Origin of the sequence: Cuniculiplasma divulgatum, from assembly GCF_900083515.1 — an archaeon.
GTDB classification, from domain to species: Archaea; Thermoplasmatota; Thermoplasmata; order Thermoplasmatales; family Thermoplasmataceae; genus Cuniculiplasma; species Cuniculiplasma divulgatum.
In genome coordinates, this window is the sequence record NZ_LT671858.1 from 346,029 (window position 1) to 576,714 (window position 230,686).

Below are 230,686 nucleotides of genomic sequence, written 5' to 3' on the forward strand. Positions count from 1 at the left end.
ATAAGCAGAAGAAGGCCAGATATGAATGCCCCAAATGCAAGCAGTTGAAGGTTGTTAGGATAGCATCAGGAATATGGAACTGCAGACACTGTGGTTACAAATTCGCTGGTGGATCCTACAATCCAGAATTCTCACAGAGAGTAAAAGAGGAACTGGTAGACAATGCAGTATAAGTGTATTAGATGCGGCAGAATTCTGGAGAAGTCACTTGGAACCAATGAAATAGAATGTGAATGTGGTTCCAGGGTTTTCCTGAAAGAAAGACCAAATGTGGAAAAAGAAGTAAACTCAAGATGAGTAGTGGGGATGGATAAATTCACCCAGCTATCCAACGAAAAACTATGTATCAGGTGTGCCGGCAGGATTTTTGCAACTGTCGGTCACACAATGACAAATTTGGATCGTGGAAATCAGATTTTATTCACATCAAGATGTTTTGGATACGAACTCATTTTTGTTGAAGAAAAATCCTGTTCTTTGTGCTCAGGAATATTTCTTGAGATCCCAAAATACGCAGGTGAAATTCAAAAAAGGTTATCTGATTATGAATACAGAACGATCCTTATAGGATCTTCATTTCCTGCCAGTATACTGGAAAAAGAAAGGATACTGCAGGAGAAATATGGCAATCTAGGAGAACCAATAAAAAAAGAGTTCAGTCGTGAACTGGGGAAATATTATATGGATATGACTGGAAAAGAATTTGATAGAAGTGATCCAGATATAATGGCAAAGGTTAACACAGAATATATGTCAATAGAATTTCAGATAAAATCTCTCCTTATCTATGGTATATACAGAAAGAATATACGTGGCATTCCTCAAACAAGATGGATTAAATACTCTGAAAAAACAGATACAGTTGAATCCATAATCGGTGATCAGATCAAGATTATGGGGAACGGAAAAGACTATGCCCTGCATGGGGCTGGAAGGGAGGATGTGGATGTAAGAATGCTTGGTAATGGGAGAGAATTCGTAATAGAGCTAACAGAGCCAAGAATAAGAAACATAAACCTTGAAAAGTTAACAGAGAACATTAATAAAACAAATCTTGGAGTTACAGTTTCATCCATGAGGCCCTCAAGCAGGGAAGAAATTAAAAACATAAAAGACGAGAAGCACTACAAGATATACCGTGCAAAACTGGAATCAGAAAAACCTGTTTCATGCGAAGAATTAAAGGAGATATGTAAGGAATTTAACGGGAAAGTTATATATCAAAGGACACCATTACGAGTTAGCAGTTCAAGATCTGATATTGTAAGAGAGAGAAAGATATCGGAAATGTCAGTGGAATGCGGTGAAAATGGTGATCATGTATTAACCATTGAAGCAGAAGCTGGAACATATATCAAGGAACTTGTCAGTGGAGATGGGGGTAGAACAAAGCCAAGTCTTGCTGAGAAGCTAGGTACTGAGATAAGGATCAGAGAACTGGACGTAATAATGATCAAAAGGTGAAAAAATGGTAAAAATGTCACATGGGCCAAGGTCAGGATCAAGAATGACCATGACAAAGAGATTGAAAGATAGAGGAATGCCAAGAATTAATTCATACATGAGAAAATTTGAGGTTGGAGAATTTGTGGCAGTGAATATTGATCCATCTGTGCACAAGGGGATGCCATTCCACAATTTCCAGGGTTTTACTGGGGTTATAGAAGGTATGCAGGGAAGGTGCTATCTTCTTGGCATAAAAGTGGGTGGAGTAAAAAAGACAATTATCGCTGACCCTGTACATCTGAGAAAAATCAAGGTGTAGTTATGAATATAAAGTATATCACATCATCAGAGGCCAGAGACTTACTTCAGGACCTAAAGGAAAACTCACCTGAAGAAGCTAAGGAATTTGAATATGTGAGACAGTTTTCAAGACTAAGCAAAAAGGATGCAGTCGAGGCAGTTAAGAAGATATCTGAACTTTCAGGTTTCTCAGAAGAAGTCTGTGTAAAGATAGTCGATCTGATGCCATCCAACATTGAGCAGATGCTGGCAATTTTAAATTCTTATAAGCTTACACCAAAAGATGAAGTTTTAAGTAGTATAATTGATTATTTAAAAGAATTGCAGTGATAATATGGAAGAATATGCTTTCATTCTGGACGTTCTAATGCAGGGTAGGTCTACGGATCATTCATATAGCAGGACACCTTTAGTTTTTGGACTGGGAGAGACCGAGTTCAAGCTTCTTGAAATGATTCCAAAGGAGGGGGCCATTCTTACTGTTGGTGACAGGGTATACATTGGAAAGGATCTCCAGAAGAGAGATAAAATAATGACTGTGAAACGCAGGATAGGGTATGAGGAATTATCATCGTCAGCAGTAACAGAATTACCATATATACTCGAGAACATAGTTAAGGAGAATGAAAAAAAATATGTTGATTTCTTCAACAGGGCAGAATCAATTAACTCGCGAATGCATACTCTTGAACTTCTTCCAGGGCTTGGCAATAAAACAATGTGGTCAATCATCGATGAAAGAAAGAAGAAACCATTTGAATCCTTCAAGGATCTTACAGACAGGGTAAAGACGGTTCATCACCCTGAAAAGATGATAGCAGTTAGGATCGCGCAGGAAATTGACGGGAAGAATGAAAAATACAGGATTTTTGTTAAACAATGAAGCTCTATACTGAAAAATATGGTCAGGTCCTTTTGAGGGACAAAAATATTGCGCAGATAGAGATTTCAAATCTCGAAGAAGGGGAAAAAGTTCTTGAAATAGGTCCAGGGGAAGGATTCTTAACCCAGTTTCTCCTTGAAAAATATCCAAAAGTCACAGTTGTTGAGTCTGATCACAGATTTGCGGATATACTCAGTGTGAAGTTTTTTGATTATGTGGAACACGGGCAACTCGAAATTATTCACGGGGATTTCCTCGAATACGAAGGCCTGGTTCAGGATCAAATAATAGGAAATGTCCCCTATCATATTTCATCGAAAATTGTTCAGAAATTGTCGACGATGAAGTTCAACAAGGCTGTACTTATGTTCCAGAGTGAGTTCGCAACCACTCTTATGGCAAAGCCATCAACAAAGGAATATACCCGAATGACTGTTTTCGCCTATCTCAACTTCAACATTGAATTTATTAAGCTTGTTTCAAGGAACAGCTTTTCACCTATTCCAGGGGTGGATAGTGCAATAATATCTCTCAGGAACCATGATAATTTTCCCGATCTTGACTGGAATCTTGCAGAGACAAAACTGAGACAAATGTTCTCACAGAAGCGGAAGAAACTCAAAAATGTCATTGAGAACTGCCCTGTGCAATTTCAGGAGAATCGCATAGATCAGTTGCCCCCAGAATCTATTATAAACTTATTGCGAAATGAATAGCATTCCAGATTGAAACATGGATTATACTGATTGGATAGGAACAAGGTTCAAAAAAACGGAATCAAAAAAAGCCACATTATATTGAAATTTAATATAAAAATCTATTAGTCCAGTTTTTTATATAAGGGTTCTCTCTAATTTCAAATAAAAATTTAGGGTAATTACTCACTGAAAGGATCTGGTACTTTTAGTTTCAGAAGAACAACTGGTTTGCGGTTGTCTTCTATTTTGCATTGGTACAAAAGAATAAAATTAACTAGATGATTTGCACAAACAAGTTTTTCATTAGAGATTTTCACATAAATTGCTAAACTTTAAAAAACCAGCCAGCCCAGAACATACTTAGAATTAAAAATAAAAATTAATGTAATTAAAATAAAAATTATTGTTTAAATTTAATCGAAAGCGCATCCGCACTGTATTGCTTCTATTTCGCTCTCATGTTTTGTCCCACACTGGTGGCATTCAAAGGGTCCTTTTCCTGTTTCCATACTTATCATAAAATTAAGTAAAGTTTTAAGCATTTAAACTTTGCCACTCTTGAATTCGGCATTTGACTGACATATGATGCAATTGTGTAAGTTTAAATTCAAAGGTCAATCATATCAATAATAGCAGTGTTTTCCGGAAAATAGTGAGGATTAGTTTAAAATAAATAGATCATCCTATTCTTTTAAAATTAAATATAAACAAGTGACTCTTTATAATAAAAATTGAAAAATGTTATGAAAATACTGGTTTTCTAATTAATAATCAAGGAAAAGTGTATTTTCACTTTCCTGTGTCGCTGGCTGTATCCATGTTATTCTTTTGCTGTTGTATCTTGGCAAACTCACTTATTCCGAAATTGCTCACACCGGCTGTGAGTGTGTTTGCTGGAATCATCATCAGAGTTCCCTTTCCTTCCAGACCAATTTCATAAAGTATGTTCATCCATCTTAATTGAAGTGCTCCAGGGTTGTCCACATACATCTTGGAAGCCTCTACCATCTTGCTTGCTGCCTCTACTTCCGCCAGTGCCAGTGTTACTCTTGATCTTCTTTCCCTCTCTGCAGAAGCCTGCCTGGACATTGCCTCCTGAAGTGACTGAGGAACCACAACATCCCTGATCTCAACTGATGATACCTTTATTCCCCAGTGTTCAGTCTTTTCATCTATAATGGCTCTTGCACCTTCGCCGACCTTTTCTCTTTCTGAAAGAATCTCATCAAAGGAATACTTACCTATAACCTCTCTGAGAGTTGTTTGAGCCGACAAACTTGTCGCATTCGCAAAGTTTTCAATATTCAATACAGCCTTCTGTGGATCTATGGCCTGATAATACATTATGGCGTCACAGTTTACCGGTACATTGTCGTTTGTGAATGTTGAGTCAGTTTTAAAAGCAACTGCCTGAATTCTCAAGCTTATAATAACAGGTATCTTGCTGATGAAAGGAGTTACATAAATTATTCCTGGTCCCTTAATCCCTGAGAACCTTCCCAGTGTAAGCACGGGTGCCCTTTCCCACTCTCTCAGTATATGCAATCCTGATAGGATTATTAGCACTATCACAATCACAATAAATATCAAAAAATATTCTATAGCACTCATCAGGATATATATGTGTATCATACTAATTAATTGTTTCTAAATTAATTTATTATATTCTAGACTTTTTTACTCTGAAAGGCTGTAAAACAGAGAAATTTTATACACATGTGTTGGACTATATGAGGAAAATAAAAGGGAAGAATATGGCACAAAAACAATTGAAAATTGAGTATAAATGTTGGAGATCAATAAGATATTGATAAAATGAAAATCATTTTAGCAGATAAAGGGATAAAGAATGGGTTATGGGCGTTCAAGAATTCGGTTCAAAGATCAGAGACGGTAATTTCTTTCATATAGCAATAAATACGGACGAAAACTATTTTAGACATGCATTCAGTAAAATGGAATATATCATGGCATATGAATATCTGGAAGAACTTATGGATAGACTTTCAGTTAATTCATACAGGATAAAGGTTCCCAAATACATTTACCGCGGTGAGGACAAAGATTTCGAGCATTATATTAACGAAAGGAGGAGCATATTCAAGGATCATCCTCTAAATAAAATGGAGGAAGGCTTCATGGATAGATTCAGACAGTTTAAAATACAGAAATATAAGGAAATTGAATCCGATAAAATGTCTATCTGGAACCAGAAAAGTGTTATGGAAATTATAGACGAAGAAAAAAAGAATCATATTTTGATAACAGGATTTGATACTGATAATGAGATTTTTATAAATGCACTGAATGCCAGTGACATGGGTATTGTACCTGTGATACTTTCTGATGGAGTGTCAGCACCATCAGAGAGAAACCATTTCAACACTCTTGAATTAATGAGCAGATTCACATATATGGTTGATAGCAGAGATATCATGCTCATGGCCGGTGATCTTTAACATGAATAGAGTACCAATAATACTCATAGGCGGTATACCGGGAGTAGGAAAAACCAGTATATCTGGATATATTGCAAGGCAATTGAATATCAACATTGTGATGTCAGGAGATTACATAAGGGAAATAATAAGACCATTCGTTCCAGATGATGATGTATTGCAATACTCTGTTTACGACTCATGGAAGAAATATGGGGAAAACACAGAAGTGAATGTAACGAGAGGATTCCTCAATCAGGGAAAACTCATAAACAGGGCCACTTATTCCTCAATAAGAAGGGCAATTACTAACGGAGAGCCGATCATCATTGAAACGCTATATTTCATCCCAGATCAGCTTAAGGAAATTATAGGTGAAATAACCAGCCTATATATTCACATTTCTGATTATAATACCCACGTTAATCGACTCAATGAAAGAGAAAAATATACACACTTCGGTTCACCGGGAGAAAGACTTTCATCAAACCTAAAAAATTATAGAATTGTAATGAAAGAGTCAATGCGTCAGTGTGAAAAATATAACATTAGAATTTTTGATAATATGGATTATATAAGAACTAGAGAGCAAATACTCGAATATGTTTCTTCTGTTAATGGTAGAATATAGAAAAGTAACAATTAACAACTTAGCAGTTACTTTCACTTTCAGTAATAACTGTTTTACTTTACAAAATTAATTTATGCTTTAATCACATTGTAAACTATGTCAATTGAAACAGTTAACCCATTTTCCATGAGCAAGCTGGGCAAATATGAAGAAGATGATGAAGACACAGTGAAAAAAACATTTGAAGGTGTGAATAGGGAACAGGAAACCTGGAAAAAAAGTATTGATGATAGAATCAAGTTCCTGAAGGACGAAGTTATTCCTAGATTCAAAAGGGAAAAGGAAAACCTTGCAAAGATTATGTCATCTGAAATGGGTAAGCCAATCACCCAGAGCAGGGCGGAAATAGATAAGTGTATCATGATGACAGAATATTTCTGCAAGGAGGGGAAGAATTTTCTGTCAGATAACGTCATTGAAACAGAGGCAAGCAAAAGTTTTGTAAGATTTGAACCCCTGGGAACAGTGTTCCTAGTAATGCCATGGAATTTCCCATTATGGCAGGCTATGAGAGCAGCAATTCCTGCAATGGTAGCTGGAAATGGAATAGTACTCAAGCATGCATCAATAGTAACTGGAAGTGCCAAGAAAATGGAAGAAATATTCGATAGTCCGCTTTTCAGGGTGATAAAGGTATCAGGCTCAAGGGCGCTTTCAGCAATCAAATATTCGGATGGAGTTTCATTTACAGGCTCTGAAATGGCTGGCATGGCAATAGCATCTGAGGCTGGAAAACATATAAAAAAATCAGTTCTTGAATTAGGTGGTTCAGATCCATTTGTGGTTCTTGACGATGCAAACCTCGAACAGACAGCAAAAGAAAGTACCTATGCTCGATTGCAGAACAACGGTCAGAGCTGTATAGCCTCAAAGAGGTTTATTGTGAGCAAGAAGATTTCAGAGAACTTCTTTGCACTGATGAAGGAAAACTTTGAAAAGGTAAGGCTAGGAGATCAGCTTGACGATAAAACATACATAGGACCGCTTTCCTCTGCATCTCAGGCTGAGACTGTGAGGAAGCAGATAGAACAGTTGAACAGCCTTGGGAAGCTTCAGATGTTTGGCGAACAGCATGGTAATATTATCCCACCAACTATTGTCCAAACAGAGGCAAACTATTTAGATGAAGTCTTTGGTCCAGTTGCTATTTTCAAAACGTTTGACACACTGGAAGATGCTGCAAAAATATGCAATGAAACTGGATTTGGATTGGGCGCATCAGTATGGGGTAGCGTTGATCAGGCTGAGAAGGTAATACCTATGATCAGATCTGGAATGGTTTTCGTGAACAAGGTTGTAGCTTCTGATCCCAGACTGCCATTTGGAGGTGTGGGAAAGAGTGGATACGGGAGAGAGTTATCTAAGTTTGGGATACTTGAATTCACGAATTTTAGAACAGTGTGGATTCAGGAAAGACCCTGAGATAAAATTTTTAAAAGAAATCTTCATCCGACTTCTCAAAGGTTTTAAACCTTTCAACACTATGTTAATTCATGAAAGGAAGTGATCTCTTTACTAAAGCGCTTTTAAATGAAAATGTAAAGCACATATTTGGGTTGCCGGGCGAAGAAAATATAGACTTGCTCGACTCAATTTCAAAAACAGACATTGACTTCATAGTCACCAGACATGAACAGGGTGCTGCATTTATGGCAGATGCCTATGCCAGAGTTAGGAAAACTCCTGGAGTATGTCTATCAACCCTTGGCCCTGGGGCAACAAATCTTCTTACCGGTGTTGCAAATGCTCATCTTGACAAGGTGCCTGTTGTGGCCATCACGGCCCAGGCATCAAGAGACAGACTCCATAAAGAATCACATCAGAATGTTGATACTATTGCACTTTTCTCTGGCATAACAAAATATAACAGGTCCGTAATAGTACCTGACAGTATACCCGAGATAGTAAGAAAAGCATTCAGCATATCAATGAAGGAACAGCCTGGCGCAGCGCACATACAGTTGCCGGAGGACATTGGTTCCATGGAGACAGATGAAGTAAGAATGATCCCAATCCCAGACGAGGCAATTTACGAGGCAAACGGTAGCATAGTAAAAAAAGCTGCAAAACTGATAAATTCAGCCAAGTATCCAATCATTCTTGCCGGAAATGGGGTCATTCGTTCCAGATCATGGGATATGGTAAGGAAGTTCGTTGAGGTTTCAGGTATACCAATTGTAAGCACTTTCATGGCAAAAGGCATACTGCCCTATGACAATCCAAACAATCTTTTTATAGTTGGGGGCAGGCCATTTCCAATTGAACTAAGACCATTAATTCACTCTGACCTTGTTATAGCAATCGGTTTTGATATGGTAGAATATGATCCAATTATATGGAATGAGGATTCATCACGAAGCGTAATAAACGTGGCAACCACTATGGCAGAAACAGATGAACACTTTCCTGTTGCATTTGATCTTGTTGGTAATATAAATATTACACTGGACCTGTTATTGAGGAACATTGAAAAGAGACCACTAACCAAAGAATTCATGGAAATACGAAGGAAAAGAAAAGAGTTCTTTGAATCTCCTGGAACTGGAAAGGAAATTATACCTAAGGCAGTAATCAAGGTTCTTTCAGAGAACAATCACGAAAATACCCTTGTAATATCAGATGTTGGATTACACAAAGTCTGGATGAGCAGATACTACCAGCCAAAATTCCCTGATCGTACCATAATATACAATGGATTTGCATCTATGGGAGGTTCACTTCCTGGGAGCATCGGTGCCATGAAGGCCAATCCTGATCTGGATGTGATAGCTGTCATGGGAGATGGTGGATTCCTTATGAATGTACAGGAGCTGGAAACGGCGTACAGACTGGGTATTTCATTTACTGCAATCGTTTTCAATGACAGAACTTACAGTCTAATAGAAAAACATCAGGAGGACCATAATCTGAGTCCGAAATATATACATTTCACAAATCCAGACTTCGATCTACTGGCAAAGAGTTTTCATTCTGAATATTTCTATGCAGATGAGGCAAAAGGATTTGCTGAGGCTCTGAAGGAATCAAGAAGGTCAGATGGTGTCAAGATCATAGAGGTTAAGATTAACTAACCCATCTTCAAATTTTCCCTGTGGATATTCAATTTCTAAGACTTCCAATTGTAGACCATTGAACTTTATACCATATGGGATCTTTCTTGCAATTTTTAACCAGTGGTCAGAAATAAAGAATAGAAATTAACATGACTCTCAATTTTGGCACACCATTTGAGAGAAAATGAAACCATGTATTTTAGATTAAACTCATCTCATTCTTATCTTTATTAATCTTCTAATTCTGTTACCCTTTGGTTTTTGTTTAATAATGCTGTACTGGCATAGCAGTATTGATATTATTATCAAAAATCCTCCAAAATACTGGAAATCTCCAAGATATTGATCCAGAAAGATCGAAGAGCCAAGAGATGCAGATATGGGTTCCATTGTCCCACTCAATGCCGCCGAAGAAGCACTTATCTTTCTCATTCCATAAGAATAGAGGGTAAAGGCAACCAATGTTCCAACCACAGAAACAAAAAGAATCAGAAAAATAGCCAAGGGGATTGATCCGGGATTCAGAGTTCTTACAAAATTTAAAATTGGCATTATGCCTGTTGGTATGCTTATCAAAGCTGCAAAAAAGAAGCCCCATGAAACAACCGATATGGAGCCATATTTTCTTACCAGTGGAGATGAGATTACCGTATATATAGCAGCACTTAATGCACATATCAATCCCACAATCAATGCATCAAGCGATATTCGGAGCGTCGAATCCGGATTAATAGAAATTGTCAGAAGAACTATCCCGATCAGTGATAGTATCAATCCAGCAAGAAGAAGGAGTGAAAACCTTATCTTTCTCATTATGAGTTCAAAAAGCACTACCATCGGGAAATACAAAAACTGGAGAAACGTGGCTGTAGGAGCGTTTGAAAGATCGATTGTTTCAAGGTATGATAGTTGAAGAATAAAGGTAGTTGCAACATAGATTGCAAAAAGTTTTAAATCGCTTCCTGGAAATTTTGGCTTAAATAATATAAGCATAAGAGCACTTGAAACAATGAGACGAATAGAAAGAAGTGCAAGAGGATTCATTCCAAGCACTTCAAAGAGAGCACTGGACGCTGTACCAGACAATCCCCACAGTGTAGCCCCTGTTATGGAAATCAAGAAGGGCTTTAATGATCCTTTATCTTCCAAATCTACTGAATAGTTATTTTTTTCATAGATATAAATTCATTTTAAGCAGGCTCTACTGTGACAATTGCATCTCATCATTCTGAACTTTGCTATATAAAAGGATTATGAGATTAATATTATTAACATTCTAATGATAACACAGTAATGATCTCTGGGACTGAAAAGATATGTGGAATCTGTGGAACTAAATTTATTTGCGGCACAATGGGAGGTTGCTGGTGTACAAACGTTAAGGTAACACCGGCGAAGAAGCATCTTATTTCACGCCTGACCAACGAGTGTGTTTGCCCAGAATGCCTAAAAAGTTAGTTTACTTCTATTGAATTGGAATGTAAAAATTAATTATATTATTATGCATAAAGTCAGGGTAATGGACAGGGAAAAACAATTCAGCTTAAAGGCATCTCTCTCCTACGGACTGCCACTTTTGATCATACCTCCAGTTCTGCTTATTATTGTATTAGTGATCAACAACTTCTATTTTCTGGAATATTTTCACGTAATTTCAGGGTCTGCATGGACAGGAATGGATCTGGTAATGGGACTGTTTTTTTCATTCATAATGAAAGGACTAAATCCTTTACAGAGAAGTGAAGTATCAAAAAGATTGATTCCGGTTATGCTGTTTTTCATGCCAGCAATATCTACAGTTACAATAACTGCCGGAATATACACAGCCATAGCACTAAACATAAGTTTCTTCAATATATACTTCATAATAGTTGCAATACTGGCACTTGCTTTAATGATACAGGGGCTTTTAATTTTTCTTCCCAATGAAGTTAGAATTTATCTGGAAATCCTAAGGGGTGGAAAAAACATTGAAAAAATCGTTCGACTAACTATGTTTAACCTTAAACTTTCTATTCTCCAGCTAATCTTCCAGATTGTCATAATCCTATTTATGGCAAAATTTGCGACAGGGGGTGCTCTATGACTCTGATAGATGCAATTAAAAAACAGAGATTCGCAAGTGGTATGATAATAGTACCATGGTTGTTTTTTATAATATTTGTAGCCAGTGGAAACTTACTGTTGCTGGATTATATACACGTATTGATTGGAGCTATCTGGACAGGTACTGATGTTTTCCTTGGACTCATATTCAACAGGGTGATTAAAACTCTTGACGGAAGGACAAAATATGATATCTCTCAGAGGATATTACCAATGAGTCTATACTTCATACCTTCAGCCACGATTCTAACTCCACTTGCCGGAATGATTTTAGCCATAAAAGAAAATGCGTTTAATGGTTTATCAAATGAGTTTATTGTTTCTTTATTTGTAATAGGGATTATTCTTTTAATTATAAGTTTCATTCTAATTTTACCGACGTCACTGAAGATAAGAAATCTCGCTAATGAAATTGGGGAGGAAGTGAAATTTGCTAAATCATCTTATCTCCTGAAGAAGTTGACAATATATGGTGGAATACAATTGCTTTTTCAGGTGATAATAATTGGTTTTATGGCTTATCTTGTGGTATTCTAAATTTAAAGTGTACCAATTCAAACTTTCCAGAAGAGGGTAGAGAAATGGAATTTCAAGCAGATAGGTTCAATTAATTAACCATAAAAAATCTTATCTCTCTTTGAATGAGATCATAATCATTTTTTCACAATTACGATGGATTTTTTATTAAATATATGTGAGAAATGGCTCAAATATTTCTCAGTTTCATAATTATTAAACTCTGTTCTTTTCATTGTAAAAAGTTGTACAGTTGTAGACATCATACTATGTCTTGACATATTTCCTCCCAAATGCAATAGGAATGCCTCCCAACACTTTGTTCTGTACAAATATCAAGGAATAGTGTTATCATTAAGTTTTAGCGATAGCCTTTTCTGTTTAATCCCTAAATGAAAGACTTTTGCAAAAGAATGTTTGGCAATCAATTTAAGGGTCTTTGCTTTGTCCAAAAAGTTTAGCAATTCCCTCATACATCAACCATCACTCTTATCGCCTTTTCCATCTAAATCACTCTAAAAACTCAGAACGCCATAAAATCCTTATCTAAATAACGTTTTCCAAAACACATTTATAAAAAGCTACAATAACCCCCTATGTTATTCGGAACTCCCTTAAATGAGTTTTTAGTTATAGTACTCGGGGGGATAATTGCAGGTGTGATAGGCTCCCTTACTGGTCTGGGAGGTGGATCTGTGCTTGTTCCGGTTTTAACTCTATTTTATGGTGTACCAATTGATTTTGCCATAGGTGCGAGCTTGATATCGACAATAGCCACTTCTGCTGGGTCTGCCAGTACATACACAAAAAAAGGAATTGCTAATATTAAAATTGGCGTGGGTCTGGAAGTTGCAACAACTCTAGGTGCTGTGGTGGGTGCATTAACCTTCATTTTAGTTACTCGAGAAGATTTGGAGTGGGTTTTATACTTACTATTTGGAATAGTCCTTCTAACTTCCCTCATTCCAACTATACAGAGAGGTAAGTATGAATTTCCAGAGGCAAAAATGCCTGATTTTACAAGCAGGGCATTTCAATTAACTGGAAAATACCACGATGATAGAGCCAAAAGGACTGTAACATATACCGGTGTGAGATGGTGGCTGGGAGAAATAATAATGTTCTTTGCTGGCCTTTTATCTGGGTTACTTGGCATAGGAAGCGGTGCACTAAAAGTTCTTGGAATGGACTGGGCAATGAATCTCCCAATGAAGGTGACCACAACAACAAGTAACTTCATGATAGGGATAACAGCTGCAACAGGAAGCAGTATTTACTGGTACGCTGGTTATATAAGTTTCTTTCTGGCAGCGGCCACTGCAATAGGAGTAGTTGTTGGATCCAGAGTCGGGTCCCACGTACTTATGAGGATATCCAACAAAGAAATAAGATGGATATTCTTTGCAATTCTCTCTTTCCTTGGTATAGACATGCTTTTCAAGGGGTTGAGAGAAGGAAAAATATATCATCTTTCAAGCTTATATTCATTTTCAATTGCCATAGGTGCATCAGTAATTTTGATAATTCTACTATTCTTATATACAAACAGGGGGGTGAAATCAAGTGGAGGAAATATCACAAAAGCTAATTGAAATTGTAAGCGTTATACTAAAGGTAGCAGTCTATCTTAGTATGGGCAGTATAATAGTTGGAGTAGTACTTCTATTCATAAAGAATGGTGCTGATGGTTACTCCCTGAGCACTCTGGCCAATTACAGTAATTACAGTGTTGCTAAAAGTTACTCATCAATAATATTTTCTCCGACGAAAATCCCTGAGGGAATTATTACATTGGATCCACTGGGTTTCATCTCTCTTGGCTTATGGGTTCTGATTTTCACTCCAGTAAGTGTTTTATTTACCTCCCTAGTTGACTATATCTACCAGAAAAACAAACTTTACGTAGTACTTACCTTTCTAGTCCTATTCAATCTCTTTACTGCAATCTTCATAATTCCAAGCTTTGTCCATCTTTGAGGCTAAAAATTAAAGAAAAACATTATTAATTTTATTGAAATAGCCAGTTGATGCTTTATGCTTAAGTTTGATCGCGTCAAGATTCAAGAGGAAGATCCAAAAGAGAGAAGCAAAAGCTTTACTATAGAGCCAATGAAAGAGTATACCACGGAGGAGGCAACAGCTGAAGCATCAAGATGTATTGGCTGCAACATATGTACGCAGGCTTGTCCCGCTAGTCTTGATATAGGTGCATATATAAACAGTACAGCTGTGGGTGATCCCGCCCAGACTGTAAGAATTGTTTTTGAGAATCTACCATTCCCTGCAATAATAGGGAGGGTTTGTACGCATAATTGCGAGGATATATGCGTGATGTATGACACCGGTGGACCACTTGCTATAAGGCATTTAAAGAGATACGCGGCAGACCAATTTGATGATTATGGAAAAATATTAAATGTAAAGAAGAGGTCATTCATAAATAAGAGGGTTGCAGTCATAGGTGCAGGTCCAGCAGGATTAAGCGCTGCATACTATTTATCAATTCAAGGAGTAAGGGTAACTGTCTTCGAGTCACTGCCCGTTATGGGTGGGTTCATGAGAGTTGGAATTCCACGTTATAGACTCCCATTTGAAGTTATTGAAAAGGAAACTGGTTATATAACCTCAAATGGAGTTGAGGTTAAATTAAATACAAAGGTTGGAACGGATATCACATTCAAGGAGATCCTGAATAGTTATGACGCAGTATTTCTTGGGGTAGGTACACATAAACCAAGAATGACTGGTACACCAGGTAGCGATGCAAATAATCTAATGCATGCAACAGAGTTTCTTAGAAGAACAGCGCTGGGTGAAAAGTTACCGGTGGGCAATAAGGTAATTGTGATAGGTGGTGGATTTACAGCGAACGATGCAGCAAGATCATCACTTAGACTGGGGGCCAATGAGATAAATATAATGTACAGAAGGAGAGAGGTAGATCGTCCTGGTTACCCTTCAATGAATGCAGATGAAGAAATGGAAGAATCTCTTGGTGAAAGTGTAAATTATATGTGGGAAGTGACCCCTTTTGAATACGTGAAGGAAGGGGATAGAATAGTTCAGGTCAAATACTGGAAAAACCAGATGGTTCAGGATACAGGTGGTAGAGCCAAACCTGTACCACAGAAGGAAAAGACATTCACGATGGATGTGGACTTTGTGATTGAGGCAACAGGCCAGGAAACAGACTTCTCATTTCTGGGTGAGGAATATGCAAGGCAGCTACGCTTAACCCCTCATGGAGGAATAATTGTGGATCAGAGGGGAATGACAAGCATAGAAGGTGTATTCTCAGGAGGAGATTCCACCAACATGACCCACGATCTGATCAGCGCAGTTAGAGATGGAGACATCGCAACACTCGGAATTTTGGACTATCTTAATCTTATGGACAAGGTAAATGAAGAATACCTGCCACTCCTTGACAGATGGAAAAAATTCTCCCCTATGGCTGCAAAACTTGCCTACGCAGATAGAGTAAAATAAAAAATCAACAGCCTCTATTTAACACTTTTAAGAGTAAATAGATTGCATGGAGATAATCTTAGGGTAACAGCGACAATGTTTTTAATCTTCTATGTTTCTCTTCCGTCATAATGAATGCCAATCGCAGGATACTGGTAATTGGATCGCCAGGTTCAGGAAAATCAACATTTTCAAGAGAATTATCAGAAATAAGATGCATTCCAATATACCACCTTGATAAAATATTCTGGAAGAGTGGATGGAATCCAATACCAGAGGAAGAATTTAAAGATAAATTGATAAAAATACTGCAAACTAATGAATGGATAATGGATGGAAATTATTCACAAAATCTGGTCATGAGAATGAAGTATGCACAGACAGTTATATTCCTGGATATACCATGGATATTGTGTACATTGAGGGTTATTAAGAGGAACATTCATAACAGACACAATACCAGGAAAGACATTACAGAAGGTTGTGAAGAAAAATTTGATCATGATTTTTATGAATTGCTAAAATTTATCAGACATTTTCCAAAAACAGATAGGGTTAAAATAATAAAACTGCTGGAAGTCAATGCATATGAAAAAGAAATCATCATCTTCAGCAATTCAAAATCCGTGAAGCAATATCTTCAAAAAATAAAGAATGAGGAAGAAACATCAAAGATAGTTAAAGTTGCCTGATCACTCACTCTACTGATATATGATCAAATCCGGTATAGGGTATCAGCGCTTTTGGAATTTCTATTCTGTTTTCCGTTGAAAAGTTCTCCATTATGGCCACCATGATTCTTGTAGTGGCGATTGCCGTTCCATTGAGAGTGTGTACAAACTGATTGCCATCAGGCGTCCTGTATTTAATGTTGAGAGATCTTGCCTGGTAATCTGTGTCATTTGAGATTGAAGCAAGTTCTCTGAATTTACCCTGATGAGGGAACCATCCTTCTATGTCATACTTCTTTGCTGCAAGACTTCCAAGTTCACCAGAACAGACGTTTATTACCCTGAAAGGAATTTCAAGGCTCTGCAATAAATCCTCAGTGTTCTTTAGCAATTCCTCAAGGTAGTCCCAGGAATCCTCAGGCTTGCAGAATATGAACTGTTCGACTTTCTTGAAATAATGGACCCTAAATATGCCCTTTGTATCCTTTCCATGTGCTCCTGCTTCCTTTCTGAAACATGGAGAGAAACCTGACACCTTTAAAGGCAGTTCATTTTGATCAAGAATCTCGTTCATTAGCATTGCAGCTATGGGATGCTCAGAGGTGGAAATAAGATACAGGTCCTCCCCTTCTATCTTATAAACGGCTTCATTAAACGTCCCTTCATCAGTAGCCTTCCATATGGAATTTCCATTGATCATAGGTGGTGGTTCCACTATTGAGAAGCCTCGCTGGCCAATGAAATCTATAGCATAGTTAACCAGTGCAAGCTCCAGTTTCACCAGTTGATTTCTGGAAATGTAAAATCTTGCACCGGATATTTTACCTGCTCTTTCAAGATCCACAAGATTCATTCGCTCAGAAAGATCAATATGGCTGTATGTATTTTCTATAATTTCATATTTTCCAGAATTTTCAGTAAATTTGTTAAATTCATCTAAACTGTCCCTCCTCACTTTAGCATTTCCTGAAAATTTTATAAATTTGCTGTTTTCATCTCCAAAACATATGGGTACAGATTCATCCAGTAGATTTGGGATTCTGGATACTGTTATATCTCTTTCTTTCTCGATTTCAGATTGCTCACTTTCCAGTAACTTCAGTTCCTCGTTTAATTTCCTTACATCGTCCTTTATTGATTCTGTTTCCTCACCATTTTTAACTTTTCTGGATACATCCATGCTGAGGGAATTTCTCTGTTTTCTCAGTTCATTAATTTTTTTAACGTTATCTCTCCATTTTTGATCCAGTGAAAAAAATCTTTCAATAAGACCCTGATCCCCCCCTCTTCCCTTGAGAGATTTGATGTATTGTTCAGGATCCTCTCTTAGCCTTTTTATGTCAATCATAAAACAAGGAAATATAAAGGCTATATTAATATTGCATCATATTCCAGTTCATTCTTACTAAATTTCAGTCATCATGCCGTAAATATACAGAATCCTAAGATTCACCAAAGATCTTATGTCTTGGAGTTGATTCAAGTATTGACTTCCCATAATCTACAGTTTTTTCATAATCCATTGTTCTAAGGAAAGCTTCAAATGATTTTTTGTCTTTCCATACCGTATATATCATATATTCTTCAGGTTTCTTAACCTCTCTATACAGTTTACCTTCAAGAAATCCATTATCTCCATTTTCCAGGATTTTTACAACTCCATTGAATCTTTCTTCGAAATCTGCCTCGTGACCCTTCTTGACTTTATAGTAGAGGCCAACATTTATCATAGTTCACCATTTTGTTACATTATATATAAATTTTTTATTTCTAGAATCTATTAAAAAGAATAGATTCAATTTGAACTCTCTCTAAAATTACTCTATGTATCCGCAATCCTCCCTGTCACATCTGAAAAATTTGATTTCGCCGTTATCATTGTAAACAGGCTCAAGTTTTCCACTGTTGCATTTTGGGCAAATATAAGTGTACTCATTGGTTTTATGGGAAAACAGAACCTGATATATAGACTCAGCGGAGAGGTATCTTGCGAGGTCTGTAATTGTCACCATCCCGATTATATTATTATTTTTGTCATAGACAGCGCATCGGGTAAGTGCATTTTTCGATAGAAAAGCAGCAACATCCTTAACATCAAAATCTGAGGATACCTGTGGAATATGATGACGCATTATGTATTTCACTTTAAGGGAATCTGGTTTTACATTTCTCTGTATAAAACGTCTTAATAAACTTCTCTCGCTAATCATTCCAACATATTTGCCATCAGCATCAACTGCCATTAAGCCATAAACATGATTCTTATTCATCAACGCAGATGCATCAAAAACTGTTGCATCTTCACTTATGGTTTGTATATTTTTATCAACAATTTTTCCAACCTTCATAATACAATAAATGTCGTATTAGATAAAAATATTACTGAAATGAAAAATTTAAAAGAATTATCCGGCTTTTATAGCTTGCTCAGAGTAATAGGATCTTCTTCCTCACGGCTCTGGGACCAGGAATTTATTTCCCTGCTCCTGGCACTGTATGGACTATCGTCATACTGTGAATATCCTCTTCCTAGGGGTCTAAGTTCCTCCCTTTCTTCCGGTCTTATATCATAATTTCTTCCAGCAGGAATTCTGAATCTTCCCTGTTCCTTTGCAGTAGTGCTCATGGTGCCTCCCAAAAATGACGTCGAGTTGAAGATTATTAGACTGCTTGGAAGTATGAGACCCATAGACATCAGCACACCATTAAAGGTTTCAGTGTAAACTATGAGATTTGAATATGCTGCAAGTGGTGCCTTCGAAAATGCATAAATTCCATCCTTCAAATAGTACCCGGCAAAACTAACCGCCTGTAATCCGGTAGAGATCATATAAAGGGACACGAATATAATGACTGCGGACATAATAAGCGAAACTTCCATGGCATTCCTTGCACTGCCTGATTTCCGTCCAGCTACGTAACCTGAAAGAAGCGGTCCCCCTATGGGTATCCACCAGAGTAGAGCTATGGCTATTATGGAAGTCAAAAATCCATTCCTGATCTCATTTGCCTCTTTTTTACCGCCAAGATCAATCTCTGCCCTGCTGCCACGTAATTTGTTTGGCTTACCGATGGCTGACACTCGTCGCATACATAACTGACATCATGAAAGTATATTAATTTTATGTTTACAAAAAAATAATCATTCATCCATCTGGTGAAGGCCTATGATCGACTGTACAAATCTTTCACCAGATGTTATGTAACCTGCGATAAAAAACCAGATCAGCAGTATGTTAATTGGGGTAAAGTCAATGTAAAAGTTATAACTGAATGGGAAAATTATCTCTATAATTAAAATTACCAGCATCAACACTAATCTGTCAGCTCTTCCAAGAACCCCACCATAGTTTCTCTTTAAGCCTAGGGCCTGAGCCTGAGTGCCAAGATAACTTGTCATGAAAACACCACCTAAGGCCAGAATCCCTATGTATATATTGCCGTAAAGTGAAAAAGCGAAACCTGTTATCAAAGCTATATCTGAATATCTGTCGAAAGTGTGATCGAGCATGTCTCCAGCTTTGGAACTGATATTCTTCTTTCTCGCAACAAAACCGTCGAGTGCATCCAGTGTTGATGAAAGAAGTATTAGGATAAAAGCAAGGATAAGAAAGTAGGATGAAATTATCCTTCCACTGATTGCTATAAAAACACCAGCAAGAACGGCAAACAGGAAAGAAACTTCAGTTAAGGTGTTTGGGTTAAATCGCATGAAGGGCTTACTTAGTTTATCGAGGATCGGATTAACAGTTCCTCTCATTGAATCAAGTGCCATTGTGCTTCATCTCCATTTTCCTGATAAAGTTAACTGCATCAACCAAATTCTTACTCTCTTTATTATCATCTGTATTCAATCTCAGTATCCTGTTCCGTGGATAGTTTTCGGTGCATTCATACCCAATACAGTCACTCATAAGACAGTCCATGTTTTCTGTAATTTTTTTCCTATTGTAACCCCTTTCCATCAATCTTTTTTCCAGAACTTCGGGTGAACATTCCATCAATATTACTGCAAAGGAAGGTAACAGGTGAGAATAATGGGAATCAAGTATTTTTCCCATGTCTGATCTTATCCACTGTATAAGACAATCAAGGTCGACCTCATCATTTTGAGTACAACCAACCTTAATAGAAAATTTGTTCAGATCTATAACTTCATAACCGCTACTTGCAAGTAAATTACAGAGAGTGCTTTTTCCAGTGCCTGGAACTCCAGTTACGGAAATATTAAAATTCATATTCATTGCTCCTGAAAGATGCATTCTCAAGTTTCCACGGCATGGAAAGATGTCTCCTTGCATAGGCTGGCGGTTCTAACTTCATTGTCATTCTCTGGTAATTGGTTTTCACGTATTCCGGTTCCATTACATTACCACACTTAATACACCTGTATTTTAGTGATCCAATGTTCGACGTCCTTGAACCACATCTACTGCATAATGGTGACCTTCGTTCGTATATGATGGAGGGGTGAATCAGCTCAAGTTTTTCAATCTTAATTGTTCCCTTAGCATACGAACCAAATAATTTCACGTGATCTCCAATCTCTAATTTTTCAAGTTCATCTCTGAAGCCCTTTGAGGGCTCAAATGCAACTGCCTTAATATCAGTAACTCCATATTTAATTCCAAAGAACAGGTGTCCCCCCTCCTTCCTTAGAGGCAATTCATTTACATAGCCCGTAATCTCATAGGATGAAAGTTCCCTTAACTCCATACCTGATTCCAGCCTTAAAATATGATCGTCCGTTCCCTGATTGGTAGCAAATATCATGTAATTTCTATCAAAATCTGGAAATCTTGAATTGATTTCTTCCTGTATCTGAATCAGGTCATCAAATACAAGTCCCCTTATTCCATAAATAACTGGTGTTCTATCCTTTGGAAAAAGGCATACCTTTCCTTCTTTCGTTTCCATATTGTTGAATGTACTGTCATAAGATTCCGCAATTTTTCCAATGGTTGTCTTAACCATGTCATCCACATACCCTCCCCTTGGATATTTGTAGTTAAGTAACTCATAGGTTGTCCTATTTCTATCCCACGCTATGGAAGAAACAGCGCCAATGATACCTCTTCCACTTCCTATCTTACGATATATTGAATCAGTTTTCTTCAAAATTTCTTCTATGTAATCCATTGGGATATCGCGTTCAAGTGCATTCCTATAAATGTCGGTGTCAAATTTTTTGTTAGAAAAAACAATTCCAGGGTTTGTATTTGTTTGATTTTTCTCATAATATTCCTCAACAATGCCAACAACCTGTTCTATCATTGAGTTATCATAGGTTTTAGGAAAATCCGGCTCCATTTCATTGTTTTGCAAACCTAGTGAAATCTTCTTACCATCGGACTTACCAATTACTGTTTTAGTTTCTTCTGTTCTATTTCCAATTCTGATGCTGAGTGCACCATTCCCTCTTGTCTTATATTTCAGGTTTGGATTTAATCTAACAAGTCTTGGAAGCGAAATTATTCTATCTGCAAAGGTAGAAACTATTCTAAAGGCTATGTAAGTAGTGCAACCGGCGTTTCTGGAATCTGTATCATCTATGCCTATCCACATTCAGGTGCCAAACCTCCTTTTCCTGGTCTGATATGATCTCACGGCCCTCAGGAAATCTAGTTTTCTAAGTTCTGGCCAGAAAACATCGGAAAAGTAAAGCTCAGAATAAGCACCCTGCCATAAAAGGAAGTTTGAAACCCTTTCCTCCCCACTTGTTCTAAGGATCAAATCTGGGTCAGGGATAGTTCCATCATAGAGATATTTCCTGAAATTCTCTTCAGATATATCCTTCATTTCGATCTTACCGGATTTGTATTCTTCTGCTATCTTCCTTATGGCCTCTATTATTTCTTCTCTTCCCCCATACGCAACAGCAATATTGAGCTTATATCCGTCATAGTCTTTTGTCGCATCTTCGACTTTCCTGATAGAATCCTGCAGGAATTTTGGAAGCGTATCAATGCTACCAATAATTTTTACCCTTATCTTATTTTTCAGGACTCTCTCATCGCTTATAAGATTCAGAAGTGAATTGCTGATCAGTGTGAAGAGGAATCTTACCTCATCATTGTCCCTCTTGAAATTTTCAGTGGAAAACGCGTAAACTGTAACTACTCTGGTTCCTATTTCCATGCACCATTCAAGAACTTCTTCAAGTTTTTCCTTACCCTTCACGTGACCAAGATTAGAATCCATTCCATGAGAACTGGCATACCTTCTGTTTCCATCTGTTATTATTCCCACATGATACGGTATATTTCCATCTTTCTTTATCTGCTCCAGAAGTACTTTTTCATATATTTCTTCTGTCAGATCTCCTATCTTTCTGCTAAGGCTCATGTCGGGTCCCTCCTGTACTGAAGGCTGTACATGGACTTACTCTTAGAATATCCATGAACGACTCTCTTGGTTTCCAGAAACATCCCTTTGCCGATAAAATATTCCATCTTTTCCTCTATTGTCTCCTGGTCTTCCACCATATAGATATTTAATCTTCCCCCATCAGTCAATGATTCTATTATTTCATCAAGGGATTCATATTGATTTACAGGGTTATTCATAATAATTCTATTGAATGGTTTTAGTTCTTTTATAATTTTATAAGAATTTCCTTCATGAACTTCAACATCTGATAGAAGTTTATTGATAGACAGGTTATACTTCAGTAATTCCACTGCATCACTGTTTATGTCGCATGCTACAATTTTGCATTTAGTCCTTTTAGCTATATTAAGGCTGAAAGGGCCTATTCCAGCGAACATATCAAAAATATATTCTCCATCTGTAACATTCCTTGAAACCAGATACCTTTCAGTTGATAGTCTTGGTGAGAAATAGGCTTTCTTCACATCAACCTTCATTATAATGTTGTTCTCCCTGTACATTGTTACAGGGTTATCTTCTCCATATAGAAGTTTAAGATCCCTGAGTCTGGTTTCGCCCTTTATCCCCATGTCAAGATATATGGTTCTAATGTTTCCCTTTGATTTCAATATGAACTGTACCATGAAATCATGATCAATCCTCTTTCTTTCGTGAATGATTGCTATGTCTCCTATAAGATCAAAGGAACCTGCATGGCCCTGTGGCATTATTTTCATTTCTCTGGGCTCGCATTCAATTACTATATTCTCTTCTTTCTCCACGTTTCTGCTGACAGGAATGAGGATGTATTCCCCATCCCTTTTTATTTCAAATTGTGGCAAAAAAAAGTCTAGTTTTTTCAGCCTTTCTAAAGCTTTCTGGGCTCTTTCCTTCTCTATCCTTACGTGAATAACCTCACTCAGAAGAATCACCCATAGTTTTAGCGCTTTTTATTATATTTTCCGCCAGAGTTTTTGAAAATCCCCTGAGTATTGCTATATTCTGAACGGTTGATTTTGCAATATCTGACGGTTTTTTAAATCCATTCTCATAGAGTCTTCTTGCCCTAACTCTCCCAACTCCTGGAATTGAAATAAGGGACATTATATCATCCCTCACACCTTCTTTCAATCTCAAACTCAGTACATCCAGTGGATAGGAAAGTTCCCTCCTAAACTCTGCTGCCAGTCTGGAAGCAGCCATTACTATCCATTCAGCAGAAGATTTTCTGGATTCTATATCTCCAGATCCAACAGAGTATTTCTCCTCAATCTCGTATATTGGAACTTCATTGATCCAATCCAGTAGGAGCATAGCAGTTTTTCCTGCAGCCATATCATCCTCATCCTCCGGGCTCTCTGATATTTCATCAAAAAAGGCACTCAGTGATTCATAATCATCCCTGTTTACAAACAATGTAAATATATCTGGTGTTTTGCATATATTATAAAGAATTCTGGCAACGGACATCTCTTCTTCATTTTCCTCAAACATATCCACTATAATTTTAGCAGTCTCCGGATCTATATACAGATTTGCAGTTATAGTTCCAAGTTTTTCTGCCTTCAGTATCTGTCCCTTGGTCTCAATGAAACCATAATTCTCCAGATAGCCTGTAACCTGATCTACGTAATCCTTCAGTGTACCCTTTCCATTCTGAGATGCATACAGTGTTGAGTCGAAGAATGTGTAAAGTGAATCTAAGGTTGTACAGAAGTGGTTACTTATTAATGCTAGGGTGTTGAATCTAACAATCTTCTCCTTTCCCATTGCTGAAACAACAGGCTCAACTCCATTTTCAAACAGATCTTTAACCTTATCAATGGCCCCCTGGGAAGGACAGTAAATATAAGCCTCACCGTGATCATCATATTTTGGTCTGCCAGCCCTTCCAAGCATCTGTTCTATTTCCATATTTGAAATGTATGAGGAATAGCCATCAGAAAATCTAGTTAAATCCCTGATTATAACGGCTCTTGCCGGAAGATTAATACCCGCGGCAAGTGTTGGCGTTGAAGTTATGACCTTTATTCTTCCGCTCTTGAAGTTTTCCTCTACAAATGTTCTGATTCTGGTATTTAGACCAGCATGATGGAATGCGACACCTTTTTTCGCAATCCTGTTCACAACCTCTGCATTCCTGTCTCCATCTTCACTAATAATATCAATAGAACTGGGAAACATTCTTTCATCCATCTGTTCACTTATATCCATTGCAAACTTTTCAGCCCTTTTTCGTGTGTTAAGAAAGAGGAGTACCTGCCCCCCATCATAAAGAATTTTCCTTATCAGTTCATATATATCCTTTTTAAGAGAATCTATCTGCTGAAATTCATCATCCATCAATTTGTCTCTAAAAATGACGAATTTCTTTAGAGGTACAGGTCTAAAGTCACTCCTGACAACCGTTGCATCAAGCCATTCTCCAATTTGTGGCGCATTCTGAAGGGTTGCAGAAAGTGCAATGATCTGTATATCCGGATTCACAATCCTTGCAGTTGTGCATAAGATCTCAAGAGTTGGCCCTCTTGTCTGATCTCCTATGTTATGGATTTCATCCAGTACAAGCACAGCGATATCATTAAAATAATCTGGATTATGGTGCATTAGAGAATCTGCTTTTTCAGATGTGCAGACTATTACATCAAACCTGTTTATTATATCAGTTCCTGCATCAAGGTCTCCCACGCTAAGAGCTACTGTAAACATTCCCTTTCCTATTGCCCTGAGTTCATCAAATTTTTCCCTTGCCAGCGCCTTCAAAGGACATATATACATGGATTTCAATCCTTGTTTTGCAGCCCTTATTATGGCATAATAGGCTATGAGAGATTTTCCCGAGGCTGTTGGTACTGAAACCAGAACACTTCTGCCCTCATCTATTTCATCAATGGATTTTTTCTGGTGTTCATAGAGACTTACATTCTTACCTGAGAAATAGTAATTTTTAATAATATCCATTGATGTCTCCACTTATCTCGGATTTGAAAAGTGTTAATTAAGATTTATGAATTATAATTAAAAAAAGCATAGCCTCATCCATAATATATGAGTCTCATTTATTTTTGATCTAAATCAGAGTAAATCTTGAAATTGCATTAAGGGAACGCTGCACAAAATTTCCCCACCTCTTTTTCACATTTTTTCGAACGACAAAAAGTGGCAGTTAGACCATTTATCATCCTTTATTGTGACTTTTTAAGTGATAAAAATGGTGCTTCCTGATATCCATTGCCCAACATTTAATTTTCAACGACTATACTAAGAGCACATAATAGATTGAAATGTTTACTTAGAGTAGTGAAACGTTTTGCCCTTTATCTAATTGTTTAATCTTGCTTTCATTCCTATTTCTTCGATTTAAATATTATTAGATAGAATACCGAATTAAAAGGTAAATAACTATATCTCTGGATTCCAGTACATACATAATTTGCACTCTATGTCAAAATCCGTTTTCAAATCAGGCCTCCGCCCGTATTAATTCATGGAGTCGGTTCAAGTAGTACCTAGAACATTTTACTGTTTTCCTTTATATTAACTCTTCTCGAACTACTATATTATAATTATTTATTGATGAAGAATCAAATACAAAACTACTGTGGACTTCCCCAAGAGCTGACAATTTAAAACGATAATACAAAGTAATATTAAAACCACCTTGGGCAATTCATCCACTTCATTCCACAGGGAAATTTTCGGATGCTTTAGTGATACTACTGGTCATTGTGGCTAACACGTTAGGCTTTTTGGTCGCAGGAGAGTGCCTAAAGGATTTAACTCTCCATAAAAATCAGTGAAGTATAAATCGTTTTCAACTTTCCACTTTTATCCATATTGCTGATAATTATAGAGGAAAGTATTGTCTCACATAAAGCAAGAAATCAAATTAAAAATGCCTCCGTAATTGAATTAAAAGAGAAAAAATTGATGAATAATAAAGAGACAGAAAAATATATATATATAAAACTATTATAAACATGTGAATATACGAAAGAAATTACTTGGAGTGGCTGCAGTTTTCATAGTCATCATGTTTTTAGGGATATCAATGCAGAGTTCAGTTGCATCCCATACGAACCATAAGCATACCATCAACATGTCAGATCAAGTATCAAAGGGAAAATATTTGATCCAGAATCCTTCCAACACATCGGATAATTTATCTAACCTATTCAATTCATGGCTCATGAATGATGAACATGCTGACACTCTGAGTGAAGGAAGAGCTATTAATTCTCATATGCTTGGAACTTCACAGGTTGAGGAACTGTTTCCAAAATTCATCAAGGATAATCCTGTGGCAATAAGCATGATCAATAAGATTACCAATAGGGAAAAGATCAGATTCAGAATGGAGAACCAGGAGGCAGGACTTAAATTTATTAATTACATAAAAGAACATCCTAAAATGCCTGTCAACACAGTGTTAACATTATCATCAAACAATTCAAGGTATTTTGTCACTAAGGCTTCAACAGCATCCTATCCTTCAGGATTTCCCACATGGTCAGGTGAATTCACAATGGTATCAGTAAATTATTTTGGCATATCATGGTGGTATCCTGGACCATGGTATGCTCCATGGGCTGGTCACTGGGGGACGCTAAACTATGGTGAACATGATACAATTAACATACTATATGTTGGTTCGGACGCTCAATATTGGTATAATCATATGTACAATACAATAAACACTATACAAACATATGATGCAGTCGGCGGATTCTTTACAGCATCAATATCTGCTTTAGGAGGTTATTATGGAATAGGTGCCATTGCTGGGGAAGTTGGATCAGCAATTGCTGGGATAATTGCAGTCGCTGCTATTTCAATATACGCAATTCAGAGTTATATGGCAAATCAATTACATACTATGTATGATTCAACCTATGCAAACCCAATTAAAGGAAATCCAAAATTTATGTGGGAATATTACGACATCAATTTCTTTTATCCGTGGATTACAGTAGTTGGAACCTTTGCATCATCATTTTCCTGGAATGGATATACTAACACAGGCACAGTTTCTATTTTCCCATACATACCCGTTATAGGTAATAACCCTGCATTTGTAGTTGTTTCGAGTGCTCTTTCAGGAGAGACACATAATATAGCAAGTAGATTAGGGTGGAATACATGGGGGGAATATTACGGGTGGCAATGGTGATTGATCTTCGGCTCTTCCAAACTCTGTGGGTATTTCCCTATACTCTTATTTTCCTTACTTTCAGAAAGGAAATCTCAAAGAAAAATGTGAATGGAATTTCCACAAAGCTACATAATATAGTTATAGTCGAGTATGCAACTATTCTGATTTTAGTTTCTATTGGGTGCCTGATTGCGATAATAGGTGGTCTTAATTATTTTTCAATTGTAAATCTGTCAATCACAGAGTACTGGGGCTCAGAGTTTGAATATTTAATGCTTATTGTAATCCTAATATCATTCTTTGAATATGTATTCTTTAGTCTCAACAAATATCTCTTAAAGTCCTCACGATCACCATATTAATTATTTCACATTTCCATTTTGCTTAATAAATACGATATCTGACGTGAATTCAATGGTATAATCCTCAAGATAATCTTTGAGGTACTTTATGTAAAGATTATTTCTCTTCACTGAACCGATTAATTTTTTTTGAAGTCTGAAGGGTCAATAAAATAAAATTTCATGTTAAAATTCCGATCTACAGTTGATTTTATGCCGTGTCAATAGAATCACAACCTATTTTCAGGATATCTTCTTAATGATCAGCAATAAGTAAAACTTCTCTTCTACCATTCTAAAAGCAAATTCTATCCACATCCTAATCTTATAAATTCAGGTTTCACAGCCTCAAATTTAAAAATTATATTTCATTGAAGCCTGGATAGATCGATATAATCACACATACCATCGACACTATAGAAACATGCAAAGCAGTTTAGGCCATTTTCAGAAAAATGGGTTCAGTAATTACAGGAATAATCCCAATCAATTTCATCTCAATATTTGAATACGTTTAATGAAACTGGTCTAAAGAGATGGTATTGGATAAGGATAGAAATTCATGCAGGTTAACATGAACTGTCTTAAAATTCTCAGGATTAAAGTTTCCAGAAGTATAGCTTCGACGAAATCTAAAAGTAAAAAAAGAATAGGATGAAGGAATATAAGGAAACATTGAACAGACCTCATATCATATTAAATATGGCACAGAGCATAAACGGCTACATCTCAAAAATTTCAGGGGAAAGGGCATATATATCATCTGAGGAGGATAACATAAGAGTCCAGACTCTAAGAAATAACTCAGATGGAATACTGGTTGGGTATAGAACAGTAATCAAGGATAACCCATCGCTGATCGCGCCTAACAATAAGAACTCAATTAGACTCATAATAGACCCACGCTGTAGTCTCACTCCAAATTACAGGGTAATGGATGGAAAGAGAAAAACCATAATACTTAACTCTGAAAAAAGTGAGAAATGTGAAGAAAATATAGAGTACGTAAACTGTGGTAAACCTTTCAATCTTGAAAAATCGCTGGAACTCATTTATGAAAAGGGAATTAGGTCAGTTCTCGTAGAGGGAGGCAGGGTTACAGCAGAGGCATTTCTGCAAAGAGGATTTGTAGACGAAATGTATATGTTTATTGGGGATCTGTTTCTCGAGGATGGCGGAATACTTTCTCCAACCACAGATAGGGAAATAAGAAATGTTATACTTGATGTGAGGATTATGAAAGGTGGGTTGTTGCTTAAGATTGACCCATCAAAATTTAAGAGGGAATGGAAATGAAAAGTAATGGATATATGAGACTGGACTGGGCTAGAACACACATGCCGGTTGTAAATAGTATACGTGATAGAATGATAAGAGAAAAGCCATTCAAGGGTGTCAGAATCGGCATGGCGCTGCACGTTGAAGCCAAGACGGGAATTCTTGCATTACTCATGCAGGAAGGAGGAGCTGATGTAACCATGTCATCCTGCAATCCTCTCAGCACGGATGATGCAGTTGTAAAATCCCTGAAGGAAGATTACGGAATGAAAGTTTTTGCAAGAAAGGGTGAAACAGAGGAAGAATATTACGAATATCTCAACAAGGTAATAGACAGTAGGCCACAGATAGTTGTGGATGATGGGGGAGATCTAGTTAAGCTGTTACACACCAGCAGATCAGAAATGAGAGAAGGCGTAATTGGAGGAAATGAAGAAACAACTACCGGTGTGAATAGGCTCAGGAACATGGAAAAAAAAGGTGATCTGAAATTTCCAATGTTTGATGTTAATGATGCATCAATGAAGCATCTGTTCGATAACAGGTATGGAACAGGACAGAGTGCACTTGATGGTATAATGAACGCGACAAACATACTTATTGCCGGGAAGAGGGTATCTGTCGTTGGATTCGGATACTGTGGCAAAGGAGTTGCACTGAGAATGAAAGGCATGGGTGCAAGGGTAACAGTAACAGAGGTCGATCCTGTGAAGGCCAACGAGGCAACAATGGAAGGGTATGATGTGATGCCAATAAAGGAAGCACTTAAGGTATCTGACATGGTTGTAACGGTGACTGGGGTTAAGTCCGTTGTTGATTTTGAAGCACTTTCAAACGCTAAGGATGGCATAATACTGTCTAATGCAGGACATTTCAACAATGAAATTGATCTGGATAAACTGGAGACGATGAGCAAAGAGAGTGAGCAGGTAAGAGATTATGTAAAGGGATACACACTGCAGAATGGAAAAAAGATTTACGTTATAGCCGATGGAAGGCTGGTAAATCTTGCCGCAGGACAGGGACACCCAGTGGAAATAATGGATATGAGCTTCGCAATACAGGCACTTACAGCAGAGCATCTCCTAAAGAACCACAAGAGTCTTGAGAACAAGGTATATCCGGTACCATATGAGGTAGATCAGGATGTTGCCAGGATCAGGTTGGAAAGCATCGGAATCAAAATTGATCAGCCAACTGAAGAGCAGATCAGATACAGTGAATCATGGGAGGAAGGCACGTGAGTAAAAGGAAGTCTGTTGTTCTCATAATAATGGATGGTCTCGGAGATAGGCCATCTGCAAAACTTCACAATAAGACCCCAATGGAATCAGCCTATATGCCAAATTTGAACAGGATGGCCCGTAATTCCATATGTGGTCTTATGCATCCTTTCAGGGAAGGAGTTGTATGCGGGTCTGATACATCTCATTTATCCATACTGGGATATGATCCAGAGAAATATTACACTGGAAGAGGTCCCTTTGAAGCACTGGGGCTTGGGATGAAAGTGGAACCGGGAGATATTGCATTCAGGGCAAACTATGCCACAAGAGATGGAAAAATTATAACCGATAGAAGAGCAGGGCGTATAGATAAGAGTACTGAGCAATTGAGTAAGGATATATCATTCAAGATTGATGATGTTACCATACAGGTTGCTTCAGGTGTTGAGCACAGGGCAGCCCTACTCATGAAGGGTCAGGGTCTCTCTGATAAGGTCAGGGATACGGATCCACATGAAGTAGGTAGGGAATATAACGAACCTGAATTCATCGAAGAAGAGGGAAGAAAGACATCCTACATATTGAAAAATTATATGAAAAGAATGCGGTCAATACTTGACTCTCACCCATTTAACCTGGATCTGATCAGCAAGGGAAAGCTACCAGCAAACGAATTACTCATTCGTGGAGCTGGAAGTGCGCCAAAACTCGAACCGTTCGAGAAAAAGTATGGAATGAAGGCAGGATATGTTATCGGAATTCCAATGATTAAGGGACTTGCTGAGATGATAGGGATGGAGAAGATCGCCGTTGATGGGATCACTGGTAGCACAAATACAAACTATATGGGAAAAATTAAAGCTGTGGCAGAGGGAGTGGATAATTACGAATTCATTCTGGTAAATATAAAAGCTACTGATGTTGCTGCACATGATAAGAATCCGCTACTAAAGAAAGAGGTAATGGAGAGAATCGATGAGGCAATGGAACCCCTGCTGGGTCTTAGGGACAGGGCGCTGTTCATCCTTACCGGAGATCATTCTACATCATCCGTAAATGGCGAACATACTGGGGATCCAGTTCCCATTATGTTTTATGGAGATGGATTAAACAAGAGGGAAAGTGAAGCATTCAATGAAAAGTCATGTTCAAAAACAGGTTTTTCCCTTAGAGGATTAAACGTAATGGATTATGCTCTACAGCTTACTGACAGACTTGAAAAATATGGGGCATAGGGTCCAGGCAAAGTGACAGCTTAATCCTGAACTTAATTTAAAATAAGATGTCTTCATTATATTTCTATAATTGAGGCAGAACAAAGTAATTATCAAGATTTTGCAAGATTTTCCACATCATGAGATAGTTTCTCTGATCTTTTCAAATCTGAAGAATGGGTGAACAATCTTATAATAGGCTCTGTACCAGATGGTCTGGCAAGTATCCAATCATGGCCATTTCTTAACTTGATGCCATCCATTAAGGATATTTCCCACTCAGCATATTCATTCTTGAGTCTTTCCACCAGCGAGCTAAAATCAGATTTTGCGGGAATTGTCTTTCTTGTAATGTAAAATTGTGGAAGTGTGTCGATTAAGGTTTTTAGATCCTTATGTTCCTTGGCCATTATGTCCATAATTATTCCAAGGGACATGGCCCCATCCCTGCAGTACTGATGATCTCCATAAATTATGCCTCCATTCTCTTCCCCACCCAGTCTTGCTTTTTCCTGAATCATTGTCCTGGAAACTATAGGTGCTCCAACCTTTGTTCTTATAACCGTTGCCCCTTCTTTCTTGCAAACTTCCTCCAGTGCATCTGAGGAACTGACAGGTGTTACAACCTTCTCTCCTTTTTTAATATAATATTTCACGAAAAGCGTTAATGTTTTATCGCCATCGATAAAGTTTCCTTCCGAGTCTATGAAAACAGCCCTATCCGCATCTCCATCATGGGCAATCCCAAAATCAAAGCCTCCTGATCTTACGAGATCTATCAAATACTTCAGATTAGCAGGTTTCGGTTCTGACTCTCTTGACGTGAAGAGACCATCTGGATTTGCATTAAGCGTAACCACAGTTGCTCCAAGTCTTGAAAGCAGTTCAGGAGTGGTAAGGTATGCGGCTCCATTTCCAGTATCCACTGCAACTCTGAACCTTCTTTCCCTTATTTTGGTAACATTTATCATGTTCATAACTCCATTAACGTACAGATCGAATCCTGAGTTATCATGAAAACTTCTTGCAATGTTGTTCCAGGTTGATACATTGAACGTTTTTGAATAATATATCTCTTCAATTTTCTCTTCTTTTGTCCTCTCAAGTTCAGTCCCATCACTGTCAATGCACTTAATCCCATTGAACTGAGGGGGATTGTGAGAGGCAGTTATCATCACTCCTGGTAATGCATGTTTCTTGCAGTAATACTGAATAGCTGGGGTTGGCAAGACACCAATCATAACTGTTTCTGAACCTGTAGATAAGATTCCAGAATTTACTGCATTTATTATCATATCTCCAGAGAGTCTGTTATCTGAACCAATTACTATCTTTCCATTAAAAAATGTTCCTATGGCCTTACCTATCATCATGCAGAATTCTGGGGTAAGATCTTCGTTGGGAATCCCCCTTATACCATTAGTGCCGAACAATCTTTTATTTTTAGGATCTTCACTCATAATACCCTATGGGCTGGTTCTATTTTAAAATTATATCATTTGTATAGGCTATATCTGTTTCCTCTCCAGGCAATCTCTTTGGTTTTGGATCCAACCACAAGATTCCAAACATAAAAGAATGGAAGGAGAATCTGTACCAGTATGTATATAGCCTGTTTGCTTCGCAATCTTTTGAACATCTTGATCTCGTTCATTATAAGAGGAATGAAAAGCACAAGGAAGTAAGCAGAAACAAACACCGATAGTAATATGGCTCCTATAAATAGTAGGGCTGAGGAACCGTAGAGCAGGATTCCTATATAATATGCATTTCTGCTTTTACTCAGAAGGAGTGAAGTCTGTCTTATGGACCATTCCCTGAATACATGCCAATCGTCTGGAGAGTTTATGGTAACCACGCTTTCGGGAACATATGCTACTTTCTTTTCCCTCGCCCTGCAAAGATCTGTTATAGCCATGTCGTCAGAAACAGCTTCGGCGAAATCATTTAGACTCTTCTCATCAAACAGTCCTTTTCTGAATGCAAGAGAGCCTCCCCAGCCGAATACTGTAATATCTGACTGCATCATACCAACTCCAACAAACCCCCAAGCGGTTTTAAATTTAGACCAGAAACCATTTTTTGGCTCAAAGTATGGGAATGTTGTTGATATACCGTTAGATTCATCTATTAGTGGACGAAGTAAATTTAAAAGCCAGTTTCTGTCTGCAAGCACATCAGAATCAACAATTACATATGCATCATAATCGTCAAACTTTCTTAGGGCTGTTGCTATTGCCCTTACTTTTCCACTCCCACCTGATTGGCACTCGTTAATAACATATTCAATTCCATTACTCCTGATATGATCAGTTGCCGGATCATCTTCTGAGTCTATAACCGCCATGATTTTGTAGTTTCCATAACTTTGATCCTTTAGGGATTTCAGATTTTCATCTAATGTGTAGTCAACTCCCTTGCATGGGAGTATCACGAGAGTTTTAAAATCCGGTGTACCAATGTATTTTTTCCTAAACTTTCTAGGAAGTGAAAGATAGAGTTGAGACAAAAAAATTAAAACAATAAGGGCAAGGATAAAATAATATATACCTTCGATTAAATAATCTAGTATTAGCTGGGTCATTTCCTGGTTTAAACTAGACTCATGTCTTCTGCGTCTACCTGACCAACTCCACTTATGCCTCTTAGAATCTCCTCGATTTTATCCTGCTGTCCTTCATCATCTCTCACGACAACTTCAAGGCTTATTTTTTTCAATCCAAAGGCAATTTCCTTGATCTCAAGGTTAGATATTCTGCACTGATCTTTCAGGGAACCTTTAATTTTTTCAGACATCTGGTTTAAATCAGAGTCAGACTCTTCGGGCAAAACTGAAAATGTAATTGCAACATCCGCCATATTAACTACCTCACGGTCCCGTAAAGTTACATTTCTCGCATGTATAAGGTGTATTGTGCTCTCTGCAATTTCTGCATCTTCCTATAATGTTTTCCCCACAGTTAGGGCAGTCGAATATGGAATAGCCCTCACCAATCAGACCTTTACCGCATGAACTGCAATCTTCTTTGTTTCCCATTGAACATCCTCTTAATCGGTCATAATTTCAATTTCTTATATACATTTATTGTTTAAATCCAGTTTCATTCCATTGGATATCAACTTATACACAGTGAGAGAATTTTTAATCGACTAATACATGTACCTCTATGTTCTTACAGGTATCTAGCTCAAAGAAGTCAGATAGTTCAATCGAGGCAAAGGCATATACTGTTAGCGAAGTGCCACCTTACCTTGCTGTTCTAATAAAGCCACAACCTGGTATATGGGATGAACTTATGGATATGGATATCATGTTTATCAAATTGAGAGAAAAGAAACTGATTGAGGTCAAAATAAAGCAACGTATAGAAGTTGGAGAAAACTCAATATTTTTTGTCACATCTGACGATGAAGATTTTAAGGAAATATGTGGTGAACTTTCATAATGTTTCCAAAAAAGTTCCTGAATCAGAACATAAGGATAATAAAAGGAAAGATTTACACAGCTTCTAATTACAGGGACAGTGTATATGGAGAAAGACAATTGAAGATGAATGGGGAAAACTACAGACTCTGGGACCCAAAAAGAAGCAAGCTTTCCGCTGCAATATACAATGGGTTCTCAGGCATGCCAATACTGGAAGATTCTGAAATTCTCTATCTGGGTGCCTCTTTCGGAACTACAGTTAGTCATATATCAGATCTTTCACCAGATGGACACATATTCGCAGTAGAATTTTCTCCTGAGCCATTTTCTGGACTTTTAAGACTTGCAGAGAAAAGAAATAATATTTATCCTGTACTTTCAAATGCCAGGAATCCTGATAGATATTCTTTCTTTATGGAACGGGATCCGGAGATAATATACCAGGACATATCTCAGCGTGATCAGATCTCAATTCTCTTCAATAATCTTGATTGCTTTAACCACTGGCAGCACGCAATTTTTATTTTAAAGGCAACATCTATAGATTCCTCAATGAAGCCTTCAGAGATTCTTAATGAGGTTACAGGGCTTTTGAAAAAAAGAGCAGGAATTCATATAATCTCCATAACAGATATTTCTAATTACCATAAAGGTCACTTTCTTTTGTTTCTGGAAAATACCAATTAAATTGAAAAGTAGTTATTTTCACCAATATTAGGTTTTAAAAATTTTTTAACATATTATTGTGAAGTTAAAAAATGCATATTGCCAAATAGTCTGAGATACCTAAATATGTAAAATTCTTTAAAAGCCTGATAAAAAAGATGAGAATAATTTAAGATAAGGATAGAATAGGGGGAATATGGATAATGAAATAGAAAGCGAAGGTCCATTTCAACTGGCATTTTTTAAGGAAAATGATTTTCACAGAAAACAATGCATATCATGTAAAAACTTTTTCTGGACTCAGAGTTCTGACAGGGTGACATGCGGCGATCCTCCATGCGACTCCTATGGTTTCATTGGAAATCCTGCTGGTAAAGGGCCTCTATCACCTGATCAGGTAAGGACAGAATTCATAAATTATTTCTCAAAGGATCATAGATACATAAAGCCGTACCCGGTGGTTCCAAGATGGAGAGATGATGTTCTACTGGTTAATGCCTCAATCTATGACTTTCAGCCTCATGTAACTTCTGGATTAGTCCCGCCACCAGGAAATCCGCTGGTCATGTCACAGCCATCTATCAGAATGAATGATCTGGACCTGGTAGGAGTTTCCGGTAGGCACTTAACATGTTTTGAGATGCTATGTCATGATAGTTTCAATAACAGCAGGGAAAGCCATTACTGGAAGGAGGGAACCGTTTCCAGATGTGATGGTTTTCTCTCTGAGGTAGTTGGAATAAAACGGGGAGAAATATCATACAAGGAGAAGCCATGGTCAGGTGGTGGAAATGCAGGGGATGCCCTGGAAGTTTTCGTTAGGGGTCTAGAGGTTGGAACTCTGGTTTTCATGGATTTAAGAGAAGATCCAGAAGGTCCCATAGAAATAGAAGGTTCAACCTATTCAAAGATGGAAATGAATATAGTTGATACTGGGTACGGGCTGGAAAGGATAAGCTGGGTTACTCAGGGTTCACCAACAGTATACGACTCAACATATGGAAGCGTTATCTCTCATATACTCACCAGGTCAGGGGTTGAGATGGAAAACATCTCAGAAATGGGAGCAATAACTCAGATCTATTCCTCTGATCCAGACAGATTGCCCTCTGAGATAGAGAAAGAAGTTAGGAAGGTAGTAAGAGACGATCTGTCGTTCAGCTGGGATCATGTAGAGAAAATAAGACAGGCATATGTACTTGGAGACCACGCACGGTCTATATTACTTCTTTCAAGGGACTACGTTATTCCAAGTAATGTAAAGGTTGGTTATCTTTTCAGATTACTTCTCAGAAGATCTTTCAGGGCAATAGATCATCTTCATTTCAAAGGCTCACTGATGGAAATAATAAAACTTCAGGCATCAAACATGAAAGGTATAGTAGATGATTTTCCGGAACAATTCCTTCAGGAAATAATTGATGAAGAAAGAGATAAATATGAAAAATCTCTTGAAAAGGGTATTGAGATCGTTAAGAGGATTCTTAAGAAAAAGGGGGCAATGGACTTCAGTGATCTGGAAATGCTCTATGATTCCCACGGGCTGGTTCCTGATTTTGTATCACAGATTATGAAGGAACAGGGAAAGGAATTAATAATTCCGCCTGATTTCCACGCAAGGATAGTTGAAAGGCACACAGGAAAGGAAAAAATAATCAAGGCTAAGGAAGAAGTTTCCATATTCAGAGGCCTCGAAACAAGGCCACTTTATTATGACGACCCAAACATGCTTGAATTCACCTGTATTATACTTGATTCTTCAGATGATTTAATAGTAACCAACCAAACCGCTTTCTATCCAACAGGAGGTGGCCAGCCATTTGACACAGGATATTTCCAGGTTGGTTCAAAGAAATACAGTGTAATAGATGTTTATAAGGATGGGAATGCAGTTGTTCACAAAATAGTTGGTCATATAGAAAAGGGCACAAGAGTAAAAGGATATGTTGATGGAACACGACGAAAACAGCTAATGGTTCATCACACATCAACTCATCTACTGCTTGGAACACTGAGAAAGCTACTGGGAGAACAGGTCTGGCAGGCAGGGGCCCAGAAGGGTGTGGAATCCTCAAGGATTGACATTACATATAACGGAAAGATCACAGACGAAACCATCAGGCTCATAGAACATGAATGTCTTGCAAGAATTACCGAGAACAGGAAGGTAACTTCAAGATTCATGGACTGGAACAAAGCAATAGAAACTTATGGGTTCAGACTTTTTGAAGGTGGCGTTCCACTATCCGGGAAGCTTAGAGTCGTGGAGATCGAGGGTGTTGATGTTGAGGGGTGTGGAGGAACTCATCTATCTGGCACGGGAGAAATTGGATTTTTAAAGATTCTAAAGGTCGAAAGCATTCAGGAGGGCATATTTAGATTCACATTTGCCGCAGGAAATGCAGCACTAAACTATGTTGAAAGTATAGAATCGGATCTGACCAGGATAAAAAATATAGTAAGATCAACGGAGGACACTGTTCAAAAAGTGGAAAAGAGTATAGAAGAACTTATTCGCTTAAGAGAAGAAATTACAGTGGCAAACAAAGAAATACTAACACATCTCTTTGATTCTGCAAGAAAGTTGGTCTTATGTGGAACTAATGCATGGATAGTAGATTTGGAAAAAGATGAATTGTTAAAACTTGCAGTGCCCATTGCCCTGAGCAAACCAGATTCTTTTATTCTCTCCACAAAAGAAAAAAAGACTGTTGTTGGAAGGAATAAAGACGAACTTCAAAAGATAGTAAAATGTATATCAAAAATTGAGTGGGACGGTAAGGGTCAGGTTATCCCTATTGGTTTAAATCAGTTGAAAAGTGAAAATTTAATAAACTAAATTTAGCATAACGAGTATATATATGGCTGGCAGCAGAAATCAGGATGAGGAAGAAATAAGAATATTCTCATCTTTTTTCACGATACTCAAGGTTGAAAGGGATAACAACATCCTTACTTTCAAAATACCTGAAAGTGAGTACAGCAGCAAAAAATTCGAGCAACTTTACAATGCCATGAAAGAAAGAGGGTTTTATTCATATACAAATGGAAAAGGGGAGATCATTTCTTTCAAGAAGGTAAATAACAAAAATAGAACATACCTGAAATTTCTACTTATAATCCTTACGATTCTATCCATAATATATGCAGGTTATTCATATTCAAACAGTTATTATTCCGGGATGAGACCTATTTCGATCTTATCACTGAGCATCCTTTACTTCGTTCTTCCAGTGATATCAATTCTCATAATGAGGGAATTACCGAAATATCTTATCATGAAGAGCAGGAAGCAGAAATACTCTATACCTCTTTTTGTCCCAAACCCATTTCTGATGGGAACAATGGGAATAATAAATGCACCTGATGAACCCTATATGAATTCCGATGATGAAATCCTGGCAGGGTTCTTTTCCCTCGTTACGGGTTTCATAATTTCAACTATTTTTCTAACCGTGGGATATCTCGGTTTATCATTATACACAGGTGCCAGCTATGTTACAAATGGAACAACAAGCATTATAAACATACCACTTCTCATCCAGATGATTACAGGTCATCTCATACCAAATTCTGGATTTCTGGACCCTATCAGCCTTGCAGGCTGGTCAGGGTTAATTTTCACATCATTCAATTCATTCCCAATTGGACTAATGGATGGTGGTATGATACTATCTGGATTTAACAGGTCTTTCAGAAAGAACGTTTCATATATTTTCATTACAATAATGATATTTATTTCTTTTACGTATCTTGCATGGTTGATTCTCCCAATGTTCCTTGCATTTCTTGGTATGGGAACAATTGAGCCAGTAGATACAAATTATCTGAGGGCGAGTAAGAAGGCATTTGTGGCCATAGGGATAGCAATGGCTCTTGCCATTATAGGCCTCACTCCCTATCCACTTCACCTATCCAGTCCAGAAATGGGCGTATTCTACAACGAACAGTGGGATGTTTCTTTGAACGGCTCTCACTCCATGAGCTATTATGATATCATCATATCAAATTATGGTCAGAATAGCATTAATCCGGGGTTTTCCGTGTCACCTGCAATGGGAATATCAATCTCAACAAATAACACTCTTATAAAACCGGGGGAGATGAATACTTTCCATATTGGAATAAATACAACATCCGCTCCGGCCGGTTTAAACCGCGCTGATCTGAGGATCTATGTGGGCAGTTCCGATAGATCTATCTCTCTTATATTTTTTAAAATTGATCCAGCAGAAAATATAGAGATGCAGTATCCTTCAGCTTCCATATCTAACAGGACGGCATTTATAGAAAATGTGACAGTATATAACACTGTAAATGCGAATGTTTCTGAGAATATCCTAATTGGTGCGCCTCAAAGCTGGCATTACGATGTACTTGTTAGCAACACCACAAGGTTCACAAATTCTGTGCCACTGGAACAGAATGGATCCTATAGTTTTGGTACCTACCAGATCCAAAAGCCAACTCAGAATGGTCCAAGCTTTTTAAGTATCAGAATTTATTCAAAGTATCTGCCTGAATCGAACATTTATTTTGCTGTTTATAATAGCACTTATTACGGAAAAATGATGATGATGGAGAAGTGAACATATGAAGATAGGTTTCATGATAAATCCGAGAGCGGGTGAAGGTCTTTTTTACAGGACAAATGGATCAGATAGGTTAAGCACGAATTCAGATCAGAGCTATTCCATATCCAGAGCCATGAGATTTCTGGATAATCTGAACAGGTATTATGTTTTCCTGACTGCATCAGGAAATATGGGAGAGGATGCGCTATTGACTTCTGGGTTTGATAACGTGGAAGTCATATATAAACACGGGGAAGTTACAGATCGCCAGGACACCATTAATTTTGTTCGTGAAGCAGAAAAGAGATGTGATATAATTCTGTTCGCAGGAGGAGATGGAACTGCTGGAGATATTCTATCTGTAAATCCTCAAATTCCTATTCTTGGAATTCCCGCAGGAATGAAGATGTACAGCTCTGTATTTGCCAAGGACCCAGAGGAGGCAGCAGAACTTCTGGATCAATTTGATTCAGGTAAAGCAGTCGTAGTAGATTCTCTCATAGAAGATGCAGATGAAGATAAAATGATGGAGGGAAAACTCCTGATTAAAAGAATTGGAACAGTCAGGTCAATATCATCTGAAACTCATTATCACGATCCAAAAATAGTTTCATATGAATGGACAGAAGATAGTATTACAGAATATGTTAAGGATACCATGGATTCTTCCTATTACTTGATGGGGACTGGAACAACATGCAAGAGGATTATGGAGAATATGGGTATGAGTACATCAATGTTTTCAGTAGATCTCATTAAGGACAAAAAACTAATAAAAAGTAATTATTTTCCTGAAGATTTAGACAAATTTGTAAAGGAAGATGCAGAACTGAAAATAATTGTATCTCACTATGCAGGGAGTGGGTTCTTTCTGGGTAGAGGAAACAGACAGATCGACGCGAGGGCAATCAGGAGGGCCGGAAAAAAAAATATTATTATTATATCCTCCGAGACGAAATTATCAACAACAAAGGGATTAAGATTTGATGTGGATGGAATAAGTCCGGATTTTTTTGGAAAATATGTGAAAGTAATAGTAGGTTATGAAAGGTTTAGAATGATTCCGGTGCTTTAATAATACAGTTTAAATGTCTAATTTTAATGGCTGTTGGTTAAATGGAAAAAACATTTGCAGACCTTTCAAAATATGTTAAGAGATCACCGCCTTTCTGGTTATTGATAACTGTCCTTCTAATCATATTTTTCCTTGAATTTTTGAATTCAAGAAGTCTTTTAATGTCTTTTTTCATGATACCGGTTACCGCGGTTATTACAATAACAATAGACCAGATATTCTCAAAATATTTTAAATCTCATCTCAATCTAAAGAAAAACCTCTTCCTCTTTGTGCTAACCTTCTTCATGTTCTTCATAATTTATATCATTCTTGACCTGATATTTCCTTTTTTTAGCACACAGAATATTGCCATTTCCCTTTCATTTGTTTCTTTCTTCAGATTTCTTGTGTTTTACGTCTACCTATCTGACAATGACAGGATCAACTATCTCAACTCTCTAAGCCTCACACTTTCATTTATACCATTTTTCCTGTTCTACGTTGATTATACAGTAATGGCTGAAGCCATCCTGTACAGTCTAATTTCAGCGTATCTTTCTTATTTCTTTGTTAACAGGGCAACATCTACTTTTAGAAGTGAGTTTCATGAGGAACCAAGACAGTTGATTAAATTCTTCCTTTATAGTGCAACAAGCAAGAAGTACTATGACGTTGGAGACAGATTCTTCAAAAGGATGTATTCAGAGCAGAGAACAGTTCCAGTGAATTTCATAAGAGTATTGAATGAAAAAGAAGAAAATGTTGTGACTATGGTGTTTCCATATATACATCCTGGACCATTTGGGTTGATTGGAACCAGTGATTTACCAGGAAGGTTGCAGGAGAGACTAACGGATCTAAATTCGGAATTCATGGTATTCCACACAAGTACAACAAACAATAACAACTGTTCAGGGAATGAGGACATAGATGCAATTGCGAACGCCATAAGGAATTCATGGAATGGGATTTCCCAGTCAAAGATGATGTCACGAATCGTATCGTTGAAATCTTCAGGAATAATCCTTGATGGAATGAGATTTGGCAACTTTGGTTTCCTCGCACTCAATCCTGACAAGGTAAATTTTGATGATATACTTCTCACTGAAGGGGAAAAATTATGGAATTATATTGAAAAAGAATTCAATCTTCATTTCTCAATTCTGGACGGACAGAACAATTTTTCAAAAGGAGCAAAGGAGATAACTGATACCAATCCATATTTCAGATCTTCCTCAAAACTGGTTTCAAGAATGAATGACAAGTACAGAGGAAAAGCAGGTTATTCTAGGAGCGTCTTGAATTTGAATTCTCTCGGAAAAATGGGAATACAGGCAATTGTATTTGATTATGGAGATAAGAAAAATGCAATTCTCCTTACAGATTCTAACAATATAACTGGAGACCTTATGAAGGAAATAAGGGAAGGAGCAAAGCATATGGTCGATTACATTGCCATATATACTACTGACAATCACATTGTGAATCAGGGATCACTAGATATGAATCCACTGGGTGAGAAAGACGATGTTGAAAGGATAAAAAATGTGGCAATTAAAGCTATTGAGGATGCAATTGACCATATTCAGGATGTATCGTTCGTATATGGGCACGTAGATGTAAATGTAAAAATGGGGAGTGAAGATTCATACAGAACACTCATGAATACTGTTTTTGCATCCCTTAGGAAGGCAAAATATTATGCAGCATTTAGTGTTTCATTGACATTCCTAATTCCATTCATCCTTTCCATAACTGGATTCATTTACAAAATTCCCTTTATAAGATGACTGTCTTCTGAGGTATAGATCAAGCAGGGAGAGTGCTGTCACACATTTAACCACCGGGACAGCCCTTATTGCTATGCAAGGATCATGCCTCCCCTGAACTCTTACGGTTGTATTATTCCAGTTTTTTATATCTACCGTTTCCTGTTCTTTTCTAATGGAAGAAGTGGGCTTGAATACAGTTCTAAATTCAATATCGTTTCCATAGGTTATTCCTCCAAGAATTCCACCGTTGTGATTTGACAGTGCCTTTACTTTTTCATCCTTCATACGGAACAAATCATTGGATGTGCTTCCATTCATCCTTCCTAACTGGAATCCATCACCAAATTCAATGCCCTTAACTCCTGGGACAGAGAACATTAAGTGTGATATGACCGACTCTACAGAATCAAAAAATGGTTCACCAATTCCAGCAGGAACATTTTTCACAACAGTCTTTACAATGCCACCGGTACTATCACCCTGGGACTGTAAGTGTCTAATAAGTTCATCAGCCTTATCATCAGATACGGAATCCGGAATCCTTGACTTGGTTCCATAGACTTCCAAATCATCATAGAACCTGTCTTCCTTAATTCTTATATCTCCCATGCTCTGTAAATAGGATGAAATCTGGATGTCTTTTTCAGCAAGTAACTGGATTGCTATGGATCCTGCTGCAACCAGTGGTGCAGTCATTCTTCCTGAAAGAAAACCTCCGCCTGAATAATTTCTGAATGGTCCATACTTGAGAAACAGACTCAGATCTCCATGTCCTGGCCTGGGCCTTTCCCTTAACTCATCATAATGTCTTTCAATGACATCTTTGTTTCTTATAAGCATGGTAATTGGCCCTCCATCCGTGTAACTGTTATTAATTCCCGAAATAAACTCCACATTATCTGTTTCCTTTCTCTGGGTGGTAAGTGAACTCTGTCCAGGAGCCCTTCTTGTCATCCACAGATTAACAACATTCTCATCCACTTTGAAACCTGCGGGTATACCATCAAGAATGCAGCCTACTGAGGAACCATGGGAAGATCCAAATATTGAAATGGAAATTCTGTCCTTAAATGTAAAACTCATTAAGGAATGAAATACATATAGTCATAATAGACTTTTCACGGGTATCTAGGAGAGATAAACCCCCATCCTCAATTATTAGGGAGCCTTTTTCCCTCGACGGTTGAAATGAGCATCTCAAGTATCTTACCTCTTATTATTGATGGATCAATGGTGTTAAACTCTCCCTTTATTAGAATCACATATGTATTTAGAGTTGTTTCATCAATTGCCAGAAAAGGTTCGTTTTTTAACTCTGACATCTGTTTGAGGTTTTTCAGTATATCATCCTTCACAAGTTCAAACTTCAAATATTTTGGAATTTCATATCTCACCTGTACAACTGGTGTTTTTGAAGTAATTCTATAGGCACCCTGTGTTAGGACATTATTCGCTATCTTTACTACTTCTCCTCCGTCTGTAACCAGAGTAGTATAATTTATGCTGATATCCTTTACCTTCCCAACAAATCCGTTGTTATAAAGGAAATCGCTCGAAAAATATTTTGGGGCTACCACTGCAAAGGATATGCTAAATTGCCAGGCATGGATCCAGACCCTGTCACCTATCTTAAAGGGACGGGTGAGGATAAGAAGTAACCCTGCAAACTGATTAGCAAGAACACTCTGAGATGCAAGACCAATAACTGCAGCAAGGAACGTGCTTCCAAGTATGATTGATGAAATATCGATTCCGAAAGAAGCAATTACTGCCAGTGCTATTATGAAATATCCCACCATACGGACCATGAATACTATGGGGTGCAGTGTTGCCTCATCCATGAACCTTCCAAGGACCCTTCTTATGTATGTGAGCACAATTCTAATAACAACATAGGAAATTATTGCTATAATCGCAGCATCAATGAACTTTGAATAAGCTGGAGGTATTATTTTCAATATTTGAGTTACAACAAAAACAACAATAAGAAGACCAGCAAGCAGGACGATTAGTGATCCCAGTGCAAGGAAACGGTCTTTTTGCTTCTTATTATCCATCGCTGATTAATGCTTTTTTCCGTTAAATACTTTTTAATGAAGAGTAATTTGTTAAAACACCCATATGAGTCCTCAATTGTGACAAACGAATATAAAGTAGTCAGGCTGTTTCTGGAAAGTATAACTTGGTTTTTCCATTCACAAATGGTCTTACTATGGTACCAACTTTAAGGCTATGGTAACCCATTACATGAATTATAACATTATTTTCACCACATATTCTGACTGCATCCGGATGAATAATTCCACCCTTAATAGAATATTTTGTTGCCTCTTCATAGTCCATTTCACCAATGGGTGATATTGAACTGATCAGCCTTGGATCAGTTCTATAGATCCCATCAACATCCTTGAATAAAATAAGCTTATCTGCTCCGAATTTGACTGCAAGGACTGAAGCCACATAGTCACTGCTATTTCTTCCAGCTATTGCAACCTTTCCAAATTCATCAAGTCCATAGAATCCAGTGGTTATTATTGTTTTTTTGCCGAGATATTCTTCTAATTTTTCATTTCGAAGTTGTATGGATCTATCGAGATCAATTTTATTCACATCATCTACTCTCCTGATTAATATTCCAGTTTCTATGGAATCCATGTAAATCGCATCATAATGATCTTCCAAATATATCGTGCAGACAGCTCCGGAGATCTGCTCTCCAAGTGATACATAAAAATCAATGTTGCATTCATCTACTTTTTTTGTGAAATCTCCTACGCCTGAAAATCTCATCAATGACAGTATCCTGTTAAATATGAAATCTTCCGTTTCAAGATTCCTCTTAGACAGCTCTTTTGAATATCTCCTAATAAGAGCCTCGACGTATTCTGATCTATGCAGACTGTAATAGGCACCATACAATGCATCAGTCACTCCCTTGAAAGCACTCACAACTATTACATTAAATGGCCAGATCTTTGATATTTTATCAAGCTGACCCAGAGAATCTATGTCTGTAAGACAAGATCCTCCAACTTTCATGACACTAACACTCAAGAAATTGCCCCCCTCATCTTTGACACTATCTCAGCATTGAGAATTGAGGCACCTGCTGCCCCTCTTACCAGATTGTTAACCAGAATTATTAGAGATATATATTTCCCAGAAACTCTTATCCTGCCGACCTTTACCTGCATTTCCTTCAGGACATCATCCGAATTGGAATCAAGAAGCGGTTGAGGTCTATCATTACCCGGGACAAACATGATACTCTCTTTAGGAAGAGTTGGAAAATGTCCTTTCAGGGAACCATTTCCATAGTTTTTGATTTTATTCAGCACCAGTTTCTCATCAACATCTTCCCTCACCTCTACAGTGGCTGAGATTATATGACCAATCTTAACTGGAACCCTTGTCGCCGTAGCACTTATGTTTAAGGATGATTCATGCATCTTACCATTACTGATCTTCCCAAAAATCTTCTTCGTTTCTTTTTCTAGCTTCCCTTCTTCTCCATTTATGAAAGGAATTACATTAGCGAGTATGTCCATAGAAGGAATACCCGGATAACCCGCCCCACTGATTGATTGAAGAGTAGTTACGGTTAAATGCTGTGGCATCAGATCAAAAATTGGATCAATTCCAAGACTCAATCCGATTGTACTGCAGTTTCCGTTAGCAACTATAAATCCATCATCTTCATTTATCACATTCAGGTGGTCACTGTTTATCTCTGGAACTACCAGGGGAATAGCTTCATTCAGTCTGTTAGCAGAAGCATTGGTAAAAACCCACTGACCATGTTTTGAAAGTTCTAGCTCAATCGGACCAGCATTCAGATCACTGATTGCACTGAACACTATATCATGTTTTGCATTAACTATATTCTCAACGGTAGAATCCTTAACCGTCAGTTCATTAGATTCTATGGATCCTGCTTTCATCAATAATCCAGCGGAATTCTTTGAAGCATAAATGCCATCTACCCTAAACCATGGATGATTTTCAAGAAGTTTAAGAAAAGTCTCACCAACCAGACCGGTACATCCCAACACACCAACACTGAGTTTATCCATTCTAAAACCTCTGATAGGAACAACATTCTGGATGAAAATTACCTACAGTAATATCTACCACATTAGAATGTAACAACCTTTTAATTTTTCTGCTTTCTCTGTAATATCTATCTGAATTAATGAAGGTCTTCTGTTCCATTTGTACATGGATTTTTCTTCTATATTTCTTATTTTTCTCATAACTTATGATTACAGGTAATTCTATAATCTATAAATTCATCTATATATAAGTAAAACTTTAATTCACCCAGTGGATGTGATTTAATGAAAGATGAGTTTAAAATAATAACAAGGGAAAAGAAAACCTTCGAAAATGGACTATCAGAGATAATAGCAATCGAATTCAGGGAACCGACCATGATCAAATTCGAATCGGATGAACCACTAAAGGATGGTGAATTGCTTGAGGTAAGGGGGAGTTATGTTTATCATAATGGCATTCAAATTGGAAAAATTAAGATCATGAAATCTGCGAATGATGTGAAAGCAAACCATAATTTTGACATAAAATATACAGGAGGATACTCGCTCGATGGTACGACAATATTTCTGGATGAGCATTTTCCGGAGGAAATTGAAGTGGAGAATAAAAAAATCAACACAATGCTAACCATAGGCTATCACCATGAACTGCCAGAAAAGTGGTTATCCGATGAAAAATTTGAATATCCTTATGCTCATGAAAAGGCCACAGGGATAGAGAAAGAATTTGTAGAATCACTTGGTGTTACATGGAAAGGATACTGTTCAGTTGTGGACAGAAATCTAAGAAACGTATATTCAAAAACACTGGAAAAATCTCCACCATCACTGGACCTTGCTCCCTACCTTTACTGCAGGGATAAGGAAGCACTGAATGAAATCAGGAAGAGTTCTCCAGAATAGAGGTTTTACTCAGAGGTTTTAACTTCATTATGCAGGAAGACGAACCTTGTCTGATTGAAGCTTCTTGCAATTTCAAGATCCTCAAGTCGTTCTCTTTTCATCTTTCTTCTTATCCTGTTTACCGTAATTTTCATGTCCCTGAAGTAGTGGTTTATGTTAAAATAAACCTCAGCTTCAGTTATCTTTATGGGACATTCACCAGTGTAGTTCAATGTTCCCATAGGATCCTCCGGATTAATAACCACCATTGCAGATCGTCCTATGAAATACCTGTGAATGATACCTCCTCTTATAATTCTGTAGGCTTCCTTTGCATTTACCCTGGAATAAGCCTTCCCTGCAAAGCCGAGATATGACTGAAAATTCTTGTTTGACTGCCCGGTACCAAACACAATGTTTTCGGTCTCACCATTAATTATCCTTCCCATCGCTCCAAGTACTTCAGAGTATGCAAAGAGTGAAATAATGGAAGTGTTTGGTAACCCATTTCTTATATTTATTGATATATCTCTGTACATGCTTTTCTTTACAACATCTTCAAAAAAATCCGACATATTCAATTCTAAGACGATCTCTCTAAGCGAAAACTGTTATTAATCTCTTTCCTGTTTTTGCATCAAGTCTACTTACACCTGGAAGTTAAAGATATGTTGATTTTGAAAATAGAAACAGTAATAACTTTATTGAATATTATGAAACGATGAAAGGAATAATCCTTCACGGAGGCACCGGGACAAGACTCAGGCCACTCACATACTCCGATGTTAAACAGCTGCTTACAATTGCTGGAAAACCCACCAGTGAATACGGTCTTTTACAGATGGTTGACATTGGGATTAAAGATATAGGAATAGTCATAGGCAAAATAGGAGGAGAAGAGGTTAAAAAGTATTATGGGGACGGATCGAAATGGAACTCATCTATCGAGTACGTTTTTCAGGAAAAACCACTTGGTATTGCTCACGCCATATCTCTGTGCAGGAATTTAACCAAGGATGATGACTTTCTTGTTTACCTTGGGGATAATGTGATTCAGGATGATCTCAGTGAATCATACGAGAAATTTCAAAAGGAGAAATATGACGCATTTCTTATTCTAGTAGAGGTCAAGGACCCATCCAAGTATGGTGTAGCAGAAGTAAATGGAAATCTAATTACCAATTTAAGGGAAAAGCCAAAGGATTCAAAGAGCAATCTTGCTGTTACTGGAATTTACTTTCTGAGAAGCTCTGTTTACAAATATATTGAAAAGCTGGTACCATCAGCCAGAGGCGAATATGAAATAATGGAAGCAATGCAATCAATGATCCTAGATGGAAAGAAAATAGGATACAAAATCATAAAGGGGTGGTTCAAGGACACTGGAACAGTGGAAGATTTCATTGACTGTAATATGCTCGTTCTGGAAAGTATAAAGGGTAACAATGACAGGGAAAACCAGAATATCAAGGGCAGAGTTGAAATGGGTTCAAATCTGATAATTGACTCTGAAACAAAAATACTCGGACCATGTTATATAGGAAACAACGTGAACATAACCAATTCTTTCATTGGTCCATATACAAGTATAGGAGACGGTTGCTCAATAAAGGGAATTGATATAGAGAATTCAATAATTATGGAAAATTGTAGGGTAGAGTTTGAGGATGGTAGAATAATTTATGAAAGCATAATTGGTCCCTCATGTTCAATCAAATCAGGAAATTCCAAGACAAAAAGAACAAAATTGGTACTTGGACGTGACTCAAAGGTGGAACTCTAAATGAAAGTATTAATAACAGGATCTACAGGCCAGCTTGGCTCGGAAATGGTGAAACTGTTTGACGATGTTGTATCTTCAGAGAGAAAGTTACTGAACCTTGAAAATCCATCTAAAGTTTATGAGATCCTTGATAGAATCAAACCGGCAATGATCATAAATTGTGCAGCTATGACAGATGTGGATGCTTGCCAGACTAACAGGGAAAGGGCTTACAACATAAATGCAGCATCTCCTTCGGTAATGGCAACGTATGCAATTAAAAATAACATAAGATTCATTCATTTCTCAACGGACTTTGTCTTTAACGGTGAGGCAGGAAATTATTCTGAAGATTCTGTACCTGATCCAATAAATTATTATGGAATGAGCAAAATAATGGGGGACATGGCAGTTGAATCTGTACCCAATCATCTCATAGTTAGAACATCTGGTGTTTATGGTGTTAAGAACAACTTTCCAGTTGTGGTTTATAAAAGGCTAAGGGATGGAAAGGAGGTGAGGGTGATAGATTCATACTACTCACCAATACACTCTAAAAATTTGGCCAGGGCAGCATCTGAACTAATTAAAAGCAACTTCAGTGGTAGGATAAACATAAGTGGTGAACGCATTTCAAGAAAAGATTTTGCACTCAGAATTGCTGATTTTTTCAGACTGGATTCTTCAAAAATTATAGAAAGTCAGGAATTTTCGGGGCAAATTGCCAGGAGACCTAGAGATTCGTCTCTGAATATTGATGAGGCAAGATCTGTTCTGAAATGGGATTTTTATAGCGTGAAGGCCAATCTTTCCCAGATGGATGTGAAGAATCTATCTCTTTAGCATTCCATAATTTGTTTGGTTATGGAACAAATTAATTACATTAAATCTAAATAGAGTTTTAAGCTATATAAAAAATGATATATTTTCTATATACCTCTATATATGTTTCTTTAAATACTAATAATTTTTAAATATTGGTTTGTAATTGCATAAAATGGTAAATTACCACTTCCTGAAGAAACTCATGGTCATAGGGGAAAGGCAATCTTTAATCAACATGGAAAAGTATCTTTCTCTGGCTAGTGAAAACTCAAAAATGCTTATGGAAATCTTTGAAAAGCCAGAATCTGAAATTCAAAGTATGGTGAAGAAAATTGGACAAAACGAAAAGGATGCAGATGAAATTACATTGAATTTAAAAAGAGACATAACTTCAGGAGCAATTGGTTCAACACTGATGGACAATTTTTTAACACTTATAGAAAAGTTCGATGACATAATTGATAAGACATACTGGATTGCCAGAGAAATGTCCAGGGCAAAGGATAGTTTTATAGCAAACGGGTTCCATATGGAGCCAATAAAGGGATTTTATGCCAGTTTCATTAACATTCTGGAGATCAATCTTGAAGCCATAGAAAAAGTAAACAGGATGCTTGAAGTGGCAGATATTGACCAGGTTAAGGAAGTCAGGGGAAATATCCAGGATATGGAGGAAAAAGTGGATGAAATCAAAGATGGAATCATAGATAGGCTTTACAGGACATCAGAAAGTATTTCATACCTGATGTTTAATCACATCAACTCTATAGTGCACACCCTTGATGACCTTCTTGATAACTGTGAGGATATATCTGATCTTGTTCTCAACACAATGCTTTCAGTATCCAGATGATTTCACTTTATATTGCAATCGCTCTTATTGGCATATTGAGCGCGGTCGTTTCAGGCAACAATATTTCTGCGGCTGTAGGCACTATAGTCGGCTCCCGAATTGTATCAAGACATTTTGGGCTTACACTTGGGGCAACAGGTTTTTCTCTTGGTCTGATCATAGAGGGAAGATTTCTCTCAAACTCATTATTCCTCATAATGCCTGAAAAAAGCAATCTGATACTCATAGTACTTGGAGTATCAATTATAATGTTCATTATTGCAACTTTAGCTAGAATACCGCTTTCTCTCATAATGGCAATAGTTGGTACATCCATTGGAATAGGACTGAGAACAGGGTATAATTATGATTCCCTGTATGTAATAATGATAATTGCTCTCTGGATCGTGGCTCCTATTCTCGCCATATTATCCTCATATTTTCTAAATCTTAATCTGAGCAAGATAGGCGTAAAGAATGTATGGGCTACAGCAAGATTCTATAAACTATTTCTTGTAACTATCTCGTTCCTAACAGCTTTTACTCTAGGGGCAAACACTTTTGGCCTTCTCGCCTCACTTGAAAGGTCATCATACTTAACCATCCCCACAATGATAATTGCAATATTTCTAGGAGCTGCATTCATGAGCAGCGGAGTTATCCGAAGGATTTCGCAGGATATGTATGGCATGAGATACCAGAATGCAACCGTATCGCTTCTCGTATCAAGCATTCTGGTGGAGGGTGCCACATTTTTCGCACTGCCGCTTCCAAGTACTCAAACACTCACATCAAGTGTCTTCGGGACAGGTCTTTCTTATAAAACGAAGGCAATGCAGATAAGACCATTTTTGATCATTGTAATCATGTGGGTCGTATCACCACTTCTTGGCATGGCTCTGGGATATCTGATTGCATAGTAAATCCAATAAATCTTTGGTCTAAAAATCATAGAGTGTTGTCTTATTAACCTTTAGAAAATATCTGTCGTAAATTTCCATGAATTTCCTTCTTGAGGTAAACTTAAACCCAACCATTTTTATGCCCTCTGAAGTTTCTTCCAGAAGACCAGCCTCAACTCCTTCACTTAAAATCTTGCTGATGGATTCCCAGAGATCATAGGTGCTCATACCAAGGCTTCTATTAATTGTCTCTTTGGTAACTTCTGCAATTAAGTCATTTCTTAACATGGCCCTCCTTATTCCAATAACCGACCTAAGTATGGAGAATTTCTCATAAACTGGCATTTTCTCATAGTATGGAAACGGATAAAAGTTAACTATTTCAACCTCCTTTTGCTGACCTGAATAATTCTCAATAACCTTTGATCTGTTCCTTTCTGAAATAATAAGATAATTCTTAAAAGGATCGCTGTCTAATCCAGCATTTTTTCCAAGGCAAACATTAACAATTCTCTTTGCTGAAGTTAGTGGATCAGTAGAAGTTTTCCTGATTTTTCCGGAGAAGCCGTTCCACACACTAACCTGTCCCTTATTATCCACAGTTTCTATAGAAAAGCTCTCTCTTTCACACCTGAAGGTTTTGATCTGTAATGGTGTAATATCACAGGATTCCAGATAGGAAAACAGACCAGAAATCACACTGTAAAGTTTGTTTCTTTCCTTCTCTTCCTTATGAAACTCACTTAAGAGTGGATCTAATTCCAACAAACACCCCTCCTGCTTTTTCAACAATTTCACTCATTTCAATTACTGTATTCAAATCAGTTGAATTCATAGACACAAGACTCATATTGTTTTGCCTTACGATCATCTCTATCCTGTGGGACTGGTCACTTGCATATGCATAAATTAAAGTATCTCCATTCCTGAATCTTTTGATTAGGGTAATTCTCCTTTTTCCAAGCCTCAGCTTCAATCTCTCCACTATCTCGCTACTGACTGAGTAATCTGAAATATATGGCCTTAATATCACATTTTCAATGCTTGTTTCCGCACCTTTGTTCAGGTAAAAATTTTTAAGAGCTTCTGATAAGTACTGTGCTGTTAGTTCACCCAATACCGAGATGATATCCCTATCATTTGACCATATCCTTGAAAATCTGTCTACACCGAAATAAGTTTTGTCTTTCCTGAATGTACAGCTTTTGAAGCTGAATCCATTTTTCAGAAACTTAATGATAACATCGTATGAGATCAGGGTTCTGGATGAGGAAGTTCTAAAATACTCTCCCTCCTCGCCTTCCAGCTCTACAGATGAAGGATAAAATCCGGAATTTTCCATATCAGATGCTAATTTAGCAAAGACATTTTCAGGCATTATGAGAAAGTCATTTTCCCTTGTCTTTGGGGCCTTTCTACTTCGGTAGGATATGATCTTAAGATTCTCAGAATAGGGAAACACAATATGTTCCGTTGAATATCCATCGAGGCTCATCTCAAGTCCAGTGATAAACTTCATTATATAATATCCACTATTTCCTCTGAGGTTATTCTTTATAATCTGGGATAGCTTAATCTGTTCCAATAATTCAACAACGATTTAAGGTATATATGATTTTTCAGACAATGAAATATTCGTTGTCAGACACAGAGGATCAAATAAAATTAATAAAAAAATATATTAAACCATGCAGGGTTTTGTAATTCCAGACCAATAATTATAAGAGTGAAAGATATGGCTATAGCATTGTCCATCGTTGAAATGATCGAATTCGCAGGTTACAGTCTTGCAGCCATGTTCGCAATAATGAATCCCATAGGGGCAATTCCAACACTGGTTTTTTTAACAGATGGATACAGTAAAAAGGAGAAAATGATAACGATCAGGAGAAGCATATATATGGCTTCAGGGATGATTGTTGGTTTTGTTCTCGTGGGGTATTATATCTTTGAGGGACTTGGAATTAACATAAACGACTTCAAGGTTGCGGGTGGAATCCTGCTTTTCAAAGTTGCTTTTGACATGCTTCAGGGGAAGACTTCAAATACCAAACTTACAAGGGAGGAGAGTCAGGAAGGAAAGCAACAGGAAGACGTTGGAATAGTGCCCATAGGAACACCACTTCTTGCCGGTCCCGGTTCAATCACAACCGCCATACTACTTAACGCAAAAGCAAATACTATACCGCTAAAATTTAGTTTTGGTATCGCACTTGTGATTTTGTTTATTATATCATATTTTATTCTTTATTTCTCATCATCCATTGCCTCAAAAATAGGCAAAACAGGAACGACAGTCATTTCAAGAATAATGGGTTTATTACTTGCATCCATAGCAATAGAGCTCATAACTACTGGTATAATTGCAATCGCTGCTGGTATATAAAAATAATAATTCAAAGGGTTAAAATCATTCAGTAAATCATTTCGAGAATTTTGAATAGTAATTCCATATTGTATTGTCCAGCAATAACAGGTTTATCAAATGACGAATAAATAAAGTCACTGACAGTAAGCGCAGAAACTATTCTGAGACTCTGATTTTCATTTCCCTGGGGAACGATAGATAATATTCTCTCACCATCTGTATGTTTGACATACCAGAGAATATCCAATATATTCTCGCTATCAAATGTGGAAGCGAGTTTAATTGCCACTTTCCCGTACTTTGCAAGCTTTTCAAATCTATTCCTGAATTCCAAAGGATTGGAAAAATGCGAAGACAGAATAGTCCTATTTTGTGGATAGTTTATTGAGTTTCTACTGATTATGGATATGTCAATGTCCAGAATTGAGTTTTCATGATTGAGGGGAATTTTATAAATTTGATCAGCAATAGAAAGCTCCTCTGTCCTGAAGGTGAAAATGTTTGGAAGGGAATAATCATCTACTATTTTCATGTATTTTTCAATGTAATCCTTTTGATTATTTGTCCAAAGGTCCATCCTGAACTCAGGAATAAAGTGAAAGTCATCGAGTTTTTTTGAAATGAGCTTAATCTGATTCTCATAATCTTTCTCAGGGATAACAGATGCAACAATAACTGCCATTCCACCCCTTTTTTTTAGTATGTCTATATTTACCAATATTCACACTTTCCTACTAATACGATTTCGTTATAATAACTTGCCATTTAGTTACAACCATATTTCACATAGATAGTTTGAACATTACAAAAGAAGCTTGGCGTCACCAAAGGTCTAAACTTTTATTAATTAAATCGCCATGGCTCAGAGTTGAAGCTGACAGAAAATAAAATTATGAATATACTGGAGGTTTTGAGTAAAATGGATATGGTTGAAATTAAAAAAGGTGGAAAATACAAGGTAATATCAAACAGCGGAAAAGATGAGCCCATGGAGACCGATGGTGAGTTCGTGGGATACACAATTTTAGGTGAAGAAGGTGCGCTCGTCTTTAAGGTTTCCGGCGAAAAAAAAGTTCTTTTGAGATTGATTCCGGTGTCAAACCTGATAGCCATTGATTTTGGTGAAGATGAAGTTGTTACTCAGGGAAAATCAAAAACCAATCATGATTCAGTAAATTATATAAGCTGAATTTAAAAAAATCTTTTTGAGCACAATCTAAATAAAAACTTAATTACTCTTAATTTCATACGCTTCTATGAGCAATATTCCTGAGGATCTGAAATACACCAAAACCCACGAATGGGTCAGAACAAATGGTACTGAAGTTGAGATAGGAGTAACTGATTTTGCGCAGAAACAGCTTACAGATGTAGTCTATGTAGATCTGCCAGAAGTTGGAAAGGAAATTAAAAGTGGTGATACATTGTTGACTGTTGAGTCCGTTAAATCCGCCGAGGAAGTTTTCTCACCTGTTACTGGAAAAATAACTGCAGTTAATAAGGAACTGGAAAGTAAACCCGAGCTGATCAATCAGGAACCCTACAATTCATGGCTGGTTAAAATTAAGCTAAATGAGGAAATAAAAGGCACATTAACAGCCGAAGAGTACAGGAAACTAACCGGTCAATGAGAAAAAGAGAAGATATTTACTATAACAGGGCTAAAAAGGCTGGTTATAGAAGCAGGGCTGCATATAAACTCATAGAGATTGACAGAAAATTTGAAATTCTTTCCAGAGCTCATTATATTCTGGAAATTGGGTCCTCACCTGGAGGCTGGACAGATGTTCTAATGGAAAGAACTCCGGAATATTTGCTTTGCGTTGATATAAGCGCAAAAAAATCAGATGTAATGCCATATTCCATAAGGGGAGATGTCACCAGAGAATCTTCGTGGAATGATATCAAGGAATTTCTGGATGGAAAAAAGATGGATCTTATTCTGTCAGATGCTATGTCACACACTACTGGGCAGCATTCACTTGATCATGCATCTTCAGTGAACATATGCACATCAATTCTTGAATACGGCATGGAGGTTCTAAGAATTGGGGGAAACGTTATGGTAAAGCAGTTTCAGGGAGAATATACAAATGAATTCATGAACCAGTTCAAGGGATTCTTCAGAAGGAACTATATCACCAAGCCCGGTGCATCAAGAAGTGAAAGCAGTGAAATATACATTATTTTCGCGGGACTTCTTGATCACACATAATTTGTTTTTCTTTTTACTTCGTTATTAAACTCATACTCTATTATTGCAAAATATTTTCTTTCAGTTCCTTCTTTGAACATTTTGTTAAGGTTCTCAGAAATAGCCTCTTCTCTCATTTTCTCCATATTGCCCATGGCTCTGGTCTTTTCAATTTCCGCTCTCCACTGCATTACAAATTTTTCAGGAGATTCCATGTCGAAGTTCCTCTTCTTGAGTTTCCTTTTTTTAGTGATATATCCAACCATTTGAGAAACTGTATACTCTTCCTCATATCTCGTACCGAATGTTTCCTCATCAACATCCAGTCCTATGACTGGAATATTATTCTCTTTTGCATAAATGATTGTTTGTGTAAAAATTGGTGGGGGGACCTCAACGGGGCCAAACTGAGAAAGAAGAGTTCCATAAATTAGTTCATAATCACTCATGTCAATTTCAAAAGGATCGTCAACAAAATTCTTTAAGCCCTCAACCTCTTCCGGTGATATCCCCATCATTATTACTTCCGGTTTAAAGGAATCCAGCTTTTCCTTTACTGCATTACCATCTGAGACAAGACCCTTTATGCCAAAACAGACAAGCATTAGTTTTTCTTTTGATCTGATCTCAATAAATTCCATTCACTGAATGCTCTCTTTAATCTTCTCTATACGCTTTTGGAAATTCTCCAGGCTTCCCAGTTCAAGCAATTCCTTGAAAGTTATTACGCTGCATCCACCGATCATCTCCTTTGATGTATCCGTAGTTGAAATAAGCACAGGTTCCTTTTCAAGGATGTTGCAAATGTTTCTTATATACTCTATCTTTTTTGATTCAAATTTATTCTTTTCTGAAATCCCCATTATGTACATGATCTCAGACTGTTCCTCACTTAGGGCATCGAACGGAACTCTTCGGAAGAATTCAGTAATCATTCCAAAACCGCCCATAACCTGTTTTATGCCCCTTATAAATTCATCGGCTGACTCTTCTGTAACATTATCAAGCTTAGAGCCCTTAAGCGTTTCTCTAAGATCTATACTTTTACTAATATCCTCTCCTAGGAGTGACTTTAATTTATTAAATACGTCCAGCGTTGTAGAATTTCCAGTTTCATACAGTGAAATGGATCTTCTTGATATTCCAATCTTCCCTGAAACATAACCAATTGAGCATCCCTTTTTTGCCCTTAGCTCCTGCATTTTCCTTCCATCTATATTTACGTAATATCCACCTGGTCCAGAATACGTATTTGGTCTGTTTCCCCTAACGTATTCCCTGAAAGTTTCAATAGTCATTATGGGAATCTTATGCCTGAAGTACATTACGTTATCTTCCAGTTCCCCTGAACCAGATTTGTAACCAATGATAATTGGAACGAGATCCATACTCGTCGATAGCCTGTAGAGTTCTGAAGCCATGTCAATTTTTAAAGTATCCACGTTATACACAGATTTTAAGATAATAGTCTCCTCACTACCTTTAGCTAAAATATCAAAGCTCAATGACCCATCCATATCAATCTCTATTGGTAAATAGTCATTTGCTTTCAGAATCATCATCAGATTCCTGTTTGCCCAGGTACGATAGTCCTCCACTGAGCATGTAAATTGCTAAACTCATATATTAGTTTTATTTTTATTTATTTCAGTTTAAACTATTTTATAAGTGTCTATCCCATAAGAAATTTCTCTCTTACTCTTGAGGTTATTTCATCAACTCCTTCAGAATCTCTGATCTCATACAGATCCTTTGGTGCCTCACCCAGAGTGGCATCAGCCCTGTCCAGCAAGCCTCTTCTGAAAAGATGTATTCTTATTCTATCTCCAGGTTTATAATCTCTCAGACTATCTATAAACATAGAATCTCCCCTTTCTCTTAGAGGTTTCAAAAATCTGGAATCCATCTTGAATTTATTTATTGCCAGGATCTCATCTTCGGGCATAACTCCGGCTTTTTGTGCTGGTGAATCCTCAATAACAGAATATACCGTATTCTTGTCCTTTTTTACAATAATTCCAAGAAATGGGAGAGTCTGATTAAATCCCTTATCTAAACCATCATATTTTTCTTCCAGTGTCATTCCAATTCTTTTCAGTTCAGATACAAAATCAATATTATCTGTGCCTCTTACATATTTTGCGAAGAATGGTCCAAAGTCTAAGGATGACACCTCAGAGAGTGTTGAAAGGAGGTCTTTTTCGGTGAATCCACGTCCATCCTTGTTATATTTTTCTATCATGTGCCTGAATACGTCATCAAGGCTTTTTTGCCCCTTTGTGTATTCGCATATCCTTAAACTTATCATGAAACCAAGTATTTCTCCCTTAAGATAGTAAGAAACATAACTGTTCAAATTATTTGGGGACTCACGGTAAAGCTTTATCCATGCATCAAAGGAAGACTCAGAGGCGGATTCATATCTTGTTCCAGGTGTCATATCATATGCTCTGAAAATCTCTGATACATGCTTGAAATACTCTTCTTTTGAAATAAGTCCACTCCTCAGGAGGATTATATATGCATAAAAGTTAGTAATTCCTTCAGATACCCAGAGTAATGAGCTATAATTCTCTTCCTTGTAATTAAATGGACCAAGTTCAACAGGCCTAATTCTCTTTACATTCCATAGATGGAAATATTCGTGAGAAACTACTGAAAGAAAAGACTGATAATCTCTCTTATCACCAAACGCAAATCTATTAAAATCTATGGTATTTGAATTAAGATGCTCAAGACCACCTGATCCTTTATCAGTTAGGTGCATTATGAAGACATACCTTTTGTACGGAAGGTTTCCGAATACTGTCCTTGAAGTTTCCACTATTTTCTTTACATCTTCTACAAGTTTATCTGTGTTTTCGTTTCCTTCCCCATATAGGGCAATTTCGTGCTCCCTTCCATCCACCGTGAAGAGAAGAGACCGATGTTTTCCTATTTCGATTGGGGAATCTGCAAATATATCATAGTTTGTTGCTCTGAATCTATTTTCACCAATTTTTTCAAGGCCAGTTGAAACTTTCCAATCTTCATATGGCTTAATGATCAATTCTATGGATTGATCTTTATAACCTTCTATATACATGAAAACGTTAGTGCCATTGAGATATCCATGTGTGGTGTCCAGATGACTTCCTCTAACGGAGAAATCTCCTGCATATACCTCATAAGAAACACTGAACGTCTTGTTATTTCCGTTTATTAATTTCCACGTTGATTTATCCTTTTTCTGGATCTCTATACTTTCATTTTCTGGCGTTCTTGCTTTCAGCATTCTCACGTTTCTGGCATAGTCTCTGATTGCATAAGAGCCAGGTGTCCAGGCGGGGATTGTTAACATGGTTATATCTTCTGATACTGAGTCAATATTCATAGTAACCTGAAAGAAACCATTTTGAGGTTCTCTCATTTCTAATATATACCCTAATTTCATTATATTATCACTCTCACATTTTCAAAATTCATTTAAATCTTTCCCTTCATCCCTTCTGCCAGTGATTCTGCAAAATAAGTAATGAAGATATCCGCTCCAGCCCTGAATACCGAAGTGACATATTCATTTATGGCTGATTCAGATATGAACCCATTTTTCACGGCATTAATTATCATGTTATATTCGCCACTTACACCATATGCAGCCAGTGGTCTATTGAATATGGTTGAAGCTTCTCTGATCACATCCATATAGAATAATGAAGGTTTAACCATGATAATGTCTGCCCCCTCTTCTATATCAAGTTCAATTTCCCTCATTGCTTCATTTATATTTGCTGGGTCCATTTGATATGTTTTTCTGTCTCCAAAAGATGGTGTGGACTTTGCAGCGTCCCTGAAGGGACCGTATAATGAGGACGCATACTTGGCAGAGTATGCCATTATTGGAATATTTTCAAAACCATTTCCATCCAGTTCATTTCTAATTTTTTTTACCTGACCGTCCATCATTCCACTTGGTGCAATAATATTTGATCCCGCCTCTGCCTGACTCACTGCAATTTTACCATAGTAGTCAAGAGTTTTATCATTCCATACTTCTTTTCCTCTCAATATACCACAATGGCCGTGATCTGTATATTCACACATGCAAAGATCAGTAACTACAAGGAGATCATTATTTCTAAATGACTTAATACTTCTCTGTATAACACCATCATCGGCGAATGACTGAGATCCCTCGCTATCCTTTTTTTCTGGAATACCAAATAAGAGCACCGTGTTTACACCAATTTTTTTCAAATGTTTTGCATATTCATCAACACTATCGAGTGTCTGTGTGAATATACTGGGTAAGCTTGGTATTTCTTGCGGTTCAGTTAAATTCTCATCTATAAAAACTGGCATGATTAATCTATCGAGGCTTATTTTTGTCTCACCTGTCAGGCTTCTTAAAAGTGGATTAGCCCTTAGTCTTCTTGGTCTGTACTCTGGAAACATATAAGCAAATGACTGTCGATTATAATAACCTTGTAATGGAAAAGGAGGTAATATAAAAGTGATATTTTCAGACAGACTCTATGAGATCATATGATGGCCATCCGCTCTGATCAACCAGAGATTGCACAGAAAAGTGCTTGTTGCCACCAGAATTGAGGAAGATAAATCCATCCTTATCACGGATGTGTAAGGAGAAAGTTGCATGGTGACTCAGTTTTTTGTAAAAATCTTCATCGCATATCATGAACACAGTTCCCGTAAGACGTATTTCATTCAATATGGTTAGAAAATCTCCTATGAAATTTTCGCCATAAGTAAAGTTGAGGAAATCTGTGGAAAAAATGTATACGTTGGGTCTTTTAGACGAACCTGTAAAATACTCAATTGCCTCACTGGTGAAATCCTCTGTCATTTTCGCCCCTTCAAGGTTTATCACGGAGGGATTTGTTCTTTTTGTTTTTTCTGCAGTTATATAATGTTTCAGCTGTTCTGGTTCCATGGTTAAACTGAATATTTTTGCAGACTCATAACTGCTTGAGGATACATCTATTACTCCTCTCCCCTCTGAGATGGTTCTCCTAACAAGAGAATTTTTAATCAGATTTACTGCAATGTCTGTTCTGTCAGATATTTCCATTCGATGAATCAGTACAAGAGAACCAATATCAACTGTTCTTTTATTCATTGGAAGCACCTTTGAAATTGCAGAAACACCCATGTCCACAGAATCCTTGCTCTCTTCGTTATCAGAAAGCATGGGGATTTTATGCGTAGGGTACGAAACAGATATTATTGGAAAAAGGGTAAATCTTCCATTCAGGAGTGAATATGAAAAGAAAGGAGTAGAACCAAGGGACAGGCCTCTTAGTTTTTCAATCCTCATGTATCTTATCATGTAATTTCTATCTATCTCCATGCTGAGGCTGATAACTCCATCTGAGAAATATTCTAATTTATCATTTTGTGTTGATTCGAGAACAACTATAAGTCCTGCACCACTCTTTTCAACCAGATCATTCTGCAATATACTGAAAAGTGTAGTCTCATCAATGCTGTATTTCTGAGCAATAGCCTCGATTGAATCCAGAATTACAACCGGACCAAGTTCAAAATTTTTTTCTACAAATGTATAAATGGCGTTTAGCTCAGGGATTACCTCTTTTATATCAAATATTAACCCACTGGAACCTGTGAAATCAGAGTTCAGATTCTTTTCTTCAAGAAGTTTTTCAAGTTTCTTAAGAGATTCTGTGCTGACATATTTAAAATCTTCAGTATACGAAAAATTTTCTTTATTGATTCTATAGGAAATCTGGTCTATAAATGGAAAAGCATCCTTTAAAGGTTCGTCGTTAAATCTTGAGGAAAGAAAATGTATCGGTTGATTCTCATATAGGCGAGATGCTAACTCCAGACTGAATGTTGTCTTACCCGTACCGGGTCTTCCTTTTATTATAAGTGACTTCCCAAATTTTTGGTTAAAGAAATCCTTAAACACTTCAAATGGATCTTCCATTAGGTTTTAACCTCTTATATTGCGTTGAAAGTTTATCCCAACACTGTTATGTGTAATTTAAATCAGATTTAAACATTTTGGTTTTAATATTTAAAGCACAACCTAAATACCACACTTTCAATATGAGCACAGCACTGGACGTGTTCACACCATTCCTCTCTGGAATAGGTTGTTATTACCATATTGTTGGTAGATGTATTAGGTTCAACTATTTTACTATTATCTTTGGTACTCTTCAGTCTTATCTCTTACAATCGTTCTAAAATCGATCATCATATCATCTCAAGTTCGTGAATTTTTTGGGCAATCAGGATAATAAGTAATTTCTTAAATATTCTGAACCGGTTAGTCTAAAACTTACATAACAGGTTAAATTTATATATAGGAACGTTTAATAACTTTCCTTTTGGATGTGTTCACTCCCAACTGTTATAAAGGATAAATAACAATTTAACCCTTAAAGTAATACCATTAACATGAGATCTAAAATATCCGTAATAGGAGCAGGAAATGTTGGAGCTACAGTTGCACAGTTTATTGCACTTAAGGACCTTGGAGATGTATATTTGTTTGATGTTGTTGATGGAGTTCCAGAAGGGAAAGCACTTGATATGATGGAAGGAACACCACACTGGGGTACAGATTTGAACATTAAGGGATTCACAACAGTTGATCCGAAGAATTACGAGAATATGAAGGGTTCTGACGTTATTGTTATAACTGCTGGTCTTGCAAGAAAACCAGGAATGAGCAGAGATGATCTGCTAGCCAAAAACATAGCCATAATAGCCGATGTTGCAAAAAATGTAAAGAAATATTCTCCAGAATCAGTAATTGTAATCGTATCAAACCCGGCTGATACAATGGCATATGCTTTTCAAAAGGTTAGTGGAATAGAACCAAAGAAAATTATAGGCTTAGGTGGTTCACTTGACAGTTCAAGATTCAGGACATTCCTCGCAATGGAACTTAAAGCCTCAGTTCAGGATGTAAATGCATTTGTCATAGGTGGTCATGGTGATGATATGGTACCATTTATCAGGTATTCTTCTGTTGGAGGCATTCCCATAACAGATCTTCTCAGTAAGGAAAAAATAGATGAAATAGTAAAAAGGACGAGATTTGGTGGAGGAGAAATAGTAGATTACCTTAAGACAGGAAGCGCCTACTACGCGCCTGGTATAGCAATAACAGCAATGGTAGAATCAATAATAAAAGACAGAAGAAGAATGATACCATGTGCCGCGTTTGTGGATGAGAAAACATCAAAGCACTATTCAGCACAGGGACTATTTATTGGACTTCCAATACTTATAGGAAAAAATGGAGTGGAGAGAATCTTTGATATTAACTTCACAGCAGAGGAAAAGGAGCTTTGGAACAAAACAGTTGCCTCAGTAAAAGGTAACGCAGAAAAAGTAGATCAGTTCCTAACAAAACAATAATTTCATTTATTTTTTATATTTTTTTAAGTTTCTTAAATAATCTATATAAAAGTCAGGATATGTTTCATAGGGAGTCGGATCTATTTCTCCCGCATCCATGAAACCCCTCAATCTAAGTAGACAGGAATCACACCTTCCACATGCTTTTTCTCTGCCATTATAACAGGAATATGTGAGTTCATATGGGGCATTATTCTTTATCCCCATAGTTATTATCTCACCCTTATTCAGGTACTGAAGTGGTGCCATTATCTTTAAGTCACTCCTGTCAAGTCCATGTTGCAGGCTCTGTTCCATTGAGCTTATAAAATTTGGTCTGCAGTCCGGATAACCTGAATAATCTACTGAGTTGACTCCCATCATAATTGTTCTGGCATCCAGTAATTCTGAGTATGCAGCCGCTATTGATAGGAATAGTATATTCCTGCCAGGAACATAGGTATTGGGAATCTCTTTTCTTTCAAGCTTACCAATTTCTACTGCCTCATCACCCGTAAGTGAACTACCCCCTATCTGCCTCAGATCTATCTTGAATACAATTCTTTGAATGCCGTAAAAATCAGCAATTTTCTTTGAGGATTCCAGCTCCCTTCTATGCCTCTGACCGTAATCAAAGCTGAGTCCAGTGATATTATACCCATTTTTCTTTGCGAATGATAAGACCGTTGTAGAATCCAGCCCTCCTGACATCAATATTATTGCGTTATCCAATTTTCTCACTCCACGAAGCTTTCTGTCCTGGTCCTTCATACACTGAAACTTCAATCAATTTAACATTCTTCTCAAATTTCACTTTACTGACTATTTCCCTTGCAAAAAATCTTGATAATTCCTCGCTGCTGCTGTAATCAACATCGCACAGATAAACAAACTCTTCGGGTATTGACATAGTTTTTCCTTCGTATTTTATTATGAATTGGCCGTTCTCCTTTTTCTGTTCCATATCTTTTCCATGCACGGGAAGTATAAGCTTATGATCAATTTCCTCAAGAAACTTTCTCATCTCTCTCTTCACGGTCACAAAGTCAGCTACCATACCATTCAGTAATTCTCCTTCTATTCTGATATCGATTGCATAATCATGTCCATGTAATCTTTTACACTTATCATGGTATGGAATGAAATGTGCAGCCGAAAACTTCATATTTGTTTCCCATCCATTTATATATATACTCATCATTCTTTCTTCACCCTGTTCTTCCGGATCATATCCCACATATTATCATCTATCTGTGAAAGCATGTTGAACTGTCCAGCACCCTGTATCCATTCTCCACCATCTATAGTTATAATTTCACCATTTATAAACGAAGAATAATCACTGATAAGATATGAAACAAGTTCTGAAATATCATCAGTAGTTCCAAGCCTTCGCATAGGATTTTTTTCCTTAAGGATTTTTTCATAGCTATCATCTGGAATCAGATTCTTCCATGCTCCTTGAGTCTTGAAAGGACCAGGCGCTACCCCATTGGTTCTGATGCCCTTTGGACCCCATTCTACAGCAACACTTCTGGTAAATGCTCTCAAACCACCCTTTGCTGCGGCCGAAGGAGTAACGAATGCTGAACCAGTATCCGCGTAAGAAGTTAGTATATTCACAACACTTCCCCTGATCTTCCTTTCCATCCATCTTCTCGATACCTGAACTGAAGTGTTAATTGAACCCATTAAAACTATGTCTATTACTGATTTGAAGGCATTCATTGACAGATCTTCCGTCCTCGATATAAAATTACCTGCAGCATTATTTACAAGTCCTATTATCTCTATTTTTCTAAAAGTTTCATCAATGAACTCGTTCACAGCGTCAAAGTTTCTTATGTCAATTGCCTTATATTCAAGATTACCATTAATTGCATTCACTCTTTGTTTTGTTTCCTCAAGGGTTGATTCGGTTCGGCCAAAAGTATAAACACTGGCACCATAACTGGCAAACTTCAGGCAAAGAGACTGCCCAAGACCGGTTCCACCTCCGGTGATAATCACCCCCTTATTTTTAAACGGAGTACCTTTCAACATAACCTTTGATTATTCATACAACCTTAAGCTTTATGATAAATTAATGAATTTTTTTTTGACCATCTGTTCGTTAAAAGATTTTAAGGAGAACCTGGGATATATTTCATGTATATTTCGAAAATATAATATCTAAAGCTCCGATTACCAACTGATTCCCAACCAGAAAACCATTTTGATATATTCCAAAATGGAAGCTATTGAAATGGAGTTTGTAAGGAATAAAAAAATATATCAAATAGAAAGGGCGCGTGGCCAAGCCTGGATATGGCAACAGCCTCCTAAGCTGTAGATCAGGGGTCCGAATCCCCTCGCGCCCGCTTTTGAATCTACTCTATTCTCGGTGCAAGTAAGAATTTAGCTGTCTTGATACCATCCTTACCTGAAAAGTTGAATTCCATCACAAGGGGATAATCATTGTTAAATGCAATTTTCAACGTATCAGCAAAACTAACTGCCTTTATTATCTTGCTTAGGTAATCAAGCGGATAACTGCTGGAAGCCTTTTCCTGTGCCTTGACTTCTATCAGATTATCATTATCTATGATAAGGTCAACCTCCTCTGAATCACTTTTAGAGGTGGCTTCAAATCTCTTATCCTCTATGGTGAACTTTATAGAATCCCTCACATCAGTAGCCGCCCTCAATCCCCTATCCAGATCTGCCTTCCTTATAACAACATAATTCTTTGGATCCACACTTGGCAGTTTTGGCGAATTCACAAATGTGTCAAGGGTAGATATGGTTTTTGTGAGATTTCCAAGAGAGAACTTCATTTTAGTTCCAGAAATACTTAATAAAAGATCATCTGATTGGGATGCAAGTCTTAGAACATTTCTTATCTTATCAAGCTCAACTGAGACCTCAACTTTTTCTTCAAGATCATAAGCTGAAAACGATTCCTTGGGCACAAAAAGGTCAACCATGGCTATCCTAGCGCTATCTATTGCCCTAACCTTCAGACCATCATTATCAAACTCAAGTTTTGCTTCATTGGTTATTGAACTTAGTATATCTGTTACTTCTTTCAGGTTACTCACACTAGATTTTAATTTCATTAGGGGTACAACGCTTTACATTTAGATAAACCTTTTTCAAATGTGATCAATATTTGTTATCAAACCAGGTTTCACATTTTTCAATAAGATTAATATTCTAAATATAACTAAACTAAAATGTGGTGAAGAGAAATATGCATTCAATAAAGATTCGTTACAGGTGGGATTCACAGTTGTTCGACGTTCTCTTTGAAAACAAAATAACCATAAGAACAAGGGTCTTAAGTGATGATGTAAAACAGGATTTTCTTTTCTTCATTCCATCCGAAGTTGCAAAGAATAGGAGCATAGCAACGTTTCTAAAACTGAAGGCAGAAATGGATAGTTACGGAAATTATGTTATGAGTCTTGGTGAAGCAAGCGAGGATTTCGATCATATAAAAAAAATGCTCAGCATAAGTGGATTTATTGTAGACTACATGGAACTTTCTGGCGAGGGCTTTTCAATTACAGGAAGAGTAATGGATGAAAAACTTGGGGATTTAAACGATATAATACTGGATGGTGCAAGAAATCTGGACGATCTTTTTGTTGACTGGATCAGGCCAATTTCAAGCGGGGTAATAGAAGTAGATCCAAAGGTTTATTCGGAACAGTTAATGGGAATCACTTTTCTGGATAGTAAAATGGCCAGTTCAAATGACAATATTACCTTTCTGGAAGGTGACACGCCGAGACTTAATAAGGTAACAATGATAGGTACACTGGACGACAACTACGATAGGTCAGTGATCAACGTTGAGGAAGTTATAGGAAGTTCAAAGTTTGTGACTTTAAACGGGATTTATTCAGACTTTCTTAAAAAGCTTGCATCTGAAAATATTCTAACAGAAAGCAGGGTTCTAAAGGCAAGATTGGGAAAACTATATCTTCAGGTGGTGGTACCACAATTCCAGCTAATGCAAATTGTCGGGTTATCCACAAAAGAAATGTTCAGTGATCTGATAATTGAGGAAATTTTTAAATATAACGGGAATTCAAGCAGAGAAGAATTACTGGAACTTAATTTTGAAAAGTAAAATAAGAGCGGAATTTCTGACTATATTTTAATAATGGTTGATGATTACTTTAGTGGTTGATTCCATGGACACAGATAACGATTTACTGGCTTATTTGGGAATGAATGATTATGAGGATCTTTTTAGGGATATACCAAATAACATCAGAAGTGATATAAAATCCATTGGCGGTGGCAGGTCAGAGATGGACGTGATGTTTGAATCAGAAAGGATAGGTTCTAAGAATGCAATAAACATGAAAATTTTTCTTGGATTGGGTGCATATGAAAGATTCATTCCATCGTCTATTCCAAATATCATAATGAGAAATGAATTCATTACATCATATACGCCATATCAGGCAGAGATATCCCAGGGCATGCTTCACTCACTCTTTGAGTATCAAAGCATAATATCTGACCTTTCAAAAATGGATGTAACGAACTCATCCATGTATGACGGACCTACGGGGCTTGGCGAGGCCGTGAGAATGGCTCACAGAATAAATGGTAAAAAGACAGTTCTTATACCAGAAAATATAAGATTGTCTCACAGGCAGGTAATAAAAACATATATTACAGGATTAGACATATTACTTAAACCATATCCGGTTAATGAAGATGGTACTATCAATCTTGATAAACTAATTCAACTGATAGACGAGGATACTTCTGCAATCATTACTTACAATCCTTCAAACTATGGGACAATAGATCCAGGTGTGGCCAATATTAAGGAAATCAAGAAGGCTGCTATACATATAGCATATTATGACCCTGTTTCACTGGCAATAATAAAATCCCCCGGAGATTATGATGCTGATATAGCGGTTGGAGAAGGACAGCAACTAGGTATCTCACTAAGCTATGGGGGTCCCTATCTGGGTATTTTCTCATTCAAGGAGAAATATGTAAGAAAATCACCTGGAAGGCTTATAGGGGAAACCGTTGACACAAAAGGAAAAAGGGCATTTGTGATGACACTTCAAACGAGGGAGCAGCATATACGAAGGGACAAGGCGATGAGCAATATTTGTACAAACCAGGCATTACTTGCCATAGCCTCCTCTGCATATCTTTCCATACTCGGAAAAAAAGGATTGAGATGGGTAGCTTCAAGATCCATGGAAAATGTTAGTAAAACGTTCAAAAAAATGGAAAAGGTCAGCTATGTGAAGGTCCACAAATGGAAGAACCCCTTTTTTACCGATTTTATTGTTGATGCAGGTGTAAAATCAGATACACTTATGGCCAATCTCGAAAAGGCTGGGTTTCTAGGGGGATTAAAGGCTAATAGTTTCTTATTTACTATGCCTGACAAATTAAAAAATGATGTATTCTTTGCAGCTACAGAAATGAGGAATGATAGTGAAATTGATCAATTAATAACGGCGATGGAGGCGATCTAATGACATATCATCAGGCAGAATACAATGAAAAATATATCAAGGAAATCAACTCAGAAAACAGTTTTTCATGTGAAAAAATTGAATTGCCAAAATTAGACGATTCAATTGCTCAGGATGACCTGAAACTTCCAGAAATAGCTGAAAATGATGTTGTAAGGCATTATGTGAGGCTGTCTCAGATGAACTATGCCGTTGACACAGGATTCTATCCACTCGGCTCCTGTACTATGAAATTCAATCCAAAATTTGCAGACAGAATTGCAAATGACTCAAGATTTGCAAGGGTGCATCCACTGGCTGACTATGAATATTCACAGGGAAATCTGCAGGTAATGTATGAATTGAGGGAATATCTTAAGGTCATTTCAGGCATGGACGCGGTGAGCTTGCAACCCCTGGCTGGAGCACACGGTGAGTTCACATCCATGTTGATTGTGAGAAAATACATGGAAGATACTGGGGAGACCGGCAGAACAGAAATCATAATACCAGATTCAGCGCATGGTACAAACCCAGCTTCTGCGGCAATGGCAGGATTCTCCGTTGTTGAGATACCATCTCTTGAGACTGGTGTTATCAACATGGATGCACTGGAAGCTGCGTTGAGTGAAAAAACAGCAGCATTTATGATAACAAATCCTAACACACTTGGAATCTTTGAAACAGACATCAAGGAGATAGCAGATATGGTGCACAGGAATGGCTCTCTGCTTTATTATGATGGTGCCAACCTGAATGCCATACTGGGATTAACATCACCAGGATCAATGGGCTTTGATATGGTGCATTTTAATCTTCATAAGACATTTGCAACACCACATGGCGGGGGTGGACCCGGGGCTGGTCCAGTTGCCGTCAAATCGTTCCTGGAAAAATATCTTCCATTTCCCAGAATCGAAAAGGAAGGTGATCTTTATATTCTTAAATCTGATGAAAAAGATAGTATAGGTAGAGTCGCCGGTTTTCAGGGTTCATTCACCAATTTACTAAGAGCGTGGGCTTACATAAAATACAAGGGATCAAACGGTCTCCTATTAAATACTCAAAGGGCAGTGCTCAATGCAAACTACATGGCAAAGAGGCTGGAACCAATACTCAATTACCATCACGAGGGGTTGAAGAAACACGAAGTTATAATGTCAACGAAAATGGTAAATAAAAGGGCGCTGGACATTGCAAAATATATTATTAACAAGGGTGTTCATGCTCCGACCATATATTTCCCTTTGATAGTTCCTGAGGCCTTAATGATTGAACCAACAGAGGACGCAAGCAGGGATGATATGGATGAGTTCTGTAACATAATTCAGGAAGCAGTATTAACACCAGACGAAGAACTTCATAAAATGCCTGTTAATCTTTCAATTGGAAGGGCTGATGAAGTAAAGGCGGCAAAGGATTTAAAACTAAAATGGTAGATCAGATGGCCCGGAATTTCCTTTTTCCGGCCTCATAAATCTCTCCATCTGCGCCAAGGAGATTTAGGGTTTCATCCAGCTGTCTGGCCTCAACACCATCCTTGGCCAATCTCTGCAAAATTTCATCATAACTTATTCCACCAAATGGATTATTTTCCTTTATTATCTGGAGAACATTATCTTTCAATTTTACAGCAGCATCCGAAAACTGGTAAGATGACATCCCTGCAATTATCTCTTCCAGTGGTCCAGTATTGTAATTTTCATATAATGAATATGCCTTCAAAGAACCCTTTGCCTCATCTTCTGTAAACCCGAGATCCATTAAGTGATTCTGATCTATTTCAGGGGATTTTCTGATCTCCTTTATTGCCAAGAGCCTGTTATTCAGAGACTTAGCTGTTCTCATTTTCCAGTATTCAGTATCAACCTCATTCACCGTTCTGACATATTCTGGATTTATGTTAATGTACATTTTTCCTTCATTAGACCTGAAATAGGATGTTCTTCCCATCAGAACTACAAGATCATTCTCGTTCACAGCATCCACCTGAACCTTTGTGTTCTGGTTGAAATCCTTGGAGAAAAATGTAACATAAAAAGCACCCGTGTGATCCGCCACTGTGAATTTCGTCATATCATTATCCTGGGTCTTCTGCGTTATTTTTCCGCAAATTAGTATTCTCCTTCCATAAGAACCGCCTGGTGTGATGAAATATTCTCTTCTGGCATCGTCTTCACCTTCCACAAAGGTCATGGTTGTATCTCTCAATTCCTTTGCAAATATCCATCTTGCTGGTTCTCTCCTTCTCTCCATCAATTTTGCACCCCTTTTATTTCATTCTTCAGGTAAGAAATATCAGTATTGGTAACGTAACTCACTTCTGAAGATCGCATGGAAAGTCCCATATTATTTATGCGAAGGTTTCCCTTTATTTTTAGTGCATTATGAACCAGGGCAATTTCAACCTTTTCCTTCACTTCTTTCTTCAATGGTGGTCTCTGAGGATTATCCAGGTATTCCCTTGATATGTTTATTATGTTCTTCAGGGCTTCATATCCTGCATTAACCTGCAGATAATCGGTCCCGTCATCTACTGTGAAATAGGCGAATATATCATAGATCAATTTTGCATCGGGGTGGTCTGCACATCTAACATCATCTACTCTCTGATTACATTCACTACATCTAACAACCAGGCCACTCTTTTCTCCCATGTTTATTACAAATCCAGATATTGTAATTCCTCCCACAGCCCCTTTTAGTGTTGAAATATCCTGAATATTATCATTTTCTTTGAGTTCAACGTTCAAATATTCTACCTTGGCCTTATCAGACATGTTCAATCTATAATAGCCGTTGAATTCATCAAGTCTTACACCCTCGATTCTGGCATATTTTCCCTGTTCTAACTTTCTCCCAAACGATGATATTGGAACAGTGCCGGTCTGATCTTTGAGGATGTACTGGAAAACTTCCTTTTTTTCTCCCTCCTTTTCATACTCTCTCTTATTTTCAGAAGTTAGCAATCCCTCAACAGTTATGAATTTGTCCTTCATATCCAGGTCCTTAATTTCATAATATTTGTAAGTTCTCTTTACTTCCAGTATTTCCGTAAGCAATTTGAATTCAGTTCTGGCATCAAAATAAAGTCTTAGTTTATCCTTATAGCTTTTTGTGTAACACTTTGATATCAGATAAACATCGTTATCCCTCACTGTGCCTGGAATAGACCAGGCTGTAAAGGGAATAACTCCAGTCTCATCTCCAACCAGACCGTAGTGATATGTCAGAGGACCCTTATCGTTCTGTATCTCTCTCTTGGACATTGAAAGGATCTTAGCCTTTATCTCTATGTCCACTACCTCTCCTTTTATTTCAGCTATTTTCAATTTTTTTGAGGATTCCATTCCATAATATAATTCTACAGCAGTTATAGTTTTATCGATCATATGCATATTCTGGTTACATCGCTTACGGTAACTGATAAAGCAGAATTTAGTCCGAATAATACTCTAAAATAAATACAGTTTTTATTGTAAATATTTAAAAATAAATTAAATACCATTGTCATATTACTTACAGGAAGTGATTTACAGTGATAGGAATAATCGGGGGCAGTGGCCTCTACAATCTTATAACAATTGAAGAAAGCAAAATGATTGACACTCCATTTGGAATACCATCAGCAGAAATAGAAATTGGTGATTTCAATGGAAAGAAAGTTGCTTTCCTTCCAAGACATGGAAAGAAACACAATATACCACCACATATGGTAAATTATAGGGCAAACATATGGGCCCTTCACAGTATAGGTTGTGATGAAATACTGGGGATTAATGCAGTAGGTTCACTGAAGGAGGAATTAAAGCCAGGTGATGTGGTAATTCCAGATCAGTACATAGATTTTACAAAAAATAGAAAATTAACATTCTATGATGGCCCTGAAGTTATTCACATATCATCGGCAGATCCATTTTGCCCAAGGATCAACAAAGAACTGAGTTCAGTGTCCAAAAAGCATGGAGACACACATGATCAGGGAACTTACGTCGTAATAGAAGGCCCAAGGTTCTCTACCAGAGCGGAATCAAAAATGTTTAGGCAATTTGGAGATATAATTGGAATGACTTTAGTGCCAGAGATTAACCTTGCGGATGAGCTCGGCATGTGTTATTCTTTAATTGCAAACGTTACTGACTATGATGTGTGGTCTGACAAACCCGTAGAGGCATCAGAAGTCATCAAGATCCTTAAGGAAAATGAGGAAAAAACACAGAAAATTATTGCAGATTTTCTGAAAATACATTCGGAACAAAGAACATGCGAGTGTAAAAATAGACTAGAAAATGCGAGGTTATAAATTTGTTAAAAATGAAGTTTTTAGGAGGAGCAGAAGAAGTAGGCAGGTTGGGAATAATAATCAATATGGATGATAAGGTATTTCAGGTAGATTATGGAGTAATCCCAGAAAAACCTCCATTGTTTCCACTGCCACCAGAAAAGATAGACGGACTTTTTGTGACACATTCACATCTGGATCATATAGGTGCATTGCCTATGTACTACCAGAATGATGGTGTGGATATTTTTGCTACAGAAATGACATCTAACACAGCCAGGCCAATGCTTAACGATTCAATCAAAATAACTGCCATAGAGGGCTACGTAGAACGATTCAATCGGGAAGATGTAGAAAAGATGTATACATTTATGAATCAGACAAAATACAACGAAAAGATCGTTCTAGATGAAGTGAATGTTACACCATACTCAGCAGGCCATATACCAGGATCAACAATGTGGAAATTTGAAAATTCTGATGAAGTAATGGTTACTGGCGATCTTTATACAGGAGATTCAAAACTGTTAACTGGGGCCAAACCAAGAAAGGTGAAGAATCTAGTAATTGAGAGTACGTATGCAGGTAAGAACCACGAAGATAGAGAAGAAGTTAGAAAAAGACTAAGAGAAAGAGTATCTGAAATCGTGGAACATGGAGGAAAAGTTATACTGCCTTCATTTGCAATGGGAAGAATGCAGGAGCTAATAATGTCTCTTTCTGACCTGCCATATAAGATAGCCACCGATGGAATGGGCAATCTTATAACAAGTATTTATCTTAATACGCCTGGTTACCTGAGATCAGACAGGGAATTCAGAAAATCCCTGTCAAGTGTGAAGGCAATACGAGGAAAAAGAATGAGGGAAAACATAGATTCAGCAGATGTAATCATTTCCACATCAGGAATGCTTGATGGTGGACCAGCCCTATCCTATATAGAAAAGTATGTACATGACGACAAAAGTGCCATATTTATGACAGGATATCAGGTAGAAGGAACAAATGGGAGGAACCTGATGGAAAAGGGAACACTGAATCTATCTGGAGTTGAAGTAAAGCCTGATATGGCGGTTGAATTCTTTGATATGTCTGCACATGCAGGTCATGATGAGCTAATATCTTTCATAAAGGGATGCCAGCCAGAGAATGTAATTCTTTGTCACGGAGATCGGAGAGAGGCTATCGTGGATGATCTTGGAAATTACAATGTGGTACTGCCATACAATGGGAAGGAATTTACCTTAAACTAAAATTTTTAATTTTTATCATCCTATAAGGGCTGCTGCGGCGGTGAGCATAAACTGTATGGCAAAAGCCGCAACAAACAGTCCAAAAATCCTTGTTATGGCCTTCATAGATTTATCACCCAATGCTTTTGATATGGGAGTAGCAAAGGAAAATAGAATCAGAACAACAACAAATATAATGATCACTGAAATAATAGTATAACCCATGGAAATGTAACTCTTCCTGGCGAGTATTATGACTAGGGAAATTGCACCAGGACCTGCCAGTAAGGGAGTCGCGAATGGAACAATTCCAAGATCTGGGTTCTTGAAGGTCTTACCCGTTGATTTTGGTCGATCACCTTCTCTTACCATTTCAATTCCCATTATCAGTAATATAATTCCGCCTGCAATCTCTATGGCGTTAATTGAAATCCCCATCAAGGATAGAACATAATAACCGGCTACGGTAAAAAATACAAGTATCAGACTCCCATAAATGAAAGCATCCTTGGCAGCAGTCCTTTTTTCGATCTCAGAATAATCTGATGTCATGGTCAGAAAAAGAGCCATAGTCCCAAAGGGATCTACAACTATGAAAAGAGGAAAAAAGACATCTATAAAGGTTGCTCCCAGAGACATGTACACATATTGTATTTAAATATAATACTTTTTCATAAATATTCAGTCTTATCAATTTATCACTTTTAATCCAGCTCAAATCAAGTGGAATATCTTATAACGAGGATTAGCTTTCCCTAAAATAATGAAAGTCGCAATACTTGGAATTGACGGATACATAGGATGGCCGCTGGCTCTTAGACTTTTAAGTAGGGGACATGAAGTTGTGGGTGTCGACTCACTCTACACAAGGAAGAGAGTGGCAGAGGTAAATTCCGATTCAGTGACACCAATACTATCAATGGAAGATAGGATCAAGGCATTAGAAGAAAACGGACTTGGAAGAATCAAGTTTTATAAGGGAGATGTAAACGATCCAGATTTTCTCTACAGAGTTGTCAAAGAGACAAAACCTGATACGTTCGTACATCTTGCAGAGCAGAGATCTGCACCATATTCCATGATAGGTCTGTCGCAGGCAAGAGAAACATTGATGCAGAACATGGGAGGAACGCTTAATCTTGTTTATGCAATGAAGGATATTGTACCGAAAGCTCATTTGCTTAAGCTTGGTACCATGGGAGAATATGGAACACCAAATATTGATATTCCGGAAGGATTCTTCAATGTCAAATATAATGGGAGAGAAGATTATTTGCCATTTCCTAAATTTGCTGGCTCATGGTATCACTGGAGCAAGGTCCATGATACAAACAACCTCATGTTTGCTAACAGGGTGTGGAAACTTAAGATAACCGATGTGATGCAGGGTGTAGTATACGGAACACAGACATCAGAGATTAATAAGTACAATCTATACACAAGATTTGATATTGATGAAGTTTGGGGAACTGCACTGAACAGGTTCTGCACCCAGGCTGTACTGGGTTATGCTCTCACGGCTTACGGAAAGGGAAATCAGAGAAGAGGATTTCTGTCACTGGAGGATAGCATTAAATGTCTGACCCTTGGAATTGAGAAAGAACCAGAGGAAGGTGAGTACAGGGTGTATAATCAGTTTGATGAGCATTATTCTATAAACGAATTGACAGAACTTGTCGCAAAAAGAGCAAAGGCTCTATTCAACAGGGATGTTGAAATAAAACATTATCCGAATCCCAGGGTGGAAAAGGAAGATCACTACTATAATCCGGAGCACAAAAAACTGAAGGAGCTAGGGTATAAACCTAGTAGGAATCTTCCGGAGGATATTGAATCCATACTGAAGGATGTTTATAAATTCAGGGAAAAGGCGGAAAATCTAAGGAGTGTAATTGAACCAAAGACAGTATGGGAGAAGAGCAAGGGAAACTAATTATCACTTTACTTTAACAACTCTAATCAACGGGTTTTCACACAGTTACAAAACATAACTGGCGAAATGTGCCCTAAACCTCTACGCTATTCATTAAATGCAATCTTTATTAATGATTTCAATATTACTTTTTTAATGAATTCTAGTGGAAAGAGTAATGGAATTATGAAATTCGTAGTTATCGCGATTTCACTACTTACAGTTATGGTATTCGCATTTACCTTTTCTGGCACACCTTCAATAAGCAACGGAAAGGCCATCACAGTTACACCGAGTGTGGTACAAAATAGTACTGTGTTTAAGTACCAGTGGATGAATGATACATCTTCAATCGCGCCTCAGCCGGTAAGCAACTCTACGATGGCATGTTTTACTCCTAACAGTGAGGTAGTAATGTTTGGTGGAATGACCATGGTCAATGAGACTATTGTAAATGGCAAATCAACATCTTATATGCTTGTTAAGAAAACAGTTAACACAACATGGATATATAACTCTAAACAGTGGACTAAACTAACTACTTCCAGCAGTATCCCTGGCCTTGAAGGTTCAACAATGAATTTCTATCCAAGGGGTGACGACATCGTGCTGTTTGGAGGAGAAAACATTACTTCCGGTGGAAAAATGGTTTTAACAAGCCAAACATGGATATTCACAGGGTTTGCCTGGACACCCCTTAAGGGCCTTGTTGTTGCGCCTTCAGCTAGAGCGTTTGCATCATCAGCATATTCCAGTAGCATAAGTTCAATCGTCCTATTTGGAGGAAACACAAGTTCAGGGTTGTCAAACAGCACGTGGACTTTCAAGGACAACTCGTGGAAGAGAGTTACCACAACAGGACAGATACCGGCAATGGAAGGAGCAGCAATGGAATCTCTTCCAAATGGTAACATACTTCTTTATGGAGGGTTCAATGGAACCTATTCCGATTCAACATGGTTGCTTAATGTTACAACAATGCACTGGAAAAACCTGAATTTAAATAATAACCCTGGAAAACTTGCATTTTCAAATCTGAAATATTTTTCCTTCAACAACTTCCTTCTGCTATATGGTGGTGTAAATTCTAAAGGCGTTGCGACAAACAGTAGCTGGATGTTTTCACCGGTTTCAATGTCATGGAAAAATATGAACATAAATTCCCCATCTCCTGCATATGGACAGAGCATGTCTGTCCTTGAAGCAAATGATACAATTGTGCTTTACGGAGGACTTAGTACGAACAACAATGAATACATAAATTACACATATCAGTTCCAGAATAATACTTACAACTGGGTAGAGTTCCAGGAGTCTGGACTTCCTGGTAACTCAACGTGGGGCATTACTCTTAATTCAAAAACGGTCAAAACCACATCAAACGAAGTTGAATTCCTTCTGATGGCTGGCACATATGGATACACAACTATTGCTCCCAGCGGATATACAGGTCAATCCGGTAACATCACCATGTATGCATCTTTCATAACACAAAGTATATCATTCAGTAAAATCCCAAGCTTCTTTTATTACACCTACGGACTCATAGCAGGTATAGTAATTGTGATTCTCGCATACATAGGCAGCATGGTTTATAGAAAGATATTAAAATAAAATTATAAGCTAAAACCTATATTAAATTTTTATTCAAAACACATTTTTTTAGGTTGATAGTTGAACATATCAAAATAGCGGACTTAATTGATATTAGAAATGTATATATATATGTAATCGTTATATAATACTCATGAAACAAATTAGGATTCTTCTTGTAACATTTTTGATTTTATTTTTAATGGTGGCAATAGGATTTGGACTATCGCTCTATAATCAAAGTAATATAGAGGGATCGAAGGAAAATATAGATTCATTTACCACTGCAAATTCAGATTGCAGTGCCTCAGTCAAATATTTGTGTAGCAAGGAAACAAGAATAAATAATAATGGCAATTGCCTACAAACGTATATAACAGGTTTTTTGGTTACCTATGGTTCTAATCAGTTTATAGCCTATATTGTTGAAAATCAGTATTCTGCCAGCATTACCAGATCTTGTGAATTAGCAGGGGGATTAAATACAAATGCAATTTGTCCTCAATGGACAGGGCACGTGTGTATGGAATACGCCGCCTACTGCGATAAACCTAAGAGTCCAAGTAATCCACCGTCATCATGGCCCTTTAATCCTAACTCGATTTCTCAATATGCATCCCCTAATAATCAAATCTTGTGGGGAGAAACTACAGAAGTAACCGTTACATATGGAATTAAAGCAGGTGCAACGGATGAAGGTATTGGAATTACAGGCACCTACTCATATGCTAGTTCTTACTCCCAATACGAATTTTGTATAGAGCCATTAATTTTGGAACACAATGAAGTAGAGTGGCAATACTCAGATAATCAGGGACTACATTCAACACCCCACTCATCCACCACATATCTATTAACCATGATCAATGTCCCGGATAGCAGTATCTATCAACATATATATTTGAAGTCATATGGAGAGTTTAGATCAATTTCCTGCACTGTATCTGGTGCATGTGGATATGAACACTCATCTCCAACTTCACAAATGACAGTATGTACCGGAGGCGGGTTTAACTTTGACATAGAAAGTTAGAAGAAGAAAATATAATATAAAAATAATGATATGAGCTTAGGGAGTTGATTATGAATAAAAAAAGAGCAATATTCATCGCAATCATCGTATTCTTATTATTGGCATTGGGTATATTTTATTATACTGGCGCCCATAAAAAAACTGATATAGTAATTCTTATCACTCCAGCTAAAGCCAATGTAACTCAAGGGAGCAACCTAACATTCACTATTATATCTACTGGCGGAGGTTTAAAATATTTTTCAAGAGGGCCTGGATGCTGTAAGGATAATAATGCTTACTTAACCCTGAAATATTTGGGGCCCTCCAAAAACGCACAATGTTATAGATCTGGGGTTCCAGGTAACTTTAATACTACTACATGTTTCAACCTAAAATCAAAGGTACCATTCAATATTTCATACAACTATCCAGACACAACAACTGAATGGAATGTTACCTATCCACATACTCAGCCACTTGAAAATTTTAGTCTAGGCCTGGCGCCAGTAGGGTATTATAAACTTTGTTATCCTAATTTAATTCTTTGTACCTACAATGTATATGGAATTCCATGTATGTTTAAAGGAGAAAGTAGAGTTGAATATTCAACAGAACTAATAAAAGTTAATGGAATTGATATGAAATTAAACGAAACTCTCAACTCTATTGACAATGGAACAATTTCATCACGTTTAAACATAATAAATAATACTCCTAAAAACCTCAACTTAGATTCATTAAATTATACTTTTTTTGCTAAAGTATCCGAAGATAATAACGGAACCTATACTAATTATAAATTAGAGAAAAGGACTTTACATTTAAATTTTCCAACTAACGAAACGATCAATTTCAACAAATTATTCATTTCTCAAGGGTCCAATGGTAAAGTTATTGTTTTTAGTTTTTCAATAAATATTTTCAATCAAACACTATGGGGGTTGATTTCCTGACGAATGAAAATATCAATAAGATATCGTTGGAATGCGACAATGTAACCAAGAGTTATGGAGTTTTTAAAAAAACCATTGCAATTCGTAATCTGGGCATAAAGGAGCTAGGTGGAACCTGTGTTTCCTTGGTTGGTCCAAATGGTGCAGGAAAATCAACTATTTTAAAGGTATTATCAGGATCCATAAGGAAATATGACGGTAAGGTTACTGTTAGGGGAAGTGTGGGTTACTGCCCTGAAATCTCTGTTAATTTCGATTTCATGAGTGCTGAGGAAAACCTTTCTTATTTTTACCCACATAATATTGAGCGAATTAAGTATATACTGACTAGACTAAATCTGAATACAGGAAAAAAACCAATATCCTCATTTTCAAAAGGAATGAAAAGAAAGCTAGATCTGGCAAGGAGCCTAATTCTTGGTTCTGAAATAATACTTATGGATGAACCCTTTGATGGATTAGATGCAGAGAGTTCAAAAGAACTATCGAAAATCATCGAAGATCTAAAAATAGAAGGCAAGTTAATTCTTATAACAAGCCATGATTTACACAAAGTTGAAAATGTATCAGATAAAATATTGTTCATGAAAGATGGAACCATATTCCAAAAATTAATCCTCAAGCATCTAAATTTATACAGAATAGACTTTACAGAAAATTCTGATGTAATAAGAAAGAAACTAACAGATTTGAATATAAAAATAGTTGGTGAGACTGAGTTAAGTTTTATAATTCAGGTCGATGAGGGGTTAGAAATTTGTAAATTAATCACGAAGATTCTTGGTGATGATTGCAAGATAGTTGGCTTTTCAAGGGAATCTCTTGAAAGTATTTACATGAGGGAGCTCTGTGGGTAAACATTATTCTGCATTTATTTCCGAATACAGAAGGAATTTCCGTCAGTTTTATAGAGGCTACACTTGGGTCTTACTTATTTTAATTGTCATAGCTTTTAGTATTTTTTTCACGCAGCCCTCATACAATTTGATGTTTGCGGGTATAAACTCTCCTATCCCATTATCCTATTTCTATTTAAATTTCTATGCCAATGTATCTTCAGGGGGGATAATCTTTATTTGGTTTATTGTTTCATCTCTTGTCGTTTCAGAAGATTCGGAACTTGGAAGATTAGAGATGCTACGGGTGAATAAGATTCCAGTTAACACAGTATTGATTTCAAAAATAGCATGGCTAATAACTTTCTCGTTCTTCGTCATTATTGTTTTAGATATAATATTTTCACTATTTCTTTTCACAAAATATACTACCTTTCGATTTAGATATCTGGGTCCGATGTTTTCTGTGATGGCACTTTACCTACTGGTATTCATCTTAAGTTCGCTTGAGGGTGTATTTATTTCCAGCATATTTTCTAAAAGGTATTATGCCATTTTTGCTGCCATATTAATGTACCTCTCGCTCGGTTTTGTTTCAGATTATTTTCATTCACTTTATTTGAATATAAGCAGTCTGAACCCGAAAAATGAGATGACCACAAACATTAATGGATTCCTCATCGTTTCAAAGAATTTTTCATTTTTTGACAAATTTGTATTCTTATTTTACCCTGAAAATTCATACTACTACATCTCAAAGGTGCTTAATGTATTTTCAATCAACGTTGCCACTGACAACTCAATCGCAAATGGGAAATATGCATCCATAAACATTCCATTATTATTCTATGGGCAGGAGTACTACTTCATCGTAATATTATCTTTGATTATTCTAATCTTATTATCACTCATATTTTTAATAAACTGGATAAAACCGAGGTTGAAGTAATGAAAATAAATGATAGAAAATTGAGAATTTTAGTAATATTAGTTGCTATAATGGCTATTGCTTCTTTTGGCTATTATGTTGCAGTTCTTCCGCGATCTAATCCCGATTCGCAGACAAAGTTAAAAACAGGTTCAGGAAATGTATATCTTTTGCGAACTGAAATTAATGTAAGGGAACATTCAAACGGAACGGACGTACGTAGCTTTGAAATCCCACAGAACGCCTCATTCTTGTATGTTTGTGGATATTCAGATAATGCATCAATATGTTTATTCGTGGGCCCCATGAATACTAAATATGATAATTATACGACCTTGACCTGCATAAACGATAACAACCAGATCAGTACACTTAGAAAACCTATAAGTAACGAACCCCATGGATTATATTGTGTGGGGTATACCTCAATATCCGGTTCTGGGGAAGTACACATAATAATATTTTACAACAACAATCCCTATATCTTCGAGTAGTTCAAGATATAAATTTTTCAAAAATTCTTTTATATTGCTAACTTTTTTCTGTATTATTATTTATAAATGACCTCTCAAGTACCTTAAAATATTCCTCCTTTCTGCCTATACTAATCCATTCGCTCCTATCTATAATATTATATGAGACTCTGTTGCCCGCCTTTATGTAATTGTTTATGGAGTCTGTTAGTTCGATGGTATGTTGATCCAGAAAGTGAACAAAATCATTTTTGAAAAAATAAAGGGCCGCTATGGCGAAATTTGATTTTGGATGCTGTGGTTTTTCCACCACCTCTACGACAGTCTTATTTACCTCGTCCAGAACTGCGTTTCCATACTTCTCAGGATGATCTACCCTGAAAACGTTAAGGTTAGTACTCTTAGATTTGCAGATCTTTTCGTAATAGGATGATGTAGAAATCACACCATCACCTGCATTAAGGACAAAATCAGAGCTTCCAGCAGCCTGAGAAGCAATATATACAGCGTTTCCGAATCCTCTCTTTTCCTCCTGAAAAACTATCTCAAAGTTTTCGAAATTTGATTCCACATACAGTCTGCTCATTCGATCCGCAGGATCAAGTACAATTATTATCTTTTCACAACCATACTCCCGCAGCCTCCGGTAAACAACATCAATTACTGGTCTGAGAACTAGCCTATTATCGATCTTATCGTAAATTGGCAGCAATTCCTTTCTGAATTTTCCATCAAGCCCTGATCTGGTGCCAAGCCCTGCTGCTGTGATTATGCCAGTTACCATTATTCTTGTATTGTCATCCTGTTAAAATTACTTTTTATCCAGAATACTATGTAGGCTGCAGGAAATACGTAGAAACCAGTAATCATTGTTATGTCAGCAATTTCAAGATACACTGAGGAATAAAAATTTGAAAGTCCGTTTAGATGTGCCGAATTAGAAGAAATAAGAAAAGAAATGATTGCAAGAATGACTCCAATGAACTGGAATCTGCTCCCATCAAAATAAAGTAGCAAAATACCGTATGTAACCAAAATAATTATGGCAAATATGGTCAGTCCAGTGAGGCTGTCCGGTACAAGATTACCTAACCTTAGGGCAACAGAGCCAATTAAGAGGCTTAGGGCCGATAAAAGAACAAGAGTTGAGTAAATCTTTCTGTGCATGAGGCAGCATTGAGAGATTGGTTTAAAGATTTTTAACCGTACAGTTATTTCAGTAATAATAGAGAAAGACAGGTAAACCAAAATAATAACAAAAATGGCTAATAGCGGTTTTAAAAGATTGAAAAGGGATAATAACATCTTTGCCATTTTGTTAGTGATCTTAATGCTTAATGGGTTCATGGAAAAATTACTGGCGGGAAAATGGATTGCTGGGCCATCTGTTGAAGATGCCATATCTAGGGGGGAAAGATTCAGGAAAATTGGGATAGGTGCTATATTTAACTATCTGGGGGAAGCACTTACAGATCCAAAAGATATAGAAGAAGCAACAGGTATTTATCTCAATATTCTTGATAAGATAGAGGATGGAGACCAGCAGTTCCAGATATCCATAAAGCCCACTCAAATTGGTCTGTCTGTTAGTTTAGATGCTGCAAAGAAAAATCTGGAGAGAATAGTAAGCAAGGCTAATGAGAAAAAGATTTTCACATGGATAGACATGGAAGAATCTGAACTGGTAGATAAAACAATAGAACTTTATAGGAGCCAGATTTCCACCGGTAACGTTGGTTTGTGTGTTCAGTCATATCTTCGGAGAACAAAGAATGACGTAGAAGAACTTTCCAAAGAGGGTGGAATATTCAGACTGGTTAAAGGAGCTTATACGGAAGACGAAAAGGTAGCATTCAAGACCAAAGATGAGATCAATAAAAATTATGAAGATATTCTTACATTCATGTTTGAAAACACTAAAATGTTTATGGTTGCAAGTCACGATGAACTTATGATAGAGAAAGCCGTGAAATTAAGTGAGGAACATAAAAAAGAGGTTTGGTATGGAATGCTCAATGGGATAAGAAACCAGTATCTTATAGATCTACAGAAGAGAGGAAAAAAGACTTTTTCATATATCCCCTTCGGACAAAAGTGGATTCAATACTCAGTACGAAGAATGCAGGAGGCTGGCCATATAAGTCTTCTAATGAAATCCATGCTTCATGGTCAAAAAGTTTAGACTATTGTCTAATATCAATTCGACAAATATAAATAAAATAAAATCATAAGACGTTGTGAACGTAGAAGAAAAGATAGCAGGGGAAATCGTTCTGTCAGAGACTCCAAACGAAACTCTCAAGAAATGGAGGGAAGAGTTTTCCATATCCAAAAGCGAACTGGCAAGGGAGATGAATGTAAGCCTCTCTATGATAAGTGATTATGAAACAGGCAGGAGGCAGTCACCGGGTGTAAACACAATTAGAAAATTTGTTTCTGCAATGGTAAGAATAGAGACAAAGCACGGAGGTACAATATTGAGAAGATACAGATCAGGTGTACCATATGAAGCGCTAATCGACATCAGAGACTATGACAGAGATATAAATCTAAAAACAATTGTGAATAAAATAAAGGGTGTTTCAGTATCTGAAGCACCAATGGACAGGTACGTGAGGGGATATACAATAGTCAATGGAGTGAAGGCAATACTTTCATTTTCTTACAGTGAATACAGTCTTCTCTATGGATGGTCCAGCCAGAGGGTAATATTTTTTACCGATGTGAAGATGGGACGAAGTCCCATGATCGCCATCAGAGTGCACCCATTGAAGCCTGCAGCAGTAGTGTACGTTAAGGCTGATCGTGTTGATGAACTGGCGATTAAACTTTCGGAAGTTGAAAATATTCCTCTGATAACAACAGAAATGGACACGGACGAAATCTCCAGATTAATATCAAATATAAAGTAGTTTTATAGTTGAATATATTGAGTCTAATAAGCTTTAAAACTTACTTCCGGACACACTAATTACAATAATTCAACATCTCATCCAAATATCTTTTTAATAATAAACTGTGGATCATATGGGATGAGTTCTTCCATCTTTTGGCCTACCCCTAAAAAATAGATTGGTTCCTTAAACATGTGAGCAATGGAAAATATGGCACCTCCCCTTGCATCAGTATCTAGCTTGTTTACAACTATACCATCAAATTTTATATCTTTTAGAAAGGTGGTTGCCTGCTCTATTGCATCACTTGCTGCCATGGCATCAACCGTAAGGAATGTCATATCCGGTTTTGCAACCCGTTTTATTTTCTTCATTTCATCCATCAGGTTCTTGTTTGTCTGCATTCTTCCTGCTGTGTCTATGAGAACAAAATCAAGGTTTCTTGCTCTGGCATGCTCAATGGCGTCAAACGCTATTGCAGATGGATCACTTCCCATTGTTTGTGATATAACCCTTATTCCAAGTTCGTCACCATGATATCTTATCTGCTCTATGGCCCCTGCCCTGAAAGTATCAGAAGCGGCAACAACGACAGATTTTCCCTTATTTTTAAGCATGTATGATAGCCTGGCGATTGTGGTCGTTTTTCCCGTTCCATTTATCCCTATAAACATTATAACCAGTGGTTTCCTATTAATATTAAGTAAGTCAACACTGGGTTTAGCTTTTAATAATATTTCAAGCAGTATTTCCTTAAGACTCTCAATGGCCTCTGTTCTTTTGAGTCTTTTCTGTTTTACATGTTTCTGCTGAAACATATCCAGTATATATTCAACAGTTTCCAGGGAAACATCAGATTCAAGCAGAATTTCAAAATACTCATCCCTGAATCTGGAAAGTTCTATCTCGTCTTTGTTTCCTCTGAAGAGATTTCCGAGTTTCTCCTTAAGAGACATCTTGCTTCTGGCTTGAATTGACTGATTGAACAATTGCCTGATATCTTCTGAGCGCTTCGGCTCTTTGATCATTTAGACTCTGTAGTGATTTTCTGACCTCTTCTATTTGTCCCTTAAGTCTTTCTATTGTTCTTTCAGGTTTTTCCTCTATGAAGATATCTGAGCCTACTGCTACCATTACTTCTTTTTCTCTTTCTATTCTTCCCCTGGCGAAAACGCCTCCCCCAAGCGATATCAGATTTTCTGAAGATTCTGAAACTTCCTTAGACTGTAACACGCTGAGAGCCTTTCCATAGTCTTCAATTCCCTGTGTAAGTAGATTTATCTGTTTTTCTGAAGAATTTATAAAAGATTCAAGAAATTCCAGTTCTTCTCTCACATCAATCCTATCCTCGTTGTTTTCCATTTATTCCACCTTCTCAAAATATTGCCTGCTTTCCCTCAATGACTCAAGTACAGGCATTGGCTCACCGGATAAATAACTTATGAGTGCCCCACCACCAGTTGAGATGTGGTCTATTCTGTTCTCAATATTCAGGGCCTCTATAGCTGATATTGTATGACCGCCACCGGCTATTTTCATTGCAGTAGATGCTGCAACCTCTCTTAGGATCTCAAACGTTCCAAAGCTGTACTGTTCAATTTCATACATTCCCATTGGACCATTTATGAAAATACTATCAGCTTTCCTTATCTCCTCCGAGAACTTCGCTATACTGTTCAGGCTTATGTCAGCAAGTATCTGATCATCTGGTATTTCCTCTCCTTTCTCTACCCTTCTATTTGAAGGATTTAGAACAAAATCTTCAGGAATGAGTATTCTGTTACCATATTTTTCAAGCAGTTGTCTACAAATTTGAAGATATGCATCGTATTTTTTATTGTTCTTAATTATGAAATCCTCATTCTTCTTTCCAATCTTATTCCCAGATGCCCAGAGGAAAGCGTTTGCTACAACTCCTCCGACGATTATATGATTAACTGTATCCTTGTCAAGGAATGATTTTGCTACGGTTATGGAATCCTCTATCTTGGCGCCTGCAAGTATGGCAAGATTTTTACTTCTGTCCCCTTTAAGAAATACATTAAGGGCATCAGTTTCTTTCTGTATTAGAAGACCTGCAACATTAGGCATTTTTCTTGAGAAACCCGTGAGAGATGTCTGTGATCTGTGAATGGCAGGGAACGCATCGTTCACAAAATAATCGCAAACTTCTGAAAGGTTTCTGATAAAGTTCGAATTTTCAACAGTTTCCTTATCTTCTGGGTCAAGGACAACATCCTCGGAGAAAAATCTTGTATTCTCCAGCATAAGTATCTCTCCATTTGACATTTGCTTAATTGCAGAGATTGCGCTTGATCCGTAGAGGGAATCGATATGTTTAACCCTTCTACCGAGCAATCTCTCAAGCTTCCTTGAGTGATTTAACAGCGAGGTAAAATCTGTTTTGCCGGGTCTGCTCTGATGAGCTAGAATGACCAATTTTGCACCCTTTAATCGTTCAATGGTTGGTAGGTGGGATTTGAACCTTGTATCACTCATTATCTCATTTGTCACGGGATGTATTGGCGAATTCAAATCCAGTCTTAAAAGAACAGTCTTTCCGCTAAAGTCGAAATCATCAAGTGTGAAGAAGTCTCTTTGCCTCTGATCCATACAGACCCATAATGCCCTGAATACATAAATTAATTGTGAATCTATATAGTCCTCAAATTGATTTATAGCAATTGATATAAATCAACATTTTATAATAACATGTAATACTCAATAATGGTTCACGAAAGTAGTTCCGGAATAGTTATTTTCAGAAGAATGAATGAAATCCAGTTTCTATTCCTGATGAAAAAGGATGGTAATTTAGATTTCCCGAAGGGACATATCGAAAAAGGGGAAAATAAGACAGATGCAGCTCTCAGGGAAACGCTAGAAGAGACAGGAATAGAATGCAAAATAATTCCAGGGTTTGAAGAGAAGACAGACTACTATTTCTATTATGACAAGAACAATATACACAAGGATCTAACCCTGTTTCTGGGTGAAGTTGAAAAGAACGTAAAAGTTAAAACATCAGATGAACATGAAGCCTATGTATGGTTAAATTATGATGAGTCATTAAAGTTTTTGAAGTTCGACAATCAAAAAAACATAATCACAAAGGCATACAATTTTATAAAAGAAAAATTATACGTAGAAAACAATTAATTTCCACTACCCTTTACTGGTTTCTTTTTATTAGCTCTCCATCTTCTAAACGCCCTAATTTCTATATATAGATCACCAAGAATTACGAGCAAAACTATTAGATCGAAAAGATAGAAATAGCCCACGAGAGGTGTTAATAAAATCTTTAATTGTGGTATGAGTGTGCCCGCATCCATATCAACATAGAAATAAAGTAGGTTATTAATGGCATCCTGAACAGGTGGTGATGCCACGGAAATACCAACCAGTGGTCCTGTTGAATTCTCATTAGTGTTATTGTTTTCATATTTCACAAGTGGATTACCAAGTGTATAAAATCCGGGATTTCTTGCCCTAACTGTAAAGTTGAGGTAAATAGTTTTTCCTGGAGAAACCTTTTGATATATCTTACTTTGAGATGATCCTGAAATTATGTGAATGGATTCACCATACTCTCCTGTAAATGCTGTTTCATTTATGGATAGGTTTTTCAGGACATTTGTATCTTTGTTTGTAACACCAATGGAAACAGCAAAATTATTCGCGGTTAGATTGGATATTTTTTCTGAGAATTTCAGTTTTGCCGGGAAGTTTGCATTTGTATTATAATTAACTGCATCTGGGTTTATCACTCCGGTTGTTTGATCCATATTTGCGTGATTTCCGAAGTTTACATCGCTGGCAAGTGTTTTGTTGTTGGTGTAACTGTAAAACTCATATCTGTTATTATTGTTTATTTCTACAGGGAAGCCTGTTACAATTAAGGACTCTGTGGTTCCTGAGAAATTTAAACTGCGATCATAGTTTATCAGTTTGGCCATGGTAAATGAATGCTTGTTTCCGGAGGATGTATATACATGGTTCTGCTCAAAAACAGAAAGGGAAAAACTAAGGTCAGATTTTGAATTAAAAAGTTTAGATAGTCCTGAGAAACTGGAAAGATCAGATGCAACTTCACTGGAATGAACACTTCCTCCCATCATTATAAAAGAATCAACAGGGCCATTTTCTGATACTGAACTTAAATTTCCATCTTGAATAGAACTCTTAAGTATTAAACTTGATTGACTATTTCCATAGAAGGCAGCATTATTCTCTACAAGTTTGTTTTCAATATTTTTGTAGTCAGGAATAAAAGAGAATAAATAAACTCCAATCTGTGGTATTTTAAGACTGCTTAGATTGACATTTAAAGCAAGAACTGACTTAAGCGAAGTACCGCCTACTGATGATACAAAATTTGAAGCAGCTGAATATGTTGAAGACTGTCCAGAGTTAGAAGAACCACTGGTAATAAATAGGACCATTCCTCCAGGCAAAAGATTGAAAACCTGAGATATTTGATTTGAATTCAGATCGGCTGTACTAAACAAATTATCAACCCCAAGCTGAGTTAGTAAATTAGAAATATTGTACGTGACAAAGTAGGCAGACATTAAAGTTGAATTAGTAGCCATTAGTTGATTTCTGGCACTGTTATTGGATTGCATAGTTCCATATACATTATACATTGATCCAGTTTTCCCTATGAACCCACCGGCAAAGGAATATGTGCTATTTTGATCTGTATAGAAATTTCTATCCGAATTCAACACCTGAGTAGCGAAACCCTCGGCAAATGCCTTATCAATTGAAGGTTGAGGCGCGACTTTCTCATCATTGTTTAGATTTCCTGAATGCATAACAGGAATAGAAAATGAAAGTACTACAAGTAAGGTTAGTATAAGAATTAGGGCCATTTTAACAGTATCCTTATTTTCTTTAACCTGCTCTTTTTCCACGGTCTTTCCAGTATCTTTTTTCTCCTTCTTAGCGTATCTATTAATCAGATACCCTACAAGCATAGCAACTATGGCAACTATAAGAAAATCTTCAATCGCCTGTAAAAGCAATTCTCTGAAGAGAATTGGTCCATATGTTGTTACCATTGTACTTATTGTCGAAGTAGAAAACGATCCTGATGAACTGGAAAGTGGATTAGAAGTTCCCTTTCCGAGGAAAGAGGAAATTGTACTTAGTATCCTTTCAATTAGGGGCTCTGATAGTATGGCGGTCATGGAACTTCCCTTTGGGACAGGGGGAAGACCTGAATTTGTTACACCACTTACTGAGGTTGAAGTGGTTAGTTTCAGCAGTGAGCTTAATGCACTGGTTTCATTGAACAGTATGAAGTATAGAGAAATACCCATTACCGATAATATTGATGCGTAAATAGAAGCAGTAGATATGAATGCCTTTCTGCCTTTTCTTGCCCCCACTCCAACTGCAATTCCTGTAAGGATAAATATGGGAATCAATATGGTCTCCTTTAATGGATTTCCCAGTAGAAACAATAAAAGTCCTGAAATTATTACAAGAGGCGTCCCAAAGGATGGCCCCATCCACTGAATCAGAGGTTTGTAATAAACTGTTAGATAATAATAGCTTGAGAATAAAACAATACCGAGTCCTAATAAGTATGATGTTAACTTACCCACGGGTGTATATAATTAACCTTATTATAAATTTTATATAAATGAAGGGTTCAAAATCAATGCCAAAACTGCCAGTATATAATCAAGATCATAAAAGAAATAAACAAAGTCGAAAGATAAAAACTTATTTTCACATCCTTTAAATTATATTATTACGAAACTTTTTTTATTATTTTTGCTGGATTTCCTCCAACCAAAACATCTTGAAGGACATCTTTGGTAACCACAGAGCCAGACGCAATTACTGCTCTGTTTCCAATGTTCACTCCGGGATTTATTATCGCACCTCCGCCTATCCAAACATCATCGCCAATAGTCACTGTTTTTCCGAATTCAATACCTCTTCTTCTTACCTGACTATCCAAGGAATGGGATGCTGTGTATATATGAACTGAAGGTCCAAGCAGTACATTGTTTCCTATGGTTACCCTGCAAACATCAAGGATGACACAGTTATAGTTTGCATAGAACATATCCCCAATTTCTATATTATACCCATAATCACAGCGAAAAATAGGCTCAATATATGGGGTCACTCCAACCTTATCAAAAAATCCTTTAAGAATTCTATTTCTTCTAGAAACCTCATTGACAGGGATTGTGTTGAATTCATCCAGGATCCTTCTCGCATTTTCTCTGTCTTCAGCGAGCTGAGCATCACCTGAATAGTACGGCTCTCCAGAAATCATTTTTGCCTTTTCACTCAATTTATCTTTATCTGCCATACACAAAGAATTATACCTGTCCTAATAAAACAATAACAACTTATATAACGCCGGGAGAGAGATTCGAACTCCCGATCCACAAAGGGAACCAGATCTCAAGTCTGGCGCCGTACCACTGGGCCACCCCGGCAAACCTGTATGCCAAACCGCTTTAAATGTAAACAATATAATGATAGACAGTAAAGAGATAAACTTCTTTATCTTCTTAATCTGTCATTTGCTCTTATGGAAGGTCTGCTCTTTGCTGATCCCTGTCTTCCTGTTCTCAGCCCCCTTCCTTTGTAACCAGCTGATGTGAGACCCCTGTATACTCTGCCCTTGTTTTGTGGTTCAGAAATCCATGAGATTCTCTTATCGTTGTAAATGGTTGGCTGGTTTTTATCCACAAGAATAATCTCATAGTACTTGTAGAACCCATCTTCTCCAACGTAATAGGAGTTCAGAACTTCAGTATTTGGATATCTATCTGCAGCCCTTTCTTCTGCGATCCACTGAATGCTCTTTTTTCTTGTGAGTTTGCTGTAAGCCAGTCTTCTTGGTCTCCTTCCTCCCATTATTTTAGGTCTGTTTGACCCTCCTCTTCTGACTCTTGATCTTACCACTATATACCCTAACTTTGCCTTATATCCAAGTGATCTTGCTCTATCCAGTCTGGTAGGATGTTCCAGCCTTTCTATGGAATTTCCCTTCCTCCAGTCTATCATCCTTTCTCTCTGAAACAACAGGATTTCAGACTTCTTTGGATTCTTCCACGTTTCTGCGATTTTGCCATATAGATTTGAATGATTAACCATTTCTTTCTACCCTTAAGTAATGTAATGGTGATATGAAGCTATAATAAATAATTTTATGGTATTTGTAGATCTAAATTCTGTTTTAGCTCTTAAAAATAAGTGATTTGGTAGAAACTTGCAGTAGCGTTTGAATCTCTTAAATAATCAAAAGCATTTTTAAATATTCTGATATATAGAAACGTGAAAGGTTCACCATACAGGAAAAGATATATTCTCATAGAGTTTTCAGAAATGAAATCCGCAGATTACCTTTCCATGGAATGCAGGAGGATTTTTAACACAAGAGAAAAATACAGGGACAGGTCATTTATTATAATTAAAACCGACCAGTTCCTTAAGGATCAGGTTTGCACCTTTGTAGAGCAGAGAATCAGGGGTGTCAGGATAATAACCGTAAGTGGAACAATAAAGAAATGTAAGAGAACGATGGGCGCACTAGTCAATGAACATCTCCAGATCATTTAGATCAAGAGTTTCGATAGCCTTAAAACTTCCACCGGATACAAATCTTGAGTTATGTTTATCAGCTTCATTATTAATGTAGTTCAAAAGTTCAACGGTAAAACCTTTCCTTAATCTGGACATAACCTTTAACACTCCTCTCATTTCATATGCCTCTTCTTTTGACATATGTAATATTTTTGAAAGGTCCTCTGCAACAAGGTTTCTCGACCCTCTGCTCTTTTTTGTTTTGCTCATCTGGCTGAGGTAATTTGAGAACTTGAATGGAATAAACACCCCTGTTTTACCCTTAAATCTGGTAGCAAATAATGCCTCAAGATCTTTAACATAAACGAGCATTCTATAGTAATTATACCTGTGCGCAAACCAGTTCATTTGATCAATAACCGATATATAATCGAAAGCATCAAGTGCGCTTTCAAGGTTCTTTGCCTGGGAAAAAACATTTTGTGATACCCAAAGGAGAATCTGTCCTGAGTCTGAATCAGAACTGTCAATAAGGGAAACATTATCAGAATAATTGTCCCTGTGAAATATTCCAGAAAGAGTGTCCCAGATAATTGACTGTTCATCTCTATTACCAGCACTTATAAGAGATTCTGACTGTGACAGTACGTAAGCTTCAGCATCATTGATTGAAGCCCTTATGTCAGGCAAATCTCCCTCTATAATTTTTTCCAGTGTTACTCTCTGGGGCTTAAGACCCAGTCTTGAGCTGACTTCCAATATTCTATTAGTAAGAGTTGTCACAATATTTCTATACTCTGTCCCACCTTTTCTTGAAAATATTTTCTTTATTTCTACAACTTCGCACAGGTTTATTATGGTTGCAGCATTAGATCCTTTTCTGTACCTGAAATTTGCAAAATCATTCATCGTGATGATTATGGGAATCGATGTATTTTTTAGAATGTCAACAATTGCCCTGTATCCACCACTTTCTCCTGTACCTCCTTTTGTACTCCTTTCATAGATATTGTCTGCTTCATCAATCAATCCTGCTTTCTTTCTGCTTCCTTCTTCGTCCCATGTCAGGTCCTTATAAAGGGAAAACATTCCTATGGTTCTTTTAATGAAATCTTCAGTTCTCCCCTCTGATCCATTAATCTCGATAATATCCCAGCCTTTGCTGTTGGAAAGAGCATATGCTATGGAAGTCTTTCCAAGTCCAGGCGGTCCAGCTAGTATGAGTCCTCTCTTTTCAGGTTTACCACTATCCCATGAATCAGCCCAGGCCTGAATTTTTGTTCTATCTTCTTTTATAAGAAATACCTGATCAAAAGTCCTGGGTCTGAGTTCCTCATTCAATATGCCCATTTAATTTCAGCATTGCTAGACTGGTTAATAATTTCTTCCATAGATCATTTCAATATATCAGAAAGAAATTTCCTAAAGTGAAAAGGTTAGTCTCATACAGTCCTCTGAGGGTTAGTTTTCTTGGTGGAGGAACAGACATTTCTCCATTTCTTGAACAGCATGGAAGCAGGGTATTCAACACCACCATAGATCATGGGGTACAAGTAATTTACACACCGGACAGTTACCCTCTGGAGGTATCTTCAAGAGACTTTCTTAAAACTGTAATAATGGGAAATGAGCATGGAAAAAATTTTCAGAACAAAATTCTGGACCTTCTTTCAGATTATGGAATTAAAAGCGGAAAGATCTATATAAACGGGGAGGTACCACCAGGTTCCGGACTTGCTTCTTCAAGCGCAATGGTAACCGCATTGATGAGAATCATACTGGAAATCAGAAATGAATATGAAGATCCAATGCAGCTTGCAAGAATCTCCTATGAAAAGGAGAGGAATTTCTTTGGAATAACCCTGGGTATTCAGGACCCATATGCCATATCACTGGGCGGTTTCAAATACATGGAATCGGATGGAAGTAAAATTAATGTGAAAAAATATGAAAGAAACGAGTTTCTTGAGGGCATAGGAGATGGCATGCTCATATGCTACACCGGTGGTACAAGGGAGAGTTCAGAGGTACTGAAGAATCAGGTTGAAAAGTCCTCACAGAATGATTCTGGAACAATTGAGAAGTTGCAAAAGATAAGTGATCTCACGGCAAAACTTGTTAAATCAGTACAGGAAAAAGATTACAGTACTTTCACAGAACTGATCAATGAAGGATGGAATGTAAAGAAGACTCTGAGTGAAAAGGTCACAAGCAGTGCGGTGAATAATATAATAACTACTGCTCTGAAAAATGGCGCAGACTGCGCGCGGTTGCTTGGAGGAGGAAATCAGGGATTTGTACTGGCAATCGGAAAGCCAGATAGGCTCTGGGAAATGCAGCGTTCACTTATGGGGCTTTCTGATTTTGTGGTTAGGGTCAAACCAACCACAAGGGGAACGTTCATTACCAACGAAGAGCAGTAAGCTAAACGATATGCACAAAAAGTTTACCTTAATCATTATTTATGCTCATTTCATACAGTATGTTTTTCAGGCTATCATATATTCTAAAAGTAAGACCCCATACTATGTCTCCATTCCATTTGATATAATCTCCCATACGCTCGTCATGGGCTCTGACTTCTGAACCAAGCTTATACCATCCTCCCCTCTCTATCTCTGAATCAGGATTGACTGTTAGCATCTCCTCGCATATATAAACAAAAGGATGAACATTTATGGATGAAGATCGCACCGGGTGGAATACTTTGTGCTCAAATTGAAAATAGACTAACTGCTCCTCAATTCCAGTCTCTTCCCTCAATTCCCTTAGGGATGCTTTGTATGGAGTTTCACCATCCTTAACAAATCCACCAGGAAAGCACATATCTCCAGACCATGGATCATCAGGCCTTGCTCTTCTCTTAAGAAGCAGTAAATGACCATGGCTCAGGAGTACGCTTACTGCAGTTTCATTTCTGGCGTCCATATTGACATGATGCTCCGGGAATAAATTATCTTTTTTAAATCTCTTAATCATTAATAGAGAATGTGAAATCTGATTTATCATGGTATTAACATCACGTTAAATAAACGGTATAATTCTGAAATGTTTATATAGAAGTTTATTTTTACTATGTGATTACAATGATGGGAGGACAACCAATATTCATATTAAAAGAAGGTTCCAAAAGAGAAACCGGAAGAGACGCGATGAAGGCAAATATTGACGCTGCAAAGGGTATTGCCGCTGCAGTAAGAACAAGCCTAGGACCAAGAGGAATGGACAAAATGCTTGTAGATTCACTTGGTGACATAGTCATAACAAACGATGGAGTAACCATTCTAAAGGAAATGGATGTAGAACATCCAGCAGCGAAAATGATGGTTGAAGTATCCAAAACTCAGGATTCTATGGTAGGAGATGGAACCACAACCGCTGTTGTGATTGCTGGTGCGTTACTTCAGGAAGCCGAGTCCCTGATTAACCAGAATGTCCATCCAACAGTTATAGCTGAAGGATATAGGATGGCTGCCCAGAAAGCAAAAGACATTCTAGAGGCTGCAAGCACACCCGTAAAGATTGATGATAAGGCAAAGATCGTTAAGATGGCAGAAACTTCCCTTAGCAGCAAGTCTGCAACAGGAAGTAAGGTAAAACTCGCTGATATTTCATACGAGACAATAAAAGCAGTGGCAGAGAAGACAGAAGAAGGATACAAGGTAGACATGGATAATGTGCAGATTGTCAAGAAGCAGGGTGGAGATATTGACGATACAGAACTCATATATGGTATAATAGTTGACAAGGAGAAAGTTCACCCAGGAATGCCAGATGAGGTGAAAAATGCAAAAATCGCCGTTATGGATGCAGCTCTGGAAATCAAGAAACCCGAATTCGACACAAATCTAAAAATTGATGATCCAACCATGATACAGAAGTTTCTTTCACAGGAAGAACAAATGCTTAAGGAAATGGTCAAGAAGGTTAAAGAGACCGGTGCAAATGTTCTCATTACTCAGAAAGGAATAGATGATCTGGCACAGCATTATCTCTCAAAGGAGGGAATATATGCAGTGAGAAGAGTCAAGAAGAGTGACATTGAGAAGCTATCAAAGGCAACTGGTGCATCAATAGCATCATCAGTTGATGAACTTTCACCATCTGACCTTGGAAACGCTGCATCAGTAGAGCAGGTTAAAATTGGCGATGACTACATGACCTTTGTCACAGGATGCAAGAACCCAAAGGCTGTGAGTCTTCTCATAAGAGGCGGAACAGAACATGTAGTTGACGAAATAGAAAGATCCATGGTAGATTCAATTCATGTTGTTGCTGCAGTAATAGAGGATGGTAAGTATGTGGCAGGCGGTGGAGCATCAGCCGTTGAGATTGCAGTAAAGATGAGAGATTATGCAACTCAGGTTGGAGGCAGACAGCAGCTCGCCATAGAGAAATTTGCAAATGCAATGGAAGAAATACCAAGAGCACTCGCTGAAAACGCTGGTATAAACGCAATTGACATATTGATAAATCTAAGAACTGCTCATGCTAAGGGAAAAGTGTCATACGGTCTTAATCTGTACACAGGAGAGATAGAGGATATGACAAAAGCTGGAATAATTGAGCCTATTAGAGTTGGAAGACAGGCAATTGATGCAGCTACTGAAGCGGCAGTAATGATCCTGAGAATAGACGATGTCATTGCAACAAAAGGATCCGGCAGTGCCTCACCACCAGGTGGAGCACCAGGCGGAATGGGCGGCGAAGATTAATCTTTAAACTATTAATACAACCTTTTAATATACGCTAAATTGCTTTCTAATAAATCTCCCGCTATATTTTTTCAAACTTTCATCTCATCACTATTAGGTTATATTGCACTTTTTTTTATTAACCGTTACATTGGCCCTGTTTACTGGGGATATCTCAGTTATGCCCTAGCATTCGGTGCTCTTTTTTCACTGGTTACCGATCTTGGATTTAACACAACATATGTAAAATTTATATCCGGAGAGGGTGACACAGCTGAAGATATGGGAGCATATCTTGTAATTAAGGTAGTTTTAAACGTAATTTATGTTGCTGTAGTTTTAGGTTCTTTATTATTCTGGACAGATGTCTTAAAAAGGGGTTTTCAGAACCCTATAGAATACTGGACAATTATTGCAGTAATTCCTTACTATACAATTTTGAACATCATGCCTGTATTCAACAATTATTACAAGGCCAATATGCAATCATACAACATAGCAATGCCACGATTGATAGAATCCGTTTTCAGGAATTCTATATTTATTGGGATAGGGGTCCTTTACTATTTGCATATAGAAGGCTCACTTGGAGCAGGAATTACTGTAATACTGGCTCTCCTCTATAGCATTTCATATCTTATTTACATCATATTACTGTGGCTTCACGGGCGTCCATGGGTTTTCAAGAAGCCAGCAGTTGAGACAATTAAAAAGTACATAAAATTTGCAATTCCACTTGCTTTTGCAACAAGTATAGGAATTGTAAATGGAAACATTGATAAGATCATCGTCCAGTTCTTCTGGGGAGCCGTAGCAACTGGAGCACTTTACACAGATCAGAGATTAATCTCAATAATAGCAACTTTAACTGGGCCAGTTACTATATTTCTTCTTCCATTACTAATGAGAAACCTTGAGGATACCAAGGAGATCCAGAATACAAAAATAATGGAATATGAAAGAATTCTATCACTTATCTCAGCTCCCTTTGCTATGATACTGTTTTTTCTGTCCCCATTCATCCTTAACATATATAACGCAAGATATCTGATGTATGCATCATCACTTAGCATAATAGCAGTTGGAGGATATGTTGGCGCTTTAACATATCCATTTTCCAGTTCCATAATATCAAAGGGAAAGCAGCATATGGTTGCATGGATATCTCTGAGTGGAATAATCCTAAACATCATATTAAACGTCATACTCATACCCACTACCATTCTTGGATTCAGATTAGGATCACTTGGTGTTGAAGGAGCTACCATAAGTTACACGGCAGCTAATTTTTTAGTATATTTTCTTTACAAGGAATATTTCAGGAAGATTAATGAGACCAGGACAAGGTCCACTGCTGTTATCCATATTGTTGTAGCTTTTCCGAGCGCTTTGGTGTTATTACTTTCTGCGATCTACTTAAAGCCTTACTCATTCATAGTACTGTTTCCAGTTATACTATTGAGTCTGTTACTATATTTAATAATGAGTCTATCACTAAAAGAAATAACTACTGGACAGATTAAAATGCTTATAAGGAATTTGATCCCCAGGAAAGATCAGTGAATCCATGGTATTTACTTTCATATTTGTCACTTTAGATATAATCTAAATCAAATTTTATGTATAAATATATCCGTATAATTCGTTATTATAGAACATGAAAATTTATTGTAGGAATAAGGTTTTTAAAAAAATTCTTTGATTTAGATAAACTCTTTTCCTATAGATTCTCTCGCTATTATCTGTTTCATTATTTCCCTGGAACCTTCTGCAAGCTGGAAAGATCTGATACCTCTCAGTGAATACTCTTCAGGGCAGTCTGTTGAATACCCAAAGGCTCCCTGCCATTGTAACGCATCATTTACAGCATCAAATCCCCAGGTTGTTGAGAGTAACTTTGCCTTGGCAATTTCCTTACTTACCTGAAATCTTGTAAATTTGTGATATTTCTGTTCCTGATCATAAACCCACAATGCCCTGTATCCCATATCAAGTGCTGTTTCCATTTTAGCCACATTGTCTGCAACCTGAAACTGTAATCCCTGAAACTTTGTGAGAGATTTTCCAAAAGCTACCCTCTGTTTCATGTAATCTATACCACGATTTATAGACTCAAGGGCAGTACCAGCACTTATTACTGAAATTAGGGCTCTCGCAAATTCAAATCCTTCATGAATAATCTTGAAACCTTCGTTCTCCTTTCCAATGAGATAGTGTTCAGGCACTTCATAGTCTTTTATTCTGAATGCTCCCCAGCTTGATCCTTCTCTGCCCATTTCCTCCAGATAGGTTATATCAAAATGCTCCTGAGAATAAGGTAGGAATATGAGGGAAGTTCCAGAGGTTCCCGGTTTTTCTGGCGCTGTTTTTGTTACTGTTACATAACCGCCTCCCATTTCCTTTATATCTCTTACCAGGCTTATGTAACTTTTTTCACCGTTAACCACATACCCTCTGCTATTTTTTTTCGCCACAGTGGTCATGGATGCTACGTCAGATCCAAAATTCGGTTCTGTTGAAGCAATTCCTATTATCTTCCTGCCCTTGGCAACATCGGGTAAATATTCATTCTTTAACTTTTCGCTTCCATATTTTGAAATAAGATATGACCACGCATTATCCACAAGGAAAAATACTGGTATTGAAACAGTAGGATCCGATCTTCCAATTTCTTCCGCAACTATACCTACTGTTACAGCATCATAACCTGGACCACCATATTTTTCAGGGATTGTCATTCCAAGTATTCCAAGCTCACCCATTCCTTTTATGATTTCAGAAGGAATCCTTCTGTTCTTTATCATTTCCTTAATTCTTGGCTTGATCTCCCGGTTGCAGAATTCTCTGACTGTTGTCCTTAAGAGTTCCTGCTCCTCTGTAAAAGTGTAATCTAACATCCATAGCATATACTTTTATGGAATAAAAATAAGTATGTGTTTATATGCTTTCAAAATTTATCTTTGATTTTGAGGGGTCTTTTGCCAGCAGTGATACTCTGCTTTCCTTCCTTTCTGCAGTTACTTCATAGCCAACCTTTTCACCAAGTTTAACAGTAAAATCCATAATATCATTATGTGAGGGCATGTTGTCGATTGACAGCCTTGCTATGGATTGCCCAACATGAACATATCCCTTAGATTCTATGAAATCAGGTTGCGCAATACTATCCATCTTTGCATATTCATCAATGAATGGCATGTTGAAGTCCTTGACCAGTGTGTGTCTTATTACCTTTCTTGTGTCGAGTGAAGGCATGAGTTCAAGAGTCTTCTGGAAATTTTCCCATGCATTTCCCATTGCTGGATTAAGCAGTTCGTTAAACGTCTTCTTGTCTGGTCCAGCTGTTGTTACATACAGTTGAGTAGGCAATGGATTAAGTTTCTCCAGAACCATTGGAAGTGTTCCATTGGTCACGAGGAATGTTGACATGCCCCTCTTATGGGCCAGTTCTATAAATTCGCCCAGTCTTGTATACAAAGTAGGTTCTCCAGTAAGTGATATGGCGATGTGTTTTGGATTTGATGCTTCTTTCCACTTTTCTTCTGTAACCTTAGGATTACCCTTGAATCCTGAAATCAATTTTAGATGTGCCTTTATGCTCTCATTCAGTATAAACTCAGGATCGTCCTCATCACCTATATGCATGCTGTCAAACCCATTGAATCTCCAGCAAAATGAGCAATTTTCGGTACATGAATTGAGAGCCGGAGTCATCTGAATGCATTGATGTGAGTTAATTCCATAAAACGTTCCCTTATAACAGGATGCACCTCCAGTCATCTCGCTTTTTGTCCAGTGGCACACCTTAACTGCTGAATGTTTCCCTACCAGACCGTAATGCTGCTTCTTGTATACCTGGGCGTATTTATTCTCCATCACATTGAAGAAAAGGTAATCCGTGTATATAAGTGTTCATAGACAATTCACCATATTACTCTCAAACACTGTTTGTATATATCATTTGAATTGGATGATAGAATTAATAATAATGGTGCAATCATTAACTATGGCAAATAACAGTTTATGGATTACCACATCTCCCGGTGATGATGCTCCGGAAGAGTTTTATGCTGTAATAGAAACACCGAAGGGAAGCAGGAATAAGTACGAGGTCAATAAAGAGGGTCCTGGAATTATGCTTGACAGGGTTCTTCACTCTTCAGTTATGTATCCTGCAGATTATGGCTTCGTTCCAAGAACATACTACGATGACGGTGATCCTATAGATGTAATTGTTCTTACCAGTTTTCCATTATACCCTGGTACAATTGTGAAGGTAAGGCCAGTTGGTGTAATGCACATGATTGATGGTGGTGACAGAGATGATAAGATTATTGGAGTAGCATCAAAAGATCCATCTTACAGCAATATAAAGGATATCAAAGATGTCAATCCGCACCTGCTTAAAGAGATAAAGAATTTCTTTGAAACCTACAAGATTTTGGAGGGAAAAAAGACCAGTGTATCTGATTACGGTGACGCAGCGGAGGCAAAGAAGCAGATCGAGAATTCAATGAAAAGTTTTGAAGATAAGTTCCATAACGAATTCGATTAAAATTGTCCTGCTTCTAAGGAATCAACAAATTAAAATCATTTTATTGTAAAAAATTAATTTAGATTACATTCTTTAGTACTTCAAATTGAATTCACTCTGAATCCTAAATCATTACAGGAAAAGGAACTCAACTTCAGATCGTGATTGCTATTATTTATCTTTTCTTCATCTTTATGATCTATGAATTTAAACTCCCCATTTACATTAAACCTTTCCGGAGTTCCCTTAACATCTTCAAGGATGTTATAAAAACTCTTTCCAAGGATTTCTGCAAAGTGAGATTCGATGGTGTAACTAAAATTTAAAAGGTTAAGGCCAGTTACTGTGAATGTGTTATTATTACAGATATAGGAATGCATGATCTCAAGATCTTTGAAATTATTATACTTTTCACACATGGATAAGTAGGAACTACCCGTATTACTCTCGGATGTAGGAATTCCTTTCATTATTTTCATACCAAATATGCCTGTATTTACGGATGTTCCGTTTGAATTTAAAGACAAACTTAATGGTAATTTTCCCACAGCCATTTCTCCTCTCTTTGAACCAGACGAGAAGAACATGCCATCTCCAAGCACAAATCTGCTGTCACGTGTAAACTGATTTGAACCAGAAGAAATAATTGCTCCATATTCACTTATATTTCTGGATAAGATCCTTTGACATTGATGTGAAATAATTTGATTATTAACATACTTGATTGAATATATAAATGTTTGATTCATAGCTTTTAGAAGACATGGCTGCGATGCATAATATGGTGTAATCATAGAGTCGTAACTGCTGTTTAGGCTCTTCATAACCAGATTCTTAGAAATCTCCTGAATATAATTATCAAAGCCTCCTGAGGTAGTGAATCCCCAGCCATAATTATCGTATCTTGATGGCGTTCCATTAACATTAACCTCCTCTACAGATAAATAATAGTTTCCAGCAAAAAGACAGTACCCATCGTTCAGATTAGATTTGTCTGAGAACTTTATATGATAATATCCGGTTCTATTTATCTTGATAGTCCTGGACGTTTTGAAAAATTCATTTCCTTCTCCTGTGTTGTAGAGAGAAACTTTAGCATAAGCACTGGAATTATTAGGTGAACTAAACATCCCATCATTTGTTAAATTAAAAAAATAGAGGGAAATGCAGTTAAACCTTTCAATATGTTTCAAACTGATACACTGTATCCCCTGATCTGAAATGTCACTGGAATCTTTGACTTCATTGCTTGAGTTTACAAAGGTAATGGAAAGAGAATTACAGCCATCATGAATTGATATTACTCCATTTACAGTATCTGGAACATACTTACCATGATTAGGTATATAAACGGAATACTGAAAATCACATAAATCGTGTATACTTAAAGAGGTGCTATCAATATTATAGCTGTTTTCCCCAATGCATATCTTCCACTCTGGGGTTGAGTGGGTTTTGTACATCAGTCCTTTCTCAGTAATATGCAGTGAAGACGACCCACACGTTGGATTATAACCAATAATAAAGTAATATGGTTCTGAAAGTGACTTCAGATTATCCTTTGTAATATTAAAGCAATTGTATTCATGGGGCAATGAACTGTTATCTTTAACGTAGGAGATATTACATTTAATCTGTGCACTGAAGGCGTAAGCAGTGCCAATTCCATCTGAGCAGGGTTGATTACTGGCAGATGCAAGAAATTCATTGGGACCATAACCATAACCCATCTTATTGTTGCTGTATCGAATACCAAAGTTGTTGTTCTGCTTACCTGATGATCCTGAACTCTCATTCACAGATTCCCAGAAATTTAAGTAATATGTTCTTATGTAGGGGTGCTGGGTACCCAGGAGTATACAGTTATCAAAGTTCACTTTTTCCATAATATCACCCTTTGTATAGGAAGTGTTGTTTGTATTTCTCTTCAAATTTATGACTTTTCCAGATCCTGTTAAGGCTGATCCCCACATGGTTTTTCCAACATTTAGGTACAATGATGATTTTCCCTGCATAAACTGATTTCCATATTCTAGGTTAGGTTCCAGAATAAATTCAACATAGTTCACAGACTCATAGGAGGAGCTAATAGTAAATTGCTGGGAGGCAAGTCTGTAATAATTTGTATTCCCTATTTTCAGCACATTAGCGCTATCACCAAGCCAGTCTCCCAGGCAATTTGTACTATCATATGATCGGTTCAGGTTTGTGTTATAATTATAGTCAGGGCTAACATGATTAAAATTAATAGATGCCAAATCAGACGTTTCGCCGAAATTACCGGAAATGACCGTTTGATTTATATTACATGTAAAAACAATGGGAATAGAAACTGAAGAAGTGTTTACAAGAACAATTCCCCTTGCTGGATCAGGTTTGAAACTTTTACTGTTAGAGCTAACACTGAAAGTATATTCCCCTCTGGGAAGGCAAAAACTTAGAATTCCTGAAGTCGAAGCAGTTGCTGGACTGGAGGACTTGGAAATACCGTTCACCTTTACGTTCCAGTACCTGCCAGTTTTTAACCCACTTTCCATAAATTCGAGTTCATAATCGTCTATCTCTGAAATCTTCATGTTATTCATAATGTTATTTGAACTGGTGTTCGCGCATGAAGCAACGGAGTCAATTTTTCTATCTACCTGTTTGGTATAGTTCATTTCGAGAGAATATGATAGAGAAGCATTGAAATTACTTGAATAATAAATATTGGTACTTTCTGCTGGAATGAAAGGGGGTGTACCACTTATACCGAGAGGTACATTCTCTGAAACCGAGTCTCCCGGCTTGAGGTTTTGGTTTAACATCTTTGACTCCATGGAAATCAGGGATGATTGCGTTTCCATCTGAAAATTTATTTCATTACTTGTGCTGGTGCTTGGAACATACCATAAAATAAAGCTAGTCAGAAGAACGCTTACAATGGCAAATAAAAGAAGTGCACCTATAATTTCACTCACAGCCTTTTCTTCAGTTATAGGAGTTTTCATAAACAGGTCATGGTATCATTAATAAAACAGCACTTTTAATGTACAAAAATTGCACACTGCGAGAAAGAAAAACTCTGTTCGTCATTGCTACTGAAACTCTGTTTACTGTAGTGCAATCATAAATCTATGAAAAATTCATAAAAATTAAATTATAGATAGAAATATGACATAAAATAAGAGATGATAATAGTTATGACAAAAATTCTCGTTATGCTTACAACAGGTAAGGAAAATATAAACACAGAAATGGTTGCATTTAATTTTGCCGTAAATGCAGTTAAAAATGCGAATTCAACAGTGGAATTTCTATTTCTAGGAAGAGGGGTACAGGCAGTGAATAAAAAACAAAAAAGTGCTCCGCAGTTCAGAGAACAGATAGATAATCTAAGGAAAGCATCCATACCTGTTAAGGTCTGTAAGGTCAGCCTTCAAGGAGAAGGATTGTCAGATGAAGATATATTCGAAAATCTAGATTCAGTCTTTGGTGCTGTTGAAGTGGATAATAGAATAAAGGAAGGATATTCAGTAATAACATTCTAGATGCATTATGTTTGAAATAAATGAAGTTCAGATATTTCTATCCATAATATCTGGTATTCTTGTAGGTTTTTCCCTTGGATTAATCGGAGGCGGAGGATCAATACTTGCCATTCCATTGCTCATATATTTTGTGGGTTTTGATCATCCACATATTGTAATCGGAACAACAGCACTTGCAGTTGGTGTTAATGCATATTTAAATTTAATACCACATACACTTAAGAAACATGTTGATTACAAGATAGGACTTGAATTCACAATCCCTGGAATTGCAGGTGTCCTGATCGGATCGGAGTTAGGTCTATTAACACCAGGCAATGATCTTCTGTTCTTCTTCAGTTTTCTGATGATAGGAATAGCAGTATATATGTTAAAGAGAAAATGCATAGATCTGTCAGAAATGCAAAGAAAAGTGTCTAATTCATCAAGATCACTGGCAATACTCATTCTTGCTGGACTCATTGTTGGATTCGCATCCGGATACTTTGGAATAGGTGGCGGTTTCCTAATAGTTCCAGGATTGCTGTTCGGTGGTGGTCTTAATATATTACAGGCAGTGGGCACATCACTCATGGCAGTTGGAACATTTGGTGTGATAACCGCAGCAAGATATGCCATAAGCGGTGATCTTGATATAACAATATCAGCACTGTTTATTGTGGGAGGAATCTTTGGTGGATGGTTTGGTGCAAGACTTGCTGGAAAAGTACCAAAGAGAAGACTCACACAGATATTTGCAGTAATTGTGATTATTGTTGCGTTCTATATAATGTATCAGAACTATTCTGTGATACTACATATATAACGTTAAACATATTAAAATTAAAAAAAATTAATTATCTATATTTATGTATCATCCTAGATTCAGACTGAATCAACAGTGTAATCTACACTTTTTATGTTTGCTGAATATAGCGATACATATTTGTCAATCATCGAAACTATCTCTGTGTTCTTAGAAAGCCTGAAGTCAAAGCGGTGGAACAGGTTAAAATTACTATAAGACCCTGAACCCAGTAGTTCTGTGAACATAGTATTGGCCCAGTAGGAAGCATAGGTTGAGTGGATTATATAGCTGTAATTGTACAGACAAATGCTGTTAACTTTTCCCAGTTTGTTGTTAAAGGTATAAGAGTTCCCAGTAGTGTAATTTACGAGCGTAGATTTTGACATTATCATTGATACTATGGTGCTTCCTACACCACTTACTGACGTAGAAACCCCTTTAGACATGGACATATTATACGCAATAGAGCTTAATGAGATCCCTTTGGACGAATCAACTATCCTAATTGGTAATGGATTAACGGTAACATATGTTACCCCTTTCCCAGCCGTTAGTACGATCCCATCCTGGAGGACTTGTGTTTCAGTAATAGTGAATTGGGTAACTCCCTTAGAATTTAGAGAACCAACAATGTGAAAATCTCCCGTAACTTGATAAGGAACTATCTCTCTAGATACCGTAACGTTATAATAGCCTACCCCAAATATGAAAGATTGATTAGATACATCACAGGTATTAGGAGAATTTGATCCATATGAAGTTAAAACTGAATTTTTTGAAATATTCAGTGCAGATGTCATACTATCTGATTCAACTCTTTGAAGATAATTGCTATACCCTCCAGTCATTGCAAAACCCCATCCGACTTCTCCAGAAAATGAGATCTGACCAGCTGAGTTGACATCCCTAACGGTTATATTATACGTCCCTTTTCCAAATTTAATTGGTTTATGCCCATCAATTGAACTGGTTAGAAAAATCTGCTCCCACCCTGTCTGTAGAATTTTTTTATCTACAGTTACAATGGCTTCGCCTGTCTTATTGTATATCTCAAGACTTATGTAATTCGTAGGTGTATTCCCAGATTCATACCCAGGTGGTATTGTAAAGTTGTAAAGATATAGTGTAACAAAGTTAATTTTTGCAGATTTGGCTAGAGTGAATTGCTGTGTACCGCTATCTGATATTGCCCAGAAATTTGGCAGAGAACCTACAGGCGCAAAAAATGATACATTTAAATACGTTATAGTTTTTGTACTGACTATAGAAATAAAGCCATCTTCTGGATTGGATATATTTTTCTCAAAATTAGGCACGGTATAATTATACTGTATATATGGTAAACCAGTTATGTTAATCCAGTGAGTTTGACTTGTATAGCACTTTGTGCCTAAATAAAATCTCCAACTCTTTTGACTATGAGCCAAATAGGTTGTGTTAATACCACTTTCATGTATAATCAAAGCACCGTTGTTTGTTGTCTTAGGTACATTATACCCTAAGAGGAAATAATAACTACTGTAACTTTCAATTGATTGTTCAGAAGAAAGATGAAAGTATGTGGATCCAGAGCTAAAAAAGTTGCCACCACTACAAAAAGCATCAACCGTTGCTTCATAGTAATACGAGACCCCGGTATTTACAGAAATACTTGGATTTGTAATTGTGCCAATAAATTCATTTGGACCATAACCATATCCTTTTAATTTGTTTTGAAATATGAGTGAACCATCACCAGTGCTAGTTTTGTTATTTTTGCTTTCATTAACAGCTTCAAAGAAATTTAAATAGTATGTTGTAGTTTTTCCCGTTGGATTTAATACAGGACCTGAATTTGGAAAAGATAAATTTTCTAGAATATTAGAAGAAGTAAAAGATTCTGTTCTTCTACCGCTAGGTTCGACCAAGATGGATGTATTTCCATTTTCCACTCCTTTTCCAAAAGGTGAGTGACTTATAGAAACCAACACACCTGCGTTCCCCTGATATTCTTGCTCATAATAAACTATATTTGGCTCCAGGTAGAATTTAACGTAACTGATTGGTGTATCAGTCTGATATACAAAAAATTGCTGAGAAGCCAGCGGGTAATAATTAACTTTTGTTCCATAGAAATGATGCGCTGAATTATTTAGCCAGTAATTTGGGTAGGTTATATCACATACGTTAGGTTGTGTTACAACACCTACAAAGTTGGCCGTGTTTATTGCATTTGCATCTTTTGTTGGCCCGTAAGCCGCGGCCACAATACTCATACCAACTGAATTTATCTCACTAGTGAATTGGACAGGAACTGTAACTCCCTGATTTGTGATTTTAACCGTACCACCGGCAGGGCTCGCTCTGTCTGTTTCATTATTTGTAGATATGGTGTAACTATAAGTTCCTCTTGAAAGGCTGAATGAAATTATATCCGCATAATGCGAGGAAACTGGGCTACCCGATTCCTGAACTCCCCCCAAAGTAACTGTCCAGTAATAACCAGGTGGAAGACCAGTCTCTTGAAAATTTACAGAATATTTGAATTGAGAAGACACATAGTTGTTGTCCAGTATATTGCTTACACTCGCATTGGCACAAGCAGCCATAGAAACAGTTTTCTTTGTAACTATATTCGTGTAATTGACATTCATTCCATAGGATAAATTTGCATTAAAGTTATTTGAATAGTAGAGGTTAGTGCTTTGGGATGGTGTGAAAGGCGGCGTTCCACTGATACCCAACGAAAAGCTCTGTGAAATTCCACTTCCCGGAGTAACTGATGGATTGATCATCTTCGAATCCAGCGATGAGAAAGCATTCTGTGTAGAACTTTGATATGACAAATCATTGTTTGTGCCTGTGCTCGGAACATACCATAAAATAAAACTCGTTAATAGCACAGACGCTATGGCAAATAGCAAAATGGCCCCAATTATTTCGCTCACTGCTTTATCTTCCTTTATCACTGGCTTCATATAGAATAATCATAATTCATCTGGTTTAAAAAACATTTGCATTATCAATTGAAATTAATTTTTTTAATCTTATTAGGGGCAAATTAGTAAAAGTAACATAACTGGTGTATTCTAACCAGTGTTCTTTCAGTCAAAAGTTCTAAACCATTAAGTTCAGCAAACAACAAATACTCCAGTCTGTACATCTAATCGTCTAACATTGTTTTTTATTTATCTTCTCTGAAATGAAGTAAGATTTATACCTTTGAAATAATGGGTGTTTCACGTTAAGCGAAGAAAAATTTAAGGAACTGACACCCTCATCAAGACTCATATTAATAACCTTGAAGAGTATAAAAATTGCAGATGTAAAGACACTTATGAAAGAAACAGGGCTCTCAAAAAGGGCTTTAATGGGTTCACTGAAACACTTACGTGAGGAATCACTGATCAGTGTTAAAACATGTCTAAGTGATACCAGAAGGAGATTTTACTGTTTTATACAGGATGATTAGTCACTCATTGTATAATAATTATAACATATTCAAATAGAACAAACCACTTTTTATTAAAAATCCCATTGATATGAAAGTCGGATTATAACATTAGGTAATAAAATTATTTTAAATTGGCCAGAAAACTTTTGCCAGTTCGACAACAACAGCCATTGCTATCCCAATGTAAATAACAAGTTTTGGATCCAGAGCCGGTCCCGTAATTTCTTCTTCATCGAAATATCTTATTAAACCTGCTCCTGATTGGAAACCATCCTTCTTTTCCGCCATTCAAAATCCTAATACAATTAAGCTTTTTATTCTTTCCTATTCTGTCTTAAGATTTGAATCACCCGTTTGAATGACTCTAGCTCCTCCCGCAACTTTCAAAAGGTAAATTTCTCTTGAATGTTCCAGGGCAACATTTCTTACCCTTTCCACATTTTTTTCCTCTGTTACAAGAAATACACTATTTCCCCCAGTCACTATGTAGGTAAGCCATATCTTCTTTCTAATTTCATGAATTTCTTCCATCAGTACTTTCATTTCCTCAGTCACAATTTTAACATCAACAAGGCTATTAAGATAATGGTAATCGTCCGTATCTCTCATGGCAAGTTCGAATATATCCTTTATTTGGTTCTTTCTTGCAAGCTCCTTTAATGTGATCACATTTTGATCTGCATTCATGATTCTTTTTTTGTAATATTCTGACTTCGGCTGATTGAAATGTATATCGTCTGAAGGCTTTCTTTTATGAGGAAATACAACGCTTAAAATTCTATAATTCTCGAATTTACTTTCATCAAGAATTTGCCTTGTTAGTGGTTTTTCTATCCCTTCTGTAACTGTCAAACCACCATAAAAACTTCTTCCGGCACTCTCAGAAACTTTCCTCATATTCAATTCCAGATCATTTTTATCAACATCGGGAAGAAGCCATGATATACATTTCCCAAGTGCGGCTGCCCCTGCATCCGAGCTACCACTTATTATATTTCTGTTTACAGAGTTGAAATATATGTGGCCAGAATACTTTCTATTGATCTGTTCTTTGTAAAGATCGATTAATTTAAAGGGAGATCTAGTATCTTTTGCATCCAAAGTCTCACCATTGAGTGTATTTTCCATTTTTTTATCGGTTATGGTTAGAGTTGTTTCTGCTACTGACTCCCTATCAGCAAGTGAATAGCAAATTCCAGCAGAATTATGATATGGAAGTCTCAATGCAGGATCGGAAAGTCCTCCCAGTAAGACTATACCCATGGTTGGGTGGGCTGATGCCTTAACCTTAATAGAATTCATTAATTTAAGATTTAAATGAATATTATTAAATTATTCATTCTTCTACCTTGAATTGTATTTCATAGCTACTTATGATTTTTATATATAGATTATATCTACAATCATGACGGAAACAAAAATCATATTTATAATCAGCAGTGGTCTGGAGCAGAAAGAGAAGGCATTAACTGGACTGAGAATGGCAATAAACATGAAGCAAAAGAATCGTGTGTCTGACGTCAGGGTTCTTTTCTTTGGTCCCTCACAGGAAATGATTGCCAAGGGAGATGAAATGATTGATGGGATGCTAAAAGAGGCAACAGATGCTGGTATCTATAAAACAGCATGCGTGTTCATTGCCGACAATAAGAAGATTTCAGAACCACTAAAATCAAAGAACATAAATCTTGAACCTGCTGGAGAAGTACTGGCAAAGGCCCTTCAGGAAGGATACGTTCCAATAACATTCTAAAATGACAAAGCTCAGGGACTTTACCTTAAGGGATGTTGATGTTCCAGATAAGATCAACAGTATAATCTCGCTCAATCCCTCTATTACTGAAACACTTTGCCTTATAGGTCTCGAAAACAAACTTAAGGGAGTAAGTGCATTCTGCAGGAGGCCAGAATCTGTTGAAAAAATCAAAAAAATTGGTAGTTACAGTACATATAATGAAAATATAGTAAACGAAATAAATCCTGACATTATTTTCACAATATCAGGATATCAGGAAAATCTTACAAAAGAATTAATGAAAAAATATCAGGTTTTTCAGTTTGAGCTACCCTCAACACCCTATGGAATACTGGATATGATAAGCAGGGTTGGAGTTGTAACGGGAAAAATAAGTAATGCCCAAAATCTTGCCAGAGAACTTCAAAAATATTTCGTTCCTTATGACTCAAATAAGAGGGCATATCTGGAGATAGATCTTGGAGGACCTGTCTCATTCGGGTCTTTAAGTTATATTACATCAACCTTAAATTTACATGGTATTTCAACACCTTTTGACAACAACTTAAAGGAATGGCTTGAACCAGATTATGAGCAGGTCAGAAAATTCGACCCAGAACTCATGATATTTGAAGGAAAGATGTACAGGGGAACCAGTGTAGAAGAGACCATAAAACGTCTTAAGGATACACCGCTGAGTAACACATCTGCATTCAGAAAAAACAATATATTCTGTACCCCAGGAAAACTTGATTTTTTTGCACACCACGGACCTTCATTTTTCACTTCTGTTATTCCATGGTTAAGGCATATATTAGAACATGAAATAAACTAGTATATTGAAATGATTCATTATCCATATCATTTGGTTTTAGACAATATCGAGAAGATCTGTTATTCATGAAATTAAGGGCTTTCAACCGAATTAATTCAAATGAAGAATGTTAACTCAAATTAACGCATTAATATAAATACGAGTAAGGAATACTATTCAGTCCGAAAGGACGGGACGTAAACCATATGGAAGGAATTACCAAAATAAAGGACCTTACACCTGAGTCGAGAAGAGTAAATGTTCTTGCTAAGGTCATAGAGATAGGCGAGCCAAAAGAGATAAACACAAGATTCGGAGAATCAAAATCCGTAACTGAGGTTGTTGTAGGAGACGACACTGGAAAGATAAAGCTATCCCTCTGGGGAGAACAGGCTGCATCTGTAAAGGATGGATCTACACTTCATGTTGATAACGGATACATTTCATTGGTCAGAGGCCAGATGAGATTAAACGTTGGAAAATATGGAAACCTTAACGAATCCGAGGAAGCTGTTGAAGAAGTTAACAGTGAAAATGACATGAGCGAAAAAGTTTATGAAAACACTAACTTCAGAAGAGGCGGTACTGGCGGCGGTTTCAGAAGAAACGGCGGTGGATACGGCGGAAACAGCGGTGGAAGGAGAGAGTACGGCTCCAGAGATAATTACAGAAACGAAGATAGAGATTAATTACTATCTTCCTTATAACTAGTTTTTTTCTGCATTTTAAATAATTCATAAATTTCTACAGAGGATGTACAATCTTCTACTTTTTTATCAGTTCTCCAGGTACCAGTAAATCTTGGAAATCTTATGGCAAGGCCATTTTTACCAACCAGTTCTTTTGCACATGTATGAACAGGGCTCAATGTTATTTCAGCACCCTTAATCTGAATCACCTTTTCAGGGTATATCCAAGCATCTGGCATCATTTCTGAATCAACATTTGATGGTTTTTTATCTGTGATGAGACTCGAGAATATCACCTTCATTTCAGAAAGATTTTCATCAGTGAATCCAGACCCAATCTTACATACTGATTCAAACATATCACGTTCCTTATTATAAGAAGCCAAAAGAAGTGCACCGAAGCTACCTTTTCTGCGTCCATGTCCGTAGAATGCACCTACTACTACCAGGTCCAGTGTATCTGAGATTTCATTCTGATAATCTCTCTTAAATTTTATCCACAACCATCCCCTGTTTCCAGCCCTGTAAATGGAATTTTCCTGCACACTCTTTGCGACTATTCCCTCACATCCTGATTCTATGGAAGTTTCAAAGAATTTTTCTGCTTCCTCTGAACTCTTAGATATTATCTGTGTTGCAAATTTCAGGCGATCATTTTCACCCACAGTTTCGAGTAACCTTTTCCTTCTTTCAGTATATGATTTCCCATTAAGAGGGACGCCATTAAGATAAATAATGTCAAAGAGAAAAACCATAATGGGTATCTCTTCCGAAACCTCCGGCAAATCGTATATTCTTCCTCTTCTCCTTGAAACATCCTGAAAAGGATAAATCTCTCCTGTTTCACTGTTAACCGGTACTGCCTCTCCGTCAAGGATCACAGTATCAGCATTTACCTTTCTGACAGCTTCAATAATTTCAGGAAACTGTTTTGTCGTTTCTTCATTTCCCCTTGAAAATGTCCTTATTTCATTTCCACGCTTGTGTATCTGTATCCTTAAGCCATCATACTTGTATTCTAAAGCTGCTATTCCACCAAGTTTTTCAATTATCTGAGTAAGGGACTGAAGCCTCTCAGCAAGCATTACTTTTATTGGTATGAACGGTGTAGGTCCTGCGCTTACATTTATTCTATCATTGAGCAAAAGATTAGCAACGTAAGCAGGATCAGGATGAAAATTGAAAGCATCCTCCACCTCAGATTGTTCTATTTCTGGTTTAAATGCCAGTCGGAGTGCAGTAATTATTGATGCATCTGAAACCCCGATTCTGAGGTTTCCTGTGATAATCCTTACAACATACTTTGCCTCTTTATTTGTTGACCGGATGAGGAAATCCTTTAACATAGCTGCCTTTGTTTCGCTAGTTCCTTGGCCCTTTAGTCTCGTAATCTTAAGGAGAAGTTCGTAAAACTCTTTAAGAGTTAGAGGCTCATTGAAGAATGAGGTTTGCTTTCCTCGGGAAAGTAATTGTTCGGCCACTTCCCCCAGATCCCCCAATGTTGAAATCAAAGATATTTCTTCTTTTTCATTTGCTCCGGTAAGGTATTCCAAAGCTTTCATGACGGTTTTCTCTGATATGCCAATCTCGAGTCCAGAGTAATCTGGTGCCACCTTTCCCTGAATAAGGTATGCAATAATATCCACTTCATCTCTGTGCTCCAGAAATAACTGTTTCATAATCTCATTCATTTCCAGTCTTTTTGGTGTACCAGATATTCTGTCGAGATAATCCACAAACTCAGAGAGTAACATTAGTGAGGTTAATTCAAAAGGCATAAAAAAGTTATCCTGTATGGATGTTATTTTAATGTTTTTACTCGAAATTTATGGCATGGACCTGTATTTTTGCTATCATGCAGTGATATAAAATTAACTTTACTCAGTGCATTAAACAATTTCGGCTAACAGATACTCGCAAAGGATTAATAGGCATTTAAACATTGAAAGTTATGGATCATCATCACCACGGACACGAATTCGATTATGATAGAATGGCAGAAATGAGAGAAAAAACCATAGACGTGCAAAGTGTCATAGATTTCATGCACATAAAACAAGGCGAACGAATAGCAGATGTTGGTTCCGGAGATGGATACTATTCAATGCTTCTGGCACCTAAATGTTCAAAGGTATATTCTATAGATATAAGTAAGAATGGAATAGAAAGAGAAAATAAAAAGATAAAAGAAAAAAAGATCCTAAATGTGGAGACAATTCTAGAAGATATGTGTAAAATGGAAAAAATTCCAGAGGTAGACAGAGTTTTCTTTTCAACCAGTTTTCATGACTTTCCCTGTATGGATGAAATTATCCAGAAATTTTCACAAAAGAATAAACCAGTTTTTACACTGTTAGAATTCAAGAAAGATTCAACATTAGGTCCACCATCAGAAATAAAGCTATCACCAGAAGAACTTAATGCCATATTTTCAAGGAATAACTATGTGAGAAGTGATATAAAGTTCTTCGATCATCACTACATAGCAAATTATTCGTTCCACAAATCTACGAACTAGATCTTAACACCAAATCTTTCCTGTTCCATAAGAATGTTATCCTGCTGGTTTCTCAAAAGAAATGAGAATATAACTGAAACTATAATCGTTGCAAAAATTGCTGCTGAATATTGGTTTGAATTAAGGATGTTCGCTTCAAGGGCTATAGTAGCGATAATGACTCCCACCGCACCTCTTCCTCCTAATATTCCTGATGAAACTCTCCCAGAACCTTTTGAGAAGAATTTTCTTCCAGCATAATAATCAAGAAATCCTCCAATTAGAATTGTTATGATTATAAGAAGTGTCATTTCTCCCAGTGAGTTAAAGGTTGGAAGGATGGCTTCCATTCCGGCTATGCTGAAAAAAAGAGGTATGAAGAAGCTATCATTCAACCGTCCCAGTGTTCTTGTAATAATCCCAAGAAGTTCTTTTCCTATTATGACGTCGCTGATAAGTATACCTGCAAAGAAAGCACCAAGAACATATGATATACCTATCTCATCCAGGAGAGACGCGACTATGAGTCCAGATAAGATTATGCTACCAAATACAAGTTTTTCACTTTTAGACTGGTACCTTAGTCTTTCAAAGAAAGCCATGACCGTTTTTGAATTTTTTCTTAAATAATGATCTGCCAGAAATATCAATATGAGAAAAACTACAATCGACACAAGCTCGTAATTCAATCTTTTAAGGTCTACTATTGCTGAAAGAATAATGAATGCAATTATATCTGTGAATATAACAGATGCAAGAATGGAGTTTCCCATTTCGTATTTCATCAGGTCATATTTATTCAAGAGCACTGAAATAATGGAGATTGATGGCACTCCTATGGACACGGCAAGTATAATATCTGATGCCCCAAATTTTCCATAGAAAATCTTCAAGAAAAGAAGCATAATTAGTAGAGGAATTATGAAACTCGTAGTCGAAAGTAAGATCCCTTTTTTAACATTCCTGACCAGTGTATAGGTTGTTGACTCAACCCCTATAAGAAGAACTATGAAGAACAAAGAAATTTCTGAAATCCCCGTTATTATGGAACTTGGTAAAACAAGATCTAGAACAGCTTTTCCAAGGATAAACCCGGCTATTAGTTCACCAATAACTGAAGGTAAGCCGTAATATTCGAAAACACTTCCCATAATTATGGCAAGAAGCAAAAGTACGAATATTGAAAGTAAAAATGTCATCTATCGTTCTTAAATTGGTAACTCCCTTATAAAATATTATACACAATAAAGTTGTACTTTTTTAGTCCAGGATAAAGATTATACTTGTTTACACGCTGAAAATGAATCGGATGAAAAGTATGTGAAAGTTCTTTAATTTACAAGCTCTTTTCCAGTTCTGATATTAGATATGAAAAAGAATGGATAATATCTCTATTCACACATGTCAAATTCATCATCTCACCTGAAAGGACGTCAGGAAAAAATTATTTTCTGACAAAAAAATAAACACACTTTCTGTTTCATAAGGAAAGCCACTCTGTCAGTTAGAACTAAAAAATATAAAAATATACTCAGGCTGATAAAGAAGGTTAGAAAACAGCATATTAAAAACTAACTTATGATTTCAATCTAATAGTAATTTTCATCACATAAAAACTCTAAATTACTCGCAAAAGCACTATATAAGTATTTAGAAATTATAAAAAATTTATACCGATGAAATAATACACATAAGGTTTAGGTGAAATTTAATGAACAATGAGGTTGAAACCGTCGAGGCAGATGTTCTTATTATCGGTGCCGGCGGCGCAGGAATGAGGGCAGCTATCTCCGTAAATGATGCAGGTTTGAAGCCTGTAATGGTTACAAAATCACTTCTTGGCAAGGCTCACACCGTTATGGCTGAAGGTGGAATTGCCTGTGCTCTGGGAAACGTGGATCCGAAGGATAACTGGATGGTTCACTATGGTGATATAATAGAGGAAGGAGTATACATATCTAACTGGAAAATGGCCGAAATTTTGGGAAAAGAGGCACCTGACAGGGTTCTCGAACTGGAAAGATATGGAGCACTTTTCGACAGGACACCTGATGGCAGGATAATGCAGAGGGCATTTGGAGCTCACACATACAGAAGACTGGCACATATTGGTGATAGAACAGGATTAGAACTCATAAAGACATTGGAAGATCAGGTACTGCACAGAAATATTCCGTTCTACGATGAAATGTATATTGTGGACCTTATAAGGAAGGATAACAAGATCATAGGAGCATACGGAATAAAGATGAATACTGGTAAGACATTTGTATTCAGGGCAAAATCAGTAGTCATAGCAACTGGTGGTTCCGGAAGAGTTTATAAGGTAACATCCAACTCATGGGAATCAACAGGTGATGGTATTGGTATGGCATACAGGGCTGGAGTAATCCTCAGAGACATGGAAATGATACAGTTCCACCCAACAGGAATGGTATACCCACCTGGAGTAAAAGGTCTTCTTGTGACGGAAGGAGTAAGAGGAGAAGGGGGGATTTTACTGAATTCAAAGGGTGAGAGATATATGCTGAAATATTCTCCACAAAAGAAAGAACTTGATGCTAGAGATGTTGTTGCAAGAGCAAATTACAAAGAAATAATGGAAGGTAGGGGAACAGAACATGGAGGTGTTTATCTTGACATATCTCAAAAAGGTGCAGACTTTATCAAGCACAAACTTCCAGCCATGTATCAGCAGTTTCTTGAGTTTGCTGGTGTAGATATAACAAAGGAAAAGATGGAAGTTGCACCAACTGTCCATTATATGATGGGTGGAATTGAAGTTGATGCAGAAACAGAAAGAACAAACCTTGAAAATCTTTTTGCTGCGGGAGAGGTAGCATCAGGTCTCCACGGAGCCAACAGACTGGGAGGCAACTCTCTTGCAGATATTCTCGTTTTCGGTAAAAGGGCAGGAGATTCAGCAGTTAATTATGCACGAAGCTCAAAATTCGAGGATATACCTGAGGAGGAAATTGAAAAAATTAGAGCTTATGTAATGCACTTCTTTAAGGAAGATGGGAAGAACCCATACGATCTCATAGACAGACTTACAACATGTATGAGTGAAAATGTAGGTATAATGAGGGATGAGGAACATCTGCAGAAGGCAATCAAGATAATCAAGGATTTAAAGGAAGAATTCAAGGAAGTTGGTACAAAGGGTGGAGTTAGATACAACCATGGATTACTGGGTTGTCTCGAACTTGGCAATATGTTGGTCTCCTGCGAGGCAATTGCAACATGCGCTTCCATGAGGAAGGAAAGCAGGGGTGCCCATGCGAGATCAGACTTTCCTAAGAAAGACCCAGCATGGAAAGCCAATATAATAACATACATGGATGAACAGGGAAACATGAATTTTGAGGTAAAACCGGCGGCAGAAATGCCAGAGGAATATAAGGCATATGTAAAGCCAGAGGTGTATGAATGAGCGATGATATAAGCGTGAAAGTATTCAGGTTCGATCCTGAAACAGAAAAGGAAGGGAAGTTTGTAGAATACAAGGTTCCTTATGTTGATGGAATGGTTGTTCTTGATACAGTAAGGTATGTTGAAGAGAAAATAGACCCAACCATTTCAATAAGATGGAACTGCAAGGCAGGTAAATGCGGTTCATGCTCTGCAGAGATAAATGGAAGGCCTTCCTTGATGTGCAAGACCAGGGTTGATGAAGTTGGAAAAAACATCACCGTTGCGCCAATGGCAGCATTTCCATTGATAAAGGATCTTGTTACGGATGTCTCAAAGAACTGGGAAATTGCAAGAAAGATTCCAATGTTTACACCAAAGGAAGGTCTTGAAAAACCATGGAGAATTAATCCTAAAGATGTGGAAAGGTCCAAGGAATTTAAGAGATGTATAGAGTGTTTTCTCTGCATGGATGTATGCCACGTTGTCAGGGAACATTTCACACCATATTTTGGGCCAAGACACATTGTAAAGGCGGCCTCATGGGATATGCATCCTCTGGATGGACTGGATAGATCCCGGATGCTCAATGAAGAGGGTGGAATGGGATATTGCAATATAACTAAATGCTGTACTGAAGTATGTCCAGAGCACATAAAAATAACTGATAATGCAATCATTCAAGAAAAGGAAAGAGCCGTAGACAGGCAGTACGATCCAATAGCAATGTTGATCAAGAACAGAAGACATAAGGAGAAGGTGGTGAAATAAATGTCATTTAGCACAAAGGATGAAACAAAATTAGAAAAGATAACAAGGTTTCCAAGAGAGTTCGGAGAATTGAGATTCTGGTCATTCGTACTGCTGGCACTGCTGGCCATATACCTGATGACTGAGTTTGCATTACCAAAGCCTGTTCAGGGATTGACAGATCCATTCTATTCACCAACAATCCTTGTACTTCCTCTGGTGGCAGGATTCAGGGCTACATGCTACGCTTACAGGAAAGATTACCACAGACATCTTTTCAGACACCCAGTGGCGTGTGAAGTCTCAAATTTCAAGAATGTATCAAAGAAAACAGATCTGGTTGGTGAAAAGAGAGGTAGATTATATTCAGGTGAAACAAATATTTTCAGGCTTGAGAACCTTCACAGATATTTCTGGTACACTGCAGTTGCAATTCTTCCATTCTTCTATTATGATATCTATGTAGCCCTTGCCTACAAGGGAACATTCACACTTGGTGCGCTCCTATTGATCATCAACACAGCTTTGGTTACAGTATATACATTCTCATGCCACTTCTTCAGACATGTAACAGGCGGAAATGTAGACTGCTACAGCTGTCCAGTGAATAAGAAGAGTGCAAGGAGATCATTCTTTAACGGCATATCAAAGCTGAACGATCATCACGAGATATTTGCATGGATGAGTCTTGCCTCATTCTTCCTGGTTGACCTATATATAAGGGGAGTAGCCGCTGGTCTTGGCATTAATATACTCCTGTTCAGGTTGTGATCCAAATGGGAAAATACATGAAGTCAGCATGGAGATATCCACTATTCTTCCTGGGATTATTCCTGATAGAAATAGGAGGAGTCTACTATAAGTTCATTGCACAAAACCTCACAAACACAGAGTATTTCGTAATAGCAGGATTTGTAATATTTTTAATTTCACTCATAACACCATAATCTTTTATTTTTTTATTTTATTGATTTTACAGTTTAATGAATAGATTTTATAGCATAAACGAATCAACGAATATGAATGTCATTGACCTGGTGGGAAAAAATGTTAGATTCCTAATTCTAGGGCAGTACCAGGAGAGTCTTACGCCTGAGCTATATATGAAGGGCAGGTTAGTTGGTGTGGATCAGGCAGTATATATAATAGAAACTGACAATCAGGATAAGTCAGGAAAGCAAACAATCTGTGTTCCAATGTCTCAGTGCATTGTATCTACAACCGACTAGTGATAATTCAACATGAAAAGCCAGACAAACCTGATGTATTCCTTTTCTTTTTTCCTTCTATTTGGATTTTTACTGGATGTATTAAATTTACCATATCTTGTAAAAAAAGCCCAATTATTCTATTTGGCAGCCTACTATTCAGTGGAGATTTTTCCTATTTACTTAAGGTATGAATTATCAAAGTACGGTACAATTTTACAAGTAATAATATCTCTAGCCATCGCCTTAGTTCTCATATTTCAAATAAGGAAGATGATGAGACTCCGATCCTCCATAAGAGGAAACACATTGCGATATGTATTTATCAACTATGTGATAAATATCATTGCATACTTCATAATTTTTGTCGTGATCCTCTCAGCACTTGGCATTAATATTGATTCCTTACTTACAAGCAGCATACTTCTTGCCGCTTTAATTGCACTTGCCGGTCAGAGTCTTATAGGGAATATACTGGGAGGTATAATGATGGAAATCTCAAAACCTTTCAAACCTGGTGATAATGTGTGGATATTTCCGTGGAGCAGTTCAAGCTCCCTAATGGGACTTCAATTGGCTGTATTCTTTCAGAAATATTACTCAAAGGATGTGTTATATGTACAGGGAATAAGGGGGAAGGTTATTGATATCACTATGAATTATACAAAAATATTAGCTGACGATGGGGAAACAATAAACGTACCCAATGCTGTGGTAGCTTTAGGGGCATTTCAACTGGGTCCTAAGAGCGGAAGCTTTGCCATAAGATATGAGGTGCCAAAACATGTCACGCCAGATGAACTTAGGAAAAACGTTTTTGAAGTTACAGAAAGTATGGGAATAGAGAAAAAAGATCAAAGATTTTTGGTAGATGAAACAACATTGAATACCTATCTAATCATGATAGAATTTCCAAAACTAAGGGATCAGAATCTCAGAACAAGGATTTTTGACAATCTCAGGTTAAGACTTGAGCCAATGAGAATATTCCCTGTTTCTGATAGAAACAGATAAAGTTAATTTAGATTTTTAACCTATTAAGCGTTCTGATTTAACTACTGTCTGATATTTTTGCCATGTCCCGGTCAACAGGCACAGGAAAGTTAACGTATCATTTCAGTATAACAATATTGTTATGTGAATATGACAAAAAAGGAGCTATCACCGTATAAAATTCGTGATATGGCATTAAATTCAGGCGTTGGCGTATTTAATGCACAGGAACTTTCTAATCTTATTAACAAGAAAAAAAAGTGTTGCACTAGTTTACATGAACAGACTGATTAAAAATGGTCTTGCAATTAGACTAAAAAATGGGAAAATATCATTCAATAAAGATGATTTTATTATAGCTTCTCAGTTGGTTTTTCCATCATATATATCATTAAATTCTGCACTACTATCCCATAAGATAACCTATCAGATTCCAGAATATATTGAGTGTGTAAACACAATTAATTCATATAATTATTACGGGTTAGGAATAATATACCACAAAATAAAGCCTGAATTATTTTTTTGATATAAAAGGTATGATAAAGGTGGAAGCTTTATATTCGTCGCAAATCCTGATAAGGCTGTATTTGATGGTTTATACCTCAAATTAATTTCTAAATTTGATATAATAGAATATAAAAGAGAAATAGATTTTTCAGAACTATTAGTACGTTTAAAAAATATGAAAATAAAAGGAATAACAAAAATTGAGGAGATTTTAAAATGCTCAGGAAGGATGAAATAATATCACTATCAAAACTGCATAATTTAAGACCATGGAAGGAATAAAAGAGGTTTATGCAAACATTAATATTAAATTCATTAGCAGATTTTCCGCTGGTATTTAAGGGTGGGACATACCTGTGGTTGTTTCACGGACTAAGGGGGTTTTCAGAGGATCTGGATTTTACTGTTGACGGAAAACTAATTGACAAAATACCGGAATTGACAAGCCATAGTATATCACTCATGGGCATAAGCAATGAATTAAAAATTATTAAAAATAATACTATTACACTATTTTACAGGATATTATCCCAGGGCCCTTTGTATACTGGAAATTTGGATAGTACACCGGTATACGTTGAAATGAGCAAGAGGGAAAAAGTAATAGATAAACCAATTGCATTAAGATTTAATTTTCCCGAATACAGTCTACCTGTGAGGATATTATCTGGAATGTCCCTGGACGAGGTTGCCTCAGAAAAATTAATGGATATATATACTAGGAAAAAAACTAGAGATATTTATGACTTATTCTTTTTAATTAAAATGAAAGGTACTAAATTCAACAGGGAGATGGTAGACAAAAAACTTGAATTTTATAATATGTCCTTTGATAAAGAATCATTCATTGAAGAAATCAAGAAACAGGAAGATTATTTCAACAAAGCACTGAATAATATAGTTATGGAAGAATTGCCCGACATTAAATATATTATTAAGGTTATAGGATCATGGTTGGATTAATAGTACTAAATTCAATTATGATTTAAAGTAATCACAGTTTCAAATCGTTTCAATGAATGTTTTTGAAATCAATAAAATGAATTTTGGTGCATTCAACTAATTTTAATTAAAAAAAACTGTTATCATCCCCTGAATTGAATATGGGGGCTAAAATGGTATTGACATTTTCTTCATAGTATCCTCTTCTGAGATCTGTTATGATAGCCGTGGCGGGTTTAAATGAGAATAAATCGGTAAAAGAAAGTGTATGCATCTTGAATTTAATTATTTTTTAGAGGTATAGAAATTACAAAAAAATTATGAATGCCAGTAAAAATTTTCTTCTTATAATTAATATACAATAATTAACATGTAGATTCATGGGAAAAACTACAGCTGAAGTCATAATCGATACATTATTTAATCTCGGAGTTGAAAGGATATACGGTATACCGGGGGACTCTTTAAATCCAGTAATGGATGCAATAAGAAAGAATGGAAAGATTCAATTTATTCAGGTAAGGCATGAAGAGGGGGCTGCCCTTGCTGCCTCCTTTGAGTCAAAGATATCTGGCAAGGTAACAGCCTGTATGGGAACAAGTGGGCCAGGATCGATTCACCTTTTGAATGGTCTATACGATGCTAAAATGGATCATTCTTCAGTGATCGCATTGACTGGACAGGTAGAGACGGACTTAATTGGAACAGATTACTTTCAGGAAGTGAATCTGGGTTCAATCTTTCAGGATGTGTCAGTATACAGTACCGAAGTTCTTAATCCATCAAGTGCACAGGAAATAGCCAAAAGAGCATTCAGGGAGGCAAAATATCGTCATGGTGTGTCGCACCTTACACTTCCTGCTGATATAATGAGGTTACAATCTCAGTATAATGAACAGCTCATGGAGCAGTCACCGGAAACAGCTCAATACGATCCTGATCTTACTAAGGTTAAAAATATTATAGAAAAGTCCTCAAAACCAGTTTTATTCATTGGAAAAGGTGCAAGAGGATGCGGTGATAAGATTATGGATTTCTCTGAGAAAATAGGGGCACCCATAATTTATGCGCTTAATGGAAAGGGCATAGTTGATGACATGGACAAAAGAGTTGCAGGAAGTCTTGGTCTTCTTGGAACAAAACCGTCAATGAAGGCAGTTGAGGGAGCAGATCTTATTATAATGCTGGGTACATCTTATCCATATGTACAGTTCATACCAGAAAATCTCGTAACAGTACAGGTAGACACAGACCCCATATCCATAGGCAAGAGGAGAAGATCTGATATAGGAATTATATGTGACACAATGACTTTTCTCAATAAGATTGAGGTTAATCCGAAGGTTAAAAAATATTACAGTTCAATTGAATCAACAAAATCAGAGTGGATTGAGGCTTTGGAAAAGAAAGAGCATTATGATAGTGGTCTTATTCATCCAGAATCAGTACCAGCAATCATCTCAAGATATGCAGATAAAAATGCAACAGTTGTAGTAGATACAGGAAATGTTACGGTGTGGGGTGTTAGGAACTTCAGAACAACATCCGGAAGAAAATTTGTCTATTCTTCATGGCTGGGAAGCATGGGTATTGGCATTCCAGGAACTGTTGGAGCATCATTCTCATCAGAATCACAGGTTATAGGGCTTATAGGAGATGGTAGCTTTGCAATGTCAATGCCAGAACTTGTAACAATAAAGAAATATAAGAGACCAGTGAAGCTCTTCGTTTTCAACAATTCTGAACTTGGAATGATAAAATTTGAGGAGGAAGTCATGGGGTTCCCAAATTTTGGGACAGATCTTTTCCCACTAAATTTTGCAAGTATTGGAGAGGCAATTGGAATAAAATCCTTCCGGGTTGAAAAATATGATCAACTGGAGCCTGCCATAAGGGAAAGCCTCTCCATCAGGGATGAACCAACAATAGTTGATGTGGTCATAGATCCAGATGAAGCCCCAATGCCTCCCAAGCTGAATTTCAGTCAGGTAAAAGGTTATATAACATCACTGTTAAAGGAAAAGCTAGAATAAAAGCATAAGTCACTTTATACAATGATTAAATGCCAATATATTGACTGAAGCGATTATTTACGAGGAAGAATTTGAAGAAATCTCAGAAGATATTAGCAGATTTCTTCCCATGGAAATTAATCATTATATTGAACCCATCTGCGGCTCAATGGAAACATTCATAAATCTAAATCTAAAAAAACAACTACCATTTCCAGTACTATCTGATCCTGATAATAGCCTCATATCCATATATGAGTATGTAAAAGTTATGCCGGAAGAGTTTTATCAGGCCATGGAAAACAGTTACAGGGGAAGAACAAAAGGAGCACTTCTGGCATTGAGAAAGAGGTATAGGGAAATCATGAACCAGGGAACAATGGAAGAAGCAGCTATCTACCTACAGATAAACGTATTAAACGCAACGAGAAGTAAAAATTTAGGAATATTCGGAATTTTTAAAGATACGACACAAGGTAACAAAAAACGGGAATTTCCAACTGAAACCGAGATAGTTGAATTTTCCAGGATGCTCCAGAGAACAGCTATAAAGCGAGGCAGTTACAGGACCGTTAGGAGGGAATTATCTAAAAACGACTTCATATTTTTGAATCTTAGGAAACACAGAAGTGGATTCTATTCCAGTGATCGTAAAATAGAGCAGACAGGACAATTCAAAATTTTCATGGATGATTTAGAAATGTTTCAGAAAAAGAATATCCGTACTATAATAAAATTTCCAGCAAAATATAGACTAATTAATAATATCGGTATTCATGAGAGTGCTAACTTAAATAAAATCATTTTAGAAAAGAGCAAGAGTTATGAGATTTGGAAGAATTTTTGATGAATAATTATAAATTATATTGAAGTAATAAGACATAGGGTAATAGCAGAATAAAATTGCTCAAGAGGTGAAATATTTGTCGAAGGTTGCGGTTATAATGGGCAGTCAGTCAGACTACGAGGTTATGAAGGATGCATGTGAGGTTTTGCGATCATTTCAGGTGGATTGTGAATCAAAGGTTGTGTCAGCTCACAGAACTCCAAAGATGATGTATGAATTTGCAGAGAAGGCTAGTTCCAGAGGGATTGAAGTCATTATTGCAGGTGCAGGAGGCTCTGCCCATCTCCCTGGAATGGTGGCAGCGATTTCAAATCTGCCAGTTATAGGCGTCCCGGTAATGACAAAGGCACTCAATGGAATCGACTCGCTTCTTTCCATTGTTCAGATGCCGTCAGGAATTCCCGTTGCGACAGTTGCGATTAACAATTCTAAGAATGCTGCACTTCTGGCGGTAAGAATCCTATCTTTGAAGTATCCGGAACTTGCATTCAAGATGAGGAATTACATGGAAAAGGAAAGGGAAAGTGTTGAAAACACAAGATTACCATAAAACCATAGGAATAGCAGGTGCAGGACAGCTTGGAACAATGATGATACTTGAATCCAGAGGTTTGCCCATAAAATTCAATGTTTATTCTGAAAGCCAATCAGATCCTGCAGTTTCAATTGCAGATAGGTTCTATTCTTCGAATCAATACAAAGAATTTGTTGATGAAAGTGATATTGTCACCTTTGAATTTGAACATATAAACAGGAAACTCCTGGAATATGCAGAAAAAGAGGGAAAGTTAAGGCCATCATTAAAATCTGTAGAACTGAAAATGCAGAGGCATCTGGAGAAAGAATTCCTAAAATCTAGGAATTTTCCCGTAGGTGAATTCATGGTAGCCCATGGTGGAAAAAAGGCTCTTGAGTTAGCTCTTCCTATGGAAAAGTTCGTGATTAAAAGGTCAGAGGGTGGATACGATGGAAAGGGACAGTACTATTATTATGATATGAGCAACTTTCCCGTTGATTCTGAAGAAATTTTTGTGGTTGAAAAATTTGTGGAGTATGACAGTGAGGCTTCAATTATCTGTGCAAGAGATATTAACGGCAGCTTCTACTTCTATGAACCTTCCTATAATTTGAATAAAAGTGGGATTCTTATATGGAACAGTTCCCCTATAAATAATAATGAATTAAGATCACAAATGATTGAAATTTCAAGCAGACTCCTGAAAGAGCTAGAGTATGTTGGGGTAATGGGTATAGAGTTCTTTCTTACCAAGGATGGTCCACTAATAAATGAATACGCACCGAGGGTTCATAATACTGGTCACCACACACTCATGGGTTCAAGCTATTCGCAGTTCGAGATGCATGTTAGATGTGTAATGGGACTTCCAGTGTCTCAGCCTTCAACATATGTTCCATCGGGTATAGTTAACATTATTGGACTCTCGTTAAGTGACATCCAGTTGAATGATATACTGAAACTTGGAAATACAAGGGTTTACGATTACAGAAAGAAAGAGGTCAGAAAAAAGAGAAAGATGGGTCATGTCTGTTTGACTGCGGACAGCAATGAGGAACTTAAAGAACACATTGAAAACGTCCTTAAGATCATATATAAAAGTGATATGAACCAGTATATTTGATCATAAGCGATCAATATTTAATATGGGGAAGGATAATGAAAGATGAATTCAGGGGAAGCGTTTGGAAAGCCAGGCATACCACCTAAATGGACGTCAAGTGCAAAGGAAGGAGTCGGAACTTCCCTGAGGAGATGCTCAAGACTCCATTTTACAGTTTCACATGGAATAGTAAATGAGGTATATTATCCCGGGGTGGATATTGCCCAGATCAGGGATCATCAGCTTCTCATAACAGATGGAAAATTTTTTTTTGAGGAAAGAAGGGGAACATCTCATAGCATTCAGTGGATAAAATCAGGGATTCCGGCCTATAGAATAGTTAATGACGATAAGGATCTAAGGTTTAAAGTAGAAAAGACAGTATTTATTGATAGCGAGAATGATGTCCTTGTACAGCATGTTGTATTCATCAAAAATGATCAAAAGGATAACATCTCCATTTACTCTCTACTCTCCCCACACTTGATGAATGGAGGAATGGGTAATACTGCGTGGAACGGGAACTACAAGGGAAGAAGAATGCAATTCGCATCGAAGGGTGGAATTTTCATGGCCCTTTTTATTCCCGAAGTTTCAGGCAAAATGAGCTGTGGTTTTTCAGGGTATTCAGACGGATTCCAGGATATAGCAAATAATAAAACCATGACCTATGAATTCAGTTCAGCCACTGATGGCAATGTGGCAATAACAACTGAAATACTGCTTGAAAAGCAAAACTCATTTAACATGTACATAGCATTCGGAACCACTATGGAGGAGGCTGCTCTTAAGGTACTAAAATCCAGCAACCTAAACTGGGAAAGCATTCTTAACGATTATGTGCAGCACTGGGTGACATATAAAAAGTACAGTGCAAAGAATATTCTTGTAAAGAAAAAATATGATCTGCTAGAGCCAAGTCTTGCAGTAATAAGAACACATGTTTCAAAGGAGCCTCTGGCAGGTGGAATTATAGCGAGCCTTTCCATCCCATGGGGAAACTTCAAGGGTGATGATGATCTTGGTGGTTATCATCTCATATGGCCAAGGGACATGGTCGAGGCAGCGCAGGCACTTCTCATTCTAGGAGATATTGATGGTTCTGTGGACGCCCTGCGATATCTTCAATCAACTCAGGAATCCGATGGCCACTGGCCACAGAATATGTGGCTTAATGGGAAGCAGTACTGGGGAGGCATTCAGATGGATGAAACTGCCTTTCCAATAGTACTTTTATATAATCTGTGGAAGGGGGGATATGTAAAACTTGAAAACTTCAGCGATATGCTGATAAGGGCATTATCATTCATCGTTGCCAATGGTCCGGTTACTGATCAGGATAGATGGGAGGAGGATGGTGGATATTCAAGTTTTACCATAGCCGTTGAAATATCTGCCCTCTGCTATGGGTCTGAAATGATCGACCAGCTTGGTTTTCATGAAGAGTCTAACAAAATTCAGCTTGTAGCAGATATTTATAATAGCAACATCGAAAGATGGCTTTACAGAGAGAATTCTGACCTGGACAGTAAATATGGCGTTACAGGGCATTTTGTGAGGATATCACAGGTAGAAGAAGATATACAATCAAACGATTATATTCCAATAAAAAACAGGCCATGGTCTTCATCACTTGTGAAAACGGAGGAGACAGTTAGCACGGGAGTGTTATCACTTGTGAGATTTGGTTTAAGACCTCATGATCATGAAGGTATCATAAATACTGTTAAGATCATAGATGGTGAACTGAAGACAGAAACAAAATCTGGACCAGTATGGCACAGGTACAACCATGATGGATATGGAGAACACAATGACGGTACTGGCTTCAACGGTACAGGTCATGGTCGTGGATGGCCATTGCTCTCAGGAGAAAGAGCCCATTACGAAATTTCCAGAGGAAACATGAGTGAAGCGATACAGTTATTGCATACCATGGAAAGGGATGCTAACGTGGGTGGAATGATTCCTGAGCAGATATGGGATGGAGACGACATTCCAGAAAGAGGCCTCTATAATGGTCGCCCATCAGGTTCTGCAATGCCTCTTGTCTGGGCTCATGCTGAATATGTTAAACTCTGCTGGGCAATAGAAAATGGGAGGCCATTTGAAAGAAATGAAATCGCATATTCCAGATATGTGGAAAGAAAGATCAGGATAAATGAAGACATATGGAGCTTCAAAAATAAGATTAAAAGACTAAAATCGAAATCATCAATTATGTTTATTCTCGATGAGGATTGCTTCGTACGGTTGACAGGGAATAACTGGAAAGATATGAACGACATTCATTCAAAGAGTATGTTCAGTAAGGTTCACTACATTGAAGTTGATCTAACAACAATTAAAACTGAAACTCAGCTTGAATTTACATTCTTCTGGAAAAAAAGCAATAGATGGGAAGGTATGAACTATACAGTAGAGTTACTTTGAGGCAACTCCTACTCCTCTGGAAACACTGGTCTGATTTACCCCTGCCTTAATTTTCAATGACCCAATATAGCCAATTGCAACAATAAAGGCTGCAATCATGAAATCTCCTCCAAAGCCAAGATATATAACAATATATCCTGATATAAATGCTCCAATGATCTGCCCAACCCCAAGGATCGAATTATAATAACCAATTGCCCTTCCTCTGGTTTCCGTGTCAGCCATTGTGGTGACTGATGTTATCTGGGTTATGCTAATATAACTCCACACAAATCCCATGGCACCATAGATGAGTATGATCAGGATCATGTATCCAAACGAGTATAGTCCCATGAATGGAATTATGCTTGTGGCTGCAAAAACAACCATTCTTACCGCGAGAGGAATGTATATGGCCTTTTGCAAACTCCTTTTCTTTATATAGTTTCCCGATAGATTGAAGGAGACCACAGAAAAAGCACTGTTCAGTAGATACATTATGTAAACTATATCCTCTGTGGCATTGTATTTGTCTATGAGGAATACAGGATAGGGAGTGAAAAATGTTTGAAATCCAACCATGAGTAAACCACAGAGAATTATGTACATTATCAACGATCTGCTTGTTTTGACCCCTCTCTTTTTACCAAAAAGGCGCACTATGTGTACTACGTAAGATGGTGCATACCTTGTTCTTTCAAAACTTCTCACTGAGAATATATTCGGAATCCTTGATCTTCTAATTTTGGTGGAAGACTCCTTTAAGAGAAAATAGGCTAATATGAAGGCTACAAGGTAAATAAATGCAGAAATCAGGTAGATATCCTTCAGTATTTCAATAGATGATGGATTTCTCACAACTATAACAAGTCCAAGTGAAAGTCCCACAACCGTTCCTACGGTTGAAATTGCACTGAATACAGCCACAGTTTTGGACCATTGACTTTCAATTTCGTTCTCTATCACGAGAAGAGTGGATACAGGAACGGAGGCCATTGCAAAGAACTGATACACTACAAGTATCCCTATGTAGTCAAGGATGTTTGTTGTAAACATAATGAAAAAAAGAGATAGAAATGATCCCATGAAACCTATGAGAATAAATATTTTCCTTTTCTTCACATTATCAGATATATTTCCCCATAGAATGAGTGCAACCACAGAAGATAGGGATGAAAGAGATGATGCAATACCCACAAAGACAACATTCTGCCTGAAATACAGTGAAATGAAAAGAGGAATCATTGGTGTAAGGAGTCCCGCCGACATGTTTGAAAAAATGTACGCCAGATACCACAAACGCCACCTTCTGCTGTAGCTTACAGGATATTCACTTTGTTCGACCATCAGGTCACTTTTTGACCCTATGGAGCATTGGTTTAAATTTTTTACCTAAAACCATCCATTTCCGTGATTGGAATGGATGCTCTGTTGATCCGGTTCATAATTGAGAAAAAGTATCCATTTTCATCGAATTTCTCTATAATACCGGCCCGATATTCAGTCTTATCGAGTTCTCTTAGACAATTATATAGATTACCTGAAATTGAAACAGGATCATTTCGACTTCCCAGTATTAGTTTATTTCCTCGAATCATCTGTCCCAGTTCTGATGAAACGATAGGAAGAATATCATTCCTGCTTTTGATCACTCTGAGCAATGCTTCAGGGTCTGCCCTGTAAACATTCTTCGAGGGAGAATAATGCCTGTATTTCATTCCTGGAGACATAACTTTTTCTCCAGTCTTTGCATATTCTACCTTTTTGAAAATCCTGAGAAGATCATCTTCTGTATAGGCACCTGGTCTCAGGATTGTGCATTTTTCTCCCTCGGGCAGGATCACAGTTGATTCAATTCCTATTCTTGTTCTCCCAGCATTATACATCAAATCAACCCGATCCCACAATTCTTCCCTGACATGTGAAATGGATGTTGCACTGGGTCTTCCAGAAATGTTGGCACTTGGGGCAGCAACAGGTAAATCTGACCTTCTTATCAGATCTCTGGTAAAATTGCAGTCAGGTATTCGCATACCTATGGTATTAAGACCTGCACTGGCAACGGAAGAAATAATATCTCTCTTTCTTACAATTACAGTCAGTGGTCCAGGCCATAATCTTTCAAGTTCTTTTGCTTTTTCCACCTCATCCCAGTAACCATATCTGTTAAGATCACTGGTATCACTTAGGTGGATTATAAGTGGATTATCCTGAGGTCTTCCCTTTGCAGTGAAAATTTTTGAACATGCAGAGTCAGAAGTCGCATCGGCTCCCAGTCCATAGACAGTTTCTGTTGGAAAGATCACCGTGCCTCCTCTCCTTAAAATTTCTATACCTGGAATAAGCGTTTCAGGATTGTAAGTGGTACAGTCAGTATTTATTGTTATGGTCATAAATCCTGTACCGTAATTTTTTATATATAATCATTCTATGGAATGACATGAAAAAGATATTAGGATATGATATTTATTATAAAATAGACGTTGAAAAACTGAGTTTTTCAGGGAAGGAGACCATATCCGGGGAATCAGATAAATCTATATGGTTAAATTATTCAGGCATAGCCATAGAGAGTTTCAGGGTGAATGGAAAGGAGACTCCATTCGAAACAGATCAGAAGGAGCAGTTGATAAAATGTTTAACACCTTATACTGGTAAATTTGAAATAGAAATCCATTTTTCAGGAAAAATTGATGAAAGCCTTAACGGAATATACTATTCCAGAGAAAATGGGTTCGTATTTGTCAGTACGCAATTTGAGGCTACAGGTGCAAGATATGCATTTCCATGTGTTGATAATCCAGAATTCAAGGCCGAATTCAGGGTAACCATGGATATCCCATCTGACTATGATGGAATTTCAAACATGCCGCCTGAAAGGATAGAGGATCATGAAGGCAGAAAAATAATTACATTCCAGAAAACACCCAGAATGTCAACATATCTACTCTATTTGGGGGCATCAAGGTATGATATGTTAGAAGGAAAGCATGAAGAAAAACCCATATACCTTGCATCTGCAAAGGGAAAAATGCAGGCCAGTAAAATGCCCATAGGCATGGCTTCTGACACCCTGACCTTTTTTGAGGACTATTTCGACATAAAATATCAACTACCCAAGCTTCATCTCATAGCCGTTCCTGAATTCGCTTTCGGGGCAATGGAGAACTGGGGTGCGATCACATTCAGGGAAATTGAGCTGATGGTAAATGAAAGTACGAGTTCAGCGATTCTTAAGAGAGTGGATGAGGTAATCTCTCACGAACTTGCTCACCAGTGGTTTGGTGATCTAGTTACAATGAAATGGTGGGATGATCTATGGCTTAATGAAAGCTTTGCAACCTTTATGAGTTATAAGGCTCTGGAACACAAGCACCCAGAGTGGGAAATAATGGGCGAGATGGTAACCGGGGAGACAGGAGGTGCAATGACAGGCGATAGTCTCAGGAATACGCATCCGATCCATGTGGAAGTAAAAAACCCAGATGAAATATCACAGATTTTTGATGAGATAAGTTATGGAAAGGGAGGCAGTATATTAAGGATGATTGAAGCTTTCGTGGAGCCTGATAATTTCAGAAATGGAGTGAGGGAGTATCTTAAGGGGCACAGTTTTGGCAATGCTATAGGTCAAAATCTCTGGGAGTCGATAGAGAAAGTTTCAAAGAAGCCTGTTTCGAAAATCATGGACGCCTGGATTACAAAAGCTGGATACCCACAGATTGAGGCATCCGTAAATGGAAATAAGATAAAACTTCATCAAACAAGATTCTTCCTTGATGGCAGTCCTGACAACACACTATGGCCAGTCCCATTAACTGTGGTATACTCTGATGGAGTAAAATCATTCCTTATGGATGAAGAGGAAATGGAAATACCGCTACAGAGCTTCCAGTATATAAATAGTAATAGAACAGGGTTCTACAGGGTAAAATATGATGGTGAGTTAAATGAAAATATAAAGAAAGTTGCACCAACCACCATGGATAAATTCTCAAGATGGGGACTTATTTCCGATTATTCATCTCTCTACTTTTCTAGAAAGATTTCCATTGATGAGCTAATATCTATTCTGAATATGTTCCAATCTGACATGGAATATATGGTTATGGATGAAATATCTGGAATAATAATGAGTTTACACAACATTCTTCAAAATTCCAGAAAGATTGACTCATTTGGCATATCCTATCTTAATGGTATGTTGAATTCCCTTGGCACATTTAAGAGTGGTGAACCAATCAATATTACAGTGATAAGAGGAAGAATGCAATCGGTTCTTTCACTGATAGATCTGGATTATGCAAAGAAGACTGCAAACAGGCTCAGTGACTTCGAGAAAGTATCTCCAGATGAAAGGCAGTCTGTGGCTTATGCCTATGCAATGGCAAGAAACGATCTGGATGGTCTTCTGAAAAAACTTGAAACACTCAGAGTAGACGAGGACAAAATTAAGATAATAAGTGCAATGGGTCATCTAAAAGGAAATGAAAATCTTACAGCTGTATGGGGTCTTATCAGGGACGGAAAAATAAAAAAACAGGATTCATTCAGGGCCATAATGGCAGCATCAGGAGAGGCACAGAACAGACAGTTTATTGTTGATAACATGGAAGAAATTGTTTCGACACTGGACAGATTCTTTGAGGGAACCGGATACACATCAAGATTCCTTGAATCAATGATACCTTATCTGGGACTGCAGGATGAAAAATCTGTGAAGGAATATATATCAGGAAAAAACGAGCCATCATGGGAAAAGGGAGTGAGGAAAGGACTGGAGTACCTTAACATATATAAAAAGGTAAATACTGAGTAAAGTTCTAAAAGGCTTTTGTCACGTGCAGGTCCTGTACCAGCACAGAGGCCATTATGGACGGAGAAACCTCTTCCCAGAATTTCACATTTTTAAGTTCACTTGATACCCCGGATATATTTTTAATTATTTTACCAAAGGAATCGCTTATTCTTACACCGCTAATTCTCCCTGCTATCTCTCCATTCTCAACCCTGAAAATTCCGTCTCTCGGTACTGTTGAAAATACTGCGTTTCTATTATCCTGAAAACGGGTATACCAGGCATTTTTTATGTACAGTCCATGGTCTATGGAGTGAAGAAGATCTTCAACCGATCTGTTACCTGATTCCATAGAAAGCTGAAGTGGTTCTGGACTTATTATTCCTGCATTACCTGTGGTTTTTGTCCCGGAGGTGACTGCAGTAGAATATGAATGTACAAAATTTTCCAGCACCCCGTGAGTTATAAGGTTTTTATTGAAGCATGGTGTCCCCTCATCATCGAATACTGTATAATTTGAGCCATGTTTGTTTAGTGGAGAATCTGAAAGTGTTAGGGATTCAGAAGCGACTCTATTCCCAAGGCTTTCATCCAGATAGCTCATACCCATCTGTACTGAATAAGCGGAAAACAGCGAGGAGCAATATGTAAATATATTGCCTATGACGTATGGAGAAAGGAGTGTTTCGAAGTTTCCAGCCTCAAACTCTATTGAAGGAACTATGAGTGATGCCGTTTTTCCAGCCTCCATACCGGCTTTTTTTGCAATCTCAACAGGATCCTTCGCACTGGATGAGAAGTGTACTCCTTCCTGGCCTGTATTCTGCCCTCTAAATGCCCTTATATCAAAGTTGAAATCATCGTATGTGACATGATGCTCATTGAAGGGTGTTATAATGTGGTCATCAGTATAGGTTCTGTAAGCGAGACCTGTACTTCTCTCAGAACCACCTTCCCTTGCCCCCTCTACACAGGCGTTAACTATATCATCAAGCTCCACAGACTTTTCCTGTTCCTCTATCTTTTCTATAGAACTGTATTTTTCAGGATTTATACCGTTGAACGTATTTGATTCTTCCCCCTTTATCATAGATCTGTAAGATTTCTCTATTTTTTCTTCTATATTAGAGTCGTTATCAAGACTTATTTCAGTTATCTTCTTTCCTGAGTTGAGGAATATTGAAATGCCCTCCCTTGTCCAGTAATTTCTAAGATCTACCAGATTGTTTGAAAACCTTATCTGTTCTATATTGGTTCTAATTAACCTGATCACATAGGAATCTAGCTTTAGTTTCTTTACATTTCTTTTAATTAAATTTAAGTCAGCCATAATTTTACCTCAGGATATGTATATATTCCTTAATCTGACGCTTGGACCACCCATCCATGTGTCAACCCCCTGCTCTGGATCGCCTTTTCCACATGTTCCAGCGGAGAATTCAAGTTCATTGGATACAGCGTCTATTGAGGAGTAGAAATTGACTGTATTTGTTTCAATAGCAGGCTTTCTTACCCTGCCTTTTAGTCTTCCATTTTCAATCAGGAATGCCTCACTTCCAACATACTTCTCATTGAATCTGATATCATCTATATTCCATTCCGTATAACTTTTTATGTAAATTCCATTCTTGATATCTTCAACCAGCTCATCAAATGTATGCTGACCCGGTTCTATATACGTAGTACTCATTCTTGCCAGAGGCTCCATATCCCAGTCGGAAACTCTCCCACCTCCGTTAGGCTCAACTCCATAACTTGCGGCACTCTCCCTGCTGTGGATAAATTCGTTTGTCATTCCATCCTTGTACAGATATCTCTTTCTTGCCCTTATTCCTTCATCGTCATACTTATAATATCCGTAGCTTCCCTTCAAAGTAGGATCGTCAATTACATTTACCACTGGTGAGCCTATCCTGAACGGGTATTTCTTGCCTGTGAGGAAGGATTCGCCAGCAAGTGATCCTTCTCTTCCAGATATCCTGTCCCATTCTGTTGGATGACCGCAAGATTCATGTGCCACTATACCTGCTATTTCTGGACTGATAATCACATCATACCTTCCAGGCTTTGCTGATGGGGACTTTGAAATCTCCTTCAGGTTTTTCACTGCATCCTCAATTTTTTTCTGTATTTCTAGTTCCCTAAAGTTGTCCATTCCACCTGTAGTACCAAACTGTCTGTAAATTTCTTCAAAGGATGTCCCTTCTTTATAACCACCTACCATGAAATATCCGATTCTTGAAAGGTTAGACTCTATTAGGCTACCTGAAGTGTTCTGGTATATCTGTCTGATTTTCTTATGATATATTGCGTTCATTCTTACTGATAGACCATATGACTTCATCATTTCATCAGCGTTTTTCATAATTTCCATTCTGTCTGAACTTTGAATATCTTCTACCTTATGTTTTCCAACAGCATCCCATTTATCTTTGATTCCTCCAGAAACGTCAAGCTTGTTTCGACCTCCTCGGTGACTGTTCCTTATTACTCTGTCTATAATTTCCTGTATTCTGTCAAAATCAAAAGATGAAATAAATCCCATGGAAATGGATTCGTTCATGGCCCTTATGGCAATTCCCTCTCCTGATGAAGTACCTTCCCCCTGAAACTCTGAATTTCTCATGGATGCCCCGGTGCTTTCTCCAGACATGTACCTTACTTCACCATATCTTGCCCCCTTTTCCAGTTTGTCCAGAATCCTGTCCATCAGTTCAATCATGCTTAGTTCTTCTCCTTTTCCCTCTTTGTTCTTGATTCATAATCATCAAATATATCAGAAAGGACCTTTCCAAAATTCCAGCCTGAGGAACTTTCGGTCATGTTTATTTTTCTCCCTATCAACCTTGTTCTTATGGAATATTTGATCCTTCCTTCTTCACTATGGTGCTTCACAACATGGATATTCATGGTTCCATTTTTTAAATTTTCCAGCTTAGAAAATCTTTCGGTAAATTTTTCAACCATTGCGTATATTGTAGAGTATAGATCAGTATCCCCTGCACCAAGTCCTGATATGTTCACAAGAATGCCTTCTGTACTTTCCTTTGACCAGAGTGAACTTATTATGTCATCCACACTCAGTACTCCTACTATTTTCTTTCCCTTGTCACATATTGCTATATTGTGAAGATGGTTTTTAACAAGTTCTTCAGATGCGGTGAAAAGATCTTCATCCTCGTAACAAAATACAGGCTGTTCCATAAGAGAATTAATGTCTATATCTGGATGATTCCTCTCCCCTGTGAAGTCCCCTTTTCTAACTCTCTCCTTTGTTTTCATCTCATAATCCAGTATGTTTTCAACCCTGATCAGACCAAGAAGATTCGTTTTTTCGTCCGCCACATTGATTGTGTCCACATCGTGTGCCCTGACTTTTTCCAGTATTGATTCCAGATCTTCATCAGGTTTTGCGAAATAAGCATCCTGCATTAGATCAAAAGTCTGAACACCCTTGAGTTCATCGAATTCCTCAATGTTCTTTATTATGTCTGTTCTGGAAACTACACCTGCAATCTTTCCATTTTCTACCACAGGTAGGGCTCCCATTGCACTGTCTCTAAGTAGATTTACTGCCCTTTCAAGGGTATCTCTTCTTTTGAGTTCTGGAGATTTCGTCACAAAGTTCTTTATTTTGGAATTCAGATGAATGCTCCTCCTTCTTAATATATCTCTGTAACTGATCATTCCTATATATTTTCTTCCAGACACCACTGGAAGCTGAGCAATTTTGTTATCTCTCATTCTGTTCAGTGCTAGAGATACTGTTGTCTCCTCATCAATTGTCAATGGATTCTCTGTCATTATATCTTCAACTGTCTTCATAATCTCACCTGCAAAATTTTATACTTGAATTTCTCAGGACTTCAGTGATCCTGCTTCTTACATCTTTTCCCTTTATGGCATCGGAGACTACCTCTCCCAGGGTAACCATGTCTGTTAGCCCAATTCTTGTAATTTCCGCTGTACCGAGTCTCCCTTCCGTATCTGCGATTATTCTATTATTTTCTAGTCTCTTGCTTATTGTTTTGAAATCACCATATTTCTGGAAATTATCCTTTGAGAGAATTATCTGGTGACTTTCAGAATACCATGGCGCATATTTTACTGCAATACCTGAATCGTTTAGCGTTCTGGCAAGAGTATATGTGTTTGAAACAATCCATCCTGCATAACTTTCTCCGAATGTTATGAGGTCCTGAGCAGCAATGCCAAGAGCGGCAATCCTATTCGGATGATAGTTATCCATTGTTTTCCAAACAACATTTTCGTTTATTTTTTCAGCTAATTCTTCATTGTTTGTGAGAACAATTCCTCCCTGCGGGCCAAAGAATGTCTTGTGAGTTGAACCGAATAAAATGTCTGAATATTTAAGTGCGTCTGGCTGAAATTTCTTACCAGCTACGAGTCCCATTACATGTGATCCGTCATAAAGGAGCTTTGAACCTGTTTTATCGCAAATTTCTCTTATTCGACCGAGATCATAATGCTTTACAAAAAAAGACTGACCAAGCACAACTGCCTTGGGTTTAATCTCCGTTGCCTTCTTTTCAAAAGAGTCGTAGTCAATTTCCTGTTTTTCCTCACTGTAAGGGATGAATTCAGTCTTGAACCCCAGCATATTCGGAAGATAGTTTTCCATGTATCCGGTGTATCCACCGTTTTCTTCACTTATTGCCATTATTGTATCATTTTTTTGAATTGTGCTCAGTAAACTGATCTCCGCTGCAATATGTCCACCCAGTGGTCTTATTTCCGCAAACTTAGAACCATATAATGTTTTTATGTTTCTCTCTGTTTCGTTGAAAATATTCTCTATCATCTCAGTTCCGCCATAGGCATTTCTCCCATCTGGCATAACATGGGAATATCTCCCACCTAAATCTGTTCCCAATGCCATCTTCACGTGAGAGCAGAGAAAATTCTCCGATGCCTGAAGATTCAGGACATCTCTCCTGTACCTCCCATAATTGTCCACCATTTCTACGATCGATGCCATTAATTCTCCCATATGGTAATTAGCAAGCGGTTATTATAAAATTTGGATTGTTTACACATATTATATATGAAATTTTTATGAATTATAAATATTGTTTAGCAAATTAGGCCATTATCTGCAGTTAATATCGATCGATTACAGGCTTGTAGTCTATATTTGCATTCTTTGTTTCAATTCCGAAATAGAACCAGTAAACAGATGCAAGCAGTCCCATGGCCCAGAGTATGACGTTGATCAGTAGAAAGTTAGATAGATTCAGGGTGCTGGTATAAAAAGTGAATATCGGGTATGCTATCATAGGCCATAGTCTGGTCAGGCCAATAAGTGTCGATCTGTTTATTGTACCGTAAAGTTCAGGTTCAAGAACAGACCTTGAAGCATAGGCAAACTCACTCATGAACATATTTGCAAAAAGTAAGGGAAGAAATATTAGCATGTTAGTAAGATATGGTACCATTATGAAAATTGCAACCATTGTAACTGTGCCAAACAGGAAGGAGAGTAATGTATAATTCTTTCTTCCCCTCGAAATGAGTGGAGCCGCAATGAAACCAGCTACAGAAGAACCTAACAGTGCTACAAATATAATCAGATCATCCTCTGAGCTATTTGGAAACTCTATGGGTGCAAGAACATATGCCATGAGACCAAATGTAAGATACTGAGAGACTGCTATTACCCCCAGAAAAATAAAAGAAGAAATAAGCCTTGGCTGCGAAATGCTTTCGCCGTCATCTTTCAGGTCAATCTTTTCTCTCTCTATTTGGCTTTCATCTGCGTTTCCTGTTTCCTTAAGCCACATCTGAGATTCGGGAATGACTCGTCTTAGAAGAACAATAAATAAAATCAGTAACAATGACCCGATCAGTAGCACAATTCTATCCTGAAGATTGTTAACCACTATGAAAAAGAGACCTGCCATGAGGGCGCTTCCTATGTTATCCATATTAGTCAATATAGTTAACCAGAATGGTCTTTTATTTGCATCTGTGTTCTCAGCAACTAAAGAAAGTGACGATGGTTCTTCTCCACCAACTCCAAACTCTGCCAGTATGAGACCTAGCAGCAAAGGAAGAACGTTATAACTCAGGCTTATAACGATAATGCCTATGGTATAAAATGACATGGTAATAAGAAAAACCTTTTTTCTGCCAATGACATCGGCAAGAATTCCCATGGAGAGATTACCTGCCGGAACCACCAGGGATCCTATTAAAAGAAATATTAGTTTTCCAGTGTGATTGAGATTTCCTATTATGGATCCAGACGCAGCAAGCGGGCCAATTGTGCCAACTATCCCCCAGAAAATAAATGCAAAGGATGTTGATGCAAGGAGGGATGTTCTATATTTATTCATATAGAATACCTCCATAAAATAAACCTATTACAGGCAAACTTCTTTTTACGTTATCGTATGTTGTATCCATCTTCTCCCTCCGCCGGCATTACCCGGGTCAGGTTCAAAGGGTCGATCTTCTGATCCTCTCAGCCAATGGCTCCCCTGAACACAACTTAATTTTATCAAATTATTAAACTGTTTTGTTTTAATACTAATCTATCTTCTTAAGCAAATAGTTTCAAATCAAAAAGAGCAATTGATGCAATTTATCGTTTCATTCTATGCGTATAATATTATTAAAAAATAGAGTTGGTTAATTTGGGACTTCCACAGATTTTATCATCATCTGACTTTAAAATTAGGTTCCCTTCAAATCTTTGGGGGTAATTTATAAACCTTCATTCATTGACATTTTGTGAAATCTGAAGAACGTAAAAGAGACATCTAAATGAGATTCTTGAAGTCATCAAATTTGAAATAAATTCATCTGTTGTTCAAAAGGACTGAACAATAAGATCCTTACTTCAGCGTTCATCCGGATTCAAAGTAAGGGAATTCAGAGACTTGATTATATACCTGTTGGCTGGAGAATTGTGGTTACCTCTGGAATGTTAAAGATATCCGAATAAATTAAAAGAAGGCCATCTTAACCCTCACATGATATCAACTCAACTAACTAATCATAAAATCCCTCTGGAGGTTTAATGGAATAGTGACCGCTATATCTTTTGAATTGTTTCTCTGTTTTTACGATCTGGGTAAAGACAACTAAAATCATTATCATCAAAATTAAGAGATCTAAATAAGAGAACATTATTAAATGATACAATTGAAGTAAACTGTAAACAAATACCAGTTGCCAAGCATCAAAGAAAATCAAAAAAATTTGTGGCCTGGTATATCCTAAAAACACTCTTTTTTTATTAAATGCTTCCATTTTTTTCTTACTTTTAGAGCTACTATAATAGGCATAAGCAAACAAAGCATAAGTAAATATTTCAACCATAATGAAAACTTGAAAGGAAAATGAATCAGCAATAATAATCAATAAAATCCCTCTGGAGGTTTAATGGAATAGTGACCGCTATATCTTTTGAATTGTTTCTCTGTTTTTACGATCTGCCTAATAAGATTTAAAATCAGGATTATTAGAATGAATAGGACAAAATAGTCATATACTGCGAGATGAAGTAATTGTAACATATGGTACAACGCTATAATTGGGATCCCAATGATTATCCATTTAGCTACATCAAATATACTAAAACAAAATATCCTTACTTTTAAGAGTTTTTTATCTAGATCCTTAATATTTTTATGTTTTAACCAAACGAGAAGCGATGTCCATGCAAAAAAATTGATTGGTAAAAGGATGATATCATAATTTATCATTGTAATCACCCAAACAACAGATACGCTGGACTGGTAAAAGAACCAGAATAGGTTTCTCTTTCTTCACATACATTTCCTGTCAATGTTGTATTAATCAGCACAAAGTTTTCTCCATAGGTGAAATGATCCATAGTCGACGGATCATTATATCCTACTGACAAATTAAACCTTTCGCTAAACATACTTGAGGGTTGATAGCATCCATAATAGAAATAAGGATCTGGTATATTACATTGTAAAATATTGCCGTATGTGAGAGGAAAATAACTGTTATTTCGATTAAGCTTTTTCTTGCCTCTATCTATCTTGAATTTCACTTCTATTAAAAAATATAAATCTTAATTTTATTAAAATTTTAGGGTAATTCTAATTGTGTTGCATAAACCATTCAATAATTTTTCCTGAAAATATAATGGGTGTTGTTTGTGAAATTCAACAAACCAAATGATCATGGAAAAGATATGGTCACTGTAAAATAATTACGTGTAAAAAGCATGAGGGGAATTATTCACATTAACTGTATTGAGGATCACATATATGATCTGAAGAAATATAAAATGGAAAGAGGAACGGAAGACCGTTCGTAATTCCCTACAGTTACGTTGAATTCATTGAAGAATCAGATCAGTGTTCAATGCATTATTCAGGTCACTGGAATCATATCTGAGAGTATTTGTATAGGGCAGAGATTCCAGAAATATATTCAATCTTTTGAGGAATAGTGGAATCGGTGCCATTATTCCACTCAGGAAGAATCTCAACACGCTGTCAAGGTTCCCCAACCTGAGGAAGAACGGCAAGGAAGATCAGGAAACCTGGATTAGAGGAACGAAAGTGTTTCCAGGAGTATAAGAAGAGATGGACAGTTGAAATATATCTCCCAAATCTCAAGAGAGTCATGGGAGAGATCATCAAAGTAAGAATACAGATTACAAAATTCAGGAAATTGACCGAAGGAGCTCTGTTATAACATTATGAAGGATGATAGATTGTTATGCAACACAGTTGTGGAATTCCAGAAGTCTTTAATGAGAATACTCGTTAAATATTAAGATCCTAATAGAATGTAATAAAATTTGGATAGTAATAGAATGAAAGAAGTGGATTGGAATTGATGGATATTTTTTTAAGCTGGATATGCATATTTAGCTGATGAAAATAAGTCTTAGAATAATTTCATCCTCATACAGAACTTCAGATACTGTTTTGGAGATATTTGGGAGGACAATCGACGGAACATCAGTAACGGTCCTGTGTGGTGGTTTCGATCCATATTTTGATGTTATAGAGCCAAATGAGCAGGAGATAGAAGGAATCAAGAAGAATCAAGAATTCAAGAGAATGGAGAACCTTGAACTATGGGTCAAGGGAGAGACAAGAAAAGCAATAAGAATTTATGTTAATCATCCATATAAAGTGCCAGAACTGCGCTCCCTTTTTGTTTCCACAGTAATGGCTGCAGATATACCTTTTCACCACAGATTCATCTACGATCTTGACCTTGGGGCCTGTATTGAGGTAGAAGGTGAGGAAGTCATTGACAGAAATAGATATCATACCGATATGGTTTTAAAAGCCGATATTAAAGGCATAAGAACAACTGATGATTTCACACCTGATGTAAGGGTACTTAGCTTTGACATAGAGAATGCATTTCCACCAGATGAAGGTGACACTTATGGAAAGATCATAGTAATAGGCTACTCTATAAGAAGCAAAAAGGGTATAGAAACAGAGAAAGGTGCCATTACGGGAGAAGAGAAGGAAATTCTTTCAAATTTTAATAAGCTTATTCTGGAAAAGGACCCTGATATTATTATAGGATACAACATAGATGGGTACGATCTACCTGTAATTGAATACAGGATGGAACGGTACAGACTCACACTTGATATAGGACGGGACGGATCAAAGGCAAGGAGGATGAACGGCCAGTTCTGGAGGGTAAAGGGAAGGATAATAAGTGACGTATGGTGGAACGTAAAGAAGATCCTGAAACCAAAACATGAAACTCTTAATTATGTTGCAATGGAACTCCTGAACGAAGGAAAGGATGATGTTGACAGGCTTAACATTATGGAAGAATACAAGAACAGACCTAAGGAAGTCATTGACTATTGTATTAAGGATGCAGATCTAACACTGAGGATCATGGAAAAGATGCGGGTTGTTGATAGAAATATGTTCATGTCTACTGTTACCAAACTTCCACTGGAGGATACAACAAATGGCGGAACAAGTAATTATGTGGATTCTTTGCTCATAAGACTGGCAACGCAAAGGAATATTGCAGTTCCAATGACAGCAAGTCAGGCGCTCAAGGACAGGGCAATAGAAGGCGGCCATGTGGAGTCAATAGGAGCAGGACTGTATGATATGGTGATAGTACTGGACTTCAAAAGCATGTATCCATCCATAATTATGAAATACAATATATGTTTCACCACATTAAGTGAAAAAGGAACTATTATTTCGCCTACAGGGGCAAGATTTCTGGATCCATCTGTGAGGAAAGGACTAATTCCTGAATTATTGCAGACTCTAATGGCAAGAAGGGATCAGGTAAAAAAGCAGATGAAGCAGGCCACGGGAGACGAAAAGGACTATTTAGACGGAGTGCAGAATGCCATTAAAATTCTAATGAACACCTTTTATGGTGTCCTCGCTTCTTCATTTTACAGATTCACAAATCCAGAACTTGGTAGCTCGGTTACTTCCTTTGCAAGAAATACGATCATGGGTCTCATTGATAAACTCAAGAAAAAGGATCTAAAGGTGATATACGGTGATACAGATAGCGTTTTCATTGAGTCAGGAAAGAAGGAGCTGACTGATGCGATAAAAATGGGAAATGATCTGAGCAAAGAAATTTCTGACGATTTGCACATTCTGATCGAGTTCGAAAAAATTATGGATCCTTTCTTTTCACATGGAGCGAAGAAGAGATACGTGGGGAAGATAGTCTATCCTATGGATAGTGCTGGAGAAATGCTTGTGAGAGGATACGAGGTTAGGAGAACTGACTCCTTTGATATGCAGAGTGAACTGCTTGAATCGGTGTTTGATTCATTGATGAAAAAAGATGTATCAGGGGCAAGAAAAAATGCAGTAGACGTTATAGAAAGAATGATCAGTGGGGATAGGAGCATAGATATATCTAAACTGGTTATCTCAAGGTCGGTTAAGGATTCAGCATCCTATGCAAACGCTGATTCCATGGCAAATGTGAGAGCCGCAAGAAAACTGCAGGAAAGAGGTGAAAGGTTCATACCTGGAATGAAGGTTTCCTGGATAGTTACCAATAGCAGGGTAACACCACAGGAAGTGGAACCATATATTGATGGAGAGAAATTTGAGGACGAACCTGACTGGCTTTATTACGCAAAAAGGGTTGAGGAAACTGTAAACAGAGTGTTTGAGAGTCTCGATGAGCCCATACACCTGGTGGAGCAGGGTTCCAAATCTGGGAAAAGGCAACAGGCTGTGCATAACAGCAAGAATACAACACTTGATAGTTTCATGGAGGGATAGATTGTTTGATTTTGTTGTCATTGGGGGAGGACCCAGTGGCTCATATTGCACTCAAAGGCTGGCGAAAAGAGGGTTTAAGGTAGCACAGCTTGAGGAGCATCAGTCCATCGGAAAGCCTGTTGAATGCACTGGTCTTGTTTCAAGAAGAGTGACTTCAATGGTAAAGACGGATTCAGTGGTAAACAAAGTCCATGGTGCAAACATATACTTTCCAGATGGCAACCACATAAGAATTGGAAAGGAAGAGGAAACCATGGTGCTGGAAAGGGATCGTTTTGATCAGGATGCTGCTGCAATGTCCATAGGGAATGGTGCAGAGCTAATGTTAAATGCAAGGGTAAAGGACATAAGGAGACAGGATAGGAAAATGAAGATCACCATGAGGAGAGATGGAAACATAGAAGAAGTTGAGGCTCTTGCAGTTGTAGGAGCAGACGGGGCAAACAGTATCACAAGAAAGGTACTGTTCCCTGATCAAAGGTTCAGGAGGATTGTTTCCGCGTATCAGATCGATGGTGCTGATAGGATGGAAGATCAGGATAATGTAAACGTCTTTCTTGGTAATAAATTCAGCAATGGCTATTTTGCATGGGGTACTCCGGCTGGAGACTTCTCTCGCATTGGAACTGCTGGATTTGGATTAACAAGAGAAAAATTCAATTACCTTTACAAAAGGTATCTAAATCCAAATAAAATATCAATAACCGGCGGCCCTATTCCCATAAGTTTCCTCAGAAGACCATATGGTGATGGTGCATTGTTAGTTGGAGATGCAGCAGGTATAGTGAAACCACTCAGCGGCGGTGGAATCTATACTGGAATGGTCTCAGGAGAAAAGGCTGCAATAACAATGGAACGGGCATATGAAAAGGAGGATTTTTCAGAAGGAACACTTTCCCTATACAACAAACTGTGGAAAAAAGAATTAGGTGCAGAACTTAAGAGAGATTTCCGGATACAGAAACTATACTCAAGGATCACTGACACCTCATTTAACATCATAGGCAGAAAGATAACCACTGAGAGAATGACACATTTAATCAATACCATAGGGGATATTGATTATCCCTCAAGAGTTGTTCTTAAAATGCTCATCAGGAATCCATCCATAGTTAGAAACGTATTATTTCCAAGGAAAGAAAAGAATGCAGAACGAAACTAAGTACTCATTTTTAATCATAATAGCAACTCTTTCGTGGGGAATCACATTTCCACTGATCAAGATATCACTGGAATACATGTCTCCTGTAATATTTCTTGCCATTAGGTTTTTGATATCAACAATTGTGATGATTCCATTCATAAAAAACAGGAGTGATCTCACAGGATTGAGGCAGGGATTTATTGCCGGATTCTTTCTGTTTCTTGGATATTACTTCCAGACCATAGGACTATATTTCACGACACCAGCTATTTCGGGATTTGTTACCGGCCTTTACATAGTACTTGTTCCAGTAATTGCATACCTTATTTTTCGCCAGAGAATTTCAAAAAGTGATCTATCGGCGGTAACTCTTGCATTTGTTGGTCTTTTGATTATTACAGTGGGAGAGGTAAGTAACTTTTCACTTCAGCTAGGAGATCTTCTTACTTTCATATGTGCCGTTGGATACGCAATGCAGATAATCTATGTTTCAAGGAATAATAAGCTGGATATGGTGAAATTTACCTTTTTTCAAATGGCAGCAGTTTCACTTTATTCAACCATAGCAATACCTACCTTTAAGATATATTTCAACTTTTCATCTCCAATTCTCATCTTTACTATCGCTTTCACTGCAATTTTTGCAGGGGTTGTGGCATATTTTATAACCAACAAGGCACTGGTTTACGTGAAGCCTGAAAAGGCAAGCATAATAATGGTTTCAGAACCAGTGTTTGCTGCAATTTTCTCAGTCATACTTACAGGAATACCACTTTCCTATTACACTATTGGAGGGGGAGCTCTGATGGTTATCGCAATGTTAATGACAATAGTGCTTGTATGAACTCCATCCCTAAGTATATATTATATTGGTGAAAACTTAATAACTATCTAAGAAACTTGGAATCAATTAAATAATCATTATTAATACACACTAACGGCAACTTCACCTTACGCTTTTAATATAAAAAATCTTGATAGAAGGATATGGATCCTAAGTATGACAAGGTTCATTCGTGCCTTTGGAAGGGGTTCAACTTTCATTTTCCTACCTTTAATCTTCATAATAGTTTATCACATAAGTTTTATAATTACCGGTCTTTTTCTGGGTTCTGCCACACTTCTAATGGCTTTTGTCCAGTATTACTCTGGGATACTGACAGACAGGATCGGTAGAAGAACAATTCTTGTATATTCCCAAATACCAGCAGTGGTTTTCTATCTGCTGATCTATTATACGGTTGCAAATCCGTATTATTTTGTTCTCCTGCTTGGATCATGGTACGGAACAATAATAATAAACTCAATACAGTACCCGGCAGTACAGGCTTCTGTAGCAGATATAACATCGGTAAGAGACAGACTTTCAGGTTACACGATAATGAGGATAATGGCTAATCTCGGTATTGCCATAGGGCCACTGCTTGGGGCATATCTAGCATACTTTGGACTCCAATACATATTCCTGGTATCCAGCGCTGTTACCGTGGTGGAAATTTTCATGCTTTATTTCCTAATGAGGGAAACCTATGTTCCATCAGATCACATTCAGGTAATGAAAGGGGAGTTGAGCAGGACATATATGAAGGATAGATTTTTCGTCGTTTTCATAATTATAGGGGTACTTCTACAGATTTTCATGAGACAAAGAGGATCAACATTTACAGTTTATACAATCGTATTGCAGAATCTTCCTTATATGTATCTTGGATATATATGGGCGCTCAATGGAATACTTGTGGTGGCTCTTCAGTTTCCATTACTGAGGCTTATGACGAAGGTTGGAAATCCAATGATGTGGAGAGGCGTCGGAACACTTTTTTATGCTATCTCTTTCCTCGTTCTTACAGATTCAACTGCATTTCTAATACTGGCACTCTTTATGACCATATCAACCTTTGGTGAGGATCTACTTTCCCCAACCACCCAGAGTATTATCACCACTCTTGCACCAGATAATATGAGGGGCTCCTATGTTGGCGTTTACAACTTATATTCAAGTTTTGGAGGGTTTGCAGGTGCAATTATCGGACTATATCTTCTGTTTGTTTTACAGAGTGTTTCAAGCACATACTGGTTCTACATTGCTATAGGTACTGTGGTGGTCGCGGTTATGTATATGTTCATAAGTGGTATGTTCTCCCGTAGAATGAAGGAAATGGAGGAAACCGTAATTTCAAGCAATGTCGGATGAGAATGTGAAGGAATATTAATAAACCTGTATCATCCTACCATAATGGGAAAAGTATCATGATAATTTTGAAAAGGGTCTATGATCTTGAGGATGGAGACATTGGGACAAGAATTCTGGTTGAAAGATTGTGGCCAAGAGGCATGAAAAAAGATTCCCTTAAATTGTTCTGGTGGGCAAAAGATATTGCTCCTTCCACGGAACTTAGAAAATGGTTCAATCACGAGGATCAAAAGTATGCTGAGTTTAGGGAAAGATATATGGAGGAGCTAAGGCATAACAAAGACATCCAAAAACTTGCAGAGATATGTAACAAAGGAGATGTTATTTTCCTGTACAGTGCAAGTAATGAAAAGCACAACAGTGCTGTAGTACTTAAAGAATTTATTGAAAAAAATAGCCATAACTATTAAAATTCTTAAAAAGTGATAGCACAAACTCTTAACTTGTGGTCTCCTGTATGTGATGATTGATTGTAACAGCAACACCATCTTTGTACATTCTCATTTCCCGTCCGGATACCATTGCCCTGCCAACAGCAATAAGTGAGTCATCAGGATCCACAACAAGAACATCATTCAGTGGAATTATTCCCATGTCATTTTGTTCTACGAATTTGAAGAAAACACTTTTTCCCTGAGAATTATATGTTGCACTTTCCCTGGTGACCATCACTCTATTATTCATTCCTTTAGAAACCTCATGTAATTTAAGCCCTCCTTCAAAGGTGAGACCTATAAAGCCATCATGGGCTCTCATGGTTGCAAGTATACTATCATTCCTCGAAATAGTCCTGATCCTGCCTGTTGCTTTTGAAACTGTAATTTTGCAGTCATCTGGAAATATACTTTTACCATTTCCTTTTCCAAACTGGAAATCTGCAACTCTTCTAAGTTTTTCAAGGTTGAAATTTCTGACCTTTTCATAACCATTATCTCTCCTGAATAATGTTCCTTTAGTTTCTTTCTCATAACCCGAAATCACCTGTTCCACAGGATATATCTCTTCCATCTCCACAGGGATTTTCAATCCGTACCAGTTAATACAGAAATTCTCTTCTGATTTTTCATAAACATTCCTCACAAAATCCTGGCTTAGTCTCGCTGGTTTCCACTCCCTGGATGATAAGGTGCTGTAAGTACCCTTTTCAGGTTCAAGCTTCTTTAATCTAATCCCATAGGGTGACCTGTTAGTCTCTGTTCCAAAGTGGAAGAGTGGACTCTTCCTGTAAAGTTCAAAGTAAGGTTCTATTCTTTTTGAGTGTGTCAGTATTCTTTTAAATGCGGAATATAACGAAGGATGTGATCTGGATTTAGATTCAATATATTGCCAGAGTGTGTTTTCTCTAATTCTTTCCCTTATTTCGGATAGTTCCTGGAAAATTGCAAATAAATTGTGTTCAGCAAGGATTGAATATCTTTCTTTTTCTTCAAGAGATTTTATTTCCTTTATCGTAAATCTTTCATTTAGTGGACTCCAGTAGGGAAGCTCTGTCACATCTGCCAGATATCTTGTGCCTTCGGTGTAAAGAAGTCTGTCATCCCTTGCATATTTAACGTAGGATGCCGAATCAAACATATCAACTCCAAGAAGTACTGCCATTCCCATGAACATAGGATGGCCACCTCCAAATAGGTGAACGGGCTTTGAGAAGTCACTTGCAAGTTTTGATTCAAGAATAATATCCACGAGGTTACTGTATTTGTACTGTTCCAGCAACGGAACAACGCCACCTATGGGAAGATAACTTGCATCAGTATCTGACATTAGTTTTGCGCTTCTACGCCTCAAATCTCTATAAATAGACCCCTGGATAGGTCCAGAAATATTATGACTTTTTGCTATATCCTTTATCTCTTCGAATCTCTTGTGAGTTTCATCTACTGCCAGTCTGGCTTTTTCATGGGAATCGCTGGGCGTGGAAAATATATCTAGAATTGTGGAAATATCGCTCTTTATATCTATCTGAAATTCTACAGTATCTCTGTTTTCATATTCTACTCCACCATAAACATAACTCTGGAATGTTCCGGAATCGGTCATTATAGTTCCATCAAAGCCAATAAGGCTGTGAAGGCCGTTTTTAAGTGCCTCATCCTTCAGATCCTGGTTTCTTCTTATAATATAACTATTTGTTATAATGGCCTGTGTTCCAAATTTCTTCATGGTATCTATTGGTATTGTACGCAAATTAGGATTGATCACAGGCATTATGTTTGGTGTATCAACATACCCATGGTCTGTCTTAAATCTACCTATTCTTGCAAGACCTTCTCTGTGAAGAATCTGCATTGTTAAGCTCTGTCCTGTCATTTAACTGCCATTCATCAGGAGTAATAATACTCTCCCGTAGAAACCTGCTCCCTATGCATGCTGCTTCCTGGTTTGTTAATCCTTGGTCTACCAGAATTATGGTCTCGCCTGAACGTTATGTTCACTTCCTTAAGGAACGTATTCATACCTTCCCTCATTGGCATTGGTCCTCTTGCTATTCCCTGCACCCCAGATTGTCCAAGGAAGATCATCAGCTCGTCAGAAATAATGTCAATGAAATAAATATCATGGTCGACAACCATCCCTGTCTTCTTCCTGTTTTCCATTGTTCTCTTTATAATCTTGGCAACCTCCATCCTTGTTGAGCTATCAAGATTTGCAGATGGTTCATCCAGTAGATATAGATCAGCATCCTGTGCAAGAGTCATTGCGATTGAAAGTTTTTGCAGCTCCCCTCCAGATAGGCTACTCACCTCACTCTCCATTAGAGGATCTATACCAAGAGGTCTGAATAACTCATTTTTAACAAAATTATCACTCATTCTCTCCTTTAACGTTTTGAACAGAAGGTCTTCGCATGTTCCTTCAAAATCCGTTGAAATATACTGTGGCTTATATGCGACCTTCAGCTTTGGCTCGTAGGACCCTGAATTAGGAGTCATCACACCTGCCAGTATCTTTACAAAGGTTGATTTACCCAGAGCATTCCTTCCTAAAATTCCAGTAACAGTTCCTATTTCCATCTTCCCAGGCATTACTTTCAGTTTGAAATCTCCAAGATCAGCATCGATCTCACTCCAGTGAACTAGTTCCGGTGAAATGATCTTTCTGGTTGATGCTCTAGTTTCGAATACAATTTTTTCCTTTCTTATTCTGATGTTTTCCTCCTTCATGTAACCATCAAGAAACTGGTTAATTGCCTTATTTGGAGACTTCTGCTGTACAATAACTCCATAGGCACCGGGAGAACCATATACAAGATGAATCTGATCACTTATCCAGTCAAGAATAGCGAGATCGTGCTCAACAACAAAAATAGTTTTCCCCTTTTCAGCAAGTTTTGTCAGAATTGAAGCAACACGTATCCTTTCTGAAATGTCCAGATATGAAGAAACTTCATCGACAAGCAGTATATCACCATCCTTTATGAGTGCCATTCCAACTGCAAGTTTTTGTAATTCCCCTCCAGAAGCACTTTTTACGTCCTTATTCAGAGAATTTTCAAGGGAAAGCTCCGCTATTATATCATCTGCCATTCCAAACTCATCGGCATTCTTGAGAATGCTTCCGATAGTTCCCTTAACAACCTTTGGAATCTGATCGACAAATTGACTTTTTAAAACAACCTTTTTTGTTTTATCATATACATTCTGGAAATAATCACCAAGAATGCTGTTTGAGTATTTCTTCAGCACTTTTTCTTTTGACCCACCATTATCATAGTCACCAAAATTTGGAATAAGCACTCCGCTCAGTATATTCATGGTGGTGGTCTTTCCCATTCCATTTGGTCCAAGGATTGCGGTTATCCCCTTCGATGGAACTGGAATAGAATAAATTCTAAACGAATTCTCTCCATATTGATGCACAATATCCTTATTCAGCTCATCCGGAACCGTAATAATTTTTATTGCTCCAAAGGGACATCTATTAACACAGATACCACAGCCAATACATAGATCTTCAGTTATGAGTGGATAAACGGTCTCCTCCGGGAATGTAATTGTTCCTATCCCGGACCTGACAGGAGGACAATAAGATTGGCATTCGTGATTGCATTTTTTAGAATGGCATTTAGACTCATCTAAAACTGCTATATGCATTAAAAACCACTATCAATTTACAGTCCAGTATTCGTCCGGTATTTCCTCGTAAACAGAAAATTGTTCTGAATTTCCAACATCATTCAAATCCAATTTCATGTTTGCAAGTTCAATTATTTTACTTACATTTAGGATCCAGTAATGAATTCTCCATTCCCTGCCATCAAACAGTGTGGTTTCCTCCCTCTCTGTCTGAAGAACTCCAATATCTTCCATTGTATAAAACGCATCCCTGTCTTCTGGTTCCAGCATGTTGTCAATAACTCTATCACTATACCCAAAAAAATTAATCAAATGCTCGGCCGCAGAAAAAGATTCCTCAAAACTCATCCTCCTGTTCTGAAGACTCAATCCTTTGCTAATGGCATTGGAAAGTTCACTAATATTGGTAAAATTTCGCTTCTTCTTTTCCTTATTATTAATAATATTATCAACCATGTAATCGCTCCATTGAATGTAGATATAAGATATACTAAATCTACTAATAACCTTATTGTTACAAACTTGAATTAATTTTTCAAAGATAATTTCATCATTTATTATGTGGAACTTTCTTTGAGTCATTCCCTTTTTTTGTTATAGTGAAATTGGAATTGCTATAAAGGTAATATTCGAACCCTGACATTCAGGATTATGTTTGCAATTCAAGATTCTCTGTTAGAAGATAACTGGAATTAATTCATTCACTTCTATGGTACAAATCATTTAATCATCACATATGATTATAAGAGCAGGAGTGACAAATTTAGCAGTATGTAATTCAGCCCACTTTGCCTCTAATTACGATGCAATTTCTGGTAGAAAAATTCTGAAACGAACAAAGAATGTCTGAATTGAATAAAATACTAGTATCATCTTAAGATTTAAAGCCAGAATTGTATACTTATCATAATGGAGGATCAGGATATTGTTTTTTTCTATAAGAATGAGAAAAACAAAGATAATGAGAGTAATCCATGTTTTACATGTTATTCCAGGATAATTCCTGAGGGACTAAATTTCACCAAAGTAAAAATCGAAGAAGATATATATTTCCGGTTTCAAAAGTGCATGAGCAAATCTATGACGGAAGAAATCCTTAAACGAAATGGACTTGTAAATTTAAGTCACTTCATGTCTGAAGGGATGTTCAGAACTCAAAAAGTCTCTGTTCCGGATATTATGGCCATCCTTAACTTCACTCCCGATTCTTTTTTTACTGGCTCAAGGGTAATAAATAACAGCCAGATTGAGCGAGCCAGAGGTTCCGGATGTCAGTTTCTGGATATTGGCGCAGAAAGTACAAGGCCAGGGTCATTGGAGGTTCACAGTAATGAGGAAATTGAAAGACTGAAAAGTGCCTTTGAAATGCTAAAAGATACCAGCAATCAAAAAATTTCACTTGATTCACGGCACTATGAAACAGTCAGCACTTTCATAGACAGAATAGATGTTATAAATGACATCTCCGGATTGACAGATATAAGGCTTCCAGAACTGGCTCTAAAGGAAAAGAAATCCTATGTTTTGATGCACATTAGGGGAAATCCAACCAACATGAACAAAATGACAACCTATACTGATTTAAGGGGAGAAATGGCGAAGTTTTATTTCGAAAAACTGAGACAAATTAGCGAAATGGGTTTAGAACCGGAAAGAATAATCATAGACCCAGGTATTGGGTTTTCCAAAACTGGCGAACAAAATCTGGAAATCATAAAGAATCCAGAATCTTTTAACTTTGGATTCAGGCGTCTTTTTGGTCATTCCAGAAAATCGTTCCTCAGTATCTATTCAAAAAACAAAGCAGAGGATAGACTGCCAGAAACAATCGCAGTTTCAATCTATCTGGCAGGAAAGGGAGTAGAGATTCTTAGAGTTCACGATCCGGTAGAAAATATCAATGCACTAAGGTACTTTCAGCTGTTTCTAACTCCTTAAGGCAATTTCTGCAGATCCCTCTTACGGTAACACTTGTTGAAATTATCTTTCCATCTACATTCTTTTCAATCTCGCTGAAATCACTTTCAACTTCATAATCGTAGATGTTTTTGCATCTTTCACAAATAAAGTTGATATGTGGATCAACCTTCCCCTCATAAATCGCTTTCCCGTTAGTCTCAAAACTATTTATTAAACCCTTTTCCACGAACATTTTTAATATGTTATAAACGGTTGCTGGCGGTATATTTGGATTTTCAACTGTAACATATTTATGAATGTCTTCAGCGCTGAAATGCTTGCCAGGATTCTCTCTGATATACTGTAATATTTTAGATCTCTGTGGTGTAACCTTTAACCCATTTTTCTTGATTTCATCCTCTAAACTGATCAAATCGCATCAAACTAAACATTTAAAAGCAGTATTTATGTCTAATTATTATAAACCATCTTTTGTTATCTGATAGGAATGTCAAAGATCGAGAGACTGAGAGGATTCAAAGATTATTACCCAGAAGATATGCAGAAAAGAGAGGAGATATTCTCAATCATGCGGAATGCTGCCAAAAGCTTCGGCTTTCTGCCCATTGACTATCCCTCATTGGAGATGCTTGAAATTTACAGGATAAAGTCTGGAGACGAACTGGTGGGACAAACATATAACTTTAAAGACAAATCCAACAGGGAAATCACATTAATACCAGAGGCAACACCTTCCACAATGAGAATGCTTGTGTCTAGAAAGGATCTTGTAAAACCTGTCAAATGGTACAATATACCAAAATTGTGGAGATATGAAGAGCCACAGTCGGGAAGAAACAGGGAACATTATCAGTTTAACGCAGATTACTTTGGGGAGACGGGAATAGAAATAGACGCAGAACTCATTGCACTTGCATGTGAGACACTGAATAGAATGGGCTTGAAAGGTATGTACGTTGTGAGAGTTAATCACCGAAAACTTATGGAAAAAATACTTTCAAAACTTGGGTGTGTAAACATTCAATCCTCAATATCCACCATTGATCATTTTAGAAAAGAATCAATAGAAACAATTGGAAATAAACTTCGAGATGATGGAGTAGTAGATGATAATCTCAATAGATTGCTCAATTTTCTTTCAAAATCCTATCCTGTGTCAGAAATTCAAAACTCAATAAAAGACCTCGGGCTCGACCTGTTAGAAGATGAGGACTTCCTCAGGATGATCTCAACAGTGGAGTTCCTATTTAAAAACGGTTATGAAGATATAGTATATGATCCTTCCACAGTTAGGGGGTTGTCGTATTACACCGGGATTGTATTTGAAGGGTTTGATGTTGATGGAAAATTCAGATCAATTTTCGGTGGTGGAAGGTACGATAACTTATCTCAGCTATTTGAGGGGCAAGAAATTCCTGCAGTAGGATTTGGAATGGGAGATGCTGTACTTGAAAACCTGCTAAAAGAGAAGAATTTATGGAAGGTTGATAATGGGCATTCTTCATACTTCCTGGTCGGTATGGGAAGAGAGGGAAAAAATAAAGCAGCAAACCTACTTTACAAATTGAGGAGGAATGGTAAAACCGCAGTAATGGAAAATTCAGAAAGGAATATTTCAAACTCACTTAAGCATGCTTCATCAATGAATTTTACTCATGCAATTATAATAGGGGAAAAGGAATTGACTGAAAGATCATTAACCATCAAAAACCTCATAAACGGAGAACAAAAGAAAATAGGTGAAAATGAATTGGATGAATTGTAACTGGCAATTCAATCCATTATTATGTCATAGAAAAGTATAAAGAAAAAAGTGGATATGTTACCAAGTTCTATCATTATGCTTTTTTTCTCTTCTTCAGAGAGATTATTCATAATAGAATATGCTAGGTTTCGGTCTTCATCCAAATCTCTTTCAAATCTCTTTATGACCTTCCTTACAGTTTCCTTATCTGGAACCATAACACTTTCCTTTCTTTGAAGTGAACAAAAATAATAGTATTTAGCTATGTAGGGATCATCAAATGGTAAACTCTGTCCATCAATGACCAGATTGGTTAATTCATCCTTCCTGTACATGAAGAGCTCTGTGCCAGTTATTATCTTTATCTCAATAGAATCAGCTGGTTCGTGTATATAGTCTTCTGGAAAATTTCTTTCCTTAACATTTTTAACAATTTCAGAAATATATTCGTCTTTAAATGACACTCTTCCGTAATATTTAGGCAAGATAAATTTTTTATCTCAAGTTTGAAAGTTAAGGCAGTTAGAATTAACGAATATAATCAATTTACTATCAAATTTTGACAAACCTTAATATAAATAGCTTTTAAAACTAAAAAATTTTATAAGTTAAGAAAAATTAGGGTAATAGTGAATCTATGTCGGTAGCATTTGTACTTGTGAGTACGGTACCCGGAAAAGAGCATGAGGTTTACAACAAAATATCAAAGATTAATTATGTTGTAGAAGTCCATCCACTTTTTGGGGAATATGATCTGATAGTCAAAATTGACGCACTCGATTACAGTGAATTAGGAAAGATTGTTGTGGAGCAGATAAGGAAAATCGAAGGGGTTATAGATACAAAAACCCTTACGGGACTAAAGTTGTGATATAAATGTCTGTAGTGGCAAAAACTTTACCGTGGTATCCCAGTTGGAATCTTGACATTTTTTTCCTTACGATAATAGGGATTATAGCATTGGCACTTTTAATTTTTGGAATACTAACTGCCTATTTTGGAAAGGGAAAGGCGAGAGCAGCTGGAGGAGGAATGATAGCAGGAGCCGTTGTTATAGGTTTCTTAACTTATTATCTATCAGACTTTACATTCCACGTGAGTCTCGTTGATGATATAATTCTGGGTGCAGTATTTTATTTAGTTGCAGCCATAATAGGTGTAGTTATAGGATTACTTATATTCCTAGCCGCAATCATGAAAACCTGATTTCATGACCTCAAAATTATTAAACGAGATTGTTGAAAAAATTAGAAAAGAACTGAAGGGTAAAGGTATACTTGCCTGCTCAGGGGGAACTGATAGTTCTGTTCTCGCTGTGGCCTCGAAACTGGCCGTAGGCGATCAAATTTTATCTATTTTTGTCGATACTGGTCTAATCCGGGAAGGAGAGAGGGAGAGGGTGGAGCTATTTTTTAAAAAATTTGGGATCAATTATAAGATTCTGGACGAATCTAAACTCTTCTTTGAGAAATTAAAAGGTATAGTAGATCCGGAGACAAAGAGAAAAGTAATTGGCCAGACCTTTATAGAACTATTCGAAAGAGAGGCTAAACTCTCAGAAGCAGAATTTCTTTTGCAGGGCACCATTGCCCCTGATTGGATAGAAAGTGGTGGTAAAAACAGAGATACCATTAAAAGTCATCACAATGTTGGTGGACTGCCAGAAAAAATGAATTTGAAACTTATAGAGCCGCTGAGAGATCTTTATAAGGATGATGTACGAGAACTCAGCGAGGAACTTGGTCTTAATACCAGTCTACAGCCCTTTCCCGGACCAGGACTGGCAGTCAGGGTAATCGGTGAAATAACAGGGGAAAAGGTTGAGATATTGAAAAAGGTAACCAGAATAGTAGAGGAGGAAATTGAAAGCTCAATGAAACCTGAAAACAGACCATGGCAATATTTTGCCGTCATCTTGCCAGTAAGGACGACTGGGGTGCATGGAGACAAAAGGTCCTATGGTAATACTGTAGCGATCAGGGCAATTGATTCAACAGATGCAATGACTGGAACATTTCACAAGTTTGAATGGGATTTTCTTGAGGAATTATCCACCAAAATCACAAATGAAGTACCATCAGTAAATAGAGTTGTGCTTGATATCACCGATAAACCTCCAGCAACCATTGAATGGGAATAATTATTTTTTAAAGACTTTTTAAAGCATTATAATAAGGATTACCTATAAAAAAAGACTATTTACAAAAGCGATCTACTGGAAAGACCATGTTAAAATCTAATAATCTTCAGTAATTATACGTAAACCCATATATAGGTTAAAGAGATAAACCCAAATCTTGACACCTAAAGAGATGATTGGAATGGAAGAAGAGTTGCTAATATCAGAGGAGGAATATCAGAAATCAGGCGTACATATTGGTACCCAGGTTAAAACACAGGATATGGTGAAGTACATATTCAAGATTAGAAATGATGGACTGTACCTCCTTGATCTGAAGATTACAGATAAAATGCTTAAAATTGCTGGAAAAATGCTTTCCAGGATTGATCCCACTCAGATTCTTGTTGTGGCTCAGAGACAGTATGCGTTTAGACCTGTTACCAAGTTTTCAGAGGTTATAGGATCAAAGGCCATAGTTGGAAGGTTTATACCAGGAACATTAACAAATTACCAACTTCCAACATATACAGAAACAAAGGCGATAATAGTTACAGATCCTCTTGCAGATACTCAGGTTATGAAGGAGGCAAAGGATGTTGGAGTTCCAATAATTGCTCTGTGTGACGCAAATAATAAAACAGATTTTGTAGATCTGGTCATACCCAGTAATAACAAAGGTAGAAGATCATTAGCCCTTGTATACTGGCTACTTTCCAGAGAAATTCTGAAAAACAGAGGAGATATCAAATCATACGACGAATTTAAATTTACAATTGATGACTTCGAATCACAGATTTAATCTCTTAAATTCATTTCCTGTATATTTTTTATTCTTCTTATTCTTATGAAGTGACACGTTTCGTCTTGAATCATTGCAAAGATCATTTCTTTCCTGACTGAGGCTGCTAACCTTACAGCCCTGCTGATTTCATACCATTCATTTTCTCCTTCGAGTACGTGAATCAGAAAATCTGAATGATCATCCATGGATCCTTTGTAGGCTCTGAAGTTGCAGCCGTACTTGAATCCTGTTTTTACAATTAATCCACTTGAGATAAGTTTCCTATAAATTCTTGATACCGGATCGCTGTTTTCTATTCCGTTTACATAGTTCATCTCACCCTCTGATAATATCACCAGATCCTCAAGATGATCCCCCATCCAATCTGGTTTCATATCTTTAGTGTGTATACCTCTGCCTCCAATCTTTACTGGAGTTACTGATGGAAGTTCAGGTGTGTTATTTCCTTCAAGATTTACAGTGTTTGTGGTGTAATAAGTGATATCTCCATCGTCATCAACAGAGGCAATATTCTGTCCAGATATGGAAATCAACCAGCTACCATCGATCCTGCTTTTTTCCCGTATTGGGTAAATAATCCTTTTTACGCTCAATTTTTCGTTTTTCTTGGATATAATCAGACATTCATTTTCTATGGAAATCTTGGATCCTTCATTCTTCAGGTCAAGATATACTCTCCACATATACAGATCGTTTTCCTCAAATAATGTGTTTATGAGCGTCAATGAATCGTTATAAAATGGATTTACTGGTTTCAGTCTATTTCTGTAATATAGGAATAACATTTCAAATGGTTTTAAAATAATATTTCTTCCAGATATTACTCCCATATTGTACTTACTGTGGATATACTGGGCACTTTTTCCATTTTCTATTGTAAACAGAATCGAATTGCATATGGCATAACTATCCTCTTTATCGTTTTCCATTTATTCTTCCAATTAGGAGCCTTGATATACCGTTTACCATATTATTTACGGTCTCTGGTTGCTTTGCGGATACCATATATAAGTTGAGTCCAAACTTTTTTGCCATTGGTTCGAGATCTTCTTTCCACGTTACTGCCTCATACTTTCTATCAACCTTATTTGCCGCAAGAATGAGAAGACCCTTTTTCTGAGAGTTTTTAATGAACTTTGTTACTTCTCCCTCGTTTAGTTTCTTTGTGACATCAACAACAATAATAATAGCCGAAGACCCCGCAAGCAACTTCTCGTTATCTGGAAAACCATCTATTTCCTGAAATATAAGCTCAGCGTGATAATTTTTTCCATCATCCTCAAATGAAACTTTTTTTCTTAGTAATCCCTTATTAATAAAACTTCCAGCTTCACTATCAAACACTATTCTTGATATTAAAGAGCTTTTACCGGATTCCGTGTCCCCAACCAAGCTGACTTTCCACATCAGCCTTCCTGAAATCATCGGTCAACATTTTCTCCTTTGTTATAATATTTTTTGTAATAGCACACTTTTTCTTAACTTTAAGCTGATTTTATCTCGATTCTTTAATTCAAAGAATTTTGTCTTTCAATTTCAATTACAACCTTATTTTTGTGGAGATTCAAATGTTCTATTCACATTAATTTTCTCAATATAATTGCTCAATACTGGATGAGGTATATCTAGGTAAGACAAATCTATAAATGAATTTATAATATCTGTTTATGAAATATAACTTTTCAGATGTTGTAAATAGAATGAAACCCTCTGAAATCAGAGAACTAAACAAAATGGCATCATCACCAGGGATAATATCACTGGGAGGAGGGATGCCAAGCCCGGAAACATTTCCTATCAAAGAACTGACAGAAATCATGGAATTTGTAATGAAAAATAATTCAGATCTGGCTCTGCAATATGGAAATACATTAGGAATAAATCCTGTTAGGGAACAAATTTCAAAAATGCTGGAAAAGACTGAAGGAATAAAATGTAATATGGAAAATATAATTGTTAACTCCGGTTCACAGCAGGGTTTGTATGAATTGGGAACAGTGCTTGCAAATCCAGGAGATACAGTAATAACAGAGGAACCAACTTATGTAGGTGCTGTATCGGCCTTTTCAGCAAATGGGTTAAAAATGGAGGGGATTCCTGTTGACCACAACGGAATGAAGGTTGAATTGCTTGAGGAAAAGATTAAGAAACTTATTTTAGAAGGTAGAAAACCAAGGTTCATATATGTAATACCAACATTCCAAAATCCAACTGGATACACCATGCCTGTGGAGAGAAGGAAAGTTCTTATTGAAATTTCAAAAAAGTATGATGTTCCTCTTGTGGAGGACAATCCATATGGTCAGTTGAGATATTATGGAGAACCTGTACCTTGCATCAGATCCATGACAGGTGGAGAAGATGTAATTTATCTTGGAACGTTTTCTAAAGTAATGACACCTGGTCTAAGGCTGGGATATACCATAGCTCCAGAACCCGTAATGGAAAAGTTTAATCTTATTAAGCAGGCACTTGATCTTGCAACAAACTCGTTCTCTCAATATGTTGCCTATGAATACATTAAAAGGGGGATAATCTACAAGCAGGTCGAACTGAATAAACAAATATACAGGAAGAAAAGAGATGCAATTGTAAACGCCCTTAAGGCAAATATGTCTGATATTTCAACTTTCTCAGAACCCGATGGTGGTATGTTTGTCTGGGTCACAGTAGATAAAAATGTAGATACGAAACAGATGATTCCACTTGCCATCAAAAATGGCGTAGCATATGTAAGTGGACAGGCATTTACAACAAATGGTACTCAAAAGTCATCAATGAGACTTAATTTCACATTTGGATCAGTAGAACAGCTTGAAGAGGGCATAAAGAGGATAAGGAAGACAATAAATGAATCAGCCTAGTAAGAAAGGAATTACCATTGTAGCGGGTACCTTTGGGCATCTGCATAAAGGTCATAAGGCCCTTCTGATGAGAGCTATTTCCACAAAAAAATTCATTATCGTTGGAATAACATCTGATGAATATGTGAAAAAGACCAAAAATTATAATGTGAGAGATTACAAATCAAGAAGTGATTCTGTATATAAGTTTCTCAGAGAGAAGAATGCAAATTTTACCATTAAGCCAATAGAAAATAATTCTGGCGATGCTGATAAAAATAAGGATTATACTGATATTATAGTATCTAAGGAAACAGAAGGAAGTGCCAGAATTTTAAACAATAAAAGATTGAAAAATGGGCTAAAACCAATGCATATACATACGGTAAACACAAAAATTGCAAATGACTTTTTTGTTTTAAGTTCGTCAAGAATTGATAGTGGCGAGATAGACGAGGAAGGAAAAAGGCTCAATCCCTTAAGAGTTTCAATTATCCTATCTAAGAATATCCAAAAAGCATACAGGGATTCAATTTTAAGATCGGTTTTTAAAAATTCTCCAATTTCAAGTAGCATAGAAGTTAAAAATTCAGAAATATTTCCAGACTTTTCAGATTTTAAACGAACAAACAGCGGTAAAATAATGGATTTTGATTACCTGATTTTGATTTCTGAGGGCATCCTGCCCTATAGTAGGGGTTCTAGAAATAAGGTTTGTGTGCGAAGTTTTATTATTGACAAATACGGCACAGTAGGTGAGGGGATAAGTAGCTCTATTGAAATGCCAGAACAATTCTATTCAGCCTTTGTAAGGGGCAGCGATAAATTAAATATATTTAATCTGGAAAGCAGAGGATATTTCAGTAAAATGATTTTAGAGTCAGTAAAAAGCAGTTTGCAGTGCAGGACTAAGCCATGGGAATTTGGTGTATTTGATAGGATACAATCGGTATAAAAAAACAATAGACATATTAATGTGAATTTAATGTTTAAACGATAATATGGTTACCAAAGAAGAAATATTGGAAGCCCTTCAGGCTGTAGAGGACCCTGAAATAGGAATGGATGTGGTTAATCTAGGTCTAGTATACGATGTCCAGATCAACAAAGATAATGTTTACATAAAAATGACTATGACTGCACCAACATGCCCTGTAACTCCCTGGATTCTATCTGAAGTCCAAAAAATAGTAGAAAACATGGCCGGTGTTGAAATGGCAGATGTAGAGCTCGTTTGGGAACCACCATGGAATCCATCAATGATGTCTGAGGTTGCCAGAGATGCTCTCAATATGTAAGTTCTATGACTTTACTCCATTTTTATCCTTGAGTCTTTTTATGTCTGCTGCCCATAAATGAGCTCTGCACACTGTGATTTGCATATCATTTATGTACAAGGTGGATGTTGTCATTGCAGTTTTTTTGTAGGACAAATGATCTATATTCTCTATAGGTACCCTTATCTGATCACCCTTTCTTGGGGTATATATAAGACCCTCATCTGTTAACTTCAGAACACCTTTAGTATCATTTAAGATCGCAAGATCGACGCGCACAGGATTATCTGTTTTTTTCACATCGCTCATATGTAATGCATACTATAACAAACTTCAATATAGAACTACTGCTAAAAATTAATTGAGCTTCCTGGTAATACGAATAAAAAACAAGATGTCATATCATCCTTGACTGTCATAGTATAAAAAATGTTATCTTTATATATAGTTTAAATATAAGAGATTTGGTTTTTATGAGTGAAAGAGAAAAAATCAACATCGAGAACATAGTCGCATCAACATCACTGGCTGAACACCTCGATCTGAGCAAAATAGCATTGGCACTGGAAGGGTCAGAATATGAGCCAGAACAGTTTCCAGGATTGATTTACAGATTGAAGGAACCTAAAACTGCTGTCCTGATTTTCAGGAGCGGAAAAGTAAATTGTACAGGAGCAAAAAATCTTACTAATGTAAGATTGACCATTCAGACAATTATCTCTACCCTGAAAAAGGCCGGGATAGAAGTTTATGATTCTCCAGAGATAGTGGTTCAGAATATCGTAGCGGTATACGATCTTGAGGCAGATCTGAACCTTACACAGATAGCCATGTCCCTTGGTCTTGAAAATGTGGAATACGAACCGGAGCAATTTCCCGGTCTTGTATACAGAGTTGAAGAACCCAAAGTAGTACTGCTTCTTTTCGGTTCAGGAAAGGTAGTGTGCACAGGGGCAAAGGAAGAAAGCGAGATTGAACAGGCAGTAATAAAGGTCAAAAAGGAATTACAGAAAGTCGGTTTAATCTGATTTGAAAACCTGATCGAGGAGGGATGTAGCATAAATCCCCCTTCCCAGTGAAAATTTTAGTAGATCTGTTCCGTTGGTGCTGAAATTAATTGGTCTAAACCCAATACTACGATAGTTCCCCTTAGAAGAAAGCTCATTTTTCTCTTCTATTTTGAAGTCTGAAAATTTCAGATCATCTTCAATCATTACTCTCCTTATAATATCTCCAGGAATTCCATCTTGATTTTTTGTTTCGGTCCCAATTAGTGGGGCAAGTGGGGCAATCTTACCTGCTTTGGCCAAATCCTGCATTCTTTCAATGTTGAATTCGTTGACCAGTATGATCTTATCCTCGTCTATGTTGTAAAACTCGTCCACAGGGCTGATAAAATCTCCTGAGAATATCTCAAATGGATTTTCCGTTAATTCTTTCCTATAATTAAGAATTTTATTGAATAGATATGACTGATAGGCGTGTATAAACATTATTCTCAGGCTTTTAGGCAGAGAATCAAAACTCTGATCATAGCTTTTCCCTGAAACGAGTTCCGACATGAGTGCCCTCTCAAACTGTAGATGTTCAGGATAATTCTTGAGCCCAGATGCATAATCCCAGTTTTCTCCAAGTTTTACTCTAAAATCCTCATTATCTATCTCTGGATCGAAGAGATACTCTTTAACTGCATTCTCGATGCCATTTTTTACAATTTCCCTTCCCACCTTGTGAGTATTATACCTTATGGTTCCAAATCGTTGAATGCCAAAAAAGTTCCAGAAACCTTTATTTCTAGATATCTCATCGATCCTTTTAGCAGCATTTTCAACTGTCATTTCAGAATCAGATACTCTGATCTCGAATCTGTTACCCTTTAGATCTCCAAGGTTGAGTGGTTTATCAACATAGAAGGATTCTTCCACCTCACAATCCTTAATTCTTATCTGATCAGCATTAACGGATCCATTTATGCAGAAATATTGAGTAGTTATGGCTCTTTTGTCCTTGGTACCGGCAAATGTAATACGTTTCCTGCTCATGCCAAGATATCTGGCAAGATGCGTAACAAAGTGGTTTGTTTCCCAGTTTGTCAGAACTACTTTTAATATAGTATATTTTCCATTTTCAACTCGCTTTAAATCATTTGGTATCTCCTCAACAATAAAATCCTGAGGATTTACCTTAATAGTATAACTCATGCTAGTTCAGATGTATGTTTTTATTATCTTGTAGTTGTTGTCTCTTTCTACAGGGATCATACCAATACTCTTTATTGATCGTATAATAGTTTCTTTTCTGAGATTACCTACCTGTTTACCTGTGGCTGGAATAACCCTTTCATCATATATGGTACCTCCCCAGTCATTTGCCCCAAACATTAGGGCAATTTGTCCCATTTCAACTCCATTGGTGAGCCATGAGGACTGAATTATTGGAATGTGCCTGTTAAGCACTATTCTTGATATAGCAATATTTCTTAGAACCTCTTCTCCACCAACCCTGCTGGTAACTAAACCTTCTCTCTCAAGTTCTGTATTTCCTGGTTCAAAATTCCATGGGGTGAAAGAAAGGAACCCATTGTATTTTAACTGTAACTTTAGCAATGATAGAAGATGGTCTGCCTTGTGATAGCTATTTTCAACATGACCAAACATCATGGTAGAGCTTGTCTTTATGCCTATTCTGTGAGCAGTCTCCATAACATCAAGCCATTGCTGTCCACTGTGTGGTGGTCTTCTCAGTATCTTCCTTACATCATCTGCGAATATTTCAGCGCCGGCACCAGGAATTGTCTCCAATCCACTTTCGCGCAATGCTACGAGAACGTCCTCTACACTCATTTTCTCCTTCTTAGAAATGTAGGAAATTTCAGAGGTGGATAATCCATTTATTCCAATTTCAGGCACCATTTGTTTTATTGTCCTGAACAGATTTGTGTAATATTCCAGACTGAGTTCAGGATTTACGCCTCCCTGTATAAGAAGTTGCCGAATCCCATAACTGTCATTGAATGTTTTAACCCTCTTGGCAACATCAATTGCACTCATGGTATACGCATCCTCTTCCATCCCTGTTCTGTAAAATGCACAGAAGTTACATCTAACATTACATATGTTGGTGTAATTTAGGATCATGTTTGATACAAAGGAAACCTGCCTTCCTGTAATAGAGTCAGTAATCTTCCTACCCAGAATTCCAAGCGTTTTTATATCAACCTCATCGTAAAGATATGCAATTTCATCCCTATCAAGAATTTCTCCTCTTATGGCCCTCTCTGAAATTGAATCCATCTGAGACTTTTCAATTGATATCATAAATTTAGAATTGAACTGGAGGTTATAAACAATTGTAAATATTATTATCATAGCAACTTAAAGGTTATTTTAAATACAGGGTTGATTATCTAATTGAATATTAAATTGAATCATACAATCACCTAGCATTGCTTACTTATTTAATTTAAGATTTCTGAATAGGTAAACGCTCAAGCGGAGTTATATATTGAATATGCCCATCCATTTGAATACAGTTTACTTCAACTCGCTTAACATTTTATCAAAAGCAATATCTATTAAACAAATCAATCTTTAAGATTTCTGTGAATGATTTAACCAACTCTCTTACCGCAAAAATCTAAAATAACATGAAGTTACCAGATTGAGTTTTACCGTATTGTTCATAAGAACCCGGTTAAAAGATTGATTAAATGTTTCGGAATATAACTTGTGTAATTACTACAATTTAAATTCTATAAAGGTTAAAATTTTCTATAAAAACTCAAAATTAAACTAGATACAATTTATTTTAAAAAAATTTTATTTGATACCAAGTAATCTATGATTATCATGATAAATTCTTATGCTCAGGATTACTGGATTGATCTTCTGAAAGCAGGTCATAAACTGAATCGTCAGGAGGGAGCCGAATTACTGGAGCAATTCAATATGCAGGAATTAATGTCCATGGCGGACAACCTTACAGATTATCAGGTCGGTAATACAGTAACATTTGCCGTATCATACAATATTAACTATAGTAATTATTGCGCTGCCAGTTGTCCCATATGTGCTTTTTATGTACCAGCTAAAATTAAGGGAAAGACCGATAAGGGATATGAACTGTCCATAGAAGATATTAAAAGAGAACTTGAAAAAGCAAGACGGTATAATCCAACTGAAATTCATATTGTTGGAGGTTTCAATCCTTATCTTCCAATGGAATATTACGAAGATGTATTCAGAACGGTTAAAAAATATATGCCAGAGGCAACTCTTAAAGCGCTTACTATTCCGGAGATCGACTTCATTGCAAGAACAACAGGCAACTCACTCAGGGAAACTGTAACGAGGTTTCATAATGCTGGAATGGAAGCACATACAGGTGGTGGTGCTGAAATATTTGATTCAGAGATCAGGAAAATAATGAGTACAAGTGAGAAGATCAGCGGTGAAAAATGGCTAGAGGATGCAAAGATCATTCACGAAATGGGAATCAAGGGAAACTCCACAATGACATATGGAAGTGTTGAAAACTGGAGTCACATAATAGACCACATGGTCAGGCTAAGAGATCTACAGGCAACAACAGGCGGCTTCTTATCATTTATTCCATTGAAGTTCAGTCCTGAGAATACACCCCTACTGAAGATGGGAAAAGTAACAGGACCTGCATCTGGTGAGAAGGATCTAAAGGTAATAGCACTGGCAAGAATGATAATGGGAAAGTGGATGAGAAATATTAGTGTATACTGGGTATCAATGGGCAAGGGAATAGGACAGATGGCACTTACTGGAGGTGGAAACGATCTGGTTGGAACGGCCATAAGTGAAAAGATATTCGGTGCCACAAATAGGCACGAAATGACCACTGTTGAAGAGCTAGGAAGACTTGTATCAGAAATAGGTAAAATACCAGCAAAAAGAGATACTTTCTACAACCTGAAGGGGTACTTTTGAACAGTTTAAGGTTAATTAATCTAATACACAGTGATCCACTGGACTATATTGCTACAGAAAAATTTGAAGTTTCCCGTAGTGATACAAGGAGTAATCTTAGAGACCTGCTATATGGAAAAGTAGATTATGCAATGATCTCACTCATTGACTACTTCAAGAACAGGAAATCACTGGTGCTTGTTGATGGACCTACAATATCTGGCAAGGGTAAATCAGATTCAAACCTACTCATATCAAATGGTAGTGATCCATTTCCAGGAATGAGAATTGCAGTAACATCTGAAACAGAAACTACAGCATTCTTTCTGAAACTCATCCTCCAAAGACTGTATCCAGAGTCTGAGCTAATAAGAAGCAGGAACAACTCCGTTGGTAATTTACTAAAGGAAGAAGATTTTGCTCTGGTAATAGGTAACAGAGCTCTTGACATATATAGAACAGATACAAAGATTATATTCGACATTACTCATATGATCTCCAAGCTATTCAATATGCATTCAATTTATGCTGTAACTGTTAGTCTTAATGGCAGGGAATATGATGAAAATTTAGTTCAGTTGAAGAATATTCCAAGGTGGACAATAACCAGGGATTTAGAAAGGATATCAAAAGAACACAGTATGGATAAGAGCATCCTGGCTGAATACTATAACTCTCTCACATATGATCTGAACAATTTGATGAAAAAAGAAATCCTTACTTTCATGAAATATTACGATGAAATCAGTGATGACATATTCCTTGAAAATATCGATGAGAACTCTATTAGAAAATAGCTATTTTTTTATAATATTGGTAAAGCGAGAAGGAAACCTTGTATAAGTTTATAAAGTTTTAAATATTCATATTTTCTAACTCCAACATGTATACAGAAAAACTTTCTAAAGCAAAGGAAGGATTAACTTTTGACGATGTACTTGTAATGCCAAGAAGATCACCTATTGAACCAAGAGAAACAGAGATAAAAAGTGTGTTTTCAAAGCGTATTAAACTCAACACTCCCATCATATCTTCTCCAATGGATACCGTGACTGAATGGGAAATGGCCGTAGCAATGTCAAGAATCGGTGGAATAGGAATTATACATAGAAACATGTCAAGAAATGAAGAAGCGACCATGGTAAGAAGGGTAAAGAGAGCAGAATCACTTATAATTAGAAACGTTCACACCATAGATCAGGAAACTCCAATTAGTGTTGCAAGAAATATAATGGAGACAAAGGGAATAGCTGGATTTCCAGTCGTTGTTGGAGAAAAACTTGTTGGTATTGTTACAAAAAGAGACATGGAATTTTCTGAAAGGAAAGAGGGAAAGGTAAAAGAAATCATGACAAAAGACGTGGTCTTTGCTGAGGACAATATTGACCCTGAAGAAGCGAGGAAAATCCTTTATGATCACAGAATAGAAAAGCTTCCGCTGGTTGATAAATATCACAAGGTAGTCGGGTTGATAACTTCAAAAGACATAACTACAAGACACAAATTTCCTCTGGCTTCCAGAGATGATAAAGGTCAGCTGATGGTAGGTGCAGCAGTAGGGCCTTTTGATATCGATAGGGCAACACTTATGGAGAAAGAAGGTGCTGATGTTATAGTTATTGACACTGCACATGCACATAATGAAAACGTATTGACAGCCATAAAAAAACTGAAAAAGGAATTATCAGTAGATATTGTGGTGGGAAACATTGCAACAGCAGATGCAGCAAAAGATCTGATTTCCTGTGAAGTGGACGGCCTAAAGGTAGGTATTGGTCCAGGTTCTATATGCACAACAAGGGTGGTTGCAGGTATCGGCGTTCCGCAAATAACAGCCATTGGGGATGTAGCAGATGTTGCCTCTGAATTTGGTGTACCGGTTATTGCAGATGGTGGAATTAGGTTTTCCGGAGATATAGTTAAGGCAATAGCTGCAGGCGCAGATTGCGTTATGCTTGGTTCATTATTAGCAGGTACAGACGAGAGCCCGGGAAACGAAATGATAATTAACGGGAGAAAATATAAAACCTACAGAGGAATGGGTTCTATGGGGGCCCTTAGCAAAGGCTCTGACAGATACGGTAAATTTTCGGGAAGTAAGTTTGTGGCCGAGGGTGTTGAGGGTGCTGTTCCATATAGAGGAAAGGTAGAAGAGGTAGTGTATCAGCTTTCTGGTGGAATAAGGGCAGGTATGGGTTATGCAGGATGCAGGAACGTTCAGGAACTGAAACAGAAAACATCATTTGTGAGAATAACCAATAATGGATTAACAGAAAGCCATCCGCACGACATAAGGGTTGTTTCTGAGCCTCCAAACTATCAACTATTTCAGAACTGAACATACTTCCATTTTTTAGTTTGGATTCTTTTCTGTATTTTTACTTTTTTTCTTTAGGATTTAAAAAAGGTGGAAATGGTTCATAAATGCAATTTAAATAAAAAAAGATTTATAATTAGTGCGTTGAAAAATAAAACATTTAAATAACAAAAACATTTATATATATATCAGTTAACATTTATGTGATATCAAAAAATATGAAGGTTTGTTTAAGCATATTCTGCGTGATGATGTTTTTATTCACTATGGTTCAAGCCACATCAGGGTTACAGAACTCAGAATTTGGTGAAAGTGCTTCAAAGGTAAATGTCACTCCGGATCTGGATTATGGGGAAGTTTTATGTACAAAACCATATAGTAATTTACATTCACGTAATACATTTTCTGGAGGTTGTGCATGTCTGGAGATTCACCCATGTCTGGTTGTATATCAAAATTATAACAGTGGTACAGGTGAACCACAAAAGTGTTATGTAATTGAGTATCAAATTGAAACTTTAATGAATGCATATCAGGGAAAAGGATACCAGATAATGGGCGGAGAACCGCAGGTTGGTTCACAAACATATTGTAACTTTAAAGGGGATAATGGTGGGTGGACAGGTCTTCTTACCATTGAATACCCTGCCTGTTCACCTGATGCACCGAGCAGTACTAATAGACCTGCATGCTGGCAGTCTAACTGCAATAATATAGCTCTTAATGCAGTTCCCAACAAGGAAATAGGTGTGGGAAAATCCGTAACATGTACATTCAAATCTGGATTTAGCGCAGGAGGAGGAGCTTGTGGAGCTTCTGTAGGTGCATCTTTCAGCAATAGTATATCAATAAACTATCATGCAGTTTGTATTGACCCAGTTGAGTTAAACAAAAATTGCCTATATTATAAAACATCAGATAATTTAGGGGAAACAACTTCTTCACAAATAACAACTTTCACAACTTATGTAGGAACAGCTTTTCCTATAAGCAACGAATGGACGCACATTTATGTCGTAGAAGATCTCCACTTCGTGACCTGTGGATTAAATGATAGAAGATATGGTGGAGAAACCTTAACTGTAGGTGGAGGATTTAACGTAGATGCATAATTATTCTAATTATTTTCCCAGGCAAATCTTTAAGTAGTGGTAGAAATTGATAATTCATAATCTGGAGATAATCAAATGAAAAAGGCAACAAAAGGTCTGGTAATTATTATCCTTTTGATAATTTTAATATTTACTGGAATAAAAATATATGAATTAAGTATTAAAAATCATTATGCTCTTTCTGTAAGCATTCAGTCAAGTTGTGTATCGCCAGGGATAGGAACAAATATCACAATTCAGATGACTGAAACTGGTCACACAGAATATTCCTTGAATCACGGTGTATTAGATGCAATTTGTATTTTCTATATTGGTAATAGCACATTCAATCAAAAATGGATTCCAAATAGTGTAAATTATTATTCAAATGCAAGAAGCCTAAGTAGAGACGCTTGCTGTAATTATTCAACCTTTTACCGAATAAGTTCACTAGGTGAACAGGTGCCTATAAATTCCCTTTCTGGAACTGGAACAACAACACTAACGTTGCACTGGAATGGTACAGTTCAGGTTACACCGATCAATTGCTGTAATAAGATTGGCAAGCAATACGAGTCAGCACTCCCTGGAAACTATGTTGTAATACCAAGTATTAACTTTAAAAATAACAACCCCTGTAGAACAAGTTACTATCTATCAAACGATATGATTACAGTAAAGGGACCAGAAATAGGTTATGAAAATAATAGTAGTAACATTAGTCTTAGAGCATCGTTTATAGGACACATACAAAGGAATCCCATTCAATTAGAATTTGTTAACAGTTTTGTTAACACAGGAAAGAATAATAATAGTGTACCGATCTTATTATATTACAAAAACCTAACCATTAACAGTAATAAGGCTGTATATCTGCCAAAATATAACAAAACTATGGAAAGCAATTTCATTGTTACCAATATTTATGAAAAATGGAACAACTTTACTTGGAAGTGGAGGGAGATCAGGTATGCAATATAATTCACTAATAGAGTGTGAGAAAGTTTCAAAAACATATGGAATTTTTAGAAAAAACCGGGCACTTGATAATGTAAGCTTAAACATAAAGAAGGGAGAAATTGTTTGCATAGTAGGACCAAACGGTGCAGGAAAAAGCACACTACTAAAAATACTGGCCAATGTAATTGCCAATTATCAGGGAAGAATCTCTGTCTTTGGAAAAATAAGATATGTCCCAGAAAATTCTGTGTATTTTCAAAACATGACTGGCAAAGAAAATCTAAACTACTATGCTAAAATATTTGGAAAAACTAAAGCAGATGTAATTAAAATCATGGAAAAATTAGATCTGAAGGATTCTAAAGTAATTGCAAATGGATATTCAAAGGGAATGAAGAGGAAGTTGGATATTGCCAAGGCAATGATAGCAGAGTCCGATATATTATTAATGGACGAGCCCTTCGATGGTCTGGAACCAAAGATATGTGACGAACTTATCTCATACATAATGGAGTTGAAATCTGCTGGGTACTCCTTTATAATTAGCAGTCATGAACTGTCAAAAGTTCAAAAAATCTCAGACAGGATAATATTTCTCAACGCGGGAAAAATCAAAACAGAGGAAAGTATTGTATCAAATAAATATATTTATATCGAGTTTGAAGGTGAATACAATTTTTCAGAGCGTATAGATGATAAGAGTGTGGAAATGATAGAAAAAGGAGAAAATTATACAATTATAAAGATAATTGAAGAAAGACCGCAATGGGAGGTAATAGCAAATCTTATTTCCAAAGGTTTAAAAATTACCTCATTTTCCAGGGAATCCCTTGAATCCCTTTACAGGAGGGTATATGAAAAATAATCAAAGAAAGGTAATAGGAGTAGAATTTCTTAGAAATATGACAGACTTTAGACGAGGGTTATTGTATTTTATCGTCATATTTTCTCTGGCATTTCTTTCACTTTTATCTGTAGAAACTATCAAGGGTTCAATATATGATTATAACGGTCTTGGTAGTATAGCAATTGATGTTATATTTTATTCTTTTTATAACAATGTAGTTTTTTATGCGTGCATACTTTTTGCCGCTATAGGCGCATTCCTCATTTCAACAGATTATGAGGGTGGTGTTATAGGTGTTAATAATTCTATGGGCATTCCCACACTAAAAATAATTTGGGGAAAGGCTCTATTTCTTTATGTATTAATTCTGATTAATCTGTTTATAGACTTCTCAATTGCATTTGCATTTTTTCACAATAATTCTACTGTGACGTTAAGTTACATTAATCTTCATTCTTTCATGATATTTATCCTATGGATAAGTCTTATAGAAATGCTGTTTGTTTTAATCGGAATCCTTATAGGTACAGTGTTTGCAAAGAGAATAAACTCTATCATAGCTGCACTAGCTGGAGGTTTTCTTATAGAGACCCTTGGATCGGGATATGGAACCAAACTAATATCTTTGAGAAACTTCAGACAGGTATGTATATTTCATGGTTCTACGACAAGTTACCTTCAAACTGCTGTAAATCCAATTTCATTGAAATCCTTTTTGGCCGTATTTCTAAACTTTTATTCCAATGAATATACCAATCCAAACTGTGCAAGTTCAAATACAATATCTTACTCAACTTCAATTCTCTACATGCCATCAAATTATTTTTTATATGTACTTCAGGCTGTGATTTATCTAGCTGTCGTAATATCCGTTATAATAATAGGGGTAAGAATAAGGAGGAGGTATTACTAAGTGTTAATTAAAAGAAGATTTATAGTTATAGTAGTGGTAGTTGTATTCGTATTTGCGTCATATTACGTGTTTGTGCAACAAAGGAATGATCAAGTGAATAATAAGGAAAAGATTGTATTTCCTCCAGATTATAAGGTTTTGATAAATAAGACCTTTTACTTATCAACACCATCCTATGATAAATGCGGGCAAGTTTATTCAGAAAATCTTACAAAGTTCTACATAGATGATAATGTAAATTTCACCAATTATTGCCTTGAGTATAATTCAAGTTATGGTTCCTTTATTTACATCAAATCAATGGTAAATAAAAATACATTAGAGTGCTGTAACTGTAAGGTTATTAGCATTTCTGGAAGAGAAAATATGGGAGGTGGCTTTATTTATTGTAAAGGTTCAAAATATAAAATTTCTTCAAGAGGAGAATGGGAAATAGAGATACAAACAAATTACAAAGCCTCTTTAAAAGTGCTTTTATGTACCTATGCAGGAGATAAATCTTTCAATCCACATCATCCTCAAACTACAAATTAATCTTTTGAAGTGTAATTTCATATCAAAGGGCTCGTTTCACTGGATAATCAGTACATGGTATGAGACTTTTAAGTTTTACTTTAGTAATAAAAGAGCTTAAAATTTTACTGGTTAAGATAATTCTGTTCAATGAATATGGTCATAGTATTTATCACCATTTCTGAAAGCCTGTTTGATTCATGCACATTGAAATCTCTATATAATTTTTCTTATGCGTGATAAATTGATGAGAACGCAACTTAATTTTTTTGATCTGATAGAACGTCTCAATCTTAGTGAGAATTTTCATCCCTCATCATTCTATTTATAACATCAATTTCTGAAGCTCCCCTGTCTACTCTATACACATCAAAAGCTTCCCTTCTTCTTATAATATCCTCTGAAAATATCGCGCATTCGTGTTCCATTTCATACCTGTAGAGTCTCTCTCCATTTAGATCAGGTCTCTCATAATCAATTACCGGCATGTTTTTTATATTAATTTTTCTACCACTCAATTTTTCGTATATTTTTGCGACTTTCCTGGCCGCCGATCTGTAATCTGTGAGTTTTCCACCAAATATGTTAATGAAATACTTGTCATATTTCACAGTTAAACCTCTTGAAATAGACCCAGGATTATCACCATTTCCATACAGGGGCCTTATTCCAGCAAAGGAATAGCTTATATCATTTTTTTCCAGGTCCTTATAAATGCGCCTAGCACTCTGAATTATATAATCCACATCTATCTCTGAAATATTGAAATCATTAGGATCATCAACAAAGTTATCAGTTGTGCCAATGATCGTAACTTCTCCTCTGGGTATTATGAACATCTGTCTCCTATCCAGATGACTTCTGAAAACTATAGCATCTGTGGTTGGAGCCTTTTCATGAGGCACAACAATATGAATCCCCTTACTTAGCCTGAGATTAACATTATTACCATTTTCCAGATTTCTATAAACCTGACCCGACCAGGGACCAGCTGCATTTATACAAATCCGTGCTTTAACATTGAATTCGCGATTCTTAACTCTGTCCATTACCCTTAGTTCAATCAAATTTTCAGTAGGAGTGGCATTGAGAACTTCGCAGTAATTTAAGCATTTTGCCCCGTGAATTACTGAAGATACAATATTGTATATGGTCAATCTGCAGTCATCGGAGAAAGCATCTCTATAGGTGAAATATCCAGCGACTTCCTTTCCATACTCTCCATTATTTTTTGACATTCTGGGAACACTTATTCGTTTGCTCAAAATATTATAGATAAAAAGTCCTGCTCTCATAGTCCTTTTTTTCCACGAATATGGATCTATCAATATCCTGAAATTCATATATTTCACTATATTCGTGTTTCTTGCCAGATAATCTCTTTCCCTGAGTAAAGTTTTAACTTCGCGAAATCTAAATTCTGCAAGATACCTTAATCCGCCATGTATCAGTTTGGAAGACCCAGAACTGGTACCAGAAGCAAAATCATTTCGTTCAAGTAAGATAACTTTAACACCATTCTCGGAAAGTATATTGGCCACACCTGCACCAGTAATGCCTCCACCGATTATGGCAACATCGTAAATATCCTGATCCTGAGTGTTGATACAATTCTCTCTTGTATCTCTGTTAAAGGGGGGAGTGATTGCATCCTGCATGCAGGGGAAATATCCAGTCAGGATAAAATGTTTTAACTGCATATGGATTTAGGTAAAAATGGGATTCAACATCATTGGTCATAGAGGAGTACCTGATTCGTTTCCTGAGAACAGCATGAAATCGTTCCAGCAGGCGAAAAACTGCGGTTTATATGGCATAGAACTTGATGTACAGATCACTAAAGATAGCAAGATTGTCGTTTTCCATGATTCTACGCTTAAAAGGGTAACCGGTGCTGAAGGCTCTGTCAGCGACTATTCGTATTCAGAGATTTCTAAACTTAATTTACTGGAAAGTGATCAGAAGATACCTCTACTTGGAGATGTGCTGAAGAAATTCCAGGATTTGAAGATATTTATAGAACTTAAGACAAGGGATGAATTTGGGAACAGGATAAATGAGGGTCTCGAGACTGCACTTCATAACACCCTGCAGAATTTTAGCAAGGAGAATCTAATCCTGATATCCTTTGACGTCGTGGCCATAAGGGAAATGAAGGAGATGAACCTTAATTATAGAACAGGACTGGACATAGGCGAGGAAACCAGAATTATGCTGGATAGTATGCTGAAATCCAAGGTGCCAGGATTTATAGATTGCATTCTCCCTCAGTTTTCTTTGCTAAGTTATCCAGAATACAGTGAACTTAATAGACTGGGAAAGAAAATAATTCCGTGGACTATAAATGATAAAAAGGAACTAAATGTTTTAAGGACAATGAATATTGACACATTTCTCTCAGATCGTGGATGTGATCTCCTGAGAGAAATTGAAGAAAATTAAATCTATTTCTCATTTCTTCTTATCCTTCAAGGCTGCCCTGGCTGCTGATAATCTTGCAATTGGAATCCTGTATGGAGAAGCCGAAACATAATCCAGTCCAATCTTATGGCAGAATTCTATTGTTTCAGGGTCTCCTCCCTGTTCTCCACATATCCCAATTTCAAGGTTTTTGTTTCCCTTTCTTCCTCTTTCCACGGCCATCTTCATTAGTTCGCCCACACCTTCGGCATCCACAGTCCTGAATGGATCATTTGGTACTATTTTTTCCTCGAGATATTTTGCCATGAATTTTCCCTCCGCATCGTCTCTGCTGTAACCGAATGTCATCTGAGTCAGATCGTTTGTGCCAAAGGAAAAGAAATCAGCATAAGCAGCGATCTTATCTGCGACCACACAAGCTCTTGGTATCTCAATCATCGTTCCAAATTTATAGCTGATATTGTAGTGACCTTTTTCATCAAGAGCCACCTTCTCCAATCTCTCCCTTAGAATCGATAGCTCTCTCTCCGTGCCAACAAGGGGTATCATTATTTCAGGTATGATCTTCTTTCCTTCGCTCATTACGTTTATTGCAGCCCTTATGATCGCCCTTACCTGCGTTTCATAAATCTCAGGGAAACTTATCCCAAGTCTGCATCCCCTGAATCCAAGCATTGGATTGAATTCTTCCAGCGACCTAATAACACCCAGCATCTCATTCTCTCGATTTATACCTGTCATTAGCTCGTCGATTTCTTTCAGTTCGTTTGCCTTTATCATTTTAATTTTCAGTGAGTATATCCTGTTCAGCACTTCCTCCTTATCTGGCAGGAACTCGTGCAGGGGCGGATCGAGTAATCTTATGATCACCGGGAAGCCTTCCATTGTCCTGAAGAATTCTGTGAAATCTGAAATCTGCATCGGAAGCAGTTTTGTGAGATTGAACTGCCTGTCTTCAGCATTTTTGCTCATAATCATAGATCTCATTATTTCTATTCTGTCACCACCAAGAAACATCCTCTCTGTTCTGGCCAGCCCAATTCCCTCACCACCGTTTCTCCTGGCAATTATTGCCTCCTCCGGAGTATTGGCATTAGATCTTATACCTAATTTTCTGTATGTATCAGACCACTTCAGTAGAACCTCTATGTGCTCCCCTACCTGAGACTCCTCGAGATCTGTAACACCAAGAAGGAATTCTCCATTGGTACCATCAACGGTTATAATATCACCCTCTCTCAGAATGGTTCCATCTATGGTAAGAGACCTTTCCCGGACATTAACCTTCATGGATTCTACACCAACCACTGCAGGTTTTCCCATGGCTCTCGAGACGACAGCCGCATGTGATGTCATACCACCCTTCTGGGTTAGGAAACCTTCAGATACTGACATTCCTCTCACATCATCTGCTGTGGTTTCTGGTCTTACCAGAATTACCTTAACCTTATTCCTAGAAAGTTCCACTGCCCTGTCTGATGAAAATACTATCTGCCCTATGGCTGCTCCCGGCGAGGCAGCAAGTCCATGGCCCAGAACTCTCTCCTTCCCACTCTTCTTAACCTGTGGATGGAATAGTATATCAAGAGATTCAGGTGAAACTCTTAACACTGCTTCCTCCATGGTTATCAATCCTTCCTTTGCCATTTCAACGGCTATCCTCACAGTGGCCCTTGCACTTCTCTTACCATTCCTTGTCTGCAGCATGAAGAATTTTCCATTCTCAATTGTGAATTCCATATCCTGCATGTCTCTGTAATTTTTTTCAAGGATTTCCGCTGATTTAACAAAGTCTCTGTAGGCATCAGGTAGCTGTTTCTCTAGCTCTGAAATTTTTCTCGGTGTTCTTATTCCTGCTACAACATCCTCACCCTGTGCATTCAGAAGGTATTCGCCGAAAAGTTCTTTTTCTCCAGTGTTGGGGTTTCTGGTAAACGCAACACCGGTTGCTGAATTATTACCTGTGTTACCGAATACCATGCTTACGATGTTTACAGCTGTTCCAAGATCATTGCTTATTTTATTGATCTCCCTATATGCAATTGCTCTTGGTGAATTCCATGAATTAAAAACTGCTTCTATGGACAGAAACAGCTGTTTTTCAGGATCCTGTGGAAAGGTCTTCCCGTGTTTTTTGTATACTTCATCAAATTCCTTTCCTATCTCTTCCAGTTCATCAGCCTTCAAATCGGTATCATTTTTCCTTCCATACTTTTCCTTTTTTTCCTGAATAATTTCCTCGAACTCGTCATGGGGCAGGTTATAGACAACAGTTCCAAACATTTGCTTTAACCTTCTATAGGAATCCAGGGCAAATCTTCTGTTTTTAGTGGATTCAGTAAGTCCTTTTAGAGATCTATCATTCAAACCCACATTCAGAATGGTATCCATCATTCCAGGCATGCTAATGGGTGCTCCTGATCTCACTGAAACAAGTAGAGGATTTTTATCGCTACCAAAACCCTTTCCTGTCTTTTTTTCCAGAACCTTCATATTTTCTTTTATGGAATCATTTAGACCTTCGGGCATCTTATTACTCTTCTGATAGGCAATGCATGCTTTGGTTGTAATGATAAAACCATCAGGAACGTTTAATCCCAGCTTTTTCATTTCTGCAAGACCTGCTCCCTTGCCACCCAGAAGGTTTGCCATTTCCTTTCCTCCCTCTTCAAAAGTATAAATATACCTGTTTCCCTGTTCTTTCATGATATAACCATATTTTATGACTTATAAATGTTCACCTGATCAAAATCAGGAATAGAAAAAAAGTACTTTTTTATCAGTCATAGAATATATTTTTAAGAAATAAGTATTGAATTTAAGTCCATGATTACATAAGGTTTTAATATGTACAGACATACCCTGCAAACTTCCCATGGAAAGGTTTCTTTCCTTTTCAGGGAGGGCGAAAAATACATCATACTTTTACATGGCCTTGGAGGTCTTGGCAACAACTTTATGAAAATATCATCCTGTATTCCCGAATCATATGGCGTTATTCTACCTGATCTCCTTGGACATGGGCAATCGGCTAAACCTCATGATATTAAAGTTTCAGATCAGGCCGAAATGATCCATGAACTCATAGACGGTCTGGATGTCAGTGAGTTCTTTATGGGAGGAAACTCATATGGTGGCTGGGTTGCCCTTTTTTACGAAATCAAGTATGGAGATTCTCAGGGACTGATCCTGATTGATAATGCAGGAATAAACCCCACAGTTGGTGATCAGGGTCAGGAAAGCGTGGAAAAATTTATGCTTCGGCTTGAAAGGGTAAGTCCTAAAAACGACATGGAAATAATGAGGGAAATAGTAGAAAATAATACTGGAAGCCAATGTAAGGTAAATGAAGAAATGCTAAAAACGATCAAAAAGAGAACACTTATTTTATGGGGAGAAAAAGATCAAATGATCCCTGTTGAGTATGGAATACAAATGAACCATAACATGCAGGGTTCAAAACTGGAAATCATCAAGGATGGCACACACACCCCTCATGTATCATCAAGTGAAAATGTATGTCGGTCAATAATTAATTTTCTTGACGGGGAATGAATAGATACCCGGATCTTCTTCGTGTCTTTGAGTGAATTTATCATTTATATTTCCAGTGCTGAAGGAAACACTTTTCCTTCTTTCCTTCCCAAAATTTGTTTTTTTAATTCTTACACCGTCATCTTCTACATAGGTCTGGACAAATACGGAATCCCCGTTGAACTGTTCCGTAAGGGAATTAAGTGATAAAACTGCAATCCTGTTCTCCAGTGCCCTTGTAACCATATACTGGTGCCATTCCTCATGAAAATCTCTGCGAATCAGTGATGGGTTGAAGATTATTCTAACACCATTTAGTGAACTTATCTTTGAGAAGAATGGAAAATCAAGATCATAACAAACTGGCACTGAAAATGTTAAATCTTCTCCTGAGAATACCTTTATAACCCTTCCTGGAGTAATCCTCGATTTTTCCCTGTTAAATGGTACTATTTTGTCCTGATATCCAACCATCCTGCCTTTGTGATAAACATACGACCTGTTGTATAAGCTTTCTCTTTCTCTCACAATCAACGAACCTGCTATTAAGGTTACTCTCCTTGAAATTTCCCTAAAAGTTTCAAAAAGGTCAGAATCCCTCTGTTCATCCACAGGATCAATTATAAATCTCTCTGGGAAGACAACAATGGAGTTTTTTATAAATTCACCAGATATATCAATGGATCCTTCAATAAACTGTTCCTTCTTCATTATTTCTAACTGATATCCGGTAATATCAACGTTCTTCAATGATTCCATCACCTATCTTAATTAGTATTGAAGCCAGTTCTTCCTTTTCCATCTCCTTCTCCATCAACTTTTTTTCTCCATCATAAATGATATATTTGTTCCTGCTTATGCCAAAGGGCCTTTCCTGAACAAGATTCACCACTGTTACCTGATCTGAATCTTCAGGTACATAATTTCTGTCTGTTAGCTTGAATCTGATTATAGGAATGTTAAGATTGAATTTTTTCATGACTCCTTCCATTTTATCTACAAGTTTCTCTCTAGGTTTCATAACCAGATTTACAGATTTTTCACTTCTTATCTTTTTTTCACTCTTTTCTACAGTAAAGTCTGAAAGTGCGGCAGGTATTGCTATGAGATCTATTTTTTGATCTCTTATAGATTCTTCAACTATTCTGTAATAGTCATCTGTCTGTTCACATTTTATAAATTCACAATAATAGGGAATCCTGTGTTCAGAATTCCCCACATAAATGATCCTGCCATAACCATCACGATATGCCTCTCTGGCAATGCATACACCAGTATAACCGGAACTCCTGTTTGTCAGGGATCTAACAGGATCAATTGAAACCTCACTTTTGCCAGAAATGATCAAAATGGTTCTACTGTTGTTACCTCTTCTAACTATTGTATCTATAATCTCTTCAGACCACATTATCTTTGCTTTGCCATCTTCTACTCTGGGGGAAACAAAATCCACTCCAAAGCCCTTAAGCCTGACAATATTTTCCTGAAGAATAGGGCTCTCATACATTTCCATGTGCATTGCCGGTACGATCACGGTTCTTATCCCGGTGCCAAGAGCGTTTGCGAATATTGTGCTTGCAGTATCGTCAGCAATTCCTCCCGCGAATTTACCGATCATATTGTACGTGGAAGGGCACACAAGAAGAATGGTATTTGATCTATCCCCATCGAAAAGACTAATATGCTCCATATTGCCTGTTAAGTTAGTTATTATAGGTTCTTCTGAGGCCCACTCCATGGTTTCTTTTCCAATGATCTGTGTTGCACTATCAGTTAATACGACCCTTATTCTTGCACCACTCCTTTTCAGGTCCCTCACAATGTCCGGGGTTCTGTAAGCAGAAATACTACCACTAACAATCATTACTATATTCTTACCACTCAAAAGTTCGTTGATTTCCATTAAATATCACCTTGATATGGCCCATATTCCGTGTGCAGTTGCCACTGTATTATCACTCTGATCATCAATGCTCATTTCTATAAAGGCATGTCTACCACCTTCTCTATTAACCCTGGATGTTATGATGCAGTAATCTCCGGTGAGTGGTGTGAGAAATGTAATGTTAAGAGAGAGCGTGAATGCATTGAAGACACCTGGAATGGTGAATACTGAAAGAGCGCCAGAAATATCGAATAATCCTGCAATTATACCTCCGTTAACAACATCACCCATCCTCATAAATCGATCTTCAAGAATGATTTTTAGTTTTACCTCTCCATTTTTCTCTGAGAGAATCTCAATTTTGAAATTTTTCATGAAATTATCAGATTCTATAAGCGTTCTGAGTCTTGATTCAGGAGACATATTCAGTCAAATACTTGAGAATATTTATACTATCGCAGCAAATTTTTTTTAATGATTAGCGTTTTCCCAGAATATGAAAATGGATTCGTTCTCATAAAAAATATTCTCATGGAAAGTTAGACATTGTCCAGTAACAAGCAACATAAAGCACGATGGAAGTGATTTTAAATGACTGTAAAAAAATCAAAGAATGAGAAATCCAGATTGCACTTGATATTCCCACATCATTTCATATTTTTAGGGGACTTAATATCAATAATTTGCTTGTTTTGCCTTAAAAGTTATGTAATTCAAAAATATTTTATCTTTTATATAATATAATTTCACAACAGAGAATTTAAGTATGTTTCAGTGCTATTATTTTTTATGAGCTTCATAGTGAATTTCGACCGTTTTCTTATGGGATTTACTCTGGCCTCTCATATACTTATTGTTACAATGAGTATAGGACTGAGTATTATTGTATCACTGGCAGAGTATATTGGAATAAGGAGGAAAGATCCATACTACGAAGCACTGGCAAGGAGGTTGACAATTGCACTTGTTGTCTTTTTTTGCCATAGGCACTGCCAGTGGAACTGTCCTTGCCGTTGAACTTTTTGCACTATGGCCAAGCTTTATGGTTGTGGTGGGAAAGGTAGATATTTTGCCTTTCTATTATGAAGTTTTTGCATTCCTTCTAGAATCTATCTGTCTTGTTCTTTACTTCTACTACTGGGACTTTTATAAGAACAGATATAAACACTGGGTTCTTTCTTTGATGGTTGCTGTAGGAACAGTTATGTCAGCTGTTTTTATAACCATGATAAACGCATGGATGAATACACCTGCTGGTTTTAATATACCGTACTATCTCAAGACCGGCATCTTAACTGATATCAACCCACTTGCAGCAATTGCTGCCCCTTCAGTGCTATATGAAGATCTTCATGTTGTTACTGCCACAGTAACTGCTGGTGTCTTCCTAATAGGCACATATCTTGCATACAGTTTCCTGAAGGCAAAAAGTGAGGACCTAAAAATCTTTTACAGAAAGGGACTGAAACTCGTTGCGTCCGTTGGACTTATTTCAATAGCGTTAGCCGGAATAAGTGGTAGTCTTGCAGCCTCACAGCTAATAGTGTTACAGCCATTAAAATATGCTGCAATTGAACTTGATCTTCACAGTACAACCAGCGGTGCAGAAACGCTTGGTGGGATTTTAGTATCGGGACGAATACTATACGCCATTACCATACCAAAGCTGCAAAGTCTGCTTGCTTTTCCGCAGACTCTTGGAAAGGGTACACTTCCCGGACTGGACCAGTATCCACAGAGTTTATGGCCACCACTTTTTATTCATTTAACATTCGATACAATGGTAGGTGGAGGATTTCTGGTGGGTCTCTTTGCCCTGTATCTAGTATGGAGATTATTAAGAAAAAGATCAATCACAACTAAAATTGGTTTATACGGGATGATAGTATCAGGATTACTTCTAATTCTGGTGTACGACAGCGGATGGGTCACAGACGAGGTTGGAAGGCAGCCATGGATCATATACAATGTTATGACTGTTCAGTCCGCTGCAAATACGTCCTCGTCAATAATTCCACTTGGCATAGCCATAATGATTTTCTATTTCATAGTCGTGCCATTTAGTTTCTATTTTGCAAGCAGGGTCCTAAGGCACGAATCCGTTCAATCTGAAATTGAAAGAGCGAGAGGGTTGAAATGACAGGATCAGTTAACGTTGAAGTAATAGTAAATATACTAGTATTTTCAATCTTTTTTACAAGTGCATCCACTGAACTAATGGCAGCATCCGCTATTCTTTTTAAATATAAAGAGAGCCAGACAAAGGTTTTTGGGTTCCTTTTACCAATCTGGGAGATAACAGGAACCCTCTTTGTTTTCTATGTGGTGAATCTTGAAGGTCTTGTACCTGACGTTCTTCCTCTCCTTGCATTTTCTTTCATTTCTTATATACTGATATTTCTCATACTTTATGTGCTTCGCAACTCTATAATCATATTCGCAGAAATGATCTGGAAAAACAGAGTTATAAACAAAAAACACTCTATTCAATTTATGCACTTGTCACCTTTGTACTAGGGGCAATGATACTCCTGATTTATGCAAGCTTTATTGGAGGACATGGAATAAACTATACTGCAAGAACATTCAATCTGCTGAATTTTATAACATTCCTGCCAGATGATGGATTCATAATCGGTATTGCAATATTGCTCTTTGGAATGGCATCCATTTTTTATGACCTGAAGGTAAATCGCTTTTTACCACTGCTTGTTATTGTTGTGGGTCTGATAATTTCAGGTGTCGCACTTCGTGGTCTTGGTGATTACAGCAACAGTACTCTTCCCGTCGTATCACTTATCCTGTTCCTGCTAATACCAATTCTCTGGATCTTAAAACCAACGAGGAAGTATATAACAAACAAATTGGTATTTCAGGGAATTTTTGCCATATCCATATTCATTGTGGCATTTTCTCAATATCCTTACCTTCTGGGTAGAACTCTAAATATTACGACAATACTGAACAACACAGCGATGCAGACAGAAATGTTCTATGCAACCATAGTAGGTGGAATTATTTTGTTCGTACTGACGTTCTTCTTTTACGATATATATTTCGAGAAGGGGAAGCAAAAGGAAATGGATCAACAGAAAAATGCTGGAAGTTGATATTATTAATCTATAACATCAGTTGAGAAATTTCAACATTTTTTCCATAGTGGACTGGAGAAGTTCTGGTGGCAGTTTCCCGTGGGTATAATAAGAATAAGAATCAAATCCCCATTTCATAAGATGTGCCAGTGGTCCATTAACGGTTTTATCCACATGACCACCAAAGAGAGTATTGGAAAGTATAAGAGTAGCCTCAACTCCCCCTCTATTCATTATACAGAATATTTCTGGCTTAAACTCAATGATTTCACCATTTCCATTTATTTCTTTCATTAGAGAAGATACTGCTACATCTGCCTGAAGCACTGCTATATGTCCAAGTTTTGGCATTGAGAGGGTATTGCAGTCACCAACCACGAAAATATTATGATGTTGAGGGTGTCGCATTTCCAGGTCAGTTTTGATAAATCCATATTCATCACCAAGACCTGAATTCTTTATCACTTCTGGTCCTGTATATGGTGGGATTACAAGGGTAAGATCGCTGGGAAGCTGTGTGCCATCCTCAAAAATAACTGACTTTCCCTCTATACTTTTCAGCACTTTCTCTGTGATTACCTTGATTTCCTTCTTTGAAATCACAGATCCAACTTTTTCATGAATTCGAGGACCAACATCATCGAAAAACACCTTTCCAGGAGTAAAAACTGTTATGGTGGTAATTTCTCTCAGATCTCTTTCTCTGAGGAAAAAATCAAGCATGAACATTATCTCTCCAATTGGTCCTTCGCATGGTGCATCCAGTTTTATCTCAGTTGATTTTTCATCCCAGTTAGTCTTAGATGCTCCAATGACCACATTCCCCCCCTTAAAATTGTTAATTGCATCCCACATTTTTGGTGCATGTTCATCATCACAAACTGAGTATGCATGTTCCTCAAAACCTGAAATAGCCTCGTAATCCTTTACAGCTCCAGTTGCAATTACGAGATAGTCGTAATTTATAAGATTTCCATTTAAGAGCTTCACCTCGTTTTTCTCAGCAAATATCTGTTCCACTCTGGAGTTAATAAATTCTATATTATTTTTTTTAGCGATCTTACCAATTGGAATCTGAGTGTGAGCCACTGGCTTACCTGCAAGTGCAACTTCAACAAGAGACGGCTTTTCCAGACTCGTGGTTCTCATATCTATTAAAGTAATTTCGAATTTTTTACCAATCTCTTTTTTCACATCATATAAAAATCTCAATCCACCAAATCCTGCACCAATTATCACAATTCTTTTCTTTTTATCATTATTATGCTGGTATTGTTCCATGTTTATATGAAATCTTTCATAACACTAATACTTGTTGAAATATAATTTAGAATGTGAATTGATTCGGGAGCAATTGAAATGATTCCAAATCATGGCTGTAATCTAATGTTTTACCTAAAACAAAACAAGTCTCATGTATTCTTTCAATTTACTTGATAAAATTATCCAATATAAGATGATAATAATTGGAAAACAATAATAAGACATAAGGCATATTTAGGTATGGATGCTATCTCCTCACGACTTGAAAAGGTTGCTGAAATGCTGAAGATGTTTGGTCTTTCATCCTACGAGGCACAGGCTTTTTCTGCACTGATATATCACGGGGTTGCCAATGCTGATGTGATTGCAGATACCGCAAAGATACCCAGAACATCAGCATATAAGGTTATGGAATCTCTAGTGGAAAAGGGATATGCCAAAGAAACAGAGGGAAGACCCAAGATGTTTAAGCCAGAGACACTTGAAGATATAAGAAAGAGAATAGAAACTAGGGTGCAGGACCTGTTTTCAGAGATGAGGCAGATTGAGGACAATGTGCCTTCCAAGGGGGATCCACAGCTGGTTTACACAATTTACGGAAGATCAAAAGTTATGAGCAAAATAGCAGAACTGATCAACCTTGCTGACAAGGAACTGTATATCTGTACACCAATGGTGAAAGAAATAAGGATGGAGATGAAGAAGAACATAGAAAATGCAATGAGGAGAAATGTCAAGGTGATCTTTGTTACACCACCCAATAAAAGAGTTCCGCAGAACGCTCAGATATTTAGAAAGGAGGGTTTAATTGCAACAGACGTTGTTGCAGACAGATCAAGGGCACTTCTTGCAGGCCCCGATCTTAATGCATGTGGCTATACAGATAATCCAGCACTTGCGCTGCATGTATTCCAGTTTGTTCAGATGATAATTGATAGCAGCGATTTTAACGCAAAGGAAGAGTGAAAAATGAAAATTACAGATGTTAATAATATAGGTGGCCATCTATCAACCTCAAAGGGAATAGATGCAACCCCAGAAAGAGCACGTGAATTTGGTTTTAAAAGTTATCAAGTTTTTACCAAGAGTCAGATGCAGTGGAAGGCAAAACCACTTGATGAGGAAACTGTAAAGAAGTTCAAGAAAGAGAAAATGGAAAACGGAAACCCTACTGTAATGGTTCACGCATCATACCTTCTAAACACAGCCAGCAGTGATGAGTCTCTTAGGGAGAAGGTAAGGGAAGCCTTCAGAACAGAAATAGAAAGAGCTGATAAGCTTGGAATGGAGCTTTTAACATTTCACCCAGGATCATTCAAGGATGCAACACTAGAGATAGGAATAGCCAACGTTTCTAATATGTTAAATGATGTTATAACTCCAGATCAGAGTGTCAAGGTACTGATTGAAAATAGCGCCGGTCAGGGAAACAGTGTTGGCAAAACATTTGAAGACATCGCAAAAATAATTGATAAGGTAGAAGAGAAAGACAAAGTTGGTATTACGCTGGACACCTGTCACACATGGGCATCTGGATATAATTTTGCGGAAGAGACTGGCTATGGTCAGATGATCGATGAAATTAAGAGAACAGTAGGCCTAGAAAGAATAAACGGATTTCATCTTAACGACAGCAAAAAAGGACTCGGGGAACACACTGACCGGCACGAAATGATAGGAAAGGGTACCGTTGGAGTGAATGGATTCAGATTTTTAATGAAGGATAGAAATTTCCAAAAGGTACCAATGATCTTTGAAACTCCACTGGGTGAAGACGGATATATGAGTGATATCGAAGCTTTAAATCAATTGCTGAAATAAGGGAGAACATTGATTCTCGAAACATTTGTACCAACAATTTATAAGAACGGGTTAGGAAGGGTTACTTCTCCTCCCTTTGATATGATCACTAAGGCTACAGAGAAGGAGCTGAAGAAAAACCCATATAACATAGTCAATCTAAAGGACTGCAAGGACCCGGAAGAGGCAAGAAAACTATTCAATAAATGGCTGGAAGAAGGTGTTCTCAGTAAAAATAACAGTCAGGGGTTCGTAGTGTTGAAGCAGGTCTTTATGGAAGGGGGAGTTCAAAGGGAAAGATATGGAGTAATTGGCATCATAAATTTACTGGAGCCGGAAAACTGCCTTATACCTCATGAAAACATAATTACAAAACTAGTCAATCAAAGAGAGAAACTCATAGAAAGAATGGAATATCAAACAGAACCTGTATTTGTTGTAAGTGAGCAAACAAATCTGAATTCAACCCTCAGATCTATAATGTCAGAGCAAAAATGTGAGAGAGTCTATGAAGAGCCAGAAGGGGTTTTCAACAGCATTTGCATTCTTTCAGATCCTGTTAAAATTGGTAAAATACAGGAAGTTCTAAAGGGGGATATAGGAATTATTGCCGACGGTCACCACAGGACAAAGGCAATGCTATCTCTTTCAAAAAAATATGGGGAAGATGTCCAGTTTTTTAATCATCTATTCGTTTTTGTTACTTCCCTCAGATCGGAGAGCATATTTATTGCTCAGGTTCACAGAATAGTGGATTATAACGAAGATATAATGAAGAGAATTCGTGAAAAATTTATTCCTGAAAAAACAGGAGAAAGTTTGGATTTAAAATATCCTGTTATAATTCATGGAGAATCAAAATATTTACTCAAGCCAAAGACCGAAATGAAATACTGTGACTATCTGGATGCTATAGATAATTCCATTAAAAGAGGTTCCAGCAGGGCTGGAATAAAATATACTTATATCAGTGAAGAGGCAGAGAATGATATAAGAAATGATCCAAATAAAATGGCATTCATGATGCCACCCTGGGATAAGGAGGGATTTGTGCAAACACTGAAAAGAGGGTATGTATTGCCTGCAAAATCAACATATTTTTACCCGAAAATTCCATCAGGGATTGCATTCTACGGTCTGGATGCACAGGAATGCCGCTGTGGCTTAGTTGGTAGAGCAGCTGATTCGTAATCAGCAGGTCGGGGGTTCAAATCCCTCCAGCGGCTTAGTTCAAAATAGGCAAATCGGCCCATAAACTTAATAAATGTTTTTTGAAGGTTTTACACACGTTTATAGTTTCCGATGGCAACACGAATTCACCATCCTCTATTATTACGTATTATTATAGAGATTACCACATGGACTTCAAACTTTCATTTAAGGTGATTCCTAAGTTGTTTCACGTTACCAAGGTGTGATTACAAGTCCTACCAATATTCATTCTGGACTCAGGAATCGTGAGACAATCTGGTCATATGGTTCCTCAAAGGAGTCCAACAGTAGCTTATATCCCTTTCTCTTCATCTCCTCCGATGCTTTTTTAATGTCCTCTACTTCAAACTCTAGCCACACTTGGGGTTTAGGTATATCTAACGACCAAATTTTAGTTCCGAAGCAATCCTCCGCCGAAAGAGAGAGCGGCCAAATAGCAAACCCTTTTGAGCCCTCGACATTTTGGGCATGCATATATCCTCTACCATATTCATTAAATTTGATCTCCAAATCCTCTGCATAGAGTTTTCTAGTTGAAGACAGGTCATCTGGAATTGGTCAGAATCCAGTTATGAATAATACTTTCATTGGATAAACTAAACCTCTAGCTATAATAAATGTATACACATTTTCATGCTTGTTGATTGATGATTCCCGAACTTCCTTCTGCCTCTTGGTAATCCCCCCAAGAACTCCCTTCCGTTCTGCATTATTACCTTTCTCAGCTTATGCTACTCCAGCAGCATCTTCTACAGAGTATTTATTCCATAGTCCGGATGATCTTATTTGTGTCAGGATTATTCATCAGATAGATATTGAAATGAGGTTCACGAACATCTCCCTTTCCAGTGCATCCATGCCTTGAACCCTTACTGGTTCCTATCCTGTAAATGTCTTGGATGACATGAAGAGCTTCTCTACAGTACCTCTTATCCTCAAATGGAATTTGAAATCGTTTAAGGACATTTCAAACTAAGGGGGCACTTTATGCTATTTACAGAGGCAATTGAAATCAATGTCGATTCCAATCAGGAAAAAAGCAACAAAAATTTTTAATACACAGATATGTATGTATATCTACATATGTCCACCAAAAACATTGCACTCAGAGATGACGTATACAAAAAATTGAAAGAGGTAAAAGGGCCAAACGAGAGCTTTAGTGATGCAATAGAAGAGTTGTTGAAAAGGAAAGGAAGTCTCTTACCTCTTTGGAGTTCATTATCTGAATCAGAGGCCATTGACCTGATTGAGACAGACTTAAAGGCAATTAGAAATGGAGCTAAGATTAGAGCATGATTCTTTTTGACACTTCAGCCATAATAGATTTCTTAAAAGGTGGAGTGAAAACCAAGTCTATAGTGGAGGAAATAGAGAGTAATCGGGAGAGCGTATATACTACAGTAATTTCTCAATATGAACTATTTACCCCAGTTTTTCACAAGGGAATGAAAGTTGAGGAGAGGAATATTAGGAGTTTTCTCAGACGATCTATTGTATTTCCACTTGATCAGAATTCTGCCGAAGAGGCATCTCGCATAATGGGAAGACTATTTAAACTTGGTCTTCCAATTAATGCACTTGATACTCTGATAGCTGGCATTGCGATCGAAACGGGAACAGATAGAATAGTTACACTTGATCGAGATTTTATACAGATTGCAAAGGTAACTGACCTTGACATGATAATCATATAAAACTTCAGATGGAGTAACTTGATACATTGCCACTAAATCCTGAACCTGAAACTTTAAGGAAATAGAAAGTTTCCAGATAAATCAATTTCTCCTCTCTAAAGACGCATATGTTTGTAATTATTAATCAGCAGGTCTGAGGTTAAAATCCATCCGATGGCTCTTTTCTTACTTTCCGAAGTTTCATACATTCAACAAAGGTCCATTTACAATGAAATTAATTGTATAATCTAAACTAAAACAATATATCCCGAAAAAAAGGTTGAAGCAGATTACGAATAGTTAGACCTTAAAAAGAGGTTCCACCAGAAGCTATCTGAAGTATGCATGAAAACAGAAAACGGATGAAATAAAAAAACGTTTGAAAAATTCATATTAGTCTTTAAAATACCTTTAGCTAGCACTAACACACTGGATAGTTGTTAACGAAGTCATTTTCTCAAGGCAATCAGCATTGCTTGCTGGTAGAAGAATAAAGCCGGAGTTTATATATTCTCTAGTTATGGACGAAGGGTAAAGCAGATGAGTGGTGATGGAGTTCAAAAGAAAGGCACCTATTGTAAATCCGATGCTTCAGGCGTTATTCCCAGGGTGGACCCGGCAAAATGTGAAGCGAAGGGTGAATGTGTAAAAGTCTGCCCATATGAGGTTTTTGAAATCAGACCCAGAACATCCAGTGAAATTTCAGGTCTGAATTTTCTCGGACGCATAAAAGCAAGGGCTCACGGAAACAGGATTGCCGGCACTCCTGGTCTGGACAGATGTCACTCTTGCAGCGATTGCGTTACGGCATGCCCTGAGAAAGCAATAAGATTGGAGCCGAGAAACTGATGGCATCCCGCGGAGCCATCTTTACATGAACCGGATACCAACAGGAAAGGCAACAGCTGATCCATGCATATGACGAATCACATTGGGAAATCCTCGAAATGACCGTCCCGTTATGAATGAAGCCTGGATAAACAATATCATCCAGAATAAGAAATGGCAGCTTCATTCTTTATTGACTTCCCTGTCTGAGTTTCTAGATAATATCTGTCTGCTCTCTATGGATTTTTTGCTAAATTCAAATATCATTTTCTGGATTACTATCTGGAAACTCTTTCATACTGTTATTCCCGAAAGGTATGAGAGTATGATCCTCAGGAAGAAGCCAGATGTGCCATCGTAACAATTCGGCAGGTAAATCCTCACCACGAAGGCCATGGTTTAGACAAAAATTCAGTTTCAATAATACAGGGAGAGCTTATAAACGAAATTGATGGCGATCTAGGCAAATGGACAAGTTCTGTCCAGGTTTTTCCTTATTTGGTCAAGGAGAATTCCAAAAATGATTTGGATACTAGTGGAATCAATGAAATGGATCGTTATGATTAAATTCTAAGATGAGGATTCTAATCTTTACATCATAAGGGAGATTCTTCTTCCTTTCCTCGCACATATAATAATATCTAACTTTAAGTCTATAAATCCTGGTTCAATATATTGGGAGACACTTCTGGTGATATATTTTTGGTTATTTTCATCTATAAGATTATACTTTTTATTATCCCCATCAAAAAAAGTAATATTCTTTTTAAGCATACCATACAGAATTTCATAATAAATAAAGAAAAAATTTGATGATCTGAATATAATGATTGAAAGTTTTGGAGTATTCTCTTTGATAGGTATAATTACCGGAGTTCTAACCGGAATTACAGGCTCAAGTGGTGTAATTGTTGTTGTTCCCGCAATGACTTTTCTGGGATATAGTTTCCATATTGCAGTTGGCACTAGTCTTCTAGTAGATGTGATAACAACTTCATCCGTTGTTTATGTGTATTCCAGAGGAAAGAGAATTGACTGGAGGATAGGATTAATTCTTGGTGGTGGAGCCCTTATAGGTGCTCAAATAGGTGCACACGTAGCAATTTTCATAAGTGACAGACCACTTGAAATAGTATTCACAATAATGGCATTATTGATGGCAGCGCAATCCTTTAGAAGGGCAAAGAAAGGTCTTTCTCTGACCAGAAAGCAGATTTCTCATCCATATCTGGCAGGATTGGTAATCAGTATACCAATAGGAATACTAGCCGGCACTCTGGGAACAAGTGGAGGAATTATGTTCATCGCAGTAATGATGATTCTCTATTCCATGGATCCAAAAACTATGGTGGGTACTGCAACATTAGCCATGTTTGTATCTGCCATAAGCGGATCCACAGGTTATTTCCTTCTCAATAGTATTGACATTTTTGGAGGTATACTAATTGGAGCTATCTCCCTCATTTCTGGGTTTTATTTTGCCAAACAGGCACTCAAGATGAAGGATAGCACCATATACTATTTTCTTGGAATAGTTTTTATCGGTGTTTCTTTACTTGAAATCATAACTATACTAAGGGTATAGACAGGTGTGACTCTTTCTTATGAAAATTAATATTATCCCTGATAATGACGATAGAAATGTTTAAGCAATAACGACTTGCAAAGTATAAAAAAATAAAAAGGGGCTGTTTTTGACACTTTATTTCAGGTAATGTTTCTTAATGGAATTATTTTTCAAAATTTAATATTATATTCCTGATCTGATACTTTCCATATTCTATGGAATCATTCACTTTTCCTCTTTTATCTTCCAGCATATTAGATTCTTCAAGACCAAATTTATGTTTACTTGAAATGTCCAGTTTTCCTCCATTTTCAAGTGCATATGACCTCAACAGTACACCCTTTCCATTCTCGGTCTCCTTTATGTTCTCAATTATTATATCATCCTCTGTTACTTTTAGTAACTGATCATTATATTTCATATTGGTTTCGCCTGCATGATCAATGACTATGGGTGGATGGAAAACAAAGTTCAGTTCTCTGTAAACCTTTTTGTAGTCCTTCTCAGGAAGAATGAAAAATGTAACTTCTGTCTCTTTACCATCTGAAAATGGATTCGGGTACAGTGGTGCTTTCAGGAGACTAATGCCCAGTGTATCATTTACGAAACTGTAACCATGTAGCTCCCTTGCTACGATAGAAAAACCCTTTGATTGATCAGACCAGTTGACAAATCTTAGGGCAGGGAACTCAAACTTTGCCTTATTTTTATCATCAGAGAAATCTCTTTCAACCATCCCAAAGGGAATTTCACACTTCAGTGTTTTGCTTTTAATTTTTGAATTTATGAAGAATTTTACCAGTTTTTCTCTGTTCCTTAGATTTATTCTATTTCTTACCTCAATAAAACTATTGTTAGGGTTCATTATGAACCTCTGCTCAATAATTGAATCATCCTCATAATGTATTTTTACAGATACTATTGTGTTAACGCCATCCTGCTTGAAATCCATACTCTTTGTCTTTTCGCTTAATAAATTTCCTGGGTTTAGAGTATCAAGATCTATATTCCAGGCATCAAATCTACCTGGCACATCCTCCAGCAATGCCAGATGACCACTAAAAATGATTCCTAAATCTCTTTCCACTGTTATATTACAGTTATCATCAACAATGAAGCTGTAATATTTTCCCTTTATGAAAACAGAATTCTTATCATTCTTAATTTCGAAGTCATTCTGGGAATTACTATTTACACTCAATGGCTTATCATTCAAATTTAGAGTAAAACTTGGAACTGATAAACTGACGTTTTGGCTTGATTCTTCCTTTCCAGATTTTTCTGATATGTAAATTGTGTTTCTTCTTAGGTCTATAGAAGAATTAATGTTATACTGACTTGTGTTAACAATCATGTTTCCAAATGGAATTTTCATCTCTTTACAGTAAGCCTTTATGCTTTCATTGATAAATGATTCTGTATTTCTTATGGCCCTATCCAGATCGGAAAAAGCCTCATCGTATGCATAATAATTAGCAGAACCAGGTAAAACATCATGAAATTGGGCAGTGAGTAATGTCTCCCATTCTTCTGATAGATCGTTATGTTGATGGCTTATATTATGAGAGTTTAGAACTGATTTTATAAAATCGCAGGCAATAAGTCTGTCTTCTAGCAGTGCAACTCTTCTCTTTATTCCATAATTTGTAGTATAAACACCCCTGTGGGTTTCAACATAAAGCTCACCATTTACTTCAGGTGCATTTTTGGAATTATTCATAACATCTTTCAGAAACTCTTCCTGCTTAAATTCTGGTTTAGCATTTTTGGCTACCTCGGGAAGGAAATCAAGTAGTTCCAGCATCTCGGAATTTGGTCCGCCTCCACCATCTCCATATCCGAACTGGTATACATATGGATCATCAAAATTATTTACATTGCTTAAAACCCTGTTGATTTCATCAAATTGCATATTACCGTTGTAGGTTGAGTTTACAAGAATAGTTGGTATGACTGTACCATCTATTCCACACCAATTAAAGAAAGTATGAGGGAAAACATTTGTGTCGTTCCATCTCAGTTTATGAGTAATGAAACTTTCAATCCCGGATTGTCTCATAATTTGTGGCAACTGGCCACTGAAACCAAATGTATCCGGAAGCCATCCTATTTTTGCATCAGAATTAAAATTTGCTTTGAAATAGTTTTGACCGTAAAGGAATTGTCTTGCAAGTGACTCACCTATAAGCAGATTCGTATCAGATTCTACCCACATACCTCCAACAGGCAACCATTTTCCCTCCCCTGCTAACTCCTTTATCCTGCTGAAGAGCTTAGAGTTTTTTTCTTTTGCCCATTTATAGAAAAGTGCTGAGCTTTGCGCAAAAACGAACTTATATCCATCATCAAACAGTCTTGTTACGTTTAAAAAGGACCTTTCAGTTTTCTTTTTTGTCTCACTGTATGGCCAGAGCCAGGCAGCGTCTATGTGACAGTGACCCATTGGGTAGATATTATGTTGTATCTTAATTCCACTGTTATGAAGTATTTCTTCTAATGGACTAATACTAAAATTTCCGTAAGGTAGGTCAGCAAGTTTTCCATCGTTTACTGGCACAGAATAAAAGTCTACTAGTTCTTCATAACTTCCTTCGTTTTTGTGATCTATAATATCTGAAACGGTTAACTGCATAATATTTGGTGTGGCTTTCACCTTATAAAGAGATTCTAAAAACCCAGATATCAAAGTTTCATCATCTCTCGCGAGAGCACTTTTGATTATAGATTCAATCCTCAATGCAGCAGAAAATTTCTTCCAATCCACAGTTGCAAAGATTATTCTGTTAATTCTGAAACTCCACATATTACTGCCAAATAGTGAAGTTGAAGTTGCAACGATTTCAATGCTTTTTGGAGCTTTATCAAATGAAATATACCTGTGACCAGGGTCTATTGTCTGGATCTTATTGCCATCAAACTTTGCTATTCCTATCCCGCTCATGTCAAGGGCAATGAGATATTTTTGACCTTCATTTAATGGTTGTAATTCTGGCTGCAATTTAATAGATATTTCTTCGTCTGGAGTGCTCTTTTTAGAAAATGGTAACATCTGATTTTCACCATTTATTTTTATCTGGTTGATCAAAATAACATAATTGAAACATATTGAAATAATATCCTGAACCCTTCGTAATGCCTTTCTCTTAATGTCAGGTTTCATATTTCAAAAGTTTGCCTCTATATATAGACTTTCTGAGAATATTCAATTTGTTGTACAATTAAATATCTGATCTTAATAGTTAAGCAAAAAGAGAATTAGAACGGATAAAGTCATCAACTCTTAAATTCCAATTAAAAACAGTGCAAAGTAGTTGTTATTATCTTTCCAAATTTTTCTTACTTTCAGATGATTTTTAACTGCAAGACTTGTAAACTCATCAATGTCATATTTATATGAATTCTCTGTGTGTATTCGCTCACCCTTTTTCAGTAATATCTTGTTTCCATCCAGATCAAGAATTATATCTCTTCCCGCTTCAATGTGCATTTCAATTCTTCCTTTCTTTTCATTGTAAAAAGCTACATGTTTGAAATCAGACTTATCAAGGTTTAATCTAAATTCCCTATTAATACGATCTATTAAATTTAAATTAAATTCCGCGGTTATAGATTCACTATCATTATATGCCTTCTCAAGAACCTGTTTATCCTTTTTTAGATCGACTCCTACTAATACCCCATCTTCAGGACCCAACATTTCAGTGCAAGTTTGAAGGAACCTTGAGGTAGTTTCAGGTTCGAAATTACCTATGCTTGATCCGAGAAAAATTGCAATGATATTTCCTTCCAGATCAAGAAAAGGTATTTTGAAAGGCTTGGTATAATCAACGCACATGGGAACTACATTCAGTGATGGATACATTGCTGCAATATTGTGTGATGAATACTGAAGAGCTGAAATGGATATGTCCATTGGAACATATGCCTTTATCTGTTTACAATGATTCAATATGATCTGGGTCTTCTTCGATCCTCCACTTCCGTATTCAAAGAGGGCACTTCCTTCCTTAAAGTATGTACATATTTCTCCAATGTTATCCTCAAGAATTTTTCTTTCTGTTCTTGTTGGGTAATATTCCTTAGTTTCAGTTATTTTTTCGAATAGCATTGAGCCTTTTTCATCATAAAAGAATTTTGGATTTATTTCCTTTGGATTCTTTTTCAGCCCTTCTATTATCTCTTTCTTAAATTCTCCTGTTTCAGGTTTCATGTCTATTATTTTTATTTCACTCACTCAACATCACCTGCAAGCCTCAATCCACTGAACATCCATCTTTTTTCCGGAGTAAAGAAGTTTCTGTATGTGTGTCTTATGTGTTCTCTGGGTGTTACACATGAACCGCCTCTAAGTACCATCTGCCCAGACATAAATTTGTGATTATATTCTCCAACTGAGCCCTCAAGTGGTTTGCTTCTTGGATAGGGTAAATAGGCACTTCTTGTCCATTCCCAAAGGTCTCCCATTGCCTGTGTTGCTGAATGTGAACATGGTGGCAGCGGTTTGAAGAAATTGTTTTCGATGAAATTTTCATTTTTTGTTATTGGCTCATTCATGAAGGCAACCTCCCACTCCTCTTCTGTAGGTAGTCTTTTGCCAGCCCATGTAGCATACGCGTCTGCCTCATAATAGCTTAAATGCGACACTGGATCCTCAGGATTTAGTTTTCCCTTTCCATCTAGGTTGAATTGACTATAGTAATCTCCTTCTTTTATCCAGTAAAGTGGGGATCTTATATTTTCTCTATTTATCCATGACCATCCATCTGATAGCCACAGTTTAGGATTTTCATAACAACCATCTCTCATAAACTCCAGGTATTCCTTGTTAGTCACAAGCCGATCTCCTATCTCAAAATCCTCTAAGTACACTTTGTGTCTTGGATATTCATTATCAAACTTAAACTCATTTCCTGAACTCCCAATTTCATATTCTCCGCCCTTAATCCTTTTGTATTTTAGGGGTCTCGAACTGTATTTGGGGAACTTACTTATTTTTGTATAAACAGGCAAAATGGGGTTATTGAAGAAATTGAATTTTATGTCCATCAGCATAAGCTCCTGATGTTGTTGCTCATGGTTTATTCCCAGTTCTATAAGAGAATGAATAGCTGGATTTTCGAGAATGGATTCATTTCTGAGAATATTATCATCTATGTATTTCCTGTATTTTAGTATTTCATCAACCCCGGGCCTTGACTGTGTCCCTCTTAAATTTTTTGGAAAGAAATTTCCCACAGTTTCATAGTAGGAATTAAAAAGATAGTCATACTTTTCATTAAATTTTTTATAACCCTTGACAAATGTTGAAAGTATGAATTTTTCAAAGAACCAGGTCGTGTGTGCCAGATGCCATCTAACAGGACTGGTATCGTTTCCTACCTGAACAAGCATATCTTCCACTGTTAATGGTTCTGTTAGCGAAACTGTTTTGTTTCTAACAGCAATGAATTTGTCCACTAATTTCATCTGATATTCAGTCATATTTACTAATCATTAACATTATTTTAATAGTTATGCAGTAGAACCAGATGCATTAGAGAGAAAATTTTTATTATGCTTACTGGTTACGCATCTCTGATTAAGATCGCATTATATCGAATTGAAGCAATCCCACTACTAATTATCATACTTAACCAAACGATAAGAAAATATCACATATAATTTATTAAAAGATAATATTTTTCTATAAGCCTGCTGTTTAAAAAAGATTTGCCCTTAAAATTTATTATTTTAATGAATCATTTGTTATTATGGCTTTTACCTCGTTTAACATTTCTTCTCTAGGTTTTCTCCAGGAATTAAGAAGCTCTATTCTTTTTTCTTTCGCCTTTAAAATATCCACATTACTTACAGATTCAAATTCATACGGTTGGTGAAATTCAAGAGGTATATTCTTCTTTATAATTTCCCCTACAGTAACATATGCATCTTTCCACGACTTTCCTGTTTGAAAGATTGAATATGCTTCAGCAGTTGCATTAATTGAATTTTCCATCGAATCAAAAGCCCTTTTTTCGTCCAGCGTGAACTTCATCATGAAGCCATGAAAGTGATTCAGAATTTTCTCACATAAGATTATAAATTTTATAGTTTTGTCCTTTGAAATCTGGAATTCTCTATGGTATCCCGTTCCCTTATTCATTAATATTGTAGCTGTAGAAACACAGTTTCCAATGGCTTCGGAAGCATAACCCTGAACAAGTTCAAGAAAGTCTGGATTCCTTTTATTTGGCATTAACGAACTTCCTGTGGAAAAGCCATCAGGGAGCGTTATGAAGGGGTTGGTGCCTCCACTGAAATTAATAAAGTCCTGTGAAATCTTAGATAAAAAAGTCATAAGCCTCAAAAGAAATATTGATATGTCTAAATCGTCAATTCCACGATAAAAACTTCCTGACATGGGGTTCTTTGCATTGGATCTGAAACCAAGGTTTTTAGCAACCTTACTAAAATTTATTGGTGAGAGTGAACCAAACCCAGAACCATAACCCAGAGGTGAAATAAGTGTAAATTTTTTAGAAATGTCTAGAGCATAAAGAGAGATGTCCAGAAATATCCTTGACAAATAATCAAAGTATGTTGAAATCATGACCGGCATTGCCTGACGATTGTGGGTATAACCAGGCATCACCCCATTGAAGTCCATCTTGCGCATCATCATGTTTTCAGAAAGACTGGTTAGATCATTCGAAATTCTCAAAAGATGATCAATATAGAATGACCGTATATCAATGTGGCTTTGCTCGTTTCTTGATAGGAAAATTCTAAGGTTTTTGTATGCTTTACCTCCATTCCCCTTTATATACTCTTCCACGAATCCATGTATATCTTCAACCATAGGATCTATGGTTATTTCCTTGCCAAGTAGATGCCAAAGCCCTGATAGTATAATGTCACTTTCATCCTTAGAAATGATTGATTCTTTTCTTAATTGCAATTGATAGGCAAGTAGTGATATTACTTCATAATCGAGAAGCAGGGAATCTATCTGTACATCTTCGGCTGTCATGATATCTGAAAGATCTTCTCCCCCCTCCTCAGATGCCCCTCCATTCCATATTTTTGCCATGCTCTTACCCTTCAATTACTATTTTATCTAACTGTTTTTTCCTCACTTTACTTGTTGTAATTGTCTGGCTTCCGAACACATAAATAAACCCTGGAGCCTTGCTTTGGTCAAAGGTCTGGTTCTTACCATATGTAGACATAAACACATCATAAAGTGAATTAGAGCTTTCAACGCCCATAGGTATAACGTTTCCCTTGTATAACTTAAGTTTAACCGTTCCGTTTACAAGTAAATTTATGCTCTGCTGAAACTTTTTTATATGTTCCATTGCAGGATCAAACCAGAGTCCACTGTATACCATTTCTGCAAACTGCTGATCCATGACCCTTTTTAACTGACTTTCCCTCTTGTTCAAAACCAGAGACTCTAAATATTTATGCCCATTTATTATTGTTACAGCAGCAGGACATTCGTAGAACTCGTGGCTTTTTATGCCCACAACCCTATCCTCTATTAAGTCAATGGCCCCAACTCCGTTCTGGCCCGCTTTATAATTTAGTTCAGTAATCAGATCAGCAAGTAACATTGCTTTACCGTTTAGCTTGACAGGCAATCCATTATTGAATGTAATGGATATAACATCCGCCTTTTCAGCAGATTTTTCGATTGGTAGAACCCATCTGTAGGCATCCTCTGGAACCCCTTCATTTATTAATTCTATGTTTGAACCCTCCACTGATCTACCCCACAGGTTCTCATCTACAGAGTATTTACCTCCATATGGTATCTCTATATTTCTCATCCTGGCATATTCTATTTCTTCATCCCTGTTCATGTTCATTTCTCTCACTGGCGCTATAACTGATAGATTTTCATTTAAGGCCTTTATAGAAACTTCAAATCTTACCTGATCATTGCCTTTACCCGTTGACCCATGAACAACTGTAGTGCATTCGTTTTGTTCCGCAAATTTCACTGCTTCCATCGACATAAGAGGCCTGGCAAGGCTCGTCGATAGAGGGTATTTATCCTGATAAAGTCCATCATTCATAATTCCCTGGGCAACGAAGTCGTAGGAAAACTTTTCCGTCACATCTTCTGTAATAGTCTTTACGGCACCAAGATCCTTTGCCTTTATTGCTATTCGCTCTAGATCATTTTTTTCCTGTCCAACATCTAGGGTTAGGGTTACAACATCAAAATTAAGTTGTTCCTGTAGCCACTTTATCATGACAGAAGTGTCCAAACCACCAGAATATAATAAAAGAGCTTTCTCCTTCATAAGTGATAATTTCCCATTAGAATATTAAATTAGTTAAAAGCTATATCATTTTTTATGTTATGTTTGACTTAAAACCATAAACAATATTAAAATATACATTATTAATGTCGATTCAATGAAGAAAGATACAAAAGAGAAGGTTACCGTTGAAAGTAGAATTTCCAGATTTCTCACGGAAAATCCTGATTATATGCTTTCACTAAGATCTGATGTGGTTAATGTGAGTAAACTGGCAATGCTTATACTGAAAGAAAACGCTGATCTAAATCCAATATCTGTAAGGGCAGCACTAAACAGATTTAAGCGCAAAGGAAATGGTGAAACTGGAAAAATTAAGGCAGACGATCTACTGAAGAAAAGTAAAATCTCATTGCAGGACAAGATTTGCGTGGTTACGTCAAAAACCCCTTTAACGATGAAATATATATCTGCAACGTATCTGCAGGATAATATCGTATATATAGTGGATGAAATGAAAACCAAAATACCAGAAGCGTCTCAAAATATTATAATTGAGGCAGATGTCAGCATGATTCATATACTCTCATCAAAAGAGATAGAGAGGACACATGGCTTTGTAATGCGAATAACAAACAAACTCTTTGCTAGAGGTGTCAATATTTTGCAACTAATTTCATGTTCCAATGAAACAATAATAATCCTAAATAAGAAAGACTCCACACTAGCTTACGAAATATTGACGATGGCATAAATGTATACAGCTTGAAGATGAACGCAAATTTTTATTCAACTATCCTTTTTTTGCCTGAAACTTGAGAAACAATGGGTATATAATGACATCTGAGAGTGAGAAAATCATCCCAATTCATGGAAAATAGGATATCATCGAAAGGTACGACCATCAAACTTTTTCATGACTATTGAAAATGAAATCCTGCACTACTGTCATATAAAAACTATTTTGCAGACATTTAATACAGTCTTGTCACACTATATACTTCATATCTGGAACACATCTGTAATACAGTAATAATCAAATTATCAACGTTTGTCCAAATAGAAGGTTTTAAAATTTACAACTTTAAAATATTGTCGACGGCAGGGTGAAATAAATCTCTTTTTAGCAAAATCATTCAATTAATCGATTCGTTTACCATGCAACGCTATCTAATTATGTTTGAGCGATTTATAGATACATGTCCATTATGTTCCTTTTTTTAAATTGGATCTAGTATTTTAGTTCTCTTTCCAGTGATATCAAAGCTTCTGAAACAATTTCAGCACTTTTCTCCACGTCCTCCAGTCTTATGAATTCATTATTAGTATGTGAAAGCTGGGTGTTTCCTGGACCATAAGTTATAGCAGGAATATTCCATGAATTTCCGAGAACGTTCATATCGCCACTCCCGCTTTTGAACACAAGCCTGGCATTGGCCCCAGTCTTCTGACCTATTGCGAAACGAAATGCCTTGGCCAGTGGGCTTTTCGTGTTTGATACATAAGGCTTTACCTCGCTAATTATTCTTATTTTCACCTGAACTGGGAGATTCAATGATTCGCATATTCCTAACACTTCTTTCAGGATGTCATTTTTATCTACTGGCATGGGAAATCTAATATCAAGTGTTATTGTCGTTTTTGAGGGGATAACATTGTCTGATCTGCCTCCATGAATACCAGTCATTGCGACAGATACTTCATAAAACCCCGTTCTTCCGGAATAATGATCCCTAATTTTAGACCATGCCGTCATGGCGGCATCCACAGAGCCGCCTCCGATCCAGGGAGCACTGGCATGAAAAGGTTCCGTTTCGAACATAACATCTAATAATAATCTTCCCCGGTAACCAACAGTAATGCCGTCAACATTACCAGGCTCACCGAATATTGCATAATCGCTCTTCGGTTGTGTCCGTGCAACCTCAAGTATGCCCTTTCCCATGCCTTCTTCTCCAGTTGCAGCTATTACGGTCAATGTTCCCTTGAACCCTGCCTCCTTAGCGATTATTGCACCATAGAGAAGTGAAACCAGTGATGACTTTGCATCCACTGACCCCCTACCATACAAAACTCCATTCTTAACCATGACTGGGAGTTTTCCTGGAACAGTATCTATATGACCACATAGAGTTATGGATAATCCCTCTCCGGCAAATATACCGAGTCCATTTCCTGCTCTATCTGTTATAACATTTGTTGCCCCTAATTTCTTAAGATACGAATTGAATATCGAGATAGCCTGTTTTTCTTTTCCAGTGGGTGAGTAGGTTTTAACGAGATGAATTAGAGTATTATCTATATCCTTAATCATTTCGAAACCTCAAGAAGATAGTCCAATATATCCCCAGGTATATCGATCTGAGTAGTGCTTGCTATTGTCTTGAACTCACTGGTACTATTAACCTCATGAACAAGGTAACCCCGTTCTGATTCCATTATGTCCACTCCTAGTATTCCATTTCCAACGCTTCTCGCAGCTTTTAGCGATATTTTCTCTAGCTCTGTAGTAATTTCACATTTCTCTGCACGTCCACCTATGGCGGCATTAGTTCTCCAGTCCCCTTCTGGCTGATATCTATACATTCCACACACTACTCGATCACCTATGACAAATATTCTTATGTCTCTTGGAGGTCTCTTAACATATTCCTGTAAATAGAATATTGAATACAAAGGATACATATATTCTCTGTCCTCTAGAAGAGCCATCGCCGATTCCGGGTTATTCATGAGCGCAATCATTCTGCCCCAACTTCCTATTACTGGTTTAAGAACTGCTCTTCCCTGAAATTTTTCCGAAAACTGTTTCATTGCAGTTTCGTAACTGGTGGAAACTGATGTTAAGGGTGATGGGACTCCGTTTGAAATAAGGGCCAGGGAGGTCAACATCTTATTTCCAGCGTTAATTATCGTCTTAAGATCATTTAGAACACTTTGTTTCTTATACTCAAGAAAGGCTGTCGAATGAAGTCCGCGATAATACGATGTGCATCGTTGCAGCGTTATGTTTCCATAATAATCGGGTAAAGGCTTATCGAAGTCCATATCAATGTCCTTAACATTTAACATTTTCAATTCTATTCCTTTCCTGTTAGCGGCCCTAAAAATAGCCTTTTCCTCCCACCTGACGGTATCATAAATCATAGAAATATTCATTTTTGATCGTTCCTTCCCTGCTTCTTTATATATTGATCGAGTGCAGTCTTTAGTATTTCAATCGCACGATCAACCTCTTCCTTGGAGACAGTGTAGGGTGGCAGCATCCTTATTGTGTTTATTCCTGAGTATAATGTAATGAGACCAAGATCAATCATATCCATAAGTATGGGAACGAATCTTACTCTAAGTTCCATGGCAAGCATCATTCCAATACCCCTCGTCTGTGATACCAGTCTATGGGAATCGGTTTCCTCATTCATTCTTTGAAGTGTGTATTTTCCCATTTCACTGGCCCGTTTTATCATCCCGTTTCTTAGTTCTTTTATTACCACTTCTCCTGCGGCACATGATAAGGGATTTCCACCAGTTGTAGAACTCTGCTCCCCAATTCCAAGTGACTCAACGAATTCTCTTTTTCCCACTGTTACGCCCATTGGTATTCCACCTCCAATGCCCTTGCCTATTGTCATTATATCCGGAGTTATTCCCCAGTTTTCGTGTGCCCACATCTTTCCGGTCCTTCCAAGTCCGGATTGAATTTCGTCCATTACCAGGAGTGTTCCATAGCTGGATGTAGCCTCCCTGACAGACGGGAGAAATTGAGGGTCTGGGAGATTGATACCACCCTCTCCCTGAATTGGTTCCATGAATACGGCTGCAACATCTTCCTTTTTTAACAAAGTATGAACATGTTCATAATCTCCAAATTTCACAAATTCAACACCCGGGATCAGCATGTCTTCAAAAGAACTCCTGTATTTTGCTGAATGTGTTATGGAGAGGGCCCCCAGTGTTTTTCCATGATAACCCTTCTCCATGCTTATGATTTTTTTTCTTTTAGTCGATTTAACCGCTATTTTTAGTGCCGCCTCTATGGCTTCCGCCCCGCTATTTGAAAGATACGCCATGTTTAGCCCCGTCGGTGTAACATTCATAAGTTCTCTAAGAAATCTCGCCCTCGCAGGGCTGTAAACTGATGTGTGCGTTATATATATTTCATCCACTTGCTTTTTTATTGCCTCTGTTATGGCATTATTTGAGTGACCAAGAATAGCGACTCCATACCCACTCATAAAATCAAAATATTCCTTTCCGTTCATATCCCATATTTTTGTCCCTTTAGCTCTGGCTGCAACCACTGGTATTTTCTGATATGTGCCCGCGAGGTAACGGTCTTCAATCTCCTCAGTAAGCCCGTTTTTCATCATTTTGTTATCACCGTCCTTATATTCGTGTTAATTGCGGCTGATATTGGCATTGGTCTATTTCCATTGGCAATAATTACCTCATTGGTACCAGCTTCTATGGATTCAATCGCGGCCATGATCTTTTTATCCATGCCATTCCCAACCAGTCTTAACATTTTTACAGCCTGTTTCATATTAAGTTTCTCCACTAATTTTCCGTTAAAAATTATACCATCGACGTCCGTTAAAAGGATCATCTTTGTGGCTTTCAATTCCCCAGATATAGCTGATGCAGCTCTATCTCCATCTACGTTCAGAGGTTCATGCTCCAGTCCAACCGCAATAGGCGCTACTACAGGGGTGATTTTTTCAGAAAAAAGATACTTAATGAACGTTCCATTTACCGATAATATCTTACCGGTGTATCCACCATCAATGAACATTTTCCTACCCTTCTCATTCATCGCTATTAACCTTTTTTTCCTCTCCGCAATAATCGTGGGCCCATCGATACCAGACATACCGAAGGACTTCATTCCAGCCTTTTGCAGTGCAAGAACTATGGACGCGTTAATGCTTCCACGCATACTCATTATATAGGTTTGCATCGTTTGAGCATCTGTGTATCTACTTCTTATTCCACTGGGAGAAGTAATAAATTTCGCCTCCATATTCAACCTTTTACAAAGATCGGTGACAGCAGGACCTCCACCATGGACAATCACATATTCATCATCTTTGTTCGATGAGAAATCTTTGGTAAAACTTTCTGATATACCATTTTTCATTAGACTTCCTCCCAGCTTTAAAACAATTACCACGATTTACACCAGCCGCATTGGAGACATCATTAACCCCTCTTTCTCATCAAATCCTTCCATAATATTCATTGATTGAATTGCGTTTCCAGCTGCTCCCTTTATTAGGTTATCTATTGAACCAATAGCAACTATCCTTTTTACATGCCGATCAATAGCGAATCCAAGGTCTATGAAATTTGAACCTACAACAAGTTTAGGATCAGGGTATTTATAGACCCCGCTTGGATCCATTATGAACCTAACAAATGGTTCTTCTCCATACATTGTTCGGTAAGCGTTCCATATATTCTGAATTTTAGGCTCTCTCTCTACAAATACACTACTTGTAGTTAGAATTCCTCGAACCATGTTAATTGAGTGTGCTGACATAGTAACTTTTACTTTGGTACCTGAAATAATAGAAAGTTCCTGCTCAATTTCTCCTATGTGCCTATGTCCTGATGGACTGTATATCCTTACCGAATTGTACCTTTCTGAAAAGTGAGTCGCCATGGATGGCTTATTTCCTGAGCCCGACGAACCTATTTTAGCGTCAATCACCACCACTCCATCCAGAAATCCTGCCTTGGCAAGTGGTGCAATGCTATAAATCGAAGAGCTTGCAATGCATCCTGGAACAGAAATGAAACGTGCCGACTTCAATTCTTTCCTGTGAAGTTCTGGCATGCCGTAGACAAATTTCTGGAGAAGGTCAGGGGCTGGATGCTCCCAGCCATACCAGACTGGATAATCTGCCTGGTTCCTAAACCTGAAATCCGCACTCATATCTACAATCTTCACTCCCATTTCAGACATTTCAGGCACATGTTCAATGGATGATCCGTGTGGAACCGCCATAAAAACAATATCTACTTTTGATGCAGCTTCTTCTGGGGTGTCCATGGAAAATCTCATAGAAGTGAACCCTTTGAGATTAGGATGCGCTTTGAAAACATACTCCCCGGCATGCTGTTGTGAAGTTGCAACTTTGACTTCGACTTCAGGATGCATCAGAAGAAGTCGCAGTAGTTCCCCCCCAACATATCCCGATGCACCAACAATAGCTACTGTCTTCAATTAGTAATTCCCCATTCTAAACAGAAAATAGTGATCACTTTTTTACTAATATACGAAATGAAACCGTAAGATTCTGGGCTATTCATTCACCCCAATCCTCCTTTACCTCCTCTGCCACCTTGAGAAAAAATTTTCCAGGACTTTCTTCCTGTATTTCATAATCCAGTCCACAATCTCCACAACTGACAATTTCTCCTTTTAAGGCATCATCAGGGACTATAACCTTTCCACCACACATTTTACATTCCATATTCATTTTCATCCCCCCTAGATCCAAAACAGAGCCGTAAGCTATGCAACTCTTCTGGAGTAGCATTTAATGAGACTTGTTTTGTAGTATTCCATTTATTTTATATAAATATTAAAACGTTATTGCCATAATTAGTCTTAGTTAGATTAAAATGGTTAGAATTGAAATATTTATTAATAAAACTGTCAGAAATCTTGTCACCAGTGATACTATTATAGCAACATTCTTCAATAGATATGGTTCCAGTCAAGGAGGCAAAAGTAGTTAAAAAACCATTATTTTGGCTCAATTTTCAACATTTCACTTTTGTAAAATAACGAAAAACAGATCATATTTAATATAAAGGGTGTGTTTGTAATACAGCAATGCAAAATACTCCATAGAACTCCTAAATCATAAGTATCAATACAAGATAATTACGGTTGCAAAAGGTTAAAATGCTGATTGAAGAGCAGTCATTTGCAACTATAGTATGAAAAAAAGGAGTGTGACACAGACAAATCAACAACGGCAAGAATTTAACAATAAAAAAACTCTCAAAGGTAGGGTCATCAGATGTCAGAACATAAATTACGACTCTAAAATTATAATGTTAACAGAACCGTTTGGTACGATTTATAACTGATTAAACAAAGATAATTTAGAAGCGCTATGAAAGTTTTGATTTAGAAGATTTTTCAGACTCTCTGAGACTTATCTTCTTGCTGTGTTCCTTACGATACGTGCCAAGATCAACCTGACTTTGTACATTAACGAGCAGTTACTCTTCCCTGATGGGAAGTCTCTTCTGTAGAATCTTTTCTATAGAATAAAGTTTATACATTACTACATTCTGGAATCCTATTATTTCAGAAAGGAGTGAATATGTTCCGCTCTGATATATCAAGATCATTGAATATATAATTGATGTAGTTTTTACTTTATCTCTTAAAAAATAAACCACATATGAAGTGGACCTGAACAGACGTCATTATAAGTGTAAGTAAATCCTTTTCATACTGTAACGAAATTTATGATTGTCATCTTCTCTAATAACGTTTATCGTTAAACTGATAAGTTAACATCTTGCTCTACCAGATCTTGTAACGCATTCAGGAAAAAATTCAATTAAAACCTTTGAAAAATCTAAAACATCTATTCCTTCACTTAATTTAGTAGCAAACTAAAAAAAGAAGAATAGTATTTAGTATTAATGAAGGAAATGAGTGTGGAAGTTCTTAATTTGGCTCGAAACTTTGATGTTGAGAGTGGTAAGCCATCTGTCGTTGTATCATTTGGAAATTGCATAGATAGCACTCCAGATGTAAGAGAGAGGGTTGAAGCAAGTGGACAGACAGCTCAACCGGATAAAACAATTGCCAATCGAGTAATATTATTCGTGCCAGATGTATCTGAAACGCCATACATTCTTGGCTCTAAATGGAATTTAAAAATAGAAGATAATGGTTCCATATCAATAACAAGGGATATGTAAATATGACATTTACAAGTCAAATAACAAATTATTCTTCAAATGCTGGAGAGAGTCCAAAAATTTTATTTTATCCTACTCAACTTGCAATTAAAGAAGATAGACATAAAAGAAAACCTTACGAAGGAAAAAATGTCATTGGTGAAAAATTTTCAATCCCTACATCAATTCCAATAGGGCCTTTTGAAAGTTTCACAAATTCAGACCCTATTAAGACCTCAAAAAAGAGTCCAAGCAATATCTTAGATAATACCTTAGAAAAAATAGTAAAGACAAAATTCGCTTTCATTAGTCCTGACAATCTTTCATTGATAAAAAATTATATTTCTAAAATGCATGCAACGAACAACTACAATCCAATAAATCTATTACTTATGGTTGAGAAAACAAACAAATATTTACACGAAGTTACTCAATATGGAAAAGAAATTTTCACAGAGATAGAATATTTTTTAGACGAAGAGGATGAAAAGTTAGATGGAATATCGATAAATATTTATTTGCCAGTCAAGGATGCAAAAGAGATTTCTGATATTTGGAACTACCTGAACGAAAATATTGATTCCGGAGAAAGTGGCTCTGAAAGGATCTTTTTTAACATTAGAAAAAAGATGTAAAGTATGCAACCGAAAACTTTGCTAAGGCTTTCATCTGAATTTATTTCAATGATGTCTAAAATGTCAGATGATGATCTCATAGAAGGTTTAGTTAGAGCATCCATTGAAAAATCCTACTATTATGCATTCCTAGCAATTAGAGAAGCAATGACTGCAATTGGAATCCAGATAACTGGGACTTCTGTGGCGCATCATGAAGTCATCGAAAATCTAAAAGAATTCTGTGAGCCTAAAATGGCTAATATCTATAGTAGGAAGCTCAAAAGTCTAAGGTCTCAAAGAAATACGGCCACGTACGATCTTTCTAAAAAGATAGACAAAATTGACGCAGAATCTTTAATATTAGAAGTGGGAAAACTATTGGAGGAATTAAGTAAAGATAAAAATTTGGGTGCCCAAATATTAAATTATAAATAACGCTCCCACAATCACGTGTCATAACCACTTCAAGATTATATAAAGGAAAAAGAGAAAGCATTCAATTGTTTATATGCTCATTTACTAATCTCTATTGCAATATATATTTCTAAAAGCAGTTTCAAAGTTATAAGTAATCGATTCTAAAATGACTAAAATCAATGTGAATAATTAAACACTATTGAATTTGTATTGTCTAAACATAATTTACTTAGCTGGTGGATTGCTTCTCTTGTTTCATGCCACATCTGATCAATGGATCATGAGTATAGAAAAGTGAGATATCATAGATTATAAACACATTAAATGAATTCAAAATTATTTGATGCTGTCGGTGAAACTCCTAACCTAAGACTGCCTTGATGGGAAAAAAAACGGATCTCCTCTTTTTCCATTTCCTGTTCTTGATGTTTTTCCTTTTCTTTCTAGAATTGTCAGGGCAAACCCTACCTGCATTGTTAGATGAGTAGTAAAAAAATACAAATCATTTAAATGAAAACAATGAATTTACCATTTGGTAAAAAATTGGAATTTACTAAATTACATTCAATGAATGAAAAAGAAACGATTAATGAATTCATTAAGAAACTACCATCTCTCCTACCGAATATGGATATAGAGGACATATCATACGAAATACCAATAGACAAAAAGAGTTATTCTCATATAATGGTCAAGATTCTAACCGGAAATAAAAAGAAAAACCTACTTATTGAGGTTAAATCCAATGGAGAGCCAAGGTTTGTCGAAAGGTCCATTTATCAACTTAAAAATTTAACTAAAATTAAAAAAGGAATATACCCCGTTTTTGTCGCCCCTTACATTAGTGAAAGAGCAAGGGAAATTCTTAAATCAGAAAACATAGGTTATATTGATTTAATAGGAGACGCATACCTGCAATTTGACTCAGTATTGGTAGACCGTATAAGCATCGCTGAGAGGAAAACAGAGAGACGTCTCAATCGCGGTATATTTGCCAGTAAGGCAACTCGCATTTTAAGAGCAATCCTTAATGATCCTGGTAAGAAATGGAAGAACACAGAACTTGCCAATATATGCAGAATGAGCCCTGCCGGTGTTTACTTTGTTGTGAATCAGCTTGAAGATAAAGGCTATGTATCACGCGATGAGGACAAGAGCATTAAATTAATAGATTCAAAAAGGCTTCTAAAAAATTGGGCATCAAACTGGACAGTAGAAAAGAGCAGATCAAATGCTTTCTTCTCATTTGCAAGAAGTCCAGAAGAGATAATATTAAAACTCGCAAAGGCAGCAGATGAGTTGAATCTGAAATACGCATTCACAGGAATGGCAGGAGCTTCAATGGTAGCACCATTTGTACGATATAATGATGTATGGGTATATATCTCAGGAGACCTAAATGAGATAGTGAAGAAACTTGACCTCAGACCAACAAGCTCTGGAGCCAATATTAGGATTTTTGAGCCCTTTGATGATGGAATATTTATGGATTTTAGGGAGATCAGAGGAATAAATGTGGTGAGTAACATCCAACTTTTTGTAGATCTATTCACATACCCAGGCCGGGGACAAGAGCAGGCTGAAAAAATTCTTGAGATAAATAGCAAAGAGGATGATATATCTTGAAGACACGTTTTTCATCTGCCTTTGAAGATCAATTGATTCACACATCTAAAAGTGTTCCAATAGAGTTAATGCGAACTCTCAGACTTATACAAAGTAGCAATAGTTTTAATTGGAAGTTTGGTACCGTACCTGCTATTTGAATCTCGTAAAATCCGGGAAGATACTTTTATGCATGTGGGCTCAACTGACATTGACCTAATTGTTGACCCCGATATTGTTGATAATAATGAATACCAGACAATTGTAGAATTAATAGAACAAAGTGGTCGGAATCAATTATCTGGTAACAGTTCATTTTTGCAAGAACGGTTAGAGGGAAAGACTTCTTCTACAGAGATACAACTGTGGATTTTCTAAATCCTCAAAAAGGGACATGGGTAAAGAACATCGTCGAAAGTTAACCGTTTTGAATTATCAATCGTAACGTTGCTGTCTGATTTCAAAACGTTTTGGCTGATTATACAAAACATTATTTTAATGGATTTCCAAATATAGATCCCTTTTTTCTAAAATGGACCAACAGGAGACAGGTGATAACAAACTCTATTTGAGCGACATAAGCAATAGTTGAATACGGCCTCCAAAATATACTGTATTTTTTTAAGAATAACCAAATCTACCAACCAGAATATTCATGAGTCAGCCATGTGCGTATAAACTTATATATTACATAAAAATATGTAACATGATGGAAAATAAGTCAATACTACATTATCCGAGGTTGGATACTATCCTTATGGTGGAGGATACTCTGAGAAAAGCAGAAGAATATCCATCAAAGAGGCAGCTGTGGCTTGCATTGGAGAAGAAAGTGATGTACCAAACATTCAACCTAATAATTTCATATCTAGAAGAATCTGGAAAAATTGTTCAGCATAATGGGAAGATAATCTGGGTGTGGAATCCTGAACTGTTAAGCAAGTATAGTAACAACAAGCTGGTACTCAAGTAGTGAGTGACACGAAGGCCGTAGTGGCATTTGCGGACGAAGATCGTCAGGAAAGTTCTAGGAGTTGAGAAATATGATTTTTTCATACTGTTATGTCTATGGGCCCGACCGGATTTGAACCGGTGACCACCGCCTTGTAAGGGCGGTATCATAACCACTAGACTACGAGCCCTCTCTTCAGGATATTCACAATGTATATATGAATTTTGAAAAATGAACGTTCTGTTATCCCGATAAGTTTCTCAAAAGTAATGGTTCTAGATTCAAAAATTCATATAGATAAATAAGAAGGAAATCATCTCAATAAAACTCTGATTTATAGTAATCTGGATCACCTGACTTAACTACAATTTCTTTCTCTTATCTTACCGTTAACCTATTCATCACACCAAAACGATTTAAAAGTGTTTGTTTGCTTAAACAATAGTAATAAAATTAAATTCAGAATAAATTCATAGAATAATCATAATTTTGCTGTAAAAACTGAATTTTCCAAATATTTTCATATTGAATAAATCATGATAGTTTATATCATTAATATTTTAAAATATACTGAAAGATATATATTTAGATTTACAACGTTGCTCATAATATTTAACGTTTTACTTTCTCCTTTCACCTTAATAATTGTCTTGGAATAAATCGCTAAATTTAAATATCTCTTTAGAGTTAAAGTCTTAAGTGTAAAAAATGAGAATTGAGATAGGAGAATGTTTTACCGTGGAATTTGAAATGTCATTGTTCCAGGAAGATAGAAAACTCTTGCCTGTCCACATTTTCGACAGAAATATGGAAAGATTTGAAATGTTGGAACTGAACAGAACAATGATTAAATCAATTAACAGGTTTTTACATGATAAAAGCATAAAGACTGCTTTTCTGACAATAGTCAGAACTTCCAGATCAAAGTATGAAATAACACCAGGAACATTCATTATAACGAAAGAAAGAGGAAGGTTTCCAGTTCAGTAGCTGTAAACTCCTTTTCCAGTCTTTCTCCCAAGCTTGCCTGCATTTCTGTACATTTTCAAAAGATTGGAAGGTCTGAATTTGGGATCGGCATATTCTTCATAAAGAATTTTCATAACGTCATAAGTGACGTCTATACCAACCATATCAGCGAGTTCCAGTGGGCCCATGGGCATCCCTGCCCCATATTTCATGGCTGAATCTATGTCTCTTGCAGAGGCAACTCTTTCATCCAGCATAAAGAAGGCTTCATTTATCATTGGTACCAGTATCCTGTTAACCAAAAACCCTGGCACCTCCTTAACCGATATGGGTTTAACCGGACCCCTATGATTTTTTAACGCACTAAAAAAACTCATGGTTTGCTCAAAGGTTTCATCAGAAGTTTCCATTGATCTTACAATCTCTACCAGTGGGAGTGTATAAGGCGGATTAAAGAAATGAGTCAGTATAAATCTTTCAGGGTACCTGTAAAACTTTGACATCTGGGTTACACTTAATGAGGAGGAATTTGAGGCAAGGATTGCTTTTCCATCCATGATCCCACCTAGTTTTTGAATTATCTCTTTTTTGACATCTATATTCTCAAAGGCAGCTTCTATTATAAGCTGACATTTTTTCATTTCATCATATTTTAATGAATAGTGGATTCTCTTTGCTATTAGATTCACAACTTCATCTGTGTAAGATGATTTTAGCGTTTTCCTTATCTGTTCTTTCTGCTCATCAGTAAGTTTAACACCGAGTTTTTCTATTTTTTCAATTTCCTTTTCTGACCTGCCGTTGCTGAATTTTAACTGCGATTGCATGATCTTTTCAATATTCATCTTTCCCCTGTTCAGCATTTCATCATTTATGTCCACAAGGTGAACCTCGTATCCATTGAATGCCATTAGATATGCAATGGATGCTCCCATGGTTCCTGCACCCACAACTCCTATTTCCTTTATTTCCATATTTGCTCATAGCTCAAAATTATAAATCCTTATTCCAGAGTATATAAACGTTCAAAAGTTGATGATAAAATTTTTATTCCTGTTTTTATTAATAATATTAGGTCTTATCGATGGATAAAAAGAAAATTCTGCATGACCTTGATGAATTGGAAGCGGCCGACACTGAAGAAATGGATAGACTTGTTTTTGGAGAAGAAAGAAAAAAGAAGGGTTCAGGGAAAAACTCTCGTTCTATCTCTAGGAAATAGGGAAGCTTCCCTAATATTATTTAACCCGAGGATGACCTGAGTAAGTCTTTCAAGACCCAGTCCCCATCCAGCATGTGGTGGCATCCCATATCTGAATGTTCTAAGATAGAATTCAAAGTTATCTGAATTTAAGCCTTTTTCCTCTATTCTACTTTTTAATTCATCCGGATTGTGAACTCTCTGGGCACCAGAAGTTAGCTCTATCTCCTTAAACTGAAGATCATATGACTTCGTAAAGTTCTTGTTATCGTCAAGAGTTGCTGTATAGAATGGTCTCACCGTGGTTGGCCAGTTTATTATGAAATAGAAATTTTCAAATCTTTTTCCAATAATCTTTAGACCTTCGTTGTTCAGATCCTCTCCATCCTTCTGATCTACGCCTTCTTGCTTGAGGATTTTAACGCATTCACTGTATGTAATTCTTGGAAATGGTGTAACTGGTTTTTCCTTTACCAGAGACACTTCCTTTGCCTCTGGCACATTATTCAGGAAATTCTCTACACCAGCTGCGATGGATTCTTCAAGCATCTTCATTGCATCCTCATGATTAGAGAATGCCATTTCTATATCAATGGATGTAAATTCGTTCAGATGCCGTGGTGTGTTGTGCTCCTCAGCCCTAAATGCTGGACCCACCTCAAACACCTTTTCTATTCCTGAAGCAATGAGCATTTCCTTGTATAATTGTGGGCTTTGATTAAGGAAGATATCCTTTTCGAAGTATTTTACACCAAAAAGTTCTGCACCTCCCTCAGTTGCAGCAGAAACCGTTTTTGGGGTTTGAACCTCTGTAAATCCCTTATTCATCAGGTAATTTCTTATACCCCACAGCAGTGCGGATTTTATGATAAATATTCTGTGATGTTCAGGCTTTCTAAGATCCATAAATCTATTGTTAAATCTTGTATCAAAATCAACCTCAACCTCATCAACAATTCCAACTGGGAGTGGAACCTCAGCCCTGTTTAGAATTTCCATTGAGTCAACAACAATCTCCATTCCCAGTTTGCTCATCACCTTTTCAGGAATTTTCCCGGTGATTGAAACAACACTTTCTCTTGTTATGTTGGTAAGATCAGCGAAATGTTTATTTTCTTTCCTGAAAGTAGCCTGAATAAGTCCACTGCTATCTCTCAGTATTATGAAACCTATATTCTTCATGACTCTTATTTCCTGAGCCCATCCCATTAAAGTTATACTTTCTCCAGAAGTTAATTTATTAACATCCTTAACAAAAACAGTTTTCATAGTTCACGCATTTTGAAGTTTCTAAAAACTTTTTCTAATATAAATTGGTTTGCGTTTTTGAAATCAATTAAATTGCCATATCTCTTTCATCTGAAGCATATTTCATTGATTTCTTTGCAAGATTTTCATTAATACAAACTAAATGACTCATGCCATTACCTTAATACCTACATTACTTCGGTAGATTCTATAGCGGTGTCAAAGGCATATATATGAGAATTCTGGTGACATAATAGGTCATGAAGCATTTCTTTTTTCACTCAATGATGTTATTCACTGTGTATTCAATGATATACCTTCACTATTACTTTCCAAAAGCTTGTGAACAATTTCAATTACATGGCTGCGGGTGTTAATGTAAATAATACTAAATATAGGTATGAAATTGTTGGATATGGATAAATCGAAGATCCCACTAATTCTGGCGATCTTAGTTATTTTAATTCTGGTAGTTTCTATGTTACCAGAAAGTTCAACTAATCATAACAGTTCAAATAATGTTACATATATGCAGAGCAGTACAGGTAAAAACCTGGTTATAATCAATTTTGACTATTCAGTTGACCCGGGAGCGGTGGACATGTTCAACAGTGCATTGAGTGGGTTGAACAGCACCAATACAGCAGGTGTTGTCATTGAAATGAACACTCAGGGTGGCTTGATAGATAGCATGCTTACCATAATAGACGATATTAATCACACCGAATCCCTTGGGATTCCAGTTTTCACATATATCACCACAAATGGTTTCGGTGCATATGCAGGCGCATACATAGCAATGGCCTCCACACAGGTATGGATGGCCAGAGGTTCCGTAATAGGTCCAGCAACCCCATCAGAGGATGCATCCGATTTTCAGTCACTTATGATAAGCCTTGCACAGGAACATAATCATAATGCCACAGCCGCATCTCTTATGGTAACCAATGGCGCAACCTATTCATATTCCAGCGCCACATCAAATGGGCTTATCAATGGAAACACGACCAGTTTCAACAACTTTCTAGCAAGAATAAACATGGCTGGATACCACCAGGACACAATTTCCGAATCCTATTTTGACCAGTTTGTCAGTTTCATAAGCAATGCCACAGTGGATGGTCTTCTAATTTCATTCGGCTCACTTGCCATATTACTGGATTTATACCACCGAACAATTTTTATGACATTACTTGGTTTAGGTTTGATAATTTTGGGGTTCCTCGGATCACAGTTGATCGATGCTTCAGTCGTGGGTCTTGTCTTTCTGGTTATGGGCTCCATACTGATATTTCTAGAATTCAAGACTGGACATGGAATAGCACTTATGGCTGGTGTTGCTGTTGATATAATCGGAACTCTATTTCTTGTATCTCCACAGTATGATCTTACTGCACAACCCTATTCTTCGGGATATTCACCTTCTCCAATAAACGACTCATTCATAATAACTGCAGTACTTGTTCTTTTGATTGCAGCATTTATAGCCTATTATATAAATAGAATCGTCAGGTCTCAGGTGAGAAAACCTGTTACAGGCTGGGAATCCATGATTGGAAGTGAAGGTACTGCAGACACAGATATAGATCCAGAAGGATGGATATCTCTTGAAGGTGTAAGGTGGAAGGCAAGGACTGAGACAAACGAGAGAATTGAAAAAGGTGAACATGTGGTTGTTATAGGTATAAATAACCTGACTTTGGTCGTAAAAAAGGTGGTAGATTCTGGACGTACTGGGATTTGATATAGGTGGTTCTAAAATATCTGTATTTCTTTCAGAGAGTAATGGTGAAATCCATAAGAGACTTAAAATTAAGACTCCTAAATTCAACTCTCCACAGGAAATGGTAGATCTAATTGGCAATATGGTGGAAAGCATCGAGGAGGAAACCGGGAGGATTCCTGATGCTATTTCTGTTGTTATTGCAGGAGCAGTTGATGCGAGACGGGGCATAATACGTTCATCACCAAATCTATTTGGTGGAACGGAAATTGAATTTTCAAAAATGCTGGAGGAGAGACTGGGAAAAATAGTTTACATAGAAAATGATGCCACAGCAACAGCTATTTCTGAGAAAATATTTGGGAATGGCAAGTCTCAGGACAATTTCCTGTATATTACAATGAGCACCGGCATAGGTGGAGGTGTATTCATCAACAATAGAATTTATAGAGGATCTCTGGGAATGGCTGGAGAATTTGGACATATGGTAATAGATCCCCTTGGTCCTGTCTGTGGTTGTGGAAGAAGAGGATGTTTTGAAATCATGGCTGGTGGAAAGGGTACCCTGAGGATAGCAGAAGCCATGAATACCTATGCAAAATCACCCTATTTAAAAAAAATTCCACCGGAAAAACTTGAGGCAAGACATGTTTTTGACGGTGCTGAGGCTGGAGATAAAGAATGTATACGGGTTATCGACAAGGTTGTGGAAAACATGACCAGAGGTGTCGCAAACCTTGTAAATATTTTTGATCCAGAAGCCATAATGATAGGCGGTGGGCTTTCAAATTCAAAAGAGCTTGTGGTTGATGGGATTGCCGAAAGACTTCAGGAAGAGCTCAAAACAATGAAAAGGAATGTGGAAATATTCAGGACAAATCAGATAACAGTCGAATTATCACCACTGGCAGTTGTCCTATATGAAAAGGAGATGCCATCATTCAATTATGAGAGAATTATAAGGGAAATGAGGCAAAAGATTGCAGAAAAGACAAAATGAAATTAAATCTACGAGGTTGCCTCATCACTTACAAGTTTGACGAACGGTTCAAGAGAAGTCAGTAACCTATCACCAAACTCCGTGAGAGTGTAGGTTAACTTTCCTCCTGCGTTACTCTTGCTTATTATACCAGAATTTACCAGTTCCCTTAATCGCTTTGAGATTATGGTAGAACTTGACATTGGTATATGTGCCTTCACATTATTGAAGTTAGAACCTTTACCATTGATCTTAATGCTGAGCATGACAAGCAGGGAATATTTTCTTGAGAGCACCCTGAGAACAGGCAATGAAGGATCGATGCAGAGTTTTTTACCATCAACTTCTATCATGCATATCTCAAGTCTGTTCTGTCTCCTTGAATATTCATCCATGCTAATAAAGTTAGAAAAATAATATAATCTTTTAGTAAACAAAAGTTTACTTTGTACTATTTATAAACAGAATTAATTTCTGTATATGGTAGAAAAAAAGATTGAACTGAAAATATACGGAATGACATGCGAGGACTGCGCCTTCACCATAAAAAATGAAATGGAAAAAATAGGTGCAAAAGATATAAACATAGATTATAAAAAAGGGATAGGAAGTCTCAAACTGGATGATTCGGAAGATCCAAAGGACAGGATACTTAAAAGTCCAGTTTTTTCTCCACAATCCCATTATAAGGCAATAATCAAAAAGGTGGAGTGATGCAGGAGGAATTTGATATTGCCATTTTGGGTCGGGGAGCAGCAGCATTCTCATTTGCCATAAAAACCTCTGAACTGAGCCATAATCAGGCAAAAATTGTAATGATAGGCTATGGATTTATTGGAGGCACATGTGTTAATGTGGGTTGCGTCCCATCAAAGTATATCCTTGAGTCTGCAAAATTATATCAGAAGATGATTCATCCTCCATTTCCAGGTATATCATCTGACGAAAATTCTCTGGATTTCAGGAAGCTCATGGAAAGTATTGAAAATTTGACATCAGGCGAGAGAAAGACAAAATATGAGGATGTGCTGACATATTATCCCAATATTCACATAATGAATGGTCGTGGAAGATTTCTTGGCCCTGATAGGTTAGAAGTTGTAAATGGTAACGAAAGGTCAGAAATAAGTGCTGATAATATTGTAATTGCAACTGGATCATCCTCATCATACCCGAATATAAAAGGAGTGAAGGAATTGAAGGGTGAACTTCTCACAAGCGATAGTGTCTGGAATTTGAGAGAAAAACCTCATTCCATGGGCATAATTGGTGGAGGATATATTGCCCTGGAGCTGGGCCAGGCACTCTCCATGCTCGGTGTAAATGTAACTATTTTCAAACATCATGATACTATAAACAGGATGGGTGACAGAGATGTTGATCGTAAACTAATAGATGCCATTCAGTCGGATCATCTGAAGGTCCTCACAGGATATTCGGTGAATGAAATTAAAAAAAATGGAACATCCTATGAAATAATTGCAGAAAATGAAGGATCTATTTCTAAATTTGAGTTTGAGAAGGTAATGATTGCTTCTGGAAGAAAGGCCAATGTGGAAAGCTTAGATCTTGAAAAAGCTGGTGTGAAATATAACAGTAGAGGTATAACTGTGGATGAGAGTATGTGCACATCAAATTCACAGATATATGCTGCAGGTGATGTGGTAGAACAGAAATTTAACCTTGAAACCATTGCAGCAAGAGAGGGAACAATCGCAGCAAACGCCATGTTTGGGCAGCCTTACGTGCCAGTAGATGAAACATTCATACCATGGGGAATATTCACAGACCCGCAGGGTGCCTTTGTAGGGTACAGTGAAAATGAACTGAGGCAAAAAGGGATTGCCCATGAGTCAGTAGAGATAGATCTTGAATCAGTTCCAAAGGCCAGAATTATAAATGAAACAAAAGGGATCTATAAGTTGCTGTTTTCAGCAGATGATCATAAAATCCTTGGTATACAGGTTATTTCACCAATGGCAACGGAGATAATAATGGAAGGTGCTTACATATTGAGGAATAATATGAGCATTGAAGATCTTGTATCAATGACACACATATTTCCAACAATTTCAGAGGGAATAAAGATTGCAGCCCAATCCTACTCAAGGGATATTTCAAAAATGAGTTGCTGCATGGAGTAAGAAAAAATTTTTCAATATTTTTATGCGAGCTATCAATCCGGTCTCAAAGGATCTAAGATGAAAAAGTTGAGGCTCATAAAATATCCCGGTTCAAAGTGGGTTTCCATTCCTGATATAAGGGAAGTTTGGAAAAAATCAAATATGGAAGCATTCGCTGATGTTTTTGGAGGATCAGCAACGGTTTCACTAAACATGGGTGCAGAGAACGTAATATATAACGAATTAAACACTCAATTATACAATCTTTTACTGAGCCTCAGAGATTCATACGATTCGTTTATGGAATATGTAAAACAGTGGTTGACCTCACCAAAAAGTTTTATGGAATTCAGGAAGCAGTTGAAGGAAGAATCAGATGAAAAAAGGGAGGACAGAACATACAGTGCCTTCAAAACATTTTACAGGTATAACACAACCTTTGGTGGAATGGGAGAAACATATTCAACATCAAGGGAAAAGAGTACCTTCACGGCAATGGGTAAAACAATTGGCGTTCTCCCGGCAATACACAAGACCATATCTACCTGGAAACTGGAAAACATGGATTTCCTTGCATTCATAAGGAAATATGACAGTGAAAAAACTTTTCTGTATATGGATCCACCATATCCTGGCAAGAACTGGTATGAGCACAATTTTTCCATAAAGGATTACAGAGATCTTTCTTCTGTCAGGAAGGAAATGAGAGGAAAATATCTGATGAATTTTGACCGGGGGAGTGAGCAGATTACAAAGGTTTTTGGTGAACCACAGTTCATAAGAAAATACGAGAACAAAAATGGAAATGGCGAAGATATGGAAGAGCCATTCAGATACATCTCATTTTACACAAATGTACTGAATAAATAGACCAAATTTTGATCTTCGATTGAATTAGTGTTTTATTGACTCTTCAATTATAATATTGATGTGTGAAAAAAAATTAAAAACAATATATGTAATGAAACCATGTGGGTAGGATAAGTTTGGATCAATACGACGCATCACAGATACAGATACTTGAGGGATTGAAGGCCGTAAGAAAAGTGCCAGGAATGTATATAGGTAATACTGGAGAGGGCGGTCTTCACCATCTTGTTTACGAGGTTGTAGATAACTGCGTTGATGAAGCGAACGCAGGATTTGCAGATAAGGTATTTATAACGCTTGGAAGAGACGGTAGTGTAACAGTTGAGGATAATGGAAGAGGCATTCCAGTGGACATACACCCTCAATACAAGAGACCGGCACTTGAAATAGTGCTGACGGAGTTACACAGCGGTGCAAAATTTGACAAAAAGGTTTACAAGGTTACTGGCGGTCTTCATGGGGTAGGAGTACACGTTGTTAATGCACTCTCAGAAAAACTTATTGCTGTAATTAAAAGAAATGGGAATATTTATTATGAAATTTTCAGGAGAGGCATACCAGATGGTCATCTGATAACAGTAAAGGAAGATGAAAAGGATAATGATCCAATTCTGAAGGATATAACACTCAATTTAAAGAGTGAATCCGGTACAACAATTAAATTCTGGCCTGATCCAGAAATTTTCCAGGAGACAGTATACAGTTACGAAATTCTAGAACGAAGAATGAGGGAACTGGCATATCTAAATCCCAATATATTCTTTGAGATGAGGGATGAAAGATCAGGAAAGAAAGATACATTTCATTTTTCAGGAGGGTTATCCGAATTTGTATCATATCTTTCTGAAGGATATGATCTGCTTTTAAAGGAAACAATCAGGGGGCAGGAAGAAAAATCAGATGTGGTTGTTGAATTTGCACTTCAGTATTCTTCAAATTCCATGGAGGTCATGAAGTCCTTTGTAAACAATATCAGAACGGACGAAGGCGGAACTCACGTTGCCGGTTTTAGGACGGGACTGTCTAAGGCAATTCTGGATTTTGCAAAGAAGAATAACCTCGTAAAGGGGGTGGACAATTTAATTGGAGATGACGTAAGGGATGGACTTGTTGCTGTTCTGCACATAAAAATGTATAATCCGCAGTTTGAGGGGCAGACAAAGGAAAAACTGGGAAATGGTGAAATCAAGGGTATTGTGCAGTCCATACTGGAAAGTCAGATGAAGTTTTATCTGGAAAGCTATCCACATGTGGCCAATCTCATAGTAAGAAGAGCATTAATGGCTGCAGAGGCAAGAGAGGCATCCAGAAATGCCAAAGAACTCATAAAGAAGAGGTCAAGCCTGGGGACCGGGAGTATGCCGGGCAAGCTTGCAGACTGCTCATCATCAGATCCATCAAAAACAGAGATATATATTGTGGAGGGAGACTCTGCAGGTGGATCTGCTAAACAGGCAAGAAACAGGGAATATCAGGCAGTAATGCCACTCAGGGGCAAAATTCTGAATGTGGAAAAGGCAAATGACAGCAAAACATTCGCCAATCAGATAATCAAGGATCTTATCATAGTGCTCGGTACAGGCGTGGGAGATGAATTAAATCTTGACACTTTAAGATACGGAAAAATAATAATCATGACCGATGCCGATGTGGACGGTGCACATATAAGAACCCTGCTACTTACATTCTTCTACAGGCATGCACTGAAACTGATCAAAAATGGAAACATATATTTTGCAGAGCCACCGCTCTACAGGGTACAGAAGGGTGACAAGGTCTACTATGTATATTCCGAGGAGGAAAGGGATAAGATAGTAACAGAACTTGGTAAAAATGTGGTAACACAGAGGTTCAAGGGTCTTGGGGAAATGAACCCTGAGCAGCTTTGGGATACGGCTATGAATCCTGATACCAGACGACTGGTAAGGGTAGATGTTGAAGATGCAGATGAGGCAGATCACACCTTTTCAATTCTCATGGGAGACAAGGTAGAACCAAGAAGAAGATTCATAGAAGAGAATGCAAAGTACGTGGAGGAAATCGATTTTTAAGGTGATCTGAATGGAATTGAAACCAGTAGAAACAGAAATTAAAAAGTCCTATCTCGAATATGCAATGAGTGTAATCGTAAGCAGGGCAATCCCGGATGTTAGGGATGGATTGAAGCCAGTACAGAGAAGGATACTCTATTCAATGTATGAAAACAATTTCACACATGACAAACCATACAGAAAGTCTGCAAGGATAGTTGGGGAGGCCATGGGTAAATATCATCCTCACGGGGACAGTGCAATTTATGATGCAATGGCAAGGATGGCGCAGGAATTCTCCCTGAGATATACACTTATTGATGGGCAGGGAAATTTTGGATCAATAGATGGAGATGCACCTGCTGCAATGAGGTATACAGAAGCAAGAACAAACCAGCTTGCAGAGGAGATGCTTAAGGATATAGACAAGAACACAGTACCGTTCAGGCTGAACTTTGACGGCTCCCTGCAGGAACCTGATTATCTTCCATCGGTAGTGCCAAATCTTCTAATAAATGGAAGTTCAGGAATAGCGGTGGGTATGGCTACCAACCTTCTTCCGCACAATCTTACAGAGGTTGGAAATGGGATCATAGAACTTGTTAAGAATCCTGAGGCAACTGTAGAGGATCTGCTAAAGCATCTGAAGGGGCCAGATTTTCCAGGTGGTGGAATAATCTGGATGACAGAGGATTTGAAGAGGGCATACGAAACTGGAAGAGGCAAGGTCATATGTCGTGGAGAGGTCAATGCTGAGGATAAGAAAAGGATTGTAATTACAAGTCTACCATACGGTGTTAATAAGGTAACATTCCTCGAGAACGTTGTAAGACATGTTGATGATGGAAAGATAGAGGGAATTACTGACGTGAGGGATGAAAGCAACAGGGAAGGGATGAGAATAGTAATAAAAATCAGGGATGAGGACCGGAAAGGACTCATACTGAACCAGCTCTATTCAAAGACTGAACTGGAGCAGAGCATTAGCATTAACAATCTGGTTCTTCTAAACAATGAGCCAAGGCAGATGAACCTCAAGGAGTTAATGAAAAGCTACATAGATCACAGATTAAAGGTTATCCTGAAAAGAAGCCAGTTTGATTATGATAAGCTAAAGGAGAGGGAACATGTACTGCTTGGGCTGGAGAAGGCCATAGAACAGCTTGATCTGGTAATATCCCTGATCAGAGGGAGCAGGGAAACAACTGAGGCAAGAACAAAATTAATGCAATCACTGGAATTAACGGAAATTCAGGCAAACGCCATTCTTGACATGAGATTGCAAAGACTGACCTCACTGGAGCATGAAAAAATAAAGAAGGAGTTAGAGGAAACATTCAACGAACTGAAAAGGCTCAGCAATATAATAAATAATGAAAGTGAGAGGGATAAAATTCTCATAGATGAAATACAGTACCTGATTAAGAAATACGGTGACGAAAGAAGAACCAAAGTTCAGATAGGTGGTCATGTCAATCTTTCAGAGGATCAGACAATCCCCGTTGAGGAGAGTGTCATAATACTAACAGAGAAAGGCTTCATCAAGAGGGTAACACTTGACGAATACCGCGCTCAGAAGAGAGGCGGTAAGGGTGTGCAGACAAGCGTGAGAGACGAAGATCAGGTGAGATCGCTTATTCACTGCAGTTCCCATGATAACGTTCTCTTTTTCACAAACACAGGAAGGGTATTCAAGATAAAGGCTTACAGGATAGAGAGCAAGAGCAGAACAGGGGTAGGAGTGATCGGTTCAGCATTCCTCAGGCTTGCAGAGAGTGAAAGATTAACAGAAGTTCTCAAATTTGAGGAAAGTGAGGGAGCATTCCTTATCATGGCAACCAGAGGTGGCTATATTAAAAAGACATCTGTGGAGGATTTTGCAAATATCAACTCAGCGGGAATCAGGGCAATAAACCTTGAGGATGGAGATGAACTTGTATCTGCGTTCATATTAGAATCCGATCATGATATTGTTGTAATATCTAGCAATGGAAAGGCAGCACGTTTCAGATCAGATGAGATCAGGGCCACAGGAAGGACGTCCAGGGGTGTCATATCAATGAGAGTTCAGGGAAATGAGTTTGTGATCAAGGCCTTCGCCATTGAATCAGGTCAGAACATACTGACTGTATCCTCAAGGGGAATTGGAAAGAGAACAGAGGAAAATGAGTTCACCAGTCATCACAGAGGAAGCATGGGAGTGAAGGTTATGAAGATCACTGAGAAGACTGGAAAGATAGTGGATGCCATTCCTGTAAATGAAAATGACGAGATCATAATAATGACAAGAAATGAACAGACCATTAGAATCAGGGCTTCAACAATAAGAGAGGTGAGCAGAAACTCCCAGGGTGTGAAACTTATGGATGTAGGTGAGGATGATGAGGTCATTTCAGTTGGAAAAGTGGAGCTGGAACAATGAGGAAACTGTATCTAGCAGGGACAGGAAACGTTTCCAAAAACCTCCTATCACTTATTTCTAACCTAAATTCTGATATAAAGATCATGGGGATCGAGAATTCAAGAGGTCAGCTATTCTCAGAAGAAAGTCTCTCCATGGCTGATATCAATAATTTCATGAAATCACCACAGGACTACAGGAAATCAGTGAATATCAGTAAGATGGATTTTGATATTTATGTGGACATGAGGACAGCATCAAAAAATGGTGAAAGAGAAAGGGATGATTATATCACTCTGATGAAAAATGGTAAGCACATTGTAACAGCCAACAAATCTGGACTTGCAAACTTCTTTCCTGAAATAGGAAAAGCATCCTCAGAATTTGACAAAAAGCTCTATTTCGAGGCAACAGTTGCAGGCGGTCTGCCAGTATTCTCACTCACTAGAAGCAGTTTTCCATCATTCACTGTAAACAGTTTCACAGGTGTTGTGAATCTTACATCGAATTTTATAATGAAGAAGGTAAACGATGGAATGAATCTTGAAGAGGCCAAAAGGAAAGCTATGGAAGAGGGTGTTGCAGAAACAGATATGACTGATGATCTGGATGGCACAGATTCCGCAAGAAAGGCAGTGATTATAGCAAATTCCCTTTTCCATAAACCAATGAGGCTGAAGGACCTGAAATACTCCGGAATCGATGAAAATAATATTAAAAAGAACGAAATGCTGCTCGCAAAAATCTCAATGAATAAGGAGTTTAGTGTTGAATCACGGGTATTCACACTGAACAGTGAAGATCCATTCCTGAAACTTGCACCAATGGGTATGGCATGCAGTATCGGGTTTAAAGAAAGGAATCCTGTATATATATCAGAGGATATGGATGGACCTCTTGAAACCGCGGGGGGAGTTTTAAGCGATATTTTATCTGTTTAGAACTTCCCTTGTGCAAAATATATACTGGTTCATCGGTTTAAGATCCATTACTACCATTAGCAAATAAAAGCAGAAACTTTGAAACTACTTTTTTGAAAATATTACATTATTATATGTTTAAACTTTATAATGCAAGCAATGGCACATACTGGGTCAGGATCAGAACACACAGGAAGGATATCCCAATGAATGAATTTGAATTCAGGAAAGAAACTCTCACCGTTGAAGGATCATCAGGATCAAGAACATAATGCTGGTATATTATGAGAAAATATATCAGAATAAGTTCAGCAACATACAGATAACTGCTGATGTAAAATATAAGCAATGTGAAAAA

At 37.2% G+C, this 230,686-nt stretch carries 225 protein-coding genes, 4 tRNA genes and 1 riboswitch (2 of these 230 only partly in view); of the genes, 133 read left to right on the plus strand and 96 right to left on the minus strand.

Features of this window, described 5'->3' with window-relative positions; all coding sequences use genetic code 11:
- The 7 genes in view from CSP5_RS01720 to rsmA are tightly spaced (at most 9 nt apart) and all read left to right on the plus strand, a layout consistent with a single transcriptional unit that may run on beyond the window.
- Positions 1 to 173: the 3' portion of a 50S ribosomal protein L37ae gene (locus CSP5_RS01720; protein ID WP_021789168.1), read on the plus strand. 88 nt of this gene lie to the left of the window's left edge; the window shows 173 of its 261 coding nt (coding positions 89-261); its start codon lies beyond the left edge, outside the window; the stop codon is at positions 171 to 173.
- The gene (locus tag CSP5_RS01725) at positions 163 to 297 is read left to right on the plus strand and encodes a DNA-directed RNA polymerase subunit P (protein ID WP_077075897.1); all 135 of its coding nucleotides are present in this window, start codon (positions 163 to 165) and stop codon (positions 295 to 297) included. Before CSP5_RS01720 ends, CSP5_RS01725 begins: the two co-directional genes overlap by 11 nt.
- Positions 298 to 306: 9 nt before the next feature.
- A complete protein-coding gene (locus CSP5_RS01730; RefSeq protein ID WP_021789167.1) occupies positions 307 to 1,464 on the plus strand; it encodes a tRNA pseudouridine(54/55) synthase Pus10 in 1,158 nt (385 codons plus the stop codon).
- A gap of 4 nt (positions 1,465 to 1,468) precedes the next feature.
- The gene (locus CSP5_RS01735; protein ID WP_021789166.1) at positions 1,469 to 1,765 is read left to right on the plus strand and encodes a 50S ribosomal protein L21e; all 297 of its coding nucleotides are present in this window, start codon (positions 1,469 to 1,471) and stop codon (positions 1,763 to 1,765) included.
- Between the two features lie 2 nt (positions 1,766 to 1,767).
- Positions 1,768 to 2,076, plus strand: coding sequence for an Rpb4 family DNA-directed RNA polymerase subunit (locus CSP5_RS01740; RefSeq protein ID WP_148689542.1), 309 nt, complete (start codon positions 1,768 to 1,770; stop codon positions 2,074 to 2,076).
- 4 nt (positions 2,077 to 2,080) lie between these two features.
- Entirely contained in the window at positions 2,081 to 2,629 is a 549-nt protein-coding gene (locus CSP5_RS01745; RefSeq protein WP_021789164.1) for a DUF655 domain-containing protein, read from the plus strand.
- Positions 2,626 to 3,345 carry a 16S rRNA (adenine(1518)-N(6)/adenine(1519)-N(6))-dimethyltransferase RsmA gene (rsmA, locus tag CSP5_RS01750; RefSeq protein WP_148689543.1) on the plus strand — a complete coding sequence of 240 codons (720 nt, stop codon included), beginning with the start codon at positions 2,626 to 2,628 and terminating at the stop codon, positions 3,343 to 3,345. The genes CSP5_RS01745 and rsmA overlap by 4 nt, the downstream gene beginning before the upstream one ends.
- A gap of 771 nt (positions 3,346 to 4,116) precedes the next feature.
- On the opposite strand, the gene CSP5_RS01755 is transcribed toward rsmA, so the two are convergent.
- Positions 4,117 to 4,938, minus strand: a complete 822-nt coding sequence (locus tag CSP5_RS01755) for an SPFH domain-containing protein (protein ID WP_077076775.1) — start codon at positions 4,936 to 4,938, stop codon at positions 4,117 to 4,119.
- A 245-nt stretch (positions 4,939 to 5,183) separates the two neighbouring features.
- Here CSP5_RS01755 and CSP5_RS01760 point away from each other — a divergent pair, with 245 nt between their 5' ends.
- The 4 genes from CSP5_RS01760 to CSP5_RS01775 all read left to right on the plus strand — a co-directional run bounded on the left by CSP5_RS01760 (position 5,184) and on the right by CSP5_RS01775 (position 9,467).
- Positions 5,184 to 5,786 carry an isochorismatase family protein gene (locus CSP5_RS01760; protein WP_148689544.1) on the plus strand — a complete coding sequence of 201 codons (603 nt, stop codon included), beginning with the start codon at positions 5,184 to 5,186 and terminating at the stop codon, positions 5,784 to 5,786.
- 1 nt (position 5,787) lies between these two features.
- Positions 5,788 to 6,396 carry an AAA family ATPase gene (locus CSP5_RS01765; protein WP_148689545.1) on the plus strand — a complete coding sequence of 203 codons (609 nt, stop codon included), beginning with the start codon at positions 5,788 to 5,790 and terminating at the stop codon, positions 6,394 to 6,396.
- 96 nt (positions 6,397 to 6,492) lie between these two features.
- On the plus strand, positions 6,493 to 7,818 hold the full coding sequence (locus tag CSP5_RS01770; protein ID WP_148689546.1) for an aldehyde dehydrogenase family protein: 1,326 nt from the start codon (positions 6,493 to 6,495) through the stop codon (positions 7,816 to 7,818).
- 71 nt (positions 7,819 to 7,889) lie between these two features.
- The gene (locus tag CSP5_RS01775; protein WP_148689547.1) at positions 7,890 to 9,467 is read left to right on the plus strand and encodes an acetolactate synthase large subunit; all 1,578 of its coding nucleotides are present in this window, start codon (positions 7,890 to 7,892) and stop codon (positions 9,465 to 9,467) included.
- Positions 9,468 to 9,659: 192 nt separating this feature from the next.
- On the opposite strand, the gene CSP5_RS01780 is transcribed toward CSP5_RS01775, so the two are convergent.
- Complete coding sequence (locus CSP5_RS01780) at positions 9,660 to 10,598, minus strand: EamA family transporter (RefSeq protein WP_148689548.1); 939 nt, start codon at positions 10,596 to 10,598, stop codon at positions 9,660 to 9,662.
- Between the two features lie 144 nt (positions 10,599 to 10,742).
- Between CSP5_RS01780 and CSP5_RS10025 the strand changes: the two genes are divergently transcribed.
- The 7 genes from CSP5_RS10025 (at position 10,743) to CSP5_RS01815 (ending at position 16,231) form a co-directional block, all read left to right on the plus strand.
- Complete coding sequence (locus CSP5_RS10025) at positions 10,743 to 10,907, plus strand: cysteine-rich CWC family protein (protein ID WP_148689549.1); 165 nt, start codon at positions 10,743 to 10,745, stop codon at positions 10,905 to 10,907.
- A 61-nt stretch (positions 10,908 to 10,968) separates the two neighbouring features.
- The gene (locus CSP5_RS01790) at positions 10,969 to 11,535 is read left to right on the plus strand and encodes a hypothetical protein (RefSeq protein WP_148689550.1); all 567 of its coding nucleotides are present in this window, start codon (positions 10,969 to 10,971) and stop codon (positions 11,533 to 11,535) included.
- Positions 11,532 to 12,092 (plus strand): hypothetical protein, encoded by a 561-nt coding sequence (locus tag CSP5_RS01795; RefSeq protein WP_148689551.1) that lies wholly within the window; start codon positions 11,532 to 11,534, stop codon positions 12,090 to 12,092. The genes CSP5_RS01790 and CSP5_RS01795 overlap by 4 nt, the downstream gene beginning before the upstream one ends.
- Before the next feature lie 575 nt (positions 12,093 to 12,667).
- On the plus strand, positions 12,668 to 13,663 hold the full coding sequence (locus CSP5_RS01800) for a sulfite exporter TauE/SafE family protein (RefSeq protein WP_148689552.1): 996 nt from the start codon (positions 12,668 to 12,670) through the stop codon (positions 13,661 to 13,663).
- Entirely contained in the window at positions 13,635 to 14,048 is a 414-nt protein-coding gene (locus CSP5_RS01805) for a DUF1634 domain-containing protein (protein WP_021789152.1), read from the plus strand. The genes CSP5_RS01800 and CSP5_RS01805 overlap by 29 nt, the downstream gene beginning before the upstream one ends.
- Positions 14,049 to 14,105: 57 nt before the next feature.
- Positions 14,106 to 15,560: an FAD-dependent oxidoreductase gene (locus CSP5_RS01810; protein ID WP_077075905.1), complete on the plus strand. Its 1,455-nt coding sequence runs from the start codon at positions 14,106 to 14,108 to the stop codon at positions 15,558 to 15,560.
- 110 nt (positions 15,561 to 15,670) lie between these two features.
- Positions 15,671 to 16,231: a P-loop NTPase family protein gene (locus CSP5_RS01815; protein WP_077075907.1), complete on the plus strand. Its 561-nt coding sequence runs from the start codon at positions 15,671 to 15,673 to the stop codon at positions 16,229 to 16,231.
- A 4-nt stretch (positions 16,232 to 16,235) separates the two neighbouring features.
- Here the strand turns inward: CSP5_RS01815 and serS are convergent, their stop codons facing one another.
- The 10 genes from serS to CSP5_RS01865 all read right to left on the minus strand — a co-directional run bounded on the left by serS (position 16,236) and on the right by CSP5_RS01865 (position 25,540).
- Positions 16,236 to 17,558: a serine--tRNA ligase gene (serS, locus tag CSP5_RS01820; RefSeq protein WP_077075909.1), complete on the minus strand. Its 1,323-nt coding sequence runs from the start codon at positions 17,556 to 17,558 to the stop codon at positions 16,236 to 16,238.
- A 94-nt stretch (positions 17,559 to 17,652) separates the two neighbouring features.
- Positions 17,653 to 17,940 (minus strand): antibiotic biosynthesis monooxygenase family protein, encoded by a 288-nt coding sequence (locus tag CSP5_RS01825; protein ID WP_021789148.1) that lies wholly within the window; start codon positions 17,938 to 17,940, stop codon positions 17,653 to 17,655.
- 87 nt (positions 17,941 to 18,027) lie between these two features.
- The gene (locus CSP5_RS01830) at positions 18,028 to 18,558 is read right to left on the minus strand and encodes a CBS domain-containing protein (RefSeq protein WP_021789147.1); all 531 of its coding nucleotides are present in this window, start codon (positions 18,556 to 18,558) and stop codon (positions 18,028 to 18,030) included.
- Between the two features lie 68 nt (positions 18,559 to 18,626).
- Positions 18,627 to 19,301, minus strand: a complete 675-nt coding sequence (locus tag CSP5_RS01835; protein ID WP_145983906.1) for a hypothetical protein — start codon at positions 19,299 to 19,301, stop codon at positions 18,627 to 18,629.
- A 51-nt stretch (positions 19,302 to 19,352) separates the two neighbouring features.
- Positions 19,353 to 19,985: a CDP-alcohol phosphatidyltransferase family protein gene (locus tag CSP5_RS01840; RefSeq protein WP_021789145.1), complete on the minus strand. Its 633-nt coding sequence runs from the start codon at positions 19,983 to 19,985 to the stop codon at positions 19,353 to 19,355.
- On the minus strand, positions 19,975 to 20,448 hold the full coding sequence (locus tag CSP5_RS01845) for an AAA family ATPase (protein ID WP_021789144.1): 474 nt from the start codon (positions 20,446 to 20,448) through the stop codon (positions 19,975 to 19,977). The genes CSP5_RS01840 and CSP5_RS01845 overlap by 11 nt, the downstream gene beginning before the upstream one ends.
- Positions 20,438 to 21,775 carry a tRNA(Ile)(2)-agmatinylcytidine synthase gene (locus tag CSP5_RS01850; RefSeq protein ID WP_148689553.1) on the minus strand — a complete coding sequence of 446 codons (1,338 nt, stop codon included), beginning with the start codon at positions 21,773 to 21,775 and terminating at the stop codon, positions 20,438 to 20,440. The genes CSP5_RS01845 and CSP5_RS01850 overlap by 11 nt, the downstream gene beginning before the upstream one ends.
- The gene (gene uppS, locus CSP5_RS01855) at positions 21,776 to 22,555 is read right to left on the minus strand and encodes a polyprenyl diphosphate synthase (RefSeq protein WP_021789142.1); all 780 of its coding nucleotides are present in this window, start codon (positions 22,553 to 22,555) and stop codon (positions 21,776 to 21,778) included. It abuts the gene before it with no gap.
- Positions 22,552 to 23,511 (minus strand): class I SAM-dependent methyltransferase, encoded by a 960-nt coding sequence (locus CSP5_RS01860; RefSeq protein ID WP_021789141.1) that lies wholly within the window; start codon positions 23,509 to 23,511, stop codon positions 22,552 to 22,554. Before CSP5_RS01860 ends, uppS begins: the two co-directional genes overlap by 4 nt.
- Entirely contained in the window at positions 23,495 to 25,540 is a 2,046-nt protein-coding gene (locus CSP5_RS01865) for a DEAD/DEAH box helicase (protein ID WP_021789140.1), read from the minus strand. The genes CSP5_RS01860 and CSP5_RS01865 overlap by 17 nt, the downstream gene beginning before the upstream one ends.
- 1,021 nt (positions 25,541 to 26,561) lie before the next feature.
- Between CSP5_RS01865 and CSP5_RS01870 the strand changes: the two genes are divergently transcribed.
- From CSP5_RS01870 to CSP5_RS01890, 5 genes are all read left to right on the plus strand, one after another.
- Positions 26,562 to 27,749 (plus strand): hypothetical protein, encoded by a 1,188-nt coding sequence (locus CSP5_RS01870; protein ID WP_145983907.1) that lies wholly within the window; start codon positions 26,562 to 26,564, stop codon positions 27,747 to 27,749.
- Entirely contained in the window at positions 27,737 to 28,093 is a 357-nt protein-coding gene (locus tag CSP5_RS01875) for a hypothetical protein (protein ID WP_145983908.1), read from the plus strand. Before CSP5_RS01870 ends, CSP5_RS01875 begins: the two co-directional genes overlap by 13 nt.
- Before the next feature lie 633 nt (positions 28,094 to 28,726).
- Positions 28,727 to 29,368, plus strand: a complete 642-nt coding sequence (locus CSP5_RS01880) for a RibD family protein (RefSeq protein WP_021789137.1) — start codon at positions 28,727 to 28,729, stop codon at positions 29,366 to 29,368.
- On the plus strand, positions 29,365 to 30,594 hold the full coding sequence (locus CSP5_RS01885) for an adenosylhomocysteinase (RefSeq protein WP_021789136.1): 1,230 nt from the start codon (positions 29,365 to 29,367) through the stop codon (positions 30,592 to 30,594). Before CSP5_RS01880 ends, CSP5_RS01885 begins: the two co-directional genes overlap by 4 nt.
- Positions 30,591 to 31,811 carry a 2,3-bisphosphoglycerate-independent phosphoglycerate mutase gene (locus CSP5_RS01890; RefSeq protein WP_171970411.1) on the plus strand — a complete coding sequence of 407 codons (1,221 nt, stop codon included), beginning with the start codon at positions 30,591 to 30,593 and terminating at the stop codon, positions 31,809 to 31,811. The genes CSP5_RS01885 and CSP5_RS01890 overlap by 4 nt, the downstream gene beginning before the upstream one ends.
- Positions 31,812 to 31,903: 92 nt before the next feature.
- Here the strand turns inward: CSP5_RS01890 and glmM are convergent, their stop codons facing one another.
- From glmM to CSP5_RS01910, 4 genes are read right to left on the minus strand one after another with little or no spacing between them, the layout of a single operon-like run.
- Positions 31,904 to 33,250 (minus strand): phosphoglucosamine mutase, encoded by a 1,347-nt coding sequence (gene glmM / locus CSP5_RS01895; RefSeq protein WP_021789134.1) that lies wholly within the window; start codon positions 33,248 to 33,250, stop codon positions 31,904 to 31,906.
- Positions 33,251 to 33,285: 35 nt separating this feature from the next.
- A complete protein-coding gene (locus tag CSP5_RS01900) occupies positions 33,286 to 34,374 on the minus strand; it encodes a glycosyltransferase (protein ID WP_021789133.1) in 1,089 nt (362 codons plus the stop codon).
- A gap of 8 nt (positions 34,375 to 34,382) precedes the next feature.
- Complete coding sequence (locus tag CSP5_RS01905) at positions 34,383 to 34,649, minus strand: elongation factor 1-beta (protein ID WP_021789132.1); 267 nt, start codon at positions 34,647 to 34,649, stop codon at positions 34,383 to 34,385.
- 10 nt (positions 34,650 to 34,659) lie between these two features.
- A complete protein-coding gene (locus CSP5_RS01910) occupies positions 34,660 to 34,827 on the minus strand; it encodes a zinc finger domain-containing protein (protein WP_077075915.1) in 168 nt (55 codons plus the stop codon).
- Between the two features lie 130 nt (positions 34,828 to 34,957).
- Between CSP5_RS01910 and CSP5_RS01915 the strand changes: the two genes are divergently transcribed.
- From CSP5_RS01915 to CSP5_RS01940, 6 genes are all read left to right on the plus strand, one after another.
- Complete coding sequence (locus CSP5_RS01915) at positions 34,958 to 35,236, plus strand: hypothetical protein (RefSeq protein ID WP_021789131.1); 279 nt, start codon at positions 34,958 to 34,960, stop codon at positions 35,234 to 35,236.
- The gene (locus CSP5_RS01920; protein ID WP_021789130.1) at positions 35,236 to 35,904 is read left to right on the plus strand and encodes a fibrillarin-like rRNA/tRNA 2'-O-methyltransferase; all 669 of its coding nucleotides are present in this window, start codon (positions 35,236 to 35,238) and stop codon (positions 35,902 to 35,904) included. Before CSP5_RS01915 ends, CSP5_RS01920 begins: the two co-directional genes overlap by 1 nt.
- A 175-nt stretch (positions 35,905 to 36,079) precedes the next feature.
- Complete coding sequence (alaS, locus tag CSP5_RS01925) at positions 36,080 to 38,722, plus strand: alanine--tRNA ligase (protein ID WP_083705191.1); 2,643 nt, start codon at positions 36,080 to 36,082, stop codon at positions 38,720 to 38,722.
- Between the two features lie 22 nt (positions 38,723 to 38,744).
- Complete coding sequence (locus CSP5_RS01930; protein WP_021789128.1) at positions 38,745 to 40,472, plus strand: zinc metalloprotease; 1,728 nt, start codon at positions 38,745 to 38,747, stop codon at positions 40,470 to 40,472.
- Positions 40,473 to 40,476: 4 nt separating this feature from the next.
- Positions 40,477 to 41,532 (plus strand): ATP-NAD kinase family protein, encoded by a 1,056-nt coding sequence (locus CSP5_RS01935; protein WP_021789127.1) that lies wholly within the window; start codon positions 40,477 to 40,479, stop codon positions 41,530 to 41,532.
- Positions 41,533 to 41,573: 41 nt separating this feature from the next.
- The gene (locus CSP5_RS01940) at positions 41,574 to 43,304 is read left to right on the plus strand and encodes a DUF2070 family protein (protein ID WP_077075917.1); all 1,731 of its coding nucleotides are present in this window, start codon (positions 41,574 to 41,576) and stop codon (positions 43,302 to 43,304) included.
- Here the strand turns inward: CSP5_RS01940 and aroC are convergent.
- The 4 genes from aroC to asd form a co-directional block, all read right to left on the minus strand.
- Positions 43,245 to 44,369 carry a chorismate synthase gene (gene aroC, locus CSP5_RS01945; protein WP_021789125.1) on the minus strand — a complete coding sequence of 375 codons (1,125 nt, stop codon included), beginning with the start codon at positions 44,367 to 44,369 and terminating at the stop codon, positions 43,245 to 43,247. The genes CSP5_RS01940 and aroC overlap by 60 nt on opposite strands.
- A gap of 68 nt (positions 44,370 to 44,437) precedes the next feature.
- A complete protein-coding gene (locus CSP5_RS01950; protein WP_021789124.1) occupies positions 44,438 to 45,343 on the minus strand; it encodes a mechanosensitive ion channel family protein in 906 nt (301 codons plus the stop codon).
- 100 nt (positions 45,344 to 45,443) lie between these two features.
- A complete protein-coding gene (locus tag CSP5_RS01955) occupies positions 45,444 to 46,340 on the minus strand; it encodes an amino acid kinase family protein (RefSeq protein WP_077075918.1) in 897 nt (298 codons plus the stop codon).
- A complete protein-coding gene (asd, locus tag CSP5_RS01960; protein ID WP_021789122.1) occupies positions 46,337 to 47,359 on the minus strand; it encodes an aspartate-semialdehyde dehydrogenase in 1,023 nt (340 codons plus the stop codon). The genes CSP5_RS01955 and asd overlap by 4 nt, the downstream gene beginning before the upstream one ends.
- Positions 47,360 to 47,623: 264 nt before the next feature.
- Here asd and CSP5_RS01965 point away from each other — a divergent pair, with 264 nt between their 5' ends.
- The gene (locus tag CSP5_RS01965; protein WP_021789120.1) at positions 47,624 to 48,244 is read left to right on the plus strand and encodes a hypothetical protein; all 621 of its coding nucleotides are present in this window, start codon (positions 47,624 to 47,626) and stop codon (positions 48,242 to 48,244) included.
- A 5-nt stretch (positions 48,245 to 48,249) separates the two neighbouring features.
- Here CSP5_RS01965 and CSP5_RS01970 read toward each other — a convergent pair whose 3' ends face one another.
- On the minus strand, positions 48,250 to 48,798 hold the full coding sequence (locus CSP5_RS01970; protein ID WP_021789119.1) for a hypothetical protein: 549 nt from the start codon (positions 48,796 to 48,798) through the stop codon (positions 48,250 to 48,252).
- A 146-nt stretch (positions 48,799 to 48,944) separates the two neighbouring features.
- Here CSP5_RS01970 and CSP5_RS01975 point away from each other — a divergent pair, with 146 nt between their 5' ends.
- The 4 genes from CSP5_RS01975 (at position 48,945) to CSP5_RS01990 (ending at position 52,562) form a co-directional block, all read left to right on the plus strand.
- On the plus strand, positions 48,945 to 50,006 hold the full coding sequence (locus CSP5_RS01975; RefSeq protein ID WP_021789118.1) for a glucose-1-phosphate thymidylyltransferase: 1,062 nt from the start codon (positions 48,945 to 48,947) through the stop codon (positions 50,004 to 50,006).
- The gene (locus CSP5_RS01980; RefSeq protein WP_021789117.1) at positions 50,007 to 50,828 is read left to right on the plus strand and encodes an SDR family oxidoreductase; all 822 of its coding nucleotides are present in this window, start codon (positions 50,007 to 50,009) and stop codon (positions 50,826 to 50,828) included.
- 154 nt (positions 50,829 to 50,982) lie between these two features.
- Positions 50,983 to 51,663 carry a DUF47 domain-containing protein gene (locus CSP5_RS01985; protein WP_021789116.1) on the plus strand — a complete coding sequence of 227 codons (681 nt, stop codon included), beginning with the start codon at positions 50,983 to 50,985 and terminating at the stop codon, positions 51,661 to 51,663.
- The gene (locus CSP5_RS01990; RefSeq protein WP_021789115.1) at positions 51,660 to 52,562 is read left to right on the plus strand and encodes an inorganic phosphate transporter; all 903 of its coding nucleotides are present in this window, start codon (positions 51,660 to 51,662) and stop codon (positions 52,560 to 52,562) included. The genes CSP5_RS01985 and CSP5_RS01990 overlap by 4 nt, the downstream gene beginning before the upstream one ends.
- Positions 52,563 to 52,583: 21 nt before the next feature.
- Here the strand turns inward: CSP5_RS01990 and CSP5_RS01995 are convergent, their stop codons facing one another.
- Both CSP5_RS01995 and CSP5_RS02000 read right to left on the minus strand, forming a co-directional pair.
- On the minus strand, positions 52,584 to 53,309 hold the full coding sequence (locus tag CSP5_RS01995; protein ID WP_077075919.1) for a hypothetical protein: 726 nt from the start codon (positions 53,307 to 53,309) through the stop codon (positions 52,584 to 52,586).
- The gene (locus CSP5_RS02000; protein WP_021789113.1) at positions 53,284 to 54,129 is read right to left on the minus strand and encodes a hypothetical protein; all 846 of its coding nucleotides are present in this window, start codon (positions 54,127 to 54,129) and stop codon (positions 53,284 to 53,286) included. The genes CSP5_RS01995 and CSP5_RS02000 overlap by 26 nt, the downstream gene beginning before the upstream one ends.
- 150 nt (positions 54,130 to 54,279) lie before the next feature.
- On the opposite strand from CSP5_RS02000, the gene CSP5_RS02005 reads away from it, so the two are divergent.
- Complete coding sequence (locus tag CSP5_RS02005; RefSeq protein ID WP_021789112.1) at positions 54,280 to 54,930, plus strand: MarC family protein; 651 nt, start codon at positions 54,280 to 54,282, stop codon at positions 54,928 to 54,930.
- A 28-nt stretch (positions 54,931 to 54,958) separates the two neighbouring features.
- On the opposite strand, the gene CSP5_RS02010 is transcribed toward CSP5_RS02005, so the two are convergent.
- Complete coding sequence (locus tag CSP5_RS02010) at positions 54,959 to 55,630, minus strand: type I 3-dehydroquinate dehydratase (protein WP_148689554.1); 672 nt, start codon at positions 55,628 to 55,630, stop codon at positions 54,959 to 54,961.
- A 201-nt stretch (positions 55,631 to 55,831) separates the two neighbouring features.
- Here CSP5_RS02010 and CSP5_RS02015 point away from each other — a divergent pair, with 201 nt between their 5' ends.
- From CSP5_RS02015 to CSP5_RS02025, 3 genes are all read left to right on the plus strand, one after another.
- Entirely contained in the window at positions 55,832 to 56,101 is a 270-nt protein-coding gene (locus CSP5_RS02015; RefSeq protein WP_021789110.1) for a hypothetical protein, read from the plus strand.
- A gap of 67 nt (positions 56,102 to 56,168) precedes the next feature.
- Positions 56,169 to 56,543: a glycine cleavage system protein GcvH gene (gcvH, locus tag CSP5_RS02020; protein ID WP_148689555.1), complete on the plus strand. Its 375-nt coding sequence runs from the start codon at positions 56,169 to 56,171 to the stop codon at positions 56,541 to 56,543.
- The gene (locus CSP5_RS02025) at positions 56,540 to 57,127 is read left to right on the plus strand and encodes an SAM-dependent methyltransferase (RefSeq protein WP_021789108.1); all 588 of its coding nucleotides are present in this window, start codon (positions 56,540 to 56,542) and stop codon (positions 57,125 to 57,127) included. The genes gcvH and CSP5_RS02025 overlap by 4 nt, the downstream gene beginning before the upstream one ends.
- On the opposite strand, the gene CSP5_RS02030 is transcribed toward CSP5_RS02025, so the two are convergent.
- The 5 genes from CSP5_RS02030 to gvpD all read right to left on the minus strand — a co-directional run bounded on the left by CSP5_RS02030 (position 57,118) and on the right by gvpD (position 63,056).
- Positions 57,118 to 57,747 (minus strand): hypothetical protein, encoded by a 630-nt coding sequence (locus tag CSP5_RS02030; RefSeq protein ID WP_021789107.1) that lies wholly within the window; start codon positions 57,745 to 57,747, stop codon positions 57,118 to 57,120. The genes CSP5_RS02025 and CSP5_RS02030 overlap by 10 nt on opposite strands.
- On the minus strand, positions 57,748 to 58,704 hold the full coding sequence (locus tag CSP5_RS02035) for a transcriptional regulator (RefSeq protein WP_021789106.1): 957 nt from the start codon (positions 58,702 to 58,704) through the stop codon (positions 57,748 to 57,750).
- A gap of 74 nt (positions 58,705 to 58,778) precedes the next feature.
- Positions 58,779 to 60,539 carry a M61 family metallopeptidase gene (locus CSP5_RS02040; protein WP_021789105.1) on the minus strand — a complete coding sequence of 587 codons (1,761 nt, stop codon included), beginning with the start codon at positions 60,537 to 60,539 and terminating at the stop codon, positions 58,779 to 58,781.
- A gap of 32 nt (positions 60,540 to 60,571) precedes the next feature.
- Positions 60,572 to 61,540, minus strand: coding sequence for a porphobilinogen synthase (gene hemB / locus CSP5_RS02045; protein WP_021789104.1), 969 nt, complete (start codon positions 61,538 to 61,540; stop codon positions 60,572 to 60,574).
- Positions 61,541 to 61,607: 67 nt separating this feature from the next.
- The gene (gvpD, locus tag CSP5_RS02050; protein WP_021789103.1) at positions 61,608 to 63,056 is read right to left on the minus strand and encodes a gas vesicle protein GvpD P-loop domain-containing protein; all 1,449 of its coding nucleotides are present in this window, start codon (positions 63,054 to 63,056) and stop codon (positions 61,608 to 61,610) included.
- Between the two features lie 476 nt (positions 63,057 to 63,532).
- Here gvpD and mdh point away from each other — a divergent pair, with 476 nt between their 5' ends.
- Positions 63,533 to 64,501, plus strand: coding sequence for a malate dehydrogenase (gene mdh, locus CSP5_RS02055; RefSeq protein WP_021789102.1), 969 nt, complete (start codon positions 63,533 to 63,535; stop codon positions 64,499 to 64,501).
- Between the two features lie 6 nt (positions 64,502 to 64,507).
- On the opposite strand, the gene queC is transcribed toward mdh, so the two are convergent.
- Genes queC through CSP5_RS02070 form a run of 3 tightly spaced genes read right to left on the minus strand, consistent with a single transcriptional unit; the run spans position 64,508 to position 66,523 of the window.
- The gene (gene queC / locus CSP5_RS02060; protein WP_021789101.1) at positions 64,508 to 65,251 is read right to left on the minus strand and encodes a 7-cyano-7-deazaguanine synthase QueC; all 744 of its coding nucleotides are present in this window, start codon (positions 65,249 to 65,251) and stop codon (positions 64,508 to 64,510) included.
- Complete coding sequence (locus CSP5_RS02065) at positions 65,205 to 65,681, minus strand: 6-pyruvoyl trahydropterin synthase family protein (RefSeq protein ID WP_021789100.1); 477 nt, start codon at positions 65,679 to 65,681, stop codon at positions 65,205 to 65,207. The genes queC and CSP5_RS02065 overlap by 47 nt, the downstream gene beginning before the upstream one ends.
- The gene (locus tag CSP5_RS02070; RefSeq protein WP_148689556.1) at positions 65,678 to 66,523 is read right to left on the minus strand and encodes an SDR family oxidoreductase; all 846 of its coding nucleotides are present in this window, start codon (positions 66,521 to 66,523) and stop codon (positions 65,678 to 65,680) included. The genes CSP5_RS02065 and CSP5_RS02070 overlap by 4 nt, the downstream gene beginning before the upstream one ends.
- Before the next feature lie 242 nt (positions 66,524 to 66,765).
- Here CSP5_RS02070 and CSP5_RS02075 point away from each other — a divergent pair.
- Positions 66,766 to 66,840, plus strand: a tRNA-Arg gene (locus CSP5_RS02075).
- Positions 66,841 to 66,849: 9 nt separating this feature from the next.
- On the opposite strand, the gene CSP5_RS02080 is transcribed toward CSP5_RS02075, so the two are convergent.
- Entirely contained in the window at positions 66,850 to 67,578 is a 729-nt protein-coding gene (locus CSP5_RS02080; RefSeq protein WP_021789098.1) for a DNA polymerase sliding clamp, read from the minus strand.
- A gap of 134 nt (positions 67,579 to 67,712) precedes the next feature.
- Between CSP5_RS02080 and CSP5_RS02085 the strand changes: the two genes are divergently transcribed.
- From CSP5_RS02085 to gcvPB, 3 genes are all read left to right on the plus strand, one after another.
- Positions 67,713 to 68,597, plus strand: coding sequence for a hypothetical protein (locus CSP5_RS02085; protein WP_148689557.1), 885 nt, complete (start codon positions 67,713 to 67,715; stop codon positions 68,595 to 68,597).
- Between the two features lie 64 nt (positions 68,598 to 68,661).
- The gene (gene gcvPA / locus CSP5_RS02090; protein ID WP_077076781.1) at positions 68,662 to 69,984 is read left to right on the plus strand and encodes an aminomethyl-transferring glycine dehydrogenase subunit GcvPA; all 1,323 of its coding nucleotides are present in this window, start codon (positions 68,662 to 68,664) and stop codon (positions 69,982 to 69,984) included.
- Positions 69,984 to 71,402, plus strand: coding sequence for an aminomethyl-transferring glycine dehydrogenase subunit GcvPB (gene gcvPB, locus CSP5_RS02095; protein ID WP_148689558.1), 1,419 nt, complete (start codon positions 69,984 to 69,986; stop codon positions 71,400 to 71,402). The genes gcvPA and gcvPB overlap by 1 nt, the downstream gene beginning before the upstream one ends.
- Before the next feature lies 1 nt (position 71,403).
- Here the strand turns inward: gcvPB and CSP5_RS02100 are convergent, their stop codons facing one another.
- Complete coding sequence (locus CSP5_RS02100; protein ID WP_021789094.1) at positions 71,404 to 72,219, minus strand: hypothetical protein; 816 nt, start codon at positions 72,217 to 72,219, stop codon at positions 71,404 to 71,406.
- Entirely contained in the window at positions 72,219 to 73,313 is a 1,095-nt protein-coding gene (locus tag CSP5_RS02105) for a hypothetical protein (RefSeq protein WP_077076782.1), read from the minus strand. Before CSP5_RS02105 ends, CSP5_RS02100 begins: the two co-directional genes overlap by 1 nt.
- A 188-nt stretch (positions 73,314 to 73,501) precedes the next feature.
- Here CSP5_RS02105 and CSP5_RS02110 point away from each other — a divergent pair, with 188 nt between their 5' ends.
- Together CSP5_RS02110 and CSP5_RS02115 are read left to right on the plus strand one after the other, a co-directional pair.
- Positions 73,502 to 74,266: an S-methyl-5'-thioadenosine phosphorylase gene (locus CSP5_RS02110; RefSeq protein ID WP_077075920.1), complete on the plus strand. Its 765-nt coding sequence runs from the start codon at positions 73,502 to 73,504 to the stop codon at positions 74,264 to 74,266.
- 11 nt (positions 74,267 to 74,277) lie between these two features.
- Complete coding sequence (locus tag CSP5_RS02115; RefSeq protein WP_148690257.1) at positions 74,278 to 75,498, plus strand: MBL fold metallo-hydrolase; 1,221 nt, start codon at positions 74,278 to 74,280, stop codon at positions 75,496 to 75,498.
- Positions 75,499 to 75,513: 15 nt separating this feature from the next.
- Here the strand turns inward: CSP5_RS02115 and CSP5_RS02120 are convergent, their stop codons facing one another.
- The gene (locus CSP5_RS02120; protein WP_021789090.1) at positions 75,514 to 76,116 is read right to left on the minus strand and encodes a MarC family protein; all 603 of its coding nucleotides are present in this window, start codon (positions 76,114 to 76,116) and stop codon (positions 75,514 to 75,516) included.
- A 124-nt stretch (positions 76,117 to 76,240) separates the two neighbouring features.
- Between CSP5_RS02120 and agl3 the strand changes: the two genes are divergently transcribed.
- From agl3 to CSP5_RS02155, 7 genes are all read left to right on the plus strand, one after another.
- Complete coding sequence (agl3, locus tag CSP5_RS02125; protein ID WP_021789089.1) at positions 76,241 to 77,410, plus strand: UDP-sulfoquinovose synthase; 1,170 nt, start codon at positions 76,241 to 76,243, stop codon at positions 77,408 to 77,410.
- A 135-nt stretch (positions 77,411 to 77,545) separates the two neighbouring features.
- Positions 77,546 to 79,003 carry a Kelch repeat-containing protein gene (locus CSP5_RS02130; protein ID WP_021789088.1) on the plus strand — a complete coding sequence of 486 codons (1,458 nt, stop codon included), beginning with the start codon at positions 77,546 to 77,548 and terminating at the stop codon, positions 79,001 to 79,003.
- A 133-nt stretch (positions 79,004 to 79,136) separates the two neighbouring features.
- Positions 79,137 to 80,015: a hypothetical protein gene (locus tag CSP5_RS02135; RefSeq protein WP_021789087.1), complete on the plus strand. Its 879-nt coding sequence runs from the start codon at positions 79,137 to 79,139 to the stop codon at positions 80,013 to 80,015.
- A 50-nt stretch (positions 80,016 to 80,065) separates the two neighbouring features.
- On the plus strand, positions 80,066 to 80,950 hold the full coding sequence (locus tag CSP5_RS02140) for a hypothetical protein (protein WP_021789086.1): 885 nt from the start codon (positions 80,066 to 80,068) through the stop codon (positions 80,948 to 80,950).
- A complete protein-coding gene (locus tag CSP5_RS02145; RefSeq protein WP_083705193.1) occupies positions 80,932 to 81,807 on the plus strand; it encodes an ATP-binding cassette domain-containing protein in 876 nt (291 codons plus the stop codon). Before CSP5_RS02140 ends, CSP5_RS02145 begins: the two co-directional genes overlap by 19 nt.
- A gap of 286 nt (positions 81,808 to 82,093) precedes the next feature.
- On the plus strand, positions 82,094 to 82,735 hold the full coding sequence (locus tag CSP5_RS02150) for a hypothetical protein (protein ID WP_148689559.1): 642 nt from the start codon (positions 82,094 to 82,096) through the stop codon (positions 82,733 to 82,735).
- Positions 82,735 to 83,208 (plus strand): hypothetical protein, encoded by a 474-nt coding sequence (locus tag CSP5_RS02155; RefSeq protein ID WP_021789083.1) that lies wholly within the window; start codon positions 82,735 to 82,737, stop codon positions 83,206 to 83,208. Before CSP5_RS02150 ends, CSP5_RS02155 begins: the two co-directional genes overlap by 1 nt.
- A 37-nt stretch (positions 83,209 to 83,245) precedes the next feature.
- Here CSP5_RS02155 and CSP5_RS02160 read toward each other — a convergent pair whose 3' ends face one another.
- Together CSP5_RS02160 and CSP5_RS02165 are read right to left on the minus strand one after the other, a co-directional pair.
- Positions 83,246 to 83,971 carry a sugar phosphate nucleotidyltransferase gene (locus CSP5_RS02160; protein WP_021789082.1) on the minus strand — a complete coding sequence of 242 codons (726 nt, stop codon included), beginning with the start codon at positions 83,969 to 83,971 and terminating at the stop codon, positions 83,246 to 83,248.
- Positions 83,971 to 84,354, minus strand: coding sequence for a hypothetical protein (locus CSP5_RS02165; protein ID WP_021789081.1), 384 nt, complete (start codon positions 84,352 to 84,354; stop codon positions 83,971 to 83,973). Before CSP5_RS02165 ends, CSP5_RS02160 begins: the two co-directional genes overlap by 1 nt.
- Positions 84,355 to 84,517: 163 nt before the next feature.
- Here CSP5_RS02165 and CSP5_RS02170 point away from each other — a divergent pair, with 163 nt between their 5' ends.
- Both CSP5_RS02170 and CSP5_RS02175 read left to right on the plus strand, forming a co-directional pair.
- Positions 84,518 to 85,369, plus strand: a complete 852-nt coding sequence (locus tag CSP5_RS02170) for a proline dehydrogenase family protein (protein ID WP_077075923.1) — start codon at positions 84,518 to 84,520, stop codon at positions 85,367 to 85,369.
- A gap of 55 nt (positions 85,370 to 85,424) precedes the next feature.
- Positions 85,425 to 86,099: a helix-turn-helix domain-containing protein gene (locus tag CSP5_RS02175; protein ID WP_077075924.1), complete on the plus strand. Its 675-nt coding sequence runs from the start codon at positions 85,425 to 85,427 to the stop codon at positions 86,097 to 86,099.
- A 77-nt stretch (positions 86,100 to 86,176) separates the two neighbouring features.
- Here CSP5_RS02175 and ftsY read toward each other — a convergent pair whose 3' ends face one another.
- From ftsY to CSP5_RS02190, 3 genes are read right to left on the minus strand one after another with little or no spacing between them, the layout of a single operon-like run.
- Entirely contained in the window at positions 86,177 to 87,109 is a 933-nt protein-coding gene (gene ftsY / locus CSP5_RS02180; RefSeq protein ID WP_083705194.1) for a signal recognition particle-docking protein FtsY, read from the minus strand.
- The gene (gene pfdA, locus CSP5_RS02185) at positions 87,027 to 87,443 is read right to left on the minus strand and encodes a prefoldin subunit alpha (RefSeq protein WP_077075925.1); all 417 of its coding nucleotides are present in this window, start codon (positions 87,441 to 87,443) and stop codon (positions 87,027 to 87,029) included. Before pfdA ends, ftsY begins: the two co-directional genes overlap by 83 nt.
- Complete coding sequence (locus CSP5_RS02190; protein ID WP_021789076.1) at positions 87,444 to 88,694, minus strand: phosphoglycerate kinase; 1,251 nt, start codon at positions 88,692 to 88,694, stop codon at positions 87,444 to 87,446.
- 114 nt (positions 88,695 to 88,808) lie between these two features.
- On the opposite strand from CSP5_RS02190, the gene CSP5_RS02195 reads away from it, so the two are divergent.
- Positions 88,809 to 89,240: a bis(5'-nucleosyl)-tetraphosphatase gene (locus tag CSP5_RS02195; RefSeq protein ID WP_021789075.1), complete on the plus strand. Its 432-nt coding sequence runs from the start codon at positions 88,809 to 88,811 to the stop codon at positions 89,238 to 89,240.
- On the opposite strand, the gene CSP5_RS02200 is transcribed toward CSP5_RS02195, so the two are convergent.
- From CSP5_RS02200 to CSP5_RS02215, 4 genes are all read right to left on the minus strand, one after another.
- Positions 89,237 to 91,696: a hypothetical protein gene (locus CSP5_RS02200; protein WP_077075927.1), complete on the minus strand. Its 2,460-nt coding sequence runs from the start codon at positions 91,694 to 91,696 to the stop codon at positions 89,237 to 89,239. The two genes, CSP5_RS02195 and CSP5_RS02200, sit on opposite strands and share 4 nt — an antisense overlap.
- Positions 91,697 to 91,845: 149 nt before the next feature.
- The gene (locus CSP5_RS02205; protein ID WP_021789073.1) at positions 91,846 to 92,418 is read right to left on the minus strand and encodes a sugar O-acetyltransferase; all 573 of its coding nucleotides are present in this window, start codon (positions 92,416 to 92,418) and stop codon (positions 91,846 to 91,848) included.
- A gap of 48 nt (positions 92,419 to 92,466) precedes the next feature.
- A tRNA-Ser gene (locus CSP5_RS02210) sits at positions 92,467 to 92,548 on the minus strand.
- 67 nt (positions 92,549 to 92,615) lie between these two features.
- Positions 92,616 to 93,212, minus strand: coding sequence for a 50S ribosomal protein L15e (locus tag CSP5_RS02215; protein ID WP_021789072.1), 597 nt, complete (start codon positions 93,210 to 93,212; stop codon positions 92,616 to 92,618).
- 180 nt (positions 93,213 to 93,392) lie between these two features.
- Here CSP5_RS02215 and CSP5_RS02220 point away from each other — a divergent pair, with 180 nt between their 5' ends.
- Positions 93,393 to 93,677: a hypothetical protein gene (locus tag CSP5_RS02220; protein ID WP_077075928.1), complete on the plus strand. Its 285-nt coding sequence runs from the start codon at positions 93,393 to 93,395 to the stop codon at positions 93,675 to 93,677.
- On the opposite strand, the gene CSP5_RS02225 is transcribed toward CSP5_RS02220, so the two are convergent.
- Positions 93,648 to 94,991: an AAA family ATPase gene (locus CSP5_RS02225; protein WP_021789071.1), complete on the minus strand. Its 1,344-nt coding sequence runs from the start codon at positions 94,989 to 94,991 to the stop codon at positions 93,648 to 93,650. The genes CSP5_RS02220 and CSP5_RS02225 overlap by 30 nt on opposite strands.
- A 77-nt stretch (positions 94,992 to 95,068) precedes the next feature.
- Here CSP5_RS02225 and CSP5_RS02230 point away from each other — a divergent pair, with 77 nt between their 5' ends.
- Entirely contained in the window at positions 95,069 to 96,064 is a 996-nt protein-coding gene (locus tag CSP5_RS02230) for a GHMP family kinase ATP-binding protein (RefSeq protein WP_148689560.1), read from the plus strand.
- Positions 96,065 to 96,092: 28 nt separating this feature from the next.
- Here the strand turns inward: CSP5_RS02230 and CSP5_RS02235 are convergent, their stop codons facing one another.
- Positions 96,093 to 96,569: an NUDIX domain-containing protein gene (locus CSP5_RS02235; RefSeq protein WP_172399376.1), complete on the minus strand. Its 477-nt coding sequence runs from the start codon at positions 96,567 to 96,569 to the stop codon at positions 96,093 to 96,095.
- 158 nt (positions 96,570 to 96,727) lie between these two features.
- On the opposite strand from CSP5_RS02235, the gene thsB reads away from it, so the two are divergent.
- Together thsB and CSP5_RS02245 are read left to right on the plus strand one after the other, a co-directional pair.
- The gene (gene thsB / locus CSP5_RS02240) at positions 96,728 to 98,356 is read left to right on the plus strand and encodes a thermosome subunit beta (protein ID WP_148689562.1); all 1,629 of its coding nucleotides are present in this window, start codon (positions 96,728 to 96,730) and stop codon (positions 98,354 to 98,356) included.
- A gap of 39 nt (positions 98,357 to 98,395) precedes the next feature.
- Positions 98,396 to 99,898 (plus strand): oligosaccharide flippase family protein, encoded by a 1,503-nt coding sequence (locus CSP5_RS02245; protein WP_148689563.1) that lies wholly within the window; start codon positions 98,396 to 98,398, stop codon positions 99,896 to 99,898.
- A gap of 140 nt (positions 99,899 to 100,038) precedes the next feature.
- Here CSP5_RS02245 and CSP5_RS02250 read toward each other — a convergent pair whose 3' ends face one another.
- Both CSP5_RS02250 and twy1 read right to left on the minus strand, forming a co-directional pair.
- The gene (locus tag CSP5_RS02250; protein WP_148689564.1) at positions 100,039 to 101,232 is read right to left on the minus strand and encodes an acyl-CoA dehydrogenase family protein; all 1,194 of its coding nucleotides are present in this window, start codon (positions 101,230 to 101,232) and stop codon (positions 100,039 to 100,041) included.
- A gap of 40 nt (positions 101,233 to 101,272) precedes the next feature.
- Positions 101,273 to 102,211 carry a 4-demethylwyosine synthase TYW1 gene (gene twy1 / locus CSP5_RS02255; protein WP_148690258.1) on the minus strand — a complete coding sequence of 313 codons (939 nt, stop codon included), beginning with the start codon at positions 102,209 to 102,211 and terminating at the stop codon, positions 101,273 to 101,275.
- Between the two features lie 130 nt (positions 102,212 to 102,341).
- Between twy1 and CSP5_RS02260 the strand changes: the two genes are divergently transcribed.
- On the plus strand, positions 102,342 to 102,890 hold the full coding sequence (locus CSP5_RS02260; protein ID WP_077075933.1) for an inorganic diphosphatase: 549 nt from the start codon (positions 102,342 to 102,344) through the stop codon (positions 102,888 to 102,890).
- A gap of 80 nt (positions 102,891 to 102,970) precedes the next feature.
- Here the strand turns inward: CSP5_RS02260 and CSP5_RS02265 are convergent, their stop codons facing one another.
- Entirely contained in the window at positions 102,971 to 105,859 is a 2,889-nt protein-coding gene (locus tag CSP5_RS02265; protein ID WP_148689565.1) for a hypothetical protein, read from the minus strand.
- A gap of 192 nt (positions 105,860 to 106,051) precedes the next feature.
- On the opposite strand from CSP5_RS02265, the gene CSP5_RS02270 reads away from it, so the two are divergent.
- Positions 106,052 to 106,399, plus strand: coding sequence for a DsrE family protein (locus tag CSP5_RS02270; protein WP_148689566.1), 348 nt, complete (start codon positions 106,052 to 106,054; stop codon positions 106,397 to 106,399).
- Between the two features lie 7 nt (positions 106,400 to 106,406).
- Positions 106,407 to 107,204, plus strand: a complete 798-nt coding sequence (locus tag CSP5_RS02275) for a sulfite exporter TauE/SafE family protein (protein ID WP_148689567.1) — start codon at positions 106,407 to 106,409, stop codon at positions 107,202 to 107,204.
- 59 nt (positions 107,205 to 107,263) lie between these two features.
- Here CSP5_RS02275 and CSP5_RS02280 read toward each other — a convergent pair whose 3' ends face one another.
- From CSP5_RS02280 to CSP5_RS02295, 3 genes are all read right to left on the minus strand, one after another.
- Entirely contained in the window at positions 107,264 to 110,143 is a 2,880-nt protein-coding gene (locus CSP5_RS02280; protein ID WP_148689568.1) for a hypothetical protein, read from the minus strand.
- Between the two features lie 602 nt (positions 110,144 to 110,745).
- The gene (locus CSP5_RS02290; RefSeq protein WP_021789969.1) at positions 110,746 to 110,907 is read right to left on the minus strand and encodes a preprotein translocase subunit Sec61beta; all 162 of its coding nucleotides are present in this window, start codon (positions 110,905 to 110,907) and stop codon (positions 110,746 to 110,748) included.
- Between the two features lie 36 nt (positions 110,908 to 110,943).
- On the minus strand, positions 110,944 to 111,921 hold the full coding sequence (locus CSP5_RS02295) for a diphosphomevalonate/mevalonate 3,5-bisphosphate decarboxylase family protein (protein ID WP_148689569.1): 978 nt from the start codon (positions 111,919 to 111,921) through the stop codon (positions 110,944 to 110,946).
- A gap of 103 nt (positions 111,922 to 112,024) precedes the next feature.
- Here CSP5_RS02295 and CSP5_RS02300 point away from each other — a divergent pair, with 103 nt between their 5' ends.
- The 3 genes from CSP5_RS02300 (at position 112,025) to CSP5_RS02310 (ending at position 113,857) form a co-directional block, all read left to right on the plus strand.
- Positions 112,025 to 112,372: a hypothetical protein gene (locus CSP5_RS02300; protein WP_021789967.1), complete on the plus strand. Its 348-nt coding sequence runs from the start codon at positions 112,025 to 112,027 to the stop codon at positions 112,370 to 112,372.
- A 1-nt stretch (position 112,373) separates the two neighbouring features.
- Positions 112,374 to 113,189 carry an ABC transporter substrate-binding protein gene (locus CSP5_RS02305; protein WP_021789966.1) on the plus strand — a complete coding sequence of 272 codons (816 nt, stop codon included), beginning with the start codon at positions 112,374 to 112,376 and terminating at the stop codon, positions 113,187 to 113,189.
- Positions 113,190 to 113,374: 185 nt separating this feature from the next.
- Positions 113,375 to 113,857 (plus strand): single stranded DNA-binding domain-containing protein, encoded by a 483-nt coding sequence (locus CSP5_RS02310; RefSeq protein ID WP_021789965.1) that lies wholly within the window; start codon positions 113,375 to 113,377, stop codon positions 113,855 to 113,857.
- Here the strand turns inward: CSP5_RS02310 and CSP5_RS02315 are convergent.
- The gene (locus CSP5_RS02315; protein ID WP_148689570.1) at positions 113,854 to 115,611 is read right to left on the minus strand and encodes an ATP-dependent DNA ligase; all 1,758 of its coding nucleotides are present in this window, start codon (positions 115,609 to 115,611) and stop codon (positions 113,854 to 113,856) included. The genes CSP5_RS02310 and CSP5_RS02315 overlap by 4 nt on opposite strands.
- 197 nt (positions 115,612 to 115,808) lie before the next feature.
- Here CSP5_RS02315 and CSP5_RS02320 point away from each other — a divergent pair, with 197 nt between their 5' ends.
- Entirely contained in the window at positions 115,809 to 116,375 is a 567-nt protein-coding gene (locus CSP5_RS02320) for a class I SAM-dependent methyltransferase (RefSeq protein ID WP_148689571.1), read from the plus strand.
- Here the strand turns inward: CSP5_RS02320 and CSP5_RS02325 are convergent.
- Entirely contained in the window at positions 116,372 to 117,553 is a 1,182-nt protein-coding gene (locus CSP5_RS02325) for a cation:proton antiporter (protein ID WP_148689572.1), read from the minus strand. The genes CSP5_RS02320 and CSP5_RS02325 overlap by 4 nt on opposite strands.
- 512 nt (positions 117,554 to 118,065) lie before the next feature.
- Between CSP5_RS02325 and CSP5_RS02330 the strand changes: the two genes are divergently transcribed.
- From CSP5_RS02330 to CSP5_RS02380, 13 genes are all read left to right on the plus strand, one after another.
- Complete coding sequence (locus CSP5_RS02330; RefSeq protein WP_021789960.1) at positions 118,066 to 119,787, plus strand: FAD-binding protein; 1,722 nt, start codon at positions 118,066 to 118,068, stop codon at positions 119,785 to 119,787.
- Positions 119,784 to 120,536, plus strand: a complete 753-nt coding sequence (locus CSP5_RS02335; RefSeq protein WP_021789959.1) for a succinate dehydrogenase/fumarate reductase iron-sulfur subunit — start codon at positions 119,784 to 119,786, stop codon at positions 120,534 to 120,536. The genes CSP5_RS02330 and CSP5_RS02335 overlap by 4 nt, the downstream gene beginning before the upstream one ends.
- Entirely contained in the window at positions 120,537 to 121,286 is a 750-nt protein-coding gene (locus CSP5_RS02340) for a hypothetical protein (protein ID WP_021789958.1), read from the plus strand. It begins immediately after the preceding gene.
- A 5-nt stretch (positions 121,287 to 121,291) separates the two neighbouring features.
- Positions 121,292 to 121,462 carry a hypothetical protein gene (locus tag CSP5_RS09665; RefSeq protein ID WP_171970414.1) on the plus strand — a complete coding sequence of 57 codons (171 nt, stop codon included), beginning with the start codon at positions 121,292 to 121,294 and terminating at the stop codon, positions 121,460 to 121,462.
- Between the two features lie 72 nt (positions 121,463 to 121,534).
- Positions 121,535 to 121,744, plus strand: coding sequence for a hypothetical protein (locus CSP5_RS02345; RefSeq protein WP_172399377.1), 210 nt, complete (start codon positions 121,535 to 121,537; stop codon positions 121,742 to 121,744).
- 12 nt (positions 121,745 to 121,756) lie between these two features.
- Positions 121,757 to 122,737 carry a mechanosensitive ion channel family protein gene (locus tag CSP5_RS02350; RefSeq protein WP_148689574.1) on the plus strand — a complete coding sequence of 327 codons (981 nt, stop codon included), beginning with the start codon at positions 121,757 to 121,759 and terminating at the stop codon, positions 122,735 to 122,737.
- 199 nt (positions 122,738 to 122,936) lie between these two features.
- Positions 122,937 to 123,245: a hypothetical protein gene (locus CSP5_RS09670; RefSeq protein WP_021789954.1), complete on the plus strand. Its 309-nt coding sequence runs from the start codon at positions 122,937 to 122,939 to the stop codon at positions 123,243 to 123,245.
- A 272-nt stretch (positions 123,246 to 123,517) separates the two neighbouring features.
- Positions 123,518 to 124,189 carry a nucleotidyl transferase AbiEii/AbiGii toxin family protein gene (locus CSP5_RS02355; protein ID WP_077075945.1) on the plus strand — a complete coding sequence of 224 codons (672 nt, stop codon included), beginning with the start codon at positions 123,518 to 123,520 and terminating at the stop codon, positions 124,187 to 124,189.
- 359 nt (positions 124,190 to 124,548) lie between these two features.
- Positions 124,549 to 126,201 (plus strand): thiamine pyrophosphate-dependent enzyme, encoded by a 1,653-nt coding sequence (locus tag CSP5_RS02360; protein WP_077075946.1) that lies wholly within the window; start codon positions 124,549 to 124,551, stop codon positions 126,199 to 126,201.
- A 40-nt stretch (positions 126,202 to 126,241) separates the two neighbouring features.
- Positions 126,242 to 127,027, plus strand: coding sequence for a DNA adenine methylase (locus CSP5_RS02365; RefSeq protein ID WP_077075947.1), 786 nt, complete (start codon positions 126,242 to 126,244; stop codon positions 127,025 to 127,027).
- Between the two features lie 76 nt (positions 127,028 to 127,103).
- Positions 127,104 to 127,577, plus strand: a complete 474-nt coding sequence (purE, locus tag CSP5_RS02370) for a 5-(carboxyamino)imidazole ribonucleotide mutase (protein ID WP_148689575.1) — start codon at positions 127,104 to 127,106, stop codon at positions 127,575 to 127,577.
- Positions 127,555 to 128,667, plus strand: a complete 1,113-nt coding sequence (locus tag CSP5_RS02375; protein ID WP_241869830.1) for a 5-(carboxyamino)imidazole ribonucleotide synthase — start codon at positions 127,555 to 127,557, stop codon at positions 128,665 to 128,667. Before purE ends, CSP5_RS02375 begins: the two co-directional genes overlap by 23 nt.
- 42 nt (positions 128,668 to 128,709) lie before the next feature.
- On the plus strand, positions 128,710 to 131,079 hold the full coding sequence (locus CSP5_RS02380) for a glycoside hydrolase family 15 protein (RefSeq protein ID WP_148689576.1): 2,370 nt from the start codon (positions 128,710 to 128,712) through the stop codon (positions 131,077 to 131,079).
- On the opposite strand, the gene CSP5_RS02385 is transcribed toward CSP5_RS02380, so the two are convergent.
- Positions 131,071 to 132,405: an MFS transporter gene (locus CSP5_RS02385; protein WP_148689577.1), complete on the minus strand. Its 1,335-nt coding sequence runs from the start codon at positions 132,403 to 132,405 to the stop codon at positions 131,071 to 131,073. The genes CSP5_RS02380 and CSP5_RS02385 overlap by 9 nt on opposite strands.
- Positions 132,406 to 132,446: 41 nt before the next feature.
- Complete coding sequence (locus tag CSP5_RS02390; RefSeq protein WP_148689578.1) at positions 132,447 to 133,451, minus strand: L-threonylcarbamoyladenylate synthase; 1,005 nt, start codon at positions 133,449 to 133,451, stop codon at positions 132,447 to 132,449.
- 47 nt (positions 133,452 to 133,498) lie between these two features.
- On the opposite strand from CSP5_RS02390, the gene CSP5_RS02395 reads away from it, so the two are divergent.
- Positions 133,499 to 135,877, plus strand: coding sequence for a M1 family metallopeptidase (locus tag CSP5_RS02395; RefSeq protein WP_021789944.1), 2,379 nt, complete (start codon positions 133,499 to 133,501; stop codon positions 135,875 to 135,877).
- Between the two features lie 4 nt (positions 135,878 to 135,881).
- On the opposite strand, the gene CSP5_RS02400 is transcribed toward CSP5_RS02395, so the two are convergent.
- The 6 genes from CSP5_RS02400 to CSP5_RS02425 form a co-directional block, all read right to left on the minus strand.
- Positions 135,882 to 137,186 (minus strand): TldD/PmbA family protein, encoded by a 1,305-nt coding sequence (locus CSP5_RS02400; RefSeq protein ID WP_021789943.1) that lies wholly within the window; start codon positions 137,184 to 137,186, stop codon positions 135,882 to 135,884.
- Positions 137,187 to 137,195: 9 nt separating this feature from the next.
- Positions 137,196 to 138,578 carry a TldD/PmbA family protein gene (locus CSP5_RS02405; protein ID WP_077075955.1) on the minus strand — a complete coding sequence of 461 codons (1,383 nt, stop codon included), beginning with the start codon at positions 138,576 to 138,578 and terminating at the stop codon, positions 137,196 to 137,198.
- Positions 138,579 to 138,580: 2 nt separating this feature from the next.
- A complete protein-coding gene (locus tag CSP5_RS02410) occupies positions 138,581 to 139,681 on the minus strand; it encodes a CBS domain-containing protein (protein WP_021789941.1) in 1,101 nt (366 codons plus the stop codon).
- A 4-nt stretch (positions 139,682 to 139,685) separates the two neighbouring features.
- Entirely contained in the window at positions 139,686 to 140,867 is a 1,182-nt protein-coding gene (locus tag CSP5_RS02415; RefSeq protein ID WP_021789940.1) for a DegT/DnrJ/EryC1/StrS family aminotransferase, read from the minus strand.
- Positions 140,868 to 140,976: 109 nt separating this feature from the next.
- Complete coding sequence (locus CSP5_RS02420; protein ID WP_077075957.1) at positions 140,977 to 142,212, minus strand: MFS transporter; 1,236 nt, start codon at positions 142,210 to 142,212, stop codon at positions 140,977 to 140,979.
- A 57-nt stretch (positions 142,213 to 142,269) separates the two neighbouring features.
- A riboswitch (TPP riboswitch) is annotated at positions 142,270 to 142,368 on the minus strand.
- 1,223 nt (positions 142,369 to 143,591) lie between these two features.
- Positions 143,592 to 143,903, minus strand: coding sequence for a hypothetical protein (locus CSP5_RS02425; RefSeq protein WP_145983926.1), 312 nt, complete (start codon positions 143,901 to 143,903; stop codon positions 143,592 to 143,594).
- Positions 143,904 to 144,297: 394 nt separating this feature from the next.
- Between CSP5_RS02425 and CSP5_RS09675 the strand changes: the two genes are divergently transcribed.
- The 6 genes from CSP5_RS09675 to CSP5_RS02450 all read left to right on the plus strand — a co-directional run bounded on the left by CSP5_RS09675 (position 144,298) and on the right by CSP5_RS02450 (position 150,865).
- Complete coding sequence (locus CSP5_RS09675; RefSeq protein WP_171970415.1) at positions 144,298 to 144,438, plus strand: hypothetical protein; 141 nt, start codon at positions 144,298 to 144,300, stop codon at positions 144,436 to 144,438.
- 300 nt (positions 144,439 to 144,738) lie between these two features.
- Complete coding sequence (locus tag CSP5_RS02430; RefSeq protein WP_077075962.1) at positions 144,739 to 147,117, plus strand: DNA-directed DNA polymerase; 2,379 nt, start codon at positions 144,739 to 144,741, stop codon at positions 147,115 to 147,117.
- A 1-nt stretch (position 147,118) separates the two neighbouring features.
- Positions 147,119 to 148,279, plus strand: a complete 1,161-nt coding sequence (locus CSP5_RS02435) for a geranylgeranyl reductase family protein (RefSeq protein ID WP_077075963.1) — start codon at positions 147,119 to 147,121, stop codon at positions 148,277 to 148,279.
- Complete coding sequence (locus CSP5_RS02440) at positions 148,263 to 149,105, plus strand: DMT family transporter (RefSeq protein WP_021789936.1); 843 nt, start codon at positions 148,263 to 148,265, stop codon at positions 149,103 to 149,105. Before CSP5_RS02435 ends, CSP5_RS02440 begins: the two co-directional genes overlap by 17 nt.
- Positions 149,106 to 149,261: 156 nt before the next feature.
- Positions 149,262 to 150,455, plus strand: a complete 1,194-nt coding sequence (locus CSP5_RS02445; RefSeq protein ID WP_077075965.1) for an MFS transporter — start codon at positions 149,262 to 149,264, stop codon at positions 150,453 to 150,455.
- A gap of 56 nt (positions 150,456 to 150,511) precedes the next feature.
- Entirely contained in the window at positions 150,512 to 150,865 is a 354-nt protein-coding gene (locus CSP5_RS02450) for a DUF488 domain-containing protein (protein WP_021789934.1), read from the plus strand.
- Between the two features lie 28 nt (positions 150,866 to 150,893).
- On the opposite strand, the gene tgtA is transcribed toward CSP5_RS02450, so the two are convergent.
- The 3 genes from tgtA to CSP5_RS02465 are packed head-to-tail and all read right to left on the minus strand — an operon-like array spanning position 150,894 to position 154,987.
- A complete protein-coding gene (gene tgtA / locus CSP5_RS02455) occupies positions 150,894 to 152,765 on the minus strand; it encodes a tRNA guanosine(15) transglycosylase TgtA (protein WP_241810771.1) in 1,872 nt (623 codons plus the stop codon).
- A 14-nt stretch (positions 152,766 to 152,779) separates the two neighbouring features.
- Positions 152,780 to 154,549, minus strand: coding sequence for a ribosome biogenesis/translation initiation ATPase RLI (locus CSP5_RS02460; protein WP_077075966.1), 1,770 nt, complete (start codon positions 154,547 to 154,549; stop codon positions 152,780 to 152,782).
- Positions 154,550 to 154,561: 12 nt separating this feature from the next.
- Positions 154,562 to 154,987, minus strand: coding sequence for a DUF6015 family protein (locus CSP5_RS02465; RefSeq protein WP_145983914.1), 426 nt, complete (start codon positions 154,985 to 154,987; stop codon positions 154,562 to 154,564).
- Between the two features lie 453 nt (positions 154,988 to 155,440).
- Between CSP5_RS02465 and folP the strand changes: the two genes are divergently transcribed.
- Positions 155,441 to 156,469 carry a dihydropteroate synthase gene (gene folP / locus CSP5_RS02470; protein ID WP_021789930.1) on the plus strand — a complete coding sequence of 343 codons (1,029 nt, stop codon included), beginning with the start codon at positions 155,441 to 155,443 and terminating at the stop codon, positions 156,467 to 156,469.
- On the opposite strand, the gene CSP5_RS02475 is transcribed toward folP, so the two are convergent.
- A complete protein-coding gene (locus CSP5_RS02475; RefSeq protein ID WP_021789929.1) occupies positions 156,429 to 156,863 on the minus strand; it encodes a Fur family transcriptional regulator in 435 nt (144 codons plus the stop codon). The genes folP and CSP5_RS02475 overlap by 41 nt on opposite strands.
- Before the next feature lie 75 nt (positions 156,864 to 156,938).
- Here CSP5_RS02475 and hisS point away from each other — a divergent pair, with 75 nt between their 5' ends.
- Complete coding sequence (gene hisS, locus CSP5_RS02480; RefSeq protein WP_021789928.1) at positions 156,939 to 158,216, plus strand: histidine--tRNA ligase; 1,278 nt, start codon at positions 156,939 to 156,941, stop codon at positions 158,214 to 158,216.
- 8 nt (positions 158,217 to 158,224) lie between these two features.
- Here hisS and CSP5_RS02485 read toward each other — a convergent pair whose 3' ends face one another.
- Entirely contained in the window at positions 158,225 to 158,659 is a 435-nt protein-coding gene (locus CSP5_RS02485; protein WP_148689579.1) for a hypothetical protein, read from the minus strand.
- Positions 158,660 to 158,832: 173 nt separating this feature from the next.
- Here CSP5_RS02485 and CSP5_RS02490 point away from each other — a divergent pair, with 173 nt between their 5' ends.
- The 4 genes from CSP5_RS02490 (at position 158,833) to rpsB (ending at position 161,116) form a co-directional block, all read left to right on the plus strand.
- A complete protein-coding gene (locus CSP5_RS02490; RefSeq protein WP_021789926.1) occupies positions 158,833 to 159,066 on the plus strand; it encodes an Lrp/AsnC ligand binding domain-containing protein in 234 nt (77 codons plus the stop codon).
- A gap of 5 nt (positions 159,067 to 159,071) precedes the next feature.
- The gene (locus CSP5_RS02495; protein WP_148689580.1) at positions 159,072 to 159,401 is read left to right on the plus strand and encodes a hypothetical protein; all 330 of its coding nucleotides are present in this window, start codon (positions 159,072 to 159,074) and stop codon (positions 159,399 to 159,401) included.
- Between the two features lie 4 nt (positions 159,402 to 159,405).
- Positions 159,406 to 160,335: a glutamine-hydrolyzing GMP synthase gene (gene guaA / locus CSP5_RS02500; protein ID WP_021789924.1), complete on the plus strand. Its 930-nt coding sequence runs from the start codon at positions 159,406 to 159,408 to the stop codon at positions 160,333 to 160,335.
- Positions 160,336 to 160,516: 181 nt separating this feature from the next.
- Positions 160,517 to 161,116: a 30S ribosomal protein S2 gene (rpsB, locus tag CSP5_RS02505; RefSeq protein ID WP_077076787.1), complete on the plus strand. Its 600-nt coding sequence runs from the start codon at positions 160,517 to 160,519 to the stop codon at positions 161,114 to 161,116.
- On the opposite strand, the gene endA is transcribed toward rpsB, so the two are convergent.
- Both endA and CSP5_RS02515 read right to left on the minus strand, forming a co-directional pair.
- Positions 161,113 to 162,048, minus strand: a complete 936-nt coding sequence (gene endA, locus CSP5_RS02510; RefSeq protein ID WP_077075969.1) for a tRNA-intron lyase — start codon at positions 162,046 to 162,048, stop codon at positions 161,113 to 161,115. The two genes, rpsB and endA, sit on opposite strands and share 4 nt — an antisense overlap.
- On the minus strand, positions 162,035 to 162,544 hold the full coding sequence (locus CSP5_RS02515) for a GTPase domain-containing protein (protein ID WP_021789921.1): 510 nt from the start codon (positions 162,542 to 162,544) through the stop codon (positions 162,035 to 162,037). The genes endA and CSP5_RS02515 overlap by 14 nt, the downstream gene beginning before the upstream one ends.
- 242 nt (positions 162,545 to 162,786) lie before the next feature.
- Here CSP5_RS02515 and CSP5_RS02520 point away from each other — a divergent pair, with 242 nt between their 5' ends.
- Genes CSP5_RS02520 through CSP5_RS02530 form a run of 3 tightly spaced genes read left to right on the plus strand, consistent with a single transcriptional unit; the run spans position 162,787 to position 165,260 of the window.
- Positions 162,787 to 163,983: an aminotransferase-like domain-containing protein gene (locus CSP5_RS02520; protein WP_148689581.1), complete on the plus strand. Its 1,197-nt coding sequence runs from the start codon at positions 162,787 to 162,789 to the stop codon at positions 163,981 to 163,983.
- A complete protein-coding gene (locus tag CSP5_RS02525) occupies positions 163,970 to 164,917 on the plus strand; it encodes a phosphopantetheine adenylyltransferase (RefSeq protein ID WP_077075971.1) in 948 nt (315 codons plus the stop codon). Before CSP5_RS02520 ends, CSP5_RS02525 begins: the two co-directional genes overlap by 14 nt.
- A gap of 46 nt (positions 164,918 to 164,963) precedes the next feature.
- Positions 164,964 to 165,260 (plus strand): metal-sulfur cluster assembly factor, encoded by a 297-nt coding sequence (locus CSP5_RS02530; RefSeq protein ID WP_021789918.1) that lies wholly within the window; start codon positions 164,964 to 164,966, stop codon positions 165,258 to 165,260.
- Positions 165,261 to 165,263: 3 nt separating this feature from the next.
- Here the strand turns inward: CSP5_RS02530 and CSP5_RS02535 are convergent, their stop codons facing one another.
- Entirely contained in the window at positions 165,264 to 165,548 is a 285-nt protein-coding gene (locus CSP5_RS02535; RefSeq protein WP_021789917.1) for a hypothetical protein, read from the minus strand.
- Between the two features lie 164 nt (positions 165,549 to 165,712).
- Here CSP5_RS02535 and CSP5_RS02540 point away from each other — a divergent pair, with 164 nt between their 5' ends.
- Positions 165,713 to 166,267, plus strand: coding sequence for a TATA-box-binding protein (locus CSP5_RS02540; protein WP_021789916.1), 555 nt, complete (start codon positions 165,713 to 165,715; stop codon positions 166,265 to 166,267).
- On the opposite strand, the gene truD is transcribed toward CSP5_RS02540, so the two are convergent.
- Together truD and mqnC are read right to left on the minus strand one after the other, a co-directional pair.
- Positions 166,259 to 167,440 (minus strand): tRNA pseudouridine(13) synthase TruD, encoded by a 1,182-nt coding sequence (gene truD / locus CSP5_RS02545; protein ID WP_077075972.1) that lies wholly within the window; start codon positions 167,438 to 167,440, stop codon positions 166,259 to 166,261. The genes CSP5_RS02540 and truD overlap by 9 nt on opposite strands.
- A gap of 6 nt (positions 167,441 to 167,446) precedes the next feature.
- Positions 167,447 to 168,556 carry a cyclic dehypoxanthinyl futalosine synthase gene (gene mqnC / locus CSP5_RS02550; protein ID WP_077076788.1) on the minus strand — a complete coding sequence of 370 codons (1,110 nt, stop codon included), beginning with the start codon at positions 168,554 to 168,556 and terminating at the stop codon, positions 167,447 to 167,449.
- 531 nt (positions 168,557 to 169,087) lie between these two features.
- Between mqnC and CSP5_RS02555 the strand changes: the two genes are divergently transcribed.
- The 8 genes from CSP5_RS02555 (at position 169,088) to CSP5_RS02590 (ending at position 176,838) form a co-directional block, all read left to right on the plus strand.
- The gene (locus tag CSP5_RS02555) at positions 169,088 to 170,197 is read left to right on the plus strand and encodes a radical SAM protein (RefSeq protein ID WP_077075973.1); all 1,110 of its coding nucleotides are present in this window, start codon (positions 169,088 to 169,090) and stop codon (positions 170,195 to 170,197) included.
- Positions 170,194 to 170,973, plus strand: coding sequence for an MqnA/MqnD/SBP family protein (locus tag CSP5_RS02560; protein ID WP_077075974.1), 780 nt, complete (start codon positions 170,194 to 170,196; stop codon positions 170,971 to 170,973). The genes CSP5_RS02555 and CSP5_RS02560 overlap by 4 nt, the downstream gene beginning before the upstream one ends.
- An 86-nt stretch (positions 170,974 to 171,059) precedes the next feature.
- The gene (gene guaB / locus CSP5_RS02565) at positions 171,060 to 172,514 is read left to right on the plus strand and encodes an IMP dehydrogenase (RefSeq protein ID WP_077075975.1); all 1,455 of its coding nucleotides are present in this window, start codon (positions 171,060 to 171,062) and stop codon (positions 172,512 to 172,514) included.
- 245 nt (positions 172,515 to 172,759) lie between these two features.
- Positions 172,760 to 173,605: a hypothetical protein gene (locus tag CSP5_RS02570; RefSeq protein WP_145983915.1), complete on the plus strand. Its 846-nt coding sequence runs from the start codon at positions 172,760 to 172,762 to the stop codon at positions 173,603 to 173,605.
- A 75-nt stretch (positions 173,606 to 173,680) separates the two neighbouring features.
- A complete protein-coding gene (locus tag CSP5_RS02575) occupies positions 173,681 to 174,565 on the plus strand; it encodes a hypothetical protein (protein ID WP_077075977.1) in 885 nt (294 codons plus the stop codon).
- The gene (locus CSP5_RS02580; protein ID WP_172399378.1) at positions 174,555 to 175,409 is read left to right on the plus strand and encodes an ABC transporter ATP-binding protein; all 855 of its coding nucleotides are present in this window, start codon (positions 174,555 to 174,557) and stop codon (positions 175,407 to 175,409) included. Before CSP5_RS02575 ends, CSP5_RS02580 begins: the two co-directional genes overlap by 11 nt.
- The gene (locus CSP5_RS02585) at positions 175,399 to 176,304 is read left to right on the plus strand and encodes a hypothetical protein (RefSeq protein WP_077075979.1); all 906 of its coding nucleotides are present in this window, start codon (positions 175,399 to 175,401) and stop codon (positions 176,302 to 176,304) included. The genes CSP5_RS02580 and CSP5_RS02585 overlap by 11 nt, the downstream gene beginning before the upstream one ends.
- 93 nt (positions 176,305 to 176,397) lie before the next feature.
- Positions 176,398 to 176,838 carry a hypothetical protein gene (locus CSP5_RS02590; RefSeq protein ID WP_145983916.1) on the plus strand — a complete coding sequence of 147 codons (441 nt, stop codon included), beginning with the start codon at positions 176,398 to 176,400 and terminating at the stop codon, positions 176,836 to 176,838.
- A gap of 272 nt (positions 176,839 to 177,110) precedes the next feature.
- Here CSP5_RS02590 and CSP5_RS02595 read toward each other — a convergent pair whose 3' ends face one another.
- Positions 177,111 to 178,475: a glycerol-3-phosphate dehydrogenase/oxidase gene (locus tag CSP5_RS02595; RefSeq protein ID WP_077075981.1), complete on the minus strand. Its 1,365-nt coding sequence runs from the start codon at positions 178,473 to 178,475 to the stop codon at positions 177,111 to 177,113.
- Positions 178,476 to 178,533: 58 nt separating this feature from the next.
- Between CSP5_RS02595 and CSP5_RS02600 the strand changes: the two genes are divergently transcribed.
- A complete protein-coding gene (locus CSP5_RS02600) occupies positions 178,534 to 179,259 on the plus strand; it encodes a glycerophosphodiester phosphodiesterase (RefSeq protein ID WP_021789909.1) in 726 nt (241 codons plus the stop codon).
- A gap of 9 nt (positions 179,260 to 179,268) precedes the next feature.
- Here CSP5_RS02600 and ppdK read toward each other — a convergent pair whose 3' ends face one another.
- Positions 179,269 to 181,944: a pyruvate, phosphate dikinase gene (gene ppdK / locus CSP5_RS02605; RefSeq protein WP_021789908.1), complete on the minus strand. Its 2,676-nt coding sequence runs from the start codon at positions 181,942 to 181,944 to the stop codon at positions 179,269 to 179,271.
- 141 nt (positions 181,945 to 182,085) lie between these two features.
- Between ppdK and CSP5_RS02610 the strand changes: the two genes are divergently transcribed.
- Positions 182,086 to 182,793, plus strand: coding sequence for an alpha/beta fold hydrolase (locus CSP5_RS02610; RefSeq protein WP_077075982.1), 708 nt, complete (start codon positions 182,086 to 182,088; stop codon positions 182,791 to 182,793).
- Here the strand turns inward: CSP5_RS02610 and CSP5_RS02615 are convergent.
- The 3 genes from CSP5_RS02615 to CSP5_RS02625 are packed head-to-tail and all read right to left on the minus strand — an operon-like array spanning position 182,764 to position 185,080.
- Entirely contained in the window at positions 182,764 to 183,522 is a 759-nt protein-coding gene (locus CSP5_RS02615; protein WP_172399379.1) for a carbon-nitrogen hydrolase family protein, read from the minus strand. The two genes, CSP5_RS02610 and CSP5_RS02615, sit on opposite strands and share 30 nt — an antisense overlap.
- Positions 183,509 to 184,675: a bifunctional phosphopantothenoylcysteine decarboxylase/phosphopantothenate--cysteine ligase CoaBC gene (gene coaBC, locus CSP5_RS02620; protein WP_148689583.1), complete on the minus strand. Its 1,167-nt coding sequence runs from the start codon at positions 184,673 to 184,675 to the stop codon at positions 183,509 to 183,511. Before coaBC ends, CSP5_RS02615 begins: the two co-directional genes overlap by 14 nt.
- Before the next feature lie 6 nt (positions 184,676 to 184,681).
- Positions 184,682 to 185,080 (minus strand): PaaI family thioesterase, encoded by a 399-nt coding sequence (locus CSP5_RS02625; RefSeq protein ID WP_148689584.1) that lies wholly within the window; start codon positions 185,078 to 185,080, stop codon positions 184,682 to 184,684.
- A gap of 438 nt (positions 185,081 to 185,518) precedes the next feature.
- Here CSP5_RS02625 and CSP5_RS09940 point away from each other — a divergent pair, with 438 nt between their 5' ends.
- The 4 genes from CSP5_RS09940 to CSP5_RS02640 are packed head-to-tail and all read left to right on the plus strand — an operon-like array spanning position 185,519 to position 187,767.
- Positions 185,519 to 185,674: a hypothetical protein gene (locus CSP5_RS09940; protein ID WP_277868673.1), complete on the plus strand. Its 156-nt coding sequence runs from the start codon at positions 185,519 to 185,521 to the stop codon at positions 185,672 to 185,674.
- Entirely contained in the window at positions 185,616 to 186,797 is a 1,182-nt protein-coding gene (locus CSP5_RS02630) for a cytochrome ubiquinol oxidase subunit I (protein ID WP_021789903.1), read from the plus strand. Before CSP5_RS09940 ends, CSP5_RS02630 begins: the two co-directional genes overlap by 59 nt.
- Complete coding sequence (locus tag CSP5_RS02635; RefSeq protein WP_148689585.1) at positions 186,794 to 187,174, plus strand: hypothetical protein; 381 nt, start codon at positions 186,794 to 186,796, stop codon at positions 187,172 to 187,174. Before CSP5_RS02630 ends, CSP5_RS02635 begins: the two co-directional genes overlap by 4 nt.
- A gap of 5 nt (positions 187,175 to 187,179) precedes the next feature.
- Positions 187,180 to 187,767, plus strand: coding sequence for a hypothetical protein (locus CSP5_RS02640; protein ID WP_148689586.1), 588 nt, complete (start codon positions 187,180 to 187,182; stop codon positions 187,765 to 187,767).
- A gap of 18 nt (positions 187,768 to 187,785) precedes the next feature.
- Here CSP5_RS02640 and CSP5_RS02645 read toward each other — a convergent pair whose 3' ends face one another.
- Entirely contained in the window at positions 187,786 to 189,030 is a 1,245-nt protein-coding gene (locus CSP5_RS02645; protein WP_077075986.1) for an NAD(P)/FAD-dependent oxidoreductase, read from the minus strand.
- Between the two features lie 222 nt (positions 189,031 to 189,252).
- On the opposite strand from CSP5_RS02645, the gene CSP5_RS02650 reads away from it, so the two are divergent.
- From CSP5_RS02650 to CSP5_RS02685, 8 genes are all read left to right on the plus strand, one after another.
- On the plus strand, positions 189,253 to 189,978 hold the full coding sequence (locus CSP5_RS02650; protein ID WP_077075987.1) for a TrmB family transcriptional regulator: 726 nt from the start codon (positions 189,253 to 189,255) through the stop codon (positions 189,976 to 189,978).
- A 3-nt stretch (positions 189,979 to 189,981) separates the two neighbouring features.
- On the plus strand, positions 189,982 to 190,833 hold the full coding sequence (locus CSP5_RS02655; RefSeq protein WP_077075988.1) for a deoxyribonuclease IV: 852 nt from the start codon (positions 189,982 to 189,984) through the stop codon (positions 190,831 to 190,833).
- Positions 190,834 to 190,842: 9 nt separating this feature from the next.
- Positions 190,843 to 192,003 carry a DUF1015 family protein gene (locus CSP5_RS10030; protein WP_394329579.1) on the plus strand — a complete coding sequence of 387 codons (1,161 nt, stop codon included), beginning with the start codon at positions 190,843 to 190,845 and terminating at the stop codon, positions 192,001 to 192,003.
- Positions 191,966 to 192,038 (plus strand) — tRNA-Thr (locus CSP5_RS02665). Before CSP5_RS10030 ends, CSP5_RS02665 begins: the two co-directional genes overlap by 38 nt.
- Before the next feature lie 1,069 nt (positions 192,039 to 193,107).
- Positions 193,108 to 193,323 carry an antitoxin VapB family protein gene (locus tag CSP5_RS02670; protein WP_077075989.1) on the plus strand — a complete coding sequence of 72 codons (216 nt, stop codon included), beginning with the start codon at positions 193,108 to 193,110 and terminating at the stop codon, positions 193,321 to 193,323.
- Positions 193,320 to 193,721, plus strand: coding sequence for a type II toxin-antitoxin system VapC family toxin (locus tag CSP5_RS02675; RefSeq protein WP_021789894.1), 402 nt, complete (start codon positions 193,320 to 193,322; stop codon positions 193,719 to 193,721). Before CSP5_RS02670 ends, CSP5_RS02675 begins: the two co-directional genes overlap by 4 nt.
- Before the next feature lie 519 nt (positions 193,722 to 194,240).
- Positions 194,241 to 194,549 carry a 4Fe-4S binding protein gene (locus CSP5_RS02680; RefSeq protein ID WP_021789893.1) on the plus strand — a complete coding sequence of 103 codons (309 nt, stop codon included), beginning with the start codon at positions 194,241 to 194,243 and terminating at the stop codon, positions 194,547 to 194,549.
- 805 nt (positions 194,550 to 195,354) lie between these two features.
- Positions 195,355 to 196,113 (plus strand): sulfite exporter TauE/SafE family protein, encoded by a 759-nt coding sequence (locus tag CSP5_RS02685; RefSeq protein WP_021789892.1) that lies wholly within the window; start codon positions 195,355 to 195,357, stop codon positions 196,111 to 196,113.
- A 145-nt stretch (positions 196,114 to 196,258) separates the two neighbouring features.
- Here the strand turns inward: CSP5_RS02685 and CSP5_RS02690 are convergent, their stop codons facing one another.
- From CSP5_RS02690 to CSP5_RS02710, 5 genes are all read right to left on the minus strand, one after another.
- Complete coding sequence (locus tag CSP5_RS02690) at positions 196,259 to 199,255, minus strand: alpha-mannosidase (protein ID WP_148689587.1); 2,997 nt, start codon at positions 199,253 to 199,255, stop codon at positions 196,259 to 196,261.
- A 120-nt stretch (positions 199,256 to 199,375) separates the two neighbouring features.
- The gene (gene egtD / locus CSP5_RS02695; protein ID WP_021789890.1) at positions 199,376 to 200,329 is read right to left on the minus strand and encodes an L-histidine N(alpha)-methyltransferase; all 954 of its coding nucleotides are present in this window, start codon (positions 200,327 to 200,329) and stop codon (positions 199,376 to 199,378) included.
- Positions 200,326 to 201,576 carry an ergothioneine biosynthesis protein EgtB gene (egtB, locus tag CSP5_RS02700; RefSeq protein WP_145983917.1) on the minus strand — a complete coding sequence of 417 codons (1,251 nt, stop codon included), beginning with the start codon at positions 201,574 to 201,576 and terminating at the stop codon, positions 200,326 to 200,328. Before egtB ends, egtD begins: the two co-directional genes overlap by 4 nt.
- 244 nt (positions 201,577 to 201,820) lie before the next feature.
- A complete protein-coding gene (locus tag CSP5_RS02705) occupies positions 201,821 to 203,164 on the minus strand; it encodes a lyase family protein (protein ID WP_021789888.1) in 1,344 nt (447 codons plus the stop codon).
- A 4-nt stretch (positions 203,165 to 203,168) separates the two neighbouring features.
- Entirely contained in the window at positions 203,169 to 204,386 is a 1,218-nt protein-coding gene (locus tag CSP5_RS02710) for an argininosuccinate synthase (protein WP_021789887.1), read from the minus strand.
- A 115-nt stretch (positions 204,387 to 204,501) separates the two neighbouring features.
- On the opposite strand from CSP5_RS02710, the gene CSP5_RS02715 reads away from it, so the two are divergent.
- Positions 204,502 to 205,098 (plus strand): hypothetical protein, encoded by a 597-nt coding sequence (locus CSP5_RS02715; protein ID WP_021789886.1) that lies wholly within the window; start codon positions 204,502 to 204,504, stop codon positions 205,096 to 205,098.
- A 477-nt stretch (positions 205,099 to 205,575) separates the two neighbouring features.
- Here the strand turns inward: CSP5_RS02715 and CSP5_RS02720 are convergent, their stop codons facing one another.
- From CSP5_RS02720 to CSP5_RS09945, 7 genes are all read right to left on the minus strand, one after another.
- The gene (locus CSP5_RS02720; RefSeq protein WP_021789885.1) at positions 205,576 to 206,658 is read right to left on the minus strand and encodes a M20/M25/M40 family metallo-hydrolase; all 1,083 of its coding nucleotides are present in this window, start codon (positions 206,656 to 206,658) and stop codon (positions 205,576 to 205,578) included.
- The gene (lysX, locus tag CSP5_RS02725) at positions 206,655 to 207,503 is read right to left on the minus strand and encodes a lysine biosynthesis protein LysX (RefSeq protein ID WP_077075993.1); all 849 of its coding nucleotides are present in this window, start codon (positions 207,501 to 207,503) and stop codon (positions 206,655 to 206,657) included. Before lysX ends, CSP5_RS02720 begins: the two co-directional genes overlap by 4 nt.
- Positions 207,500 to 208,714: an aspartate aminotransferase family protein gene (locus CSP5_RS02730; RefSeq protein ID WP_241810773.1), complete on the minus strand. Its 1,215-nt coding sequence runs from the start codon at positions 208,712 to 208,714 to the stop codon at positions 207,500 to 207,502. The genes lysX and CSP5_RS02730 overlap by 4 nt, the downstream gene beginning before the upstream one ends.
- Positions 208,711 to 209,514, minus strand: a complete 804-nt coding sequence (locus tag CSP5_RS02735) for a [LysW]-aminoadipate/[LysW]-glutamate kinase (protein ID WP_021789882.1) — start codon at positions 209,512 to 209,514, stop codon at positions 208,711 to 208,713. Before CSP5_RS02735 ends, CSP5_RS02730 begins: the two co-directional genes overlap by 4 nt.
- 3 nt (positions 209,515 to 209,517) lie before the next feature.
- The gene (gene argC, locus CSP5_RS02740) at positions 209,518 to 210,570 is read right to left on the minus strand and encodes an N-acetyl-gamma-glutamyl-phosphate reductase (RefSeq protein WP_021789881.1); all 1,053 of its coding nucleotides are present in this window, start codon (positions 210,568 to 210,570) and stop codon (positions 209,518 to 209,520) included.
- 82 nt (positions 210,571 to 210,652) lie between these two features.
- Positions 210,653 to 210,826, minus strand: coding sequence for an alpha-aminoadipate/glutamate carrier protein LysW (gene lysW/argW, locus CSP5_RS02745; protein ID WP_197683166.1), 174 nt, complete (start codon positions 210,824 to 210,826; stop codon positions 210,653 to 210,655).
- Positions 210,827 to 211,580: 754 nt separating this feature from the next.
- Positions 211,581 to 211,712, minus strand: a complete 132-nt coding sequence (locus tag CSP5_RS09945) for a hypothetical protein (protein ID WP_277868666.1) — start codon at positions 211,710 to 211,712, stop codon at positions 211,581 to 211,583.
- A 300-nt stretch (positions 211,713 to 212,012) separates the two neighbouring features.
- Here CSP5_RS09945 and CSP5_RS02750 point away from each other — a divergent pair, with 300 nt between their 5' ends.
- From CSP5_RS02750 to CSP5_RS02770, 5 genes are all read left to right on the plus strand, one after another.
- Positions 212,013 to 212,294, plus strand: a complete 282-nt coding sequence (locus CSP5_RS02750; protein ID WP_021789879.1) for a hypothetical protein — start codon at positions 212,013 to 212,015, stop codon at positions 212,292 to 212,294.
- Positions 212,295 to 212,296: 2 nt separating this feature from the next.
- Entirely contained in the window at positions 212,297 to 212,908 is a 612-nt protein-coding gene (locus CSP5_RS02755) for a hypothetical protein (protein ID WP_021789878.1), read from the plus strand.
- 60 nt (positions 212,909 to 212,968) lie between these two features.
- Positions 212,969 to 213,325: a HEPN domain-containing protein gene (locus CSP5_RS02760; RefSeq protein ID WP_172399380.1), complete on the plus strand. Its 357-nt coding sequence runs from the start codon at positions 212,969 to 212,971 to the stop codon at positions 213,323 to 213,325.
- 549 nt (positions 213,326 to 213,874) lie between these two features.
- On the plus strand, positions 213,875 to 214,933 hold the full coding sequence (locus CSP5_RS02765) for a type IV toxin-antitoxin system AbiEi family antitoxin (protein ID WP_171970417.1): 1,059 nt from the start codon (positions 213,875 to 213,877) through the stop codon (positions 214,931 to 214,933).
- A 685-nt stretch (positions 214,934 to 215,618) separates the two neighbouring features.
- Positions 215,619 to 215,885 carry a hypothetical protein gene (locus tag CSP5_RS02770; RefSeq protein WP_077075995.1) on the plus strand — a complete coding sequence of 89 codons (267 nt, stop codon included), beginning with the start codon at positions 215,619 to 215,621 and terminating at the stop codon, positions 215,883 to 215,885.
- A 96-nt stretch (positions 215,886 to 215,981) separates the two neighbouring features.
- On the opposite strand, the gene CSP5_RS02775 is transcribed toward CSP5_RS02770, so the two are convergent.
- Positions 215,982 to 216,054 (minus strand) — tRNA-Val (locus CSP5_RS02775).
- Positions 216,055 to 216,572: 518 nt separating this feature from the next.
- Here CSP5_RS02775 and CSP5_RS02780 point away from each other — a divergent pair.
- Positions 216,573 to 216,854, plus strand: a complete 282-nt coding sequence (locus tag CSP5_RS02780) for a hypothetical protein (RefSeq protein WP_021789873.1) — start codon at positions 216,573 to 216,575, stop codon at positions 216,852 to 216,854.
- Here the strand turns inward: CSP5_RS02780 and CSP5_RS02785 are convergent.
- Together CSP5_RS02785 and aspS are read right to left on the minus strand one after the other, a co-directional pair.
- Positions 216,848 to 217,807, minus strand: a complete 960-nt coding sequence (locus CSP5_RS02785) for a 3-hydroxyacyl-CoA dehydrogenase family protein (RefSeq protein ID WP_021789872.1) — start codon at positions 217,805 to 217,807, stop codon at positions 216,848 to 216,850. The two genes, CSP5_RS02780 and CSP5_RS02785, sit on opposite strands and share 7 nt — an antisense overlap.
- Before the next feature lie 212 nt (positions 217,808 to 218,019).
- Positions 218,020 to 219,303 (minus strand): aspartate--tRNA(Asn) ligase, encoded by a 1,284-nt coding sequence (gene aspS / locus CSP5_RS02790; RefSeq protein ID WP_077076012.1) that lies wholly within the window; start codon positions 219,301 to 219,303, stop codon positions 218,020 to 218,022.
- A gap of 394 nt (positions 219,304 to 219,697) precedes the next feature.
- On the opposite strand from aspS, the gene CSP5_RS02795 reads away from it, so the two are divergent.
- Positions 219,698 to 221,026 (plus strand): NfeD family protein, encoded by a 1,329-nt coding sequence (locus CSP5_RS02795; RefSeq protein ID WP_021789869.1) that lies wholly within the window; start codon positions 219,698 to 219,700, stop codon positions 221,024 to 221,026.
- A 49-nt stretch (positions 221,027 to 221,075) separates the two neighbouring features.
- Positions 221,076 to 222,005, plus strand: a complete 930-nt coding sequence (locus CSP5_RS02800) for an ROK family protein (RefSeq protein ID WP_241810788.1) — start codon at positions 221,076 to 221,078, stop codon at positions 222,003 to 222,005.
- A gap of 8 nt (positions 222,006 to 222,013) precedes the next feature.
- Here CSP5_RS02800 and CSP5_RS02805 read toward each other — a convergent pair whose 3' ends face one another.
- Complete coding sequence (locus CSP5_RS02805) at positions 222,014 to 222,379, minus strand: winged helix-turn-helix transcriptional regulator (protein ID WP_021789867.1); 366 nt, start codon at positions 222,377 to 222,379, stop codon at positions 222,014 to 222,016.
- 85 nt (positions 222,380 to 222,464) lie between these two features.
- Here CSP5_RS02805 and CSP5_RS02810 point away from each other — a divergent pair, with 85 nt between their 5' ends.
- The 6 genes from CSP5_RS02810 (at position 222,465) to CSP5_RS02835 (ending at position 230,349) form a co-directional block, all read left to right on the plus strand.
- The gene (locus CSP5_RS02810; RefSeq protein WP_021789866.1) at positions 222,465 to 222,698 is read left to right on the plus strand and encodes a heavy-metal-associated domain-containing protein; all 234 of its coding nucleotides are present in this window, start codon (positions 222,465 to 222,467) and stop codon (positions 222,696 to 222,698) included.
- Positions 222,698 to 224,128, plus strand: coding sequence for a mercury(II) reductase (gene merA, locus CSP5_RS02815; RefSeq protein ID WP_021789865.1), 1,431 nt, complete (start codon positions 222,698 to 222,700; stop codon positions 224,126 to 224,128). The genes CSP5_RS02810 and merA overlap by 1 nt, the downstream gene beginning before the upstream one ends.
- A 57-nt stretch (positions 224,129 to 224,185) precedes the next feature.
- Entirely contained in the window at positions 224,186 to 224,977 is a 792-nt protein-coding gene (locus tag CSP5_RS02820; protein WP_021789864.1) for a DNA adenine methylase, read from the plus strand.
- Between the two features lie 110 nt (positions 224,978 to 225,087).
- A complete protein-coding gene (locus CSP5_RS02825; protein WP_077076796.1) occupies positions 225,088 to 227,028 on the plus strand; it encodes a DNA gyrase/topoisomerase IV subunit B in 1,941 nt (646 codons plus the stop codon).
- 10 nt (positions 227,029 to 227,038) lie between these two features.
- On the plus strand, positions 227,039 to 229,429 hold the full coding sequence (gyrA, locus tag CSP5_RS02830; protein ID WP_021789862.1) for a DNA gyrase subunit A: 2,391 nt from the start codon (positions 227,039 to 227,041) through the stop codon (positions 229,427 to 229,429).
- The gene (locus CSP5_RS02835) at positions 229,426 to 230,349 is read left to right on the plus strand and encodes a hypothetical protein (RefSeq protein ID WP_077076013.1); all 924 of its coding nucleotides are present in this window, start codon (positions 229,426 to 229,428) and stop codon (positions 230,347 to 230,349) included. Before gyrA ends, CSP5_RS02835 begins: the two co-directional genes overlap by 4 nt.
- 124 nt (positions 230,350 to 230,473) lie before the next feature.
- Here CSP5_RS02835 and CSP5_RS02840 read toward each other — a convergent pair whose 3' ends face one another.
- Positions 230,474 to 230,686, minus strand: the end of a protein-coding gene (locus tag CSP5_RS02840; protein ID WP_083705209.1) for a UbiA-like polyprenyltransferase. Its footprint extends 723 nt past the window's final position; 213 of the gene's 936 nt are visible here — the last part of the coding sequence; its start codon lies beyond the right edge, outside the window — the gene reads right to left on this strand; the stop codon is at positions 230,474 to 230,476.

What these genes read in the sequence shown, in the direction of transcription:
- CSP5_RS01725 (WP_077075897.1), top strand. Translation starts at nt 163, where the DNA reads ATGCAGTATAAGTGTATTAGATGCGGCAGAATTCTGGAGAAGTCACTT.
- CSP5_RS01730 (WP_021789167.1), top strand. Translation starts at nt 307, where the DNA reads ATGGATAAATTCACCCAGCTATCCAACGAAAAACTATGTATCAGGTGT.
- CSP5_RS01735 (WP_021789166.1), top strand. Translation starts at nt 1,469, where the DNA reads ATGGTAAAAATGTCACATGGGCCAAGGTCAGGATCAAGAATGACCATG.
- CSP5_RS01740 (WP_148689542.1), top strand. Translation starts at nt 1,768, where the DNA reads ATGAATATAAAGTATATCACATCATCAGAGGCCAGAGACTTACTTCAG.
- CSP5_RS01745 (WP_021789164.1), top strand. Translation starts at nt 2,081, where the DNA reads ATGGAAGAATATGCTTTCATTCTGGACGTTCTAATGCAGGGTAGGTCT.
- rsmA (WP_148689543.1), top strand. Translation starts at nt 2,626, where the DNA reads ATGAAGCTCTATACTGAAAAATATGGTCAGGTCCTTTTGAGGGACAAA.
- CSP5_RS01755 (WP_077076775.1), bottom strand. Translation starts at nt 4,938, where the DNA reads ATGAGTGCTATAGAATATTTTTTGATATTTATTGTGATTGTGATAGTG.
- CSP5_RS01760 (WP_148689544.1), top strand. Translation starts at nt 5,184, where the DNA reads ATGGGCGTTCAAGAATTCGGTTCAAAGATCAGAGACGGTAATTTCTTT.
- CSP5_RS01765 (WP_148689545.1), top strand. Translation starts at nt 5,788, where the DNA reads ATGAATAGAGTACCAATAATACTCATAGGCGGTATACCGGGAGTAGGA.
- CSP5_RS01770 (WP_148689546.1), top strand. Translation starts at nt 6,493, where the DNA reads ATGTCAATTGAAACAGTTAACCCATTTTCCATGAGCAAGCTGGGCAAA.
- CSP5_RS01775 (WP_148689547.1), top strand. Translation starts at nt 7,890, where the DNA reads ATGAAAGGAAGTGATCTCTTTACTAAAGCGCTTTTAAATGAAAATGTA.
- CSP5_RS10025 (WP_148689549.1), top strand. Translation starts at nt 10,743, where the DNA reads ATGATCTCTGGGACTGAAAAGATATGTGGAATCTGTGGAACTAAATTT.
- CSP5_RS01790 (WP_148689550.1), top strand. Translation starts at nt 10,969, where the DNA reads ATGGACAGGGAAAAACAATTCAGCTTAAAGGCATCTCTCTCCTACGGA.
- CSP5_RS01795 (WP_148689551.1), top strand. Translation starts at nt 11,532, where the DNA reads ATGACTCTGATAGATGCAATTAAAAAACAGAGATTCGCAAGTGGTATG.
- CSP5_RS01800 (WP_148689552.1), top strand. Translation starts at nt 12,668, where the DNA reads ATGTTATTCGGAACTCCCTTAAATGAGTTTTTAGTTATAGTACTCGGG.
- CSP5_RS01810 (WP_077075905.1), top strand. Translation starts at nt 14,106, where the DNA reads ATGCTTAAGTTTGATCGCGTCAAGATTCAAGAGGAAGATCCAAAAGAG.
- CSP5_RS01815 (WP_077075907.1), top strand. Translation starts at nt 15,671, where the DNA reads ATGAATGCCAATCGCAGGATACTGGTAATTGGATCGCCAGGTTCAGGA.
- serS (WP_077075909.1), bottom strand. Translation starts at nt 17,558, where the DNA reads ATGATTGACATAAAAAGGCTAAGAGAGGATCCTGAACAATACATCAAA.
- CSP5_RS01825 (WP_021789148.1), bottom strand. Translation starts at nt 17,940, where the DNA reads ATGATAAATGTTGGCCTCTACTATAAAGTCAAGAAGGGTCACGAGGCA.
- CSP5_RS01830 (WP_021789147.1), bottom strand. Translation starts at nt 18,558, where the DNA reads ATGAAGGTTGGAAAAATTGTTGATAAAAATATACAAACCATAAGTGAA.
- CSP5_RS01835 (WP_145983906.1), bottom strand. Translation starts at nt 19,301, where the DNA reads ATGCGACGAGTGTCAGCCATCGGTAAGCCAAACAAATTACGTGGCAGC.
- CSP5_RS01840 (WP_021789145.1), bottom strand. Translation starts at nt 19,985, where the DNA reads ATGGCACTTGATTCAATGAGAGGAACTGTTAATCCGATCCTCGATAAA.
- CSP5_RS01845 (WP_021789144.1), bottom strand. Translation starts at nt 20,448, where the DNA reads ATGAATTTTAATATTTCCGTAACTGGAGTTCCAGGCACTGGAAAAAGC.
- CSP5_RS01850 (WP_148689553.1), bottom strand. Translation starts at nt 21,775, where the DNA reads ATGTGGATAGGCATAGATGATACAGATTCCAGAAACGCCGGTTGCACT.
- uppS (WP_021789142.1), bottom strand. Translation starts at nt 22,555, where the DNA reads ATGAGCCTTAGCAGAAAGATAGGAGATCTGACAGAAGAAATATATGAA.
- CSP5_RS01865 (WP_021789140.1), bottom strand. Translation starts at nt 25,540, where the DNA reads ATGGATATTATTAAAAATTACTATTTCTCAGGTAAGAATGTAAGTCTC.
- CSP5_RS01880 (WP_021789137.1), top strand. Translation starts at nt 28,727, where the DNA reads ATGAAGGAATATAAGGAAACATTGAACAGACCTCATATCATATTAAAT.
- CSP5_RS01885 (WP_021789136.1), top strand. Translation starts at nt 29,365, where the DNA reads ATGAAAAGTAATGGATATATGAGACTGGACTGGGCTAGAACACACATG.
- glmM (WP_021789134.1), bottom strand. Translation starts at nt 33,250, where the DNA reads ATGAGTGAAGATCCTAAAAATAAAAGATTGTTCGGCACTAATGGTATA.
- CSP5_RS01900 (WP_021789133.1), bottom strand. Translation starts at nt 34,374, where the DNA reads ATGACCCAGCTAATACTAGATTATTTAATCGAAGGTATATATTATTTT.
- CSP5_RS01905 (WP_021789132.1), bottom strand. Translation starts at nt 34,649, where the DNA reads ATGGCGGATGTTGCAATTACATTTTCAGTTTTGCCCGAAGAGTCTGAC.
- CSP5_RS01910 (WP_077075915.1), bottom strand. Translation starts at nt 34,827, where the DNA reads ATGGGAAACAAAGAAGATTGCAGTTCATGCGGTAAAGGTCTGATTGGT.
- CSP5_RS01915 (WP_021789131.1), top strand. Translation starts at nt 34,958, where the DNA reads ATGTTCTTACAGGTATCTAGCTCAAAGAAGTCAGATAGTTCAATCGAG.
- CSP5_RS01920 (WP_021789130.1), top strand. Translation starts at nt 35,236, where the DNA reads ATGTTTCCAAAAAAGTTCCTGAATCAGAACATAAGGATAATAAAAGGA.
- alaS (WP_083705191.1), top strand. Translation starts at nt 36,080, where the DNA reads ATGGATAATGAAATAGAAAGCGAAGGTCCATTTCAACTGGCATTTTTT.
- CSP5_RS01930 (WP_021789128.1), top strand. Translation starts at nt 38,745, where the DNA reads ATGGCTGGCAGCAGAAATCAGGATGAGGAAGAAATAAGAATATTCTCA.
- CSP5_RS01935 (WP_021789127.1), top strand. Translation starts at nt 40,477, where the DNA reads ATGAAGATAGGTTTCATGATAAATCCGAGAGCGGGTGAAGGTCTTTTT.
- CSP5_RS01940 (WP_077075917.1), top strand. Translation starts at nt 41,574, where the DNA reads ATGGAAAAAACATTTGCAGACCTTTCAAAATATGTTAAGAGATCACCG.
- aroC (WP_021789125.1), bottom strand. Translation starts at nt 44,369, where the DNA reads ATGAGTTTTACATTTAAGGACAGAATTTCCATTTCAATATTTGGATCT.
- CSP5_RS01950 (WP_021789124.1), bottom strand. Translation starts at nt 45,343, where the DNA reads ATGGATAATAAGAAGCAAAAAGACCGTTTCCTTGCACTGGGATCACTA.
- asd (WP_021789122.1), bottom strand. Translation starts at nt 47,359, where the DNA reads ATGGATAAACTCAGTGTTGGTGTGTTGGGATGTACCGGTCTGGTTGGT.
- CSP5_RS01965 (WP_021789120.1), top strand. Translation starts at nt 47,624, where the DNA reads ATGAAAGATGAGTTTAAAATAATAACAAGGGAAAAGAAAACCTTCGAA.
- CSP5_RS01970 (WP_021789119.1), bottom strand. Translation starts at nt 48,798, where the DNA reads ATGTCGGATTTTTTTGAAGATGTTGTAAAGAAAAGCATGTACAGAGAT.
- CSP5_RS01975 (WP_021789118.1), top strand. Translation starts at nt 48,945, where the DNA reads ATGAAAGGAATAATCCTTCACGGAGGCACCGGGACAAGACTCAGGCCA.
- CSP5_RS01980 (WP_021789117.1), top strand. Translation starts at nt 50,007, where the DNA reads ATGAAAGTATTAATAACAGGATCTACAGGCCAGCTTGGCTCGGAAATG.
- CSP5_RS01985 (WP_021789116.1), top strand. Translation starts at nt 50,983, where the DNA reads ATGGTAAATTACCACTTCCTGAAGAAACTCATGGTCATAGGGGAAAGG.
- CSP5_RS01990 (WP_021789115.1), top strand. Translation starts at nt 51,660, where the DNA reads ATGATTTCACTTTATATTGCAATCGCTCTTATTGGCATATTGAGCGCG.
- CSP5_RS02005 (WP_021789112.1), top strand. Translation starts at nt 54,280, where the DNA reads ATGGCTATAGCATTGTCCATCGTTGAAATGATCGAATTCGCAGGTTAC.
- CSP5_RS02015 (WP_021789110.1), top strand. Translation starts at nt 55,832, where the DNA reads ATGGATATGGTTGAAATTAAAAAAGGTGGAAAATACAAGGTAATATCA.
- gcvH (WP_148689555.1), top strand. Translation starts at nt 56,169, where the DNA reads ATGAGCAATATTCCTGAGGATCTGAAATACACCAAAACCCACGAATGG.
- CSP5_RS02025 (WP_021789108.1), top strand. Translation starts at nt 56,540, where the DNA reads ATGAGAAAAAGAGAAGATATTTACTATAACAGGGCTAAAAAGGCTGGT.
- CSP5_RS02030 (WP_021789107.1), bottom strand. Translation starts at nt 57,747, where the DNA reads ATGGAATTTATTGAGATCAGATCAAAAGAAAAACTAATGCTTGTCTGT.
- CSP5_RS02040 (WP_021789105.1), bottom strand. Translation starts at nt 60,539, where the DNA reads ATGAAATTAGGGTATATATTAGAAATGAGAGAACCTCAAAATGGTTTC.
- hemB (WP_021789104.1), bottom strand. Translation starts at nt 61,540, where the DNA reads ATGTTTCCAGAGTACAGACCAAGAAGACTAAGGGCTAATCCACTTTTA.
- gvpD (WP_021789103.1), bottom strand. Translation starts at nt 63,056, where the DNA reads ATGGAAGATCCATTTGAAGTGTTTAAGGATTTCTTTAACCAAAAATTT.
- mdh (WP_021789102.1), top strand. Translation starts at nt 63,533, where the DNA reads ATGAGATCTAAAATATCCGTAATAGGAGCAGGAAATGTTGGAGCTACA.
- queC (WP_021789101.1), bottom strand. Translation starts at nt 65,251, where the DNA reads ATGAAGGACCAGGACAGAAAGCTTCGTGGAGTGAGAAAATTGGATAAC.
- CSP5_RS02065 (WP_021789100.1), bottom strand. Translation starts at nt 65,681, where the DNA reads ATGATGAGTATATATATAAATGGATGGGAAACAAATATGAAGTTTTCG.
- CSP5_RS02070 (WP_148689556.1), bottom strand. Translation starts at nt 66,523, where the DNA reads ATGTTGAAAGGTACTCCGTTTAAAAATAAGGGGGTGATTATCACCGGA.
- CSP5_RS02080 (WP_021789098.1), bottom strand. Translation starts at nt 67,578, where the DNA reads ATGAAATTAAAATCTAGTGTGAGTAACCTGAAAGAAGTAACAGATATA.
- CSP5_RS02085 (WP_148689557.1), top strand. Translation starts at nt 67,713, where the DNA reads ATGCATTCAATAAAGATTCGTTACAGGTGGGATTCACAGTTGTTCGAC.
- gcvPA (WP_077076781.1), top strand. Translation starts at nt 68,662, where the DNA reads ATGGACACAGATAACGATTTACTGGCTTATTTGGGAATGAATGATTAT.
- gcvPB (WP_148689558.1), top strand. Translation starts at nt 69,984, where the DNA reads ATGACATATCATCAGGCAGAATACAATGAAAAATATATCAAGGAAATC.
- CSP5_RS02100 (WP_021789094.1), bottom strand. Translation starts at nt 72,219, where the DNA reads ATGGAGAGAAGGAGAGAACCAGCAAGATGGATATTTGCAAAGGAATTG.
- CSP5_RS02105 (WP_077076782.1), bottom strand. Translation starts at nt 73,313, where the DNA reads ATGGAATCCTCAAAAAAATTGAAAATAGCTGAAATAAAAGGAGAGGTA.
- CSP5_RS02115 (WP_148690257.1), top strand. Translation starts at nt 74,278, where the DNA reads ATGAAGTTTTTAGGAGGAGCAGAAGAAGTAGGCAGGTTGGGAATAATA.
- CSP5_RS02120 (WP_021789090.1), bottom strand. Translation starts at nt 76,116, where the DNA reads ATGTCTCTGGGAGCAACCTTTATAGATGTCTTTTTTCCTCTTTTCATA.
- agl3 (WP_021789089.1), top strand. Translation starts at nt 76,241, where the DNA reads ATGAAAGTCGCAATACTTGGAATTGACGGATACATAGGATGGCCGCTG.
- CSP5_RS02130 (WP_021789088.1), top strand. Translation starts at nt 77,546, where the DNA reads ATGAATTCTAGTGGAAAGAGTAATGGAATTATGAAATTCGTAGTTATC.
- CSP5_RS02135 (WP_021789087.1), top strand. Translation starts at nt 79,137, where the DNA reads ATGAAACAAATTAGGATTCTTCTTGTAACATTTTTGATTTTATTTTTA.
- CSP5_RS02140 (WP_021789086.1), top strand. Translation starts at nt 80,066, where the DNA reads ATGAATAAAAAAAGAGCAATATTCATCGCAATCATCGTATTCTTATTA.
- CSP5_RS02145 (WP_083705193.1), top strand. Translation starts at nt 80,932, where the DNA reads ATGGGGGTTGATTTCCTGACGAATGAAAATATCAATAAGATATCGTTG.
- CSP5_RS02155 (WP_021789083.1), top strand. Translation starts at nt 82,735, where the DNA reads ATGAAAATAAATGATAGAAAATTGAGAATTTTAGTAATATTAGTTGCT.
- CSP5_RS02160 (WP_021789082.1), bottom strand. Translation starts at nt 83,971, where the DNA reads ATGGTAACTGGCATAATCACAGCAGCAGGGCTTGGCACCAGATCAGGG.
- CSP5_RS02165 (WP_021789081.1), bottom strand. Translation starts at nt 84,354, where the DNA reads ATGCACAGAAAGATTTACTCAACTCTTGTTCTTTTATCGGCCCTAAGC.
- CSP5_RS02170 (WP_077075923.1), top strand. Translation starts at nt 84,518, where the DNA reads ATGCTTAATGGGTTCATGGAAAAATTACTGGCGGGAAAATGGATTGCT.
- ftsY (WP_083705194.1), bottom strand. Translation starts at nt 87,109, where the DNA reads ATGATCAAAGAGCCGAAGCGCTCAGAAGATATCAGGCAATTGTTCAAT.
- pfdA (WP_077075925.1), bottom strand. Translation starts at nt 87,443, where the DNA reads ATGGAAAACAACGAGGATAGGATTGATGTGAGAGAAGAACTGGAATTT.
- CSP5_RS02190 (WP_021789076.1), bottom strand. Translation starts at nt 88,694, where the DNA reads ATGGATCAGAGGCAAAGAGACTTCTTCACACTTGATGATTTCGACTTT.
- CSP5_RS02195 (WP_021789075.1), top strand. Translation starts at nt 88,809, where the DNA reads ATGGTTCACGAAAGTAGTTCCGGAATAGTTATTTTCAGAAGAATGAAT.
- CSP5_RS02205 (WP_021789073.1), bottom strand. Translation starts at nt 92,418, where the DNA reads ATGGCAGATAAAGATAAATTGAGTGAAAAGGCAAAAATGATTTCTGGA.
- CSP5_RS02215 (WP_021789072.1), bottom strand. Translation starts at nt 93,212, where the DNA reads ATGGTTAATCATTCAAATCTATATGGCAAAATCGCAGAAACGTGGAAG.
- CSP5_RS02225 (WP_021789071.1), bottom strand. Translation starts at nt 94,991, where the DNA reads ATGGGCATATTGAATGAGGAACTCAGACCCAGGACTTTTGATCAGGTA.
- CSP5_RS02235 (WP_172399376.1), bottom strand. Translation starts at nt 96,569, where the DNA reads ATGGACGCCAGAAATGAAACTGCAGTAAGCGTACTCCTGAGCCATGGT.
- thsB (WP_148689562.1), top strand. Translation starts at nt 96,728, where the DNA reads ATGATGGGAGGACAACCAATATTCATATTAAAAGAAGGTTCCAAAAGA.
- CSP5_RS02250 (WP_148689564.1), bottom strand. Translation starts at nt 101,232, where the DNA reads ATGTTAGATTACACTTTTACAGAGGAGCAGGAACTCTTAAGGACAACA.
- twy1 (WP_148690258.1), bottom strand. Translation starts at nt 102,211, where the DNA reads ATGGAGAATAAATACGCCCAGGTATACAAGAAGCAGCATTACGGTCTG.
- CSP5_RS02260 (WP_077075933.1), top strand. Translation starts at nt 102,342, where the DNA reads ATGGCAAATAACAGTTTATGGATTACCACATCTCCCGGTGATGATGCT.
- CSP5_RS02265 (WP_148689565.1), bottom strand. Translation starts at nt 105,859, where the DNA reads ATGAAAACTCCTATAACTGAAGAAAAGGCTGTGAGTGAAATTATAGGT.
- CSP5_RS02270 (WP_148689566.1), top strand. Translation starts at nt 106,052, where the DNA reads ATGACAAAAATTCTCGTTATGCTTACAACAGGTAAGGAAAATATAAAC.
- CSP5_RS02275 (WP_148689567.1), top strand. Translation starts at nt 106,407, where the DNA reads ATGTTTGAAATAAATGAAGTTCAGATATTTCTATCCATAATATCTGGT.
- CSP5_RS02280 (WP_148689568.1), bottom strand. Translation starts at nt 110,143, where the DNA reads ATGAAGCCAGTGATAAAGGAAGATAAAGCAGTGAGCGAAATAATTGGG.
- CSP5_RS02290 (WP_021789969.1), bottom strand. Translation starts at nt 110,907, where the DNA reads ATGGCGGAAAAGAAGGATGGTTTCCAATCAGGAGCAGGTTTAATAAGA.
- CSP5_RS02295 (WP_148689569.1), bottom strand. Translation starts at nt 111,921, where the DNA reads ATGAATTCTATTAAGGTTAAGGCATCAGCCCACCCAACCATGGGTATA.
- CSP5_RS02300 (WP_021789967.1), top strand. Translation starts at nt 112,025, where the DNA reads ATGACGGAAACAAAAATCATATTTATAATCAGCAGTGGTCTGGAGCAG.
- CSP5_RS02305 (WP_021789966.1), top strand. Translation starts at nt 112,374, where the DNA reads ATGACAAAGCTCAGGGACTTTACCTTAAGGGATGTTGATGTTCCAGAT.
- CSP5_RS02310 (WP_021789965.1), top strand. Translation starts at nt 113,375, where the DNA reads ATGGAAGGAATTACCAAAATAAAGGACCTTACACCTGAGTCGAGAAGA.
- CSP5_RS02315 (WP_148689570.1), bottom strand. Translation starts at nt 115,611, where the DNA reads ATGTTACTCTCTGAGTTTGTGGATTATCTCGACAGAATATCTGGTACA.
- CSP5_RS02320 (WP_148689571.1), top strand. Translation starts at nt 115,809, where the DNA reads ATGGATCATCATCACCACGGACACGAATTCGATTATGATAGAATGGCA.
- CSP5_RS02325 (WP_148689572.1), bottom strand. Translation starts at nt 117,553, where the DNA reads ATGACATTTTTACTTTCAATATTCGTACTTTTGCTTCTTGCCATAATT.
- CSP5_RS02330 (WP_021789960.1), top strand. Translation starts at nt 118,066, where the DNA reads ATGAACAATGAGGTTGAAACCGTCGAGGCAGATGTTCTTATTATCGGT.
- CSP5_RS02335 (WP_021789959.1), top strand. Translation starts at nt 119,784, where the DNA reads ATGAGCGATGATATAAGCGTGAAAGTATTCAGGTTCGATCCTGAAACA.
- CSP5_RS02340 (WP_021789958.1), top strand. Translation starts at nt 120,537, where the DNA reads ATGTCATTTAGCACAAAGGATGAAACAAAATTAGAAAAGATAACAAGG.
- CSP5_RS09665 (WP_171970414.1), top strand. Translation starts at nt 121,292, where the DNA reads ATGGGAAAATACATGAAGTCAGCATGGAGATATCCACTATTCTTCCTG.
- CSP5_RS02345 (WP_172399377.1), top strand. Translation starts at nt 121,535, where the DNA reads ATGAATGTCATTGACCTGGTGGGAAAAAATGTTAGATTCCTAATTCTA.
- CSP5_RS02350 (WP_148689574.1), top strand. Translation starts at nt 121,757, where the DNA reads ATGAAAAGCCAGACAAACCTGATGTATTCCTTTTCTTTTTTCCTTCTA.
- CSP5_RS09670 (WP_021789954.1), top strand. Translation starts at nt 122,937, where the DNA reads ATGCACAGGAACTTTCTAATCTTATTAACAAGAAAAAAAAGTGTTGCA.
- CSP5_RS02355 (WP_077075945.1), top strand. Translation starts at nt 123,518, where the DNA reads ATGCAAACATTAATATTAAATTCATTAGCAGATTTTCCGCTGGTATTT.
- CSP5_RS02360 (WP_077075946.1), top strand. Translation starts at nt 124,549, where the DNA reads ATGGGAAAAACTACAGCTGAAGTCATAATCGATACATTATTTAATCTC.
- CSP5_RS02380 (WP_148689576.1), top strand. Translation starts at nt 128,710, where the DNA reads ATGAATTCAGGGGAAGCGTTTGGAAAGCCAGGCATACCACCTAAATGG.
- CSP5_RS02385 (WP_148689577.1), bottom strand. Translation starts at nt 132,405, where the DNA reads ATGGTCGAACAAAGTGAATATCCTGTAAGCTACAGCAGAAGGTGGCGT.
- CSP5_RS02390 (WP_148689578.1), bottom strand. Translation starts at nt 133,451, where the DNA reads ATGACCATAACAATAAATACTGACTGTACCACTTACAATCCTGAAACG.
- CSP5_RS02395 (WP_021789944.1), top strand. Translation starts at nt 133,499, where the DNA reads ATGAAAAAGATATTAGGATATGATATTTATTATAAAATAGACGTTGAA.
- CSP5_RS02400 (WP_021789943.1), bottom strand. Translation starts at nt 137,186, where the DNA reads ATGGCTGACTTAAATTTAATTAAAAGAAATGTAAAGAAACTAAAGCTA.
- CSP5_RS02405 (WP_077075955.1), bottom strand. Translation starts at nt 138,578, where the DNA reads ATGATTGAACTGATGGACAGGATTCTGGACAAACTGGAAAAGGGGGCA.
- CSP5_RS02410 (WP_021789941.1), bottom strand. Translation starts at nt 139,681, where the DNA reads ATGAAGACAGTTGAAGATATAATGACAGAGAATCCATTGACAATTGAT.
- CSP5_RS02415 (WP_021789940.1), bottom strand. Translation starts at nt 140,867, where the DNA reads ATGGGAGAATTAATGGCATCGATCGTAGAAATGGTGGACAATTATGGG.
- CSP5_RS02420 (WP_077075957.1), bottom strand. Translation starts at nt 142,212, where the DNA reads ATGAATAAATATAGAACATCCCTCCTTGCATCAACATCCTTTGCATTT.
- CSP5_RS02430 (WP_077075962.1), top strand. Translation starts at nt 144,739, where the DNA reads ATGAAAATAAGTCTTAGAATAATTTCATCCTCATACAGAACTTCAGAT.
- CSP5_RS02440 (WP_021789936.1), top strand. Translation starts at nt 148,263, where the DNA reads ATGCAGAACGAAACTAAGTACTCATTTTTAATCATAATAGCAACTCTT.
- CSP5_RS02445 (WP_077075965.1), top strand. Translation starts at nt 149,262, where the DNA reads ATGACAAGGTTCATTCGTGCCTTTGGAAGGGGTTCAACTTTCATTTTC.
- CSP5_RS02450 (WP_021789934.1), top strand. Translation starts at nt 150,512, where the DNA reads ATGATAATTTTGAAAAGGGTCTATGATCTTGAGGATGGAGACATTGGG.
- tgtA (WP_241810771.1), bottom strand. Translation starts at nt 152,765, where the DNA reads ATGACAGGACAGAGCTTAACAATGCAGATTCTTCACAGAGAAGGTCTT.
- CSP5_RS02460 (WP_077075966.1), bottom strand. Translation starts at nt 154,549, where the DNA reads ATGCATATAGCAGTTTTAGATGAGTCTAAATGCCATTCTAAAAAATGC.
- CSP5_RS02465 (WP_145983914.1), bottom strand. Translation starts at nt 154,987, where the DNA reads ATGGTTGATAATATTATTAATAATAAGGAAAAGAAGAAGCGAAATTTT.
- folP (WP_021789930.1), top strand. Translation starts at nt 155,441, where the DNA reads ATGGAGGATCAGGATATTGTTTTTTTCTATAAGAATGAGAAAAACAAA.
- hisS (WP_021789928.1), top strand. Translation starts at nt 156,939, where the DNA reads ATGTCAAAGATCGAGAGACTGAGAGGATTCAAAGATTATTACCCAGAA.
- CSP5_RS02490 (WP_021789926.1), top strand. Translation starts at nt 158,833, where the DNA reads ATGTCGGTAGCATTTGTACTTGTGAGTACGGTACCCGGAAAAGAGCAT.
- CSP5_RS02495 (WP_148689580.1), top strand. Translation starts at nt 159,072, where the DNA reads ATGTCTGTAGTGGCAAAAACTTTACCGTGGTATCCCAGTTGGAATCTT.
- guaA (WP_021789924.1), top strand. Translation starts at nt 159,406, where the DNA reads ATGACCTCAAAATTATTAAACGAGATTGTTGAAAAAATTAGAAAAGAA.
- rpsB (WP_077076787.1), top strand. Translation starts at nt 160,517, where the DNA reads ATGGAAGAAGAGTTGCTAATATCAGAGGAGGAATATCAGAAATCAGGC.
- endA (WP_077075969.1), bottom strand. Translation starts at nt 162,048, where the DNA reads ATGGAAAACGATAAAGAGGATAGTTATGCCATATGCAATTCGATTCTG.
- CSP5_RS02515 (WP_021789921.1), bottom strand. Translation starts at nt 162,544, where the DNA reads ATGATTTCAGGAAGGCTGATGTGGAAAGTCAGCTTGGTTGGGGACACG.
- CSP5_RS02520 (WP_148689581.1), top strand. Translation starts at nt 162,787, where the DNA reads ATGAAATATAACTTTTCAGATGTTGTAAATAGAATGAAACCCTCTGAA.
- CSP5_RS02525 (WP_077075971.1), top strand. Translation starts at nt 163,970, where the DNA reads ATGAATCAGCCTAGTAAGAAAGGAATTACCATTGTAGCGGGTACCTTT.
- CSP5_RS02530 (WP_021789918.1), top strand. Translation starts at nt 164,964, where the DNA reads ATGGTTACCAAAGAAGAAATATTGGAAGCCCTTCAGGCTGTAGAGGAC.
- CSP5_RS02535 (WP_021789917.1), bottom strand. Translation starts at nt 165,548, where the DNA reads ATGAGCGATGTGAAAAAAACAGATAATCCTGTGCGCGTCGATCTTGCG.
- CSP5_RS02540 (WP_021789916.1), top strand. Translation starts at nt 165,713, where the DNA reads ATGAGTGAAAGAGAAAAAATCAACATCGAGAACATAGTCGCATCAACA.
- truD (WP_077075972.1), bottom strand. Translation starts at nt 167,440, where the DNA reads ATGAGTTATACTATTAAGGTAAATCCTCAGGATTTTATTGTTGAGGAG.
- mqnC (WP_077076788.1), bottom strand. Translation starts at nt 168,556, where the DNA reads ATGATATCAATTGAAAAGTCTCAGATGGATTCAATTTCAGAGAGGGCC.
- CSP5_RS02555 (WP_077075973.1), top strand. Translation starts at nt 169,088, where the DNA reads ATGATAAATTCTTATGCTCAGGATTACTGGATTGATCTTCTGAAAGCA.
- guaB (WP_077075975.1), top strand. Translation starts at nt 171,060, where the DNA reads ATGTATACAGAAAAACTTTCTAAAGCAAAGGAAGGATTAACTTTTGAC.
- CSP5_RS02570 (WP_145983915.1), top strand. Translation starts at nt 172,760, where the DNA reads ATGGTTCAAGCCACATCAGGGTTACAGAACTCAGAATTTGGTGAAAGT.
- CSP5_RS02575 (WP_077075977.1), top strand. Translation starts at nt 173,681, where the DNA reads ATGAAAAAGGCAACAAAAGGTCTGGTAATTATTATCCTTTTGATAATT.
- CSP5_RS02580 (WP_172399378.1), top strand. Translation starts at nt 174,555, where the DNA reads ATGCAATATAATTCACTAATAGAGTGTGAGAAAGTTTCAAAAACATAT.
- CSP5_RS02585 (WP_077075979.1), top strand. Translation starts at nt 175,399, where the DNA reads ATGAAAAATAATCAAAGAAAGGTAATAGGAGTAGAATTTCTTAGAAAT.
- CSP5_RS02595 (WP_077075981.1), bottom strand. Translation starts at nt 178,475, where the DNA reads ATGCAGGATGCAATCACTCCCCCCTTTAACAGAGATACAAGAGAGAAT.
- CSP5_RS02600 (WP_021789909.1), top strand. Translation starts at nt 178,534, where the DNA reads ATGGGATTCAACATCATTGGTCATAGAGGAGTACCTGATTCGTTTCCT.
- ppdK (WP_021789908.1), bottom strand. Translation starts at nt 181,944, where the DNA reads ATGAAAGAACAGGGAAACAGGTATATTTATACTTTTGAAGAGGGAGGA.
- CSP5_RS02610 (WP_077075982.1), top strand. Translation starts at nt 182,086, where the DNA reads ATGTACAGACATACCCTGCAAACTTCCCATGGAAAGGTTTCTTTCCTT.
- coaBC (WP_148689583.1), bottom strand. Translation starts at nt 184,675, where the DNA reads ATGGAAATCAACGAACTTTTGAGTGGTAAGAATATAGTAATGATTGTT.
- CSP5_RS02625 (WP_148689584.1), bottom strand. Translation starts at nt 185,080, where the DNA reads ATGTCTCCTGAATCAAGACTCAGAACGCTTATAGAATCTGATAATTTC.
- CSP5_RS09940 (WP_277868673.1), top strand. Translation starts at nt 185,519, where the DNA reads ATGAGTATAGGACTGAGTATTATTGTATCACTGGCAGAGTATATTGGA.
- CSP5_RS02635 (WP_148689585.1), top strand. Translation starts at nt 186,794, where the DNA reads ATGACAGGATCAGTTAACGTTGAAGTAATAGTAAATATACTAGTATTT.
- CSP5_RS02640 (WP_148689586.1), top strand. Translation starts at nt 187,180, where the DNA reads ATGATACTCCTGATTTATGCAAGCTTTATTGGAGGACATGGAATAAAC.
- CSP5_RS02645 (WP_077075986.1), bottom strand. Translation starts at nt 189,030, where the DNA reads ATGGAACAATACCAGCATAATAATGATAAAAAGAAAAGAATTGTGATA.
- CSP5_RS02650 (WP_077075987.1), top strand. Translation starts at nt 189,253, where the DNA reads ATGGATGCTATCTCCTCACGACTTGAAAAGGTTGCTGAAATGCTGAAG.
- CSP5_RS02655 (WP_077075988.1), top strand. Translation starts at nt 189,982, where the DNA reads ATGAAAATTACAGATGTTAATAATATAGGTGGCCATCTATCAACCTCA.
- CSP5_RS02670 (WP_077075989.1), top strand. Translation starts at nt 193,108, where the DNA reads ATGTCCACCAAAAACATTGCACTCAGAGATGACGTATACAAAAAATTG.
- CSP5_RS02675 (WP_021789894.1), top strand. Translation starts at nt 193,320, where the DNA reads ATGATTCTTTTTGACACTTCAGCCATAATAGATTTCTTAAAAGGTGGA.
- CSP5_RS02680 (WP_021789893.1), top strand. Translation starts at nt 194,241, where the DNA reads ATGAGTGGTGATGGAGTTCAAAAGAAAGGCACCTATTGTAAATCCGAT.
- CSP5_RS02685 (WP_021789892.1), top strand. Translation starts at nt 195,355, where the DNA reads ATGATTGAAAGTTTTGGAGTATTCTCTTTGATAGGTATAATTACCGGA.
- CSP5_RS02690 (WP_148689587.1), bottom strand. Translation starts at nt 199,255, where the DNA reads ATGAAACCTGACATTAAGAGAAAGGCATTACGAAGGGTTCAGGATATT.
- egtB (WP_145983917.1), bottom strand. Translation starts at nt 201,576, where the DNA reads ATGACTGAATATCAGATGAAATTAGTGGACAAATTCATTGCTGTTAGA.
- CSP5_RS02705 (WP_021789888.1), bottom strand. Translation starts at nt 203,164, where the DNA reads ATGGCAAAAATATGGAATGGAGGGGCATCTGAGGAGGGGGGAGAAGAT.
- CSP5_RS02710 (WP_021789887.1), bottom strand. Translation starts at nt 204,386, where the DNA reads ATGAAGGAGAAAGCTCTTTTATTATATTCTGGTGGTTTGGACACTTCT.
- CSP5_RS02715 (WP_021789886.1), top strand. Translation starts at nt 204,502, where the DNA reads ATGAAGAAAGATACAAAAGAGAAGGTTACCGTTGAAAGTAGAATTTCC.
- CSP5_RS02720 (WP_021789885.1), bottom strand. Translation starts at nt 206,658, where the DNA reads ATGATTAAGGATATAGATAATACTCTAATTCATCTCGTTAAAACCTAC.
- lysX (WP_077075993.1), bottom strand. Translation starts at nt 207,503, where the DNA reads ATGAATATTTCTATGATTTATGATACCGTCAGGTGGGAGGAAAAGGCT.
- CSP5_RS02730 (WP_241810773.1), bottom strand. Translation starts at nt 208,714, where the DNA reads ATGATGAAAAACGGGCTTACTGAGGAGATTGAAGACCGTTACCTCGCG.
- lysW/argW (WP_197683166.1), bottom strand. Translation starts at nt 210,826, where the DNA reads ATGAATATGGAATGTAAAATGTGTGGTGGAAAGGTTATAGTCCCTGAT.
- CSP5_RS09945 (WP_277868666.1), bottom strand. Translation starts at nt 211,712, where the DNA reads ATGATCTTGATATATCAGAGCGGAACATATTCACTCCTTTCTGAAATA.
- CSP5_RS02750 (WP_021789879.1), top strand. Translation starts at nt 212,013, where the DNA reads ATGAAGGAAATGAGTGTGGAAGTTCTTAATTTGGCTCGAAACTTTGAT.
- CSP5_RS02755 (WP_021789878.1), top strand. Translation starts at nt 212,297, where the DNA reads ATGACATTTACAAGTCAAATAACAAATTATTCTTCAAATGCTGGAGAG.
- CSP5_RS02760 (WP_172399380.1), top strand. Translation starts at nt 212,969, where the DNA reads ATGTCAGATGATGATCTCATAGAAGGTTTAGTTAGAGCATCCATTGAA.
- CSP5_RS02765 (WP_171970417.1), top strand. Translation starts at nt 213,875, where the DNA reads ATGAATGAAAAAGAAACGATTAATGAATTCATTAAGAAACTACCATCT.
- CSP5_RS02770 (WP_077075995.1), top strand. Translation starts at nt 215,619, where the DNA reads ATGATGGAAAATAAGTCAATACTACATTATCCGAGGTTGGATACTATC.
- CSP5_RS02780 (WP_021789873.1), top strand. Translation starts at nt 216,573, where the DNA reads ATGAGAATTGAGATAGGAGAATGTTTTACCGTGGAATTTGAAATGTCA.
- CSP5_RS02785 (WP_021789872.1), bottom strand. Translation starts at nt 217,807, where the DNA reads ATGGAAATAAAGGAAATAGGAGTTGTGGGTGCAGGAACCATGGGAGCA.
- aspS (WP_077076012.1), bottom strand. Translation starts at nt 219,303, where the DNA reads ATGAAAACTGTTTTTGTTAAGGATGTTAATAAATTAACTTCTGGAGAA.
- CSP5_RS02795 (WP_021789869.1), top strand. Translation starts at nt 219,698, where the DNA reads ATGGATAAATCGAAGATCCCACTAATTCTGGCGATCTTAGTTATTTTA.
- CSP5_RS02805 (WP_021789867.1), bottom strand. Translation starts at nt 222,379, where the DNA reads ATGGATGAATATTCAAGGAGACAGAACAGACTTGAGATATGCATGATA.
- CSP5_RS02810 (WP_021789866.1), top strand. Translation starts at nt 222,465, where the DNA reads ATGGTAGAAAAAAAGATTGAACTGAAAATATACGGAATGACATGCGAG.
- merA (WP_021789865.1), top strand. Translation starts at nt 222,698, where the DNA reads ATGCAGGAGGAATTTGATATTGCCATTTTGGGTCGGGGAGCAGCAGCA.
- CSP5_RS02820 (WP_021789864.1), top strand. Translation starts at nt 224,186, where the DNA reads ATGAAAAAGTTGAGGCTCATAAAATATCCCGGTTCAAAGTGGGTTTCC.
- gyrA (WP_021789862.1), top strand. Translation starts at nt 227,039, where the DNA reads ATGGAATTGAAACCAGTAGAAACAGAAATTAAAAAGTCCTATCTCGAA.
- CSP5_RS02835 (WP_077076013.1), top strand. Translation starts at nt 229,426, where the DNA reads ATGAGGAAACTGTATCTAGCAGGGACAGGAAACGTTTCCAAAAACCTC.